Origin of the sequence: Phenylobacterium sp., from assembly GCF_041916435.1 — a bacterium.
In the GTDB taxonomy this organism is placed as follows: domain Bacteria; phylum Pseudomonadota; class Alphaproteobacteria; order Caulobacterales; family Caulobacteraceae; genus Phenylobacterium.
Map to the genome: position 1 here is coordinate 211,082 of NZ_JAYRZM010000003.1, position 219,992 is coordinate 431,073.

Sequence of the window (219,992 nt, forward strand, 5' to 3'; positions counted from 1 at the left end):
CCGAAGAGATTTTGCGTCGATGGGACATTCCTTCGACGCCGGCGCGGATTGGTCGGCTGGAGGGCGGCAGCACGGAAGTGTACCGCATCGATCTGGATGAGGCGGACGCCGCGCCGCTGGTCCTGAAGATATATCCCGATGAGCCCGACTGGCGGCCCGGCAAGGAGCGGCTTGTCGCCGACTGGCTCCACCGAGCGCCCGAAATCCCCGCCCCTGGCTGCCTCGCGCTGGATACGTCGCGCGATCTGTTGCCCCTTCGCTTCGCGCTGATGACGGTGTTGCCCGGAACCATGGTGCGCAGTTGGATGACGACGACGAATGTGGATCAGGTCTATCGGCAGGCGGGCGCGCTGCTCCGCCAGATGCACGCCATCCGCATGCCGAGCTACGGCTACATCAAGGATCAAGGCATCGAGAAGCCGATGGCCTCGAACCGCGAGCACATGGCCTACGCCTTCGAAGGTGCGTTTCGCCGGTTTCGCGAAGCTGGAGGGGATGAAGAGCTGGCGCGCCAGCTCGAGGCGCTAGCCGCGGCCAACATGGATCTCACCGATAGCAGGGGCCCGGTCCTCTGCCATGACGATCTGCATCAGGGGAATGTTCTGGTCGAGCGCCAGCCCGACGGTGAGCTCTGTGTCAGCGGATTGGTCGACTTCGGCAACGCCCGCGCGGCCGACCCGCTGTTCGATCTGGCCAAGGCGATCTTCTGCTCAAGTCACGAGGACCCCCGCGCTGCTCGGCCGCTGCTTGAAGGCTATGGCGAACTCGATCATCCGGACGCAGAGGCCGCATTGCAGCTCTACACCCTGCATCACCGGGTCAGCATGTGGGCGTTCCTGACGCGGCTCGGCCGGGACCCCAGCGCGTTAGATGGCCCCGGCGGGTTGATCAGGGATCTTAACGAGATGGCCCGCTGCGGGCTCGACAAGGTGCAGCCGGAATGAGCCGCTTCGTTCCTGACCTGTCGACGCTTCGCTGACGGCGGCGCGCCTGTCGGCAGGTCCGCAACCCGCGCACGGCAGGCCGCCAATACGCCCGCCCGGCGCCCTGCCCTACCGCCGTCCCTCCAGGAACGCCTTGATCCACTGGCCCACGCGCGCCCGGTCGTCGGGAGCTGCGTAGCTCGCGATGGCCACGTCGGCTTGTCCGTCGGTGTAGCGGGTTCCGCGGCGGGCCTCGATGAGGGCCTCGGCGTAGGCGGGCTGGAACTCCGGGTGGAGCTGGATGGAGATGGCGGGCTGGTCGTCGTAGGCCAGCATGCCCATGGGGGTGAAGGCGCTGGCGGCGATCACGCGGGCGCCGGGCGGAAGCTCCACCACCTGGTCCTGGTGCGAGGCGGGGACGGCGATGGGCGCGACGCCGCCGTCCATCCAGCCCTCGGCGCGGCGGACGTCGTAGGTGTGCAGGCCCACGCCCCAGCCCTTGGGCGACTTGACCGCCTTGCCGCCGAACGCCTCGGCCATGACCTGGTGGCCGAAGCAGACGCCGACCAGCGCCGCCCGCCCCCTGGCCGCGACCAGGAAGTCCTTCAGGGGCTCGATCCAGGGCAAGGGATCGTAGACCCCGGCGGCCGAGCCGGTGACGATATAGGCCTCGCAGGCCTCGACCTCGCCCGGCAGCACGCCGGCCGAGACGTCGAAGGTCTCGTAGGCGTAGGCGTCCTCGCCGAGCAGGGCGCGGAACATCGACGGATAGTCGCCGAACCGCTCGCGAGCGCTTTCCGGCGGCTGGCCGGTCTCCAGGATGCCGAGCTTCATCAGTAGGCCATCCCCTGGGCCACGGCCTTGAGCTTCTCGATCGCCGAGAACTTGTCGTCGATGAAGTCGTGGTCGATCCACCAGTCCTCCACCTCGGCCAGCACCTGGCCGACCATCGGGCCCTTGGGCACGCCGGCGCTCATCACGTCGTCGCCGGTGATGGGAAAGGCCGGCGGGCTCCAGCTTTCGCCGAGGGCGAGGAGGCCGCGCCACTGCGGCGTGGTCGCCGTGCGCGGCGAGGCGGCCCAGGCGAGCTTGACCCGGTCGGCGAAGGCGCGCGCGCCGATGCGGTAGACCGCGCGGCGCAGCTCGCGCGGGCTCATCCAGCTTGTGATGCGCGGGCTCTGGCCCTTGGAGGCGACCAGCCGGTCGCGCTGGTCGTTGGACAGGCGCAGCCGCTCGGCCAGGCGCGCGGCGGCGACCTCGTCGTCGGCCGTGAGGGCGGACAGGCGCAGGAGGGCGTCGTTGCTGAAGAGCTGCTCCAGCTCGATCTCCACCAGGGCGTTGAAGCGGGAGAGCTCGGTCGCGCCCGGAACCAGGGCCTCCAGGACGCCGGTCTCGGCCATCAGGGCGACCGACTGGCGCGGGTCCTCGGCGGCCAGCAGCTTCAGGAGCTCCTTGGAGATGCGCTCGGCCGCCAGGGTGGAGAGGCTGTCCTTGTGCGCGGCGCAGGCGCCGAGGGCGGCCGCGTCCGGCGCGCCGCGGCCGTACCAGGCGTGGAAGCGGAAGAAGCGCAGGATGCGCAGGTAGTCCTCGGCTAGGCGCACGTGCGGGTCGCCGACGAAGATCACCCGTCCGGCCCGCGCGTCGTCCACGCCCCGCCCGGTGGGATCGAAGATGGCGCCGTCGCGGCCGGCGTAGAGGGCGTTCATGGTGAAGTCGCGCCGCTCGGCGTCTTCATGCCAGTCCCCGGTGAAGGCCACCACGGCGCGGCGGCCGTCGGTCTCCACGTCGCGGCGCAGGGTGGTGATCTCATAGGGCCGTCCGCCGGAGACGGCGGTGACCGTGCCATGCTCGACCCCGGTGGGCACGACCTTCAGGCCGGCGGCCTTCAGGGCCTGCATGACGTCATCGGGCGTGAGCGGCGTGGCGATGTCGATGTCGTCGACCCGCGCGCCGAGCAGGGTGTTGCGCACGCAGCCGCCGACGAAGCGGGCGCAGCCGGGGCCGCCGCGGGCCTCCAGGGCGTCGAACACCGCGCGGGTCTCGGCGGATGTCATCCAGGGCCGTTCGCCCAGCGTCTCGGTCATGAGGCCTTCTTCTCGAAATAGCCGGGCGTGACGTCGCCGCTCGGCTCGACATGCGCCGGCACGTAGCGCTCGCCGCGATTGTCGGGGTGGAAGACGGCCGTGGCCATCAGCGACACGCCCAGCAGCACCGCCCCGAAGGCGAACAGCCAGGCCCAGGGCGTCGCGCCCATCGGCCGGCCCGTGCGCCGGGCGACCTCGCGCCAGACGAACCACAGGGCGAAGGGAACCGCCACCAGCAGGCCGCGGGTGAGGAGCACCCTAAGCAATGGCCGCCCCATAGAGCCGGTCGTAGAGCGCGCGAAGCATGCCCGCCGTGGCGCCCCAGATGAAGCGGTCCTCATGGGTCATGGCGTAGAAGCGCCGCCGCTCGCCGGTGGGCGCCTCGCGCTCGTGCTGCTCGTGGTTGGCCGGGTCCATCAGGAAGCCGAAGGGCGTTTCGAAGATGTCGGCCACCTCGTCCGGATTGGGCGCCAGCGAGAAGCCCTCGCGGATGAAGCCCACCACCGGGGTCACCAGATAGCCGGTGCCGGTGCGGTAGGGCGTCGACAGGCCGGCCAGGGAGACGAAGCCGGGATCGAGGCCGACTTCCTCGTTGGCCTCGCGCAGGGCGGTCTGCCAGGCGGTCTCGCCGGGATCGCGCCGCCCGCCGGGGAAGGCCACCTGGCCGGTGTGGCGGCGCAGGGTGTCGGACCGCCGGGTGAGCAGCACCGAAAGCCCGGCCCGCCGCTCGATCAGGCCCACCAGCACGGCGGCCGGGGTCAGCGGCCCGTCGGGCGCGGGCGCGGGCGCGCCCGGCCCCAGGTCGAAGTCCGAGCGGACGACGCCGACGGACGCGTCGTCTTCGTCCAGCGGGTCGAGGTGCTCCTGGATCCAGGCCCTGAGCTGGTGGGGCGGCGCGGTCGGGCTCACGGCGCCGGCGCCTCGGCCGCGCCCAGGTCGAACCATTGGCCTTGAGAGGAGACGCCCAGGCGCGGGCCGTCCGGGCCCTCGCGCTCCTCGGCCATCTCGACAAGCTCGTAGAACACCGGCCGGGCGATCAGCGCCTCCAGGCCCCGGCGCACGTGCAGATAGGGCCTGGGCTCGCCGGTGGCCGGATCGGTCTCCACGCGGATCATGTCCTCCGGCCCGGCCTCGACCTCGTCGCCGACGTTGGTCGCGAACCTCAGCGTCCCGTCCGGCGCGCGGTCGACGCGCACGGCGATGAAGGGGGCGTCCTCCACGCGGATGCGCATCTTCTCCACCGGCGTGACCAGCCAGTAGCCGTCCGGGTCCTTGCGCAGGACGGTGGAGAACAGGCGCACCAGCGCCTCGCGGTTGATGGCCGCGCCCTCATGGATCCAGCGGCCGTCGCGGCGGATGACGATGTCGATCTCGCCGCTGCGCGCGGGGTTCCACAGATGCACCGGCGGCAGGCCGCGGCCCGGCGCCTGGGCCTTGGCCGTCGCGATCACGCCGTCGAGGCCGGATGTCGCCGTCGATTCCACCATGGCCTCAAAGGTAGGCGCGGGGCGCCTTGGCCTCAAGCCGGGCGCACCTCGCCGGCCAGACCCTCGGACGCGCCGGGGACGAGCTCGCGCACCAGCACGCGGCGCTGGTCGACCGGACCGGGCATGACGACCGCGGCGGTATTGGCCGAGGAATAGCCGAAGCGGCTGAAGTAGGGCTCGTCGCCCACCAGCAGCACCAGGGCAAAGCCCGCGTCCCGGGCGGCGAGGCTGGCGGCCTCCACCAGGGCGCCGCCGGCGCCGGCCTTGCGCGCGGCCTCCTGCACGGCCAGGGGCCCCAGGAAGACGGCCTCGGTCCGGCCGATGCGCACGCGCCACATGCGCACCGAGCCTAGCAGGGCCTGGTCCTGCCAGGCGCAGAACGACAGGTCCGGGCGGAACTCGGCGAACTCGCGCACGCGTTCGGAGACCTTGGTGAAACGGCCCGGCCCGAAGGCGTGGTCGTGGAGCGCGTCGATCAGGGGAGCGTCGGCGGCCTGTTCGGGATGAATCACGAACGAGGACGCCGCGGAGGCGATGGCGGTCATGGCGGTGAACGGTGACTGGAAAATGCGACAATCCGTTCGCCGCGCGTCATGCGCCGGCCGAACGGGGCGGGTCAGGCGGTGGCGCGAAGGGCGCGCCCTTGTCGTCGCAGTCGTCGCATCGGACTGGTTCCGAAGTCCCTGGGAGGCGTGCGCATAGGGCCAGCGCGAACAAAGGTCAACGGACAAGTCGCCTCAGGCGATTGCAGGCGGCGGCGGCTCAGGCCAAGTTGCCGCGCCCATGCCCGAACCCTCCCCAGCCTACGACATCTCCGCCCGCGCCCTGCTGAGGGAGCGCGACTACCTGGTCTTCTGGATTTCGCGATTCGCCGGCAGCCTGGCCGCCCAGGTGGAGAGCGTGGCCCTGGGCTGGCAGATGTACGCCCTGGCCCGCCAGACCCGCAGCGTGGAGGAATCGGCCTTCCTGGTGGGGATGATCGGCCTGGCCGCCTTCGTGCCGGTGTTCCTGCTGACCCTGCCCGCCGGCGAGACGGCCGACCGCCACGAGCGCAAGCGCGTGCTGCAGCTTTGCCTGGCCGGCGAGATCGCCAGCGCGGCGCTGCTGGCGCTGGCGGCCTGGCGCGGCTTCGCCTCGGTTCCGCTGCTGCTGGGGGTGGCCGTGGGCTTCGGGGCCGCGCGGGCGTTCTTCTCGCCGGCCAGCACGGCGCTGGGGCCGATGCTGGTGCCGCGGCCCTTGCTGCCGCGGGCGATCGCCTGGAACTCGCTGGCCTGGCAGACCGCCTCCATCGCCGGGCCGGCGCTGGGCGGGCTGCTGGTGGCCCTGTCGTCGGCGCACGCCTACGCCGCCGCCGTCGTCCTCTATGCGATCTCGGCCGTCACCGTCTCGATGATCCGCAAGAGCACCCGCCCGCAGACCCAGCCCGGCTCGCGCTGGACCCTGATGAAGGAGGGGCTGCGCTACGTGTGGCGCCAGAAGATCGTCTTCGGCGCGATCTCGCTGGACCTGTTCGCCGTGCTGCTGGGCGGCGCCACGGCGCTGCTGCCGGTGTTCGCCCGGGACGTGCTGCACGTGGGGGCGGAGGGCTTCGGCCTGCTGCGCGCGGGGCCGGCGATCGGGGCCACGGCCATCGCCCTCTACCTGGCGGGCCACCCGATCCGCACCAAGGCGGGGATGTTCATGTTCGGCGGGGTGGCGGTGTTCGGCCTGGCCACGGTGGTGTTCGCCCTGTCGCGCTCGATCTGGCTGTCGCTGGTGGCCCTGGCGTTCCTGGGCGGGGCCGACATGCTGAGCGTCTACGTGCGCCAGACCCTGGTGCAGCTCGTCACGCCCGATGCGATGCGCGGCCGGGTGGCGGCGGTCTCCACCCTGTTCATCGGCGCCTCCAACGAGCTGGGCGAATTCGAGAGCGGCGTGACCGCGCGCTTCTTCGGCCCGATCGGCGCAGCGCTGTTCGGCGGCGTCGGCGCGTTGATCGTCACCGGCCTTTGGGCCAAGCTCTTCCCCGCATTGCGCAAGGCAGACCGCCTCGAATAGCGGTCCGCCGTCCAAAGAGATTTTTTAGGGAGATGAATTGATGGGCGCTCTTTCAGGAAAAGTTGTTCTTGTCACCGGCGGCGGCAACGGCATTGGCCGCGACTGCGCGCTGATCGCGGCGCAGGAAGGCGCCAAGGTGGTCGTCAACGACCTCGGCGGCGGCCTGAAGGGCGGCGACGAGGGCTCGACCGGCCCGGCCGAGACCGTGGCCCAGGAGATTCGCGCCGCGGGCGGCGAGGCGGTCTCCAACTCCGAAAGCGTCACCAGCATGAAGGCCGTGCAGGGCATGGTCGAGCAGGCCCGCGACACCTTCGGCGGCCTGCACGCGGTGATCAATCCGGCCGGCATTCTGCGCGACGCCATGTTCCACAAGATGACCGAGCAGGAATGGGACCTTGTCATCGAGGTGCACCTGCGCGGCTCGTTCAACGTGGCCCGGGCGACGATCGAGCTGTTCCGCGAGCAGCAGGACGGCGCCTACATGTTCTTCACCTCGACCTCGGGGATCATCGGCAACATCGGCCAGGCCAACTACGGCGCGGCCAAGATGGGCATCGCCGGCCTGTCGCGGATCATCGCCATGGAGGGCGAACGCTTCAACGTGCGCTCCAACTGCCTGGCCCCGGTGGCCTGGACGCGGATGACCCAGTCGGTGCCGATCCGCAACGAGGAGCACGCCAAGCGCCGCGAGGTCATGGCCAAGACCATCCGCGCCGACCAGCCGGCCCGCTTCTCGGTGGCCATGGTCTCGCCGGCGGCGTCCAGCGTCTCGGGCCAGATCTTCGGCGCCTCGGGCGAGAACATCATCCTCTACTCCCAGCCCCGTCCGATCGAGACGGTGACGAAGGAAGAGGGCTGGACGGTGGACACCATCCTGTCCGAAGCGGTGCCGAAGATGGCGCCGAAGTTCTTCCCGCTGTCGCGCCAACCGGCCCCCGCGCCGGCGCCGGCCAAGGCGGGCTAGGCCAAATATCGGCTCCCTCTCCCCTTGCGGGAGAGGGCGGCCTTCCGAAGGAAGGTCGGGTGAGGGGTCGCGCCGGATCGTCCGCCTGGTGAGCTGCGAGTCGGCTTGGGCGCTACAGCCGGTGCATCCGCTCCCATTCGTCGCGGTCGAGCTCCCAGTAGAGGGAGCGGCGGGTGGTCCCGTCGGGTCGGACGCTTTCGATCTCGCCCATGCTGCGGAAGCCGGCCGCCTCGATGGACTTGGCCGAGCGGACGTTGTCCAGGGCCGCGGTCAGGCCGATCAGGCGCAGGTGCAACGTTTCGAACATGAAGGCGATGGAGCGCGACACGCCCACCTTGCCGCCGCCGGTGTTCTGCAGGTCGGCCCGGCGCGCGCCGGCCAGTTCGCCCGAGGCCCGCTCGGGCCAGATGGAGAAGCGCGAGTAGCCGGCCACCTCGCCGTCGTCGTCCAGCGTCACCGCCAGGATGCAGCGGCCCTGTTGGCGCAGGGCCTCGCTGTCGGCCACCCAGTTGGCGATCGTCTCGCGCGTGAACGGCCGCGGCAGGTCGTAGATCGGGTCCGAGACCTTCGGGTCGGACAACAGCTTCAGGAGGCCGTCGACGTGCTCGGGGCCGGCCACGACGTAGCCCTCGGCGCGGCGCACGGCGGCGATGATGGCGGCCTCCTCCTCGGGGCTCGCCCGCAGGACGGTGAGCGGGGGCGAGCTCATGCGGCGGCGAGCCTGGCCAGGGCCTCGCCGTCGAGGCGGCGCACGGTCCACTCGTCCTGAGCCCCGGCGCCCAGGCTGTCGTAGAAAGCGATGGAGGGGGCGTTCCAGTCGAGCACCGACCATTCCAACCGGCCCAGCCCTTCGTTCGCGCAGCGGCGCGCCAGGGCCTTCAGGAGCGCCTTGCCGGCGCCCAGGCCCCTCGCCTCGGGCCTGACGAACAGATCCTCCAGATAGATCCCATGGCGGCCGCGGAAGGTGGAGTAGTTGTAGAACCACAGGGCGAAGCCCACGGGCTCGCCGTCCGCCTCGGCGATGTCGCAGAAGGCGCGCGGCTCGGGCCCGAAGAGGTCGCGCGCCACGTCGGCCTCGGTGGCCTCCACCTCGTGCAGCAGCTTCTCGTACTCGGCCAGGTCGCGGATGAAGCCCAGGATGAGCCCGGCGTCGGCCGGGACCGCCGGGCGGACCGTCACGGTCATACGATGGCTCCTGTCGTTTCCTCCGACAGAGTCCATAGCCGCTCGGCCTCCTCCGGGTCGAGGGCGTAGGCCTTCACGCCCTTGTAGGGGGTCTCCTCGCTCCAGGGCTCGGCCTGGGCGCAGTCTTCCAGATAGAGGCCGCCGATCCCTTCCAGCTCGGGCCCGAGCGCGGCCCAGACGCTGGTGGAGGCGCCCTGTTCGGGGGTCTTGAAGCCCTGGGCGATCTCGCCCTTCTCGTTCATCCAGCCCATGGCGATCATCTCCTCGCGCGGCAGGTGGCGCTGCAGCGGGGTCATGATTCCGCCGGGCATCACCGCGTTGGCGGTGACGCCCAGGTCGGCGAAACGCTCGTGGAAGCCGACGGCGAAGAGGGCGTTGGCGGTCTTCGACTGGCCGTAGGCCTCCCACTTGTCGTAGGGCCGTTTGCGGTAGTGGGTGTCCTCCCAGATGATCGGGCTGCGCCGGTGGCCGATGGAGGTGAGCGAGACCACCCGCGCCGACCGTCCCTCGTCGGCGCCGTTCATCAGCGCCCGCGCCAGGAGCACGGCCAGCAGGAAATGGCCGAAGTGGTTCGTCCCGATCTGCATCTCCAGATCCTCGGCCGTGTAGCTGAGCGGACAGGCCATCACCCCGGCGTTGTTGATCAGCAGGTTCAGCGGCGCGTCGCCCCAGTGGTCGGCGAAGGCCGCCACCGAGGCGAAGCTGGACAGGTCCACCCGACCGACGGAGGCGCGCTGGGCGCCGACGCTGTCGTTGATGTCGGTGGCCGCGGCCATGCCGGCCTCGAGGTTGCGCACGGCCAGCGTCACCTCCGCGCCCGCCAGCGCCAGGGCGCGGGCCGTCTCGATCCCGATGCCGCTGGCGCCGCCGGTGACGATGGCGGTGCGGCCGGTCAGGTCATGGCCGGCGGCGACCTCCCGCGCGGAGGTGAAGGCGCCGAAGGGCGAGGTGACGCGGTCCATCTCAGGCGACCTTGGTGAAGTCGGGCGCGCGCTTCTCGCGGAAGGCGGCGAAGGCCTCGGCCGCCTCAGGCGACTTGAGCTGAGCGGCGAAGTGGCGGCCCTCCTCGTCCATGCGCTCGGCGATGGCGGCCGGATCGCGCATCAGCGCCTTGGTGATCGCCACGGCCGCCGGCGGGCGGGCGGCCACGGCCTCCGCCGCCGCGCGGGCGCGGGCGCGCAGCTCGGCGGTCGGCACGGCGGCGTTGGCGATGCCCCAGTCGACGGCCTTCCTGGCGTCCACCGCCTCGCCCAGCACGAACATGGAGAAGGCGCGGGCGTGGCCGATGCGGGCCGGCAGCAGCATGCTGGAGGCGGCCTCGGGCACCAGCGCCAGGTTGACGAAGGGCGTGGTGAGCAGGGCGTCCTCGGAGACGAACACCAGGTCGCAGTGCATCAGCATGGTCACGCCCACGCCCACGGCCCGGCCGTTCACCGCCGCCACGATCGGCGTCTTGGCGCGGGCCAGGGCGGCCAGCAGCGGGTTGCCGCCGCGCCGGGCCTCGTTGGCCGAGGCGTCGCCGGCGTTGGCGGCGGCGAAGTCGGCCAGATCGTTGCCGGCGGTGAACATGTCGCCCTCGCCCTGGATCAGGATGCAGCGCACGTCCTTGTCGAACTCGGCCTGGTCGATGCCGTCGCCCAGCGCCTGGTACATGGCGCGCGTCAGGGCGTTCTTCTTCTCCGGGCGGTTCATGGTCAGGGTCAGCACGCCGGCGGAGACGTCGCGCAGGATGTGTTCGCTCATCGATGGGCCTTTCAATCTTACGTCGTAAACAATAGGCCGGCGCCCGGCCGCGCCGATAGCCCCCACGGGCCTCGCCGGCCTAGGCGGGGGCGCGGTACCAGTCGACCCCGTCGGCGTCGGTCTCCTTCACGGCCAGGCCGCGCGCCATCAGGCAGTTCAGGTGCGCCAGGCTCTCGCCGGTGGCCATGCTGAGATTGTGCTCGGTGATCTTGCGCCGGAAGAGGACGGAGAAGACGTCCACCGCCCGCTTGGGCTCGGCGATCAGCTTCTGCAGCCGCTCCAGGCAGCGCTCGTGGCCCTCGATCAGGTTGTCGACGCGCGCATGCAGGCCGAAGAACGGATCGTTGTGCGCCGGCAGCACCAGGACGTCGTCGGGCACGCGGGTCTTGATCCGCGCCAGCGAGTTCAGCCAGTCGGTCAGCGGGTCGGCGTCCGGCTCGGTGGGGAACACCGAGACGTTGGAGGAGATCTTGGGCAGCACCTGGTCGCCGGAGATCAGGAGCTGCAGGTCCTCGCTGTAGAAGCAGGCGTGCTCGGGCGAATGGCCGGAGCCCACCACCACCTCCCAGACATGGTCGCCGATGTGGACGCGGTCGCCGTCGGCCAGCCTGTGGAAGGCGTCCGGCAGGGCGTGCAGCGCCTTGCCGAAGCCGCCGAAGCGGGCGCGGTAGAACTCCAGCGCCTCGGCGTCCCAGCCGGCGGCGCGGTAGAACTTCAGGGCGTCGTCCGGCGCTTCGCGCCCGGTGTCGGCCGCCAGGCTGCGGCACATCAGGAACTCCAGCCGCGTGATCCACAGCCGCGCGTCGTACTTGCGCGTCAGCCAGCCGGCCATGCCGATGTGGTCGGGGTGCATGTGGGTGATGAAGACGCGGGTCGCCCGCTTCTTCTTCAGCGGGCCGGCGAAGGCGTTGCGCCAGGCCTCCATGGTGTCGGCCCCGCCCATGCCGGTGTCGACGATCGCCCAGCCCTCGCCCTCGGCGATCGCCCAGACGTTGATGAAGGCCAGCGAGCCGCCCAGCGGCATGCGCAGCCATTTGACGCCCGCGGCGATGTCGACCGCCTCGCCGATCTTCGGCCCCTGGTCAAAGGGGTAGGTCAGCTTCGATCGCAGGGTCTCGGCCAGCGTATCTTGGAACCCGTCGCGCACCTTCGCCCTCCTTCGACCTGTTGCGACTCATTGTCCGACGAGCAGGCTGCGCGCGCAAATCCGCTTTCGCAGGCCGCCCGCGCCACACTTGGACCCAGGTTCGCCATTAGCTTGACCCTCGCCTCACACGGGGGCTTATGTCCGGCCGACAGGAACCACCCAGGAGAATCCTAACCATGAGGCGTATCGGAATCGCCCTCGCCGCAATTGTCGTCGCAGGCGCCCTTGCGCCCGTGGCGGTGATCTCGGCCACCAAGGATGAAGGCGTCAGCGAGGCGTCGCGCAAGCAGGGCATGGCCGAGGCTCCGGCCCTGGCCCAGGCCGCCGGCGTGACCTGCCAGGTGCAGGACGCCCGCTTCATCGGCAAGGCCGAGGACAAGAAGGCCAAGACGGTCACGTCCTACTACGAGGTCGATTGCGACAAGGGCCTCGGCTTCGTGATCCAGGCGCCGAAGGACGGAACCCCCTCGGTGTTCAACTGCCTGGAAACCAGCCTGCCCGGCCCCGACGGCAAGGTCTCGGGCCTGGCCTGCAAGCTGCCCGGCAACGAAAACATGGTCGCCGACGTGGCGCCGCTGATGGAAAAGGCCTCCACGCCCTGCACCATCGAGAAGGCCCGCTCGATCGGCCAGACCAAGGCCAACACCTTCCTGGAAGTGCTCTGCCAGGGCGGCACGGGCTACATCCTCCAGGCCGGCTCGCCGCCGACCCCGGACCGCGACGTCCAGGCGGTGAACTGCCTGCTCTATGACGAAGCGTCCTCGAACCTGAAGTGCACGCTGGTCGACAAGGCCGCGCGCTTGGCCGTGGTCGACACCTACGCCGCTGAAGCCGCCAACGGCTGCACGGTGAAGGACAAGCGCTACATGCTGACCACCAAGACCGGCGACACCTACTTCGAGGCGGCCTGCGAAAACGGCAAGGGCTACGTCTACAAGATCGACGCCGCGGGCAAGCTCGACCAGACGATCGACTGCGCCAAGGCCGACTTCGTCGGCGGCGGCTGCACCCTGACCGACGCCCGCGCGGCCCAGACCGAACAGGCCGGCCTCTACAGCCGCCTGTCGAAGGAAGCCGGCTTCAACTGCGACGTCTCCAAGTACGCGGTGCTGCCCGGCCCGAGCGGCAAGGACGTGGTCGAACTGCAATGCGGCAACCGTCCGGACGGCGCCGTCGGCATCTTCGGCGCCTCGGCGAGCGACAGCTCCATCTATGACTGCGCCCACGCCCCGCTGGCCGGCTACCGCTGCGTGCTGACCAAGCCCGACTCCTCGGTGCTCACCGCCGACCTGAAGAAGATGGGCAAGTCGAGCTGCGACGTGAAGGACTCGCGCCTGATCGGCCGCACCGCCAAGGGCACGGCCTTCATGGAAGTGAACTGCGTCGACGGCCTGGCCGGCTACATGCTGGAGTACAACCTGACGCCGAAGATCGAGCCCACCGGCGCGACCGGCTGCGCCTTCGCCAAGGGCATCGCCGGCGGCTGCAAGCTGCCCGGCAACAGCTGATCGAAGGGGCTCACGCCCGAAACGAGGCCCGCGGGTTCGCCCCGCGGGCCTTTTTTCTTGGCCAAACCGCGAATCGGCCGCGACTGTCGCGCGCCAACCGCCAGGAGGAACGCCATGGCCGCCTACGTCGTCTTCATCCGCCAGGCCATGAAGGACGCCGACGAATTCGCGCTCTACGCCGAGAAGGCGCGGGCCGCCCGCGGCGATCACCAGATCACGCCGCTGGCCTTCTACGGCGAGCTGGAGGTGCTGGAAGGCCCGCCCGCCGAGGGCGTGGTCGTGCTGCAATTCCCCTCGATGGAGGCCGCGCACGCCTGGTACGACAGCCCCGCCTATCAGGAGGCCAAGGCTCACCGGCTGAAGGGCGCGGACTACCGCGTCCTTCTGGTGCAGGGCCTCTAGGCGCCCCGCCCTAGGGGATCGCCGCCTCGATGAACATCGGGCCGGTCTGGGCCATGGCGCCGCCGAACGCCCGCTCGAAGTCCTCGGCGGTCTCGCAGCGCACGGCGGGCAGGCCCTGGGCCTTGGCCATGGCGACCCAGTCGATCTTCGGAGCGCCCAGATCCAGGAGCTTGCTCGCGGAGGGGCCCGGATTGCCCGAGCCGGTGCGGCCCATCTCGATGTTGAGAATGCGGTAGGAGTGGTTGGCGAAGACCACCACCGTGCAGTCCAGGTTCTCGCGGGCGATGCTCCACAGGGCCTGGACCGTGTACATGGCCGCCCCGTCGCCGCAGAGGGCAACGATCTTGCGGTCGGGAGCGGCGACGCCGGCGCCCACCGCCAGCGGGGCGCCGATGCCGATGGCGCCGCCGGTGAGCGCCAGCACCTCGTGCGGGACGGCGGTCATGCAGGGCACGGCCACGCCGCCGCCGGAGGTGACCGAGTCGTCGCAGATGATCGCGCCCTCGGGCAGGTGGCGGGCGATGGCCACGCCCGCCGACTGGGGCGTGAGCATGCCGGCCGGCGCCGGGTCGGGGCGCTTCAGCGGCTGGACCGGCCCCGAGGCGGGCGCGCCCAGGGCGTCGGCCAGGGCCGCCAGGGCGGCCACCGAATCCTCCTGGCGGGTGGCCAGGGTGACGGTGGCGCAACCCTCCGGCACCAGCAGGCTCGGCCGGCCCGGATAGGCGAAGAAGGCGACCGGCGCGACCGTGCCGGTCAGCACCATCAGGTCGACGCCTTCGAGGTCGGCCAGCGCCGCCTCGCCGAAATACTGCATGCGGCCGGGCGCGAAGACGCCGGCGCCGCGGGGCTGGCGGGCGACGAAGGTGTCGGTCATCACCCGGATCCCGTGGGCCGCCAGGCGGGCGGCCTGGGCCAGGGCCTCGGCGCGGCAGGCCTGGCCCCCCAGCAGCACCACCGGCTTCTTGGCCGCCTTGAGCGCCCTGGCCACCGCGTCCACCGCCTCGCCGGCGGGCGCGACGCGGGCGGGAATGGTCGCCTTGGCGGTGCGGCGCGAGGTCTCGTTCCAGGCCGAGTCGGCCGGCAGGATCAGGCTGGCGCAGCCGGCGGGCGGGCCGTAGGCGGCGCCGATCGCCTCGGCGGCCAGGCCCGCCACGTCGTCGGCCCTGTCGGCCGACTTCACCCACAGCGAATTGGGCCGGGCGAGCGCCGGGATGTCGGAGTTCAGCGGCGCGTCGTACTGGCGGTGATAGGTGGCGTGGTCGCCGATCACGTTGACGATCGGGGTGAAGGCCCGCCGGGCGTTGTGCAGGTTGGCGACGCCGTTGCCGTAGCCCGGGCCCAGGTGCAGCAGGGTGCAGGCGGGCTTGTCGGCCATGCGGCCGTAGCCGTCCGCCGCGCCGGTGGCCACGCCCTCGAACAGGCACAGGACCGGACGCATCTTCGGCTGCCGGTCGAGGGCGGCGACGAACTGCATCTCGCTGGTGCCGGGGTTGGCGAAACAGGCCGTGACGTCGTTGTCGACGAAGGTTTCGAGCAGGGCGTCGGCGCCGTTCATTGGGTCTGTCTTCCTTCCCGTATGGCCCTCGCCTCTCGCCGGCGGGCCCGGCGAAGCGCGGGCCCAGGTCGCGGACGGGGAGCTATGAAGCTGAATCCGGCTCCCGGCCCTGCCGGGAAGAGCGCACGAACATACCGACGCCTAGACCGTCGTCCAGCGCCCTCAGAACACGATCACGTCGGAACCGGGATCGGCGGCCAGAAGACGCTCGACCGCCTCGGCGCGGCGGACGCGAGCCAGGGCCTGGGCGATGTAGCCCTTGTCGGTGATCTCGCCCGACGCGGCGTCCGGTCCGTCGGGCAGGACCAGGGCGCGCGCCACCCTGCCCCCGGCGCCCTTCGCCGCGCCGTTGAAGCGCGCCAGGCCCGCGCGGACGGCGGCCTCGACCTTGTCCCGCGGCAGGGTGGGGTTGGGATAGAGCAGCAGGCCGATAAAGTCGTGGTTCTCGCCGCAGACCACCGCGTCGGTCACCGCATCGCCGATCGCCCCGATGGCGCCGATGCGCAGCTCGCCGACGCTGACGAAGGTGCCGCTGACGAGCTTGAAGTTCTCCGACAGGCGTCCGTCGAACACCAGGCCGCCCTCCGGGTTTCCCGGCTCGGCGAAGCGGGCCGCGTCGCCCAGGCGATAGAAGCCCTCCTCGTCGAAGGCCGCGGCCGACAGCTCCGGCTGGCCGAGGTAGCCGGGCGTGACCTGCGGGCCCTTCACCCGGAACTCCAGCTTGCCGGCCACTGGCACGAGCTTCACCGACGTGCCCGGCAGCGGCAGGCCCATCAGGCCCATGCGGTCGTTCAGCCAGTGGACGTTGGCTGCGGTCGGCCCGGTCTCGGTGGCGCCGTAGCCGCTGGAGAAGCCGATGCGCTCGCCCGTGGTGCGCACGGCCACGGCCTCGATGCGGTCGGCCACGGTCTGGCCCAGGGCCGCGCCGCCGTACTGCATCAGGCGCAAGCGCGAGAAGAAGTTGCGCGCCAGCTCCTCGTCGCGCTCCAGAGCCTCGGCGAACAGCATCCAGCCGGCCGGGACCATGTTCTGGTAGGTGGGCGCGATCTCCTTGAGATTGCGCACCGTCTCGGCGAAGCGCGCGGCGGTGGGCTGGCCCGCGTCGATGTAGAGGCTGCCCCCGCGATAGAGGCCCATGTGCAAGATCGCGTTGGCCCCCAGGCTATGGCTCCAGGGGGCGGAGTGGACCATCACCGGCGGATCGGGATCGTCGAAGCAGGCCCTGATCTGGGCCGCGTTGGTCGACAGGCCCCGGTGGGTCATGATCACCGCCTTGGGCAGGCCGGTGGAGCCTGAGGTGAGCAGGTACTTGGCGTGGTCGTCGGGCCGGGCGCAGGGCCTGGCCGGGGCGGCGGCCGACAGCGTCTCCAGGGCGATGTCGCCGGGACGGGCGTTGCGGGCGGCGATCACCGGCAGGCCGGCCAGGAACGGGGCGGCCAGGCCCTCGGCGAACATGGCCGCATCCTCGGTGTAGATCGCCGCCGGCTTCAGCACCTCGCAGGCGTGGGCCAGGCGGGCCAGGTTCGCCCCCGGCAAGCCGTACTGCGGAGAGACCGGGGCCACGGGCATGGCCTGGCTCATGGCCGCATAGGTGATCAAGGCGTGGTCGATCCCGTTGCGCGCCAGGATCAGGAGGGGCCGCTCGCCGGCGATCCCCAGCCCGCGCAGGCCGCCGGCGAGAGCGGCGACCCGCTCGGCGCCCTCGCGATAGGAAAGCTCGCGCCAGCCCTCGCCGGAGCGCTCGGCCAGCCACAGGCGGTCAGGCGCCGCCGAGGCCCAGTGGGCCAGGGGCGCGGCGGCCAGATCGAAGGGGACGTCCACCGGCGTGGGATTGGAGAGCACGATCTCGCCGCCGACGCGCTCGTCCACCTCGAGCCGGCGCGGGGCGTAGCGGGCGTCGCGGAACGGGGCGGTGCGGGTGGAGAGCTCGGCGTCCATGGCGCGAACCTATCCGTGCGCCCCGGCGGAAGGAAAGACCGCAGGCGGCGCCGAGAGCCGCTCGAACAGCCAGCGGCCGGCGGTTCCCAGGGTGCGGTCGGCGGCGTGGGCGACCACCACCGGCACGCGCGGCAGGCGGGTGGAGCCGTCCCACATGGCCGGCGCCAGGCGCACCAGCCGGCCGGACGCCAGGTCGTCCTCGATCATGTGCGCGGGCAGGCTGCCCCAGCCCAGGCCCGCCAGCAGCATGGCGTGCTTGGCCCCCAGGTCGCCGAGCCGCCAGGTGCGCCGGCCGATCACGCCCCTGTCCGGATCGTCGCCCCGCACCGAGCGGTCGGAGAGCACGAGCTGCAGGTGCTCGCGCAGGACTTCCGGCGCCAGCGGCTGGCGCTCGGCGGCGAGCGGATGGGTGGGCGCGGCCACCGCGACCAGCTCGATCTGGGTGACCGGGGCGAGGCGCAGGCCCGCCACGTCGGCGTCGGTCGAGAGGATCAGGCCGATGTCCGCGCGGCCGTCGAGCACGGCGTCGCGGGTCGCGCCCAGGGATTCGACCTGCACGCGGGTCTGCACCGAGGGGAAGCGGGCCTGCAGATCGCTAAGCGCGGCCACCAGCCGCGACATCGGGAACATGGCCTCGACCACCAGGGAGAGCTGCGCCTCCAGCCCGGCGGTCATGCCCTGGGCCTGGGCGCGGAAGGCGCCGACCGCCTCCAGGATCTGGCAGGCCCGGGGCAGGAGCGCCCGGCCGGCCTCGGTCAGGACGGGCCGGTAGGCGGTGCGGTCGAACAGGGCCACGCCCGCCTGGGCCTCCAGCCGCTGGATCGCATAGGTCACCGCCGACTGCGCCCGGCCCTGGGCCCGGGCGGCCGCCGAGAAGCTGCCCTCTTCGGCGACGGCGACGAAGACGCGGAGCTGGTCGAGGGAGAGGTCGTCCATATGATCAGAAAATCAGATGAAGATAATCGAATCTATCCCCGTTTTCGTGAAGCTGAGCGCGGGCCATATCTGCACCTGACACCGTTGCGAATGAGGATCGCGCGCCATGGGCTCGACCGAACGCCAGCCAACCCTGTTCATCCCCCACGGGGGCGGTCCCTGCTTCTTCATGGACCCGCCGCCCTTCGCCCCGCACCTGTGGGACAAGATGGGCGACTACCTGCGCGCCATCGCCGACGGGCTGCCGGCGCGGCCCAAGGCGATCCTGGTGATCTCCGGCCACTGGGAGACGCCGAACCCGACGGTGAATGTCGCGGCCCACCCCAAGCTGCTCTACGACTACTACGGCTTTCCCGAGCACACCTACCGGCTGACCTATCCCGCGCCGGGCGCGCCGGACCTGGCCGGACGGGTGCGCGAACTGCTCGGCGACGCGGGCTTTCCCAGCGACGTGGACGCCGACCGCGGCCTCGACCACGGGGTCTTCATTCCGCTGAAGCTGATCTATCCGGACGCCGACGTCCCGGTGCTGCAGATGTCCCTGCGCGAGGGGCTGGATCCGGCCGAGCACCTGGCCATCGGCCGGGCGCTGGCGCCCCTGCGCGACGAGGGCGTGCTGATCATCGGCAGCGGCCTGAGCTACCACAACCTGCGTGACTTCTTCTCGCCCCGCGGCAACGCCGAGGCCGAAGCCTTCGACGCCTGGCTGGCCGAGGCCCTGGCCGATCCGGCCAAGCGCGACGAGGCGCTGATCGCCTGGAGCGCCGCGCCGGGCGCACGCGCCTGTCATCCGCGCGAAGAGCACCTCCTGCCGCTGATGGTCGCCGCCGGCGCCGCCGAGGGCGAAGCGGGGGTGCGCAACTTCAACGACACGCTGACCGGCAAGCCGGTCTCCGGCTTCCAGTTCGGCTGAGCCAAACCCTCCTCCCCCAACCCTGCGAGCAAGACCCATGAAATTCACCACCAAGATCGCCGCCGCGGCCGTCGTCGGCGCCCTGGCCGTCGCCGGCGCGACCTACGCCCAGAGCGCGCTCAACACCGATCCAGCGGCCGTGGAGGCCGGCGCCTACAATCTGGAGACCCACCACGCGCGGATCGTGTTCGCGACCTCGCACATGGGCTTTTCCACCTGGTACGGCGACTTCTCCGGCGCCACCGGGAGCCTGACCCTGGACCCGAAGGACCCGGCCGCCAGCCAGCTTTCGGTGAGCATCCCGGTGGACAGCGTCTCGACCACCAACGCCACCCTGGACGGGGAGCTGAAGAGCGCCGCCTGGTTCGACGCGGCGACCTATCCGACCATCACCTTCAAGTCGACCAAGGTGACCGTGACGGCCCCGGGCGAGGCCAAGGTGGACGGCGACCTGACCTTCCACGGGGTGACCAAGCCGGTGACCCTGGACGCCAAGTTCAAGGCCTCGGGGACCAACCCGCTCAGCAAGGCCTACACGGTGGGCTTCGAGGTGACCGGCGCGCTGAAGCGCAGCGACTTCGGCGTGAAGACCTACGTGCCGATGATCGGCGACGACGTGACGCTGACGATCAGCGCCCCGTTCGAAAAGGCGAAGTAAGGCGGCGCGGCGCCGGCGCGCTCAGGCGCGCCGGCGGGCGAAGTCGGCCACGCGGGCCTGGGCCGCGTGCACCGGGTTGGCGGCCCGCGCGCCGCCGGCCAGTTCGTTCACATGGAAGCGCGCGACAAGCCCGCCCAGGGAATCGGCGTCGCCGGTCAGGGCGTGGCTGGCGGCGTTGGACTCCTCGACCATCGCCGCGTTCTGCTGGGTCATCTGGTCCATCTGGTTGACGGCGGTGTTGACCTGCTGAAGCCCGGTGGCCTGCTCCTGGGCGCTAGCGGCGATTTCGCCGACGAGGTCGGTGATCTGCGAGACTTCGCTGACGATGCGCTGCAGGGCCTCGCCGGTGTCGCCCACCAGCTTGACGCCGGCGCCGACCTGTTCGGTCGAGGCGGTGATCAGGCTCTTGATCTCCTTGGCCGCCTCGGCCGAACGCTGGGCCAGGGCGCGCACTTCGGAGGCGACGACCGCGAAGCCGCGGCCGGCCTCGCCCGCGCGGGCGGCCTCGACCCCGGCGTTCAGCGCCAAGAGGTTGGTCTGGAAGGCGATCTCGTCGATCACCCCGATGATCTGGCTGATCTGGCGCGAGGACTGCTCGATGCCGCTCATGGCGGCGACCGCGGAGCTGACCACGCCCAGGGAATCCTCGGCGCCGCGCCGGGCGACCGCGGTGACGTCGGCGGCCTGCTTGGCGCCCTCGGCGGTGCGGCGGACGGTGGCGGTGATCTCGTCGAGCGCGGCGGCGGTCTCTTCCAGGCTGGCGGCCTGCTGCTCGGTGCGCTTGGACATCTCGTCCGACGCCTGGCTGATCTCGTGGCAGCCGGCGCGCATGGTGGACACCAGTTGCATGACCCCGCCGATGGCTTCGTCCAGGGCCTTCAGCGAGGTGTTGAAATCGTCCTTCAGGCCCTGGGCCTTGGCGTGGAAGGGCACGTCGATGCGATGGGTGAGCTCGCCCTTCGACAGGGCCTGCAGGGCGCCGGCGAGGGCGCCGATCGCCACAGCGTCGCCCGCCTGCTCGGCCTTGAAGGCCTCCTCGACCATGCGCTGCTCGTGAATGTCCACCAGCGAGCCGCAGGCGCGGATGGTCACGCCGTCCTCGGCGTGGCGGCAGCCGCCCATGGCGCGGAACCAGCGATAGGAGCCGTCGCGGGTCTGCAGCCGATAGGTCACGTCGTAGCGGGCGCGCCCGGTGGGGTCGGTCAGGTGCGCGCCGAAGGCGGCGAAGGTGGGCTCCACGTCGTCCGGGTGCAGCCGCCCGGACCAGGAGGTGACCACGTTGGGAAAGTCGCTCTCGTCATGAAAGCCGAGCAGGCGGCGGAATTCGTTGGACCAGGTCCAGACCGACCGCGGGTCGTTGGCGTCCGCGTTGTATAGGATCGCCTGCCACAGGCCGACGCCGCACGCCGCGTCCAACAGCTCCGAGCGTAGCTTGAGGTCCGCGTAGGCGGCCTTCAGCTCGTCCGACGAGTCCTTCCTTGCGAATGAAAACACCTTGAACGCCCCTCTGCTCCGCGCGCGCCTCGGGGAGCACCCAGTCCCAAGCGAGAGCGCCGCGCCCGATGAAGGTTCCGTCGTCAGGTAAACAAGGTGTGTATTCCGATCACGGAGACATGCGCCGGAGCTCTACTTGTCCGGTCGTGTCGAGCCGACACATGTGTAGATTTCACGAATACTGACATGACCGCGATATTCGCCGACGCCGGCCGCCCGCGCGCGCCGTGGCCCGGAAGGCCGGCCCTCGACCCGCCGGGTCGAGGGCGCGCGAAGCGAGCGACCGGCCGCCGCGCGGGATCGGGGCCGACCGCCAGGACACAGCGAACCCCTTGCGGGGCCAGGGATCGCGCGCGCGGACCCCGGCCGCCGACGCCTCGGCCGGCACGCGGCGGGGCGCGGCGCAGGAGAGCGCGCCTCAAGGCGCCCGCGGACGCCGCCGCCCGGCTCCCGGCGCGGTGAAGGCCGGCGACGCCGGTCGAGGCGGGACGCGGCCGGTGCGACGGAGCGCCGCAGGGCCAATCGGCGTCAGCGCCGCGCCTCGGCGGCCATGCGCAGGGCCAGGCCCGCCAGCACCGTGCCCATGATCCAGCGCTGAACCGCCGCCCAGAAGGGCCGGCCGGCGAGGAAGGCCGCGATCGAGCCGGCCGCCATGACGATGGCCGCGTTGACCGCCACGCTGATGGCGATCTGGGTGAAGCCCAGGGCCAGCGACTGGGCCAGCACGCCGCCCGCGCCGGGGCGGATGAACTGGGGCAGCAGCGATAGGTAGAGCACCGCGGCCTTGGGATTCAGGAGGTTGGTCAGGAAGCCCATGGCGAACAGCCGCCGGGGGCTGTCGGGCTTCAGTTCGCGCACCTGGAAGGGCGAGCGGCCGCCCGGCCTCAGCGCCTGCCAGGCCAGCCAGCCGAGATAGGCCGCGCCGGCGATGCGCAGGGCGTCGTAGGCCAACGGCACGGCGAAGACGAGGGCGGTGATGCCGAGCGCGGCGGCGAGCACGTAGAAGACGAAGGCCAGCGCCACCCCGCCCAGCGAGATCAGCCCGGCCGCGCGGCCCTGGCAGATCGAGCGCGAAACCAGATAGGCCATGTTCGGCCCCGGCGTCAGCACCATGCCGAGGGCGACGGCGGCGAAGGCCAGGTGGTTGGAAAGGGCGGACGTCATAGGAGCTCCTTGCATCGCGGGTGGAGCCCAGGCGCGCGGCGGTCGAACGGCCCGCGCTCCCCGATGGTGGCCCATCTCGCAGCGCCAGTCGCGCGGACGAAACGAAGGATGCGGCCTGGCCGGCCTTCGCGCAAGCGCGCTCGGCGCCCGCGCGCCTACTCCGCCAGGGTCTCCAGGAACCTCGCCGGCTCGCCGCGGCCCTCGGCGATCACCTCGTCGTCGCGCATGATGATCTGCCCACGGATGATGGTGGCCTTGGGCCAGGCCTTGGCCTCGAAGCCGTCGAAGGGGGTCCAGCCCGAGCGGGTGGCCATCCAGTCGTGGGTGATGGTGCGCCGGGCCTTCATGTCGACGATGGTCAGGTCGGCGTCGAAGCCCACCGCCAGGCGGCCCTTGTCGGCCAGGCCGAAGATGCGGTTGGGGCCGTGGCTGGTGAGGTCGACGAAGCGCTCCAGGGTGAGCTTTCCGTCCGCCACGTGGGTCAGCATGATCGGCACCAGGGTCTGCACGCCGGGCATGCCGCTGGGCGAGGCCGGATAGGGCCGGGCCTTCTCCTCGCGGGTGTGGGGGGCGTGGTCGGAGCCCAGGACGTCGGCGACGCCGTTGGCGATCCCCAGCCACAGCCCGGCCTGGTGGCGCGCCTCGCGGATCGGCGGATTCATCTGGGCGAAGCCCTTCAGCCGCTCGTAAGCCTCCGGCGCGGTGAGCGTCAGATGCTGCGGCGTGAACTCGACGCTGGCCACGTCCTTGTGCCTGGACAGGAACTCCACCTCCTCGGCGGTGGTCACGTGCAGCACGTGGATGCGCTTGCCCAGGCCCGTGGCGATACGCACCAGCCGCTCGGTGGACTGGATGGCCGACTGGGCGTCGCGCACTTCCGGATGGCTGGTCCAGTCGCCGGTGCGGGCCAGCGGCCGGCGATCGGCCAGGCGATATTCATCCTCGGAGTGGAACGCAGCGCGGCGGTTGATATGGCGCAGCACGTCCTCGACGCCGGCGTCGTCCTGCACCAGCAGGGTGCCGGTGGAGGCGCCCATGAACACCTTGATCCCGCAGCAACCGGGCAGGCGCTCCAGTTCGCCCAGGAACTTGGCGTTTTCATGGGTGCCGCCGACGTAGAAGGCGTGGTCGCAGTGCATGCGGCCCCTGGCGCGCTCCAGCTTGTCGGCCAGGGCGTCGGCGTCGGTGGTGGTGGGCTCGGTGTTCGGCATCTCGAACACGGCGACGACGCCGCCCAGCACGGCCCCGCGCGAACCGCTCTCCAGATCCTCCTTCCACTCCAGCCCCGGCTCGCGGAAGTGGACCTGGCTGTCGATGACGCCGGGCAGGACGGTGAGGCCCGCCGCGTCGAACACCTCGCCCGCGGAGGCCTGGGAGAGGTCGCCGATGGCGGCGATCTTGCCGGCGCGCACGCCCACGTCGGCCAGCCCCCGGCCGGCGTGGTTCACCACCTCGCCGCCTTTCACGATCAGGTCGAAGGTCTCAGGCATGGGCGGGCTCGGTTTCGTCGAAGAGTTTGAAGGCGGCGGCGGCGACCGCGTCCACGGTCAGGTCCATCATGTGGCAGACCGCCTGGTCGGCGCCAGGGTCGACCATACGGATCTGGTCGTAGGTGCGCGCGCCCCGCACGATGGCGGCGGACGGGCCCCAGGGGGCGTAGAGCCGCTCGTCGGTGGGGCCGAACAGGCCGAGCGTCGGCGCGCCGGCGGCGGCCGACAGGTGCATGAGCCCCGAATCGTTGCCGACGAACAGGCGCGCGCGCTTCAGGCAGGCGTAGGCGGTGAGCAGGTCGACCTTGCCGACCAGGTCGATGAAGCGGTCCTTGGGCAGGATGTGGCGCAGCGAGGCGACGACCGAAGCATCCTGCGGCGCGCCCAGCACCATGAGCCGGCCACCGGCCAAGGGCCCGCGCTGGCCGAGCAGGGTCATGGCCAGGAGGGTGAAGCGCTCGGCCGGCCAGGTCTTGCCCACCCAGTTGGCCGAAGGCGCGAGCGCCAGGATCGGCCCCGCGCCGGCGGTCAGCTCGTCGGCGTGCGCCTCGGTGCGGGCCGAGGTGTAGAGGAACGGCGCGGGCGGATCGTCCTCCAGGCCCAGCACCCGGGCGGCCTCGATCACCTTGTGCACCGGCGGGCCGGGCGAGCGGCGATAGACCGCGCGCTTCTGACGGCGCAGGAAGGTGGAGATGGCCGAGCCGCGCAGGTCCACCACCAGGCCCCAGCGGCGCTTGCGCACGTGCCGCCACAGGCGCAGCCAGTGGCCGCCGTTCCTGGTCTTCTCGAAGACGATCAGTTCCTCGAGGTTCGGCATTTCCCGGAAGAGCGGCGCGGCCGGCGCGCCGGCCACCACCGTGAAGCGCGCGCCGGGAACCTCCTCCGCGAGCTTGCGGACGAGTCCGGACGACAGGACCGCGTCGCCGATCCGTGTCGCGGTGATGAAGAGGATTGGGAAGGACCCCTGCGCCATTTGAATCTTCTATAGGGGCCTGCGGGCTGGCGCCAAAGGCGCCGAGCGCCCAATTTGCACGGTCATGAGCACGCTTGTCTTCACGCCCCTGAAAAGCCGCGCCCTGATCGCCGTCTCCGGGCCCGACTGGCGAGGCTTCCTGCAAGGGCTGATCACCCAGGACGTGGAGAGCCTGAAGCCCGGCGAGGCCCGGTTCGGCGCGCTTCTGACCCCGCAAGGGCGGCTGATTTATGACCTGTTCGTCGTCGGCCGCGACGACGGAAGCGCCTGGATCGACGCGGCGGCCGAGCATCGCGCCGCCCTGATCGCCCGGCTTTCCATGTATCGCCTCAGGGCCAAGGTGGAGATCGCCGCCGACGGGACGGAGGTTTCGGCCTTATTCGGCGAGCCCCTGCCCGCGCCCGGCGGCGGGTGGGTCGCCGACCCGCGGCTGAGCGCGCTGGGCCTTCGCGGCTACGGGGCCGAGGCGCCCGCGCACGCCGCGATCGCCGACGAGGACGCCTACGAGGCCCACCGCCTGGCGCTGGGCGCGCCGGGACCGGCCGACTGGGGCGTGGAGAAGACCTATCCCATCGAGGCCGACTTCGACCTCCTGGCCGGGATCGACTTCAAGAAGGGCTGCTTCGTCGGCCAGGAGACCACCTCGCGCATGAAGCGCCGCGGCCAGATCAAGAGCCGCATGGCGCCGATCGTGTTCGACGGCCCGGCCCCGGCGCCGGGCGCGGAGATCCTGGCGGGCGAGCTTCGCGCCGGACAGGTGCTGTCGGGCCGGCCGGGCCGGGCGATGGCCCTGGTGCGGCTGGACCGGATCGAGGGCGCGGCGCTGACCGTCGAGGGCCGCGCCGTGGCCGTGGAGCGGCCGGCCTGGTGGGAGGACGCCGCCGAGGGCTGAGCGCCCCCGCCCTCGTCCTATCTTCCGTGGACCGGCGCATTGGTGCTAACAGCGCCGCCATGGGAACGAGCCGGGGCGCCATCACGACCTTGACCCGCGCCGCCGTGGCGCTGGCCATGCTGGCCGTGGCGGTGCGCGTGCTGGTTCCCGCCGGCTACATGCCGGGCCGCGCCGGCGAAGCAGCGATCGTGCTCTGCACCGGCCAGGGCCTGCAGACCGTCTACCTGGAGAAGGACGCCAAGGGCGGCCCCGTCGCCCCGGCGGACAGCCATTCCGGCAAGGGCGACACGCACCATCCCTGCGCCTTCGCCAGCGCCGCCCACATCTTCTCGCCGCACGACCTCGCGCCGGTCGTCCCGAGCGTCTGGACCGCGGACGCGCCGGACCTGCGCGTCCCGGCCGTGGTCGCGCCAGGCCGGGGCCTGGCCGCCCCGCCGCCGCCGGCCACCGGCCCTCCCCTCTCGATCTGATCCGCCAAGTCCGCGCCGCCCGCGCCGCGCATGCGCGCGCGTGCGGTCGCCCGTGATCCAGATCGAAGAAGGGGCTCCAGCCTTGTCCAATCCCGTTCGCGGCCGCAGCGCCGCCCTGCTGGCCGGCGTCTGCGCCGCCGCTTTCGTCCTGCCCGTCTGCGCGCAGGCCCAATCCGAACTGCCCCCCGTCGACGCCGCCCGCGCCGCCGACGAACCGGCCGCCGGCTCTCCCGGCGACATCACCCTGTCCGGCGCGGCGCTCAGCCGCCGTCAGGTCGGCGCCGCCGATTCGGTGGCCCTGACCGCCGGCCAGCCGGGCGTCAGCGTCCAGGCCAACGGCGGGCTCTCCAGCCTTCCCGTCGTGCGGGGCCTGGCCGACGACCGGGTGCTGGTGACCGTGGACGGGACCGAGGCCACCGCCTTCTGTCCCAACCACATGAACCCGCCCGGCTCCTACGTCTCGCCCGCGCGGATCGACGAGATCTCCATCCAGCCGACCCTGTCGCCGGTGAGCTCGGGCGGCGACAACATCGCCGGGGTGATCGCCATCTCCACCGCCGCCCCGGCCTTCTCGCCGAACGGCGTGCAGATGAACGGCGAGATCGGCGCGAGCTGGCGCAGCGTCGCCGACGGCCTGGGCGCCAACGGGCGCATCACCATCGCCGGCGAGCGGCTGAGCCTGACCTACGAGGCCGCCTGGAACCACGCGGAGAACTACAAGACCGGCGGCGGGCGGCGGGTGCGCTCCACCGAGTTCGACGGCTACGACCAGGCGCTCACCCTGGCCTACGCGGCGGACCATGGGGTGGTGAGCCTGAAGGTCGGCCGCCAGTTCCAGCCCTACCAGGGCTTTCCCACCCAGCGCATGGACCTGACGGAGAACGACAGCCAGTTCGCCGACCTGAGCTACGAGGGGACCTACGCCTGGGGCGAGCTGACCGCCAAGGCCGGCTGGCGCTCGGTGGAGCACGAGATGAACTTCCTGGCCGACAAGGGCGGCTCGGCCAGCGGCGGCATGCCGATGCTGAGCCAGGGCCGCGACCTGTCGGCGCTGGTGTCGGTGTCGATCCCGCGGGCAGACGGCGGCGCCGTGCGCCTGGGCGTGGAGGGCCACCGCGCCGACCTGGACGACTGGTGGCCGCCCGTCGCCGGCAGCATGATGATGGGCCCGGACACCTATTGGAACGTCAACGGCGGACGGCGCGAGCGCGCCGGGGTCTGGGGCGAATGGGAGGCCAAGCCGGCCGCGGCCTGGACCACCCTGATCGGCGCCCGCTACGAGCACGTGGAGACCGACGCCGGGCCGGTGCAGCCCTATTCCTGGACCAGCATGATGAGCATGGCCGACGCCATGGCGGCCAAGGCGTTCAACGCCCGCGACCGCGGCCGGGCCGACGACAACCTCGACGTCACCGCCAAGGCGACGTGGCAGGCCAGCGATTGGGCGCAGGTGGAGTTCGGCTACGCCCGCAAGACCCGCACGCCCAACCTCTACGAGCGCTACGCCTGGGGCCTGGGCTCGATGTCCAGCGCCATGACCTCGTTCGCCGGCGACGCCAACTCCTACGTGGGCGACCCGGACCTGAAGCCGGAAGTGGCGAACAACCTGGCCGCCACGGTGAAGCTGACCGGGGGCGAGGGAAAGCGCCAGCTCACCTTCAGCGCCTATCGCTCGCAGGTGAACGACTTCATCGACGCGGTGAAGCTGGCCGACCTGTCGAACGGCTTCGTGCGGCTGAAGTTCGCCAACGTCGACGCCCTCATCTACGGCTTCGACGCCAGCGGCGCGGCCCGGCTTTGGGAAAGCCCGGCGCTCGGCCGCGGGACGCTCACCGGGACCGTCTCGTGGGTGAAGGGGGAGAACCGCGACAGCGGCGACGACCTCTATCACATGACCCCGCTCACCGCCCGGCTGACCCTGGAGCAGGTCAAGGGCCGCTGGACCAACGCCGCCGAGGTGGAGCTGGTCGGCAAGAAGGACGCGGTGAACGCCCTGCGCCACGAGCCGGTCACCTCGGCCTACGCCTTGATGAACCTGCGCACGAGCTGGACCAACGGGCGGGTGCGCGCGGACCTGGCCGTGGAGAACCTGTTCGACACGGCCTACGACCTGCCGCTCGGCGGGGTGTCCTACGGCGACTACAAGGCCGGCGGATCGGTGGGGATGATCCAGCCGCTGCCGGGGCTCGGCCGCTCGGTGAACCTGGGCCTCAGCCTGGCGTTCTGAGCTTGCGCGCGCGGGCCAGGTCCTGGACGGGCGCGGCGACGGCGGCCTCGGCCGCCGTCCACCTCGCCGCGTTCGCCGCGCTGGCCGCCCACCGGCCGGCGCTGGACATCGCCGAACAGCCGGCGGTGAACGTGCAGCTGGTGCGCCTAGCCCCGCCGCGCGCCGAGCAGCCCGCGCCCGCGTCGCCACGTCCGAAGCCGGCCGCGCCGCAGGCGGCGCGCAAGGCGCCGGCGCCGAAGACGCCCGCCGAGCCCGCCAAGACCGGGGCGTCCGAGCCGCCCGCCGCGCCGCCCGCGCCAACGCCGCCGCTCACCGCCCGCCCCTCGGCCATGCCGGCGCCGCCGGCCAGGGCGCCCGCGCTTGCGGCCGCCGATCCCGCCGAAGCCTACCGCCGCCAGGTCTGGTCCCATCTGGCGGCGCATCCGCCGCGCGCGCAGCCGGGCGCGGGCGTGACGCGGGTGGCCTTCCGGCTGGACGGTTCGGGCGGGCTTGTCTCGCTGCGGCTGGCGCGCTCCAGCGGGCGGCCGGCGTTCGACCGCGCCTGCCTGGCGGCGGTGCGCGCGGCCGCGCCGTTTCCCTCCCCGCCCGAGGGCCTCACGGACGCGGACCTGGCGTTCGAGGTCCCGATCCGCGCGCCCGGCGAAAACTAGCCCGGGGTTTGTCACACTGCCGTCCAACTCGGCGTCGAAGGTCGCGGCCCACGGGATTCGCCGGCCGCCCGGGGGCGCCGGGCCGCATGGATTGGGCGCGCCGCGTGCGGCGGCGCGGACGCTGGATGACTTCGCCTTCGCCAAAAGACGACACGCCGAACCCGTTCGCCCGGGCCGGAACCTGGGGTTCGCCCTCGCCCGGCGTGATGCGGATCGGCCCGCTGCCGAAGGCCGCGCCCGCCGCGCCCGAAGCTCCCCCGGCCGCGGCCAGGCCGGCGCGCGGCGGGGTGCTCACCGGATCGGCCCTGCCGCCGCCGCGCCCGCGCTCGCCGATGGAGGCGATGATGGCGCCCGCGGCCCCGCGCCCGGCCGAGCCCGCCGTCCAGCCGCAGCCCGCGCCCAGGCCGGAGCCCGCGCCCGAGCCGGTCGTGGCCGAGATCCAGCCCGCGGAGACGCCGGCGGAAGCCGACGTGATCGAGACGACCCCGGCCGGGATGCTGCTGTCGGCCGCGCCGCGACGGCGCGAGCGCCGCCAGCCGCGCCGGCGGCCGCTTTCGCTCCGCGCCCCGCTGATCGCCGGCGCGGTCTGCCTGGCCGTGGCGGCGGTCTCGGCGGCGATCCTGCTGCCGATGCGCAAGCCCGCGCAGAAGACCCCGGCCGAGGCCGTGGCGGCGTCCGCGACGGCCGCCTCCGCGACCGCCGCCGCTGCACCGGCCCAGCCGCTCGAGGCGGCCACGGCCGCGCCGACGCCGGCGCAGGCGCCCGAGACCAAGCCGACGCCCGCCGACGCCCGGCCAAAGCCCGTGAAGGTCGCCGCGGCCCGGCCGAGGAGCGCCAGGCCCGCCGCCGCCAAGCCCGCCCAGAGCGCGGCGACGCCAGCCGCGCCCGCGCCGGTCGACGTGACGCTCAACGCGACGCCGGTGACGCCCCCGCCCGCCCCCGAGCCGGCGCCGCGAGCCCCGCCGCCGCCCGCCGATCCAGACGCGCCGATGGTCACGAGCCAGCCCGACATGCGCTAGGGCGCGCGCGCCGCCGCTGGACTACATTGGCTCCATGACCGAGTCCGCCACCGCCGACGGCGCTTCGGCCCCCGGCGGCGCGCGCGGCCGGACGGGCCGGGCCCTCGCCCACGCCGCCGCCCTGGCGCCGGTGGCCCTGGCGGGCGCGATCGCCGCCGGGGCGCGGCTGGACGGCGCCAACCTGGCCATGGCCTTCCTGGCGGCGGTGCTGGTGAGCGCCGTGAGCTTCGGCCTCGGCCCGGCGCTGACCGCGGCCCTGGCCGCGGCGGTGGGCTACGACTTCTTCTTCCTCGAGCCCCGCTTCACCTTCCACATCGCCCGGCCAGCCGATCTGGTGACCTTCGCCGTCTTCTTCCTGGCGGCGCTGGCGACGGGATGGCTGGCCGGCCGCGCGCGCGACGAGGCCCGGCGCGCCACCGCCGAGGCCCGCACGGTCGCGGCGCTGTTGGCCGCCAGCGAGCGGCTGTCGGCCAGCGCCAGCCGCGAGCAGGCGGCTCAGGTGCTGGTGGAGCGGCTGCAGGACGCGGGCGTCGGCGCGGCGGTGGTGCTGGCCCCGGCGGGCGAGACGATGCGGGTGATCGCCGCGTCCGGCGGCCTGTCGGCGCTGGACGACGCCAACACCTCGGCCGCGCAGGGCGTGTGGGAGACGGGCGAGGACGCTCCGGCGGGCGACTGGCGTTTCCGGCCGCTGGAGGGGGCGCATGGACGCGTGGGCGTGGTCGGCCTGCGCGCCGCCGCCTCGCCGGCGCCCGACGCGGACCGGCGGCTGACCCAGGCGCTGCTGGCCGAGGGCGCGGCCGCGCTGGAGCGCGCGCAGTTGGCGGAGGCGGCGGCGGAGAACGCGGCGCTGCGCCGGGCCGACGAACTGCGCTCGGCCCTGCTGAACTCCATCAGCCACGACTTCCGCACGCCCCTGGCCAGCGTGCTGGGGGCGGCCACGACCCTGCAGGACTTCGAGGCCGAACTGGCGCCGGCGGTGAAGCGCGACCTGCTGGAAAGCATTGGCGAGGACGCCCGGCGGCTGAACCGCTACGTCGGCGACCTGTTGGACATGAGCCGCCTGGAGGCCGGGGCGCTGGCCCCGCGGCGGGAGTGGACGGACGTGCGCGAGGCGATCAACTCGGCCATAGATCGGGCGCCCGAGGGCGCGGCGCAGCGCATCGCCCGCGATTTCGCCAAGCCGCTGTCGAAGGTGAAGGCCGACCAGACGCTGCTGGAGCAGGCGGTGCTGAACATCCTGGAGAACGCCCTCGCCTATTCGCCCGCCGAGGCGCGGATCGAAGTGGCCGCCCACGAGGATCTGGAGACCGTGGTGATCACCATCGAGGACGAAGGGCCGGGCGTGCCGCGCGAGGCGCTGGGCGCGATCTTCGAGCGGTTCCGCCGCCTGGAGCAGCCAAGCGACAGGGGGCGCGGCCTTGGCCTGGGCCTGTCCATCGCCAAGGGTTTCGTCGAGGCCATGGGCGGGCGCATCGCCGCCGCCAGCCCCGTGCGCGACGGACACGGAACCCGCTTCGTGATCAGCCTGCCCAAGTCCGTGGCCACTCCGAGGGACCTCTTGTGAGCCTGCACCGCCCCCGCATCCTGGTGATCGACGACGAGCCGCAGATCCACCGGTTCCTCGCCCCGGCCCTGGAGGCGTCGGGCTACGAGCCGGTGCGGGCCCTGACCGCCGAGGCGGGCTTGCGCGAACTGGCGGCCAAGGCGCCCGACGCGGTGATCCTGGATCTCGGCCTGCCGGACCTGGATGGCAAGGCGGCGCTGGCCAGGGCGCGCGCCTTCTTCTCGGGGCCGGTGATCATCCTTTCGGCGCGCGACCGCGAGATCGAGAAGATCGCCGCCCTGGACGCCGGGGCCGACGACTATGTGGAAAAGCCCTTCGGCGTGGGCGAGCTGCTGGCCCGGCTGCGGGTGGCCCTGCGGCGCGAGCCGAAGCGCGGCGAGGCGGTGCTGAAGGTGACGGCGGGCGACCTCGACATCGACCTCGCCCAGCGGATGGTGCGCCGGGGCGGCGAGCCCGTGCGCTTGTCTCCGAAGGAGTTCGAGCTGCTGGCCGCGCTGGTGGAGGCCGGCGGCAAGGTGACCGCCCACCGCCAGTTGCTGACCGCCGTCTGGGGCCCTGCGCACGAAGCCGACGTGCAGTACCTGCGGGTCTTCATCGGCCAGTTGCGCCAGAAGCTGGAGGCCGACCCGGCGCACCCGGCGAGGATCGTCACCGAGCCTGGGGTCGGCTACCGCTTCCTGGCCGACTAGACCGTCATCTGCGCGCCAAGCTCCACCACCCGGCCCGGCGGGATGCGGAAGAAGTCGGTGGGATTGGCGGCGTTGCGCATCAGGTAGACGAACAGCCTGTCCTGCCACAGCGGCATCGAGCCGCCCGCGGTGGGCACCACCGAGCGCCGGCCCAGGAAGAACGAGGTGGCCATGATGTCGAAGCGCACGCCCTGGCGACGGGCGAGGCCCAGCGCCTTGGGCACGTTCGGGCTTTCCATGAAGCCGTAGGCGATGCGCACGCGCCTGAAGTCGGGGGCGAGGGTTTCGACCGTCACCCGCTGATCCTCGGCCACGCGCGGCTCGTCGGAGGTGACGACCGACAGGATGATGTTCTGCTCGTGCAGCACGCGGTTGTGCTTGAGGTTGTGCATCAGCGCCACCGGAGCGGCGTCAGGATCGGAGGTCAGGAACACCGCCGTGCCCGCCACGCGGAACGGCGGGCGCGCCTGCAGGGTGCGGATCAGGTCGGCCAGGGGCACGGACTCGCGCCGGCTCTTGGCGGCCAGGCTCTCCGAGCCGGTGCGCCAGGTCCACATGACGAGCACCAGCGAGGCGCCGAGCAGCAGCGGGAACCAGCCGCCCTGGGCGATCTTCAGGGTGTTGGCGCCGAAGAACACCAGGTCGAGCGCCAGCAGCGGCGCGGCCACGGCGATCGCCAGGGGCAGGCTCCAGCCCCATTGGCGGCGCATCACCACGAAGGCCAGGAGCACGGTGATGACCATGGTGGCGGTCACCGCGATGCCGTAGGCCGCGGCCAGGTTCGACGAGTTGCGGAACATGTAGAGCAGGAAGATCACCCCGATCATCAGCAGGGCGTTGACCTGGGGCACATAAATCTGCCCCGAGACGGTCTCGCTGGTGCGACGGATGTCCAGGCGCGGCAGAAGGCCAAGCTGCACCGCCTGCTGGGTCATGGAGAACGCGCCGGTGATGACCGCCTGGCTGGCGATAACGGTGGCGGCCGTGGTCAGCGCCAGCACCGGCCAGTAGGCGAAGGCCGGGATCATGCGAAAGAACGGGTCGGCCTGGGCCGCCGGATCGGCCAGCACCAGGGCGCCCTGGCCCAGGTAGTTCAGCATCAGGCAGGGAAAGGCCACGGCGAGCCAGGCGGTGCGGATCGGGCCTTTGCCGAAATGGCCGATGTCGGCGTAGAGCGCCTCGGCCCCGGTGACCACCAGGAACACGCTGCCCAGGATGGCCAGGCCCAGCCAGCCGTCGCTGATCAGCAGGCGCACGCCGTAGTAGGGGCTGAGCCCCATCAGGACACGGGGCTCCTTGAGAATGTAGGCGATCCCCATGGCCGCCAGCACCGCGAACCAGACCAGGGTGACCGGGCCGAAGAAGCGGCCGACGGTCGCGGTGCCGCGCGACTGCACCATGAAGAGGGCCACCAGGATGCAGGTGGCCGCCGGCAGCACGTAGGGCGCCAGCACCGGGCCCACGACCGGCGCCGCGGCCAGGCCCTCGGCCGCCGACAGCACCGAGATGGCCGGCGTGATCAGGCCGTCGCCGTAGAACAGGGCCGCGCCGCAGACGCCGAGCACCACCACCCAGAGCGAGCGGCGGCCGAGCGCGTGCTGCGCCAGGGCCATGAGCGCCAGGGTTCCCCCCTCGCCCTGGTTGTCGGCCCGCATGACCACCACGAGGTACTTGATCGTCACCACCAGCACGAGAGCCCAGAAGATCAGCGAGACGACGCCCAGGACGGCCAGGTCGCTGGCGCCGCCCCTGGCGTGGGCCAGGGCCTCGCGCACCGCATAGAGCGGGCTGGTGCCGATGTCGCCGAAGACGACCCCGACGGAGCCCAGGGTGAGCGCCCAGAACCCATGGGCTCGCGCGGACTGCGCCGCCGGCGCCTGCCCGACGGCTTCGATCTGCGACATGGAATGCGGCCTCCTGCTGCCATAGCCAGGCCGCGATCCTGGGCCGTCAGGCCGTCAAGCTTCGATATGGAAGGCGGGCCGGCCGCATAAGGGATCCATAAGGATCGGCCGGCTCAGTCGATCGCCAGCACCGTCTTGCCGGCGCCCTGGCCGGAGAGGGCGAATTCTAGGGCCTCGCGCCCCTGATCGAAGGTGAAGACCCGGCCGACCGGCGGAGAAAGCCGGCCTTCGGCGATCCAGGCCATCAGGTCGGCGAGGTCGGTCCTGGCCCGGGCGACCTCGAACAGCAGGAACTGGCGCACGTCGACACCGATCAGGGCCGCGCCCTTCATCAGGGGCAGGTTGGCCGGCAGCGCCGGGATCGGCCCGCCGGCGAAGCCGACCACCAGGTGGCGCCCGCCCCAGGCCAGCGAACGGAACGCCGGCTGGAAGAGCGGCCCGCACACCGGGTCGAACACCACGTCGGGGCCCTTGTCCTCGGTCAGCGCCTTCAGGCGGTCGCGCCAGCCTTCGGGGTCGGTGTCGATCGCCTGGTCCGCGCCATGCTCCAGGCAGAAGGCCCGCTTGGCCTCGGTGGAGGCCGCGGCGACCACTTGGGCGCCGAGGAGCCGGCCCACCTGCACCGCCGCCGCGCCGACGCCGCCCGCCGCCCCCAGCACCAGGAGCCGCTCGCCGGGGCGCAGCATCGCCCGCTGGCGAAGGCCGTGCAGAGCCGTCAGATAGTTGATGCGCAGGCCCGAGGCGGCGGCGAAGTCCAGCTTGTCCGGCAGGGGAACCACGCTCGCGGCCGGGGCCAGGGCGTATTCGGCGAAGCCGCCGGCGGCCTGGGCCATCACCCGCTGGCCGACCGCCAGCCCCTCGACGCCCTCGCCCAGGGCGTCGATCACGCCGGCGATCTCGCCGCCCGGCGTGTGCGGCAGGGGCGGCTTGACCTGGTAGCGGCCGAGCGAGACCAGCGCGTCCACATAGCCCACGCCGCAGGCGCGCACGCGGATGCGCGCCTGCCCCTTGGCGGGTTCGGGAAGCGGCAGGTCGACGAGCCGATAGTCGTCGATGGACTCCAGGGTCTCCGCCCGCCAGGCCTTCATGCGCATATCCTCCCCGTCCGCGGGCAGGCTAGGCGGCCTGCCCCAGGGGACGGCAAGGCGCGGTCAGGCCGCCGCTGCCGGGTCGAGCGTGTCGCGCAGGTCGCGCTTGACGAACTTGCCCGAGGCGTTGCGCGGCAGGGAGTCCTCAAGGAACCAGATGTAGCGGGGGATCTTGTGCTTGGCGATGTAGGCGGCGCAGTGCTCGCGCAGCTCCTCCGCCGTCAGGCTCTGGCCCGGCTTCAGCACCACCGCCGCGCCCACTTCCTCGCCCAGCCGCTGATCAGGCACGCCGAAGACGCTGCACTCGGCCACGGCCGGATGGCGGAAGATGCAGCTCTCCACCTCGGCGCAGTAGATGTTCTCGCCGCCGCGCAGGACCATGTCCTTCTTGCGGTCGACGATGTAGATGAAGCCGTCCTCGTCGATGCGGGCGACGTCGCCGGTGTGCAGCCAGCCGTCGGTGATCGACTGGGCGGTGGCGTCGGGGCGGTTGATGTAGCCCTTGATCACCGGCGCGCCCTTGACCCACAGCTCGCCGATCACGCCGGGGGGCAGGTCGCGGCCCTCGTCGTCCACGCACTTGACCTCGAACGAGGGCATGGCCGGGCCGGCGCTGTCGGGGCGGTCGACGAAGAAGTCGCCGGACACCGAGGTGATGATCCCGCAGGTCTCAGTCATGCCGTAGCCGGTGTTCGGCCGGGCGGTCTTCACCGACGAGTCGATCTTGGCCACCAGGTCGGGCTGCAGCTGCGCGCCGCCGCCGCCCAGCGACATCAGGCTGGAGGTGTCGGTGGTCTCGAACTCCGGATGGCTGATCAGCTCGCGCGACATCACCGGCACGCCGCTCATGGCGCTGACCTTCTCGCGCTCGATGAGCTTGAGCGCCTCGCCCGCGTCCCAGCGGTACATCAGGACGATCGTGCCGCCGCCGGCGGTGACCAGATAGGCGCCGCAGTTGTTGGCGGTGACGTGGAACAGGGGCGTGGTCAGAAGGGCCACCGGCGGCGGAGCCGTGGCCGGATCCGGCGGGGCGATCCCGGTGGCGCGCTGGGTGGCCAGGCCCTGGACCTGGCCGGAGAAGACCATGTTGAAAAGGTTGGCCACGCAGCCACGGTGGGTGAGCTGGGCGCCCTTCGGATTTCCAGTGGTGCCCGACGTGTAGAAGATGCAGGCGTCGGCGTCGGCGTCGACCTTGACCTCGGGCATGGCGCCGCCCTGGGCGACCACGTCCGACCAGGCGATCGCGCCGGCCGGCGGCTCGGTGCGCACGGCCACCACCTTGACCCCCTCGACCATCGCCGGCCGCTCGGCCACCCGGGCGAGACGCTCGGCGTCGGCGAACAGCACCTTCGGCGCGGAGTCCGACAGGGCGTAGGCCATCTCCTCGGCGGTCCACCAGGCGTTCATGCCCACGGCGGCCACGCCGATGGAGACGCAGGCCCAGTAGATCAGGAGCCATTCTGGATAGTTGCGCATGGCGATGGCCACGCGGTCGCCGGGCTGCACCCCCTGGGCCATCAGCCAGTTGGCGATGGAGGCCGTGATGGCGTGAGCCTCGGCGTAGGTGATCCGGTCGTCCTGGTAGACGAGGTAGGTGCGGTCGCCGAACGCAGCGGTGGAAAGCCAGAACTCGCGGACCGAGGGCGGCGCGTTCTTGAAATTGCGCAGCTTCTGGCCGCGCACGTCGACCTCGACGATCTCGAAGGGCGCGCCCGGCGCGGTCAGTTCGCTCCAGGCCTTGTGCAGCTCGGCGTAATGCATCGTCCCTCCCTTTGATTATCGATACTCACTTACAGAGGAACGGGCCGACTTCAAGACCGGAGCTTGACGGCGAGCGCCCGGCCGCCCAAGCGGGGGGCGAAGTCGTTGGGGGAAAGCATCCATGTCGCAGCCCTTGGCCGGCGCCGAGACGCCGCCGGCGCGCCGCATCCTGTTGGCCAGCCTGGTCGGCACGGCCGTGGAGTTCTACGACTTCTACATCTACGCCACGGCCGCCTCGCTGGTGTTCGGCCCCTTGTTCTTCGCCGACGCGCCGCCGGCCGCGCAGCTCCTGTTGTCCTACGCCACCTTCGCCATCGCCTTCTTCACCAGGCCCCTGGGCGCGTTCGTGTTCGGCCATTTCGGCGACCGGATCGGGCGCAAGTCGACCCTGGTCGCCTCGCTGATGCTGATGGGCGGCTCGACGGTGGCGATCGCCTTCCTGCCGACCTACGCCCAGGCCGGCTGGGTCGCGCCGCTGCTCTTGTGCCTGCTGCGTTTCGGACAGGGCTTCGGCCTGGGCGGCGAGTGGGGCGGAGCGGCTTTGCTGGCGGTCGAGAACGCCCCGCCCGGCTGGCGGGCGCGCTGGGGCATGTTCCCCCAGCTCGGCGCGCCGGTGGGCTTCCTGGCCTCCAACGGCCTGTTCCTGATCCTGGGGATGACGCTCACCCCCGAGCAGTTCCTGGCCTGGGGCTGGCGCCTGCCGTTCCTGCTCAGCGTGATCCTGGTGGGCCTGGGCCTTTGGGTGCGTCTGAGGCTGACCGAGACGCCGGCCTTCGCCGCCGCGCTGGCCGAGGCGCCGCCGCCGCAGGTGCCCTTCGCCGAGCTGATCCGCCGCCACCCGCGCGAGACCATCGGCGGCACCTTCGCCGTGGTGGCCTGCTTCGCCGTCTTCTACATCTCCACCGCCTTCGCCCTGGGCTATGGCGTGACCGCCCTGGGCTACAGCCGCCAGGCGTTCCTGGGCGCGCAGCTCGGCGCCATCGGCTTCATGGCGCTGGGCATCGTGCTGGCCGGCTTCTGGTCGGACCGCACCAACCCGCGGCGCGTCCTGATGCGCGGCTGCCTGATGGTGGTGGCCGGCGGGCTGATGATGGCGCCGATGCTTGGTTCGGGATCGCTGTTCCTGGTGTGGGGGTTCCTCTCCATCGCGCTCTTGATGATGGGCTTCGTCTACGGCCCGCTCGGCGCGTTCCTGCCGAGCCTCTTTCCGGCGCGGGTGCGCTACACCGGCGTTTCGGTGGCCTTCAACGTGGGCGGCATCATCGGCGGGGGCCTGACCCCGCTGATCGCCCAGAAGCTGGCCGACCAGGGCGGGCTGACGCCGGTGGGGATCTACCTGGCCGCCGCGGCCCTGGTGAGCTTCGTCGCCCTGGCGCCGCTGAAGCCCGAGGCGCTGTAGCGCGGCCGCCTTGCCCACGGCGCGCCAGCCGGGGACAGTGCCGGCCATGAGCGAGGATCCGATTCGCTGCGGCTGGCGCGGCATGCAGGGCGACGCCCTCTACGAGGCCTACCACGACACCGAGTGGGGCGTGCCGGAGTACGATCCGCGCGCGCTGTGGGAGAAGCTGGTGCTGGACGGCTTCCAGGCGGGGCTGGCCTGGATCACCATCCTGCGCAAGCGCGAGGCGTTCCGCGCGGCGTTCGACGACTTCGATCCCGAGAAGGTGGCCCGCTACGGCGAGGCCGACCGCGCCCGGCTGATGGCCGACGCCGGCATCGTGCGCTCCAACGCCAAGATCGACGCGGCGATTTCCGGCGCGCGCATCTATCTGGACATGCGCGAGAAGGGCGAGGACTTCTCCAAGTTCCTGTGGGCCTTCACCGACGGCAAGCCGATCCAGAACGACTTCGCCGAGATCGCCCAGGTGCCGGCTCAGACGCCCGTGGCCGTGGAGATGTCCAAGGCGCTGAAGGCCAAGGGCTTCAAGTTCGTCGGCCCGGTGATCGTCTATGCGTTCATGCAGGCCACCGGCCTCGTCAACGACCACCTGGTCTCGTGCCACCGCCATGCGCCGGTGCGGGCGATGGGCGCCTGATGCCGGACTATGCGCTCGAGCTGGAATGCGCGGGGCCGGTCTGCGGGGTGGACGAGGCCGGGCGCGGGCCCTGGGCCGGGCCGGTGTCGGCCGCGGCGGTGATCCTGGACCCCATGCGCATTCCCGAGGGGCTGAACGATTCGAAGAAGCTGACGGCCAAGGCCCGCGGCGCCCTGGAGGTCGAGATCAAGGCGAGCGCGCTGGCCTGGGGCGTGGCCTTCGCCGAGGTCGACGAGATCGCCGAACTCAACATCCTGCACGCCACCGGCCTGGCCATGCGCCGGGCGGTGGAGGCGCTGGCGGTGGCGCCGGCCTTCGCCCTGGTGGACGGCAACTACGCCTTTCCGCTGCCCTGCCAGGTGAGGACGGTGGTGAAGGGCGACTCGCTGTCGGCCTCCATCGCGGCGGCCTCGATCCTGGCCAAGACCGCGCGCGACCGGCTGATGATCGAGATGGACGCCGTCTATCCCGGCTATGGCTTCGCCAGCCACAAGGGCTATCACGCCGAGATCCATGTGGAGGCGCTGCGGACCCTGGGCCCCTGCCCGATCCACCGGCGCGGCTGGGCGCCGATCCGCCAGGCGCTGGCCGGGCTTGATCGGCTGAATCAAGATTGACGCCCAGGGCCGCCGCCGGCCCCTGGGCGCCATGACCGACGCGCTGATCCAAACCTTCCGCCGACAAGGACGGGCCTGCCAGAACCTGGGCTCGCCGTTCCACGCCGCCCTGCTCGCCCTGGCCGCCGACGATCTTGAAGGCGGCTGGGACGGCGCGGGCCTGTTCGCCCCGTGGGCGGAGGCGGACGCCATGGCGATGTTCGCCGACGCCGTGCCCCTGCGCTTCCTCGGCGGGCTGCACGACATGGTGCTGGAAGGAGCGGACGCCGAGCTGGCCGCGGCCTATCCGGCGCCGGGACGCGCGGCCGATCCCGCCAGGGCCTGGGCCGCGGCGCGGGCGGCCGTCGCCGCACGGACCGAGCGCCTGGCCGCCTTCATGGCGCACGAGCCGCAGACCAACGAGGTGCGCCGCTCGGTCTGCCTGATCGGCGGCTTCCTGGAGGTCGCCAGGGCGAGCGGCCTGCCGCTGCAGGTGTTCGAGATCGGCTCCAGCGCCGGGCTGAACCTCAGCTTCGACCGCTACCGCTACGACCTGGGCGGCGCGTGCGTCGGCCCGGCGGACGCGCCGGTGCGGCTGGACACGGACTGGTCCGGCCCGGCTGCGCCCGTGGACGCGCCCTTGCAGGTGGCCGCCCGCGCCGCCTGCGACCGTCGCCCCGGCGACCTGACCGATCCGGCCCAGCGGCGCAGGCTGCTGGCCTACATCTGGCCCGACCAGTTCGAGCGCCTGGGCCGCATCCGCGCGGCGATCGACCTGGCGCTGGAGCTCGGCGTGAAGGTCGATGCCGCCGACGCCGTGGCCTGGACGCGCGAAAGGGTCGCGCCGCGGGCGGGCCGCGCGACCGTGCTCTTCCACTCGGTGTTCTGGCAGTACATGCCGGCCGAGAGCCAGGCGGCCCTGGCCGCGGCCATCGCCGACGTCGGCGCCCGCGCCGGCGCCGAGGCCCCCTTCGCCTGGCTGCGCATGGAGCCGGCCCCGCCGAGCATGGCCGCCATGGAGGTGCGCCTCACCCTGTGGCCCGCCGGCGAGGACCGCGTCCTGGCCGAAGTCCACCCCCACGGGGCGTGGGTGAAGTGGGCGGGGTGACGGACGGATAGGCCGGCGCTGCACCAACCCCCTCCACCGCTCCGCGGTCCCCCTCCCCCTAAGGGGGAGGAGAAGGCTCGACGGCGCCGTTTCGATCTCCTCCCCCGCGAAGTGGGGGAGGGGGACCGCGAAGCGGTGGAGGGGCCTTCAAAGCTGTCTTCTCAGAAGAGGAACCGCGACAGCAGCTTAATCCCCTGTTCACCACGTTCCTTAGGCGGGTCTTCACCACGTCAGACGAGGATTCCCTCTCCTGAGTAGCGAGGAGCGGGCATGTCGTTTCCGGCCGAGACCATCATCTGCGGCGATTGCATCGAAGAGCTGAAGAAGCTGCCGGAGAAATCCGTCGACCTGGTCTTCGCCGACCCGCCCTACAACTTGCAGCTCGGCGGCGATCTGCTGCGTCCCGACAATTCCAAGGTCGACGCGGTGGACGACGACTGGGACCGCTTCGAGAGCTTCGAGGCCTATGACGCCTTCACCAAGGCCTGGCTGAAGGAATGCCGGCGCGTGCTGAAGGACGACGGCGCCCTGTGGGTGATCGGCAGCTACCACAACATCTTCCGCGTGGGCGTGACCCTGCAGGACCTGGGCTTCTGGATCCTCAACGACATCGTCTGGCGCAAGGCCAACCCGATGCCGAACTTCAAGGGCACGCGCTTCACCAACGCGCACGAGACCCTGATCTGGGCGGCCAAGGGGCGTGGCGCGCGGCGCTACACCTTCAACTACGACGCCATGAAGATGGCGAACGACGAAGTGCAGATGCGCTCGGACTGGACCTTCCCGCTGTGCACCGGCGAGGAGCGGCTGAAGGACGAGACCGGCTCCAAGGCCCACCCGACCCAGAAGCCTGAAGCCCTGCTGCACCGGGTGATCCTGGCCTCGTCGAAGCCCGGCGACCTGATCCTCGACCCCTTCTTCGGCACCGGCACCACCGGCGCGGCGGCCAAGCGCCTGGGCCGGCGGTTCATCGGCCTTGAGCGCGAGGAGGGCTACGCCAAGCTCGCCAAGGCGCGCATCGCCAAGGTCATGCCCGCGACCGCCCAGGAGCTGGAGGTGACCGGCTCGAAGAAGGCCGAGCCGCGCATTCCCTTCGGCCAGATCGTCGAGTCGGGCCTCTTGCGCGCCGGCGACACGCTCTACGATCCCAAGGGCGAGCGGGCCGCGCGGGTGCGCGCCGACGGCAGCCTGGCGGTGGGCGAGATGACCGGCTCGATCCACAAGGTCGGCGCCATGGTGCAGTCGGCGCCGGCCTGCAACGGCTGGACCTACTGGCACTTCAAGTCCGACGCGGGCCTGGCCCCCATCGACGTGCTGCGCGCCAAGGCCCGCGCCGCCCTGGCGGCCTAGCCGACCCACGGCCCGACGACGCGAAGTCCTGAGATGCTCCCCCTCTGGGGGAGCTGTCGCGGAGCGACTGAGGGGGACTTTGGCTCCCTGGCGCCGACGGAGGGCTTCCGAGAGACTGGACCGAGTTTCAGTCCCCCTCAGGCCCTTCGGGCGAGCTCCCCCAGAGGGGGAGCATCTATCCCGCATCGCGTCAGAGCAGGTTCCCCAGGCCCGCCCGCGCCGCCTTGAGGAAGACGCTCGGCAGGGCCTGAAGACCCGAACGCGGCGTCCAGATCACGTCGTCGGCCTCGCCCTCCGCCCGCATCAGAACGAGCGTCAGGGAAAAGTGGGTGAAGACGTGCTCGATCTCGCCCGCCGCGCGCCAATCGGCCGAGACCGGCGCGGCGGCGCGCGCCTCGGCGGCGCTGAACGGCTGGGAACGCCAGTCGGAGGTCGGCAGGCCGAGCATTCCGCCCAGGAGGCCCTTGGCCGGTCGGCGCACCAGGGCGACCTCGCCGCCCCGGGTCAGCACATAGGCCACGCCGTGGCGGCGCGGGCGCTCGGCCTTGGGCGTCTTGCGCGGATAGGTCTCCGGCCGGCCGCCCGCCCGCGCGGCGCAGGCCTGGGCGATCGGGCAGCGTTCGCACAGCGGCGCCTTGGGCCGGCAGATCGTCGCGCCCAGGTCCATCAGCGCCTGAGCCCAGTCGCCCGGGCGCTCGTCGCGCACCAGGCCCGCGGCCAGGGCCTTCAGTTCCGGCTTGGCGTCCGGCAGCGGCGTCTCGACCGCATGGAGACGCGCCATCACCCGCTCGACGTTGCCGTCGACCACGTTGGCCGGCCGGTCGAAGGCGATGGCGGCGACGGCGGCGGCCGTGTACGGCCCGAACCCCGGCAAGGCGCGCAGCCGCTCCTCCGTGTCCGGGAAGACCCCGCCATGCTCGCGCGCGACAACCCGCGCGCAGGCCAGGAGGTTGCGGGCGCGGGCGTAGTAGCCGAGCCCGGCCCAGGCGGCCATCACCTCGGCGTCGTCCTCGGCGGCGAGGTCCGAGACCGTCGGCCAGCGGGCGGTGAACTTCAGGAAATAGGGCGCGGCGTGCGGCACGGTGGTCTGCTGCAGCATCACCTCGGAAAGCCAGACCCGGTAGGGATCGGCGCGCACGCCCTGGGCCGTCTCGCCAGGCCCCACGCGCCAGGGCAGGTCGCGGGCGCTGTCGTCGTACCAGGCAAGCAGGCGGGCGCGCAGGCGGTCGGGGTTCATCGCCCTTCTCCTAGCGGATTTCGCGCCCGGCGCTAGGATGGCGCCATGGCCCGCAAGCTGCCCTCGCCGGAAGAGACCGTGCGCATCCTGGCGCAGCGGCGCACGCGCCCGTCGCCTCGCGTGATGCCCTCGGCCGGACGCGGCCTTTCCAAGCTGATCCGGGAGCTGGACGAGCGCTTCGGCCAGGGGCCGGGCGCGCTGCAGGCCCGCTGGCGCGAGATCGTCGGCGAGCAGATCGCCAAGCGCACCGAGCCGGTGAAGCTGGTCAAGGGCCGCGGCGGCGCGCCCGCCAGCCTGGAGATCCGCGTGGCCGGGCCGGCCGCGGCCCTGGTGCAGCACCAGGCGCCGGAGATCCTGGCGCGGGTGAACCTGTTCCTGGGCGAGGGCGCGGTGGGCAAGCTGCGCATCGTCCAGGGCCCCCTGCGCAACGTCGTCGCGGCCGCCGCGCCGCCCGTGCGACGCCGCGTGCCGCCGCTGGACGCGGCCCAGGAGGCCGAGCTCGCCAAGGGCTTGGCTGACGCGCCCGACGGGCCGCTGAAGACCGCGCTGATGGCGCTCGGCCGGGAGGTCTTGCGGGGCGGCCGCTGATCGGCCTTATCTGCGCCGCAAGCCGGTCCCAAGGGTCAGCCTCGCCACAGAGGCGGCGCGACGGGAATCGCGCTTTAATGATTTGTTCGCAATTCGCGGAGAGCGCTCCACATGCCGAATACCAACCGCCGCATCCTTGTTCTGGCCGCCATGGGCGCGCTTGCGCTCGCGGCCTGCAGCAAGACCGCTCAGAGCGCCGCCGCCGAAGGCGACATGACCCTGGGCGATCCCAAGGCGAAGATCGAGATGGTGGAGTACGCCTCGGCGAGCTGCGCGCACTGCGCGCGGTTCAACAACACGGTGTTCCCCGAGTTCAAGGCCAAGTACATCGACACCGGCAAGGTGCACTACACGCTCAAGGAATTCCTGACGCCGCCGAACGAGGTGGCCGCCGCCGGCTTCCTGATCGCCCGCTGCGCCGGCAAGGACAAGTACTTCAGCGTCCTGGACGCCGTCTTCCGCAACCAGGAACAGATGTTCATGACCGGCGACTTCCGCGGCGGCCTGCTGAAGGTGGCCCAGTCGGCGGGGATGACCGAGGACCAGTTCAACAAGTGCGTCTCCGACGAGGCCGCGCTGAAGGCGCTGAACGCCCGCGTCGAACGCGCCGTGAAGGTGGACAAGATCACCGGCACGCCGACCTTCTTCATCAACGGCAAGAAGGTGGCCGAAGGCGAAGTCACCATGGCCCAACTGGACGCGGCGGTCGCCGAGGCGTCCAAGTAACGGGCCCGCCGCCTCCGTGCACTTCCAGCGCCTCAAACTTTCGGGCTTCAAGTCCTTCGTCGACGCCACCGAGTTCCGCATCGAACCGGGGCTGACGGGGGTGGTCGGCCCGAACGGTTGCGGCAAGTCCAACCTCTTGGAAGCGCTGCGCTGGGTGATGGGCGCGAACTCCGCCAAGGCGATGCGCGCCGGCGGCATGGACGACGTGATCTTCGCCGGCTCCGGCCAGCGCCCCTCGCGCAACCACGCCGAGGTGGCGCTGACCATCGACAACGCCGACCGGCTGGCGCCGGCCGCGTTCAACGACCATCCGGTGCTGGAGGTGGTGCGGCGCATCGACAAGGGCGCGGGCTCCACCTACCGGATCAACGGCCGCGAGGTGCGCGCGCGCGACGTGCAGCTCCTGTTCGCCGACGCGTCCACCGGCTCGAACTCGCCGGCCCTGGTGCGCCAGGGCCAAATCTCCGAGCTGATCGCCGCCAAGCCGCAGAACCGGCGCCTGATCCTGGAAGAGGCCGCCGGCGTCTCAGGCCTGCATTCGCGCCGGCACGAGGCCGAGCTGCGGCTGCGCGCGGCCGAGGCCAACATGGCGCGGCTGGACGACGTGGGCCAAGAGCTGGAGAGCGCGCTCAACCGCCTGCGCCGCGAAGCCCGCCAGGCCGAACGCTACAAGAAGCTGTCGGCCGAGATCCGCTCGCTGCAGGGCGCGGTGCTCTATTCCCGCTGGAGCGAGGCGCGCGACATCGCCCAGCGCCTGCGCGAGGAGGCCGAGGAGGCGATCCGCGCGGTGGAGGAGACCGCCCGCGCCGCCGCCGCCGCCGTGACCCAGGCCGCCGCCGCCGAGGAGGCGCTGAAGCCGCTGCGCGAGGCCGAGGCCGTGGCCGCCGCGATCCTGGGCCGGCTGGCGATCGACAAGGACCGCATCGAGCGCGAGGGCGAGGCCCTGGCCGCCGAGGAGGCCCGGCTGGCCGGCGAGGTCGCGCGCATCGATTCGGACCGCGCGCGCGAGACCCAGATCGTCGAGGACGCCGAACGCGCCCTGGCCGGTCTGGCCGAAGAGTTGGCCGCCCTGGAGGCGGCTGTGGACCAGGCCCCCGAGCGCGTCCCTGAGCTGGAGGCCGCCGTGGCCGCGGCCGACAAGGCGCGGGCCGAGGCCGACGCCGCGGTGGAGGCCCTGGCCGCCGAGGTCGCCGCCGAGGAGGCCCGCCGCCGCGCCGCCGCCGCCCGCCTGGGCGAGGCCGAGGGCCGGGCGAACCGCACCCGCCAGGCGCTGGACCGGGCCAAGGCCGAGCGCCAGGCCCTGGGGCCGGCCGTCTCGCCGCAGACCGAATCGGCCCGCGCCGCCCTGGCCGAGGCCGAAGCCGCCGTGGCCGCCGCCCGCGCCGCGCTTGAGGCCGCCGAGGAGGAGCGCGCCCGGACCAGCGCCGCCGAGGCCGAGGCCCGCGAGGCCGCCCGCAAGCTGGACGAACAGCTCGGCCGCTACACCGCCGAGGCCCGGGCCCTGGCCCAGATCGTCGCGCCCCAGCGGCGCGGCGGCTTCACCCCGGCCCTGGACGAGGTCTCGCCCGAGCGCGGCTACGAGGCGGCCCTGGCGGCGGCCCTGGGCGACGACCTGGAGGCGGCGCTCGATCCCAAGGCCCCGGCGTTCTGGGGCGGGCGCGAGGCCGAGCCGCCGGCCTGGCCCGCGGGCGCGACGCCGCTCGCCCCGCTGGTCAAGGCGCCCAAGGCCCTGGCCGCGCGCCTGGCCTTCACCGCCCTGGTGGCGCGCGAAGACGGCGAACGGCTGCAGGCGATCCTGCCGCCCGGCGCGCGGCTGGTCTCCAGGGAAGGCGACCTGTGGCGCTGGGACGGCTTCACCACCCGCGCCGACGCCAAGCGGCCCGCCGCCGTGCGCATGGAGCAGAAGACGCGCCTGGCCGAGGTGGAGGCCGAGATCGAGAAGCTCGAGCCCAAGGCCAAGGCCGCGCGCGAGGCGCTGCAGGCCGCCCAGGCCCGCGCCCGCGCCGCCGAGGAGGCGCTGAAGCCGGCGCGCCGCGAGCCGCAGCTCGCCGAGCAGAAGGCCGCCCAGGCCCGCCAGGCGGTGGTCAAGCTCGACCAGGAAGCCGCCCGCCGCGAGGCCCAGGCCCAGTCCCTCGACGAGACCGTGGCGCGGCTTCAGGACGAACAGGCCGAAGCCGAAGCGAGCCTGGCCCAGGTGCGCGCAGACGCCGAGGCCGGCGGCGAGGCGAGCGACGCCGCCGAGCGGCTGGCCGCCGCCCGCGCCGCCGCCGGACCCGCGCGGGAAGCCGCCGCCGCAGCCCGCGCCGCGCTGGACGTGGAGGTGCGCGAGCGCGACGGCCGCGCCCGGCGCCTGGCGAGCCTGCGCCGCGACCGGGACGACTGGAGCCGCCGGGCCGCCTCGGCGTCCAAGCGCCTGGACGAACTGTCCGACGCCCGCGAGAAGGCGGTCGCCCAGCTCGACGCCGCGCGCGAGGCGCCCGCCGCCCTGGCGGAGCGCCGCGCCCGCCTGCTGGACGAGCTGTCAGCCGCAGAGACCCGCCGGACCGATGCGGGCGACGCCTTCCAGGCCGCCGACGCCGCGCGAATCGAGGCCGACCGGGCGGTGCGCGCCACCGAGCAGGCCGCCGGCGAGGCCCGCGAGCGCCGGGCCGGCCTGGACGCCAAGCTGGAGGCCGCGCGCGAGCGGCTGATCGAGATCACCACCCAGATCCGCGAGACCGCGCGGGTGGAGCCGGAGCAACTGGCCAAGCGCCTGGCCGACGAAGCCGTGGCCATCCCCACCGACGCCGGCGGCATCGAGGCCCACCTCTACGCCTTGGAGCGTCAGCGCGAATCGATCGGCGCGGTGAACCTGCGCGCCGAGGAGGAAGCGGCCGAGCACAGCCGCCGGCTGGAGGTGATGCAGACCGAGCGGGCCGACCTGACCGGGGCGATCACCCGCCTGCGCGAGGGAATCGACGAGCTGAACGGCGAGGGCCGCGAGCGGCTGCTGGCCGCGTTCGAGGTGATCGACGACCACTTCCGCGCCCTGTTCTCGGCCCTGTTCGAGGGCGGCCAGGCCGAACTTCGCCTGGTCGAATCGGACGATCCGCTGGAGGCGGGGCTGGAGATCTACGCCTGCCCGCCGGGCAAGAAGCTGGCGACCATGAGCCTGATGAGCGGCGGCGAGCAGGCCCTGACGGCGGCGGCCCTGATCTTCGCCGTGTTCCTGTCGCAGCCGGCCCCGATCTGCGTGCTGGACGAGGTGGACGCGCCGCTGGACGACGCCAACGTCGACCGATTCTGCAACATGCTGGACGAGATGCGCCGGCGCACGCACACCCGCTTCATCACCATCACCCACAACCCGGTGACCATGGCCCGGATGGACCGGCTGTTCGGCGTGACGATGGCCGAACGGGGCGTCTCGCAACTGGTCTCGGTGGACCTGCGCCAGGCCGAGGCCATGGCCGCCCAATAGGGGCCGGATCGCCGCGCCTGCGCGACAGATCGTGGAAAAACGACTTTTTGCAATATAAAACAACGCGTTACAAGGTGATTGCCCAGCCTTGACGCACTGCACCCGCCCCTATAGGTTCCGCGCGACTTTTCAGCCCCGGCTGCGGCGGCGACGTCGCGGTCGCATGACCTCCCGACGCATGGCGCAACCGGACGAACCGCGTGACGAGGCGATCAGACGTCTCGACGAAAGGGCTGACGCGCTGGCGGCGCGTACGGCCCGCGCAACGCCGGACTACGGCGCCACGGCGGCCAGCTACGGCTACCGCCTGATCGGCGTCCTGCTCGGCGGGGTTCTGGTGGGGTTGGGGTTCGGCTTTGCGATCGACGCGATCGCCAAGACCGCGCCCTGGGGGATGATCGTCGGAGTCCTGGCGGGCTTCGCAGTATCGACTTGGATGGCCGTTCGCACGGCCCAGCGGATGACCGCGGAGGCGGCGAGGGAGTGGGGCCCGGTTCGGGACCTGCCCGTCGACGACGCGGACGAGGAAGATTGAGGAGTTCGAGCCGGCATGGCCAGCCCGATGCACCAGTTTGAGATCCAGCCGGTTCTCACCCTGCCCACGGTCAATGTGCCGGGGATCGGGGCTATCGACCTGTCCATCAACAACTCGATCCTGTCGATGCTGATCGCCGCGGCGATCGTCATCGCGTTCTTCGCCATCACCACGGCCAAGGCCGCGGTGGTGCCGGGCCGGGCGCAGGTGGTCGGCGAGGGCATGTTCAGCTACATCGATGATCTTGTGACCGGGATCATCGGCGAGGAAGGCCGCAAGTTCCTTCCGTTCGTCCTGACCCTGTTCCTGTTCATCCTGGCGATGAACATGCTGGGCCTGTTCCTGATCTTCGGCGCGACGGCGCAGCTCGCCGTGACCGCCACCCTGGCCGCCGTCACCATCCTGCTGGTGCTGGCCGTGGGCTTCGCGCGCAACGGCCTGGGCTTCTTCAAGCTGTTCGTGCCTTCCGGCGTGCCCTGGTATCTCCTGATCCTGGTGACGCCGATCGAGGTTCTTTCCTTCCTCCTGCGCCCGGTGACCCTGGCCCTTCGTCTGTTCGGCAACATGCTGGGCGGCCACGTGGCCCTGAAGGTGTTCGCCGGCTTCGTCGTCTCGCTGGGCGCCCTGGCGGCCGGCGGCGGCATGGGCTTGCTGGGCATCCCCGGCGCGGCCCTGTCGCTCGGCGGCGTGGTCGCCCTGACGGCGCTGGAGTTCCTGGTGGCCTTCCTCCAGGCCTTCGTCTTCGCGGTTCTGGCCTGCGTCTATCTGAACGACGTGGTCAACCTCGGCCATCATCACTGACGGCCGATCAAACCCTCAACATCTCAACTTCCAAACGGGACTGAAAAATCATGGAAGCGGAAGCGGCTAAGTTCATCGGCGCGGGTCTCGCCACCCTCGGCATGATCGGCTCGGGGATCGGCGTGGGCCTGATCTTCGGCAACTTCCTGGGCGGCGCCACGCGCAACCCCTCGGCCGCCGGCGGCCAGTTCACCAACCTGATCCTCGGCGCGGCTCTGACCGAAGCTCTGGGCATCCTGGCCTTCGTGCTCGGCCTGCTCATCCTGTTCAGCTAAGCCAAGACCCGCAGACCCGGGGGGCGCTCCGCGCCGCCCGCCTGCCTTGAGGACGTCCAAGCCTTATGGCCGCCGAGACTCTAACTTCCAACGCCGCCGACGCCCACGCCGGGACGACGGAAGTCGCCCACGAAAGCGGCGGCGGCGGTCTGCCGCAGTTCCGGTTCGAGTACTGGGGCGGCCAGATCGTCTGGCTGCTGTTCATCTTCCTGGTGCTCTACATCCTGCTCTCCAGGGTGTTCGTGCCGCGGCTGCGCCGGATCCTGGACAGCCGGGCCCAGACCATCGCCGACGCGGTGGAGCAGGCCCGCAAGGTGCAAGCCGAGGCCGAGGCGCAAGCCAAGGCCGCCCAGGCCGAGATCGACGAAGCCCGCACCCGGGCGCGCGGCCTCGCCGCCGAAGCCAAGGCCAAGGCCGCCGCTGAGCTCGCCAAGAGCCAGGCGGCCGAGGACGAGCGCCTGAAGGCCCAGATGGACGAGGCCGAGGCCCGCATCCGCTCGCTGCGCGATACGGCCATGGCCAACGTCGAAACCATCGCGACCGAGACCGCCCAGGCGATCGTCGAGAAGCTGACGGGCGAGAAGACGACGGCCAAGGACATCGCCGCGGCCCTGTCGCAGGGAGCCGCCTGATGCCCGAGTTCCTGAATCCCGCCGAGGCCGAAATGTGGGTCGGCGCCGGCCTGCTGATCTTCCTCGGCATCGTGGTCTTCGTGGCCAAGGCGCCCAAGGCGGTCGGCGAGGCGCTGGACGCCAAGACCGCCAAGATCCAGGCCGACCTGGACGAGGCCGCGCGCATCCGCGAGGAGGCCCAGCGCCTGCTGGCCGAGCTGAAGGCCGAGCGCGTCGAAGCCGAGAAGCAGGCCAAGGACATGCTGGCCGCCGCCGAAGCCGAGGCCCGCCGCTACGAGGCCGAGGCCAAGGCCAAGCTCGAAGAGAGCCTGGCCCGCCGCCAGCAACTGGCCGAGCGCAAGATCGCCAACGCCGAGGCCCAGGCCGCGGCCGAGGTGAAGGCGGCCGCCGCCGAGTTGGCCGCGCAGGCCGCCGAGGCGCTGCTGACCAAGCGCATCGCCGGCGCCAAGACCGACCCGCAAGTGGACGGGGCGATCGAGCAACTGGCCACGCGCCTGCAATAGGCGCGCGTCGCATCAGACAAAGGAGCCGGCGCCGCGCCCGCGACGCCGGCTCTTTTCGTTTCTGAGATCAGGTCGTTTCTGGGCTCAGATCGTTTCTGGGATCAGGCCGGACGGCGGCGGAACCGCCGGCGCGTGCGCACGGCGAAACGATAGCGGCGCGGCACGACCAGCCGCTCGATCCTCAGCACCTGTTGCCAGGCGACCTGCACGACTTCGGGCTCGCGGCGCAGCAGCCGCCGGATCGGGAAGATCATCCTGGGGTGCGCGCGCTGGAAGCGCACGAACTGGCGGCGCGCCTTGAAGGAGTTGCGCAGCACCACCATCAGGCCGACCACCACCACCGGCAGGCCCATGGGCCCCGGCAGCGGGGCGATGAGGATCCCCGCCACCACGATCAGCAGGCCGAGCAACACCATCAGCCCACGCACGATGCGTCCCACCACATCGCGGGCGATGTCGTCAGGGGCGTAGCGGCGCGCGCGCGGCATGGGAAGGACGTGTGTCACGGGACTTGGGAACCAGGGATCGCGCACGCCCAGCTGTTCGGGGGAGGTCGCCGCCGTGCACGGGCCAGATATGTAAATCCGCCGCGGAGTCGTAAAGACGGGGACCGGGTTAAATCTTATCCACACGCGCTATTCGGGCCGGCCGCGGCGCCGGCGCCACACTGACGGGCGATCAGGCGAAGATCGCCTTAACCGGGTGTTCAGCGTGAACGGCGCGTCAAGGATGTTCCCGGGACGTTCCGCCCCGCCCCGGACGCGCCGACGCGCGTCCTAGTCCTCGGCCTTCCAGGTCAGGCGCGGCTTGCGCGCGGCCAGGGTCTCGTCCAGCCGGCGCATGGGCGCCAGGAACGGCGCGCCCTTGAAGCGCTCCACGTCGCCGGCCTTGGCCGCCTCGGCCAGCGCCCGCAGCGCGTCGCAGAACCGGTCGAGCTCCTGCTTGGACTCCGTCTCGGTGGGCTCGATCAGCATCGCCCCGTGCACCACCAGCGGGAAGTACATGGTCATGGGATGGAAGCCCTCGTCGATCATCGCCTTGGCGAAGTCGAGGGTGGAGACGCCGGTGCCGGCCAGCCACTCGTCGTCGAACAGGGCCTCGTGCATGCACGGCCCGTCCGGGAAGGCCGGGGTCATGACGTCGGCGAGGCGCGCCTTGACGTAGTTGGCGTTGAGCACGGCGTCCTCGGCCACCTGGCGCAGGCCGTCGGCGCCGTGGCTGAGCATGTAGGCGTAGGCCCGCACGAACATGCCCATCTGGCCGTGGAAGGCGCTCATGCGGCCGAAGGCCTGGGCCGCCGGACCTTCGGCCTGTTCGACCAGGTCGAAGCCCTCGGGCCCATGGGTGATCCACGGCGCCGGCGCGAAGGGCGCGAGCGCCTCCGACAGCACCACCGGCCCGGCGCCCGGACCGCCGCCGCCGTGCGGCGTGGAGAAGGTCTTGTGCAGGTTGATGTGCATGGCGTCGACGCCCAGGTCGCCGGGACGAACCCGGCCGACGATGGCGTTGAAGTTGGCGCCGTCGCAGTAGAAGTAGGCCCCCGCCTCATGGGCCAGGCGCGCGATCTCGATAATGTCGCGCTCGAACAGGCCGCAGGTGTTGGGGTTGGTGACCATGATGGCCGCCACGTCGGGCCCCAGCTTGGCGGCCAGGTCGGCCAGGTCCACGCGGCCGTCGCCGGTCTGGGCGATCTCGGCCACCGAATAGCCGACGAAGGCGGCCGTGGCCGGATTGGTGCCGTGCGCCGAGGTCGGCACCAGCACGCGCCGGCGGGCGGAATCGCCCTTGGCCTCGTGCGCGGCGCGGATGGTGAGCAGGCCGCACAGCTCGCCGTGCGCGCCGGCCTTGGGCGACATGGCCACCGCCGGCATGGCGGTGAGCGTCTTCAGCCAGTGGGCCAGCCGGTCGATCAGCGCCAGGGCGCCCTGGGTGGTGGAGACCGGCTGCAGCGGGTGCAGGTCGGCGAAGCCGGCCAGACGCGCGGCCTTCTCGTTGAGCCGCGGGTTGTGCTTCATGGTGCACGAGCCCAGCGGATAGAGCGCCAGGTCGATGGCGTGGTTCTTCTGCGACAGGCGCACGTAGTGGCGCACGGTCTCCGGCTCGGACAGGCCCGGCAGGCCGATGGGCTCGTCGCGCAGCAGGCCGCCGAGGTCGGAAGCGTCGCGGGTGGGCTCGGGCAGGTCGACGCCAGTCTTGGTCCAGCCGTCGCGCTCGAAGATCAGGGCCTCGTCCTGCAGCAGGCCGCGCCCGCCGGTGAGCGAGCGGGGCGTCACCTCCACGGCGGCCTCGGGCTGGGTGGGACGGCCGACATTCAGCATGGTCATTGGGCGAGCCTCCGCTGAAGGGCCGCAGAGAAGGCGGCGATGTCCTTGGGGGTGGTGGTTTCGGTGGCGGCGACCAGCAGGACCTCGTCCATGCCGGCCGAGGGATTCAGGCGCGAGAACGGCACGCCGGCGACGATCCCGTCCTCCAGCAGCTCCTCGACCAGCCCGGCGGCCGGGCGCGGCAGGCGCACGGCGAACTCGTTGAAGAAGCGGTCGGTGAGGATCTCCACGCCGGGCACGGCGGCCAGGGCGTCGCGCAGGTCGCGGGCCGTGGCGTGGTTCACCGCGGCGAGCTGGCGAAGCCCCTTCTCGCCCAGCAGGGTCAGGTGGATGGTGAAGGCCAGGGCGCACAGGCCCGAGTTGGTGCAGATGTTCGAGGTGGCCTTCTCGCGGCGGATGTGCTGCTCGCGGGTCGACAGGGTCAGCACGAAGCCACGCCGGCCCTCGGCGTCGACCGTCTCGCCGGCCAGGCGGCCCGGCATCATGCGCACGAACTTCTCACGGCAGGCGAAGAGGCCGACGTAGGGACCGCCGAAGTTCAGGCCGTTGCCGATGGACTGGCCCTCGGCCACGGCGATGTCGGCGCCCATCTCGCCCGGCGACTTCAGAAGGCCGTAGGCCAGCGCCTCGGTGGTGACCACCACCAGGAGCGCCCCGGCGGCGTGGGCGGCCTCGGCGATCTTGGAGACGTCGTGGGCCACGCCGAAGACGTTGGGCGTCTGCACCACTACGCAGGCGGTCTCGGCGTCGATGGCCCCGATCACCGCGTCCTCCGGATGGACGGCGGCGGGCTGGCGCACGATGTCCATGCCCTCGGCGTGGGCCAGGGTCTGCGTGGTCGTCGCATAGTGCGGATGCAGGCCGCCGCAGAGCACGGCGCGCTTACGGCGCGTGACCCGCTGGGCCATCATCACCGCCTCGGCGCAGGCGGTGGAGCCGTCGTACATGGAGGCGTTGGCCACCTCCAGGCCGGTCAGGGCCGCCACCTGGGTCTGGAACTCGAACAGCGACTGCAAGGTGCCCTGAGCGATTTCCGGCTGGTAGGGCGTGTAGCTGGTCAGGAACTCGGAACGCTGGATGATGTGGTCCACCGTGGCCGGCACGTGGTGGCGATAGGCGCCGGCCCCGCAGAAGAAGGGCCCGGCGCCGGCCGCGCGATTGCGGGCGGCCAGTTCGGAGAGCTCGCGCTCCACCTCCAGCTCGCCGGCGTGCGGCGGCAGGTCGACGAGGCCCGCGCGGCGCGCGGCCTCGGGCACGTCTGAGAAAAGCTCGTCGACGGACGAGACGCCGATGACGCCGAGCATCTCGGCGCGGTCTTCGGGAGTGAGCGGCAGGTAGCGCATGACTTGGAACCCAGGTCGGTCCTGGCCCCGGCCCGCGCCGGGACCGGCCGTATTAGAGCGACTGCAGGAAGGCTTCGTACGCGGGCCTGTCCATCAGGCCTTCGTATTCGGACGGATCGGAGATCTTCAGCTTGGCGAACCAGCCTTCGGACTCGGGCAGGTCGTTGACGCGCTCGGGATTGTCCGAGAGCACCGGATTGCCTTCGATCACTTCGCCCGACACCGGCGCATAGACGTCGGAAGCGGCCTTGACGCTCTCGACCACGGCCATGTTGTCGCCGGCCTTGACGGTCTTGCCCGCGTCAGGGGTCTCGACGAACACCACGTCGCCCAGTTGTTCGGCGGCGTAGGCGGTGATGCCGACCGTCGCCACGTCGCCCTCGAGGACGACCCATTCATGATCCTTGGTGAAACGCATCTGCGGGTTCCTCAGGCTTTGACTTTGCGCACGTAGCGGTGCGCGACGAAAGGCATGGACGTGACTTCGCAAGGCTGGGCCTTGCCGCGCACGATGACCTTGAGCGATGTGCCGACCGCCGCCAAGGCCGGAGGCACGAAGCCCATGGCGATCGGGCAACCGAGGCTCGGAGAGAAGCCGCCGGAGGTCACGCGGCCGACCACCGCGCCCGTCTCGTCGGCGATTTCGGCGCCCTCGCGGGCCGGCGCGCCCTGCAGCACCTTCAGCCCGACCCGCTTGCGCGTGGGGCCGGATTCCAGTTCGCGGGCGATGCGCGCCGCGCCGGGGAAGTCGCGGGCCTCGCGGCGCTTCTTCGACACGGCGAAGGCCAGGTCCGCCTCGATCGGGCTGACGGTTTCGTCCACGTCGTGGCCGTAGAGCGGAAGACCCGCCTCCAGCCGCAAGGAGTCGCGGGCGCCCAGGCCGATCGGGCGCACCCGCTCGTCGGCGAGCAGCGTGGCCCAGACCCGTTCGGCGGCCGCGGCCGGGATGGAGATCTCGTAGCCGTCCTCGCCGGTGTAGCCAGAGCGGGAGATCAGGACGTCGACGCCGAAGGCGGTCATGGCGGCGGAGTCCATGAAGGCCATGGCGGCCGCGGCCGGGGCGTGTTCGGCCAGCGCCTCGGCGGCCTTGGGCCCCTGCAGCGCCAGCAGCGCGCGGTCCTCCAGCCGCTCGATCGTCACCTGGCCGGCGAGCTCGGCGTCGATGACCTTGAAGTCGTTGTCCTTGCAGGCGCCGTTGACCACCACGAACAGGCCGTCGTCGTCGGGCCGGGCGGCCATCAGGTCGTCGATGATCCCGCCGTCGCGGTTGAGCAGCACCGAATAGCGCTGCTTGCCGGGCTTCAGGCCGATGAAGTCGCTGGGGGTGACCTCCTCGAAGGCCGACAGCGGCGAGACCCCGCGCAGGCGCGCCTGGCCCATGTGGGAGACGTCGAACAGGCCAGCGCTCTCACGCGTCCAGAGGTGCTCCTTGAGCACGCCGTCCTTGTACTGAACCGGCATGGAATAGCCGGCGAACGGCACCATGCGGGCGCCCGCGGCGACGTGAGCGTCGCGGAGCGGGGTGAACTTGAGATCTTCTTCTGACAAACAGGAACTCCGGCTGACGACAGCGCGCGACCGGACGGAATGTCCGTTGAACGCCCTGCCCCCGCTGTCCCTGAGCCTGAGAGATTTAGAGTCCCAACGCGGGACCCCCTGCTCCTTCGGCGAGCCCATCCCGAAGGACGGCTACTTTCCAGCGTTCATCAGCCCGTCGCGGTCCTTTTGCCTGAGCGTTTCCGGGGCGGTTGCGCCTTCGGCTCCGAATCTTGCGATCCGATCTCTCCCGCGAGAGTCCGGCGGAACGTCCTCGATGGCCGCGACCGTGTCAACGCGCAAAACAGCGCTCCCCAGGGCCGCTCAGCACATGGCGCGCAAAATGGCGCGGCAGAAGCCAGGCTCGACCAGGACGACGGCGCCGGGCGCCACGCCAAGCAGCCGTTCGACCACCGCGGCCTCGTCCGCCATGCGCGCCTCCAGCCGCTCGGCCGCCGCGTCCAGCTCCCCCGCCTCGGCGTCCGCCATGGCCTGGAGCCAGACCGCCTGGCGCGCATTGGCCAGGCTGAGCAGCACCTCGGCGACCAGGGCCGGCGCCGGCGGGCGGAACACGCCCTGGCGCACGCCTTCCTCGACCAGCCTGGTCAGCGCCGGGGCGACCACGCGGGTCGAGGCGGCCACCAGCCGCTGATAGAGCGCCGCGTTCTCGGACTTCAGCACCGCCTCGTACATGCCGCGCAGCAGGCGCGCCTGCTCCACCTTCCACTGCCGGCCCTGGGCCAGGAAGGCGTTCAGCCGCTCCAGGGCGTCGCGCGAGGCGTCGCCGATGATCGCCTCGGCGTCGGCCACGATCCGCGCCGCCATGCGTTCGGTCAGGGCGTCGAGCAGCGCCTCCTTGGAGTCGAAGTGATGATAGAAGGCGCCCTTCGACAGGCCGGCCCGGGCGAGGATGTCGTTGACCGTCGTCGCCTCGTAGCCGCGCGACAGGAACAGCGCCTGGGCGCAGTCCATCAGTTCGGCCCGCCGTTCGACGGGCGGCTTTTTGACACGCGTCATGGCGGCGGGCGCCGTGTTGGCCGCATGGATTTCGCCTGGATCATTGCATCAGTTTCATTTGCAGACCGACCGTCGGTCTAATACTGATAGCGACCCTTGGACGAGGTCAAGATGCTGATGGAAACCGTCCGCACCCGCCCGCGCGTCGCCCGCCCCGCCCCCGGGCCTGTCCAGGCCGCGCCCGGCGCCGCGCCTTCACCGCCGCCGGCCCCGCACAGGCGCCGGCGCCGCTGGATCTCGGCGTTGGTCGTCGCCGCCCTGCTGATCGCCGCCGGCGCGGGCGGCTGGGTCTTCCTGCGGCCGCCCGCGGTGCAGACGGCCAAGGCCGCGACCGGCGAGGCGGTGGACGCGGTCTACGCCTCCGGCGTGGTGGAATATGTGCACGAGGCCGACATCGCCCCGATCGTCACCGCGCCGATCCGCCAGGTGCTGGTGAAGGAAGGCGAGACGGTGCACCGGGGCCAGACCCTGGCTCAGCTCGACGACGGCCCGCAGTTGGGCACGACCCTGCAGCTCGAGGCGCAAGCCGCCCTGGCGCGGGCCGCGGCCGACCGCGCCACGCGGCTCTACGAGGCCGGCTTCGGGGCCAAGGCGGCCTATGAGGACGCGCTGAAGACCAAGGCAGCCAACGAGGCGGCCGCCGCCAGCGCCAGGGCCAGGCTGGACGACTACCGGGTCAAGGCGCCTTTCGCCGGCCGCGTGCTGCGCCGGGACGCCGAGCCGGGCGATCTGGCCAGCGCCGGCAAGGTGCTGTTCGTGGTGGCCGATCCGCGGACGCTGCGGGTGACCGCCGACATCGACGAGCGCGACGTCGGCCGCCTGGCCGTGGGCCAGCAGGCGGTTGTGCGAGCCGACGCCTTCGGCGACCGGACCTTCCCGGCCGAGGTGGCGGAGCTGACGCCGCAGGGCGATTCCACGGGACGCACGTTCCGCGCGCGCCTGATCCTGGACCCCGGCTCGCCGCTGAAGCCCGGCATGACCGTCGAGGCCAACCTGGTGGTGGAGCGGCGCGCGGGCGCGGTGCTGACGCCCTCCAAGGCGCTGAAGGACGGGGCCGTCTGGGTGCTGGACGGCCGCAAGGTTCATCGCCGCGAAGTGGTGCTGGGCGTGCAGGGCGCGGAGACCAGCGAGGTGAAGAGCGGCCTCAAGGCCGGCGAGACCGTGGTGCTTTCACCCCCCGAGGGGCTGAGGGACGGCGGCCGGGTGCGGCTGGCCGCCGGATGATCCGCGCCTGGCTCGTCCTGGCGGGCGTGGCCTTCGCCCATCTGGTGGTGCGCACGCGCCAGACCCTGGTGGCCACCATGGGCGTGGCCGTGGGCGTCGGCTTCTTCCTGGCCGTGTCCGGAATGATGAGCGGCTCGCAGCAGGACTTCATCCGCACCCTGGTGGACTCCGCGCCGCACATCATCGTGCGCGACGAACAGCGCTCTCCCGGCCTGCAGCCGGCGGTGACGGCCTTCAAGGGCGCGGCGGTGCAGGTGCGCGGCGTCAGGCCCAAGGACGAGGTGCGCGGCCTGAAGGACTGGTCGGCCATGCTGGACGATGCACGCGCCCTGCCCGGCGCCATCGCCGCCCCCTCGCTGACCGGCGGCGTGGCCGTGCGCTTCGCCGGCCGCACCGAGGCGATCTCGCTGAACGGGATCGACCCGCGCATCGAGGGCAAGCTGATCAAGCTGGAGGAGACGCTGAAGGGCGGGACCCTGGCCGACCTGCTGGTGCGGCCCGACGGCATCATCATCACCCGCCCCCTCGCCCAGCGGATCGGCGCGAACCTGGGCGACACCCTGGTGGTGACCTCCGCCGCCGGCGTCCTGCAGCGGATGCGCGTCGTGGCCCTGATCGAGCCGGACGCGCGCGCCGGATTCTATGCGGGGGACAACACCGCCTATGGGCTGCTGCGCACCGCCCAGGTGCTGTTCGCCCGGCCCAACATCGTCAACCAGCTGCACATCAAGGTGGCCGATCCGGAGCAGGCGGACGTCGAAGCCAAGGTGCTGGAGGGCCGCTGGGGCTACAAATGGGAGTCCTGGCAGGAGCGTTCGCGCGACATCCTGAACCTGCTCGTGGTGCGCAACGTCATCATGTACGCGGTGATCTCGGCGATCCTGCTGGTCGCCAGCTTCGGCATCTACACGGCGGTGTCCACCAGCGTGGCCGACAAGCGGCGCGACATCGCCATCCTGCGGGCGATGGGCTTCACCGGCCAGGACGTGCAGCAGATCTTCCTGGTGGAGGGGCTGGTGGTGGGCGTGATCGGCGCCCTGGCCGGATTCGCCCTGGGCACGCTGCTGCTGGAAGCCCTGTCGCGCGTGCCGCTGTCGATCAACGGCCAGCCGCTGGAGCTGCCGCTGGATCGCGGCCCGCTGCAATACGCCATCGCCGGCGCCGCCTCCCTGGCCTCGGCCCTGGTGGCCGCCTGGCTGCCCGCGCGCAAGGCCGCCAGCGTCGACCCGGTGGACATCCTGCGGGGGGCGGCGTGAGCGCGCCGGTGCTGGAGGTCGACCACGTGACCCGCGTGCTGCCCGGGCCGCGGCCGGTGACGCTGGTGCGCGACATCTCTTTCGCCGTGCGGCCCGGCGAGTTCGTGGCGATCATGGGCCCGTCCGGCTGCGGCAAGTCCTCGCTGCTCTACCTGCTGGGCCTGTTGGACCGGCCAAGCTCGGGCTCGCTGCGGGTGGACGGGCGGGCCACCGAGGCCCTCAGCGACGCCCAGCGGACGGCCGTGCGGCTGCAGCGCATCGGCTTCGTCTTCCAGTTCCACTTCCTGCTGCCCGAACTCACCGCCCTGGCCAACGTGGCCCTGCCGATCCGCCGGCTCGGCCGGCTGTCCGGCGCGGAGGCCGAGGCCCGGGCCCTGGCGCTCCTGGCCAAGCTCGGCCTGGACGACGAGGCCGGCCGGCGGCCCGAGCAGATGTCCGGCGGCCAGCGCCAGCGGGTGGCGATCGCCCGGGCCCTGGCCAACGACCCGGCGATCATCCTGGGCGACGAGCCGACCGGGAACCTGGACAGCGGCAACACCCGCGTGGTGGTCGAGGAGTTCCAGCGCCTGGCCCACGACGAGGGCCGCGCGGTGATCTGCGTCACCCACGACGCCAACGTCGCCGCCGCCGCGGACCGGCGCATCCACATGCTGGACGGCCGCATCGAGAAGGACGACGACTAGGCCCCTCCCGGCGCCGGCCCGGATGATTACCCGCAGTTGTGACCATCGGTCGCGGCGAGAGCGGCCGAGGCGGTCGGCTTGTCGCACCTGCGATTAACATTCAAGAAACGCAGCCCGCCGCAAAGTTCACATCGCGTGATGGCCACTTCCATCCGCCTGTTATGCTTAAGCTTTTCCCGCGTTCCCCCGAGCCCCTTGCGCTCGCCTGCCAGCTTGCCCGGCAAATAAGGCGACCGAAGACCACGGAGCGGCAGGTAATGAGCATACGTGCGCGTATATACGGCATACTTGTTGTTCCGATTGCGGTCTTGTTGCTGTTTTCGACGATCGTCGCCGCAAGTAGTTGGGCGAAGCTGAAGTCGAGCCGCGAACTCATCGGCGAAACGCAGGTCGCCACGGCGACCGGAAACCTCATCCATGAGTTGCAGATCGAGCGCGGACTTTCGGCCATGTCGCTGGCGGCGGGCCGGCCGGCCGACGGCCTGGCCGCGCAACGGGCCAAGGCCGACGACGCCATGGCGGCGCTGCGGCGGCTGGAACGACGCGCGGACGCCGCGCAGGAAGCGGGCCTCGATCAGGCGCTGCGGAGCCTGGACAGCCTGCGCGCGCAGGTGAGCAAGGGCGCCCTGACGCAGAAGGCCGCCGTGGCCGGCTATACGAACATCGTCGACGCCGGACTGGCGGCCCTGGACGCCATCGCCGCGCGGGCCGGCGAAAGCGACCTGGAGTTGGGCCGAATCTTCGGCCTCTACGCCGGGGTGGTGACCGGCAAGGAGCTGGCGGGCCTCGAACGCGCCGCCGGCGCCGCGGCCCTGGCCAGCGGCGGCGTCACGCCCGAAAGCCTGCAGCGGGTCGCCGAGCTCCAGGGCGGCCAGGCCAGCGCGTTCCGCGACATGAACGCGAAGGCCGACGCGGCCGAGGCGCAGCTCTGGAGCGACTTTCTGGCCTCGCCCGCCAACCAGCACGTGGACAAGTTGCGCAAGACCCTGACGCAGAGCGTCGGCCAGCCCGCGCCCATGTCCGGACCCGACTGGTTCGCGGCGACCACCGCGCGGATCGACGCGCTCCACGCCATCGAACGGCGCCTGGTGGAGGAGGTGCGCCAGCGCGCCGGGGCCGCCGCGGCGCAGGAGCAGCGGTCGCTGGCCCTGACCATGGCGGGCGTCGTCGCGGCGCTGCTGTTCACCGTGGCGGGCGGACTGATCGCCAGCCGCTCCATCCTGGGGCCGCTGGGGGCGCTGACCGGCGACATCACGCGCCTGGCCGCAGGCGACACCGACCTGGCGCTGAGCGGCGCGGGCCGGCCGGACGAGATCGGCGCGATGACCGCCGCCGTCGCCGGGTTCCGCGACGCGATCCTGGCCAAGCGCGAGGCCGACGCGGCGCTGGCGGCCACCGAGGCCGAGGCCGAGGCGGCGCGCAAGGCGGCCGAGACCGCCGCCGCCCAGGCCGAACGCGCACTGGTGGTCGGCAGCATCGGCCAGGCCATGGGCCGGCTGGCTGCGGGCGACCTGACGTTCCGCCTGACGGCCGACCTGCCGGACGCCTACCGCCAGCTTGCGGACGACTTCAACAACGCGGTCGCCGCGCTGGGCGGCGTGGTGGTCGACATCCGCGAGATGACCGACGTGCTGAACGGCAGCGCCGGGGAACTGAGCCGCGCGTCCACCGAGCTTTCCCGCCGCACGGAGAAGGACGCCGCCAGCCTGGAGGAGACGGCCGCCGCCCTGGACGAAACCGCCCGCTCCGTCAGCCAGACGGCCGAGGGCGTGACCTCCGCGCGCCAGGCCGTCGGCGCTGCCGCGGGCTCCTCCAAGCGGTCGAGCCAGATCATGCTCGACGCCGTCGGGGCCATGGCCAAGATCGAGTCCTCCTCGACGCAGATCGCCACGATCATCGGGGTGATCGACGAGATCGCCTTCCAGACCAACCTGCTCGCGCTGAACGCGGGCGTGGAGGCCGCCCGCGCGGGAGAGACCGGCCGCGGCTTCGCCGTGGTGGCCAGCGAGGTGCGCGCGCTCGCCCAGCGCTCGGCCGACGCCGCGCGCGAGATCCGCGAGCTGATCACCGTGAGCGGCGGCCACGTGAAGGACGGCGTGCGCCTGGTGCGCGAGACCGGCGGCGCCATCGAGAGCATCGCCGAGGAGATCTCCACCATCGACCGGCTGATCGACGACATCGCCCATTCGGCCGAACAGCAGGCCGCCACCCTGAGCCAGGTGAGCAGCGCCGTGCACCACATGGACGTCGCCACCCAGCACAACGCCGCCATGGCCGAAGAAGGCTCGGCCGCGAGCGCCTCGCTCACCCATGAGTCGGCCCGCCTGAGCTCGATGATGGACCACTTCCGCATCGGGACGGCCGCTCAAGTTTCCTCCCCCTCCGCCCGCGCGGCTTGACCCCCAGAACGCCGCGCAGGCTGGCCCCTCCCCTCCCGGGGAGGGGCCTTTTTTTGCTGGCGGGGCGCAAGCACCGCCCTAGCGGGCTACGGCGGCCTCGCACGAATGAGCAATCGGTCTCCCATTGACGGGGCGCCGCCCCGCTCGCATCTGCATGGCGTCCGATGCGTTCAGCATTGGCGCACGGAGACGAGCGGCATGGACAAGAAAACCTCGGACCAGAACGAACGGCCGGTCTTCCAGGCGATCGACCCGGCGAGCGGCGAGCCCGGCGAACGCTACGCCGGCCACACCCGCGCCGAGGCGCTGGCGCGCGCCGCCGACGCCCGCGCCGCGTTCGAGACCTGGCGGCGCACGAGCTTTTCCGAGCGCGCGGCCCTGATGCGCCAGGCGGCCGGCGTGCTGCGGGCGCGCCGCAACGAGTTCGCGTCGCTGATGACCGCCGAGATGGGCAAGGTGCTGACCGAGGGCCGCGCCGAGATCGAGAAGTGCGCGGCCAACTGCGACTACTTCGCCGACAACGCCGAGACCTTCCTGTCGCCGCAGGGCGTGGACATGGGCGGGCCCAAGGCCAGGATCGTCTTCCGGCCGCTGGGGACGGTGCTGGCGGTGATGCCCTGGAACTTCCCCTTCTGGCAGGTGTTCCGCTTCGCCGCGCCGACCCTGATGGCCGGTAACACGGCGGTGCTGAAGCACGCCAGCAACGTGCCGGGCTGCGCCCTGGCCATCGAGGATGTGTTCAGGCAGGCCGGCTTCCCGCAGGACGTCTTCCGCACCCTGCTGATCCCCAGCCGCGACGTGCGCGCCCTGATCGAGGACGACGCGATCGCCGCCGTCAGCCTGACCGGCAGCGTCGAGGCCGGCCGCCAGGTGGCCATGCAGGCCGGCGGGGCGCTGAAGAAGTGCGTGCTGGAGCTGGGCGGTTCGGACGCCTACGTCGTGCTGGAGGACGCCGACGTCGAGCACGCGGCCAAGGTCGCGGCGACGGCGCGGATGGTCAATGGCGGGCAGAGCTGCATCGCCGGCAAGCGGTTCATCGTCGTCGACGCCGTGCGCGCGGCGTTCGAGGCCGCCCTGGCCCGGCAGATGGACGGCTTCGCCATGGGCGATCCGCGCAGCGAGGCCGCGCGGCTGGGCCCGCTGCAGAGCGTTGCGGCCCGCGACGAAATCGACCGGCAGGTGCGCGAAAGCCTGGCCAAGGGCGGGCGGCTGCTGGCCGGCGGCGAAGCGCCCGACAAACCCGGCGCCTGGTATCCGGCCACGGTGATCGCCGACGCCGCGCCGGGCATGCCGGTGCACGACGAGGAGGTGTTCGGTCCGGTGGCGGCGGTGATCGCGGCCCGGGACGAGGCCGAGGCGATCCGCATCGCCAACGACTCGGCCTTCGGCCTGGGCTCGGGGGTGCTGACCGGCGACCTGGCCCGTGGCGAGCGCATCGCCGCCGACGAGCTGGACGCGGGGATGAGCTTCGTCAACGCCCCGGTGAGGTCGGACCCGCGGCTGCCGTTCGGCGGGATCAAGCACTCAGGCTACGGCCGCGAGTGCTCGGCCTTCGGCATCCACGAGTTCGTCAACACCAAGACGGTGCTGGTGGACGGCTGAGGCGCGCGCCTCAGCCCTGCGGCGCCTGGAGGCGGACCATGAGCGTTTCCAGCGTGGTGGCGCGGGCGGCGTTGTCCTCGGCCAGGCGGCGGGCGATGTCGCGCACGCCGGCGGGATAGGCTTCGCCGCCGGTGGCGATTTCATCGGCCAACCGCTGGGTGGCCACGAGGGCGGCCTGCAGGGCCTCCACATGTTGACGGGCGAGGCGCTGGGCCTCGACCTGGAGTTGGCGGACCCGTTCGCCGACGCTGGACGCCGCGATGGCGGGCAGCGACGCTTCGATGACGGGCTGGGGCGCGACGACGCGCAACGGAGCTGACATCACGGTTCTTCCTTTCATCGCCGTGAACGCCACGGCCATGCAAAGGATTTGCCAAGCTGCGCCTGAACGCGTGCTGAGGCCGGCGTTAGCCCCCGTTCAGGAAGCTTGGCCGCAGGCGCCTACATCCGCTCCGGCGTGGCGACGCCTAATAGCTCCAGGGCCTGTTCCAGTTGGCGTAGCGTGGTTTGCGCGAGCGTCAGACGCGAGGCGCGAACGGCCGGTTCAGCCATCAGGATCGGGCAGGCCGCGTAGAATTTCGAGAAGGCCTGCGCCAGCTTGTAAGCGTGTTCAGCAATGAAATTAGGGGCTTTTTTGTCGTAGGCGTCGACCAGCGCCTGGTCGAAGGCGTCCAACAATAGGACAAGGTCGCGCTCGGCCGGCTCGGCCACGACGACGGGGCCGGCCTCGACGCCCTCGTCGGCGGCCTTGCGCAGCAGCGACTTCACCCGGACCGCCTGGTAGAGCAGGTAGGGGCCGGTCTTGCCCTCGAAGCTGGAGAAGCGATCGAGGTCGAAGACATAAGAGGTGCCGCGGAAGTTCTGCAGGTCGGCGAACTTCAGCGCGGCCACGGCCACCTTGTGGGCGGTCTCCTCGAAGGCGGCGGGGTCCAGGTCCTCGCCCAGGCCCGCCTCGTGCAGCCGCTCGCGGGCCTTGGACCGCGTCATCTCGATCAGGTCGCCGAGCTTCAGCACCCCGCCCTCGCGGGTCTTGAAGGGCTTGCCGTCCTTGCCGTTCATCGTGCCGAAGCCGATGTGCTCCAGCGAGCCCTCCTCGGCGTAGCCGGCCATGTAGGCGGCGCGGAAGACGATGTCGAAGTGATCGGCCTGGCGCTGGTCGACCACATAGAGCACGTGGTCTGGGTTGAAACCCTGCTTGCGGTCCAGGATCGTGGCCAGGTCGGTGGTGCCGTACATGGCCGAGCCCTCGGAGGACACCACCAGGAGCGGCGGCAGCTCGCGCTTGTCGCCCTGGCGGTTCACCCGGATGATCCGCGCGCCCTGGTCGTCGACAAGCAGGCCCTTGGCGTCCAGCTCGGCCACCATGGGATCGATCAGGTCCTCCACGTCGCTCTCGCCCTTCCACAGGTCGAAGTCGACGCCCAGCGCGTGGAAGTCGCGCTCCAGGGCCACGCGGGTGACGCGGGCGAAATGCTTCCAGAGCAGGAAATAGCCGGGCGTGCGGTCCTGCAGGGCCGCGGTCAGCCGCCGGGCCCGGTTGCGATAGGCCTCGTCGACCTTGCCCTGGGCCGAGGCCGCCGGATAAAGCCGGTCCAGGTCCTCCAGGCTCACCGCGTCGAACAGGGCGTCGGCGGCGGCCGCCTCTTCGGGCGAAGGCTCCACGCCGGCCGCGTTGAGGGCTTCGAGCCGCTCGGCGATCGCCGGATGCTCGTCCATCACCGCCCCGATCAAGAGGCCCATCTGGTAGCCCCAGTCGCCGAAGTGGGCGTCGCCGACCACCTCGTCGCCGCGGAACCGATAGAGCCGCTTGACGGACTCGCCGATGATCGAGGCGCGCAGGTGGCCCACGTGCATCGGCTTGGCCACGTTGGGCCCGCCGTAGTCCACCAGGATGCGCCGCGGCTGCTCGATGCTCGCCGCGCCCACGCGCGGATCGGCGGCGATCTCGCCGGCGCGCTCGGACAGCGCCGCGTCGGCCAGCTTCAGGTTGATGAAGCCGGGACCGGCGATCTCCACGGCCGCGAGGCGGGAATCGCCCTTCAGCCGCTCGACGACCTCGCCGGCCACCTCGCGCGGATTGCGCTTGGCGATCTTGGCCGCGGCGAGGGCGCCGTTGCACTGGAAGTCGGCCAGGTCGGGCCGGTCGGACGGGGTCACGCGGCCGAGTTCAGCCGGCAGGCCCGCCTCGGCGAAGGCGGCCTGGACCGTCTCGCCAAGGCTTGTCTTCAGGTCGCTCATGGATTCGACGCGGACTCCGCGGCCTGCCCCGCGTTCAGTCGGAAGCGCTTGCCGTCGCGGTTGAAGGCGGCCATCTCCGGCGTCACGTCGAAGCCGACCAGAATCTCGAAGTTGGAGCCCGAGGTGGTGAGGGTCGCCCGCGGGATGACGATCTCCTCGATCGTGTCGGTGGCGTAGACCCGGTCCTGGCCGGCCGGGAAGGTCACCGGCAGGTCGAAGTACTTCTTGGCGATGACCATCTTGTTGCGCTGGGTCACGGCCACCCAATAGCGATAGGTCTTCGACGAGCCCTGGGCCTGCGGGCCGCGGCCCAGTTCGAACAGGATCTCCATGCGCACCTTGATCGGCTCGGCGTCCTTGTAGGCGCAGCCGGCCGAGATGTTCTGGATCTCGCCGGTGAAGCCGGTGTCGGCGGAGCCGACCTTGTCGTCCTTGAACTCGATGTAGCGGGCCGCGTCGTAGAGCGTCTTGACGAACGGGCACGGGCCGGCGTTGCGCAGGGCCGGCAGCGGCGCCTGGTTGTCGCCCCACTCCTCGTCGCGCTTTTTCTTCTTGGCCGCGTCCTGGTCCTGGCGGTCGGCGTCGCCGCCGCGTCCGCCGCCCAACTGGGCGTACGCCTTCGGACTCGGCATGGCGGTGACCGCGATCAGGGCGGCGGCGGCGATAAGCAGGATGCGGCGCATGAATCGTCCGAGAGAAGAGGCGCGGACGCGATCCGCGCGGTCGGCTCCTAGTAAAGGCTCTCGATTGAGGCCGCAACGCGGCTGGCGCGCACGGGGCTCTGAGCTTAGGTTCCGCCGATGATGCAATCCGCCCATGCCCGCCCTGCCCTGAAGGTGCTGCTGGCCAGTCCGCGCGGCTTCTGCGCGGGCGTGGACCGGGCCATCCAGATCGTCGAGCGGGCCATCGAGAAGTACGGCGCGCCGGTCTATGTGCGCCACGAGATCGTCCACAACCGCCACGTGGTGGAGCGGCTGAGGGCCATGGGCGCGGTCTTCGTCGAGGAGCTGGACGACTGTCCGGCGGACCGGCCGGTGGTGTTCTCGGCGCACGGGGTGCCCAAGTCGGTGCCGGCCGAGGCGCGGGCCCGCAAGATGCTCTACCTGGACGCCACCTGCCCGCTGGTCTCCAAGGTCCACGTCGAGGCCCAGCGCCACCACGACGCCGGCCGCGAGATCGTGCTGATCGGCCACGCCGGCCACCCGGAGGTGGTGGGCACCATGGGCCAGCTTCCCGAAGGCGCGGTCGTGCTGATCGAGACGGCGGACGATGCGCGCGCCTTCACGCCGGTCGATCCGGCCAACGTCGCCTTCGTCACCCAGACCACCCTGTCGGTGGACGACACCGCCGAGATCGTGGCCGTGCTGCGCGAACGCTTCCCGGCGATCGCGGCCCCGCACAAGGAAGACATCTGCTACGCCACCACCAACCGCCAGGACGCCGTGAAGATCGCCGCCGAGCGCTCCGACGTGCTGCTGGTGCTGGGTTCGGCCAACTCGTCGAACTCGGTGCGCCTGGCCGAGGTGGGCCGGCGCGCGGGCGTGGCCCGCTCCTACCTGATCGACGACGCCTCGGCGCTGGACCTCGCCTGGCTGGACGGCGCGCGCACCGTGGGCGTCACCGCCGGCGCCTCGGCGCCCGAAGTGCTGGTGCAGGGCCTGATCGAGCGCCTAGCCGAGGCCTTCGAGGTGGAGGTCGAGGAGATCGACGCCGCGCGCGAGGCGGTGAGCTTCAAGCTGCCGCGGGCGCTGGCCGGCGCGGATTGAACGCCGCCCAGCCGCCGTCTTCGCCCGCCCGGCCGGAGGATGACGCCCGAAGGGTCTAGTGACGCCCGTTCAGGAACAGCGGGATCACATAGGCCAGCACCAGCAGGCCAAGACCGATGAGCATCAACCGCCCATAGAGCTTCTGGCGGCGGGTCTTGGCGTCGTCGTCGTCGTCGGAGGGAGGAGGCGCAGCGTTCATCGCCCCCTCATAGCGTCTCGCGCGGGGAATGACAGGCGCCTCGCGCGCGCCCTCACCCCGACAGGCTGTCGATGCTCTTCCGATATCGCCTGAGGAACGCGCGGCCGCGTTCGTGGCGGCCGTCGTCCTGGCCGGTCTCGATGATCTCGGCGGCGAGCTCGCCGGACCGCGTTCGACTGAGATGGACGGCGTCGCCGGCCTTGGCGTGGAGCTCGGCCCTCGCGTCTTCGTCGAGAATCACGCCCAGCCGATCACCGACCTGTTCAAGCTTCAGGACGATCATGGGCTCCTCCTAACGCGGTCAATTTAGCATGGGCGGGCCGCAGCGTCTTGACCGGGAGGGCGGCCTTCTCCATGCCCCGGACATCATGGCCGTCTACACCGACATCACCGACGAGGAGCTGGAGGCGCTGCTCGCCGACTACGAGCTGGGCGAGGCGCTCTCGTTCAAGGGCATCGCCGAGGGCGTGGAGAACTCCAACTTCCTGCTGGAGACGGACACCGGCCGCTTCATCCTGACGGTCTTCGAAAAGCGCGTGCGCGGCGAGGAGCTGCCGTTCTTCCTGGACCTGATGCGCTGGCTGGCCGACCACGGCTATCCCAGCGCCGCGCCGATCCGCGACCGGCAGGGCCGGATGCTGAAGAGCCTGCGCGGCAAGCCCGCGGTGATCGTCGCCTTCCTGCAGGGGCTGTCGGTGCGCCGGCCCAGCGTCGCCCACTGCCGCGAGGCCGGCCGGGGCCTGGCTTGGCTGCACCAAGCCTCGGAGGGTTTTTCCGGAACCCGCGCCAACGACCTGAACCAGGCCGCCTGGGCGCCGATGTTCGACCGGCTGAAGGCCGACGCCGAGGCCCTGAAGCCGGGGCTGGCCGCGGTGATCGACGGCGACCTGGAGATGCTGGCGCGCGACTGGCCGAGCGGCCTGCCCACCGGGGTCGTCCACGCCGACTACTTCCCGGACAACGTCTTCTTCCACGGCGCCGAGTTCGCCGGGACCATCGACTTCTACTTCGCCTGCGTCGACGCCTACGCCTACGACATCGCCATCGCGCTGAACGCCTGGTGCTTCGAGGCCGACGGCAGCTTCAACATCACCGCCGCCCGCGCGCTGCTGGCCGGCTATGAGGCCCGCCGGCCGCTGTCCGCCGCCGAGCGCGCCGCCCTGCCGATCCTGGCCCACGGCGCGGCGATGCGCTTCTTCCTGACCCGGCTGGCCGACTGGGGCTCCACGCCGCCCGGCGCCCTGGTGAAGCCCAAGGACCCGCTGGAATACGAGCGCAAGCTGGCGGTGCACCGCGCCGCGCCGGACCTGGTGCTGTTCGGAGCCGGCGCGTGACGCCCAAGGTGGTGATCTACACCGACGGCGCCTGCTCGGGAAATCCTGGCCCCGGCGGCTGGGGCGCGCTGCTGATCTACGGCGATCGGGAGAAGGAGCTCACCGGCGGCGAGGCGGCGACCACCAACAACCGCATGGAGATGATGGCCGCCATCCAGGCCCTGGAGGCGCTGAACAAGCCCTGCCAGGTGGAGCTGCACACCGACAGCCAGTACGTGATGAAGGGCGTCACCGAATGGATCCGCGGCTGGAAGGCCAGGGGCTGGAAGACCGCCGACAAGAAGCCGGTGAAGAACGAGGATCTGTGGCGGCGCCTTGACGAGGCCCGCCAGCGTCACGATGTGCAGTGGCGCTGGGTCAAGGGCCACGCCGGGCACGAGCTGAACGAGCGCGCCGACGCCTTGGCCCGCAGGGGCCTGAAGGAAGCCAACGGCCGCGGCTGATGCGGCGGGCGAAGACCTGTCGAAAGTTTCATCCGCGCCCGCCTTGAAGGTTCCAGATCGAACAACGATATCTGTTCGACCTCGAACGAATTAGGAGGCGCGCATATGTCGGCCACCCTTCAGGACCGTCCGGACGTTGAGGTCTTCGCCGAGATCGGCGTCATCGAGCATCATGCGCGCATGGCGGTGAGCCGCCATCTGCCCGAGGGCATGACCTACGCCCACTACGAGGTGCTGAGCCACCTGGTGCGGCACGGCGACGGCCAGACCCCGGCCGAGCTCGCCCAGTCCGTGCTGATGAGCAAGGCGGCGATCACCAACGTCCTTCAGAAGATGGCCGCCCACGGCCGCGTCTGCGTGCTGGGCGACGTGGACGACAAGCGCAAGAAGCGCGTGCGCCTGACCAGCAAGGGCCTGGAGAGCTACAACTGGGTGCTGCGCACGATCCGCTGGAAGACCCTGGCCCTGCGCGAGGCCTTCACCGAGGCCGAGTTCCGCGACGCCCTGCCCTTCCTGCGCGCCCTGCGCGGCTTCCTGCAGGAGGTCAGCGAGACGAAGGACGTACCTGCAGCCGCGTGCCAGCCGTAACGCCCACCACCTCGACCGCCGCGCCGGCCGCCAGCGCCTCGCCGTCGGTCAGCTCGGCGGGCCATTCCTTGCCGTCGATGGCGATGCGCCCGTGGCCCCGCTCGAAGGTCTGCACCGCCTCGCCGCGCTGGCCCACCAGCCGGCCGACGTTGTCGTTGATGTCCCCGGCCCCGGCGATCGCAGCGCGGGGAAAGTAGCGCCGCGCAAGCAGCGTCGTGGCGATCGTCAGCACCGCGAACACCAGAAGGGCGAACTCGCCCGACAGCGGGGTGAGCGCGACGAGCACGGCCACCACCGCGGCCGAGGCCGCCGGCCACAGCAGCCAGCCCGAGCCCAGGGCCACCTCCGCCGCCAGTATGGCCGCGCCCAGCCCGATCCAGACCCAGAAGGCGTGTTGGGCGTAGAAGTCCAGGAACATGGTCATCGGGTCACCCGCTCGTGCGCGGAACCGCGCCGCCGCCGCCGCGCGGCGGACGGGCGGGCCCCTCGGCGCCCACGGTCTTCACCAGCTCGCCGACGCCGGCCAGCGAGCCCACCAGGGCGGACATCTCGGCCGGCACGATGACGGTCTTCTGCTGCGGGCTCTCGGCCAGCTTGGCGAAGGCCTCCACGTACTTCTGGGCGACGAAGTAGTTGATCGCGCTCACGTCGCCCTTGGAGATCGCCTCGGAAACGAAGGCGGTGGCCTTGGCCTCGGCTTCGGCCGCGCGCTCGCGCGCCTCGGCGTCGCGGAAGGCGGCCTCGCGCCGGCCCTCGGCCTGCAGGATCGCCGACTGCTTGGCGCCCTCGGCCCGGGCGATGGCGGCCTGCTTTTCGCCGTCGGCCTCGGTGATCACGGCGCGCCGCTCGCGTTCGGCCTTCATCTGCCGGGCCATGGCGTTGGTGATGTCCGGCGGCGGCTGCAGGTCCTTGATCTCGATGCGCGCGACCTTCACGCCCCACGGACCCGTGGCCGCGTCGATCACGTTGAGCAGGCGCGTGTTGATCTGGTCGCGTTGCGACAGCATCTCGTCCAGGTCCATGGAGCCGACCACCGTGCGCAGGTTGGTCATGGCGAGCTGGGCGATGGCGTAGTTCAGGTTGTCCACGCGATAGGCCGCGGCGGCCGCGTCCATCACCTGGATGAAGACGATGCCGTCCACCTGGACCACGGCGTTGTCCTTGGTGATCACTTCCTGGCGCGGCACGTCGAGCACCTGCTCCATCATGTTCACCTTGCGGCCGATCCCCTCGACGAAGGGGGTGAGGAAGCTGATTCCCGGCTTGAGCGTGCGGGTGTAGCGGCCGAACCGCTCGACCGTGTACTCGCGCCCCTGGGGCACGATCTTGATCGCCCCGAACAGGACGAACGCCGCCAGAACCAGAAAGACGACGGAAACGCCGAAACCCATGACGACCTCCACGATTGGAGCTCGACTTTAGCGTGGGGGGAGGGGGGCTTCTATCGAATCCGGCGAGTCCGCGTCCGGTTTCGGCGGGGCCATGACCTGGGACAGGCGGGCGGCCAGGCCCTGGCCCTCGGCGGCCACGCGGGCCGCGTCGGCGCGGGCCGAGGCGTCGCATTGCGGGTGCGCCGCGCGGGCCGAGCTGAAGCCGGTGTTGAACGCCTCGCGCAGGCGCCGGTCGAGGTTCTCGTCGGGCGTCTCCACCTCGAGCAGGCGGATCATCCGCGCGCGCCAGAACTGATCGCCCTCGCCGTGGCAGGCCTGGCGCAGGGCGTGGCTCTCGCCCAGCACGTAGGCCAGATCCGCCAGGGACTGGCGCTGGGCCGGCGTGCGCTCCTGAGACCAGGCCGAACTGGCCCAGGCCTGAGCGGCCAGGGCGAGGACGGCGAGAACGACGAGGCGGCGCATGTCGGGGTTAGAGCGCGGCGGAAGAGGCCTGTCACGCCTTCGCCGCACGGAGGGCTCGATCCGGGCGCCGCGCTCTGCTAGCCAGGGCCCATGTCGACCTTGCCCATCCGCGCCGCCGTGGCGCTGGCCGCCCTCGTCTGCGCCGCGCCCGCCCTGGCCGCCGAGCCGCCCGCCAAGCCCGCCGCGGCCAAGCCCGCGGCCGCGAAGACCGCCTTCGACGCCCGCGATCCGGCGGGCCTGATCGGCGTGCTGAACGGCATGGGCGCCAAGGCCGAGGTGGCCAAGAACGACGCGGAAGGCGTGTTCGTCAACGTCACCACGCCTGGCTACAGCTTCGGCCTGCAGTTCGCCGGCTGCGACGCCGGCGGCAAGGGCTGCAAGGGCGTGGCCTTCTCCACCGCCGCGGGGAGCAAGACCGCGACCCTGCCGCAGATCAACGGCTTCAACCAGACCTCGATCAACTGCCGGGCCTTCCAGGACCCGGCCGGCAAGGCGCACATCTCCTACTCGACGCTGCTGTTCGCCAGCGACACGGCCGAGGACATGCGCATCCACGTCGGCGCCTGGCAGGGCTGCGTGGCCGCCTTCGGCGAGTTCCTCAGCGACCCGCCGGGCTTCCTGGCGCGCGCGCCGTAGGTGGCGCTGACGCTGTCCGGCATTTTCGGACACTTCTATTGGCACGGACCGACGTGGGCTTTGCTCTGCGGTAGTGGATAGGCTTAGAACGGCTCCAGAATGCGCTCCGAGTCACCACTCTCGGATGTCGAGGTTCACCGACTGACCGATTGGCCTATACTTATGGTATTTTAAAAATCGGATCGCTGATTGAGCGCGCAGCCGAGCCGGCGCCGACGCGAGAGCAGGATCTGAGAAGGCCCGTGCGAGTTCTGCAAGCACCAATTCAAATTTGAGCTTTTCGACGTTCTGATCGAAGAGCGCGCAGAAGATCTCGCCATATTGCGCTTGGGCCATGACGCACGCGTTGTAGAGGAGCCACCCCACAACAATACAGACCACAGCGAGTGCGAGGAGGACGCACCCTGACGGCAAGCTCCCAAGCACCCTGTCCCCCGTTGTCGTCCGAATTAGGGCGTAAGCGCCGCAAGCCACCGCAGCGAGGCCGGCGACGAATGAAGCATAGAGCGCGCTATCGACGATGGCCTGTTGATCGTCGAGCTCGGCCCGAAGATCTTTATCGACAGACACCCAAAGCCTGTACCAGGCGAAGACGCCGTCGATTCCATATTTTCGATCTGGATATGATTCCTGTGCGTGAATGAGATTTCCCAATCGCGTCGGGTACAGCGCAGTTGAATTGCCCGATTTATCGATCGGAAACGTACGGATCTGCAGATCAATCTCGATCTGAGCTTGCCCAGATAGCGTCCGGCGCATGTCTTGAAGGGCTCGCAGACGCTTTGCCTGCCGAGCGATACACCATGCCTTTAGCTTTTCCGGCCAGAAACGGCGGCCCTCAGCGAGCATGTAGAGGGGCATATCCAAAAACAGCATGAGCCATCCAAAGGCGATAATAGCGATCGGCGCCAGCACCTTGTCATCGACTTCGATCTGCAATTGCTCTGTAACGGCGATCAGTACCGGCCAGAAGGTCGCGGCAAGCAACGCTCCCGGCAGCACCAGGCGCAGGAGCAGTTTGTTGGCGAAATCGAACGGGAGCTTCACCTAGTCGTCCGCCCCACTTCCGGTGCCATGCGGGCCGAGCGTGGCCCTTAGGCTTTTGCCGACGCGGAAACGAGCAGTCGTAGTCTTAGGACGACGAACGGTCTCACCAGTACGAGGATTTCGCGCGACGCCGCTGGCGCGGGATACGGGCACAAACGAGCCGAAGCCGACGAGGCGGACCTCTTCGCCCTCCTTCAGGGAACTCGTAACACTGTCGATGAACGCCTCAAGGGCGTCCTTCGCCTGACTTCTAGTGATGCCCGCCCGCTCTGCGATCGCCGCGACCAGTTCGGCTTTCGTCATGGCAATTCCCCAATGTTCTCAGCCAACAAGGTCCAACGCCGCTTCCGGTCACGGCATCAGCGACGAAATATTTCTACTAGGTTCACACCAGCTTCGGTTGGAGGCAAACGGAAACTAGCGCGAAAGTGGCGGCAGGCCCTGTTCACCCGGCTCGCGTGAACAGGGCCTTCCAACGAACTGCTCTCCACCGGAGGCCGACCTCCGGCAATCACATGTTCGGTCTTGGAACCTCGCCAACACGCTGGCTGAATTGCATGAGGACTAGAGGATTCCAGCGTTGGGGCGTTTCCCCGCGAACCGTCACACAAGGTTGCCCTGCCCCCCCGGTTCGATAACCGGGAAGAGTCAGGCAATGTCGGCAGAGGTACGAGAGTTCAATCCCGCCACTTCAGCGATCGCCTCAACTCTCCGCAAGTGTCGACCGTACCGTTAGACTTTCGCCTTCGTGCGGAAGGCCGAGGCGGTGGCGAGCGCCATCTCGGCCTCGGCCACCAGGCCGCGAACGATGTCGCCGGCCGGGCGCACGTCATGCACGCCGCCGGCCGACTGGCCCATGGCGAAGCAGGACTTGTCCGCGTCCAGCCCCTCGATCTGGCCGCCGATGCCGCCCATCACCCCGGCGCGGCTGGACAGGATCGCCTGCTGCGGGAAGGGCTGGATGTCGCCGGGCCGGCTTTCCCAGTCGGCGACATAGGGGTTCTTCTTCACGCGCATGGGCTTGCCCGAGTAGCAGCGGGTGCGGACCGTGTCCTCGTCGGTCGCCGCCACGATGGTCTCGCGGTAGAGATCGCCGGAATGGGCCTCGGCGCTGGCGATGAAGCGCGTGCCCATCCACACGCCCACCGCGCCCAGCGCGAGGGCCGCGGCCAGACCCCGGCCGTCGTAGATGCCGCCGGCCGCGACCACCGGCACGTTGACCGCCTCCACCGCCTGGGCGACCAGGGGCATGGTGCCGACCAGGCCGGTGTGGCCGCCGCCCTCGCCGCCCTGGCAGATCACCGCGTCGCAGCCGGCCTGCTCGGCCTTCACCGCGTGCTTCACCGCCCCGCAGACGACCATGACCTTCAGGTCGGCCTTCTTCAGCTTCTCCAGGATCGGCATAGGCACGCCCAGGCCCGCGATGAAGCTGGAGGCGCCTTCCTCGATGATCACGTCCACCGAGGCCGTCAGGCTCTCCGGCGAGGCGGCCAGCAGGTCGACGCCGAACGGGCCGTCGGTGAGCTTGCGCACCTTGCGCATCTGCTCGCGGATGAAGTCCGGCCCCTGCCCGGCCATGCCGAGCACGCCGTAGCCGCCGGCGTTGGTCACCGCCGCGGCCAGCTCGGCATAGGACACCCCGCCCATGCCGGCCAGCATGATCGGATGCTTGATCCCCAGCAGATCGCAAAGCGGCGTGTGCAGGCCCATGTCGTCCTCCCGAAACGATTTGCCCGGGAGGATGGCGCCGGCGCCGCGGCTTGGAAACCGTGACGCCGCGTCACTTCGGATCAGAAGATGGCGTAGCCGCCGTCGATCAGGAACTCGTCGCCCGTGTGGAACGACGAGGCGTCCGACGCCAGGTAGACCGCGATGCCGCCGAAGTCGGCCGGCTCGCCCCAGCGGCGCATCGGCACGCGGCCGATGACCCGCTCGTTGAACTTGTCGTTGTCCTGCGCGCCGCTGGTCATGTCGGTGGCGATCCAGCCGGGCAGGATGGAATTGGCGCGGATGCCGTAGCGCGCGTGCTCCACGGCGATGGCCTTCATCATCGGCAGCACGGCGCCCTTGGTCGCGGCGTAGGCCTCGTTGCGGGCCGCCCCGCTGCGCGCCGAAAGCGAGGAGACCACCACCAGCGAGCCGCCGCGGTCGCCGTCCATCGAGCGGGCCACCATGTGCTTGCAGGCCTCGCGGAAGGTGAAGAACACCCCGTCCAGGTTCACCGACAGCACCTTGCGATAGGTCTCGGTGGGGAACTCGGAGAACGAGCTCGCCCCGCCGCCGACGCCGGCGTTGGCGATCACCGTGTCGATGCGGCCCATCTTGGCCACGGCCTCGGCCATGGCGGCGGTCACGGCCGCCTCGTCGGCGACGTTGACCACCTGGGTCATCACGCGCACGCCGGCGTCCTTCAGCCTGGCTTCGGCGTCGGCGTTCTTCGTGGGATTGGAGCCCCAGATCACCACGTCGGCGCCGGCCTGGGCGAGCGCCTCGACCATGCCGAAACCGATGCCGCCGTTGCCGCCGGTCACCAGGGCCACCTTGCCCGTCAGATCGAATGGCTTGAAGGCCATGCGCGCTTCCTCCGCTCAAACATTTGTTCGAGGCAGGAAAGGCCCTGCTTACGGCGCTTCCGTCAAGGCCCGAGCGCGCGCGGCCCCGCCGATCAGGCCGCCGCCGGGACCGGCTGGCGGCGCGCGAAGGTCCACTCGTCGCCGCTGGAGCGGGACGGCTGGTAGCTGTAGCCGGCCAGGTCGAAATCCTTCAGCCCGTCGACCCGGTCGATGCGGTTGTCGATGGCGTAGCGGGCCATCAGCCCCCGCGCGCGCTTGGCGAAGAAGGAGACGATGCGCGCCTCGCCGTCCTTCTCCTCCAGGAAGCGGATGGTGAGCACCGGCAGTTTCAGCGCGCGGCGATCGACCGCGCCGAAGTACTCGCCGCTGGCCACGTTCACCAGCGTGCGGTCGGCGTGGCCGGCGGCCGCCTCGTTGAGCACCTTGGCGATCCGGTCGCCCCAGAAGTCGTAGAGGCTGGAGCCGCGCCGGGTGCGCACCCGGCTGCCCATCTCCAGACGATAGGGCTGGATCACGTCCATCGGCCGCAGGACGCCGTAGAGGCCGGAGAGGATCCGCACATGATCCTGGGCCCATTCCAGGGCGGACGCGTCCAGGGTGCGCGCCTGCAGGCCCATGTAGACGTCGCCGTTGAAGGCGAAGGCCGCCTGCAGCCCGTCCGGGCTCTTCGGATCGAACGCCTGGAAGCGCTCATGCGCCAGGGCCGCCAGGTTGTCCGACAGCGACATCAACCCCTTGAGCTCGCGGGCGGTCAGCTTGCGCGTGACCTTGGCCAGCTCGGCCACGTCCTTGGACATTTGCGGCGCGCTCAACGGCGCGAGCGTCTCGGGCGGCGTGAAATCCAGCGCCTTGGCGGGAGACAGGACCAGAAGCATGGCGCTACCCATAGGCGGGCCGCCGACACATTTCCAAGGCCCCACGAAAAGTTCATCGCCCGGACGGGCCGATCGCCCAGAGCTAGAACAGCACCCTGGGATTCATGATGCGCTTGGGGTCTAGGGCGCGGCGAACGGCGCGCAGGGCCTCGACCTCCACCGGGCTCTTGTAGCGCAGGGCCTCGGCGGTCTTCATCGCCCCCAGGCCATGCTCAGCGCTGATCGAGCCGCCCAGTTCGGCGACGATGTCGTGCACCTTCCGCGAGCCCTCGTCGCGGCGGGCCGAGTGGACCGCGTTGTCGCCGCCCTCGGGCCGGATGACGTCGTAGTGGATGTTGCCGTCGCCCACGTGGCCGAAGGCGGTGACGCGGCAGCCGGGGACGAAGGCCTCCATGGCCGCGGTGGCGCGGTCGAGGAACTCGGCGACCCGGCTGACCGGCACGGAGACGTCGTGCTTCCAGGTCGCGCCCTCCGGCTTCTGGGCGGCGGACTGGTTCTCGCGCAGGGCCCAGAAGGCGGTCGCCTGGGTCTCGGTCTGGGCGATGGCGGCGTCGCGCACCAGCCCGTCCTCCATCGCCTTGGCCAGCAGCCGCTCCATGGCCGCCTCGGCGGTTCCGGGCTCGCCCGAGGCGATCTCGATCAGCACGTACCACGGCCAGTGGTCGGCCAGGGGATCGCGCATGCCGGGGATGTTCTTCAGGGCGAAATCGACGCCGCGCCGGCCCATCAGCTCGAAGGCCTCCACCGCGCCGCCGGCCTCCTCCTTGGCGCGGGCCAGGAGCTGGATGGCGGCGGCGGGGCTGTCGATCCCGGCCATGGCCACGGCCCGCGAGGCGAGGATCGGGAAGAGCTTCAGGCTGGCGGCGGTGACCACGCCCAAGGTGCCCTCCGCGCCGATCAGGAGCTGCTTGAAGTCGTAGCCGGTGTTGTCCTTGCGCAGGCGCTTGAGACCATTCCACACCTCGCCGTTGGGCAGCACCGCCTCCAGGCCCAGCACCAGGTCGCGCATGGTTCCGTAGCGCAGCACCGCCGTGCCGCCGGCGTTGGTAGAGACCAGCCCGCCGATGGTGGCGCTGCCTTCGGAGGCGAGGCTCAGGGGGAAGCGCCGCCGCTTCTCCAGCGCCGCCTCGTGCACGGCGGCCAGGGTGCAGCCGGCTTCGGCCACGATCACGTCGTCCAGCAGCGCCACGTCGCGGACGGCGCGCATCCGCTCGGTGGACAGCAGGATCTCGCCCTGCGGGATCTGGCCGCCGACCAGGCCGGTGTTGCCGCCCTGGGGCGTGACCGCCACGCCGGATTCGGCGCAGATCCCGATCACGGCGGCGACCTCGGCGGTGGCGCGCGGCAGGGCCAGCAGCGGCGTCGTCCCGCTCCAGCGGTCGCGCCATTCCACCAGCTTGGGCGCCAGGCGCTCGGGGTCCTGGCTCCAGCCGCCCTCGCCCAGCACGGCCTTCAGGCGGGAGATGACATCGGCGGGGACGGTGACGGTCATGAGCGCCAGTCTAGTCCTCGCGGACCTAGCCCACAAAGCCCGCGGCGCGGCGCAGGCGGTCGTTGATCGCCTCGCCGAGGCCCGTGTCCGGGATCGGCGCGACGGCGATGGCGGCCGGGCTCGCACGGTCGGCGGCGCGCAGGAACGCGAAGAGGTTGGCCGCCGCCTCGGCCGGATCGCCGGCGGGGCTGAGGTTCCAGACGAGCGGCCCTTCCGGCGCGCCCGAACCGAACGCCAGGAAGGCCTCGCCCGGACCGGGCCCATCGGCGTTCAGCCGCACCGGGGCGTTCGGCGAATAGTGGCGCGCCAGCCGCCCAGGCGAGCGCTTGGCGTCGGCCTCGGCCTCGGCGAGCGGGCCGATCACCGCCTCGATCTCCTCGCGGGTGACCGCGCCGGGCCGCAACAGGCGCGGCTGGTCGACCAGGGCGACGACGGTGGACTCCAGGCCCACTGCGCAGGGCCCGCCGTCCAAGAAGGCGGCCGCAGCCTCGCCGGTCTCTTCCCGGGCGTCGGCCAGGGTGGTGGGGCTCGGCCGGCCCGAGCGGTTGGCCGAGGGCGCGGCGACCGGACCGCCAAAGGCCGCCAGCACCGCGTGCGCCACCGGATGGCCCGGCGCGCGCACGGCCACGGTGTCCAGCCCGGCGCGCGCGAGGTCGCAGACGGCGGCCGGGTCGGCGATCGGCAGCACCAGCGTCAGCGGCCCCGGCCAGAAGCGCTCGGCGAGGGCGCGGGCGCGCGCGTCGAAGCGGGCGATCTTCTCGGCCGCCGCCAGGTCGGCCACGTGGGCGATCAGCGGGTTGAAGCTCGGCCGGCCCTTGGCCTCGTAGATCGCCGCCACCGCCCGCGGGTCGCCCGCATCGGCGGCCAGGCCGTAGACCGTCTCGGTGGGCAGGATCACCAGCCGGCCGGCGGCGAGCGCCTCGACCGCCGCGTTCAGCGCCGGGTCGCCTTCAGGTTCACGCTCACTTTCACCCTGGCGGGTATCTGGTCGGTGCTCTGCCACTCGCCCTGTCCCACGCCGAATGCGGTGCGGTCGAGGGTGGTTACACCGCTGACGGCGGCCTTGTCGCCGTCGATCTTCAGGGTGAAGGGCAGGTCCAGCGGACGGGTCACGCCGCGCAGGGTGAGCTTGCCCTTGGCCACGTACCTGCCGCCGCCCTTGGCCTCGAAGCGGTCGGCTGCGTAGGTCGCCTTGGGATGGCCCGCCGCGTCGAACCAGTCGGGGCTGGGCAGCATGGCGTCGCGCTGGGTGTCGCCGGTGTCGGCCGACGACAGGTCGATGCTGATCGACACCTTCGACTGGTCGAGGGCGTCGGGGCTGAAGACGATGTCGCCGCTCCAGGTCTTGAAGCGGCCCTCGATGGCCTGGTCGCCCCAGGTGGTGGAGAAGCCGAGCGTGGAGCCCGGCGCGATGGCCCAGGCCGAGGGCTTGGCGGGCTGCGGCGCGGCGGCCGCCTTCTCCTCCACCGGCGCGGCCTTCTCCGGCGCGGGCTCGGGCTCGGCCGGCGCGGCTTCCGCGGCGGGTTCCGCCGTCGCCGCCGGCGCTTCGGGCTCGGCCGCGGGGGCGGCGGGCGGCGGGGCGGCCGAGGTGTGGGCCAGCGGCGGCGTCACCAGCCGGCCGAAGGCGACCACCGCGACGAAGCCGAGGGCGATGGCGATCAGCCGCGGATCGAACCAGCGGCCCACCACCGCGCCGGGCGCCATGCGCGCCAGCACCGGCTCGCCGGGCTTGAAGAGCTGGTGCTTCAGGGCGCCGGCCACGTGCAGCGCGAACAGCACCCACACCCCCTTGGCGAGGACGCCGTGGCCGACCTCGCCGATCTCATGCCAGACGTGCTTGGCCGCCGCGTCCATGCCGGCGAAGCCCGGCAGGTTCGGCCAGGGAACCGCGCCGTAGAGCAGGGTCGGGATCGGCAGCTTGCTGGCCGAGACCATCAGCCAGCCGGTCAGCGGCATGCCGATCATGATCAGGTAGAAGCCCCAGTGGACGGCGTGGGCGAGCCCCTTCTCCCAGCGCGCCAGGGGGTAGGTCTCCGGCGGCGGCCGGTGGACCAGCCGCCAGCCCAGGCGGGCCAGGCTGAGCAACAGCACGGTGATGCCGATCGACTTGTGCAACTGGATGATCGCGAAGACCTGGGGGCTGGCCGGGCCTTCCATGCGGCCGGCGAGCGCGACCTGCAGGATGATCAGCGCGGCGATCGTCCAGTGCAGGACGATGGCCACGGTCGAATAGCGGCTTGCGCTGGCCCGCGGCGGGGCGGCGACGTCTTTCATGGACACTCTACTTCTTCACGAACTCGACCTCGATATCGAGGTCCACGGTGTCGCCGGCGAAGGCGCTGGCGGTGGTCAGGCCGAAGTCCGAGCGCTTGATCTCGCCGGTTCCGGAAAAGCCCATGCGGGTCCCCGCGCCGAGCAGGCCCGGCCCCACCCCGTTGAACACCACGTCCAGGGTGACGGGCTTGGTCACGCCCAGGAAGGTCAGGTCGCCGGTGATCTTGCCGGCGCCGCCGTCCTCCGGGACGATCCCGGTCGTCACGAAGGTGATCTCCGGGTGATCCTTGGCGTCGAAGTAGTGCGGCCCGGCGAGCTGTTCGTCGAAGCCCGGCACGTTGGTGCGGATCGAGGCCGGGTCGATGGTGATGGTCGCCTTGGTCTGACCGTAGACGGCCGGGTCGTAGTCGAAGCCGCCGCTCAGTTTCTCGAAGCGCATCGTGAATCTCGAAAATCCGCCCAGGTGGGCGACCTTCATGGTCAGGGCGGCGTGACGCGGGTCCAGCTCGTAGTGGCCGGCCGGAACCTGCGCCGGATCCTGGCTGACCGGCTTGGCCGCGACGGATGTCGCGCCCAGAAATGTAATCGCCAATGTTGCGATCGCAATGCGCCTCATGGACATCTCCTTGAGCGCGCCCGTCCGTCGCGGCGCGCATGAGGTTTGGCCACCCGCCCAGCTTGGCCTAAATAGCCCCGATCTCGACGAGGAGTCCTGCATGTCGTTCCGCGCCCCCACCCGCGACCTCGCCTTCGCGCTGAAGACCGTCGGCCACTCCGACCTGATGGCCGCCGCCTTTCCGGAGCTGGACGAGGAGACCGTGGCCGCGGTGCTGGAAGCGGCGGGCGCCTTCGTCGAGCAGGAGCTGGCTCCGCTGAACCGCGTCGGCGACCAGAAGGGCGCGACCTACGCCAACGGCAAGGTCACCGCCGCGCCGGGCTTCGCCGACGCCTACAAGGCGTTCGTGGCCGGCGGCTGGAACTCGCTGGCGGCCGATCCCGAATATGGCGGCCAGGGCCTGACCAAGGCCATGGAGCTGGCGGTGTTCGAGATGGTGCACGCCTCGAACATGGCCTTCGGCCTGTGCCCGATGCTGACCCAGGGCGCCATCGAGGCGCTGGACCTGCACGGCACCGAGCGCCAGAAGCGGCTGGTGCTGCCCAAGCTGGTCAGCGGCGAGTGGACCGGCACCATGAACCTGACCGAGCCCCAGGCCGGCTCGGACCTGGCCGCCGTGACCACCCGCGCCGAGCCCGACGGCGAAGGCGGCTACCGCATCACCGGCCAGAAGATCTTCATCACCTGGGGCGACCACGACGCGGCCGACAACATCTGCCACCTGGTGCTGGCGCGCCTGCCCGACGCCCCGCCCGGCGTGAAGGGGATCAGCCTGTTCCTGGCGCCCAAGTACCTGGTGAACGACGACGGGAGCCTCGGGGCGCCCAACGACCTGCGCCCCGGCTCCATCGAGCACAAGCTGGGCATCCACGCCTCGCCCACCTGCGTGATGCTGTTCGAGGGGGCCAAGGCCGAGCTGGTCGGGACCGCCAACGAGGGCCTGGCCCACATGTTCGTGATGATGAACGCCGCGCGCCTGCAGGTGGGCGTGCAGGGCGTGGCCATCGCCGAGCGGGCCTATCAGCAGGCGCTGGCCTTCTCGCAGGAGCGCAAGCAGGGCCGCGCCGCCTGGAACGCGGACGGCATGATCTGGGGCCATCCGGACGTGCGCCGCTCGCTGATGCTGATGAAGGCCAAGATCGAGGCCGCGCGGGGCGTCTGCCTGACCACCGGCGTGCTCGCCGACCTCGGCCACCTGGCCAAGGACGAGGCCGTCCGCGCCGCCGCCAAGGCCCGCCAGGACCTGCTGACGCCCATCGCCAAGGGCTGGTCCACCGACATCGGCGTCGAGGTGGCCTCGATGGGCGTGCAGATCCACGGGGGCATGGGCTTCATCGAGGAGACCGGCGCGGCCCAGCACTATCGCGACGCCCGCATCCTGCCGATCTACGAGGGCACCAACGGCATCCAGGCCATGGACCTGATCGGCCGCAAGGTGACGCTGGACGGCGGGGCGGCCATGCGCGCCCTGATCGCCGACATCACGGCCGTGGCCGGCCGGCTCAAGGCCGCTCCGGGGCTGGAGAGCGTCGGCGCGCGGCTGGACGCCGGCGCCGCGGCCCTGGAACGCGCCACCGATTGGATCATCGCCCACAAGGGACCGGACGCCCTGTCCGGCGCCACGCCCTACCTGAAGCTGGCCGGCGACGTGGCGGGCGGCTGGATCCTCGGCCTGGAGGCCCTGGCCGCCGACGGCGACGACGCCTGGTCGAAGAACCGCTCGGCCCTGGCGCGCGTCTATTCCGCCCAAGTCCTGGCCCAGGCGAGCGGCCTGGCCGACGCCGTCATGGACGGCGCCGCCGACCTTGAAGCCATGACCCCCGAGGCGATGGGGGCGTAGGGGGAGGGCGATATCCTTGGCGTGTCATCCCGCATGGAGCGCCGGAGGCGCGCAAGTGCGGGACCCATGAGCACGGACATCGCCGCCTAGGGCGCCGCCAGCGCGGGATAGAGATCGCTCCAGTCGGGATTTTCCCTCTCGATCAGATTGATCTTCCACTCGCGCCGCCAGCGCTTGAGCTTCTTTTCGAAGGCGATCGCCTCGTCGACCTGCCCGAACTCCAGCCACCAGACGAGGCGGTCGACGCCATAGCGCTTGGTGAAGCCTCTTGCTTCCTTGGCTTTGTGCTCGGCTGTTCGCCTAACCACGTCGTTGGTCACGCCGACGTAGAGCGTGCCATGGCGTCGGCTCGCCAGGATGTAGACGAAATACGGCACGCGCCAACACTACCTCGGAGCAGCGCGAGGCGGAACGACGGAGCACTGCCCGCCACCCGCCGCGTTCATGGGTCCCGCACAAGCGCTGCGCGCTTTGCGGGATGACACTTGGCGGGCCGGCGGCCGGCCGGAGCCCTAAGCCGCCGCCAGCGCGGGCGCGTCGTACAGCGCCGGGTCCAGGCCCTTGCCCATCAGGTCGATGAAGTTGTCGCGGTAGAAGCGGCGGCGCGCGCTTTCGCTCACGCCTTCGAGCGACTCGTTGAAGCGCTTGAGCGGATTGCGCCCGCCCTCCACGTGCGGAAAGTCGGAGGAGAACAGCAGCATCTCCTCGCCCGTGTTCTGGATGATCCAGGAGACGTCCTCGTGCGGATAGGGCGTCAGGCGGAACTGGCGCCGGGCGATCTCGCTGGGCTTGGCGGAGAGCTTCTGCAGGCGCTCTTCCTTGCCGAAGGCGGCGGCGGCCGAGTCCATGAACTTCATCCAGCTCGGCGCCCAGGAGGCCCCCAGCTCGATGGCGCCGAACATCAGGTTCGGGAAGCGGTCGAGCACCCCGTCGATGATCAGCACCGCCATGGTCTGCCACACCGACAGCGGGATGGTCATGAAGCTGGTGGAGGTGAAGTTCTCGGCCCCGCCGTGGAAGTCCAGCACCTGCGGCAGGCCGGTCTTGGCGTAGGACCAGTGCATCTTCTCCTCGCCGCCGACGTGGAAGAGGATCGGCAGGCCGGCCTCCTGCGCCAGCGCCCAGAGGGGATCGAGCTCGATATGGCTGGGCGAATGGCCCGGCGGGTGGCGCGAGGGGATGATCAGGCCCTTGGCCCCCATCTCGATGGCGCGCCGGGCGATCTGCGGGGCGCGGGCGCGGTCGACCAGGGGCACGTAGCCGGTGGCCAGGAGCCGCCGGTCCACCGAGCAGAAATCGGCCATCATGCGGTTGTGGGCCTCGGCCGCCGCCAGGGCCAGCTCCACGTCGCCACTTTCCTCAAGGCCGTAGTTGCCGAGCGCCTCGGTGGTGAAGACGAGCTGGCTGGCGAAGCCCAACAGGTCCAGCGTCTTCGGCCGGTCGTGCTTCAGGAAGGCGCCCAGGGCCTGATGGTTCTTGCGCAGGAGGAGGTTGGCCTCGTCGCCGGCGCGGAAGGCGGGATCGGCCTGCATGGCGCGTGCCTTGTCGGCCCAGGCGAGGTCGCGATCCTTCCTGGCGTGCTCGATGAAGGCCTTGCGGTACCTGGCCTCCAGGAAGCCGTCGATCGTTCCCGGCAGCTCCATGACGTGCGAATCCGCGTCATGGACCGTGTAGCCCTCCACATAGGCCATGGTCTTCCTCCCGCAGTCCTTATCTCGTTGGGAGGATTTGGCGCCGGGATTGGGCCGGCCGTCAACTGCATGACGGCCGGCGCGCCGCCTAGAGCTGGGCCAGGAGGTAGTCGGCCGAGGAGACCTTGAACTCGCCGCCTTCCTCGACGTTGAGCTCCTTCACCACGCCGTCCTCGACGATCATGGAGTAGCGCTGGGAGCGCGGGCCCATGCCGAAGCGGCTGCCGTCCAGCTCCAGCCCGACCGCGCGGGTGAAGTCGCCGTTGCCGTCGGCGAGCATCAGGATGGAATCGCCCACGCCCTGGTTCTCGCCCCAGGCCTTCATCACGAAGGCGTCGTTGACCGACAGGCAGGCGATGGTGTCGACGCCCTTGGCCTTGATGTCGCCAGCCTTGTCCTTGAAGCCCGGCAGGTGCTTGGCCGAGCAGGTCGGCGTGAAGGCGCCGGGCACGGCGAACAGCGCCACGGTCTTGCCCTTGAAGATCTCGTCGGTGGAAAGCGGGCGCGGCCCCTCGGGCGTCGCTGCGGTCAGGGTCGCGGCAGGGATCTTGTCGCCGACTTTGATGGTCATGGTCGTTTCCTCGCTGGGGATGGCGGTGATGCACATAACAACGCGGCGACGCGCCGCAACAGCTCCAACGTCATTACGACTTGAAAGCGCCGCGATCAGGCTCAAATCTCGAATCATGGCGACTGATCCCTCCCCATCGCCGGCTCATGAAGGCTTCCTCTCGGGGCAGATGCTGATCGCCATGCCCGGCATCGGCGACGAGCGATTCGAACGGGCGCTGGTGCTGGTGTGCGCCCACGACGAGGAGCACGCCATGGGCCTGGCGGTTAACCGGCCGGTGGAGGGCCTCACCCTGCCCGACCTGCTCGAGCGGCTGGACATCCCCTCCACGGGCGAGTCGCCGCAGGAGCCGGTGCTGGTGGGCGGGCCGGTGGAGCGCGAGCGCGGCTTCGTGCTGCACACCGACGACTACGAGGCGCCCGAGGCCAGCCTGGCCGTGGCGCCGGGCGTGGCGCTCACCGCCACCCGCGACGTGTTGACCGCCATCGCCAGCCACGACCACGCCCCGCGGCGGGCGCTGATGGCGCTGGGCTACGCCGGCTGGGGCGCGGGCCAGCTGGAGGACGAGATCCGCCACAACGTCTGGCTCACCTGCGAGCCCGACGAGGAGCTGATCTTCGGCGCCGACCACGAGGCCAAGTGGGCGCGCGCGCTCGCCAAGCTGGGCATCGATCCGAAGTTCCTGACGTCCCAGGCCGGGCAGGCCTAGGCGCTCCGCCCGTCCCCGCGAAGTGGGCGTGACTTCAGCCGCGCAGCTTCACCGGCGCGGCGCCGTCCACATAGCTTTCGTTGAGATAGACTTCGGCCTCCTGGGCGCTGAGCGCGGGGGCGTAGCCGAAGCCCTGGCCGTAGTCGCAGCCGAGCGACAGGAGCTGGCGGGCCATGCCGGCGTTCTCGACGCCCTCGGCGACCACCTCCAGCGACAGGTCCTGGCCGAGCTTGACCACTGAAGAGACGATCTTGGCCGAGCCCTCGTTGGTGGCCATGGTGCGCACGAAGTAGCGGTCGATCTTCAGCGTGTCGAAGGGCAGGCGCGTCAGGTACGACAGCGAGGAGAAGCCCGTGCCGAAGTCGTCCAGCGCCAGGGCCGCGCCGGCCTCGCGCAGGTTGCGCAGCACGATGGCCGCGCGCTCCGGATCGCGCATGACGTCGCCCTCGGTCACCTCCAGCTTCAGCGCGCCGGGGGGTAGGCCCGTCTCGCGGCGGATGCGGGTGACGTCGGACACCAGGTCGGGACGGTCGATCTCGCCGGTGGAGAGGTTCACCGCCACGGTCAGCTCGCCGGCGTCGTGGTGGTTGCGCCGCCAGGTCGCCAGTTGCTTGGAGGCTTCTCGCATCATGTGCGCCCCCAGGTCGCTCATCAGCCCCATCTCCTCGCACAGGGGCAGGAACTGGTCGGGCGTGAGCAGGCCCCGCCGGGGGTGGCGCCAGCGCACCAGGGCCTCGAAGCCGGAGAGGGCTCCCGTCGAGAGACGCACGATGGGCTGGTAGAAGGGTGTCAGCTCGCCGCGGCCCAGGGCGCCGCGCAGGTCGCCCTCCAGCGCCAGGCGCGAGAGCCCGTCGCTTTCCAGCGAGCGGCCGTAGGCGGCCGCCCCGCCGCGGCCGCCGCTCTTGGCCGCCTCCACCGCCAGTTCGGCCCGGCGCAGCAGTTCGGCGGCCTCGGGCGCCTCCTCGCCGCCATGGGCTTCCACCGCGCCGATGGACAGGGTGGGATGGATGTCGAAGCCGGCGATGCGCAGCGGCTGCTCCAGCGCCGCGCGCAGGGTCTCCGCGGCCCTAAGGCTGGAGACCTGGGTCAGGACGGCGAACTCGTCCTCGCCCACGCGGGCCAGCAGCGCGCCGGGCGGGAAGGCCGCGGCCAGGCGCGAGCCGAGAGCGGCCAGCACCAGGTCGGCGCGCTCATGGCCGAGCGCCTCGTTAAGCCGGCGCAGGCGGTCCAGGTCGGCCACCACCAGCTCGTGCGCGCCCGGGGTCTGCAGGCGCTCGCGCGCGCGGGCCACGAAGCTGCGCCGGTCCAAGAGGCCGGTGAGCGGGTCGAGGTCGGAGGCGGCGAACTTGGTCTCGGGCGCCACGACGCCGGCGGCGCGCACCCCTTCCTCCAGCCAGACGCCGCGCCAGATGCACATGCCCGAGCCGCGCATGCGCATGCGCACGGCGATCTCCGAGCCCGGTTCCTGGACGCGCAGGATGTCGTCGGCGAAGGCGCGGTCCTGCGGCAGGACGAGCGCGCGCAGCGCGGCCGAGGAGCATTCCGGGGCGAGCGGCCCAAGGCCCAGGGCGCGCGAGGCGCCGGTCAGCAGCAGGCGATCGCGTTCGGGCTCCCAGAACCACAGAGCCACGTCAGCGGCCCCCAACGCCTCGAGCGTCGTCGTGGCGTCCCAGATCCAGCGCTCGTTCGCCATGGTCCCACATTTCGACCGCGGCGAGGCCGCCGGTCAGACCGAAACACCCATGTCCGGCTCGTCGCTAGCAGGCAGCGTGGAAACCATGCCGAACAGGACATGATCTCGCCAAACGCCGTTAATTTTCAGATAAGCCTTCGCCAGCCCCTCCTCTTCGAAGCCGGCCTTGGCGAGCAGGCTGCGCGAGGGCGTGTTGTGCGGCAGGCAGGCCGCCTCCAGCCGGTGCAGGGCGAGCGCGCGGAAGGCGAAGCCGGCCGCAGCCCTGACCGCCGCGAGGGTGTAGCCGCGCCGCGCGAAGGGCTGGCCGCACCAGTATCCCACAGAGGCCATCTGGGCCACGCCGCGGCGCACGTTGGAAAGCGTCACCCCGCCGGTGAGCATGCCGTCCTCGGCGCGGAAGACGAAGAAGGGATAGGCCGCGCCCACCTCCCGGTCGCGGGCGTAGGCGGCCAGGCGCCGGCGGAAGGCCGCCCGGCTCAGGTCGTCGGCCGGCCAGGTCGGCTCCCAGGGCTGCAGGAATTCACGCGAGCGGCTGCGCAGATCACGCCACTCCGGGTAGTCGACCGCGCGCGGCGGGCGCAAACGCACGCCCTCCCCGTCGATCCGCAAGCCGCTTTCGGGCGCCATCCAGTCCAGCAATGCCATGGACCGAAACGTCTCCGTTATTGGCCGCGCGTCAAGTCCGGGCCGTCAACCGAACAGGCCGCGATGGAACGCCTCCACGGCCTTCAGCGCCGCGCGCGGCCCCAGGGCGGCGCCGGCCGAGACCTTGCCGCCCAGCAGCCGCTCGCCCAGGCGGGCCAGGTCCGCGGGCTCGACGGCCTCGATCCGCTCGGCCACCTCGGCTGCCGAAAGCGTGCGGCCGAACAGCAGCGCCTGGCCGGCGGCCTGCTCGGCGCGGGAGGCCGGCTGCTCGCGGGCCATGAACATCGAGCCCTTGAGCTGGGCCTTGGCGCGGGCGAGTTCAGCGCCCTCCACCGAGGCGGCCAGGCCCTCGATCTCGCCGGCGGCGACCCTGGCGAGCTCGGCCGCGTCCTTGGCCGCGCAGCCGGCGAACACGCCCAGGACCCCGCCGTCGGCGTAGGTGTCGGCGTAGGCGTCCACAGCGTAGGCCAGGCCCCGGCGCTCGCGCGCCTCCTGGAACAGGCGCGAGGCCATGCCGCCGCCGAGGATCTCGGCGAACAGGCGAAGGGCGAAGTAGTCCGGATCGGTGAGGCCCACGGCGGGCAGGAGGAAGACGAGGTTGGCCTGTTCCAGCGTCTTGGCCTGGGCGCGCACGCCGCCCTGGAAGCTCACCGGCGGCGGGGCCGGCGTCGCCGGCCCGGCGAGCGCGCCGCCGAAGTCGCGCTCGGCCAGCGCCAGGAGCTCGTCCTCGTCGACCGCGCCGGCCGCGCTGACCACCAGGGCCTCGGGGGCGTAGAGCGCCGCGCGCCAGGCTTCCAGCGTGTCCGGCTGGGCCGTGCCGATGGAGGCCTCGACGCCCAGGATCGAGCGGCCCAGCGGATGGTCGGCGAAGGCCGCCTGCTGGGCCATCTCGAAGACCAGATCGTCCGGCGCGTCGGCGGCCTCGGCGATCTCCTGGCCCACCACCTGCTTCTCGCGGACGAGGTCGGCCGCGTCCATGGTCGGGCGCAGCACCAGGTCGGCGACCACGGCCATGCCCAGGTCGAGGCCGCCTTCCAGCGCCCGCACCTGGAAGCTGGTGCGCTCATAGCCGGTGGCTGCGTTGATCTGGCCGCCCTGGCCCTCGATCGCCTCGACGATGTCGCGCGCCGAACGGCCGCCGGCGCCCTTGAACACCATGTGCTCCAGAAGGTGCGACCAGCCCGAGCGGGCGGCGTCCTCGAAGCGGGCGCCGCGCCCGGCCACCACCGACAGCGCCACGGTCTGGAGGCCGGGCATGGGATCGCAGATCACCCGGACGCCATTGGCCAGGGTGTGGACGCGCGGGGCTGGCGGATCAGCTTTCCGCAAAGGCGAGGACATAGTCCTTGACCACCTCGGCGTCGGCCGGAAGCCGGTCGAAGCGCTCCGGCTTGCCGGCGAGCGCGACCGCCGCGCGCGGAACCTTCGGCGCCTCGCCCGTCGCCGCCTGCACGGCCTCGGGGAACTTGGCGGCGTGGGCGGTGGAGAGCACCACCACGGGCGTCGGCAGGTCGGCCACGCGGCCCTGGGCGGCCACGGCCACCGCCGTGTGCGGGTCGATCAGCTCGCCGGTCTCGTTGAAGGTGGCCAGCATGGTGCGGGCGGTGTCGCCCTCGCTGACCGCCACGCCGGTGAAGGTCTCGCGCATGGTCGTCAGGGCCTGCGGCGGGATGTCGAACGAGCCGGCCTCGGCGAAGGCCTTGAAGGCGCGGGCGGTCTCCAGGCCGTCGCGGCGCACGGTCTCGAAATAGAGCCGCTCGAAGTTCGACGCCGACTGGATGTCCATGGCCGGCGATTGCGTGGGCGTGACCGCCCCGCGGGCGTAGCGGCCTTCCTGGAAGGCGCGGGCCAGGATGTCGTTGGAATTGGTCGCCACCACGATGCGCTCGATCGGCAGGCCCATCTGCTTGGCCACGTAGCCGGCGAAGCCGTCGCCGAAGTTGCCGGAGGGCACGGCGAAGACGATCCGCCGCTCGGGCGCGCCGAGCGCCACGGCGGTGGTGAAGTAGTAGACCGACTGGGCGACGATGCGCGCGAAGTTGATCGAATTGACCGCCGACAGGCCGACGCGCTGCTTGAGCGAGCCGTCGGCCAGGGCCGTCTTCAGGATCGCCTGACAATCGTCGAAGGTGCCGGACACGGCCACGCAGCGCACGTTGTCCTCGGCGGCGGTGGTCATGAAGCGGCGCTGCACCTCGCTGATGCCGCCCTCGGGGAACATCACGACGATGCGGGTGTTGGACCGGCCGCGGAAAGCCTCCACCGCGGCCCCGCCCGTGTCGCCCGAGGTGGCCGCCAGGATCGTCTGGCTGCGCTTCTGCGCGCCCAGCACGTGGTCGGACAGCCGCGCCAGGAGCTGCATCGCCACGTCCTTGAAGGCCAGGCTCGGCCCGTGGAACAGCTCGGCCATGAAGACCTTCGGCGTGAGCTGCACCAGCGGGACCACGGCGGCGTGGGTGAAGGAGGCGTAGGCCTCCACGCACATGTCCTCCAGGACCTCGCGCTCGATCTCGTCTCCGGTGAAGCGCGAGAGCACCTCGGCCGCGACCTGGGCGTAGGGCCGGCCGGCGAAGGCGGCGATCTCCTCGGCCGTGAAGCTCGGCCAGGTCTCCGGCACATAGAGGCCGCCGTCGGGCGCAAGGCCCGCCAGGACCGCGTCGATGAAGCCGACCGCGGGCGCCTCTCCCCGCGTGGAAACGTAGCGCATCAGCCCTTCCGCCTATTCCAGAGCTGGGCGGCATAGACGCCGATCAGGGCCGCGGCAAGGCCGAACCAGGTGAGCGCATACTCGAAGTGGCGGTTCGGAATGTCGGTCGGCACGGGCGCCGGCGTCAGTTGCGGCCAGTCCGGATTCGTCGCGGTCTCCGCCATCAGGAACACCGGGGCCGGCCGCGGGGCGTCCAGCATCTTGGCCATGGCCGGCACGTCGCGCGAGTACCAGTGGTTGGACGCCGGCTCGTTGGCGGGCGTGACGAAGGTGGGCTTGTCGGGCATGCGCAGCACGCCGGTCAGCTCCAGCGGCGTGCGGTCCGCCGGATCGACGGGCGGGCGCGCCTTGACCTGGTCGTCGATGAAGCCCCGGTCGACCAGAATCGAGCCGTAGGGGCCCGAGGCGAGCGCGCAGGCCGAGACGAGCCGCTGGCCGGGCTCGCCGTCCTTCAGGCCGTAGAGCTGCAGGAAGCGCGCCTTGGCCAGGCCCGGGCAGACCACGGTGACGCGGGTGTAGCCCACGTCGGCGCCGCCGGAGAGCCGGTCGAGCACCGGGCCGATGGGCTGGGAAGGGGCGGCCTGCAGCGCGGCGATCCGTGCGAGCAGGCCTTCCTTCCACTTCAGGCGCTGGAGCTGCCACACGCCGAGCGAGATCAGGATGCAGAACGCGATGATGACCGTGATCGTCAGGCCGACCGGCGCCCCCGCCGGCGGCTTGGCCGACGGCTCAGTCATCGTGGCGGGCTTCGGACGCCCTGTTGGCGAACTGGGCGGCCAGCATGATCCCCTTGAGCGGGCGCAGCAGGACCAGCGAGATGATCAGGGTGGCCGGAAGCCAGACCACCAGGTGCACCCAGACCGGCGGGTGCACGGCGAACTCCAGGAAGAGCGCGCCGAAAGCGACGATGAAGCCGGCGATCAGGATCACGAACACCGCCGGCCCGTCGCCGGAATCGGCGCGGCGCAGGTCGTAGCCGCACGCCTCGCACTGGGCCGAGACTTTCAGGAAGCCTTCGAACAGGTGGCCTTCCCCGCAGTTGGGGCAGCGGCCCATGAGGCCCGCCAGAAGCGGATTGTGTCCGGACATGCGGGCCTCCGCGCGACGGGGGGTCAGGCCCCCGCCGAGCCCCCGAAGATGACGTAGATGAAAGCGAACAGGAACAGCCACACCACGTCGACGAAGTGCCAGTACCAGGCCGCCGCCTCGAAGCCGAAGTGCTGCTTGGGGGTGAAGCCGCCGCCGAGCAGGCGGATCAGGCAGACCGTCAGGAAGATGGTCCCGATCAGCACGTGGAAGCCGTGGAAGCCCGTGGCCATGAAGAACGACGAGCCGTAGAGGCCGGCGTTGGCCGCTTCCTCGGAGAAGAAGTACTTGTGCTGAAGGATGTGGTGGTACTCGAACGCCTGGATCGAGGTGAACATCACGCCCAGGCAGATGGTCAGGGCCAGACCGATCTTGGCGCCCTGGCGGTCGCCCTTCTGCAGCGCGTGGTGGGCCCAGGTGACCGTGGTGCCCGAGAGCAGCAGCGTCAGGGTGTTGACCAGCGGCAGGTTCCAGGGGGCGACGGTCTCGACGCCGGCCGGCGGCCAGGTGGCCCAAGCCGTGCGCACTTCCTCGATCGCCGACAGGGTGCGGTGATGATGGAACAGCGCCATCTCGAAGAAGATCCAGAACCAGGCGACGAAGAACATCACCTCGGAGGCGATGAACAGGATCATCCCGTAGCGCAGGCCGATGGACACGACCGGGGTGTGGTCGCCCGCGTTGGCTTCCTTCACCACGTCCGACCACCAGCCGACCATGGTGTAGAGCACGCCGGCCAGGCCCATGAAGAAGACCCACGGGGTGTGCTGCGGCAGGCCGAACAGGCCCTTCATCCAGATGACCCCGCCCAGCGCCATGACAACGGCGGCCATGGAGCCGACCAGCGGCCACGGGCTCGGGTTGACCAGGTGGTAGTCGTGTTTGACGCCTTCGTGGGCCATTTCGGTCCTAACCCCTCTCATTGTGTCCAGACGCCGGGCCCTGTGACTCTCCCCCGACGCCTAGTCTCGCACGGTGCTATAGCCCCGCCTGACGCTATCCGCCAAGGGCCGATGCCGACGCCGGGGGCGTCGTATCGGCGCTGGCCTGCTGCGGCGGCGCGTCGGTGGCTGGATAGTAGGTGTAGGAGAGCGTCACTTCGGGCTCTCCCTTGGTGTCGATGTCGGTCGCAAAGCCCGGATCGACGAAGTAGACGACCGGGAACTCCACGGTTTCACCCGGCTGGATCGTCTGGTCCGAGAAGCAGAAGCACTGCAGCTTGTGGAAGTAGGCGCCGGCCTGCTCGGGCACCACGTTGTAGATGGCCCGGCCGGTGATCGCCTTCTTGCCGTGGTTGGTGACCTTGAAGAAGGCCATGGACGTCGCGCCGATCTTCACGTCCTGCGAAGTCTGCTCGGCGGTGAAATCCCACGGCAGGTTGCGGGTGTTGGCGTCGAAGCGGATCGTCAGCGTCCGGTCCAGCACCTTGGTGGGCGCGGCGGTCGCCTTGCTGACCGTCCCGTCGAACCCCGTCACCTGGCAGAATTTTTGGTAGAGCGGCACGAAGGCGAAGGCCATGCCGATCATGGCGATCGCGGTGACGGCGACGACGCCGGCCACGCGCTTGTTGCGCCGCGCTGCGGTGGACGGGGTGGGGCGGTCAGAAGGGTCGGTTGAGGACATTCGCGCCAAGACGGGTAAGCGTTACAATGAAGACCAGGACCACGAAGAGGCCCAGGCCCAGGGCGATGGCGATGTTGCGTCCCCGCCGCGCGCGCATCTCCGCGTCGTTCTCCCGATTGGGATCGCTCACGAGAAAAGCTCCAGCGCAGGCGCACCGACCAGATGCTCGCCCAGCAGGGTGGCGAACAAGAGGGTCAGGTAGAGGATAGAGAAGGCGAACAGGTTGCGCGCGTCGCGCGCCCCGGCCCGCACGTCGTAGAGGCCGTCGTCCCTGCGCTCGTCGGCGCTTTCGCCGGCATGGCTGCGGAACACCCGCCAGGCCAGGATCAGGAACACCAGGCCGCCGGTCGCCGCCACGCCCAGATAGACCGCCCCGCCCAGGCCGGTGAAGGCCGGCGCCAGGCAGATCGGCACGAACAGGAGGCTGTAGATCAGGATCTGCCGGCGCGTGGAGGCCGCGCCGGCCACCACCGGCATCATCGGCACGCCCGCGCGCTGATAATCCTCGCTGGTGTAGAGCGACAGCGCCCAGAAGTGCGGCGGCGTCCACATGAAGATGATGGCGCACAGCAGCCAGGCGTTGAGCGGCGCCGCGCCCGTGGCGGCCGCCCAGCCGATCACCGGCGGCAGCGCGCCGGCCAGCCCGCCGATGACGATGTTCTGCGCCGTCGAGCGCTTCAGCCACATGGTGTAGACGACGGCGTAGAAGACGATGGTGAAGGCGAGCAGCCCGGCGGCGAACCAGCCGACCGCCATGCCCATCACCATCACCGAGAACAGCGACAGGATCACGCCCAGCGCCAGGGCGTCGGCGCCCTGCACCCGGCCCGCCGGCACCGGACGGCCGCGGGTGCGGCGCATCTTGGCGTCGATGTCGGCGTCGTACCACATGTTCAGCGCGCCCGACGCGCCCGCGCCGACGGCGATGCAGAACACCGCCACCGCGCCCAGGACCGGGCTGATCGGGGCGTTGGCGCACACCAAGCCGGTGACGGCGGTGAACACCACCAGCGACATCACCCGGGGCTTCAGGAGCTGAAGGAAGTCCCGCCAGGTGGCGGGGGTCCGGGTGGTCGAAATCGCGGGCGTCATAGCCACGAAGGATACTCTCGAATGCAGTCGGGGGCGCGCGCCGGATTGTCGCCGGCCCACGCCCCCTTTGAGATCAGAAGCGCGCCCCGCCTAGTGAAGGTCGGGCTTCACCACGGGCGGCTCGTTGAATTGGTGGAACGGCGGCGGGGAGGACAGGGTCCATTCCAGCGTCGTCGCCCCTTCGCCCCACGGATTGGCCTCGGCCTTGCGGCGCATGATGGCGGCTTCCAGGAGCATGATCAGGAACACGGCCACGCCCACCACGGTGATCATGTAGCCGATCGTCGACACATGGTTCCACAGGTAGAAAGCGTCCGGGTAGTCGATGTAGCGCCGGGGCATGCCTTGCAGGCCCAGGAAGTGCTGCGGGAAGAAGATCAGGTTCACGCCGACGAACATGATCCAGAAGTGGGTCGCGCCGAGCCACTCGCGGTACTTCACGCCCCACATCTTCTCGAACCAGTAGTAGAAGCCCGCGAAGATCGCGAACACCGCCCCAAGGCTCAGCACGTAGTGGAAGTGGGCGACCACGTAGTAGGTGTCGTGCACCTGGTAGTCGACGCCGGCGTTGGCCAGCACCACGCCGGTCACGCCGCCGATGGTGAACAGGAAGATGAAGCCGATCGCGAACAGCATCGGCGTCTTGAAGTCGATCGACCCGCCCCACATCGTCGCGATCCACGAGAAGATCTTGATGCCGGTCGGCACCGCGATGACCATCGTGGCGGCCACGAAGTAGGCGCGCAGGTTGATGCCCATGCCCACGGTGTACATGTGGTGGGCCCACACGATGAAGCCGATGAAGCCGATGGCGACCATGGCGTAGGCCATCGCCAGATAGCCGAACACGGGCTTCTTCGAGAAGGTGGCGACGATGTGGCTGATGATGCCGAAGCCCGGCAGGATCAGGATGTACACCTCAGGGTGCCCGAAGAACCAGAACAGGTGCTGGTACATGATCGGGTCGCCGCCGCCGGCGGGATCGAAGAAGTGGGTGTGGAAGTTGCGGTCGGTCAGCAGCATGGTGATCGCGCCGGCCAGCACGGGCAGCGAGAGCAGCAGCAGGAAGACCGTCACCAGCACCGACCAGACGAACAGCGGCATCCGGTGCAGGGTCATGCCCGGCGCGCGCATGTTGAAGATGGTGGTGATGAAGTTGATCGAGCCGAGGATCGAGCTGGCGCCGGCCAAGTGCAGCGCCAGGATCACGCAGTCCATCGCCGGGCCGGTGTGACCCGTCGTCGAGAGCGGCGGATACATCGTCCAGCCGCCGCCGAAGCCCCTGCCCGGACCGCCGTCCACGAACATCGAGGTGAGCAGCATGATCCAGGCCGCCACCAGCAGCCAGAACGAGATGTTGTTCATCCGCGGGAAGGCCATGTCCGGCGCGCCGATCATGATCGGCACGAACCAGTTGCCGAACCCGCCGATCAGGGCGGGCATGACCATGAAGAAGATCATGATCACGGCGTGGGCCGTCACCACCGCGTTGTAGCCCTGCTTGGAGGCTTCGATCAGGCCCAGGTGGTCGAGCAGCGAGCCCTGACGGAACACCTGGATGCCCGGCTCGGCGAGCTCCCAGCGGATCAGGCCGGACAGCGCGCCGCCCACGATCCCGGCCATGATGGCGAACAGGATGTAGAGGGTGCCGATGTCCTTGTGATTGGTCGAGAACAGCCAGCGCACCAGGAACGGCGGCTTATGCTCATGGCTGTCGTGGTGATCGTGGACGGATGCTTGAGCCATCGTACGCTATCCTCGGATCAAGTCGCTGCGGGCGCAGGAGCGGTCGTGGCGGCGGCCGCTGGCGGAGTCGGTTCGGCGGCGGGCGCGCCTTCGGCCGGAGCCGCTTCGGCGGCCGGCGCGGCCGGCGGGGCGGCGTCGGCGCCGCCGATGGAGCCGCCCTTGGAGGCCACCCAGGCGTCGAAGTCGGCCTGGCTCACCACATGCACTTCGATGGGCATGAAGGCGTGGTCGATGCCGCACAGCTCGCGGCACTGGCCGTAGAAGGTGCCGACGCGGTCGGCCTTGATCCAGGTTTCGTTCACGCGGCCGGGCACCGCATCGATGATCACGCCGAAGGAGGGCACGGCGAACGCGTGGATCACGTCAGCGCCGGTGACCAGCACGCGCACCGTCTTGTTGACCGGGATGACCAGGGGTTCGGTCGCGGCCAGGCGATAGGGCACATGCTTCGCCTTGGCTTCGTCCTCGGGCAGGATGTTGGAGATGTACTCGGAGATCTTCTGGTCGGGGTACTCATAGCCCCAGTACCACTGATAGCCGGTCGCCTTCACCGTCAGGTCGGGCTTGGGCATGTCGTTGTAGGCGAACAGCAGCTTGAACGAGAAGATCGCGATGAAGACCAGGATCAGCACCGGCACCAGGGTCCAGACCACCTCGACCGTCGTGTTGTGGCTGAACTTCGCCGGAACCGGATTGGCGCGCTTGTTGTAGCGGACCATCACCCAGATCAGCAGGCCCAGCACGAGCAGCACGATGCCCGTGATGATCGGCAGCAGGATGTCGTTGTGGAAGAAGATGGCGTCTTCGCGCAGCGGCGTGACGCCCCGCTGCATGTCGATCGCGCCGGGCGTCGGCTGGCCCAGCAACTCGTCGGCCAGGGCGGACACGCCCCAGAACGCCGCTATCGCGCCCGCAGCGGCCCCAGCCGCCAGCGTCCGCATCCCCTGAAACCTAGACTTCATGTCCCCTCGGTCTGCTTGGCCGGCCGCGCCGCGCTGATGACAACTCGCCGCCGCCGACTGGATCCAAGGGCCCGACCCGATCGATACGCCGATCAGCAGCCCCTCAGCGGGCGTGCATACGCGCTCTCCTGAGGATTGCCAAGGCGCTAGAGGCCCCTAGGCCGCATGGTTTAGGAGGCTTGCCTTGCGTCATTGAGACGATCCGCCGCAGACGCCGGCCAAATTGGCGCAACTCCCCCTAGAAGGGTGACGCCCTGGGCCTTAGCCCCTATCTGTGGTCGGTCAGCCTAGAAAGCTTCTCATGAACGCCCACAGTCCCGCTCCGTCCATTCTCGAATCCGCCGGCGTCGAGCCCGAGCGCGCGCGCGAGCTGCTCGGCCAGGCGCTCGCCGGCGCCGACGACGGGGAAGTGTTCGTCGAGCGTTCGGAAAGCGAGTCGTTCCTGTTCGACGACGGGCGGCTGAAGTCGGCCAGCTACGATTCCTCGGAGGGTTTCGGCCTGCGGGTCGTGGCCGGCGAGACGGCGGGCTACGCCCACTCCAGCGAGGTCTCCGAGGCCGCCATCGCGCGCGCCGCCGACTCGGCGGCCCTGGCCAAGCGCGGCTATTCGGGCGTCGCCGCCGAGCCGCCCCGCGCCACCAACGCCAAGCTCTACGGCGAGGACGACCCGCTGGCCTCCCCGGCCTTCGGCGACAAGGTCGCCCTCCTGCAGGAGATCGACGCCTGGGCCCGCGCCCGCGATCCGCGGGTGGTCCAGGTGATGGCCACCCTGGCCGGCGAGCGCCGGGTGGTGGAGGTGCTGCGGGCCGACGGGCGGCTGCTGCGCGACGTGCGCCCGCTGTCGCGCATCAACGTGCAGGTGACCGTCGAACGCGACGGCCGCCGCGAGAGCGGCTACACCGGCGCCGGCGGCCGCGCCGGCTTCGAGACCTGGATCACGGCCGAGCGCTGGCGCGAGCAGGTGGACGAGGCCCTGCGCCAGGCCCTGGTCAACCTGGACGCCGTGCCATGCCCCGCCGGCGAGATGGACGTGGTGCTGGGCCCCGGCTGGAACGGCGTGCTGCTGCACGAGGCCGTCGGCCACGGCCTGGAGGGCGACTTCAACCGCAAGGGCACCTCGGCCTTCTCCGGCCGCATCGGCGAGCGGGTGGCCGCGCCGGGCGTGACGGTGTTCGACGACGGCTCCATCCCCGGCCGCCGCGGTTCGCTGACCATCGACGACGAGGGCACGCCGACCGAGCGCACCATCCTGATCGAGGACGGCGTGCTGGTGGGCTACATGCACGACCGCATGAGCGCGCGGCTGATGGGGCTGCAAGCCACCGGCAACGGCCGGCGCCAGTCCTACGCGCACATGCCCATGCCGCGCATGACCAACACCGGCATGCTGGCCGGGACCGCCAAGCGCGAGGAGATGATCGCCTCCACCAAGCGCGGCCTCTACTGCGCCAACTTCGGCGGCGGCCAGGTGGACATCACCAACGGCAAGTTCGTCTTCCAGTGCACCGAGGCCTACCTGATCGAGGACGGCAAGGTGACCGCGCCGGTGAAGGGCGCGACGCTGATCGGCGACGGGCCCTCGGCGCTGACGCGGGTGACCATGATCGGCGACGATTTCGACTTCGACCCGGGCATCGGGGTCTGCGGCAAGGCCGGCCAGAGCGTGCCGGTCGGCGTCGGCCAGCCGTCGCTGAAGATCACCGGCCTGACCGTGGGCGGCACCGGCGTCTGACGGCCGCGGCGCTCGCCGCGAAATTGTGACCGGGAATTAATCTACCTGTCCGCTAATTAATTGGCGTAGGCGGACGAAGATTGGCGATGTGCGGGCCAGGGGAGCTCGTCACATGATACATGCCGCAGCCGCATCGATCCTGGCGCTCACCGCGGCGGCCGGCCCGCCAGCGCCGGCGGATCGCGCGGAGACCGAAACCCCCGACGGCGTCATCAGCTACCCGCCGGAATTCTTCGCCGCCGCCCGGCCGACCACCGCCCTGGACATGGTGCAGCGCCTGCCCGGCTTCGCCTTCGACGGCGGCGACTCCGTGCGCGGCTTCGAAGGGGCGGCCGGCAACGTGCTGATCGACGGCAAGCGGCCGATCTCCAAGACCGACGACCTGGAGGAGATCCTGCGCAGGCTGCCGGCCTCGCAGGTGGAGCGCATCGACCTGATCCGCGGCGGCGCGCCCGGCGTCGACATGCACGGCAAGTCGGTGCTGGCCAACGTGATCCGCCGCTCCGGCGGCGGCGCCCGCGGCCTGGTGGCGACCTGGAACGGCCACGTCTACGACGGGCGCGACGCCCCCGGCGTACGCATCGAGGGCTCCGGCGGGTCGGGCGGGCGCAACTGGGAGGCCGGCGTGCGCTGGACCAGGGGCGTCGACGACGGCGCCGGCGAGGGGCCGCGCACGCGGATCGACGGCGCCGGCGTTCCGCTGATCCTGTCGTCCATCGACTCCCGGGGCGACGGCGAGACCAGCACGCTGACCGGCGCCTATGAGACGCCCCTGGCCAGCGGCGCCTTCCGGATCAACGGACGCCTCTACCAGGACCTCTACGACTACCAGGAGGACAACCTCGGCCGGTTCCCCGACACGCACCTGGAGCACAGCCACGACAGCGACGACACCCAGGAGACCGAGCTTGGCCTGCGTTTCTCGCGCCCCTTCACCCCCAAGACGGACCTGGAGCTGATCGGCCTGTTCCAGACGAAGGACGAGACCTACGGCTCGACCTTCGACGCACCCAGCTACGGCGAGCTGTTCGAGCTGGACCGGCAGTCCAGCGAATCCATCGTCCGCTCGGTGTTCAGCTACCGCTGGCGGCCGAACCTGTCGTTCGAAGCCGGCGGCGAGGGCGCGCTCAACAAGCTGGAGAGCGGCACGCGCTACACCCAGCAGGGCGTCCCCGTGGCCCTGCCGGCGGCCAATGTGCGGATCGAGGAGAAGCGCGGCGAGCTGTTCGCCAAGGCGGTCTGGCGGCCGACCACCGCCTGGACCCTGGAGGCCGGCCTGCGCGAGGAAGGCTCGACCGTCACCTCCGAGGGCGACGTCGTGCTGGAGAAGACGATCACCTTCCTGAAGCCGCGGCTGGCGCTGACCTGGTCGCCTGGTCCGAAGACCCAGTTGCGCGCCCGCGTCGAGCGCACCGCCGGCCAGCTCGACTTCGACGACTTCGTCGCCACCTCCTCGCTCAACACCGGCGTGGTCACCGCCGGCAACCCGAACCTGTCGCCGGAGAGCGCCTGGGTGGTGGAGGCCGGCGTGGAGCGGCGCTTCTGGGCCAAGGGCGCGATCGTGGCGAGCGTGCGCCACTCCGAGCTCACCGACGTGGTCGACCGCGCCCCGGTGTTCGGCCCGAACGGGGTGTTCGACGCCCCGGCCAACATCGGCGAGGGAACCAAGGACGAGCTGATCCTCAACCTCACCCTGCCCTTCGACCGCTTCGGGCTGAAGGGCGCCCAGCTTCAGGCCGAGGGGACCTGGCGGCGCTCCAAGGTGACCGACCCCACCACCGGCGACTCGCGCGAAATCTCCAAGCTGCGCCCGCTGGAATGGGAGGCCCATTTCACCCAGGACCTGCCGCAGTGGCGGATGAACTGGGGGATCGACGCCTACGGCGCCTGGCGCGAGACCTCCTACCGCTACGACCAGGTCTCCACCACCAAGCTGAAGACCTTCGTCAAGCCGTTCGTCCAGTGGAAGCCGAGGCCGGACCTGATCCTGCGCGTCGAGGTGCAGAACGCGACCGAAAGGGGCCTGCGCAGGACGCTGACGGTGTACGACGGCCCCCGCGGCGCAAGCCCGATCGCCTTCACGGACGACCGGGACAACCAGTTCGGCCGCATCCTCTTCATACGGCTGCAGAAGAACCTCGGCGGCTGAACCTGGAGCGCGCTTAGCTCTCCAGGTCTGCGCGCATGGCCGCCGGGCTGACCGCCTGGCGCTCGCCGTCCAGCACCGGCGCGATCGGCTCCGGCTGGGCGCCGCCGCCGGGCTCGTTGACCCCATGGGCCCAGTGCTTGATCACGAAGCTGAGCGCGATGAAGGCCACGCCGATGCCCATGCCCCACCAGCCGAGCATGTTGAACACCTCCAGCGAGGTCTTCAGCGCCGCGGCCGGGTCCAGCACCTGGCCGCCCACGGTCTCGCTGCCCGCCATGCCGGCGATCCAGCCGCCCACGTACTGGGCGATGGACGAGGCCAGGAACCACACGGCCATCATGAACGAGCCCACCTGGGCCACCGACAGCTTGGTGATCTCCGACAGGCCCACAGGCGACAGGAAGAGCTCGCCGGTGGTGTGCAGGAAGTAGAGCAGGCCCAGGAGCATCATCGGCACGCGGGCATTCGCGTCCGCCATTCCGGCGCCCCAGACCACCACCAGGAAGCCCAGCCCCACCTGCATCAGGCCGAAGCCGAACTTCAGCGTCGGGTTCGGATCGCGCTTGCGGCCGGCCAGATACGCCCACAGCGCCGCCAGCAGCGGCGCCAGGATCAGGATGAAGCCGGAATTGAACGACTGGGTCTGGGCCGCAGCGATCTCGGTGTCGATCCAAAGCCCGCCCAGCGGCTTCAGGCCCGCCTCTGCGAGCTGGGCCGCGGTGCCCACGGGAATCCCGAGGAAGGTGGTGGCGTGCGAGGTCAGGCCGAGCTGGACGTTGCGCGCGGCGAACAGGTTCAGCGAGGTGCCTGCCTGTTCGAACAGGGTGAAGAAGATCACCGAGCCGAAGATCAGGAACAGCGCCAGCATCATCCGCTCGCGCTCGATCTTGTCGCACTTGGCCGCCAGGAACCAGGCGATGAAGCCGAGCGAGGCCGCCGTGCTGATCAGGAGCCCGATCCCCACCAGGCCGTTGCGCTGCACCAGGAACCAGACCCCGGCGACGCCGGCCAGGGCCAGGACGTAGATGAGCTGTTCCAGGCTCAAGGGGCCGGCCGCCTTCGCGGCCAGCTTCGCCGGATCGGGCGGCTCGCCCTTGCCCTGCAGCAGGTCCTTGCCGAGCACGAACACCACGAAGCCGGCGGCCATGCCGACGCCGGCCAGGCCGAAGCCCGCCCACCAGCCGATGTGCTGGGCGAGGTAGGCGCAGAGCACCGAGGCCCAGAAGGCCCCCAGGTTCACGCCGTAGTAGTAGAGGGTGAAGCCGGAATCCCGTCTGGGATCGCCCTTGCCGTAGAGCTGGCCGACGATGGTGGAGATGTTGGGCTTGAGGAAGCCCACGCCCATGATGATCAGCGAGACCGCCAGGTAGAAGGTGTTCACCCCCCGCTGGTCCACGGTCTTGGTCATGGAGAAGCTGCCCTTGGGCAGGTCGGAGGGCAGCTCGGCGCCGGCCGGCAGGCCCTTGATCGCCATGCCGCCGTCCGCGGCGGGGCCGAAGTCGTAGGCCTGGCCGCCCACCACCACCTTGACCGTCCGGTCGTCCGCCCGCCCGTGCGCCTGGATCTCGTAGCTGTGGCCGGCGTAGACGAGCTGCTGCTGGGCGGGGCTGCCCTCATAGGCCATGGTCAGGTGGCCGGCGACCAGGAGCAGCGCGCCGAAGGCCACCGCCTTGCGCGTGCCGAGGTAGCGGTCGGCCAGGATGCCGCCGATCAGCGGCAACAGGTACACGAGGGAGGTGTAGGAGCCGTACTGCGCCGAGGCCACGGCGTCGTCGAACAGAAGGTGCTGGGTGAGGTAGAAAATCAGGATGCCGCGCATGCCGTAGTAGGAGAAGCGCTCCCACATCTCGGCGAAGAACAGGATGATCAGGCCTCGCGGATGGGTCTTCAACAACTGCATCAGGACCGGGAAGCCCGTCACAAGCGTGATGACGACCCCCAGCAGGATGACGATATTCATTCAGCGGTCTTTCGATTGATGGGCGGCCCTGGCCATGCGTTGGTTCGCCTTGAAGGCGGCTAGTTCGACCCGCGCCGGGCGCATTTGGCGGCAGAAGATCACGCAAGATCGGCCAGCACAAGCAATCGGGCGCCCGGCCTCCTATGTTCAGGGAGCCCGCCGCGCGGCTTCGCGTTAATCCAGGTGCAGGAGACGCCCCATGAAGATTCCAGGCCCCGACCACCCGATCGTCATCAAGCCGGCCGCCAAGCGCTGGCGCGCCCGTTTCGGCGAGCACGTGATCGCCGACAGCAACGACGCCCTGATCCTGACCGAGGCGAGCTACAAGCCGGTGGTCTACTTCCCGCGCCAGGACGTGAGCATGGAGTTCCTGAGCCGCACGGACCGCTCGACCCACTGCCCCTACAAGGGCGACGCGTCCTATTTCACCCTGATCATGGACGGCCAGTTCGCCGACAACGTGGTGTGGAGCTACGAAGAGCCCTTCCCGGCGATGGAGGAAATCCGCGGCCGGCTGGCGTTCTATCCGGACCGGGTGGAGGTCTACGAGGTGGACGACGCCGAGGTGAATCCGCACCACGCGGTGGATTCGGTCGACGATGTCGTGCTGCACACCGACGCCGGCGACGGCCACAGCCAGCGCGAACACTGGCCGGCCAACGTCACCCGCCCGCCGGAGCTATAGGCCGCCGGCGCGTTCGCCGGCCGAGGTTTGAGCTCCGTCATGGCCGGGCTTGTCCCGGCCATGACGGAACCGCAGTCCGCCGTGGCCTCAGAGCCGGGTGGGAATCACCACCGGCAGGCTGTCGTAGCCCTTCACGAAGCTGGAGTGCACGCGGGTCGGCTCGCCGGTGACCTCGATCGTGGGGAAGCGCTTGAAGATCTCTTCCCAGATGATCTTGAGCTGCAGCTCGGCCAGGCGGTTGCCCACGCAGCGGTGGATGCCGAAGCCGAACGACAGGTGCCGGCGCGGGTTCTCGCGGTCGATGATGTAGGCGTTCGGGTTCTCGATCACCTCTTCGTCGCGGTTGCCCGAGACGTACCACATCAGCACCTTGTCGCCCTGCTTGATGTTCTTGCCGCCGAACTCGATGTCGCGCTTCACGGTGCGGCGCATGTAGGCCAGCGGCGTCTGCCAGCGGATGGTTTCCGACACCATCGAGGGGATCAGGTCCGGATTGGCCTTCAGCTTGGCGTACTGGTCCGGGTTCTGGTTCAGCGCCAGCACCGAGCCGGAGATCGTGTTGCGGGTCGTGTCGTTGCCGCCGACGATCAGCAGGATCAGGTTCCCCAGATACTCCATGCGGTCCATGTTCTTGGTCGCCTCGCCGTGCGCCAGCATGGAGATGAGGTCGCCCTTCGGCGGCTCGTTCACCCGCTCGTTCCACAGGCGCAGGAAGTAGTCGACGCACTCGAACAGGGTCGCCTTGCGGCGCTCCTCGTGCTCGTCCGGATCGGTGGTGCCCAGGATGCCGCTTTCCGCCGCGGCGGTGGCCACGTCCGACCAGAAGGTCAGCTTGCGCCGGTCTTCCCAGGGGAAGTCGAACAGGGTGGCCAGGGTCATGGTGGTCAGCTCGATGGAGACCTTGTCGACCCAGTTGATCTCCTCGCCGATCGGCAGGTCGTCGAGGATCTTGGCCGCCCGCTCGCGGATGATCGGCTCCATCTGGTGCAGATTCGCCGGCGAGACGATGGGGCTGACGGTCTTGCGCTGGACGTCGTGCTTGGGCGGGTCCATCGCGATGAACATCGGCAGGGGGAAGTCCTCCTGCGGATCGAACACGGTGATGCCCGGCTCGGAGGAGAAGACCTCGTGGTTGGTGTCCACGGCCATGATGTCGTTGTACTTGGTCACCGACCAGTACGGCCCCTCTTCGCTCTCGGGGCAGTAGTGGACCGGGTCTTCCTTGCGCAGCCGCTCGAAGTAGGGCCAGTGCGTGTCGGTCTTGAACAGGATCGGGTCGATCATGTTGAACTGTTCAAGCGGCGTGGAATACGCCTTTGACCGCGCTTCGTTGATGTCGATCGAACCGTCGCTCATGGTGTTCCTGGGCTCCCGCTAGCGTCATGCGTCTCCGCCGTGCGGCGGATTTATCTGAACGCTGCTTACCAAAGTCCGGCTGCCTCGAACAGTGGGTGACGCCTTGTTCACCTTTCGCCGGTCTTCAAAACCGAGTGTGATCCAGGCTGCGCGGGCCGACGGCGCGAAGCTTGGCGTAGACAGCCCCCTCGCGGGAGGCGCGCCGCCACGGGCGCGCCTTGCAGAGCGCGGTCTCGAGCTCGGGCGCGTTGCGGTCCAGATCGACGATCGCCAGCGCCTGGGCGCCATGGCCCGGCGCCTGGGCCAGCCAGTAGCCGTGCGGCCCGACCACCCCCGACGGGAAGGCCGAGCTGCACTGCGCCGGGGTCGCGAAGCTGAGCCACATGTTGTTGGCCGCCGCATGCCCCTGGGCCAGCACGCCGAAGATCGGGTCTCGCGAGAACGACGACACCAGCACCGCGTCGGCGTCCATCTGCTCATAGGCCATGAACAGGTCGGGGAAGTTGATCTCGAGGCACAGGGCGAAGCCGAACCGGAAGCCGTCGATGTCGACCGTCAGCGGATCGAAGCCCGGCGTGAACCAGTCGTTGACCTCGCCGAACGACAGGCGGCGCTTGTCGTACCGGGCGACCAGCCGGCCCTGGTCGGAGATCACATAGAGGCTGTTGTGCGGCCGGTGCGGCGGCTCCAGCGGATGCGCCGCGCCGACCACCACCCAAAGGCCCAGTTCGCCCGCCAGTTCGGCGGTCGCCTCCAGCTCGCGCCGCACCAGCGCCCAGTCGAGCGGCCATCCGGCGAGCGCGGTCTTGGCCGGCCCGGAGGGATAGCCGGTGGCCGCGCCCTCGGGGAAATGCGCCAGCCGCGCGCCGGCCGCGCTGGCCTGCCGCATCATGGCGCGGATCGCCTGGCCGTTCTCGGCCGGCTCGGCCGCCACGAAACTCTGGGCCACGGCCAAGCGGAAAACATCGGTCACTGAACTCTCCACCCGGCCGCGATCACCTGTCCGCTGACTTGAGCTTGCGCCGAGGCGGTGTACGTAGCTCGACCAGGGAGGAAGCCGCCATGCCATTCGCACGCGCCAACGATCTGAACCTCTACTATGAGCTCGGCGGGGCAGGAGAGCGGCTTCTGTTCATCTCCGGCACAGGCGGCGACCTGCGGGTCAAGCCCAACGTGTTCGACGGCCCCTTCCCCAAGTCGTTCGAGCTCCTGGCCTACGACCAGCGCGGCCTTGGCCAGTCGGACAAGCCCGAGCGCGACTACGCCATGGCCGACTACGCCGACGACGCGGCCGGGCTGATGGACGCCCTGGGCTGGGATCAGGCCCTGGTGGTCGGCGTCTCCTTCGGCGGCATGGTCGCCCAGGAGCTGGTGCTGCGCCATCCGGGCAAGGTGAAGCGGCTGGTGCTGGCCTGCACCTCGCCCGGCGGGGCAGGCGGCGCCTCGTTCCCCTTCCATGAGATCGAACACCTGCGGGGCGAGGCCCGCGCCAGGCATCTCATTCCGATCAGCGACACGCGGCGCGACGCCGCCTGGGCCTCGGCCCACCCGGACCAGTACGCCCAGCTCGTGGCCATGGGCGCGGCCGAGCCCTTCGCCGACGAGCCAGGCCGGGCCGAAGGCGCCCACCGCCAGCTCATGGCGCGCAAGCACCACGACACCTGGGACCGCCTGGGCCAGATCGCCTGCCCGGTGCTGGTCGCCGCGGGGCGCTATGACGGGATCGCCCTGCCGGAAACGCAGGAGCGCATGGCCTCGCGCATTCCCGGCGCCCGGCTCCAGTGGTTCGAGGGCGGGCACCTGTTCATGCTGCAGGACCGCACTGCGGTCCCGGCGATGGTGGAGTTCCTGAAGGGCTGAACCGCCCTAGTAGGCGAAGGCCTCGAACACCGGGCTCACGTCGCCGCCCCAGGGGCCGTGATAGAGCTCCAGCAGCCGCTCGGCGGGAGTGATCCCGCTGGCGGCGATCTCCTCCAGTTCGGCCAGGTAGCCGCTTTCGTCGACCATGCCGCCGCTCAGGCGGTTGCGGCGCTTCAGGCCCTCGCGGGCGATGGCGAGCAGATCCTTGGCCACGTCCTGCACCGAGCGGCCGGCCACCTGCGCCTTCAGGCCCTGGCGGGTCACGTCGGCGCGCAGGGCGTTGTGGTCCTCAACCGTCCAGTGCTTGCACAGGTCCCAGGCGGCGGCGAGCGCGGCCGAATCGTAGAGCACGCCGGTCCACAGCGCCGGCAGGGCGCAAAGCCGGCTCCACGGGCCGGAATCGGCGCCGCGCATCTCCAGGTACTGCTTGAGCCGCACCTCGGGGAACAGGGTGGTGGTGTGGTCGGCCCAGTCCTTCAGGGTCGGCCGCTCGCCCGGCAGGCCCGGCAGCTCGCCCTTCATGAAGTCGCGGAACGACTGGCCGGAGACGTCGATGTAGCGGCCGTTGCGCTTGACGAAATACATCGGCACGTCGAGCGCGTAGTTCGCGTAGGTCTCGTAGCCGAAGCCGTCCTGGAAGACGAAATCCAGCATGCCCGTGCGGTCGGCGTCGGTGTCGGTCCAGACGTTGGCGCGGAACGACAGGAAGCCGTTGGGCTTGCCCTCGGTGAAGGGCGAGTTGGCGAACAGCGCCGTGGCGATCGGCTGCAGGGCCAGGCTCGTGCGGAACTTCGCCACCATGTCGGTTTCGGAGGCGAAGTCGAGATTGGCCTGCACGGTGCAGGTGCGGAACATCATGTCCAGGCCCAGGCCGCCCACCTTGGGCATGTAGGCCTTCATGATGCCGTAGCGGCCCTTGGGCATCACCGGGATGTCGGCGCGGGTCCAGTTGGGCGTGAAGCCCAGGCCCAGGAAGCCCAGGCCCAGCTCGTCGGCCACGACCTTGACCTCCTGCAGGTGGCCGCCGGTCTCCGAACAGATGTCGTGCATGGTCTCCAGCGGCGCGCCGGACAGCTCGAACTGGCCGCCGGGCTCAAGGCTGACGTTGGCCTTGCCGCGCTCCAGGCCGATCAGCACATCGCCCTTGTCGGAGGACTCGTAGACCCCCTGCCAGCCGAATCGCATCAGCCCTTCGAGCAGCGCCTTGATGCCGGCCGGGCCCTCGTAGGCCACGGTCTGGTGCGAGCCCAGGCGGAAGACGAACTTCTCATGCTCGGCGCCCACGCGCCATTCGCTGGCGGGCTTTTCGCCCTTGGCCAGCCACTGGACGAGGTCTTCCAGCGCCAGCGGTCGGTCGTCGCACACGACGTCGGCCATACATGTCTCCCAAGTGCCCCATGGGCGCCTCGCGCGAGAGGCTCTCCCAGCGGAAGGCCGGCGCGGCTGCGATCTTTACGCCGTTAGGTCAGGTGGGAGCAATCTCTGCAAAGCTCAAGGGGTCCAGTCGCCGAGCGCCGCCTGCCACAGGCTGAGCGCGGCGATGGCCGCCGTGTCGGCCCTTAGAATCCTTGGCCCCAGGCCCGCCGGGACGGCGAACGGCAAGGCCCGCAGGCGCGCCCGCTCGGCCGGTGAAAAGCCCCCTTCCGGTCCGATCAGGATCGCCCAGGGCCCCGCCGGGCGGCCCTTCAACGCCTGCAGGAGCGGCGGCGCGTCGCCGGCCTCGTCGCAGAACACCAGCATGCGGGCGGCGTCCCAGCCCTCGATCAGCCGCTCCAGCTTCTCCGGCGCCTCGACGGCCGGCACGTCCAGCCGCCCGGTCTGCTCGGCCGCCTCGGTCGCGATGGCCGCGAGCCGCGCGATATTGGTGTGATCGGCGTTGGTGCGCTCGGTGATCACCGGCCGGACCCGGCGCGCGCCAAGTTCCGCGGCCTTCTCCACGATGGTCTCCAGCCGGGCGCGCTTGACGAGCGCGATGACCAGATCGAGGTCCGGGCCCGCCGCCTGGGGCCGCTCCAGCGCCTCGATCCTCAGGCTCGCGCCGCGCTTGCCGGCCTGGGAGAGGACGGCGCGCCACTCCCCATCGCGGCCGTTGAACACCAGGAGCTCGTCGCCGACGGCCCGGCGCATCACCGCCACCAGATAGCGGCTCTGGTCGGCGTCCAGCGCCAGCTCGGCCCCTTCGGCCAGGTCCTGGGTCACGTGCAGGCGGATCATGCTGACAGCTTCTAGCGGCCTGGACGGCTAAGGCGCTAGGGTCCGCCCATGAGCAAGCATGATCACGACGACGACCTGCAGGCGGCCCAACTGGGCCTCGTGCGCTGGCAGCAGCACTGCATGGAGGCCGGCCAGAAGGTGCTGGTGATCTTCGAGGGCCGCGACGCCGCCGGCAAGGACGGCACGATCAAGCGGGTGACCGAGCACATGAGCGTGCGCAACACCCGGGTCGTGGCCCTGCCCAAGCCCTCGGACCGCGACCGCACCCAGTGGTACTTCCAGCGCTACGTGCAGCACCTGCCCGCCGCCGGCGAGACGGCGATCTTCAACCGCTCCTGGTACAACCGGGCGGGCGTCGAACGGGTGATGAGCTTCTCCACGCCCAAGGAGCAGGAGGACTTCCTGCGTGAGGTGCCGACCTTCGAATCGATGCTGGTCGATTCCGGCCTGATCATCGTCAAGCTGTGGCTGGACGTGTCCAAGAAGGAGCAGAAGAAGCGCCTGGACGAGCGTCGCGACGATCCGCTCAAGGTGATGAAGTCGAGCCCGCTGGACGCCGCCGCCCAGGAGCGCTGGGACGGCTACACCGTCGCGCGCGACGAGATGCTCAAGCGCACCCACACCCAGGCCGCGCCCTGGACCTGCGTGCGCGCCGACGACAAGCCCAAGGCCCGGGTGGCGGTGATCCGCCATCTGGTGCGCACCCTGGCGCCGCACGACCTGGCCAAGACGGTGGACAAGCCGGACCCCGACATCCTCTTCCCGTTCGAGCTGTCGGCCCTCTCCGACGGGCGCCTGGAGCGCTGAGGCTTGGGGCCGGGGCGGGACGTCATCTCGGCGAAGGAGGCGCGGCGCATCGCCCTGGCCGCCCAGGGGTTCGCCGCCGCCCGGCCGGATGGAGAGATCAGCCGCCGCCAGCTCGTGAAGGCGATCGAGCGGCTGGGCGTCGTCCAGCTCGATTCGGTGAACGTGGTCTCGCGCACCCACTACCTGCCGGCCTTCTCGCGGCTGGGCGCCTATCCGCGCGCGCTGCTGGAGGATACGGCCTGGGGCAGGAAGCCCGCCGTCTTCGAATACTGGATGCACGAAGCCTCCATCGCCCCGTTCGACGCCCAGCCGCTGATGCGCTGGCGCATGGAGGACGCGGCCCAGGGCGTGGGCGTCTGGAAGGGCGTGGCCCGCTTCCTGCGCGAGCACCGGGGCTTCATCGACCGGGCGCTGGCCGAGATCGACGCCCGCGGCCCGCTGGCCGCCTCTGAGCTGGAGCTGGGGGCCAAGGGCGCCGGCGGCTGGTGGGGCTGGAGCGAGGCCAAGCGAGCCCTGGAGTGCCTGTTCTGGTCGGGCGAGCTCACCACCGCCACACGCCGGGGAACCTTCGAGCGGGTCTACGGCCGGCCTGAGAAGGTGCTGCCCCGCGCCGTCTGGAGCGCGCCGACGCCCGACCGCGCCGACGCCCAGCGCGAGCTGGTCCGCCGGGCCGCCCGCGCCCAGGGGATCGCCACCGAGCGCGACCTTCGCGACTATTTCCGCATGGGGCCCGCCGAGGCCAGGGCGCGCATCGCCGAACTGGTGGAGGAAGGCGAGCTCGCGCCGGTCACGGTGAAGGGCTGGGACCAGCCGGCGTATCTGCACCAGGCCGCCCGGCGGCCGAGGCGCGTGGAGGCCGCGGCCCTGCTCTCTCCGTTCGACAACCTGATCTGGTTCCGCGAGCGCACCGAGCGGCTGTTCGGCGTCAAGGTGCGCCTGGAGATCTACACGCCCGCGCACAAGCGCACCCACGGCTACTACGTCCTGCCGTTCCTGGAGGGCGAGACCATCACCGCCCGGGTCGACCTGAAGGCCGAGCGCAAGGCCGGCGTGCTCATGGTGCAGGCGGCCCATTCCGAGCCGGACACCGGACCGGACACGGCGGGCAAGCTCGCCGCCGAGCTGCGCCTGATGGCCGGCTGGCTCGGCCTCTCCGAGGTCCGCGTCAAGCCGAAAGGCGACCTGGCCGGACGGCTGAAGGGCGCACTGGACTGAGATCCTCCCCCGCTGGGGGAGGTGGATCGGCGCGCGGCGCCGAGACGGAGGGGGACTTCGACCTTCGATTTCAAAGTCCCCCTCAGTCCCTCCGGGACAGCTCCCCAGGAGGGGAGCATCCGAAGGGATGCCGCGCCCTAGACCGCGCCCTCGGCCACTGCGTGCAGGCGCGCATAGGCGCCGCCCTTCTTGACCAGCTCCTGGTGACGGCCCTCCTCCACCACCCGGCCGCCTTCGAACACCAGGATGCGGTCGGCGCCGCGGATGGTGGACAGGCGGTGGGCGATGACGATGGTCGTGCGGCCCACCATCAGCTCTTCGATCGCCGCCTGGACCTGGCGCTCGGTCTCCACGTCCAGCGAGGAGGTGGCCTCGTCCAGCACCAGGATCGGCGCGTCGGCCAGGAAGGCCCGGGCGATGGCGACGCGCTGACGCTCGCCGCCGGACAGCTTCACGCCCCGCTCGCCGACCAGGGTGTCGTAGCCCGTGGGCAGGCGGCTGATGAAGTCGTGCGCCCGCGCCCGCTTGGCCGCCAGCACGATCTCCTCGCCCGTGGCGCCGGGGCGGCCATAGGCGATGTTGTCGGCGATCGAGCGGTGGAACAGCGCCGGGTCCTGGGGCACCACGGCCACGGCCTGGCGCAGGCTGGTCTGGCTGACCTTGGCGATGTCATGGCCGTCGATGAGGATGCGGCCGCCCTGCACGTCGTAGAGCCGCTGGATCAGCTTCACGAAGGTGGTCTTGCCCGCGCCCGTGGGGCCGACCAGGGCCACCCGTTCGCCCGGCGCGATCACCAGGGTGAAGTTGTCGTAGAGCGGCCGCTCCGCCGACTTGTAGCGGAACGTCACCCGGTCGAAGGCGATCTCGCCCAGTTCGCCGCGGAAGTGGCCGGCGTCGGGCTTGTCCGCCACCTCCGGCGACATGGTGGCGTAGCGGGCCACGTCCTCCACATCGTCCAGGCCGCGCTGCATCATGCGGATGTTCTCGCCGATGTTGCGCAGGTAGCCGCTCATCAGCATGAACGAGGTGATGGCGAAGGCGACGTCGCCGGCGCTGGCCCGGCCGCGGCTCCACAGCCACACCAGCAGGCCCGAAAGCCCCGCCTGCAGCACCACCAGGATCATGCTCTGGATCATCCACACGTCCAGGAACCGGGCCCAGGTGATCACCGTGGCCTTGCGCCAGGTCTCGGTGACGTCGGCGATGCGCTCCTCCTCCCGTCCTTCCGCGCCGAAGGCCTTCACCGTCGGATTGGAGCTGATGGAGTCGGCCAGGGCGCCGCCGATGCGCGAGTCCAGGGCGACCGAGCGCAGGTTGGCCGGCCGCACGTAGAGCGTGGACAGGACGAGGTTCGAGCCGATGTAGAACGCCACCACCGCCAGCGAGAAGAAGCCCACCACCGGCCAGCGGAAGATCATCGAGATCGACAGGCCCACCAGCACCAGCACGGCCGGCCCCAGCCACAGGACCACGGCGTCGGACACCGCGTCGTAGCCCCACATGGCCCGCGACAGGCGCCTGACCGTGGCGCCGGCGAAGGTGTCGGCGTGCCAGTCGGCAGAGAACGACTGGACCCGCTGGAAGGCCTCGTCGGTCATGTCCTTCATGTTGGCGGCGGCCATCGGGTTCCAGAAGCGGAACGAGGCGTTCCGCACGATGGTGAAGCCCAGGTAGATGCCGACGAACACGGCCCAGGGGCCCCAGGCGCGGCCCGGCGAGCCCGGACCGGCGGCCACCGCGTCGATCAGCCGGCCCGACGCCCAGGGCATGGCCAGGTCGAAGCCGATGGCCGCCAGGGCCAGGGCCACCGACGCGCCGAACAGCCGCTTCCGCCGCATCCAGAAGCCGGCGATGAAGCCCAGCACCTGGCCGTTGGAGAGCGTTCGTTTGCGGACGTCGTCTTCGTCTTCGTAGTGTTCAGTCATGACAGCCTCGTGCGCGCAGCGAAGGAGCGCGCCGGTCCGACGACGCGCGAGGTGAAGGGGATGGACGGCGCGGACGCGCGCGAGCGCGCGCGGTCAGGCGCCGAAGGGAGTCGGGACTTTGCGGGGAGCCGAAGCGGTCGGCTCCGGAAGGAAGCGGTGAACACGGCGGGTATCCTGGGATCGGGGAGCAAGAGGCCCCGACCAAGGACGCCCTGTGGTCAGGCCTCGGCGAGGCGGAGGGGGTTCGTTCGCACAGCAAATGCCATCGGTGCGTCCCTCCTTTCCGTTTCCAGGACGCCGAGACGCTAGGCGGGGCCGGATTCACCGTCAAGGCGCGGGCGCCGGCCGTCCCCAGATCGAGGCTGGGTGTGGCTCCCGCGCCGCGCCAAATCCGCGGGTTGTGGGGGCCGTCAGTCATTGGCGGCCCCCAGCATCCTGGGATCGAACGGCCGGCCCGCGCCCGGCCGGCGCACTAGCGACAGCACCAGGCGCGCCGGAACCCTGAGGCGGGATCCGCGCCGCCAGGGCGGGCGCCAGCCCATCAGCTTCTCCGCCAGGATCAGGCCGAGCATCGCCGCGGATTCTGCGGGATCGATCGGCCGCAACCGGCAGAAGGCGTCCAGACGCTCCATGTCGGCGCGCAAGGGGGGATCTTCGTCGATGGGAGGCGACATCGGAGACATCCGATCTGGACCCGGCCAGGCCGCGTCCGCAGACACGGGGACTCCTGGGTCGGGCTTTGCGCCGCGCGAGAGCGGCGAAGGTGGGGAGATCACGCTCCGGCTGGAGCGTCGGCGGGGCCGCTAGGCTGGGAGCTTCGGAGAGAAGGTCCGGTCAGCAGGTCGGCGGATAGTGGCCGGGGCGGAGTTTACCTCGCGCGGACCACATCACGGCCGGGGCGACGAAATGGCGGGCGTTCGAAGCGATGGCATTCATCTGGTCGCGCCCTCCTGTTGCTGGTCGCCGAATGGTTGCGAGGCTTAGGCGCCTCGCGTGCAGGCGTCAACCGCCTCGCGTCACTCTGTTACGTGAAATTTTCGACTGAGGCGCCAAGGCCACGATCTGCTAAACGCACGGCCATGACCGCCCACCTGCCCGACGCCGCGCCGACCAACTGGGTGGACAGCCACGCGCCCCAGGGCCTGCGTCCCTGGCTCAAGCTCGGCCGGTTCGACCGGCCCACCGGGATCTGGCTGCTGATGCTGCCGGGCTGGCAGGGGATCGCGCTCGCCGCCGCCATGGAGGGCCGCGCGCCCGACCTGAAGCTCATGGCGGCCTTCTTCGCGGGCGCGGCGCTGATGCGCGCGGCGGGCTGCGCCTACAACGACGTCGTCGACAGGGACATCGACGCCAAGGTCGCCCGCACGGCCGCCCGGCCCGTGGCCAGCGGCGAGATCAGCGTGGGACAGGCCTGGGCCTTCATCGTCGCCTGCAGCCTGATCTCCCTGGCCATCCTGCTCAGCTTCCCGCCCGTGGCGATCGGCCTGGGGGTCGGCTCGCTGGCGCTGGTGGCGGCCTATCCGTTCATGAAGCGCATCACCTGGTGGCCGCAGGCCTGGCTGGGGCTGACCTTCAACTGGGGCGCGCTCCTGGGCTTCGCCGCGGCGACGGGGAGCATCCAGCTTCCGGCGCTCCTGCTCTACGCCTCGGGGATCTTCTGGACCCTCGGCTACGACACCATCTACGCCGTGCAGGACCTGGAGGACGACGCCTTGGCCGGGGTGAAGTCCTCGGCTCGCCGGCTGGGCGCGGCCGCGCCGCAGGGCGTCTTCGTCTTCTATGTGATCTGCTTCTTCCTGGCGCTCACCATCGCCTGGTTCGGCCGGCTGGGGCCGCTGTTCTGGCCGCCGGCGGCGCTCTACGGCATGCACCTGGCGCGCCAGGCCAAGCGGCTGGACGTGTCGGACGGCCCGGCCGCCCTGGCGCTTTTCAGGTCCAACACCCTGGCCGGCCTGATCCTGTTCGCCGCCCTCGCGGCGGGGATGTGGCGGCCGGCCGGCGGCCTCTTCATCGGCGGCTAGGGCGGCTTTTCCAACGAATGTGACGCCACGTCATTCTGTCTCCGCCGTCAGTTTCATGCGAAACTGAAACTATGACAGTCGCCGCCCGCGTCGATCCGAAAGCCTTCTTCACGCCCGAGGAATGGACGCCGCTCACCGTGCGCTCCAACTGGAAGGGGCTGGCGCTGGTGGCCCACGCCTGGGCCGTGATCTTCGCGGCCGCGGCGGTCGGCGTGATCTGGCCGATCACCATTCCCTTCATGGTGGCGATCATCGGCGCGCGGCAGCTCGGCCTGTCGATCCTGATGCACGACGCCGCCCACGGCGCGCTGCACCCGAACATGAAGGTCAACGACTGGGTGGGCGACAACCTCACCAGCGGCGGCCTGGCGCGCTATCGCAACTACCACCTGCAGCACCACAAGTTCGCCCAGCAGGCCGAGGACCCGGACCTGGTGCTCTCCGCGCCCTTCCCGATCACGGCCATGTCGCTGCGCCGCAAGATCATCCGCGACCTCACCGGCCAGACCTGGTTCAAGCAGCGCTTCGCCGACCTTCGGGCCCGCCTGCGCGCGCGCAGGCCCGGCGAGCCGATCCTGCCCATCATCGGCGAGGAGCTGCGCCGCAAGCGGCGCTTCCTGATCGGCGCGGCCGTGACCATCGCCGCGACCGCCCCGTTCGGCCTGTGGTGGGTCTGGTTCGTCTTCTGGCTGCTGCCCCAGGCCACCTGGCTGCAGATGGTCACCCGCCTGCGCAACATCGCCGAGCACGCCTGCGTGGCCAAGGACGAGCCCGACCCGCTGCACCACGCGCGCACCACCTACGCCAACATCCTGGAGCGCATCTTCATCGCGCCCTACTGGGTGAACTACCACTGCGAGCACCACATGTTCATGCATGTGCCCTGCTACAGCCTGGCCAGGACCAACCGCCTGCTGGCCGGCAAGGGTGTGACCGACCGGATGCTGACCGCGCCCGGCTACATGACCGTGCTGAAGCTCGCCGCCTCCAAGCCGGCGGGTAGCGCCAGGGCCGGCTGAGCCGCTACAAGGCCGCTTCCTGAAGCAAGGGCGGCCGCGCCGTGATCGTTCCCACTTTCGAGGGTCGCCGCGCCTTCATCCGCGAGCACACGCGCCTGCAGGTTCCGCCGCACACGCCGGAGCTCACGCTGCACCTGGCCGACGAGGTCACGCCGATCTGGCGCATGACCGAGGAGGCGCTGGAAGAGATCGGCCTGCCGCCGCCCTTCTGGGCCTTCGCCTGGGCCGGCGGCCAGGCCCTGGCCCGCTACGTCCTGGACCATCCGGCCGAGGCCGGCGGCAAGCGGGTGATCGACTTCGCGTCGGGCTCGGGGATCGTCGCGATCGCCGCCGCCAAGGCCGGGGCGGCCCACGTGCTGGCCGCCGACATCGACCCCTTCTGCGGCGCGGCCCTGGCGCTGAACGCCGAGGCCAACGGCGTCGCCATCGACTTCACCGACCAGGACCTGCTGGACGCGCCGGCGCCCGAGGCCGAGGTGATCCTGGCCGGCGACATCTGCTACGAAAGGCCCCTCGCCACGCGGGTGATGGCCTGGCTCACGGCCGCGAAGGCGCGCGGGGCGCGAGTGCTGATCGGCGATCCCGGCCGCAGCTACTTCCCCCGCGAGGGCCTGACCAAGCTCGCCGAATACCAGGTGCCCACCACCCGCGAGCTGGAGGACATGGCGATCAAGAAGACCGCCGTCTGGAGCCTCTGAGCCGGATAGGCGCGCCGCGCCGGCGCGGCTATGATCGCGGCATGGTCGAAGGTCTCTATCGAGAAACGGGCTCCGGCGAGAACGTCGAGTTCGCGCGCGTGCGCTTTGCGGACGGTTCGGAGCTGGACATCCAGCGCCACGAGTATGAGGCGGAGTGCTACGAACCGCCCTTCGACGAGCTGCCCACCCGCAGCGAATTCGAAGCGCACCACGCCTGACGGCCGCGCGAAGGGGACTCGCCCCGCCCGCGCGATCCTGATAAGAACAAAACACGAACAATGTGGAGGACGCCATGCGCGAGGACGGCAAGATCGACTACGTGGAGTTCCCGGCCAAGGACCTGCCGGCGGTGAAGGCCTTCTATGCGGCGGCCTTCGGCTGGCGCTTCGTCGATTACGGGCCGGACTACGCGGCCTTCGAGGATGCCGCGCTCGACGGCGGCTTCAGCGCCCGGCCGGACGAGCCCCGCCCCCTGGTGATCCTCTACGCCCACGACCTGGAGGCGATGGAGGTCAAGGTGAAGGCCGCCGGCGGCGTGGTGGTCCGCGAGATCTTCAGCTTCCCGGGCGGCCGCCGCTTCCACTTCCGCGACCCGGCCGGGAACGTGTTGGCGGCCTGGACGGCGGCGTGAGGCTGACGCTTATGCCAGGTTCGGCATGCGACTTGCTGACAACCTTGTGTTGATTGAACGAGGTTCATGCTGGGACCGCGACGAAGGGGGACGTCATGCGCGCACTGAGATCTGCGCTTATCGCCGCTGCGCTGTTTGCAATGGGATCAGCGGGACTTCCGGCCCACGCGGCCGAGACGCCGCACGTGGCTTTCACGAAGGCCTCCAGCGAAATCCCGGATGGAAAGATCGTCGGTGTCTTCAAGTGGGGCGTGATCTGCGTGCAGCCGGAGGACATTCATTGGTCCGACTTGGCGCCGAGGTTCGACGGGATCGACGCCGTCTTCGCTCAAGAGGCCAAGGCCGCGGGGCTTCAGCCGGACAACGATCCGTCCAATCTGTTCGCCGATACGTCCGGCGCCGCCGATATCGAAGTGGGCGCCCTGATCAAGGATGCGGACATGACGGTCTGCTCGAACGTGGTCGACCACAGAAAGTACGACGTTCGCCTGACCATCGAATGGCAGGTCTACTCGCGCTTTCGCCACGAGGTGATCGCCAAGGTCACCACCAACGAGAGCATCCACAGTGACGAACAAGAGTCGCAGATCGCCGTGCACAAGGCGTTCGCCGCCGGTGCGCGCAAACTGTTCGCCGACGAGGCGTTCCGCAACGCGGTCAATTCTGCGGCTGATGCGCCGGCGCAGAGCGCCTCGCTCGAGGCGCGCGGGACGCCGATCACGCTCGCCGGGCCGAGCCGGGCCGCCGTTCCGATCTCGGACGCGGCGGGATCGGTCGTCGCCATCTTCGCCGGCGGCGCCATGGGCAGCGGCTTCCTGGTGTCAGCCGACGGCTACCTGCTGACCAACGCCCACGTCGTTGGCGAGGCCAAGACCGTGAAAGTCCGCTGGTCGGACGGGCTGGAGGCGCCGGGCGAGGTGATCCGGCTAGACAAGCGGCGCGACGTGGCCCTGGTCAAGACCGCGCCGCGCAGCCGCTTCGCCCTGGCCTTGCGCCCTGGCGTGGTGGAGTCTGGCGAGACGGTCTTCGCGGTCGGCACGCCTCTCGATGAAGCGCTTCAGGGAACCCTGACCAAGGGGGTGGTGTCGGCGAACCGCATCATCGACGGCATGAGCTTCATCCAGAGCGACGTGGCGATCGACCACGGCAACTCCGGCGGGCCGCTGTTGGATGACAAGGGCCGCGTCGTGGGCATCGCCGATCTCCGCTATGAGCCTGGCCAAGTCTCCCACGACATTGCTTTCTTCATTCCCATCGGCGACGCGCTCGACTTCCTGGCCCTGAAGCCGCAATCCTAGGGTGGGCGCGGCGCATGTCCGCCGCCCGTCGTCTGGGAGGCGGTCATGCTGCGAATTCATCTCGGAGTTCTGGCGGCGCTTGCGCTCGCCACGCCGGCGTTCGCCCAGCTCAACTGCACGACCGACCGGATCGGCGTGACCACCTGCCTGGACAGCGCCGGGAACGCCTATCGCGGCAAGGCCGATCCCAAGGGCCGGCTGGTCTGGCGCGACGGCCGCGGCCACATCGTCAGCGGCTACACCAACGAGGACGGGGTGTCCGTGCTGCTCGGCCCGGAGGGCGCCCGCGTGGTCGGCTATGAGGACGCGGCCGGCAACTCGGCCTGGCGCACGCCGGGCGGGCGCACGATCTACGGCCACACCGACGCCGAGAACGGGAACTCGTTGTACCGCGACCGGCAGGGGAACGTGCTGCGCTGTCACGACGACGGCCAGGGCCACAAGGTCTGCATCTCCGGCCGCGAAGCGCACTGAGGCGTGCCATGACCTATGAAGAGATGCACGCGATCGTCATGGAGTTCCCCGGCGCGACCGAAGGGACCTCCTACGGCCGGCCCTCGTTCAAGGTGGGCGACAAGTTCTTCACCCGCCTGCGCGGCGAGGACGGCAGCCTGGTGCTCATGGACGTGAGCTTCGACGAGCGCGAGATGCTGATGGAGGCCGAGCCGGCCACCTTCCACTTCACCGCCCACTACAAGGACTATCCCTGCGTGCTGGCGCGGATGAAGTCCCTGCACCCCGGCTCGTTCCGCAACTTCCTGGAACGCCGCTGGCGCAAGATCGCGCCCAGGGCCGCCGTCAAGGCGTTCGACGCGGCCAAGGCGTAGGCGCGCCAGCCGGTCTCACCGCACCAGATAGCGTCGGTCGTCTTCCGACAGCTCGCTGCTGAACAGCGCCGCATAGTCCGCCAGGAACACCTTGAGCCGTTCGGGAATCTGCTCTTCCCCACGCCCCCGCCGGCCCACGTTGAAGCGCGAGCGCTCCCTGTCCGGCGCCTCCGCGTAGGCGCGCAGCCTTGCGACCTGCTCGTCCGTCATCGCGAAATGCTCGGAGAGCGCGCGGACCAGCCGGTCAGGATGCAGCGTGTGCTCTTCGTAGCGGATCATCAGCGGCGCTGGGATCAGCCCCTGTCGTTCGCACCGCTTCCACGACAGGAAGAACGCGATCAGCCAGACGCCGAGCGAATGGCACAGCAGCGTGTAGCGGTCCTCGACAGGCAGCGACCTGTAGTTCTGCGGCATCGCAAACTGAGAGTCCCCGATCCAGTCGTTCGGGTCCTCGCCACGTTCGGCGAACATGTCGTCGAAGGAGACGATCGCATCGAGAACGTTGCGCGTCGTCACGACGGGAGAGAGACCGAACAGCTGGAACTGCAAGCCCAGATAGGACGAATAGCGCGTGTGGTGCTGAGCGACGAAGCCGCGCTCGTTCATGATGACCGCCTTGGCGATGGCCATCTCGTCCAGTTCCTGTTCACGGGAGTTCATGCCGAACCGCGAACTAAGCGTCGGCGTGGTGAAGGTGGTCAGCGACCCGACCGGCAGGTCGAAAGCGTGCGCCAAGGCCGACTGCAGAAAGGACGACCCCGACTTCGGCATGCAGCAGACGACATATTTCGGCGTCGTCGACCGAACAGCCGCGTCACGCGTCGCGACCAGCGCGCGCAACGCCAGCGGCGCCGCGCGGCGGACCAGTTCGTCCCGCTCGCTTTCGGCCAACCTCAGGAAAGGATTGTGCAGAAAGGCTTCCAGTATGGTCGACAAATAGTCCGGCGCAGACTGCAGGACTTCGCGCGCCTGCTGCTGAACCTGCGGATTCGCCGAGAGGAATAGGCTTCGTTTCAGCTCGAGTTCGCTGTCTTTGTCCATGCCGTCCGATGGGGCGACGTCCCGGCCGGCGGGCGGCCTTCACGTCCTGCCTCTACAACGGGCCAGCGCCGCCAGCCCCCTCCACAACCCGGAGATGTACGTTCCAAGCGGGGCCAAAAAAGGGCCGCGCCCAGGATTCAGCCGCTCTAGAAGTCGTCTTCGATCATCGAGCGGAAGTGCTCCATGACCTCGCCCATGCGTTCGACATCGCCCTCGGCCTCCTCCGCCGGGGCGGCCGGCGTCTCGGCGCCGACCAGGCGGGCCTCGACCACGCCGCCGCGCACCAGCAGCACCTCTTCACCGGCGGCGACGCCCGCGAGCTGCTGGGCGACGCGGGGCGGCAGGTCGTCGAGATCGATGCGGGTCATGAATGAAGTCTAGCGCCGGCGCCCGGCCCGGCAAGGCGTGACACGGGCCAAGCGCGACATGGAAGGCGTGACATGGGCCAAGGCGTGACATGGGCGAGCGCGCGGCCTAGCTTCCGGCCGCACACGCCGGAGAGCCCATGGCCTATCGCTCGCTTCGAGACTTCATCGCCAAACTGGAAGCCGCCGGCGAGCTGGTGCGGGTGAGCGAGCCGGTCTCCTCGGTGCTGGAGATCACCGAGATCCACCGCCGCCTGCTGGCCCAGGGCGGGCCGGCCGTGCTGTTCGAGAACGTCGTCCGCGCCGACGGCGAGCCGTCCGGCATGCCGTGCCTGGTCAACCTGTTCGGCACGGTGCGCCGCGTGGCCATGGGCGTCACCCTCGAAGGCCGCGAACGCGCGAGCGCGGAGGATCTGCGGGAGGTGGGCGAACTGCTGGCCTTCCTGCGCGCGCCCGAGCCGCCGCGCGGCCTGAAGGACGCCTGGGACATGCTGCCGCTGGCCAAGACCGTGATGTCCATGCGCCCGGCCACGGTGAAGAAGGCGCCGGTGCAGGAGGTGGTGCTTACAGGCGACGACATCGACCTTGGCAAGCTGCCGATCCAGACCTGCTGGCCAGGCGAGCCCGCGCCGCTGATCACCTGGCCGCTGGTGGTCACCAAGGGCCCGTCGGAGGACCGCGAGGACGACTACAACCTCGGCATCTATCGCATGCAGGTGGTCGGCAAGGACCGCACCATCATGCGCTGGCTGGCGCACCGCGGCGGGGCCCAGCACCACCGCCGCTGGAAGGCGTCGGGCAAGCCCGAGCCCCTGCCCGCCTGCGCGGTGATCGGCGCCGATCCGGGCACCATCCTGGCCGCGGTCACCCCGGTGCCCGACACCCTTTCCGAATACCAGTTCGCCGGCCTGATGCGCGGGGCCAAGGTGGAGCTGATCCCGGCCAAGACCGTGCCGCTCATGGTTCCGGCCGAGGCCGAGATCGTCATCGAGGGCCACGTGCTGCTCGACGACTACGCCGACGAGGGCCCCTACGGCGATCACACCGGCTACTACAACTCGGTGGAGCGCTTCCCGATCTTCCAGGTCAGCGCGATCACCATGCGCAGGAACCCGATCTATCTGACCACCTTCACCGGCCGGCCGCCGGACGAGCCGAGCGTGCTGGGCGAGGCGCTGAACGAGGTGTTCATCCCGCTGATCCGCCAGCAGTTCCCCGAAATCGTCGACTTCTGGCTGCCGCCGGAGGGCTGCAGCTACCGCATCGCCGTGGTGTCGATGAAGAAGGCCTACCCCGGCCACGCCAAGCGCGTGATGATGGGCGTCTGGAGCTACCTTCGCCAGTTCATGTACACCAAGTGGGTGATCGTCGTGGACGACGACATCGACGCCCGCGACTGGAAGGACGTGATGTGGGCGATCTCCACGCGGATGGATCCGGCCCGCGACGTCACGATCATCGAGAACACGCCCATAGATTACCTCGACTTCGCCTCGCCGGAGTCCGGATTGGGCTCGAAGATCGGCCTGGACGCCACCAACAAATGGCCGCCGGAGACCAAGCGTGAGTGGGGCGAGAAGCTCGCCATGGACGCCGACGTCGTCGCCGCCGTCACCGAGAAATGGGCGCGCCTGGGCTTGCCCGGCGACGGAACGCCGGTCGATTGAGCCGGCCCGCCGCTTCGCGCCAGGGACGCACGGACTTGCCCCGCTCGGCGAACAGCGTCCAACTGCGCGGCTTCAGATGGCTTGATGGGGGCTGAGAGCCGATGGACATGACAGCATCCGCACATGCGGCGGCCTTGTGGGTCGGGCTGAACCTCTTCGTTCTGTTGATCCTGTCGATCCTGGTCGTGCGCCAGCGGCAGAAGCACAAGGTGGTGCTGGGCGACGGCGGGGTGCCCGAGCTCATCCAGGCGATCCGCGCCTTCGGCAACGCCACCGAATACGTGCCGGCGGGCATGGCCGCGCTCGCCATGCAGGCGGTGGTCGGCGCGCCGGCGCTGGCGATCCACATCACCGGCGTCCTGCTGTTCGCCGGACGCGTGCTGCATGGCTACGGCCTGTCCTCCAGCGGCGGGGCGTCGCTGCCGCGCACGGTCGGCGTGATCCTCACCTGGGTGGCCTACATCTTCGCCGGCGCCGCCCTGGTCTTCTACTCGATCGGCTGAGCCCTCTCGGCCGGGCCCCAGGCCAACGCGCCGCGCTTGCCCGCGGGCGCGGGGGCGGCCATATGGGCGTCATGGATGAAAACCTGCTGTCCGACGTCGTCGCCGCCGCGCTGAAGGCCGGCGCCGATGCGGCCGAAGCCGCCGGGGCCGAACGCCGCGCCCTTTCCATCAGCGTGCGCCTGGGCGCGTTGGAAGAGGTGGAGCGCGAGGAATCGCGCGACCTGGGCCTGCGCGTCTTCATCGGCCGCCGCCAGGCCACCGTCTCCGGCTCGGACATCTCCGCCGAGGGCCGCGCCAAGCTGGTGGAGCGCGCCGTGGCCATGGCCAGGCTGGCGCCTGAGGACCCCTATGCCGGCCTCGCCGATTCCGAGCGGCTGGCCCGCGGCCCGTTCCCGGATCTCGACCTCTACGACCCGGCCGAGCCCGCGGCGGACGCGCTGGAAGCCCGCGCGCGCAGCGCCGAGGACGCCGCCCGGGCGATCGAGGGCGTCACCAACTCCGACGGCGCCTCGGCGTCCTGGTCCGCCGGCGCCTGGCGGCTGGTCACCAGCGGCGGCTTTTCCGGCGCGCACCGCGCCTCCGGCTTCTCCATCGGCGCCTCGGCCATCGCCAGCGACGCGAACGGCATGGAGAACGGCCACGACTGGCGCTCGGTGCGCTGGCAAGACGACCTGCCCGAAGCCGGGTTGATCGGCGAAGAGGCCGGCCGCCGGGCCGTGAGCCGCCTGGGCGCGCGCAAGATCGCCTCCACCACCGCCCCGGTGATCTTCGAGAACCGCATCGCCGCCTCGCTGATCAGCCCGCTGATCGGGGCGATCTCCGGCCCGGCCATCGCCCGCGGCACCTCGTTCCTGAAGGACAAGCTCGGCGAGCAGCTCTTCGCCAAGGGCGTGACCGTCACCGACGATCCGCACCGGGTCCGCGGCCTGGGCTCCAGCCCGTTCGACGACGAGGGCGTGGCCAACGAGAAGCGCGATCTGATCGACGACGGCGTCCTGACCACCTGGCTGCTCAATTCCAGCGCCGCGCGCCAGCTCGGGCTGGAATCCACCGGCCACGCCTCGCGCGGGCTCGCCGGCCCTCCCGGCGTCAGCCCCACGAACCTCACGCTGCAGCCGGGCGAGCGCGACCTCGCCGGCCTGATGGCCGACGCCGGCCAGGGCCTGTTCATCACCTCGATGTTCGGCCCCTCGCTCAACGGCAACACCGGCGACTGGTCGGTGGGCTGCTCGGGCTTCTGGTTCGAGAACGGCGAGCTCGCCTATCCGGTCAGCGAGATCACCGTCGCGGGCAACCTGATCGACATCTTCGCGCGCCTGCAGCCGGGCTCCGACCTGGAGCTGCGCCGCGCCGCCAACGCGCCTTCGATCCTGGTGGACGCCCTGGCCATCGCGGGCCGATGACGCACGGCGCCGGCGACGACCTGGACCTGATCCTCTCGGCCGCCCGCGAGGCGGGCGAACTGGCCGTGCGGCTGCGCGCCGCCGGGCTGGAGGTGGACTACAAGGAGGGGAACTCCCCCGTCACCAACGCCGACCTGGCCGCCGACGCCCTGCTCAAGGAGCGCCTCACCGCCGCGCGGCCGGACTACGGCTGGCTGTCCGAGGAGACCGCCGACAATCCCGAGCGGCTCGGCAGGCGGCGCCTGTTCGTGGTCGATCCCATCGACGGCACCCGCGCCTTCCTGAAGGACCGGCCGTGGTGGGCGGTGTCCGTGGCCGTGGTGGAAGAGACCCGCCCGGTCGCCGGCGTGGTGGTCGCCCCGCAGGTCGGCCAAGTCTTCGCCGCGACCGAAGGCGGCGGGGCGACCCTGAACGGCGCGCCGATCCGGCCAAGCGACGCCGCGGCGCTGGAAGACTGCGCCATGGTGGGCGACGCGCGCATGTTCGCCCATCCGTCATGGCCCGCGCCGTGGCCGCCGATGCGGATCGAATCGCGCAACTCCACCGCCTACCGCATGTGCCTGGTGGCGTCCGGCGACTTCGACGCGGCCCTGGCGCTGGTCGCCAAGGCCGACTGGGACCTGGCCGCCGCCGACCTGATCGCCCGGGAAGCCGGCGCCGTGGTGAGCGACCACCTGGGCCGGCCGTTCAGCTACAACGGGCCGATTCCCGCCCAGAAGAGCCTGATGTGCGCCGCGCCCGCGCTCGCCCCGTTGATCCTGGAGCGCGTCCGGCATATCGCCATCTGAAACACACTCGTTTCGAGGCCTCCATGCCCGACCGGCAACTGCTTCACATCGTCATCGGCGGCGAACTCTCCGACGTCGAACACAACATCTTCCGCGACTGCTCCAAGATCGACTTCGTGGGCGCCTATCCCACCTACGATCAGGCCCTGGCCGCCTGGCGCTCGAAGGCGCAGGCGACCGTGGACAACGCGCTGATGCGCTACTTCATCATCCACGCCCACAAGCTGCTCGACCCGTCGACGGACGAGCACCACCACTAAGCCGCGTCGAAGAAGGCCTCGGCGCTCTCGATCTCCACCAGCCTGCCCCGGCGCACTTCGACGAAGCGCGTCGCCGAGGTGCGCGTGAAGTAGCGGTCGTGGCTGACGAACAGGCAGGCGACCGAGGCCTCCTCGAGCTGGGCTTCCAGCGCCTCCTGGCCCTCGATGTCCAGGTGGTTGGTGGGCTCGTCGAGCAGGTAGAGATTGGGCTTGGCGAGCTTCAGCTTCAGGAAGATCAGCCGAGCGCGTTCGCCGTGGCTGAGGTCGCCGATCTGCCCTCGGATGCGGGCGTAGGGAAAGCCCGCCTTGGCCAGCAGGGCGTTGGCCTGGGTTCCCGTCGCCCCCTCGGCCGAGGTCAGGTAGTCGACAAGGCTCGTCTTCAGCGGCAGGTCGCGCATCCGCTGGTCGAAGAACACCAGGCGCGTTCCGGGGTTGAAGCGGATCGGCGACTGGCCGTCGTAGTGCTCGCGCGCCGGATCGTAGGCGCCGGCCAGGGCGCCCAGCAGCATCGACTTGCCGACGCCGTTGGCGCCCAGGATCGCGATCCGGTCGCCGACGCCGACGGTCAGCTTGTCGATGGTGAAGAGCGTGCGTGAGCCGTCCGGCACGGTCACCGCCAGGTTCTGGATGCGCAGCGCCACCTTGGCGTCGAGCTCTCCGTCGGCCAGCTCCAGGCGGCGCTCGCGCGCCACATAGGTCTCGGTGCGGTTGGCCTCGATCCGCTCGATGCGCTTCTCGGTCGCCTTCTGCTTCTTGTGGAAGTCGGAGTTCTTCACGCCCCAGACCTTGTAGCGGGCGGCCACCTGCTCCAGGCGCTGGATCTCCTTGTCCTCCAGCTTGCGGCGCGTCGCGTCGGCGGCGTCGCGGCGCAGCATCTGCTCGCGCGCCTCCACGAACGGGGCGTTGAAGGCGTGGGCGCCGTCGCTGCGCAGGAAGATGGTGCGCGTGGTCGTCCGCTGCAGGAACTCGCGGTCGTGGCTGACGATCAGCATCGGCATGCGCGGCTCGGCCGCGAGCCAGGCCTCCAGCGTGTTGATGTTCGCCAGGTCCAGATAGTTGGTCGGTTCGTCCAGGATCAGCAGGTCCGGCTCGACCAGGCGCATGGCCGCCGCGATCAGGAACAGCCGCTGCCAGCCGCCGCTGAGGTCGCCGAAACGCTGCTCGGCCATTTCCGGGGCGATCGCATGCTCGTCGAGCAGTACGTCCACCTTCCAGGCCTCGGACCCGTCGGCGGGCAGGTCGCGCTCGAGCACCTCGCGCACGGTCATGTCGGCCAGGCCCTCGGCCGATTCCTGGGCGACGTAGCCGATCTTCAGCCCCCGCGAGCGGACGATCTGGCCGCCGTTGAGCTCAAGCTCGCCGGTCAGGCACTTCAGCAGGGTCGACTTGCCCGCGCCGTTCTCGCCGACCAGCGCCGTGCGCGCGGCGTCGAGCTGGAAGCTGACCCCTTCGAAGATCCGCGCCGCCCCGTGGTGGAACGCGCCGTTTTCGATGCCGAGGACGGCGTGGCGCGGGGCCATGGCGCTGTCGATCCCTGAGCGTTGATGTCGGGACCATCCTAGGCGGCCCCGCGCCGGCGTCTGTCACCCGCGCGCGACAGTCGGCCCTATTCGCGCTTCAACAGCCGCTCGGTGAACATGTTGCCCCACCATTGGGCGCGGAAATCGGCCTTGATGCCGGCCGGGTCGTAGGCCGGGCTCATCACCCAGTCCAGGAAGCTCATGCCCGCCGGCTCGCCCTCGGCCAGGTAGCGCTCGAAGGTGTAGTCCAGCACGCCGGTCTTGCCCGCGCGCATGTGCAGGTAGCGCAGGTGAAGCTGGTCCAGCGCCTCGCGGATCGTCTTGTGCTGGCGAAAGTGCATGTAGAAGACGCTCATGATGCCCGCCCGGTCCGCGCCGGACTTGCAGTGCATCAGCGCCGGGTACTCCACCGTCTCGAAGAGCGCCTTGGCCCCCAGCACCCGCTCGCGGCTGGGCACCTCCCGCGAGGTGATGGTGAAGTCGACCATGGTCAGGCCGAGCCGTTCGCAGGCGTCCTTCTCCAGCGCATGGAAGCTGGCGTCGAAGCCGCCGCGCAGGTTGATGATCGTCTTGATCCCCTGGCGCTTCCAGTGGGCGATCTGATGCGGCCACGGCTGGTTGGTGCGCACCAGCTCCTCGCTGATCCAGTGGGCGTTCTGGAAGCCGAGGCGCAGGTAGGCGTGGTCGTTCCACAGATAGTCCAGGTAGGTCCTGAACCGCCCGCCGGGCGTGGAGAGGTCGAAATCGGCCAAGAAGGGCTCCCGCAGTACGGCGCCTTAACTAGGCGTTCGGACCGCCGGACGGAAGCCGGGGCGATGTCGCGGACCGATGTCACAAGCCGCCCGCGCCGCGCGTCCAGCATCGGGCCTATGGCGGGGCCGCTCCGGAGCCTCTACCTAGAAGCCCTTGGGAGGCGCCTATGGATCTTCAGGCCTATTTCGACCGCATCGGCTATTCGGGCCCGGCCCGGCCGGACCTTGCGACCCTGCGGGCCGTGCACCGGGCGCATCTGTTCGCCATCCCCTATGAGAACCTGGACGTGCAGCTCGGCCGGCCGCTGACCACCGATCCGGCCGCGGCGTTCGACAAGCTGGTCACGCGCCGGCGCGGCGGCTGGTGCTACGAGATGAACGGCGTCCTGGGCGCGGCCCTGGAGGAGATCGGCTTCAAGGTCACCCGCCTTTCCGGCGCGGTGATGCGGGTGGTGCGGGGCGACGCCTTCATCGGCAACCACCTGGTGCTGCGGGTCGACCTGGATGAACCCTGGATCGCCGACGTGGGCTTCGGCGACGGCGGACGCGATCCGATCCCGCTGGCCGAGGCCGAGTTCGCCAGCGACAGCTTTCCCTTGCGCCTGGAGCGGCTGGACGAGCGCTGGTGGCGCTACCACAACCACGAGCACGGCGGCGCGCCTTCCTTCGACTTCACCGCCGAGCGCGCCGACGAAGCGCGCCTTTCCGAGCTCTGCCAATGGCTGCAGGAAAGTCCGGAATCGATGTTCGTGCAGAACGCCGTGGTCCAGCGCCACACGCCCGACTCGATCCTGCAGTTGCGTGGGCGGGTGCTGCGCCGGGCGCGCCCGGACGGGGTGGAGAGCCGGCTGATCGGCTCCGCGGACGAATATGTGGACGCGCTGTCGAGCGAGTTCGGCCTGGACATGCCCGAGGCCGCCGAGCTTTGGCCGCGCATCTGCGCGCGCCACGACGAGCTGTTCGCCGCCGCCCCCGCCTAGGCGCGTCACGGGGCCGGCTTGACTTGGCGCGCGCATTCGGATGAGGCCTGCACCATGAGCGTCACCCTTCCGAAGACTGCTGGCGAGCTGCCCGTCCGCGTCCTGATCGGCCGGATCGCCCGGGTCTATCTGGCCCCCCGCTGGAAAGGCCTGGCGACGGCGCTCGTGGCGGCCGTGATCGTGGCCGTGCTCAGCGCCAAGCTGATCCAGATCCTGGAGCCGGCGATCAACGACCTGTTGGTCAACCACAAGCCCGGCGCCATGGCGACCATCCCGATCACCATCGCCCTCTATGCGATCGGCCGCGGGATCGCCCAGGTGGTTCAGGCCTCGCTGGTGAACCGGGTGGGCAACGCCGTGGTCGGCGACGTGCAGATCCAGCTTTTCGGCAAGCTGGTGCGCGCGGACCTGGCCCACCTGCGCGCGCAGCATTCGGGCGCCTTCGTCTCCTCGGTGCTCTACGACGCGGGCCTGATCCGCGAGGCGGCGACCTCGGGCGTGATCAACTACACCCAGCATTTCCTGACGGTGCTGGGCGCGATCACGGTGATGGTCTCCAACGACTGGGTGCTCTCGCTCGCCATCATCGCCGTCGGGCCGGTGGCCACCGGCGTGATGCGCCGCTTCTCCAAGCGCGGGGCCAAGGCCGCCAAGGGCGCCATGGCCGAGACCTCGGCCCTGTCCACCGCAATCATGGAGAGCCTGGACGGCGTGCGGGTGGTCAAGATCGAGAACCGCGAGGCCTATGAGGAGGCGCGCGTCGCCGAGGTGGTGCGCCGCCGCCAGCGCCATCTGGTGAAGGGCGCCAACGCCCGGGCCACCGCCGCCCCGGCCACCGAGACCCTGATGACCCTGGTGACTGCGCTGATCCTGGCCTACGCCGGCTGGCGCTCCACCACCGGGGCGATGAACGTGGGCGCCTTCGTCGCCTTCCTGGGCGCCCTGGGCCTGGCCTCCCAGTCGCTCCGCCAGCTCGCCAACCTGCAGACCGTGATGGCCGAGGGCCTGTCGGCCGCCCGCCGCCTGTTCGCCGCCCTGGACGTGGAGCCGGAAGTGCGCGAGCAGCCGGGCGCCGCGCCCCTGCCCCCCGGCGAGGGCACGATCCGCTTCGACCACGTCAGCTTCGCCTATGACGACGGCCAGCCGACGCTCAACGACGTGAGCTTCGCGGTCCACCGCGGCGAGACCGTCGCCCTGGTCGGCCCCTCCGGCGGCGGCAAGAGCACGATCCTGAACCTGATCCCGCGCTTCTACGACGCCACCGACGGCGCGGTGCTGATCGACGGCCACGACGTGCGCGACGTGACCTTGGCCTCGCTGCGCCACCGCATCGCCCTGGTCACCCAGGAGCCCTTCCTGTTCGACGACACGATCAAGGCCAACATCGCCTACGCCCGGCCCGAGGCCAGCGACGCCGAGATCGAGGCCGCCGCCCGCGCCGCCGCCGCGCACGACTTCATCACCGCCCTGCCGGAGGGCTACGCCACCTTGGTGGGCGAGGCCGGCGCGCGCCTGTCCGGCGGCCAGCGCCAGCGCATCGCCATCGCCCGCGCCTTCCTGAAGGACGCGCCGATCCTGCTGCTCGACGAGGCCACCAGCGCCCTCGACACCGAGAGCGAGGCCCAGGTGCAGGCGGCCCTGACCCGGCTGATGGCCGGCCGCGCCACGATCCTGATCGCCCATCGCCTGTCCACCGTGCGCGGCGCCGACCGCATCTACGTGATCGACAAGGGCCGGGTGGTGGAGACGGGCGACCACGCCGCCCTGGTCAGCCAGAAGGGCCTCTACGCGCGCCTGGCCAGCAGCCAGAACCTGGACGCGGAGACCGCCGCGTGAAGCTGATCCGGCGGCCCTGGGTCCAGGCCCTGTTCGGCTGGCTCCTGTGGGTGGTGCTGGTCGTCACCCGCCGCACCCTCACCTGGACCCACGACAACATCGAATGCGCCCGGGAGGTCACCACCCAGGACGTGCCCTGCATCTGCCTCTTCTGGCACGGGCGCATCCCCCTGGCGCTCGGCATCGCCCAGAGCTGGTGGGGCCGCGAGAAGCTGCGCTGCATGGTCTCGCCTTCCGGCGACGGCGAGTTCATCGCCCAGGCCCTGGCCCGCTCCCGCTTTCCGGCGATCCGCGTCTCCTCGGCCAAGAAGGGCGACACCGCCAAGGCCCGCGCCGCCGTCGCCGGCTTCCGCGAGGCGGTGAAATGGATCGAGGCCGGCGGCATGATCGCCATCACCCCGGACGGGCCGCGCGGCCCCAACGAGGTGATCGCCCCCGGCGCCCTGCAGATCGCCAAGCGCACCGGCGCGCCGATCTATCTGATCGGCGTGGCGGCCTCGCCCGCCTGGCGGATGGAGAAGACCTGGGACAAGGTGATGTTCGCCAAGCCGTTCGGGCGCGGCGTCACCGCCTACGACGGTCCCTACTACGTGCCCAAGGACGCGGACGAGGCAGCGATCGGGGAACTGATCGTCGAATTGTCAGCCAGGCTGTCGGCGCTCACGCGCAGAGCCGAGGACTTGGCCTCGCGGCGAACCGGTGAGACATAGGGGCCCATGGCGCACGACCACTCCGGCCATCACCATCACCACGATCATGGGCACGACCATGCGCATGCGCATGACCACGGCCATGGGGGCGGGCACGGCCACGGACACGGCCATCACCACCACGCGCCGGCGGACTTCGGCCGCGCCTTCGCCATCGGGGTGGCGCTGAACACCGCCTTCGTGCTGGCCGAGGCCAGCGCGGGGATCTGGGCCGGCTCGCTCTCGCTCCTGGCCGACGCCGGCCACAATCTGTCGGACGTGCTCAGCCTGATCCTGGCCTGGGGCGCGGCCGTGCTGGCGAGGCGCCAGCCCACGGCCAGGCGCACCTATGGCCTGCGCAAGGCCACGATCCTGGCCTCCCTGGCCAATGCGGTGCTGCTGCTGGTGGCGGTGGGCGCCATCGGCTCGGAGGCGGTCCATCGCTTCGCCGAGCCCGCCGCCGTGGCGCCCTGGCCGGTGATCGTCACCGCCGCGATCGGCGTGGTGATCAACACCGCCACGGCCCTCCTGTTCATGCGCGGCGGCCACGACGACCTGAACATCCGCGGCGCCTTCCTGCACATGGCGGGCGACGCGGCCGTCTCGCTGGCGGTGGTGATCGGCGCGGCGGTGATGGCCGTGACCGGGCTGATGTGGCTCGACCCGGCGCTCAGCCTGGCGATCGTGGCCGTGATCCTGTTGGGCACCTGGGGCCTGCTGCGCGATTCCTTCAACCTGGCCCTGGACGCCGTGCCCGAGGGCATCGACCCGACGGCCGTGCGCGAATGGATCTGCGCCCTGCCCGGCGTGACCGAGGTGCACGACCTGCACATCTGGGCCATGAGCACCACCGAGACGGCGCTGACCGCCCACGTCACCCGCCCGGCCAACGCCGAGCCCGACGCCTTCCTGCACGACGCGTGCGAGGGCCTCGCCCGGCGCTTCGGCATCTGCCACAGCACCCTGCAGGTCGAATGCGGCGATTCCGCCGCCTGCCGCCTGGCGCCGCTCGAAGCCGTGTGACCCGGCGTCCGCTGACACTGGCGCTTTACGCCGCGCTGACGACTCTGCTCGAGCCGTTGGCGGGCCTGGCGCTGCGCCTGCGCGCCGGCCGCGGCAAGGAGGATCCGGCCCGCATCGGCGAGCGCCTGGGCCGCACCGGCCGCGAGCGCCCGCCCGGCCCCCTGGTCTGGCTGCACGCCGTCAGCGTCGGCGAGGGCGTCTCGCTCCTGCCGCTCGTCCAGGCCCTGCGCGAAAGCCGCCCGGACCTGTCGCTGCTGGTCACCTCGGGCACGCGCACCTCGGCCGAGCTGCTCGCCCGGCGCCTGCCCACCGGCGTCATCCACCAGTACGCCCCGGTGGACACGCCCGGCGCGGTGGGCCGGTTCCTGGACCACTGGGCGCCCGACGCGGGCCTGCTGGTGGAAAGCGAGCTGTGGCCCAACCTGATCATGGCGGCCCGCCAGCGCGGCGTGCGTCTGGCGCTGCTGTCCGCGCGGATGACCCAGGCCAGCGCCAAGGGCTGGGCGCGGGTTCCCGCCGCCGCCCGCGCGATCCTCAGCGCCTTCGACCTGGTGCTGCCGCAGGAGGCGGCCACCGAGACGCGCCTGCGCGACCTGGGCGCCCAGGTGGGCCCGCGGCTGAACCTGAAGCAGGTGGGCGAGCCCCTGCCCTGCGATCCGGACGAACTGGCGCGCATGCGTTCGGCGATCGGCGCGCGAAAGGTGGTGCTGGCCGCCAGCACCCACGCCGGCGAGGACACCACAATCGGCCGCGCCTTCGAATGGGCCGATCTGGGCGACGCCCTGCTGATCGTCGTTCCGCGCCATCCCGAACGCGGCGAGGCGGTGACCGAGGTGCTCGAAGGCGAAGGCATGGTCGTGGGCCTGCGCAGCCGCGGCGAGCGGCCCGCGCCGCAGATGCAGGCCTATGTGGCCGACACCCTGGGCGAGCTTGGCCTGTTCTTCCGCCTGGCCGACGTGGTCGTCATGGGCGGCGCCTTCGAGCTGGGGATCGGCGGGCACAACCCCCTGGAGCCCGCGCGCCTGGGCAAGGCGATCATCACCGGCGCCCACATGTTCAACGCCGCCGAGACCTATCAGGAGATGTTCATCGAGGCCGCCGCCATCGAGGCCGTCGACGGCGAGCACCTGGCCCGGCACATGCGCGGCCTGATCGACAATCCAATGATCGCCCGGCGCTTCGGCGAGGCGGCCCTGTCCTACGCCGAGCGCCAGGGCTACGCGCTGGACGAGGCGATGGCGCGGCTCGCGCCGCTGCTGCCCGCCGCATGAAGCTGTCGACGCCGCGCTGGTGGTACGTGCGCGAGGGCGCGCCGGCGCCGATCACGCGCGCGCTGCTTCGGCCGCTGTCCTGGATCTGGGCCGCCGCCACCGCCCGCCGCATCGCCCGCGCGACGCCCGAGGATCCCGGCGCGCCGGTGATCTGCGTGGGCAATCTCACCATGGGCGGAACCGGCAAGACGCCGGTGGTGCGCGAAATCCTGCGCCGGCTGACGGCCCGGGGCGTCGCCGCCCACGGCCTGTCGCGGGGCTATGGCGGAACCCTTCAGGGCCCAGTGCGGGTCGAGCCCGAGCACCATGTCGCCGCCGAGGTGGGCGACGAGCCGCTGATGCTGGCCCGCGACGCGCCGATGTGGGTCTCGCGCGACCGCCTGGCCGGCGCGCGCGCCGCCGCCGCGGCGGGCGCCCGGGCGATCGTGATGGACGACGGCCACCAGAACCCGTCCCTGGCCAAGGCCCTGTCGCTGGTGGTGGTGGACGGCGAGACGCGCGAGGGCGAATGGCCCTTCGGCGACGGCGCGGTCTTCCCGGCCGGGCCGATGCGCGAGCCGCTGGAGGCGGGCCTGGCGCGGGCCGATGCGGTGGTGCTGCTGTGCCCCGCCGACCTGGAGGCGCCGGCCCCCGAGCTGCTGGCGCTGTTCGGCGCGACCCCGGTGCTCGTCGCGCGGCTGGAGCCGGCGGCCCCGCCGCCCGCCGGTCCGCAGGTGGGCTTCGCCGGCGTGGGCAAGCCCTGGAAGGTGGAACGCTCGCTCAAGGCCGCAGGCTGCGAGCTGGCCGACTTCGCCCCCTTCCCCGACCACTTCGCCTACGGCGAGGCCGCGCTGAAGCTCTTGGCCGACCGCGCCGGCCAGTTCGACGCCGGGCTGGTCACCACCGAGAAGGACTGGGCGCGCCTGCCGGCGGACTGGCGCGCGCGCGTCACGCCCTGGCCCGTGCGGGCCCGCTTCGAGGACGAGGCGGCGCTGGACGCCCTGCTGGCGCGCGCCGTCTCTAAGGCCGCCTAGGCGCCGGCCTTCCTGGCGAACTCCCAGCCGGCCTTGGCCAGCAGCGGCACCCGGTCGGCGTTGGCCAGGGCCTGCGGGCTGTTGGCCGTGCCGTCGCGCACGCGGCCGATGATGCCCTGCAGGATGCCCGCCAGGCGGAAGCTGTTGTAGGCGAAGAACCAGTTGAGCTCCGGCAGGCCGGGACGGCCGGTGAGGCGGCAGTACTCGGCGACGTATTCCTCGATGGTGGGAATGCCGTGGGCCTTCAGGTCCGGGATGTGCGAGATCGCCCCGTTCACCCAGTTCATGAGCAGGTAGGTGAAGTCCGCCAGCGGGTCGCCCAGGGTGGAGAGTTCCCAGTCCAGCACGGCGATGACGCGCGGCTCAGTCGGGTGCAGCACCATGTTGTCCAGCCGGTAGTCGCCGTGGACGATGGAGGTGCGGTCCTGGTTGGGCAGGCTCTGCGGCAGCCACTCGATCAGCCGCTCCATCTCCTCGATCTTGCCGGTCTCGGAGGCGCGGTACTGCTTGGTCCAGCGGTCGACCTGGCGGCCCATGTAGTTGCCGGGCTTGCCGAAGTCGCCCAGGCCGATGGCCTCGTAGTCGGTGTTGTGCAGGTCGGCGAGCGTCTTCAGCTTGCCCATGTAGATGGCGCGCCGCTCGGCCGGCTCATATTGCGGCAGCGACTGGTCCCACAGGATGCGGCCCTCCACCATGTCCATCACGTAGAACATGGTGCCGATCACGGCCTCGTCGGTGCACAGGCCGTAGGAGCGGGCCACCGGAAAGCCGGTGGGATAGAGCGCCGAGATCACCTTGTATTCCCGGTCCACCGCGTGCGCCGACGGCAACAGCTTGCCCGGCGGCTTGCGGCGCATCACGTACTTCTTGTTCGGCGTGACGAGCTGGTAGGTCGGGTTGGACTGGCCGCCCTTGAACTGGCGCACTTCCAGCGGGCCGACGTAGCCCTCGACGTTGGCCTCCATCCACCGGGCCAGGGCCGCCTCGTCGAAGCGGTGGCTCTCGGCGACCGGCTTGGTGCCCGTGTTGAGCTGCTCGCGCTCCTGTTCCGCCGTCACCGTCATGGACGTTCCCCTTCGTACGCTTGTTTGAACCCACTTTACCGAGGCGGACGCTACGGGAGCAAGCGGCGTGGGGCGCGGGGCGTCGTAAGATCAGCGGCCCAGGGCGCGCCAGCCGATGTCGCGCCGGTAGAAGCCGCCCGGACAGTCGATGCGCGCGGCCGCCGCATAGGCCTTGTCCTGCGCGTCCTTCAGCGTCGCGCCCAGGGCGCAGACGTTAAGCACCCGCCCGCCCGCGGCGCGCAGCACGCCGTCCTCGTCGCGCGCGGTGCCCGCGTGGAAGACCACCACGTCGGGGCCGAAATCCTGCTCGGCGCCGCGGATGATCGAGCCGGCGACCGGGCTGTCCGGATAGCCCTCGGCGGCCATGACCACGCAGACCGCGCTTTGCGGGCGCCACCGCGGCGGCGGCAGCTCGGCCAGGCGGCCGATGGCGCAGGCCAGGAGGTAGGGGACCAGGTCGCTTTCCAGGCGCAGCATCAGCACCTGGCATTCCGGGTCGCCGAAGCGGACGTTGAACTCCACCAGCTTCGGCCCCTCGCTGGTGGCCATCAGCTCGACGAACAGCACTCCGCGATAGGGCGCTCCCTCGGCCGCGACGCCGGCGAACGTGGGCTCGGCCAGGCGCGTGCGCACCTGGTCCACCAACTCGGGCGTGAAGACCGGCGCGGGCGAATAGGTGCCCATGCCGCCGGTGTTGGGGCCGGTCTCGCCGTCGAAGGCGCGCTTGTGGTCCTGGGCCGAGCCGAAGATCATCGAATGGGTCCCGTCGCACAGGGCGAAGCAGGAGCCGATCTCGCCCTGAAGGAACTCCTCGATCACCACCCGCGCGCCGGCCGCGCCGAAGCGGCCGCCGAAGGCGTCGTCGATCGCCGCCGTCGCCTCGGCCCGGGTCTCGGCGATCACCACGCCCTTGCCGGAGGCCAGGCCGTCGGCCTTGATCACGTAGGGCGGCGAAAAGCCGTCCAGCGCCGCCTTGGCGCTCTCGGCGTCCTCGCACACCCGGTAGGCCCCGGTGGGCAGGCCGTGACGGTCGGCGAAGGCCTTGGTGAAGGCCTTGGAGGACTCCAGCCGGCCCGCCGCCGCGGTCGGGCCGAAGCAGGGAATGTCCGCCTCGGCCAGGGCGTCGCCCAGGCCGGCGTCCACCGCGGCCTCGGGACCGATCACCACCAGGTCGGCGGCGATCTCGCGGGCAAGGGCGACCAGGGCCGGCGTGTCGGTGGCCTTGATGGGCCGCGTCTCGCCCAGCTTCGCCATGCCGGGATTGCCGGGCGCCATGACCAGTCGGCGCGTCAGCGGCGAGGCGGCGATCTTCCAGGCCAGGGCGTGCTCGCGGCCGCCCGAGCCGACAAGCAGGATGGTGAGCGGCGAGATGTTCATGACGGCCTTTGACCCGCGCGCGCGCGTCCGGTCAAGGCGTGCGTTCAGCGTGCGCCGCGGGGGCGAGGCCGACCGGCCCTAGGCTTCCATGTCCAGCGAGTAGCCGGCCGAACGCACGGTGCGGATCGGGTCGGCGCCCACCTCGCCGTTCAGCGCCTTGCGCAGGCGGCCGATGTGCACGTCCACGGTGCGCGCCTCGACGTAGACGTCCGAGCCCCAGACCGCGTCGAGCAGTTGCTCGCGGGAGAACACCCGGCCGGGGTGCTGCATCAGGTAGTCCAGCAGGCGGAACTCGGTGGGACCCAGGTGGATCTCCTTGCCGCCGCGCTTCACCCTGTGCGCCACCCGGTCGATGACGATGTCGCCGATCCGCACCCGATCCTCGGCCAGGCCCGGCCGCAGGCGGCGCAGCACCGCGCGCATGCGGGCCGACAGCTCCGACATGGAGAAGGGCTTGACCACATAGTCGTCGGCGCCGGTGTCCAGGCCGCGGATGCGGTCGGTCTCCTCGCCGCGGGCGGTGAGCATGATGATCGGCACGTTGCGCGTCTCGGTGCGCGCGCGCAGGCGCCGGCAGACCTCGATCCCGCTGACCTTGGGCAGCATCCAGTCCAGCACGATCAGGTCCGGCAGCTTCTCGCTGACCAGGGTCAGGGCCTCCTCGCCGTCGCCGGCGGCGGTCACGGCGTAGCCTTCCTTCTCGAGGTTGTACTGCAGAAGGGTGGCGAGGGAGTCTTCGTCCTCAACCACCAGGATATGCGGCGTCACGTATGGCTCCTTGAGCGGGCTCAGGGTTGCAGCGCGTCGGTCTTCGGCCGGTCGGAGATCATCTCCTCGCCGGTGATCTCGTAGTGGACGATCTCGGCGATGTTGGTGGCGTGGTCGCCGATGCGCTCGAGGTTCTTGGCCACGAACAGCAGATGGGCGCAGGCGGTGATCGTGCGCGGATCGCCCATCATGTAGGTCAGGAGTTCGCGGAACAGGCTGTTGTAGTGCTCGTCGACCTCGTCGTCGCGGGCCCAGACCACCACGGCGCGGTCCAGGTCGCTGGAGGTGTAGGCGTCCAGCACTTCCTTCAGCCGCATGCTGACCAGCCGGCCCATGCGCTCGATCGAGCGGCCGAGCGGGGTCATGGGCTCGGATTCGATGATCACCAGCGCGCGCTTGGCGATGTTCTTGGCCAGGTCGCCCACCCGCTCCAGGTTGTTGGCGATCTTCATGGCCGAGACGGTGCGGCGCAGGTCGTTGGCCATCGGCTGGCGCAGCGCGATCAGGCGGATCGCCTTGCGCTCGATCTCGGTCTCAAGGGCGTCGAGCCGGTCGTCGCGGGAGACGACGGTCCCGGCGAGCTGCTGGTCGCGCTTGACCACCGCCTCCAGGGCGTCCGACACCTGGGCCTCCGTCAGGCCGCCCATGCGGGCGCACTCGGCGGTCAAGGCGTTCAGTTCATCTTCGTAAGACTTGACGATGTGCTCGTTCATGGCGCGCCCTCGGTCAGCCTTGCCGGCTGGTGATGCCTTCCTGGGTGCGGGGGGCCCGGGAGGTTGCGGAGATGTCGCCGGTCGATCCCGCTTCGACCAGAATGCCCATGTTTGGCAGGTCCGTCTTTAGCGAAACGCGCGCGGCGCCGGCCGCCTCGATAGGCGGTCCAAACGGGCCTGGATCACGCAAGCGGTCATCAAACTTCCGGCGTCGAATCAGTTCGCGCGCGATCCGGTCGGCTCGCGCGGGCGGAACATGCCTGCGGAATGCCGTCAATACGCGACAGTTTCATGACGATTTTGCCACAGCGCCGGCCGGATCGTCCTTTGCGCGCGCGGGCGGCGAACGGCTGGCCGCCTCCTTCGCCGATTGCGGGAAATAGACGGTGAAGGTCGTGCCTTCGCCCTCGACGCTTTCGACGGCCATGCCGCCGCGGTGGCGGTTGACGATGTGCTTGACGATGGCCAGCCCCAGCCCCGTGCCCATCCGTTCGCCGCTCTTCTGCCCCTCCACGCGATAGAAGCGTTCGGTCAGGCGCGGCAGGTGCTCGCGCGCGATGCCGACGCCGGCGTCGCTCACCCGCAGCACGGCGTAGCGATCCTGGGCGTGGTCCGGCGTCAGCAGCGACAGCCGCGCCGACTGCTGGCGGCGAGGCGCCTGCGCCGCCTCGCTGGTGGAATCCAGCTCCAGGGTGATCCGCACCGCCTCGTTGTCCGGCGAGTACTTCAGCGCGTTGTCCACCAGGTTCTGCACGACCTGCAGGATCTGGTCGCGGTCGCCGACGATCATCGCCTGGCCGCTCGGCGGCGCGGTCAGCTCGATCCGCACGCCGCGCCCGCGGGCCATCGGCCCCACCGCGTCGATCACGTCCATCGCCGCGCCGGTCAGGTCCACCTCGCCAGCCGGCGCGATGTGCTCGTTCAACTCGATGCGGCTGAGCGACATCAGGTCATCGATCAACTGCGCCATGCGCTCGGCCTGCGCGTGCATGATCTGCAGGAAGCGGTCGCGGGCGTCGACGTCCTCGCGCGCATGGCCGCGCAGGGTTTCGATGAAGCCGGCCAGCGAGGCCAGCGGCGTGCGCAGCTCGTGGCTGGCGTTGGCCAGGAAGTCGACCCGGGTGCGCTCCACCCGCCGGGTTTCGGTCTCGTCGCGGAAGACCAGCAAGGCCATGCGCGCGCCGTCCGGCGCCACGCCGAGCGGCCGGGCCATCGCCTTGAAGACGCGCTCCTGGGCGCCGCCCACCTCATAGGCGGTCTCGCCGTTCATCGCCCCGAACAGGGCTTCGTCGACCACCTCCAGGACGTCGGGATCACGCACGACTGTGACAAGAAGTCCCACATTCTTCTGTATTTTCAGCAGGTCCCGGGCCGCGGAATTAATGAAAACGAAGCGGCGCCCGATCAAATCATCGGGCTCATGAGCCGATATCACCAATACCGGATCGGGAAGCGCCTCGATCATCGCCGAGTAGGGCAAGGCGGCCCCTTCGGCGTGACCGGCGGGGACAGCCTGATGCTCCTCGCTTCGCGCGGCGTCCGCGCGGCGCGCCTGGATCGCCAGGGCCAGGGCCACGGCGAAGGCGACGATCGCCGCCACGGCCACGCCCCTCAGGTCGGCCGCGCCGTCCACGCCCAGGGCCAGCAGCGCCGCCACGCCGACGCCGCCAGCCAGCAAGACGGACCAGAACGGCGTCAGGCGGCGCGGGGACGGCGTGGAAGACGACGGCTCGAGCGGCAAAGCGAATCTCCGATCACGCCAGCATCATCCAAAGCCGAGGCATGTGTCACGGCGATGACAATCGACCGGCCGGTCCGATGGGGCGGAACACGGCGGAATTCAAGGGATTCCTGACGACCGGCCTTAAGCGCACACGCGCCCGCCCAAGAGCTGGAGCGGACGCCATTCAAGGGGAAATCGAACCATGATCGCCAGCAACAAAACGGGCGTGGCCGCCGCGGTCGCCGCCCTGGCTTGGCCCGGTCTCGCCGCGGCCCAGGACGACACCGCCGCGCGCATCCAGGCGCTGGAGGCCCAGGTGCAGGCCCTCTCGCGCGAGATCGCCGTGCTGAAGGCCGAGACCGAGCAGGCCAAGGCCGCGAGCGACCAGGCGGTCGCCGTGGCCAAGGCCGCCCCGCCGCCCGCCGCCCCGGCGCCGACGACCAAGGTCTCCATCTCCGGCGGCAAGCCCACCATCGCCAGCGCCGACGGCAAGTTCTCGGCGACGCTGCACGGGGTGATGCAGCTCGACACCGCCAAGTACTTCCAAGACGACAACCTGCCCGCGGCCGTGACCGCGCGCGATCTTAACGGCGGGGCCAACTTCCGCCGCGCCCGGATCGGCGTGGACGGCAAGATCTACGGGAACTTCGACTACAAGATCCTGTTCGACTTCGGCGGCGCCGGGGCCGAGGACGCCGGCCGCGTGCAGGAGCTGTGGATCCAGTATTCGGGCTTCGATCCGCTGAAGATCCGCGTGGGCGCCTTCGCCCCCTCGCTCGGCCTGGAGGACGCGGCCTCCACCAATGGCTCGCTGTTTCCCGAACGTCCGGCCATCGCCGAACTGGCTCGAGGCGTCGCCGGCGGCGACAAGCGCATCGGCGCGGGCCTGATCGGGGCCGGCGACCGCTGGCTGGCCTCGGCGGTGCTGACGGGCGCGACCGCGTCGGGGATCAACTCCGCCGCCTCCGGCTTCAACAGCGCCACCTACGACGAACAGCAAGGCTTCGCCCTGCGCCTGGCCGGCACGCCGCTGCGCGGCGACGGCTGGCTGATCCACACCGGCCTGAACGCCAGCGTCATGACCCAGCCCAGCGACGACGGCGCCTCGGCCAACCCGCGCTACAGCGTGCGCCTGCGCGAACGGCCCGAGCTGCGGGTCGACGGCACGCGCCTGATCGACACCGGCTCGATCGACGCCTACGGCGCGCACGCCTACGGGGCCGAGCTCGCCTTCCAGCGCAAGAACCTGATGGTGCAGGGCGAGTACTTCACCCTGGGGATCGACCGGCGCAATCCCGCCGCGGGCGCTAGCGATCCCAGCTTCAGCGGCTGGTACCTGGAAGGCGGCTGGGTGCTGACCGGCGAGGCGCGCAAGTACAACAAGGGCACGGCCGCCTTCGACGCGCCGGCCGTGGCCAACCCCTTCGACCCGGCGGCCGGCGCCTGGGGCGCCTGGGAGCTGGCCGCGCGCTATTCCACCGCCGACCTCGACTATCACGCCGGCAGCGCCGTGGTCGCCGACCGGGTGCGCGGCGGCGAGCAGTCGATCTGGACCCTGGGCGTGAACTGGTTCCCGAACCCCGCCGTCAAGTTCATGGTCGACGTGCAGGACGTCAGCGTCGATCGGAAGAACGCCTCGGGCGTGGCGGTCGGCCAGGACTACCGCTCGCTGAACCTGCGCTCGCAGGTCGCCTTCTAGGCCGGCCGCCGGTTAACCACGCTTCCTAACGTGGGCGAAATCGGCGTCGTGGCATGGTGCACGCCATGAACGCCGAACGCCCGCCCAGGGTGCGCCTTCTGGGCGCCGAGGTCGACCTCGTCACGCCGCAGATGGTGTTGGCCACGGTGGCCGCGCGCGTGGCCGCAGGCGCGCCGGCGGTGATCGCCAACCACAACGCCCACAGCCTGCACCTCTATCGGAAGTCGGCGAAGGTGCGCGCCTTCTTCGAAATGGCCGACCTGATCGAGGTGGACTCCACGCCGGTGATCGCCTGGGGCCGGCTGATGGGGCTGCCGCTCAGCCGGGCGCATCGCTGCACCTATCTGGATTGGCGCGACGCGTTCTGGGGCATGGTGCAGGCGAAGGGCTGGCGCGTGTTCTACCTGGGCGGCGCGCCCGGCGTGGCCGAACGGGCGGCTGCGCGCCTCGCGGCCGAATGGCCGGGCGTGTCCATCGCCTGTCGCGACGGCTATTTCGACCGCGCCACCGGCGGCGCCGACAACCGCGCCGTCGTCGACGCGATCAACGCCTTCAGGCCGGACATCATCTTCGTCGGCATGGGCATGCCTTTGCAGGAAGAGTGGATCGCGGCCAACCGGGCGGCGATTCCCCGCGGCGTGATGTTCTCGATCGGCGCGGCGTTCGACTACGAAGCTGGCGTGCAGACCGCCGCGCCGCGCTGGATGGGCCGGCTGGGCCTGGAATGGCTGTTCCGCCTGGCGTCGCAGCCTCGCCGGCTGGCCTATCGCTATCTGATCGAGCCGTGGTCGCTGGCGCCCGCGGCCTGGGACGACCTGCGCGGCCTTTGGCCGGCCAGGGCGCGCCCGGTCCTCGACGTGGCGCAGCGTCCTCGGGGCTAGCCACGGCCGGCGCGCACGCCTATGCCTTGCCCCCGCGCGGGGTTTGCTACGCGCGTCGGCAACCGAGGGCGTCCGGCATGGACCAGAGGCTCGCCGCGGCGGACGCGGCGTTGAAGGCGGGGAAACGCGACGAGGCGATCACGCACTTGATCGCCGTTCTGGAAGAGGCCCCCGACCAACCGCTTCAGGTCTACCGCGTGCTTTGCCGCCAGCTTTATTTCGCCGGGCGCCACGAGGACGGGATGACCTGGACCGGGCGGGCGACCGAGAAATTCCCCCGCGACTACGAACTCTGGAACTTGCGCGGCGTGATGCTGCGTCGGGCCAAGCGCTATCCCGAAGCGCTCAAGGCCTTCGACCAGGCGATCAAGCTCAACCCCAAGGACGTCAGCGCCCAGTCCAACAAGGGCAATGTCTACAACGACATGGGCGACGGGCCGCGCGCCGAGGCCCTGTTCACCAAGCTGGTGCGGCAGGAGCCGCGCAACTCCGACTTCCAGCGCGCCCTGGGCCGGGCGCTGCGTGAACAGGGCAAGCGCGAGGCCGCCGCTTCTCGTTTCCGCCAGGCCGTGGCGCTCAAGAACGACAACATCGACGCCTGGCTCGACCTTTCGGCGGTCGAGGCCGACCTAGGCCGCCGCGAGAAGGCGTTCGAGGTGATCGACAGGGCGATCGAGGCCAATCCGGACGCGCCGAGGCTGCAGGAGGCGCGGGTCACGCTGATGACCGGCTCGGGCCAGTTCCGGGCGGTGGAGACCTATCTCACCGACCTGCTCGCCAGGGGTGGCGAGGCGGCCTGGATGCATTGGCGGCTCGGCGTCGCCATGGCCGAATACGACCGCCCCCGAGGCAACATCCACCTGCGCCGCGCCGTGGAGCTGGAGCCCGACAATATCGAAGCCCAGGTCCGTCTGGCCGAGAGCCTGTCGCGCACCCGCGGCCCGGGGGAAGCCGCCAATCTCGAGGAAGCCTATCGCATCCTACGGGCCGTGACCGCGCGCGGGCCGCTCGACATGGCCTACAGCAAGCTCGCCGTCGACATCTATCTGCGGCTGGCGGCCTACGACGAGATCGACGAGATCGGCAGCTTCGAAGAGCTTGGCCGCTACTGGGCCACCACCGGCAAGCACACCGCGCTGCTGCAGCATCTGGCGCGCGTGCGCACCTACGAGGACCGCCTGGAGCTTGTGCGCCAGCATCGCATGTGGGGCGAAGCCGCCGAGGCCCGCGCGGCCGCCCATCCGATCACGCGCGCCCCGGCCGTGACCGGCCGCGCCAAGATCCGCCTGGGCTTCATGTCGTCGGACTTGCGCAACCACCCGGTCGCCTACTTCGCCCTACCGCTCTTCGAGCACGTCGATCGGGAGCGGTTCGAGGTGTTCTGCTATTCGTTCTACCAGGGGCGGGAAGACGCGATCCAACAACTGATCGCCTCGCGCGTCACGGCGTTCCGCTGGCGGCCGGAGATTTCGGATCGCGACGCCGCCCAGATGATCGCCGACGACCAGCTCGACATCCTGTTCGAACTGGGCGGCTCCACCCACATGAATAAGCTGGAGGTGATGGCCTACAAGCCCGCCCCACTGGCGGCGAGCTGGCTGGGCTATCCGCACTCGGCGGGACTGAATACCATCGACTATCTGGTCATGGATCCCTTCATGATGCCGGAGAAGCCCGACCTGATGATCGAAAAGCCGCTGATGCTGCCGCACGCCTGGTATGCGCTCGGCTCCAGGGCCTTCAGGGAAGAACCCGCCGTCGAACTGACCGCGCCCGTCGAGCGCAACGGCTACGTGACCTTCGGCACGGCCAACAACCCCTACAAGTACGGCCGCGAAATGCTGCAGGTCTGGGCGCGCATCGTCGCGGCGACGCCGGGCTCGCGGTTCCTGTTCGTGCGGCCGGAAGGCGCATCCAAGATCTTCCGCAACAACATCGCGGCGATCTTCGCCGCAGAGGGCGTCAGCCTCGACCGTCTGCGATTCGAGCCCGTGCGCGGCGCGCACCTGCCATTCTACGGGCAGATGGACATCTCGCTCGACGCCTTCCCGCAGACGGGCGGCACCACGACGTGCGAAGCGCTCTGGATGGGCGCGCCGGTAATCACCCTGGTCGGCGATGCGATCTTCGAACGCCTCAGCTATTCGGTGCTGATGAACCTCGGGTTCGAGGAGTTCTGCACACGCAGCATCGACGACTATGTCGCCGCCGCGACCCGACTGGCGGCCTCGCCGGACCGCATCGGCGAACTGCGCCGCAGCTTGCGCCAGCGCATGAAGGACAGCCCGCTCGGCCAAACCGAGGCGTTCGCGCGCGACTTTTTCGAGGCCGCCGAACGCACGGTGGCTGAAGCCGGCGCCAAGGCGATGACCTAGGCCGGCGTCGCTCCAAGCAGACCGGATCGATCAACCATCTGATAGTACTCGATGTATTCGTCCCAGAAGGCGGTTGCGTTCCAGTCGTCCGGGATCGCTGGCTCGTCATTAACCCGGCTTCGCGGCTCAGGGAACGCCGTCTGCTCGAGGGCTGAAACGGCGCACGTCCGCCCCAGGCGTCCTTCGGCCTCCCGGGCCACGCGTAGGGCGAACTCTCCCTGCGTGCCAACGAAGCCGGCTGGCCGCGAGATGCGATCGCCCTGCCCGGCAAGCATCTCCTCGGCAAGCTTCACATAGGCTCTGGCCAACAGCGGGGCAGGTATGTTGTCGCGCACGTAGGCCGGCGTCCGCACCACGGCCGTGTGACCGGCCATCCAGGCCTGAAACAGAGACCAGACGAAGCGGCCCTCTTCCCAGGGCCCAAACGGAGCGGCCACCACGAACCGGCCGAAATCCAGTCCTTCCCAGTGGGCGAAGTGGCGAAGCGCCTGGTTGGTCAAAGTCTTGGACAAACCGTAGGGGCTGACCGCCAGATCGTCCGGCGGCGCGAGCCGCTCATCCGCCTCGAAAGTAGTGCCCGTCGCGATCACCGCCTTCGCGCCACTTGCCTTCAGCCGGTGGAACACTTGGCGAGCGCGGGCCGTGTTGCGCGCCACGCCCTCGGCCACCTCGTAGGCGGGATCACGGTAGTTGGGAATGTCGGCGGCGTGATGGGCGTAGAGATCGAACGGACCACCGCGCTCGATCACCTGGTCGATCGAAGATGTCGTCAGGTCCACGCCGAAGCGGGCCTCGGCCACCGCACCGACACGTCGCACCCGCTCCAGGCGCAGGCCTGAGTAGTCCGCGTGGCGCCGTCGCAGGGGCGCGACCACGCGCCAGCCAGCCTGGGCGAAGGCCTGGGCGATCCACATGCCGCTAAACGAACTGGAGCCAGTCAGCAGGACGCTCGGCATGCGCCGTCAGGCCCCATAGTCCGCATAGCCCGCATCCCGGTCGGAAATCACCTTGGGCGTAATCGGCCAGTCGATGGCGAAGGCAGGGTCGTTCCAGCGCGCGCCCCGATCATGGCCGGGCTCGAACCTGGGGCTTATCTGGTAGAGCACGTCGGTGGCGTCCTCCAGGGTGATGAAGCCGTGGGCCATCCCCTCGCCGATCAGGAGCGCGCGGCCGTTGTCGGCGGAGAGCTCGGCGGCCGTCCAGCGCCGATAGGTGGGACTGTCCAGGCGCAGGTCGACCGCCACATCGTAGATTCGCCCCCGCACGGCCCGCACGAGCTTTGTCTCGGCGTAGAGCGCGGTCTGGTAGTGCAGCCCGCGCAGCGTTCCGGCCAGGCGGTTGTGCGACAGGCTGGTCTGCACCGGCGTGAACGGATGGCCCGCCGCGGTGAACTCGTCCGGGCAATGCAGACGGGCGAAATGACCGCGCTCGTCGCCATGAGGTTCGACATCCACCACCACCACGCCGGAGATCTCGGTGGGGGTGAAGCGCATCAGTCCAGGACCTCGACGCGCGGCGAGGCGATCACGAAGCGGCCGCCCCAGTCGCGGATGTGGGCGAGTTGGCCCATGATCTCGTCCTTCAGGTTCCAGGGCAGGATGACGAGATAGTCCGGCTTGACCCTGGCCACGTCTTCCGGCGCCAGGATCGGCACGTGGCTGCCGGGCAGGAAGCGGCCCTGCTTGTGCGGGTTGGCGTCAAACGCCCAGGCGATGTCGGCGGCCGTGACGCCGCAATAGTTGAGGAAGGTGTTGCCTTTGGCCGCCGCCCCGTAGGCGCCCACGCTCTTTCCTTCGGCCTTCGCACGGGCAAGGAACGCCAGGAAGCCGTCGCGCACGGCCGCGACCTTCTCGGCGAAGCCGCCATAGGTTTCGATGCGGTCCAGGCCCGCCTTCGCCTCACGCTCGCGCAGAGCGCGCAGGGCCTCGGTCTCGGCATGGCCGGACGCCTCGTGCGCGCAGAAGAGGCGCAGCGAGCCTCCGTGGGTCGGCAGGAGCTCGACGTCAAAGGGACGAAGGCGATTGGCCCGCAGCACCTGCTCCACCGCCAGCAGCGAGAGGTAGGAGAAGTGCTCGTGGTAGATGGTGTCGAACTGCACCAGCTCGATCAGGTTCAACAGGTGCGGAAACTCGAAGGTCAGCACGCCCTCGGGCTTGAGCACGTGGCGAAAGCCCGCCACGAAGTCGCCGATGGCCGGCACGTGCGCCAGAACGTTATTGGCGGCCATCAGGTCGGCGCGCACGCCCCGCGCCGCCAGGGACGCGCCGGTCTCGTCGTTGAAGAACATGACCTCGGTGGGCACGCCGCGTTCGCGCGCCGCCTCGGCGGTGTTGGCGGTGGGCTCGATCCCCAGCACCGGCACGCCCATGGCCGCGAAGTGCTGCAAGAGGTAGCCGTCGTTGGACGCCACCTCCACCACCAGCGAATCCGGGCCCAGCGCGAAGCGGGCCTTCATCGCCTCAGCATAGCGCTTGGCGTGCGCCACCCAGCTCTCCGAATAGGAGGAGAAATAGGCGTAGCCGGCGTCGAAGATCGCGTCGGCCGCGACCGGGTCGTCCACCTGCACCAGGAAGCAGCGGTCGCAGACGCGGGCGTGCAGCGGGAAGACACGCTCGCTTCCGGCCGCGAGCTCGGCCCGGGTCAGATAGCTGTTGGCCAGCGGCTGGTCGCCCAGGTCGAGGAAGGTGTGGGTCAGCGGCGCGTGGCAGAAGCGGCAAGCGGGCAAGGTCATCAAAGCCCTTCGTAGCGGTCGATCTGGTCCAGGCAAAGGCCGAGCGCATCCTCGCCCTCGGACTGGCGGCGATACCAGTCCATTGTCCAGTCCACGGCCTTCGGCGCGTCCAGCCGACTTTCGAAGCCCAGGGCCGCCTTGGCGAGGCCCGCGTCGACGCCGAGCGACTTGGCCTCGATCGAATGGGGATCGGGCTCGTGGCGCCAAGGCTGCGCGCCGAGCGCCTCGACGGCGCGCGTGGCGAGTTCGCCCACGGTGACGTCCGCCCCGCCAGGGCGCGGGCCGAAGTTCATCGCCCTTGGCGTCTGCGGGTTGCCGGCCAGATGCTCCAGATAGACGAGGTAGCCGGCCACGCAGTCGAGCACGTGCTGCCAGGGTCGGGTCGCCTCCGGATGGCGCAGAACCGCGGCCTCCTGGCCGCGAGCGGCGCGCACGATGTCGGCCACCAGCCGGTCACGAGAGAAGTCGCCCCCGCCGATCACATTGCCGCCGCGGGCGGTGGCCAATGGAACGCCGGCCTGGACGTAGAAGCTCCTGGCGAAGCTCTGCACCACGATCTCGCAGGCCGCCTTGGAGGCCGAATAGGGATCCTTGCCCCCCAGGGCGTCGGCCTCGACGAAGGCTTGGCCCAGTTCGGCGTTGGCGTAGACCTTGTCCGAGGTGACGACCAAGGCCGCCGCCAGGGCCGGCTGGATGCGCAACACCTGCAGCAGATGGGCCGTGCCCATGATGTTAGTGGAAAAGGCGCCCACAGGATCTTCGATGGAGGCTCGCACGATGGGCTGGGCGGCCATATGCAGCACCAAGTCGAAAGTCCGGCCGGCCAGGCCGGCCTCGACGGCGGCCTGGTCGCGCAGGTCGACGATCAACGAAGTGAGTCGCTCGCCCACGCGGGCCAGGTCGAATAGGGCCGGAGTCTGATCGGGCTCAAGCGCCAGACCCGTGACATCGGCGCCCATGCGCGTCAGCCACAGGGCCGCCCAGGCGCCCTTGAAGCCGGTGTGCCCGGTCAGCAGCACGCGCTTGCCGGCCCAGAAGCCGGGCGTGGGTCGGCTGCTCATGCCCAGACGCGCCAGGGCGCCTCGCCGGACGCCCACAGGGCCTCCAGATTGTTCTTGTCGCGCAGGGTGTCCATGGCCGCCCAGAAGCCGTCGTGCCGCCAGGCCATGAGCTGGCCGTCGCGCGCCAGGCTCTCCAGCGGAGCCGATTCGAACGGCGTGGCGTCGCCGGCGATGCGCTCGACCACCTGGGGCTGCAGCACGAAGAACCCGCCGTTTATCAACCCGTTGTCGCCCGGCGGCTTCTCAATGAACCGCTCCACGCGCCCCTCGACGATGTCGAGGGCGCCATAGCGCCCTGGCGGGGCGACGGCGGTGACGGTGGCCTCCTTGCCGTGGGTCTTGTGGAAGGCGGCCAGGGCCTTCAGGTCGACGTTCGCCACGCCGTCGCCATAGGTCAGGAAGAAGGGCTCGTCGGCGGGAAGGTACGGCGCCACGCGCTTCAGCCGTCCGCCTGTCATGGTCTCCGGCCCGGTGTCCACCAGGGTCACGCGCCAGGGCTCGCTATTGGTCGCGTGGTACTCCACCGACCGCTTGGCCAGGTCGACCGTGAGGTCGGCGTTATGCAGCACGTAGTTGGCGAAGTACTCCTTCACCATGTAGCCGCGGTAGCCCAGGCAGATGATGAAGTCGTTGAAGCCGTAGTGCGAGAACAGCTTCATGATATGCCACAGGATCGGCCGCCCACCGATCTCGATCATCGGCTTGGGCCGCAGGTGACTCTCTTCGGAAATGCGGGTGCCGAGACCACCGGCCAGGATCACCGCTTTCATCGCCACAACCTCAGGCGATCCGCTTGATGAAGGCGTCGGGCCAGTAGGTGACCCGCTCGGTGACGACGCCCTCGTTGGACGGGAAGGCCGGCTCCTCGATCACGAAGCGCTTGTCCTCGGCGACGAACGCGTGAGCGGCCGCCTTGGGGTGGTTCCAGTCCCAGTCCTCGCCGGTGCGCGGGCCGCCCTTGACCTGTTCCATGATCCCGTCGGTGGCGACGATGTAGGAGCCGACATTGATCATCGGCCCATAGGCGCGCAGCTCGTCCAGCACGTGGCCCCTGGTGTGGTTGGAATCGAGCACCACCAGCACGGTCTCGCCCGGCTTGATGAGCTTCCCCACCTGCTCGACCACGTCGGGCGCAGTGGAAGAGCCCTCGATCAGTTCGATCCGCTTCTTCATCTCGTGGGCCTCGATGGCCGCGCGGTTGTGCGGGCGGATCTCGATGTCGACGCCGATCACCCGGCCCTTGCCCATGGCCTCGAACAACGAGGCGTAGAAGATCAGCGAGCCGCCGTGGGCGACGCCGGTCTCCACCAGGACGTCCGGCTTCAGGGCGTAGATCACCTCCTGCAGCCGGATCATGTCCTCCGGCAGCTGGATGACCGGCCGGCCCATCCAAGCGAAGCTGTAGACGTATTTCGAATCCCAGGTGGCCCGCAGCCAGGCGCGGGAGGCCGCGGCGAACCCTTCGGCGGTGGCCAGGCTGTGGCGCGTCTCATGGTTGCCGTCGCGGACGATGACCTCTCCGCGCTCTTCGTCGATGGTGGTGATCAAGAACCCGACCTTCCGGTGGCCGTCCGATTGATCGACGGCCCTATGATTTGCAGCGGCTTTCCTATTATCGCGTGTCGTGCGCCCTATGAAGCCGTATCCATAGGGCGGTCCCAAGGGCAGGCGGGCGTGAAGGTCGGCTTCATCATCATCGGCGTTCAGAAGGGCGGCACAACGGCGCTTTTCGACTATCTGTCGGAGGATCCGGCGATCGCCCTGTCGCGCGCCAAGGAGACTCACTTCTTCGACGATGAGAGCATCGATTGGGAGCAGCCCGACTACGAGCGCTACCATGCCCAGTTCGACGCGGACTCCGAAGGCCTGAGGGGCGAAGCCACGCCTATCTACATCTACTGGCCTGGCTGCCTGGAGCGCATCGCCGCCTACAATCCGGCGATGCGGCTAATCCTGATCCTGCGCGATCCGGTGGAGCGGGCTTGGTCGCACTGGCGCATGGAGTACGCACGCGGGGCGGAGGCCAGGCCCTTCTCCTGGTGCATCCGCCAGGGCCGCGGGCGGCTGCTGGACGCCGAGCCGTGGGGCTATCACCGCGAATTCAGCTATGTGGAGCGCGGTTACTATGGAGAACAGGTGGAGCGGCTGTTCGCCGTCTTTCCGCGTGAGCAGGTGCTGATCCTGAAGTCGGACGACTTGAAAGCCGCCCCGGACGACGTGCTCACCGAGATAAGCCGCTTCCTGGGCGTCCCGTCGCGGGCGCCCGTCGTCCCGCGTGAGGTCCACGTGGGCCGCAACATGGACTATGGCGAGAATCTCGAGGCCGAAGATGTCGCCTTCCTCCGCCGGCTCTACGCCCGCGACATGGCGCGATTGAAGGATTTGACGGGCGTGACGTTCGGCTAAGGCCACATTTTCGGCGGCTGCGGCCGCCAGGTTCGGGCGCGCCCAATCGGGAGACGCCCATGCGCCTTGCCAGCTTCGCCCCGCTCTGCCTCTTCGCCCTGGCCGGCGCCTGCAGCAAACCAGAAGCGCCAGCGGCCACGCCATCCCTGCGGCTATCGCTGCCGATCGCCTGTGTGGTCGGCACGACCTGCGAGATCCAGACCTATGTCGATCACGACGTCACACATGGCGTGAAGGACTACCTGTGCGGTCCGCGCACCAACGACGGGCACACAGGCGTGGATTTCCGCATCCCCGACATGGCCGCCGAGGCGGCCGGCGTCGCCGTGCTGGCCGCCGCCGACGGCAAGGTCGCCCGAATGCGCGACGGCATGGCCGACGTCTCCATCGCCAGCCCCGATGCGCCGATCATCGCCGGCCAGGAATGCGGCAATGGGATCGTGCTGGATCACGGGAACGGATGGGAGACGCAGTACTGCCACCTAGCGAAGGGCAGCGTCGCGGTGAAGGTGGGCGAGGCAGTCAAGGCGGGGCAACCGATCGCGCGCGTCGGCCTGTCGGGGAACACGGAATTTCCTCACCTGCATCTAACCGTGCGGCACGACGGCGTGGTGGTCGATCCCTTCGCGCCGGATCCCTACGGCGCCGACTGCAAGCCGCAAAGAACGCTCTGGACGCCCGCCGTCGCCGCTCAGCTCGCCTATCGAGCCGGAGAAGTTCTGAACGCCGGCTTCGCCGACCGGCCGGTTGACATGGCGGCCATCGAGGCTGGCGGGATCGCGCCTCCGGTCCGCGGCTCTGCAGTGCTCGTGGCCTATGTCCGCGCAATCGGGCTGGACGCGGGCGACGTTCAGGAAATGACGCTCAAGGGGCCGGACGGGGCGGTGCTCGCAATGTCCCGCGTGCCACCGCTGGATCACGCCAAGGCGCAGTATATGATGTTCGTCGGCAAGAAGCGGCCTAGCGACGACGGCTGGCCTGGGGGGGTCTACATCGCGGAGTACCGGGTGCTGCGGGCGAGCAGGGTGGCCCTCGCCAAGTCGTGGAGTGCCGAGCTGTAGTTGCGCTGCGTTCGAACCCGCCGGAGGTGGTGATCTAGGGCTCACAAAGCCGTTGATAGCAATGGCGTCCCTTCCGTCTCGCCTCGGGCTGGGCTATAATTTTACGTCAGCCTAGCTCTCCATGGCTGTGTCGCTTTGGCCGGGTTGCGGACCTCAGGGGTTTTGCGGCCCGGCCTTTGGCGTCTTAAGAGCATTGCCGTGGTGCGCTGGCCGGCTCCAAGGCCGCACTCTTCCGCAGCCTGATCTTCGCCGAAAAGCCAACTCGAGCCGGACGCCACCATTCGCTCGGGGGATCGCACCTGTGCTCGCCATGGGTCGGTGATGGATGGCTGACGCTCGCGAGGTCAGCCCGCGCGCCCCATTCCGTGTTGCACCGCAAACAAAAAGGAGGCCGCCCGACGGGCGGCCTCCAATCACGTCGTCTGAAACGATATTTAGATGAGGTTCGCTTCGCTGATGCTGCTGAGCGTCGTGCCCACCAAGACGACGGCGTCGTCGATGACGCCATCACCGGTTTGGTCGGCGAACACCACCACGTCCGAGCCGACTTGGACCGCGGCGTAGTGCACGGTCGCCGTGATCGACGCCGCAGCGGCGGTCTCAGCAGTCGCGTACGTATAGGTACCCGCAACTTCGGTATAGTTGGTGCCCGAACCCGCAGCAGCAGTGCCGACGAAGTGCAGGAAGTCCGAAGACGTCCAGTCGGTGATCACGTCGATGGCGCCCGCGGTCGTGCCGGAGTCGCCGGATGCGAAGCCGAAGGTGTCAGCGCCGTCGCCGCCGGTCATCGTGTCCTTCGCAGCACCGCCGGTGATCGAGTCATCACCCGCGCCACCAGAGATCACGTCGGTCCCAGAACCGCTGGTGATGGTGTCAGCACCGTCGCCACCGCTCAGGGTGTTGCCGCCATTGCCGGCCGAGATCGAGTCGTTGCCCGCCCCGACATCGACGGTGTTGGCGCCGGCGCCGACCGTGACCGTGTCAGCACCACCGCCCGTAGCGACGGTATTGTCGCCATCGCCGAGCGTGACCGTATCAGCGCCCGAGCCACCGGTGACAGTGTTGTCGCCAGCACCGACCACGGTCACGGAGTTCGTGCCGTCACCAACGTCGATCGTATTGTCGCCGGTCCCCGTCACCGAAACGGTGTCGTTGCCCGAACCGCCAGTGATCACGTTGTCACCGTTGCCGGTCACAGTGACCGAGTTGGTGTCAGCACCCAGATCAATGACGTTATGTCCGTCACCCGTCACCGTCACGGTATCGCTACCGGCACCACCGAAGATGGTGTTGTCACCCGTCGTGGCAGTGATGGAGTCATCACCGAGGTCGCCGCTCAGGTAGTTATTGCCAGCCGCACCAACGAGGGTGTCGTTGCCTTGCCCACCGAGCAACGTTTCGGCACCCGCGCCGCCAGTGATCGAGTCATCGCCAAGGTTGCCGTTGACCCAATTCGCACCGCCAGCCGCCACGTTGATCGTGTCGTTGCCTTGACCGCCATAGATCGTGTCGGCACCCGTGCCGCCGGTGATGCTGTCGTCGCCCGCGTTGCCTTGGACGAAGTTGGCGCCGTTACCGGTGCTGACCGTGTCGTTGCCCGCGCCAGCGAAGATCGTGTCAGCGCCCGCGCCGCCGGTGATGCTGTCGGTGCCGTCGCCGCCATCAACGTAGACGCTCGTGGAAGCGCTGCCGTCGACGGTGTCGTTGCCGGCGCCGCCGTAGATCGAGTCGGAGCCCGCGCCGCTAACCAGCGAGTCATTGCCGATGTCGCCGCTCAGGTAGTCCGAGCCCGAACCACCGACGATGGTGTCGTTGCCTTGGCCGCCGAGCAGCGTGTCAGCGGCGCTGCCACCGGTGATCGAGTCGTTGCCAAGGTTGCCGTTCACGAAGTTCGCGCCGGCGCCGGTCGAGATCTGGTCGTCGTCCTTGCCGCCGAAGATCGTGTCGTTGCCCGTGCCGCCGGAAATCGTGTCGTTGCCGGCGTTACCTTGGAACACGTTGTCGCCGCTGGTGCTGGTCAGCGAGTCCGTGCCGTCGAGGCCGAACAGCGCGTCGTTACCGGCGTTCGTCGAGCCCGTGTCAGCGCCCGTCGAGCCGATGTACAGCGTCGAGCCGTCGGAGAACACGAACACGTTGCTGGTGCCGGCGACGGCCGTGTAGGGCACGGTCACCGTGACGCCGGCGACGGTGACCGCCACCTTCGCCGTTTCCGTCGCAGTCGCCGCGATATAGCTCACCGAGGAAGCATTCGCGGAGCCCGACACCAGGATGTCGTCAGCCGCGGTGACCGACGCCGCCTCGGCCGAGGTGATCGTCGCAAAATCGTAAGTCGCCATAGATCTCTCCAGTCTGTGTCACACGGACCCCTGGTGCGCTTGGCCCCCATCCGCGATGGAGCGGCCCCAGCGATCCATTAGCCCCACGCCATAGCATGGCCTTGGCGAAGGTTAAACGAGCCCGAGGAAGACGTATCGGATGCGTCGAAAATGCGCAACAGCAAAAACACCCCCGAACCCCTTTGCGCGACAGGCATAGGCACGCATGTCGCAACTATCGTTTACTGTTCCCTAAAGGCGTCGTTAAGCGTGTCGGTGATCGGCGAGACAAGGAACGCTAGAACCGTCCGTTTGCCGGTCACGATGAGCACGCTGGCGGGCATTCCCGGCGTCAGACGCGCGCCACGGGTGAATTTCCGCACGTCCTCGGGGTTGATTCGCAGGTCGGCGACGAAAAAGCCCCTGCCTGTCTTTTCATCAGTCTTCTGATCCGCCGACACGGTCATGACCTGGGCGGGGATCGGATTGACGAACCGCTGGTTCAGGCCGGTCAGCCGCACCCGGGCGCTCATGCCCACGCGGATGTCGTCGATGTCCTGCGGGCGCACCTGCGCCGAGACCACCAGCGGCTCGTCGTCCGGCACCACGTTCATCAGCACTTCGCCGGCGCCAGCGACCCCGCCCACCGTGTGCTGCGTCAGGTTCAGCACGTAGCCGTCCACCGGGGAGCGCACCAGCGTGTCGTCAAGCGCCTGCTTGGCCGCGGTCAGCCGCGGCTCCACGTCGGCCAAGCGCGTCTGCGCGTCGCGCAGGCCGTCGGCGGCCTGGCTTTCGCGCTGGTCGCGCAAGGCGACGGCCTGCATGCGCGTCTCGCCCATCTGTTCCTTGGTGCGGGTGATGTCGGAGATCAGCGAGCCCTTGCGCCCCTGGAGGTCAGCCAGCGAGCGCTCGTAGCGCAGGATCAGCGTCTTGGGCGCGAAGCCCTTCTCGTTGAGCGTGCGATAGCCGTCCAGTTCCTCCTGGGTCAGCCGCACCTGCTCGTCGATCGAATCGACCTGCGCCTGCAGCCCCTCGACGCGCGTGTCGAGCTGGTCCATGCGCTGGTCCAGCACCGCCTTCTGGCTGTTGAACAACTGCAGGCGCGAGGAGAACAGGAACTGCTGGTCGCGAATCACGCCCGACACCTGCGGGTCGGACATCCGCGCCATCAGCTCTTCTGGAAACACCACCTGCGGCTTGCCCGTCGCTTCGGCCTCGAAGCGCGCCGCCTGGGCCATCAGGCTGTCGTAGCTGGATTGGTAGACCGACACCTGCGCCTTGGCCTGCACCGCGTCGAACAGCAGCAGCGGCTGGCCGGCGCGCACCCGGTCGCCTTCCTTCACGTAGATCGCGCGCACCACGCCCGTTTCGCGGTGGCGCACGGTCTTGCGGTTGGACTCCACCCGCACCTGGCCGACCGCGGTGATGCCGCTGGCGATCGGCGTGGCCGCCGCCCAGACGCCAAGGCCGAGGACGAAGACGCCCACGACCACCGAGCCCACCAGGATCGGCCGCTGAACCCTTTGCCTCAGGCTCGCGTCGACATGGCTTTGGTCCGCGCCGCCCCCGAAGTTCGGCGTGATATAGTCTCGATGGCGTCCAATATCGATCTTCATCGACCGGCCTCGACGGTGCGCACTTCAGCGGGCTTGATGACTCGGCTGAGCACCTGGTCGCGGGGGCCGAACGCCTCCTGGCGGCCGTCGCGCAGCATCAGAATCTTGTCGGCCGAGCGGAACACCGAAGGCTTATGCGAGACGATGATGATCGTCGCGCCCCGCGCCTTCATCGTGTCCAGCGCCGCCATCAACGCGTTCTCGCCCTCGGCGTCGAGGCTGGCGTTCGGCTCGTCCAGCACCAGGAAGGCCGGGTCGCACAGGAGCGCCCGCGCCAGGCCCACGCGCTGACGCTGGCCCACCGAGAGCACTACACCGCTTTCGCCGATGTCGGTCTCATAGCCCCTGGGCAAGCGCAGGATCAGATCGTGCACATTAGCCATCTGGGCGGCGCGGATGACGTCGTCGTCAGTCACGTCCTCGCGGAACCGGGCGATGTTGTCCCGCACCGAGCCGGAAAAGAGCTCCGTGTCCTGCGGCAGATAGCCCACATGCCGGCCGAAGTCGGCGCGGTCCCATGAGAAGACGTCGGCGCCATCCAGGCGCACCGAGCCCTGCAGCGGTTTCCAGATGCCCATCAGAAGGCGCGATAGCGTCGACTTGCCGGCGCCGGAGGGGCCGATCACGCCCAGCGTCTCGCCGGGCTGCAGCGCGAAATTGACGCCCATCAGGGTGGGTTTGGGCGACCCGGCCGGGGTGAACACCACCCCTTCGACGGTCAGCCGGCCGGCGGGGCGCGGCAGGGCGGTGCTGACCGAAGGCGGCTCGGCGCGGCTCAGCACGTTCATGACCCGCTCGTGGGCGCGAATGCCGTTGTTCAGCGGCTCCCAGGCGCCCACCACCCGCTCGATGGGGGCCAGGGCGCGGCTCGCCAGAATCATGTTGGCGAACAGCATCGCCGAGTGGATCTCGCCCTTCATGATCAGCCAGGCGCCGATGGCGATCACCAGGATCTGGATACCCATGCGGACCGCTTTGATCGCATCGGAAAAGGCGAGGTTGCCCTCGCTGGCGTCGGCGCCCCGCTCGATGGAGATGCGGCGATGCCGCGCCCAGGCCGCCCCCAGCCGCGGCAGCATGCCCATGGCGCGCACCACCTCGCCATTGCGCAGGGCCGCGTCGGTGAAGGCGTAGCTGCGCAGCGCCGCTTCGTTGGCGTCCTTGAGGGCCGGGCGCGTGACGCGTTCCTGGGCCAAGGCCAGGCCGAACAGAGCCACAGCGCCCACCGTCGTCACCGTGCCCACCAGCGGGTCGATCGCCCACAGCACCACCAGGAACACCGGAATCCAGGGCAGGTCGAAGAAGGCCGCCGCCCCGATCCCCGTCAGCGTCTGGCGGAACGTGTCCAGGTCACGCAGCGCCTGAGACTTCGCGCCAGGCTCCCCGCGCAGAGCGCCGTCGAACAGGGCTGAGAACAGCCGCCCTGACACCTGCTGGTCCATCAGGACGCCGTAGTTGACGAGAATCCGGCCGCGGTAGTCATCGATCACGGCTGAGATGATGAAAACGAAGAGGGTGACGATGGTCAGAGCCCATAGCGTCGGCCCGCTCTGGCTCGTCAGCACCCGCCCGTAGATCTGGAAGGTGTAGATCGGCATGGCCAGGTAGAGCACGTTGCTCACCAGGCTGAAGCCGAACGCGAACAGGAGCGGCGTGCGGCCCTCCTTGATGGCGCGCGTCAACACCGTGTCCGGTTGGTTGTTCAGAAAACTGAGGAGTTTCATGCGCGCCGAGCCGTTCCGCGAATCGCCGTCGACAATAGGTCCCGTACCATTGCGGAATTCATGAACGCTCGCCACGCCGGGCCCCGCGCCACAGGCGAGCGTAAACCAAGGCTCGACACATGATCGGAGGCGTTTGCGATGTCAATGGAAATGCCCTGCGCGGCAACACCGCGCGCTTCCATCGCCTGCGGCGTGTGATAGTCGCGCATCAGGTGCAGGCCTAGGCGGGGGCAAGTGGCGAGGATCGCAATCATCGGAAGCTGCGTAACGCGCGATCTGTGGCCAATCCGAGGCGAAGCCGCCCAGGCGCTGTGCTTCATCTCGCGCACCAGCTTCCCCAGCCTGCTTTCGCGGCCATTGGCCGGGTTCCGGCCCGCTCCAGAGCGTCCAGCGGGCATGACCCGCTACGAGCACAACGCCGTCCTCGCCGACCTGGAAAAGCGCGCCCTGGACCGGCTGATCGCCTTTCGGCCGACCCACCTCATCTTCGACTTCATCGACGAGCGCTTCGACCTGCTGTCGGCCGGCGGGCGTATCTTCACCCATAGTTGGGAGCTGGAGGCGAGCGGCTACCGCGCCCAGCCCGCCCTGGCCGGCGCGCGGACGATCCCGCGGATCTCCAACGCCAGCCTGGCGCTGTGGCGGGCCGCGGCGGCCGAGCTGGCGGCCTTCATCCAGGCCACCTCTCTCAGCGAGGCGCGGCTGATCCTGCACCAGGCCCGCTGGGCCCAGCGCTACCGCGCGGCGGACGGGCGCACGCGCGCGTTCGACGACAGCTATGTGTTGTGGGAGGGCAAGCCTGCGGATATCTCCGCCCACAACCGCCTGCTGGGCGCCTTCGACGAGCGCTTCACCGCGCTTCACCCGCATGCGGCGATCGTGGCCGCGCCCAAGCTGCGCCTGGCCGACGAATCGCACCGCTGGGGCCTGAGCCCATTCCACTACGTGGACGCCTACTACGAGGAGATCTGGCGCCAGCTCCAGGCGCTGGGGATCGACCGGCCGGCTATGGAGCCGCCAGTCCCGCCCAGTGCTCCAGCGGCGTGACGCCCACCGCGAGCTTGTCGGCGTTGGCCGCCACATAGGCCGCGGTCGGAAAGCCCGGCCGCGCCTCGCCCACCCGCCAGGCGCCGGCCCGCACATAGTCCACCAGCGGATTGACGCCTGCGGCCAGGGCCTCGCCGCGCACGGCGACGTAGTGGCCCGTGTCGAACCAGGGGCTCGGATCGCGCCCCTCGGCGGCGCCGGCGGTCAGATAGTGGGTCAGGGGCTCAGGCCCCTCGCCCGGCGCCTCGCCGCCCTGCTCGCGATACCAGGCCGGGTCCACCAGCGGGTGCGGCTTCAGTCCCCGATCGGCGCCCACCGTCAGGTAGTGCGCCAGCAGCGTCCGGTCCTCGCCCTCGCCGGGCGCGAGCTGGGCGCGGTAGTAGGCTGGCGAAAACAGCGGGTGCGGGCTCAGGCCCCGCGCCGAGCCCTCGCGCAGGTAGTGGCTCACCGGGTCCTCGCCGCTGGCGGCCAGCTCGGGCGCCTGGGCCACATAGTAAGCCACGTCGAACAGCGGGTGCGGGTTGCGCCCCTCGTGGCAGCCGATCAGCACGAAGTGCGCCAGGGGCGTCAACCCGCAGGCGCCCACCGCCTCGGCGTTCTCGGCCAGATAGTGCTCGCCGTTGAATAGCGGGTGGGGCGAGCGGCCCTCCCGCCCGCCATTCGTCAGATAGTGGATCAGCGGGCTGCGCCGGCCGGCCGCCACGTCAGGATAGCGGGCGATGTACCAGTCCTGATCGAACAGGGCGGCCGGCGGCACGCCGTGCGCCGGGCCTCGCCGAGCGTAGGCCGCCATCATCCGCAGGTCGAACAGCCGCGCCGCCAGTCCCCGGCCGCTGGCGCGCCAGACGCCCGAGCGCGCCAACACCAGCGCCGAGCCGATCGAACGCAGCCGCACGAGCACCCGGTCGGCGAGCTTGGACAGGCGGTTGGAGCGCTTGCGCCGCACCCGTCCGCGCCGCGCGTCGACGTAGCGGGCAAGCGCGAGGCCCTCGGCCGCCAGCAGCGCTTCGGCGCGCTCGGCCAGTGCGTCGGTCAGGGCCCGGCCCAAGCGCACCCGCTCAGCCGCGGCCTCGGCCTGGGCGAGTTGGGCGGTGTCGCGCAACTGTCCGTGCCAGGCGGCCAACCGCTCGACCTTGGTCAGGAACTGGGCGGCGTCGATCTGCGGCGCGTCGGTGGTCTGTTGCGGCAAGGCCTCGGCCGCGCGAAGCGGCCCTCCCGAAGTTCGTCCGGCCCGGTGTGTCGAACCGGGCCGCGTCGAGTCAAGCGCGCCGCAGCTCAGGCGCCCGCGCCCTGAGCCGCCAGCCAGGCGACGAAACTGTGATCTCCCACGGCGAAGGGGTCGGGGAAGGCGGCCCGCAAGTCCTCCCGTTCCCGGTAGAGCCGCCGGTGCGCCTTGTCGATCGGCGCGCCGTCCTCATAGGCGCCGTAAGCCCACCAGCGCTCCGGAATCGTCGGGTCGGTGGCGGCCTCGATCTGGCGCTTGTACCAGTTCCAGATCTCGTAGACCGGATAGTTGTCGCCCGCGTAGCGCTTGGTCATGGTGTCGCCCGTGGGGCCCAGCTTGGTGAAGTGCCAGAAGCGCAGGGGCGAGCCGTTGACCGTGATCGCGCCGGCCTTGTCGATCTCCAGGAAGCGCGTGGAGAGGTTCCAGGACGCGACATTGTAGCCCGGGTCGCGGACCACCTTGACCTTGTCGAACAGCGCCGGGACATGGTCGCACCAGCGCTGGTCCACGAAGATCCCGTTGGGGATGTCGTCGTAGCAGTAGGCCAGCAGCCGGTCGTTCCACCACCGGGCGAAGCGCGCGCCCTCCCCGCTGGTGCGGATCGCCACGAAGCCCAGGTTGAAGATGCCCGTGCGCGAGGCCGACATGTCGTTGTCGCGGATCGCCGCGTCGTCGACGTTCGGATCGACCAGGTGCGGGGTCAGAAGGATGTCGTGCGTGCGCAGGTGCTCCACCAGCGGATCCAGCCGCGCGAACAGCGCCGTGTCCGGGTCCAGGTAGACGACCGCGTCGTAGTCTTCCGTGCAGGCCTGATGGATGAACGGGCCTTTGACGGCGGTGCAGGCTTCCACCACGTCGTGGCCGAACAACCAGGCCCGGAAGTCCGGGATTCCCAGGTCCTCGGCGTAGACCAGCCGGTCGAACGGCTCACGCGCCGGATCGAAGGCGAAGCCCGCCGGCGGCGTGTCGGTGATCAGCGCGGCCAGCTCCCATTCCGGATGGTGACGCCGCACCGACTGGAACAGCACCCGCGCCCTGTTCAGGTAGGAGAAGGTGAAGCTGGAATAGCAGAGCACCCGCATCAGGCCGCTCCGCCGATCAGCTCGAAGCTCAGCTTGGAGAACATCAGGTCGTAGGCGATCGCCCCCCGGCGCGCGCGCGCCAGCTCCAGGATCTCGCCGGTCTCGAAGGCGGCCGCCAGCGCGTCCTCGTCGGCGAACACCCGCCCATGGCCGCCGGCCTCGACGAAGGCCGCGACGTTGCCGCTGTCCGGCCCGGTCGCCACCATCGCCCCGGCCGAGGCGGCCTCGTAGGCGGCGAAGGAGAAGGTTTCGCGGCAGAGCGACCAGACCATGACCACGTCCAGCTCCTCGTCGGCGATGGCGTCGCGCATGGCCAATGGATTGTCGGCGCTCACCGCCACCTGGCGGAACAGGGTCGGCACGCCGGGCACCGAAGTCTTGCCCAGGTGCACGAAGGCGTAGCGGGGATCGTCGGCGTGCTTGAACGCCAGCCGCTGGAAGACGGGCCAGCCCTTGTGCGCGATGGGAAAGCCCAGGTAGCCGAAACGCAGGCGCTTGTCCTTGCGGCGCGAGGCCGGCGGGGGTTTAGGCGCAAGCGCGGCGTGAGGAACCACGGCCGTTCCCGCCGCCGGATAGGCCGGGCCCAGCCGCCAGGTGTCGAGCGTGGGCTGCGCCGGCGCGACCACCGTCAGCGCAAGCTGGTCGAACAGGCGCACGTGGGCGTCCAGGTGGTCCTGCCGGTAGGGGCCGTAGATGCAGACGCCGCACGCGGCGCTGTCGGCCGGCGGCGCGCCGCAGTCGGCCACGTCGTCGCGCAGCAGATGCACCCCGGCGCAGACGCTGGTGAAGTCGTGGAGCCACAGGTAGCCGGCCTTCAGCCCCGCCACGTGCAGGAGCTCGATCACGTCCTCCACGTGATGGCCGAGGAGGCTGTGGATCGCGAAGCTGCGCTGTCCCGGCGCCACGCCCCCCAGCGCCGAAGCCAGCGCCTCGACGACCTCTGCCGGCGCGAACGATCCCAGCGGCGCCTCGTCCAGAAGCACGCCCCAGACCGCGCCGGCCCGCCGCCAGCGGAGCATCGGCCGCGCCGTCGGGGGGAAGATGTGCAGATGCGTGCGCCCGGCCGCGCGCGCCGCGCGGCCCTCGCGTTGCAGGCAAAGCTGCACTCCGCCCACGTGAGCTGTCGGATCATCGTGACTGAAGGTGACGTGCAGGTCGGCCAGACGGTCCCGGGCCGCCGCCAGCGCCTCGGCCAGGCGCGCCGGATCGTCCCGCACGATCGCCGCCATGTCCCGGTCGCAGGCCGCCAGCCGATCCTCGACCGGGATCAGCCGCTCGATCACGTCGTAGCGGAAGCCGAGCGCCTCCTGCGGGCTGCGCCCTTCGGCCCGGCCCTGGGTCAGGTAGTGGATGAAGGGATTGATCCCCTGAGCGGCCACGTCGGGATAGCGGTTGAGGTAGCCCTTGACCGAGAAGTCGCCGTTCGGGTCGCGGCCCTCGCGCCAGCCGAATTGCAGGAAGTGGTCCAGCATGTCTCCGCCGGAAGCGGCCACGTCCGGGTTCAGCGCCATGTAGTAGGCGCCGTTGAACTCGGCGCCGGCGATCCGCCGCTCGGCGGCGAGCCTGAGTTCGCGCGCCTCCTCCTCGGCGCTCTGGCCGGGCCGACGCGGCCAGCGGCCGGGATCGAAGCTCCAGAGGGCCGCATCGCCGGGCCCAGCGAGCTCGGCGTAGTAGCGCTCGGCGTGGCGCGAGCGCGGCGCCTCGCGTCCTTCGAGCCGGCCCTGCGTCAGGTAGTGCTCCAGCGGATTAGCGCCGGCCTCGACCACGTCGGCGTTGAGCGCCAGATAGTCGTTCGTCGAGAACCACGGCGCCGGGTCGCACCCCGCCCGCCAGCCGTCGCGCACGTAGTGGCCGACCGGATCGCTTGCGCCGGCCATCGCCCCGGCGTTGACCGCCAGGTAGAAGCCCGCGTCCACGGCGGTCGACACGAGCCGGTAGATTTGGTCTTCGAGGGCGGCCTCGGCCATGCGTCGCGCGTCCTTCACGGTTCGGCGGTTTGCATCACCGCCGCGCCCGGATCAACCGCCACGGCCTTGCCGGCCCCCTCCCGCGGCCCTAGACCAGGGGCCTTCGACCACCGAGCGCCGGGACCAGATGACCCGATCTTCCGCCAAGGGATCGCCGGCGGGGCGATCGGCCTACCTCGTCCTGGGGATGCATCGCTCGGGCACGTCGGCGGCCACCCAGCTCCTGGCCCTCTGCGGCGCCGAGCTGCCGGCCAACGTAATGCCGGGCGACGAACACAACGCCAAAGGCTACTTCGAGCCCTGGAAGATCGCCCAGTTCAACAGCGCGCGCCTGCGCGCCGGCGTCAGCGCCTGGGACGACGTCTTCGTCTTTCCCTACGTCGCGCTCGAGGAGAAGGCCGAGGCCGCCTGGCGGCGCGACGCGGTCGAGCTCTTCCAGTCCGAATACGGCCGTGCGCGCCACCCGCTGCTCAAGGATCCGCGGGTCACCGTGCTGCTGCCCATGTGGCGCGCGGCGCTGAAGAGCCTGTCGGTGGAGATGCGCTGCGTGATCCCCGTGCGTCATCCCCTGGCGGTGGCCGGTTCGCTCGCCCGCCGCGACGGCTTTCCCGTGGAGAAGTCGGTGCTTCTCTGGTGCGCCTACATGCTGGCGGCCGAGGCCTACACCCGCGACCTGCCCCGGGTGTTCGTCGCCTATGACGCGCTCCTGGCCGACTGGCGGCGAGAGGTCGCCCGCATTGAGGCGGCCCATGGCGCGGCCCTGCCCGGCCTCAACGACCGCTCGGCGCGCGAGATCGACAGGTTCCTCACGGCGGACCTGCGCCACAACGCGGCCGCCGCCGACCTGGCCGCCACGCCCAAGGTCGGCGCCATGGCCGCCCAGGTGCTGGACTGGCTGGAGAGCGCCGCCCGCGACGAGCCGGCCGATCCCGCCGCGCTGGAGGCGGCCGCCGCGCAGATCGCGCGCATGAAGGAGGAGATGGGCGTCTTCGTCTCGCCGGCCGCCCGCGACCTGGACCAGGCGCGCCACGACCTGCTGGAGCTGCGCCAATTCGAGGCCCACCAGCAGGCCCATCTGCAGAAGGCCGAGGCGATCGTCGACCGCCTGCTGAACGGCGGCTAGCGCCGCAGGCGGGCGATGGCCGCCGGGTCCGGATTGTTGGCGATGGCCACCTGGCGCACCAGGAACTCGCCGCCCGGCTGGTCCTCGAAGTCGAAGCGCACCTGGTCGATCACCGAATGGATCCAGTCCTGGCCGCCCTTCTTCAGGTTGGCCATGTCGTAGACCAGGATGGTGGTCTCATTGACCGCCGGATCCTCGCCCTGGATCGGCAGGGCCACGTACTTGGCCGATTCGCCGTGGCTGGCCGTGGTGTAGTGCACGTCGCCCGCCCATGCCTGGCCCGGCGCAGCGCGGGTGAGCCGGACCAGCACCAGCGTGTTCTGCGCGCCGTCTACGTCCAGCCCCTGCGGCGAGCGCAGGATCGGATCGGGAGCGTCCTGGGTGACGCTCAGGCCCGAATGCGACGTCAACAGCGCCTGGCCGCCGGTCATGGAGAAGCCGTCGGTCGAGCGGTCGAAGGTCCACAGCTTGGCGGCCTTCAGCGGCTTGCCGGCGAACTCGAATTCCTGGGTGTTCTCATCCCATCGGATGGACTGCGCACGCTCGGTCGCGGCGCCCGCCTGGGTGGACGCGCCCGCAACCCTGGCGGGTTCCATCACCGGCCCCTGCTGCCGCCGTCCCAGGCCGTCGCAGCCGCCAAGCAGCGTCGCGCCGATCGCCAGGATCGACAGAAACTGGATGCGACTCATCAAGAGCCTCCGAAAAAGTCCCGTGCTTTCAATGCACCGGAGGACCGGGAGGCTCAACCGGCTCGACGCCGGCGACGGGAAACGGTCGGGTCGAGGGCCACATATAGGAGCCCGGTCAGCGCTGCGACATCGAGCAGGTAGAGATATCTGTAGTCGCAGGCCACGGAGATCAGCAGGAAGCTGGCGGCGAAGCCGAGGGCGGCCAGTTGCAAGGCGGCGATCGCCACGTCCGCCGGATCGCGTCTCCAGATCAGGAAGCCGCAAATCGTCAGGGCCAGGAGCGCATAGGTCACGTGCGAGTAGACCGGCGAGTGGAAGAAGCGGGCGGCGTAGCGTTCCAGCGCCTTGTCCTGCGGCCGCTGGCCGGGCGCGATCCCCAGGTCGTCCAGCTTGGCGCCCGCCGCCGCCACGCCGGTGAACACCGGCAGGCACGCCTCGAGCCTGGGCGGGGCGAACACCCAGCGGAACACGTCGAGCCGGTGGCGCAGATAGGCGTCGGGCCGGCGTTCGATGATCCGCCGCCATTGCTCGGCCATCACCTTGTCGGGCACGCGCCAGAGGCTCTTGCCGAGGCCAGGCGAGGCGTCGAACGCCTCCACGCGCTCGGGCGAATAGACGCGCACCCCCTCGCCGCGCACGGCCTGCTCGGCCGCAGGCGCGGCCTGGGCCAGCACGTCCAGGCGCAGGCCCGGCGCGTGGGCCGCGGCGCCGACGATGTCGTAGTGTTCCAGCACCCGCTCGCCGATGCGGGTCCCGGCCTTGGCCGGCGGCCCCTTGGGCTGCACCGCCAGCTCCACGGCCTGGGAAAGCACCAGGGCGGCCGCCAGGAACCCCAGGCTCCAGCCGGCGACTGCACGCGGCCCCCCGCTCCGCGCCGTCCAGGCCAGGGCGGCGGCCGCGACGATCACGCAGATCACCCCGTTCTGCCGCACCAGTGCGGCCAGGCTCAGGAACGCCAGCGCCGCCATCAGCGGCGCCAGGCGCGCGCGCCGGTCGCCCCAGCGCCTGGCGGCGTGGGCCAGGGCCGCGAAGCCGGCGACCGTCAGGTTAGCGAACAGCACGTCCTTCCAGACGATCGCCTGGTAGACGGCGAACTGCGGCGTCAGCACCAGGGCCAAGGCCGCCACGGGGGCCAGCCACGAGGTGCGCGCGCGCAGGTCCCGCAGCGAGAGCAGCGCGCCGGTCAGCACGACGCTTGAGGCGGTCACATAGAGCCCGGTCCCTGGCGAGATCTCGTCGAACCGGCCGAGCAGCCACGACATGATCGCCGGCGCCCAGGTCTCGCGCACGCCGAATCGGCCCTCGTGAAGCTGCACCACCGAATCGAACGACAGGTGCCCCGGCAGGTTGGCGCCCAGCATGGCCAGCAGGCCGCCCCATAGAATCCAGCGATAGGCGGCGGCGGCGAGGCCGGGGCGCGCCTGGGCCTCGGCGGGGCCTGCGCCGTCATAGGGTCTGGGCATCGAACGCGTCCTCTTCGCCCCCTGGTTAAGGCCGCGCCCGGATCATGAGAAGGCGCCACGCGCGCGAGCGGCGCTTGCGCTCGGCCGCATATTCCGCGAAGTCCTCGCGCCATGGACGTCACGTTCGCGCCGCAGGTCGCCGTCCCCGAGCCCGGGGAGCGCCTCCTTGAGCGCTTTCCCAAGGTTCGGCCGGAGCTGCCGGCCGCCTTCCAGGCGATCTACGCCGCCCAGTACAAGGAGAACCGCTCGGGCGGCAGCGCCGCGGCCTCGGCGGCCCAGCGGCTGGAGGCCTGGATGCACAAGAGGGTCGCCGCCGACGTGGCCGGCGGGCGGGCTCTGCCCACCCTGGAGCTAGGCGCCGGAACCCTGAACCAGCTTCCCTACGAGCCGGCCGGCGCGGTCTACGACGTGGTCGAGCCCTTCGCCGAGCTGATGGAGGGATCGCCGCTGCGCGCGCGGGTGCGCGACGTCTTCGCCGACGTCGCCGAGGCGCCTACGGACCGGCGCTACGACCGGATCACCAGCGTCGCGGCGCTGGAGCACATCTGCGAGCTGCCCCTCGCCCTGGCCCGCTCGGCGCGGCTCCTGACGCCCAAGGGCGTGTTCCGCGCGGCGATTCCGTCCGAGGGCGGGCTGCTGTGGCGGCTCGGCTGGAGCCTGACGACCGGGCTGGAGTTCCGCCTGCGCCACGGCCTCGACTACGGCGTCATGATGCGCCACGAGCACGTCAACACCGCCGCCGAGATCGAGGCGCTGGTCCGCCTGCTGTTCGCCAAGGTCTCGGTGCAGAGCCTGGGCCTGGGCCGGCAGCTTTCGCTCTACCGCTTCATCGAGGCCCGCGCCCCGCGCCTGGACGTGGCCGCGGCCTGGGAAGCCCGCTTCGGGGGCCAGGCGCGCTAGGCCCTATTCCGCAATCGCCTCGCCCGATCCGCCGAACTCCGCCGGGAAGTCCTTCAGCTTGGGCAGGCCGTCGCGCATCGGCAGCACGGTCTCGGCGTAGTTGACGTGGCCCCCGGGCGCGAAGGGCAGGTCGGGGATCGTCGCGGCGAACACGTCCACCAGCCCCAGCGGCGGATGGTTGGTCATCAGGTGGCCGCCGCACTTGGCGCAGTATTGCCGCTGGCTGAGCGGCGTCTTCTGGAACATGGCGATGTGCTCGCCGCCCTTGGTCACGACGACCGCCTCGGGCTTCCACAGGCTGAAGGCGTTCACCGGTCCGCCCGACCACGACCGGCACGAGGTGCAATGGCAGTATCCCATCGCCTCCGGATCGCCTGAGACCTCCAACTCGACAGCACCACAGAAGCATCGTCCGACGTAGCTCATGGCGACCGTTCCTTGGTTTCTTGAGGTTGCGCTCTCGCCTCCCTGCGCGGCGGCGGCAATCTAGCACCGCGCGCCGCTTCCGCCGCCGGAATCTGCGGGCCGCGTCAGGCCGCGCCGCGCTGGGTCAGGAACAGGCCCGCCAGCATCAGGGCGTAGCCGCCCGCGAGGTTCCAGCTCAGCGGCTCGCGGAACACCGCCCAGGCGAGCAACGGCACCAGGCCGGAGCCGAGGATCGCGATGGGATAGGCCACGCTCAGCGGCGCCCGCGTCAGGATGTAGACCCACAAGAGCGCGCTCGCTCCGTACCAGGCGAAGGCGATCATCAGCGGCCAGTTCTGGACCAGCTTCACGAGCAGTGGGCCTTCCAGCCGCGCGCCGTAGAGCGCCGCCCACTTGAACATCACCTGGCCGATCGGCAGGGCTACGGCGAAGCCGATGCAAAGGGCGAGGTCCTTGGGGCTCATCGGCGCGCCTCCGCCTCCATCCGCTCGACGGCCCGCAGATAGGGATGGATCGGGTGGGACGGCGCATTCAGCACGTCGAAGTTCATCGCCTGCAGCAGGAGCTGCACGCCGATGATCAGCGGCAGGGAGGCGGCCATGACCACGCCGGCCGAGGCCGCCTGGCCCGGATGGCGGATCGCCAGCCAGTGCAGGGCGTAGCCCACCCCGAAAGCCACCGCCGCCAGGCCCGAGACCAGCTCCAGGCTCGCTACGTTGAAGTCGCGCACGAAATACTGGCCGAGCACCCGCTGGACGAAGTTGGTCAGGTGCTTCAGCGCGAACGGGCCGACGATGGAGCCGATGCGGATGTTGCTCACCTCGTCGCCGTAGCGCGCCGGGATCGGCACGTCGCGCACCACCGCGCGCAGGGCGCCCAAGTGGTAGAGCAGGTCCGTCTCGAAGAAGAAGCGCCGGGAGACCCGCCGCTCCATGATCCGCCGGGCGACGCAGCCCTCGATCGCGGTGAAGCCGTTGGTGGGATCGAAGATGGTCCAGTAGCCGGTGGAGACCTTGGCCGCGAAGCTCAGGGCGGCGTTGCCGAACACCCGCACCCTGGGCATCGGCCGCAGGTGGCTGATCGAGGTGAAGCGGTTGCCCTTGGCGTAGTCGGCCTCGCCCATCAGGATCGGCGCGACGAGCTGGCCCATGTAGCCCAGGTCCATCTGGTCGTCGCCGTCCGCCTTGACCATGATCCGCGCCCCGCGCCGGTCGGCCTCGGCGTAGCCGGCCAGGGTCGCCCCGCCCACGCCCTGGTTCTCCAAGAGGCGAATCACCACCACCCGTGGGTCCTTGACGTGGGCCTCGATGAAATCGCCCGAACCGTCGGGGCAGGCGTCGTCGACGCAGACGATGCCCTCTACCCAGGCCGGGGCGCGGGCGATTACGTCCAGCACGTGGTCCTTCACCCGATAGCAGGGCACCACCATCCACACGCCGGCGCCCTCCAGCCGAAGCTCGGGCTGGCGATACGCCTCCAGGCGCGGAAGTTGTTCGGCGGCGGACATCGGGGCTGGACCTTCAAGGCCCGGCTATCACGCGACCGAAACGTTGCAAAGCCGCGCGGTCCGGCCGCGCCCGCGCCATGCTTGCGCCGCAATAGTCCGGCTGTTACCAGCGCCCTCGGCCGGGAGACCTGATGCAGACCGCACAACACATGCTGCGCACCGGGCGGCGCGGAACCCTTTTCGAGTTCGTGATGGCGCTGCGCGACCTGCGCGCCTCCGTAGACAGGCTCGGCCTGGCCTGGTCGCTGGCCTGGGCCGACGTGGTGGCGCGCTACCGCGGCTCGATCCTCGGCCCGTTCTGGATCACGCTCAGCATGGGCCTGATGGTGGGCGGCATCGGCCTGCTCTACGCCCAGCTCTTCAAGATCCCGCTGAACGACTACATCCCCTACGTGGCCCTCGGCATCGTGCTGTTCGGCACGGTGACCACCACCATCAACGAGGGCTGCGCCACCTTCACCGGCGCGGCCAACGTGTTGTCGCAGACCTCGCTGCCCATGTTCACCTTCGTCTGGCGAACGGTGATGCGGAACCTGATCAACCTCGGCCACCACCTGGTGATCATCGTCGCGGTGCTGATCTGGTACGGCTACTGGCGCAAGCTGAACCTGCCGCTGGCCGTGGCCGGCATGGTCCTGGTCCTGGCCAACCTGTCGTGGATCGCCATGCTGATGGGGATCGCCTCGGCGCGGTTCCGCGACGTGCCCCAGCTCGTCATGTCGGTGACCCAGTTCGCCATGTTCATGACGCCAGTGTTCTGGAAGACCGACGCCTTCCCCCAGCGCCACGCCTTCCTGGCCTTCAATCCCTTCTACCATATCCTGCAGGCGGTCCGCGGCCCGCTGCTCGGCGAGAGCGTGGACTCTCTGACCTGGGCCGTGCTGGTGCTGATGGCCCTGATCGGCTGGGCCGTGACCTTCACCGTCTTCAGCCTGACCCGCCGGCGGATCGTGCACTATCTATGACGCCCGCAATGACGCCAGAAGTCTCGATCACGGTCACCGACCTGACCATGCGTTTCCCGGTCTACGGGGTCGACGCCAAGTCGCTGAAGAAGCACCTGGCGCGCGTCACCGTGGGCGGCAAGCTGGCGCGCGGCGCCGGCGCCACCGAAGTGACCGCCATCTCCGACCTGAACCTGAAGCTGCGCCCCGGCGACCGGCTCGGCCTGATCGGCCACAACGGCTCGGGCAAGACCACGCTGCTGCGCGCGCTCTCCGGCGCCTACGAGCCCGACGAGGGCCAGATCGAGGTAAACGGCCGCATCGCCTCGCTGCTGGACCTCAGCCTCGGCATCGACCCCTCGGCCACGGGCATCGACAACATCCGCCTGCGCGGCCGCATCGCCGGGCTCTCGTCCCGCGAGATCGAAGCCAAGATGGACGAGATCGCCGACTTCACCGGCCTCGGCCCGTTCCTGGCCATGCCGATGAAGACCTATTCGGCCGGCATGCAGGCGCGCCTGGCCTTCGCGGTCGCCACGGCGGTCGAGGCCGACGTCCTCTTGATGGACGAGTGGATCGCCGTCGGCGACGCCCAGTTCAAGAAGCTCGCCCACAAGCGCCTGCTGGACCTGGTGGAGCGGGCCGGCATCCTGGTGCTCGCCTCGCACGAGGCGGACCTGCTGCGCCTCTACTGCAACAAGGTCATGCGTCTGGATTCCGGCGTCGCCTCGCCGATCATGGACATCCGCAAGCTAGACGAGCTCCTGGCGCCCTGAGCGGGCCGGGCGCTCCATGAACGACCCAGGCATGTACGATCCCGGCCGTCTTCTCGTTTCGCTGCACATCCCGAAGACCGCGGGCTCGAGCCTGCGCGAGGCGCTCGCCGGCTGGTTCGGCCAGGACCTGGCCCTGCACTACCGCGGCGACCAAGGCGAGCCGCCGATCCGCCACGCCCCTCGCCCGGGCCTTTGCGTGCATGGCCACTTCAACCGCCTGCGCGGCATCGGCGCGCTCGACTACTACCCGGCCGCCGACCAGTTCATCACCTTCCTGCGCGAGCCCTTCGACCGGTTCGTCTCGCTGTGGCGCTACCTGCACTTCCAGAAGCGCTCCGGCGTGCTGGTCCCCGACCTGGACGACGATCCGACCTTCGAGACCTGGCTGGAGCGCCGCCGCGAGGCGTCCGAGGCGGGCGATGATCCGTTCTCGTTCCTGGCGCAGCTTCCCTGGGCGATCGCCCCCGGCCAGGCCGCCGATCCCTTCGGCCCGCAATTCCTGTTCGTCGGCCTCGTCGAACGCTACGACAGCTCGCTCGCCGGCCTCGCCGAGGCCCTGGGCAAGTCCGCCCCGCCGCCGGTCCATGTGAACCGCGCCAGCGACGCGTTCCGCAAGGGCGACCCGGCCGGCGACTTCGCCGCCTTCCGCGCCCGGCACGAGGCCGCCTTCCCGCTCGAACACGCCGTCTACGCCGCCGCCGAGCGACGCGCGCCGTAAGGGGCCGCGCAAACCGCGTTCGGATGCGATAAAGGGTCGCGCGAATCTGTCCGCGCAGGACACGAAACCGCCCAGCTCGCCGGCCAAAGGCGGACGCGGCCCGCACACTGCAAGACCGGAGGCCCATGAGCTCCCTCTACACGGACGCCACGCGCGAGCGGCTCCTGAACCTGCGCAAGGCGCTGCGGGCGAACCCCGTCGTCCACGCGCCGGCCCACGCCCTGGCCAAGGCGTTGCAGGTGTTCCCACCGGTGGCCCGTCTGCTGCACTTCACCCTGGCGACCAAGGGCTACGCCACCGAGGACTACGGCCAGTGGGTGGCCGAGAACGACACCCTGACCGCCGCCGACCGCGCGGCGATCCGCTCGCACATCGAGCGTCTGGGCTACAAGCCGCTGATCAGCGTGGTCATGCCGGCCTACAACACCGACGAAGCGCTCTTGAAGGCGGCCATCGCCTCGGTGGAAGCCCAGCTCTATCCCGACTGGGAGCTCTGCATCTGCGACGACGCCTCGCCCAAGCCGCACGTGTGGCGGGTGTTGCAGGAGGCCGCCCGGCGCAATCCGAAGATCAAGGTCGTGCGCCGCGATCAGAACGGCCACATCAGCGCGGCCACCAATTCGGCCCTGGAGCTGGCCACGGGCGAGTTCGTCGCCCTGATGGACCATGACGACCTCTTGCCCGAACAGGCGCTCTACGAGGTGGCTGTCGAGCTCAACGCCCATCCGGACGCCGACCTGATCTACAGCGACGAGGACAAGGTCGACGGGAACGGCCGACGCTTCGAGCCGCACTTCAAGACCGACTGGAACCCCGAGCTGTTCCTGACCCAAAACATGATCAGCCATCTGGGGGTCTACCGGCGCAGCATTCTTCAGAAGATCGGCGGCCTGCGCATCGGCTTCGAGGGCAGCCAGGACTACGACCTGGCCCTGCGCACCATCGAGGAGACCAGCGCCGAGCGCATCCGCCACATCCCGGCGGTGCTCTACCACTGGCGCCAGCAGGCCGCCGAGGCGTCCTTCTCCGAGGGCTTCCTCGACCAGTGCGCCAAGGCCGCCCGCCTGGCCGTGACCGAGCACCTGCAGCGCATCGGCGCCGAGGGCGTGACCGTCGAGAACCAGCCGGAGCTGCCGGCCTGGCTGCAGGTTCGCCGCCCCCTGCCCGACCCGGCGCCGATGGTCTCGATCATCGTGCCCACCCGCGACCGCGCCAGGCTGCTCGCCGCGTGCGCCGAGGGCGTCCTGCAGAAGACCGACTATCCGAACCTGGAGCTGATTGTCGTCGACAACGGCAGCGTCGAGCCCGAAACCGAGGCCCTCTTCCAGAAGCTCACCGCCGATCCGCGCGTGCGCCTGCTGCGCCGCCCCGGCCCGTTCAACTATTCGGCGCTGAACAACGCCGCGGCGGCCGAAGCGCGGGGCGAGATCCTGTTGCTGCTCAACAACGACATCGAGGTGATCGAGGGTCATTGGCTGGCCGAACTGGTCTCCCAGGCGGTGCGCCCGGAGATCGGCGCGGTCGGCGCGCGGCTGCTCTACCCGGACGGCACGGTGCAGCACGGCGGCGTCATCCTGGGGGTGGGCCCGCACGACGGCCCGCGCGTGGCCGGCCACCTGCATCCCTCCGCCGCGCGCGAGGACACCGGCTACTACGGCCACCTGCGCGTGGCGCGGAACTGCTCGGCGGTCACCGCCGCCTGCATGGCTCTGCGCAAGGAGATCTTCGACCAGGTCGGCGGCCTGGACGAGGTGAACCTCACCGTGGCCTTCAACGACGTGGACCTTTGCCTGCGCATCCGCGAGGCCGGCTACGACATCGTCTGGACGCCGCACGCCGAGCTCTACCACATGGAAAGCGCCAGCCGCGGGACCGACGTCAAGCCCGAGGCCAAGGCCCGCGCGGAGCGCGAGATCGCCTACATGCGCCAGTGCTGGGGCGAACTGCTGGACAACGACCCGTTCTTCGGGCCGAACTTCGACGTCCGCTATGGCGACTACCGCCTGGCGCCGGTCTCACGCCGCATCAAGCCGTGGCGGCGCCAGGCCTGAGCCCCGGCGCGATCAGCCGGCGGCGGCCCGGCGCTTCAGGCGGCGCGTGAACATCACCGCGGCGCGCAGCGGCGCCGTGATCCGCCAGCTCGTCGACGCCTCGATCGCCGCCGCCCGCGCCGTCGCCTTGCGAGCCTCCGCCCTCAAAGCCTGAAGCTCGGCGAGCGTGTCCAGGGAGTCTTCCTCGGGCAGATCGAGGCCGCGCACGCTCGCCTCGAAGGCCTGGCGCTGGGCCTCCTTCGAGCGGCCGTCCGGCGAGCGGCGCAGGATGGCGAGGAACTCGTCGGCGTTCGGCGCCGTCGGCTCCAGGGCGAGCACTTCGAACGGCAGCAGGTCGAGCTGGCTGGCCAGGCTGAGCGCCTGCAGGAAGGACCTTGGCGTGAACACCCAGCAGTGGGCGTCCACATACTCCCCGTGCGCCTCGATGTGCTCGCAGAGCCCAAACAGTTCGCGCGCCCGCTCCGGCGAGCCGCCGTCGGGCGGCGAGCGCGAGGGGTCTTCGTGCGGTGTCAGGTTCTTGAAGTTGTGGAAGCAGTCGAACACCTGGCGCGCGCTGGGCCTGCGCTGGCGGCGGACGTAGGCGTCGACGACCTCCGCGTCGCTGCTAGTGCGCCGGCGCACGTCGAAGGTGTAGCGCTTGTCCGGGATGATGAACGCCGCCAGGCCGCCGTCCACCAGCACCTCGGCGATCTCGCGCAGCCAGCCGACCAGGTCCGGGACGTGTTCGATGACGTGGGCGGCGATCAGATAGTCGTAGATCCGCTGGCCGCCGACGCAGTCGATCAGGCGCATGTCGCCCCAGACGTGGTCGACCTCGACGATCTCGTTGGGATCGACGTCCGCGTTCTTCCCGTAGGTCTGCTGCAGCTCCTCCCGTGAGGCGCGGTCGATGTACTCGATCGGCCCGTTGGCCCGCGCCACGATCGGCCGGTTCAGCGGCCCGATCTCCAATCCACGCTTGTTGGCAGCATCAACAAGAGCCGGAAGTCGGTCTCGGATCATACATTCACACTGACTCGGCGTCCCAGTAGCCGAGCCGATAACTACCCAACCCACGCATGTGAGGCTAGGCGTCTTCTCCGCCTGCGGGCGGCCGCTAAGCGGCCTCGCGCGCCTCGGCCTTGGCCGCGCCGGCCGGATTGGTGAACTTCATCACCCCGTCGTCCACCCGCGTGTAGCGCAGGTTCATCAGGTCCAGGGCGTAGTTCTGGTGCAGCTTCCAGGGCGCCCTGGTCCCCTGCTTGGGGAACTTGTCCATGGCCCGCTGCACATAGCCCGACGAGAAGTCCAGCCACGGAACCTGGCCGATTTCCGGATCGTCGTTGCGCGGCGTCGCCTGCCGCAGTCCAGTGGCCTTCATATGGTTCAAGAGGCGGCAGACGTACTCGCACGTCAGGTCGCATTTCAGCGTCCACGAGGCGTTGGTGTAGCCGAAGGCCGAGGCCAGGTTCGGCACGTTCTCGTACATCATGCCCTTGTAGCTCAGCACCTTGCCGGGCTCGACGTGGGCGCCGTCGACGAACAGCTCGATCCCGTTCATCGCCTGCAGCACGAGGCCAGTGGCGGTGACGACGACGTCGGCATCCAGCTCCTGGCCCGACTTCAGCCGGATGCCGGTCTCGGTGAAGGCGTCGATGTGGTCGGTGACCACCGAGGCGCGGCCGGACTTGATCGCGTCGAACATGTCCGCGTCCGGCACCAGGCACAGCCGCTGGTCCCAGGGATTGTAGCGGGGCGTGAAGTGGGTCTCCACGTCGTAGTCCGGGCCGAGCTGCTCGCGCACCATGCCGATGATGCGCTTCTTCACCTGCTCGGGCCGGTTGCGCGCCACGCGGAAGAAGTACATGCCGAACAAGACGTTGCGCCAGCGCACCAGGGCGTAGGCCAGCTTCGGCGGCAGCCAGCGGCGAAGGGCGTTGGCCGCCTTGTCCTCGGCCGGGCGCGAGACGACGTAGGTCGGCGAGCGCTGCAGCATGGTCACGTGCGCCGCGTCCTTGGCCATCTCCGGCACCAGGGTCACGGCCGTGGCGCCCGAGCCGATCACCACCACCTTCTTGCCCTTGTAGTCCAGGTCCTTGGGCCAGGCCTGCGGGTGGACGATGCGGCCCTTGAAATCGGCCGCGCCCGGGAACTCCGGCGAATAGCCGCCCTCGTAGGAATAGTAGCCGCCGCACAGGAACAGGAAGCTGCAGACGATCCTGGCGGTCGAGCCGTCGGCCTTGCGCGCCTCCACCGTCCAGGCCGCCTCGTCGGTCGACCAGTCGGCGCGCACCACCTTGTGGCCGAAGCGGATCGCCCGGTCCGTGCCGTCCGCCGCGGCGGTGTCGCGGATGTACTTCAGGATCGAGGGCCCGTCGGCGATGGCCTTGGCCTCGGTCCACGGCTTGAACGAATAGCCCAGGGTGTACATGTCCGAGTCCGAGCGGATGCCCGGATAGCGGAACAGGTCCCAGGTGCCGCCGATCGCCTCGCGCCCCTCCAGGATCGTGAAGCTGCGGTCCGGACAATGGGTCTTCAGGTGGTGCGCCGCGCCGATCCCCGACAGCCCCGCCCCCACGATCACCACGTCGACGCGTTCGTCCGCTGGTCCCATTCGTCTCATCCCCCGGCGCGAACGCCTTTCAATCGCGCGCGAAGCTAACCCACGGTGACGCCCGCGTCACGCTCGCCGGCGGCGGGGGCGCGAAGAGATCGCTGTTGGGGGAAGAAATGGCGCGCCCGGAACGATTCGAACGTCCGACCCTCAGATTCGTAGTCTGATGCTCTATCCAGCTGAGCTACGGGCGCGCACCGCCTTGCGGCGAGGGCGCGGAACCTAGTCGGGGATGGGGAAAAGCGCAAGCCGGGGCGGCGAGGAAATTTCCGGCCGCCCCGCCGGCCCCGCGCCAGGCCCGGCTACATCCCCGGCAAGCCGAAGCGCCGGCGCGGCGGGCCCGCCTCGTCGCCGCCGCCCATCGCCCCCATGTCCATGCCCAGCACCGTGCTGGTCGCCGAGCGGTAGCGCACCTTCACCTGCCACTGCTGGTTCCAGGGCTGCTTGGGATCGGCCGGCCGGGGCGGATAGACGAAGTTGGCCTCGCCGCCGTAGGCCGCGAGCTGGATCATCGCCTGGGGCGCGGCGGCCACCACCTCGCGCGGCAGGGCGCACTGGGTCGTGTCCGGCGCCATCAGCGCCTTCTGGCCCACGAGCCGGTCGATCTCGGCGGGGCTGATGTAGTCGGGCAGGGAGAAGGCCGAGGCCTGCACCTGGCTGGAGGTCCACAGGACCACCGTGTCGTTCTGGCCGCCGCCGATCGCCGTGGCCAGATAGGCCCTGGCGCCCGGAATCGCCCCCCAGCCCAACATCCCTCCGCCCGAGGCCGTGGTCGTCGTCGACAGCCGCAGCGGGGCCAGGAAGTCCTGCTGTGCGGTCAGGTCGAACTTGATGTCGGGGGAATAGTCGCCGCGCACCGTATGGGCGCCGACCAGCGAGCCCTGCGCCGGCACGCTGGTCTGGGCGCGCGGATTGGGCCATTCGCCGTAGGTGGCGTAGCGGCCGGGCGCCGGCGGGCGCATGGGCGTCACGCCCAGGCCCTTGGACATCGCCTCCCAGCCGGGCGGCAGCTTGCCGGCCTTCAACGCGTCGGGCGTCATCTGGGAGAAGTCGATCACCAGCGGCTGGCCGGGGCCGGCGTGCTCGCCGCAGCCCCAGAAGATCAGCATCCGCCCGCGCGGCTTCTGGTACTGCGGCGGCAGGCCCGGCTCCTCCTCCACGCGCTGCGCCGGCTGCGCCGTGGGCGTGACCAGCGGCAGGCTCGCGCCCGCGCCCAGGCCCTGCGGCGGCAGATGCTCGGCGCTCGGCGCGCCCTGGGCCGTGCGGGTGGAGCCGAGCTGCAGGGTCAGGCTGTGCTGGGCCGAGCCGAAGCCGCCGGGCCCGCCCATGCCGCCGCCCATCATCATGCCCATCATCGCGCCCATGGAGGGCCGGCGCGCCCCGCCAGGCTGGCCCGGCGCGCCCGCGCCGCCCATCAGCCCGGCCATGCCGGAGGTGGTCTGCGCGCTCATCCAGTAGACGGCGACCGGCCCGGTCACCTCCTGGCGGGTCTGCGCGCCCGCGCTCCCCGCCGCCGCAGCGGCCGCCAAGGCCGCAACCGTCCGCGCCCAACCCATCGTCGTTCCTCCGAAATTCCCAGACCGGCGTTCTATCACTCGCGCATGGGGCGAGCCATACGGTCTCTGCACGCCGGCGGCGCCCGCCATCGCGGCGCGGACGCGGCGGCGGCGGGCGCTCGCGGCCGATGCGGCCGGGCGCGGGCCTCAGGCATTGTGGCGAAGCTCCAGCCGTCTATGGTGGCGCCGGTTCCACAGGTTCGAGTGATCGTCGTGCGCTACATCCCGCGTCTGCCCGCCCTCCTCCTCGCCCTGGCCGTCACGGCCTGCGCCACGCCCGCCACGAAGACCGCCCCCCCGCCGTCCCAGGCGGCCGCGCCGGCCAAGCCCGCCGGCCCGACGGCGATGGTGGCCGCGGCCAATCCGCTGGCGGTGGAAGCCGGGGTGAAGGTGCTGAAGGCCGGCGGCACGGCGGTGGACGCCGCGGTCGCGGTGCAGTCGGTGCTGGGGCTAGTGGAGCCGCAGAGCTCCGGCGTCGGCGGCGGCGCCTTCATGGTGTTCTACGACGCCCAGGCCAGGAAGGTGATCGCCTACAACGGCCGCGAAACCGCCCCGGCCGGCGCCACCCCCGAGATGTTCCTCAACGACGACGGCAAGCCGCTCACCTACGGCGAGGCCGTGCTCAGCGGCCGCTCCACCGGCGTGCCCGGCGCCATCGCCATGCTCTACCTGGCCCACCAGCAGCACGGAAAGCTGCCGTGGAAGGACCTGTTCGCCGACGGCGAGAAGCTGGGCGACGACGGCTTCGTGGTCAGCCCGCGCCTGGCCGGCATGATCGCCTCCGACCGCTTCCCGCAATCGGCCGCGCCCGACGTGAAGGCCTATTTCACCAAGGCCGACGGGACCAAGTACCAGGCCGGCGACATCCTGAAGAACCCGGCCTACGCCGCCACCCTGCGCCTGATCGGTGAGGAAGGGCCCAAGGCGATCCTGGACGGCAAGATCGCCCGGGACATCGTCAACCGCCTGCACGAGGGGCCGCGTCCCGGCACGATGACGCTTGAGGACCTGAAGTCCTACGCACCCAAGACCGGCCCGGCCGAATGCGAGCCCTACCGGGTCTATGTGATCTGCACCCCGCCGCTGCCCTCCGGCGGCCCGGCGGTGCTGGAAGGCATGGGCATTCTCGCCAACACCGACATCGCCGCCCACGGCCCCGACACCGCCGAGGGCTGGTACCTGTTCGCCGAGGCCGAGCGGCTGATGTACGCCGACCGCGACCGCTACATGGGCGACCCCGACTTCGTCGACGTGCCGGTCGCCGGCCTGCTCGACCCGGCCTATCTGAAGGCCCGCGCCGCCCTGATCGGCCCGACCGCCGGCCCGCCGCCCGCGCCCGGCAAGCCCAAGGGCGCCGGCGTGCGCGCGCCCGACGCCACCCTGGAGCCCGGCGGCACCAGCCACATGGTCATCGTCGACAAGTACGGAAACGCCGTGTCCATGACGACCACGGTGGAGAGCATCTTCGGCTCGGGCCGGATGGTCGACGGCTTCTTCCTGAACAACCAGCTCACCGACTTCTCCTGGCTGCCGAAGGACAAGGACGGCGCCCCCGCCGCCAACGCCGTGGCGCCGAAGAAGCGCCCCCGCTCGTCCATGTCGCCCACCATCGTGCTCAGCCAGGACGGCCGCTTCTACGCCGCCGTGGGCTCGCCGGGCGGCACCGCCATCCTCGGCTACGTGCTGAAGGGCCTGGTGGCCATGCTTGACTGGAAAGTGCCGGTGCAGGAAGCCATGGCCCTGCCCAACATGGTGGCCCGCGGCCCGATCTACGGCACCGAGGTCGACAAGATGCCGCCGCAGGTGGTCGAGGGCCTGGCCGCCAAGGGGGTGAAGCTCACCAACGGCGCCGGCGCCGAGGGCTCGGGCCTGCACGCCATCATCGCCACGCCGAACGGCCTGGAAGGCGGCGCCGACCCCCGCCGCGAGGGCGTGGCCATCGGCTTCTGAGGGCTCGCGCCCACAACCGCGCCATCGGAGCCGCGCGGAAGCCTGCGATGCGGTTCGGGCTACACGCGCGCCCTATTTGCGCCCATTGTCGCAACCTCACGTTGGCGCGCGCGACATGAAGGCGATCCTGGGCGGCTACTTCGAAACGGCGCTGGTCCACTATTGCGACGCCGTGATCCGGCCCGACCGCAATGCGACCACCCATCCCTACTATGTTTGCCTGAACAGGAAGACGCCCAAGGCTTACTTCGACCGGGCCGCGACCTTCCTGGCCGTCGCCGACGAGGTGATCGTTCCATCGATCGACTGGGCGCTGGCCATCGACAGCAACGATCCGCCGGAGCTGACGGCGCAGAGCCTCAACGTCGAGATCAATGGCAAGGCGAACCCCGGCGGCGGCGAGTGGGACAGGGACGCCATCGCCTTCGCCGACATCCTCCTGGACAATGGCGCGCTGTCCACGGAGTCCTGGATTCACGTCTCGCGCCTCGAACTCGGCGCCCTGGAACCCGAAGCCAGGCGGGCCATCGAGGAACGGCGGGACGAGCTGCAAAGGCAGGTCGGCCACCACTACCTGTGCCGCCTGCTGCTGCATGTGAGGGCCGCGGCGGACACGGGAGCCTTCCTCGTGCTCAGCGAACCGGACTGCCGCGTGCTGCAGGAGATCGGAGAGTTCCTGACACGCACGGGCCTTGCATCCCCCCATCCCATGCCCGACCTGACGGGCAAGGTGCTCGCGGGAGACGACTTCGCCGCGGGCTTGCTCAACTTCTCCCCGCCCGACGCCCTGGCGATGGCGGCCGTCAAGCGCGATCCCCAGATCCGGCGCTACGCGCGCCAGGTCTCCGAAGTCATCGGCGAGGCGGCGACGGAAGCCTCCCAGCGGGCGTTGCTGCACGCCATGCAAGAGGCGCACGAACGCGCCGAGGCCGGCCGCAAGGCCGAGAAGGTGTTCGAAGTGGCGAGTTGGTGCGTCAAGCCCCTGCACTACGTCCCCGGGGTGGGCGAAGTCATCACCGTCGCTGAAGACGTCAAGGACCTCGTGAACAAGTGGGTCGACCGCAAGACCGTAGGCAAGGAGTGGTATCTGTTGGCGGCGAAGATGGCCGACGTGGCCATTTCCGACTACCTGTCGCGCAAGGGCAATCTTCTATAGGTCACGCCGGCTTCTTCGCTCGCCGCCGCTGCACGGGCCGCGGCTCGGGCGCGCCGGGCAGGCGCAGCTCGAAGGTCGTGCCCTCCGGCCCCGTGGCCGCCAGCACCAGGTCGCCGCCGTGCCCCTGGGCCAGCTCGCGGGCGATGGCCAGGCCCAGGCCCGCGCCGTTCGGCCGGTTCGAGCCGGAGAACGGCTGGAACAGCCGCTCGCGCGCCCGCTCGGGCACGCCGGGGCCGTTGTCGCCCACCCGCACCAGGCTCATCTCGCCGGCCTGTTCGAAGCCGACCTTCACCTCGCCCGCGCCCCTGCGGCCCGCGCCCTGCTGCTCGATCGCCTCGCGGGCGTTGCGCATCAGGTTGACCAGGATGCGGTGGAGTTGGTCCGGATCGGCCAGCACCTGCACGCGAGCGCCGATATGGCTGTTGAGGCGTACGCCCTCCGGCGAGAGCCTGGCCTCCTCGGCCGCGGCCTCCACCGCGTCGGCCAGCGGGACGGGACGGGCCTCCGGCGCCGGCTCCTGGGTCTTGCCGTAGGCGAGCACGCCCGAGGCCAGCTTCACCGCCCGGTCCAGCGCCCGCTCCAGCCGCGGCAGGGCCTCGCTCACCTTGGGATCGCCCAGCGCCGCCAGCCGCTCGGAGGCGATCTGGGCGCTGGTCAGCATGTTGCGCAGGTCGTGGTTGATCTTGGCCACCGCCTCGCCGAGCGCCGCCAGGCGCGCGCGCGAGTTCAGCGCCACGCGCAGGTCGGCCTGCATGCGCGCCAGCTCGATCTCGGCCCGGCCCACCTCGTCGCGCCGGCCCGACAGCTCCACCCGCGCGCGCGGGTCCTCCGGATCGGCGCGGAACCGCTCCATGGCCCGGGTGATGCGCTGCATCGGCGCCACCAGGAAGATGTTCAGCGACAGGTAGACCAGCCCGCCGGCGATGGCCGAGACGAAGGCGGTGATGCCCAGCAGGCGCACCAGATAGGCGCGCAGCTTGCGATAGAGCTCGGCGTCGGGGGCGACGATCTCGATGAAGTCGGCTTTGCGGAAGCGCGGCTCGGCCACCACCCGCACCATCCGCTCGCCGCCGCCCATCAGGGTCTGGAACGGGGCGGCCAGCCACGAGCCCGGCGCCTGGTGGCGCAGATCCACCAGATAGGGCGCCCGCGCCAGGTGCGGGCCGCGCAGCACCAACCGGCGCATGCCCTCGCTCTGGATCGCCACCCACTGCACGCCCGCCGCGTCGGTGAGCTGGCCGGCCACCTGGTCGCTCACCACCCGGTCGGGGGCCACGTCCGTGGCCAGCGAGGCCAGTTCAGCCGCCCGCACCCGGTCCAGCAGCCACTGCTCCTCGAAGGCGGCCAGCGTCGGCGGCAGCACCAGCATGCCGGCGAACACCACGAACAGGACGGTCAGGATCAGCAGGCGCGCGGAAAGCCCGCCCGGCCAGAAGAAGCGGCGGTGTCGCGACCGTTGGGGCTTTTGAGGCGATTGGTCGTCCGCCATGCCTGATCCCGTAGTACACGCAAACGTGTTCGGCAACGCAGGCGCGCCTGCAACGTCGGCGCCGCCGCCGAAGCCCGCCAGACGGAAACATGTGCGTTTTCGCCCCGCAAATGCGCTCCGGCGTCCGGATGCTGAGGCACGTCGGGGTCGGGAACGTGGCGCGGACGGCCCGGCCAGGCCGTGGCGCGGGACGTCAGCCCTCGCCGCCGTCCATCTCGCCCATGGCGCTTTGCAGGTAGTTCTGCTCGCCCAGCGACTTCACCAGGCTGAGCTGGGTCTCCAGGAAGTCAATGTGCTCCTCGGTGTCGGTGAGGATGTCGGCGACGATCTCGCGCGTGGCGAAGTCGGCCGACTGCTCGGCCAGCTTGATCAGCTCGACCTGGTCGGCGCGGCCCTTCACCTCGAGGGACAGGTCCGAAGCCAGGCACTCGGGCACGCTCTCGCCGATCTTCAGCTTGTGCAGGTCCTGCAGGTTGGGCAGGCCCTCCAGGAACAGGATGCGCTTGATCAGTTTGTCGGCGTGCTTCATCTCGCCGATCGATTCTTCGTAGGTGATCTGGCCCAGGCGCTTGAAGCCCCAGTTCTCGTACATCCTGGCGTGCAGGAAGTACTGGTTCACCGAGGTCAGCTCGTTGGTCAGCACGGCGTTCAGCAGCCGAATGATCGTCTTGTCGCCTTGCATGGGCGGCTCCTCGGATTGGACGTAACGGCAACCTCCGGCGAGGCTCCCGTCCTGTCAAAGCCAAATGTCGTTTGAAAGTTCGTCCGCCGACCCGCGGCGCGGACGGGCTATTCGGCGGCGAAGCGCAGGGCCTGCGCCTGGTCCTCGATCATGTCGCGCATCTCGCAGACGCAGCGCGCGCACTGGGGCCGGGCGTCGCAATGCCTGAAGACCTCGGCCGGACGGGCCGCGCCCGCCTCGATGGCGGCGCGCACTTCACGCTCACGAATGCCGTTGCAGTTGCAGACGTACACGACGACCCGATCCTCCGACGATGCTGATTCCCATGTATTCAAATGAGATCGCTTTTGCAACTCGTTCTCATTGATGAGCCGCGCGACCCTATGTCGCTCGGGAATGATTCGCGCGGCGGGCGGTTCTGACGGAGAGTCCGCGCGCCCGGCGGCCGAGCTGGGCGAGCTGCCTGGGGCCGGCGTTCATGGACGCGTCCATCCTGTCACCGTCGCCGTCGTACGCCGTCCTCGGCGTGGCGGTGCAGCTCGTCTTCCCGAGCCTGGCGCTCGGCCTGGCCTGCTATCTGGCGGTGCTGGAGGGGCTGTGGCTGGTCACGCGCAATCCCACGTTCCGCACCCTGTACGCCTTCTGGGTTCATATCTTCGCCGTGTGCTTCGCGCTCGGCGTGGTGGTCATGCTGGCGCTCGGCCGCGCGCTGGGCTGGGGCTGGTCGGCTTCTGAACTGGCGACGATCGTCGTGGCGCTGGGCGGCCTGCTGGCGGCCATGACGTTCGGCCGCGGACGGATCGGCGCGCCGACCCACGTGCTGGCCACCGGCCTGATGGCCGCCGCGCTGCTCGCCCTGCTGGCCTGGATCGTCGGCCTGGACGCCGCCGCCCACGCTCCGGCCCCCATGCTTTATCAGCGTACGGCGCAACTGGCGCTGGGCGCCTTCCTGTCCACCGCCCTCACCGTGGGCGCGGTGTCGGCCTGGCGGCTGCTGCGCGAGCCGGACGAGACGGCCAGCGCCATGGCGCTGCGCATGTCCGTCGGCATGCTGGCGATCTGCGCGATGCTGCGCCTGCTCATCGGCGAGTTGCCCTGGACCTCGCCGCTGGCCGCCCTGATCGGCGGGCCCAAGGCCCTGACCCTGCAGATCGAGGCCCTGCTGGGGGTGAGCCTGTTGTGGCTGGCCCTGTGGGCCGGCTGGCTGGAGCGCCGGCGCGGCGGGCCGGAGCGTTCGCGCGTCTTCCTGCGCTCGTGCCTGGCCATGGGCGCGGTCGGCCTGCTGGCGGTCGTCTTCGGCTGGACCTTGGGCCGCCTGGGCGCGGCCGCCCCGGAGCTGGCCAAGCTCTCGATCGCGACCCTGGCCTTGTGGGCGGCCTATTTCGCCCTGTTCGTCGCGGGCGGCCTGTTGATCCTGCGCCTGGCCGCGCGCCCCGCGCTCGAGCCCGCCGCCGACGCCGAGCCCCGCTGAACGCTTGCCGTGCGCCGAGCACGGGCACTAGAAGCGCCCATGGTTCCCGCCTGCCGCCTCTACCTGATCACGCCGCCCCGCCTGGACGACCTGGCCGGCTTCGGCCACGCGCTCGCCCATGCGCTGGACGCCGGCGACGTGGCCGCCCTGCAGATCCGCCTGAAGGACGTCCCCGACGAGGTGATCGCCGCGGCGACCGACATGATCATGCCGATCGCCCACGCCCGCGACGTGGCCGTGATCATGAACGACCGGCCGGACCTCGCCGCCCGCCTCGGCTGCGACGGGGTGCACATCGGCCAACAGGACGGCTCCTACGCCGAGGCCCGCCGCCTGGTGGGCAAGGACCGGATGGTGGGGGTGACCTGCCACGACAGCCGCCACCTGGCGATGGAGGCCGCCGAGGCCGGCGCCGACTATGTGGCCTTCGGCGCGTTCTTCCCGACGACCACCAAGGACGCGCCCACCCGCGCCGATCCGGAGATCCTGACCATCTGGCAGGAGACCATGGAGACGCCCTGCGTCGCCATCGGCGGGATCACCGTCGACAACGCCCGCGGCCTCGCCGCCGCGGGGGCCGATTTCCTGGCCGTCTCCTCGGGCGTGTGGAGCTATGGCGACGGCCCGGCGGCCGCGGTGAAGGCGCTGAACGCGGAGATCGCCAGGGGCCTGGCCGACCGCGCCCAGGCTGCGACCTGACGCCCGCCTTGCCTTGCGCCTGACGGGCCACTAGGTTCCGCGCCCTCCACACCGCCCGAGATCCTGCCCGAAGTGTCCACGCAATCCGCCCTCCTGAAGGTGATGTCCGACGCGGCCCGCAAGGCCGCCCGCGGCCTCAACCGCGACTTCGGCGAGCTGACCGAGCTGCAGGTCTCCAAGAAAGGCGCGGCCGACTTCGTCTCCGCCGCCGACCTCAAGGCTGAGCAGGTGATCTTCGAGGCCCTGCAGAAGGCCCGCCCCGGCTACGGCTTCCTGGGCGAAGAGCGCGGCATGATCGAGGGCACCGACAAGACCCACACCTGGATCGTCGATCCGCTCGACGGCACCACCAACTTCCTGCACGCCATCCCGCACTTCGCGGTGAACATCGCCCTGCAGCGCGAGGGCGTGACCGTGGCGGCCGTCACCTACAATCCGATCACCAACGAGCTGTTCTGGGCCGAGAAGGGCAAGGGCTGCTTCGTCAACGACAAGCGCCTGCGCGTGGCCGCCCGCCAGCGGATGGACGAGGCGGTGCTGGCCACCGGCATTCCCTTCCTCGGCCACGGCCAGCACGCGCGGTTCCTGAAGGAGCTGCACCAGATCAGCCAGCGGGTCGCCGGCGTGCGCCGCTTCGGCTCGGCGGCGCTCGACCTGGCGTTCGTCGCCGCCGGCCGCTTCGACGGCTTCTGGGAGCGCGACCTTTCCCCCTGGGATCTGGCGGCCGGCGTGCTCCTGGTCACCGAGGCCGGCGGCAAGGTCACCGACGCCGACGGCGGCGACGACGTCCTTGGCAAGGGCACGGTCTGCGCGGCGAACCTGGAGCTGCATCCCCAGGTGCTGGAGCGCCTGCGCGCGGCGGCCTGACCGCGCCGCTTCGGGCCTTGACGAAACCGTCGCGTGGCGGCGCTAGATCGGCGCCATGAGCCTGACCCGCCGCGCCCTGTCGCACACGGCCCTCGCCGCCGCCGCCCTCGCCGCCATGCCCGCCGCCGCCCAACCCGGCAAGCCGAAGTCCAAGCCGCGCCCCATCGTCATCGCCCACCGCGGCGCCAGCGGCGAGCGGCCCGAGCACACGATGATGGGCTACCGCCTCGCCATCGAGGAGGGCTGCGACTTCATCGAGCCGGACCTCGTCGTCACCAAGGACGGCCATCTGGTGGTGCGCCACGAGAACGAGATCTCCGGCACCACGGACGTGGCCGCCCATCCTGAGTTCGCCGACCGCAAGACCACCAAGACGGTGGATGGAACGACCATCAACGGCTGGTTCGTCGAAGACTTCACCCTGGCCGAGCTGAAGACCCTGCGCGCCCGCGAGCGGCTGCCCAAGCTCCGGCCCGGCAGCGCCGCCTTCGACGGCAAGGAGCCGATCCCGACCTTCCAGGAAGTCGTCGACCTGGCCAAGGCCGAGACCAAGCGCACCGGCCGCACCATCGGCGTCTATCCGGAGATGAAGCACCCCACCTACCTGGCCATGGCGGGGCTGCCGATCGAGCGGCGCCTGGCCGAGGCGCTGAAGGACAACTGGCTGAACACGCCCACCGCGCCGGTGTTCGTGCAGTGCTTCGAGGTCTCGCCGCTGAAGACCTTCCGCATGCTGTCCGGCGCGCGGCTGATCCAGCTCGTCTACAGCGAAAGCGGCCCGGCCGACCGCGCCGGCACGCTCTATGTCGACATGATCAAGCCCGACGGCCTGAAGGAGATCGCCGCCTACGCCGACGGGATCGGCCCGGAATGGTCGCAGATCCTGCCCACCGGCGCCGACGGCGGCCTGGCCGCGCCCACCTCGCTGGTGGACGACGCCCATGCGGCCGGCCTGATGGTGCATCCCTGGACGGTTCGGGCCGAGAACTACTTCCTGCCGCCCAAGCTGCGCCGCGGCGCGTCGCAGGCTGACCACGGCGACGTGGAGGCGGTCTACAAGGCGCTCTACGCCGCCGGCGTCGACGGCCTGTTCAGCGACTTCCCCGCCCTCGCCGTGGCCGCGCGCGGCTAGCCGACTCCGACGCTCGCCAGGGCGACGCCGCCGTCCACCGCGATGGTCTCGCCGACCACGTAGTCGCCGGCGCGGCTGGCCAGATAGATCGCCGCGCAGGCCATGTCCTCGTCGCGGCCGATGCGGCGCGAGGGGATGCGCTTGGCGATCTCCTCGCCGTGGTCGCGGGCCACCCGGTTCATCTCCGAGGCGAAGGCGCCGGGCGCGATGGCGGTGACGTTGATCCCGTCGCGGATCAGCCGCGCGGCCATGCGGCGGGTCAGGTAGATCAGCCCGGCCTTGGAGGCGTGGTAGGAGTAGGTTTCCTGCGGATTGAGCCGGATCCCGTCGATCGAGGCGATGTTGATCACCTTGGCGGGCTTGTCCTCCTCGGCCGCCGCCGACAGGGCGCCGTGCAGCGCCTGGGTCAGGAAGAACGGCGACTTCAGGTTCAGGTTCACGACCTTGTCCCAGCCGCTCTCAGGGAATTCGTCGAAGTCAGCGCCCCAGGCGGCGCCGGCGTTGTTCACCAGGATGTCCAGCTTGGGCTCCAGCGCGACCAGCCGCTCGGCCAGGGCCTTGCAGCCCTCCACCGTGGAGACGTCCTGCGGCAGGGAGATGCACTCGCCGCCGTCCTTCGACAGCTCCGCCGCCGTCTCGTCGCAGGCCGCAGGCTTGCGCGAGGAGATGTAGACCTTGGCCCCCTGGGCGATGAAGCCGGCGGCGATCATCTTGCCGATGCCCCGCGAGCCGCCGGTGACGAGGGCGACGCGGCCCTTGAGCGAGAAGAAATCGAGCGCCATGGCGGCCTCCCCTGAATGAACGGTATGCGGCGCAAGCCCTGGCCGGCGCGGGCTCCAGCCCTTATTCCGCCGATTGACTCGCCCCGGTCGCCTGGGGCCTATAACACGCGTTTGAATTTTTGGGTCGCCCCATGAGAGAGGCGGCCTGCAAAGACATATATCGAGGGACCGCCATAATGACCGCCATCAACGAAGTGACCGACCTGACGGTCGAGGGCGACGTCGCCGTCATCACGCTCAACTCGCCGCCCGTGAACGCCCTGTCCGCCAAGGTGCGCCAGGGGCTGTACGACGGCTTCAAGGCGGCCGGCGCCGATGCGGCGGCCAAGGCGATCGTCCTGATCTGCGACGGCCGCACCTTCATCGCCGGGGCCGACATCACCGAGTTCGGCGGCGCCATGAAGGGCGCGTCCCTGCCTGAAGTGCAGGACATGATGGAGAACTCGCCCAAGCCGGTGGTCGCGGCGATCCACGGCACGGCCCTGGGCGGCGGCCTGGAAGTGGCCCTGTGCGCCCACTACCGCGTGGCCGTGCCCTCGGCCAAGGTCGGCCTGCCGGAAGTGAACCTGGGCCTGCTGCCCGGCGCCGGCGGCACCCAGCGCCTGCCGCGCATCGTCGGCGCCCAGAAGGCCCTGGAGATGATGACCTCCGGCCAGCACGTGCCGGCCAAGGCCGCGCTCGCCATGGGCCTGGTCGACGAACTGGCCGAGGAAGGCAAGCTGCGCGAAACCGCCATCGCCTTCGCCAAGAAGTGCGTGGCCGAGAACAAGCCGCTGGTGAAGGTCCGCGACAACAACACCAAGGTCGAGGCCGACCGCGCCAACCCCGATATCTTCGCCAACTTCCGCAAGGCCAACGCCCGCAAGTTCCGCGGCTTCCTGGCGCCGGAATACAACATCCGCTGCGTCGAGGCGGCGGTGAACCTGCCCTTCGACGAGGGCCTGGCGGTCGAGCGCAAGCTGTTCATGGAGCTGATGACCGGCTCGCAGTCGGCGGCCCAGCGCTACGCCTTCTTCGCCGAGCGCGCCGCCCAGAAGATCCCGGACGTGCCGGACGACACCGCGCTGATCCCGGTGAACAAGGTCGGCGTGATCGGCGCGGGCACCATGGGCGGCGGCATCGCCATGAACTTCGCCAACGCCGGCATCGCGGTGACCATCGTCGAGGTCAAGCAGGACGCCCTCGAGCGCGGGCTCTCCACCATCCGCAAGAACTATGAGCGCACCGCCGCCCGCGGCGGTCTGACCGCCGAACAGGTCGAAGAGCGCATGGGCCTGATCTCCGGCTCGCTCGACATGAACGACCTGGCCGACAAGGACCTCGTCATCGAGGCCGTGTTCGAGCGCATGGACATCAAGAAGGACATCTTCACCAAGCTCGACGCCATCTGCAAAGCCGGCGCGATCCTGGCCACCAACACCTCGGCGCTGAACATCGACGAGATCGCCAGCGTCACCAAGCGCCCCGAGGCGGTGATCGGCCTGCACTTCTTCTCGCCGGCCAACGTCATGAAGCTGCTGGAGATCGTGCGCGCCGACCACACCTCCAAGGAAGTGATCGCCACCTCGATGAAGCTGGCCAAGAAGATCGGCAAGGTCGCCGTGCTGGTGGGCGTCTGCCCCGGCTTCGTCGGCAACCGCATCCTCTTCCAGCGCCAGCGCGAAGCCCAGAAGCTGGTGCTGGAAGGCGCCATGCCCTGGGACGTGGACCGCGTGCTCTACGACTTCGGCTTCCCCATGGGCCCGTTCGCCATGAGCGACCTGGCCGGCCTGGACATCGGCTGGGTGAAGGAGAAGTCCAACGGCGAGACCATCCGCGACGTGCTCTGCGAGATGGACCGCCGCGGCCAGAAGACCGGCGCCGGCTACTACGACTATGACGAGAACCGCAACGCCAAGCCTAGCCCGGTGACCGAGAAGATCATCAACGACTTCATCGTCAAGTCCGGCCGCAACCCGCGCAAGATCTCCGACGAGGAGATCCTGGAGCGCTGCATCTATCCGATGATCAACGAGGGCGCGAAGATCCTCGAGGAAGGCAAGGCCATCCGCGCCTCCGACATCGACGTGGTCTGGGAGTACGGCTACGGCTGGCCGGTCTATCGCGGCGGCCCGATGTGGTACGGCGACCAGGTCGGCGCGGCCAAGGTCCTGGAAAAGATGAAGGAATTCCAGGGCGCCATGGGCGACGACTTCAAGCCGTCGGCCCTGCTCGAGAAGATCGTCGCCGAAGGCAAGACGTTCGCCGACCTCTGAAGTCCGAAAGCCCGCCCGGCCGCGCGCCTGGGCGGGCTTCTTTCACCCCGCAACCTCCCCCTACGTGATGTGGGGGGCCGCCATCCCCAACTGACAGGAACCGTCACTTCATGCGTGAAGCCGTCATCGTCTCCACCGCCCGCACGCCCATCGGCAAGGCCTACCGCGGCGCGTTCAACAACACCTCCGGCGCCGAGCTGGGCGGCCACGTGATCGCCGAGGCGGTCAAGCGCGCCGGCGTCGACCCGGGCGAGATCGACGACGTGGTCCTGGGCGCGGCCCTGCAGCAGGGCTCCACCGGCAACAACATCGCCCGCCGCGCGGCTCTGCGCGCCGGCCTGCCCAACACCGTCTCGGGCATGAGCCTGGACCGCCAGTGCTCCTCGGGCCTGATGGGCATCGCCACGGCCGCCAAGTACATCATCAACGACGGCGCGACGGTCGCCATCGGCGGCGGGCTGGAGTCCATCAGCCTGGTGCAGAACGACAAGATGAACCGCTTCCGCACGTCGGATAAGTGGCTCGACGAGCACGTGCCGGAAATCCACACCTCGATGATCGAGACCGCGGAGATCGTCGCCGAGCGCTACGGCGTCAGCCGCGAGGCCCAGGACGACTACGCCCTGCAGTCGCAGCACCGCACCGCCGCGGCCCAGGCCGCCGGCGTCTTCAACGCCGAGATCGCGCCGCTGACCTCGATCATGATGGTGCAGAACAAGGAGACCGGCGAGATCTCCGAGCGCGAGGTCACCCTGACCAACGACGAAGGCAACCGTCCGCAGACGACCCTGGCCGACCTGCAGAAGCTCGCCCCCGTGTTCAAGGGCGGCCAGTACGTCAAGGAAGGCAAGTTCGTCACCGCCGGCAACGCCTCCCAGCTCTCCGACGGCGCCGCCGCCGTGGTGCTGATGGAAGCCAAGGAAGCCGAACGCCGCGGCCTCACCCCGCTCGGCGCCTACCGCGGCATGGCCGTGGCCGGCTGCGGCCCGGAAGAGATGGGCATCGGCCCGGTCTTCGCCATCCCCAAGCTGCTTGAGCGCAATGGCCTGAAGATCGACGACATCGACATGTGGGAGCTGAACGAGGCCTTCGCCTCGCAATGCCTCTACTGCCGCGACAAGCTCGGCATCGATCCGGAAAAGTACAACATCTCCGGCGGCGCCATCTCCATCGGCCACCCCTACGGCATGACCGGCGCCCGCGCGACCGGCCACATCCTGCACGAGGGCAAGCGCCGCGGCTTCAAGTACGGCGTCGTCACCATGTGCGTCGGCGGCGGCATGGGCGCCGCAGGCCTCTTCGAGATCTTCTAAGGGGCCGCCCGTCGGCGCCCATTAGCAAAGACTCGCCCGAAATCGCTCACGCGATTTCGGGTGGGGCGCGGCTGGTCTGTTCGAGATCTTCTAAAAGATCCGGCGCCGTTGAGACTGCAGGGGGGCCGCCGGAGCGATCCGGCGGCCCTTTGCTTTTCCCTAGACCTTGCGCGCGCGCCGGGCGGTCCAGCCGTAGAGCGCCAGCACCGCGATCACGTACCCGGCCAGCGCCAGCGCCTTGCCGGCGCCGTCGAAGCCGTCGCCCACCAGGGCCAGCGGTGATCCGTTCCCCGTGGCCACGATCAGTCCGGCCAGGGCCACGTTGAACAGGCTTTCGCCGACGATGAAGCCCGACACCATCAAGACGCCCAGGCGCTTGGCGACCGCGCCCTCCGGCCGGCGCGCCATGCGCCGCTCGAAGATCCAGCCCACCACCGCGCCGATCACCACCGGCAGGGTCACGCTGGAGGGCAGGTAGATGGCCATGCCCACCCCCAGCGGCGGCAGGCTGTAGCGCCCCGACCGGCGCAGGACCGCGTCCACCGCCACCAGCGCCACGCCCAGCAGCGCGCCGACGCCGATCAGCCCCCAGTCCAGGCGGCCGTCGATGACGCCCTGGGCCAGGGTGGAGATCAGCGTCGCCTGGGGCGCCGGCAGGGGGTTGGCGGCGATGGCCTGGGAGTTGGCGACGCCGGCGAAGCCGTAGGCCTTGTTCAGGAGCTCCAGGATCGGCGGGATCACCGCCGAGCCGGCCACCACCCCGATCACCAGCGCCACCTGCTGGCGCCAGGGGGTGGCGTCCACGAGCTGGCCAGTCTTCAGGTCCTGCAGGTTGTCGTTGGCGCTCACCGCCACGGCCAGGAGCACGCTGGTGACCAAGAGGGCGAAGGCGATCAGAGGACGCGCGTCGCCGCCGATCACGGCCGGCCGCACGATCGCCGCCACCAAGAGCGAGGCGCCCAGCACCGCCAGGATCGCCATGCCCGACACCGGGCTGTTGGACGAGCCGATCAGCCCGGCCATGTAGCCGCACACCGCCGCCACGGCGAAGCCGGCCACCACGATGTAGATCAGCCCCGCCCCGGTCAGCGGCGCCACATAGGCCGCCAGCGGCCCGCCCTTCAGGAAGCTGACCAGCAGCACGGCGATGGGGGCCAGGCACGCCAGGCTGACGAGCCCCACCACGCCGATCGGCATGTCCTGCTCCACCCGGTCCATCAGCGCCGCGCCGCCGGCCTTGCGCTGGCGCTGGGCGGCGATGGCCGAGCCGAGGCCGATCCACAGCGGCCGGGCGAGCTTGACCAGCGTCCAGACGGCGGCCACGCCGATGGCGCCGGCGCCGATGAAGCGCACCTTGGCGCTCCACACCGCCTGGGCCGCGTCAGCGGCCGAGCCGACGGCCGGCGCCATGTGCGTCAGGATCGGCACGGCCACGCCCCAGGCGATCAGGAGGCCCGCCAGCATCGACATGCCCACGGCGATCCCCATCAGGTGGCCCGCGCCCAGGAGCGCCAGCGAGACCGAGCCGCCGACGCCGGTGGCCGCGCCCCCGCCCAGGCGGAAATAGGTCGAAAGCTCGCTGGCGAAGAGCCGGGTCGCGGTGATCGCGGCGAACAGGGCCGAGGCGACCGCGCCGACGGTGATGGTCACCAGGCCGGCGCGGCCCTCCTCCACGGCCGCGCCGTCGCCGCCCTCATGGGCCGAGCCCACCTTCAGCACCTCGGCGGCGGCCACGCCCTCGGGATAGGGCAGGTCCGACTGGGCCACCAGGGCCCGCCGTAGCGGGATCGTGTACATCACCCCCAGCACGCCCCCCAGGGCGCACAGGCCGAACACCGTCCAGAACGGAAAGCCCGCCCACCAGCCGATCATCACCAGGCCCGGCAGGACGAAGATGACCGAGGCCATGGCCCCGGCCGCCGAGGCCACGGTCTGGACGATGTTGTTCTCGTAGATCGTCGCGCCGCGCAGCATGCGCAGCAGCGCCATGGAGATCACCGCCGCCGGGATCGACGAGGCGAAGGTCAGCCCGACCTTCAGGCCCAGGTAGACGTTGGCCGCCGTGAACACGAGGGTGATCGCCACCCCCAGGATCACGCCCCGCAGGGTCAGCTCGGTGCGCGACGGCGCGCTCGCCTCGGCCGCTGCGGTCATGGGCGATGGTCCCTCAACTCAGGCCGCAAGCCGCGCGGCCGGTCCTGTTAGAGCCGCCGCGCGGACAAAGCTCAAGACCGGCCTAGTCGAGCCGCGCCACCGCCTCGGCCACCACCGTGGGCTTTTCCATGATCACCATGTGGCCGGCCTCGGGAATCGAGACCAGCTCGGCGCCGGCGATCCCCTTCTTGAAGCCGTGGGCGTAGACCGGCGGGATCAGCCGGTCGGAATCGCCCCAGACGATCACGGTCCTGGCCTTGATCCGATAGAGCCGCTGGGAGAGCCCCCGCTCCGGGATCGGAAACAGGATGCGCCCGGCCATGCCCAGCTGGCGGGCGTTCTGCACCAGGTAGGTCTGCAGGAAGTTGGGGTCGTCCACCGCCCGACCCGCCGTCAGCATCGCCGCGCCCGCCGCCTCGTCGTGGAACAGGTAGTGCGGCATCTCGTAGGGCATGAGGGCGAACAGGTCCGGGATCGGATGGTCGTCGTCCCACAGCCCCGCCGGGCAGATCAGCACCAGGCGCGTCACGTCGTTCGGCGCCAGAGCGGCCATCTCGGCGGCGATCATTCCGCCCATGGAATGGCCGACCAGCAGCGGGTCCTTCAGCCCCAGGGCCTCGACCACGTCCCAGCCGTGCAGGGTGAAATCCAGCATGTCGCGGATCTCGGGGCATTCCTCGCTGTCGCCGTAGCCGGGGATCAGCGGGGCGTAGACGTGGTGGGTCTTGGCCAGCTCGGCCAGGAACGGGTCCTCCGCCGTGGCGCCGCCGGCCCCGTGCAGGAACACCAGCGGCGGGCCCGATCCGCCCTCCAGGTAGCGGACGGGAACGTGGCGGGTCTGGACGGTCTTCAGCTCCATCGCGCGGCCCTCCCTCAGGCGTCCACCGGCGCGCGGCTCGGCGCGGCGGGCAGCGAGCCGGCGGCGACCCGCTTGTCCAGCGGCTTGCACCAGAACCGGTCGTCGTCGGCGTAGTCGGGGAACATGTTGCGCAGCTTGGGCATCACCTTCTCGGCGAACAGCTTGGTCGAGTACATGCACTTGTCCGCCGGCATGTCGCCGACGTGCATCAGGCAGAAGATGTTGCCCACGTTCAGGCCCTTGATCAGGTCCTCCATCCGCTGGCGGACGGTCTCCGGCGAGCCGGCGATCACGTGGCCCTGCTCGGTCAGATCCTTCCACGACAGGGTGGAGTAGCCGCCCTTCGGCGGGGCGTACTGCGACAGCGCGCCCGACTGGATGGTCTTGATCGTGCGATAGCCCGGCGCGTCGGCGAAGCCTGGATAGACGTGCAGGCAGCGGTTGTAGAAGTAGCTCACGTGCGGCGCGTAGAGCCGCTCGGCTTCCTCGTCGGTCTCGGCCACGCAGATCGTCTGGGCGAAGCCGGCCCGGTAGGGGCTGGCGTCCGGCGTGTTCCGCGCCGCCACCCGGTCCCAGTAGCCCTGCATCAGCGCCTTGGCCCGCAGGTACCCGGAGAAGCTGAGGTAGGAGTAGGAATAGGTGTTGTCGATGCAGAAGTCGTAGGTCTCCACCGAGCCGCCGCCGGGGATGTGGATCGGCGGCGTCGGCTGCTGGATGGGCCTGGGCCAGATGTTGACGTGCCGTAGCTTGTTGTAGCGGCCGTTGAAGGCGAACGGATCGCGCTCGGTCCACGCCTTGATGATCAGGTCGTGGGCCTCCTGGTACTTCTCCCGGGTCAGCGACGGGATCTGGCCGTAGCAGTAGTTGGTGTCCATCGAGGTGCCCACCGGGAAGCCGGCCACCAGCCGCCCGCCGGAGATGCAGTCCAGCATGGCGAACTCCTCGGCCACGCGGACCGGCGGGTTGTAGAGGGCGATGGAGTTGCCCAGCACCACGATGGCGGCGTTCTTGGTGCGCCGGGCCAGGCCCGCGGCGATGATGTTCGGGCTGGGCATGATGCCGTAGCCGTTCTGGTGGTGCTCGTTCACCCCGATCCCGTCGAAGCCGAGGGTGTCGGCGTATTCGAGCAGGTCCATGTAGGTGTTGTAGACCTCGTGGCTCTTGGCCGGGTCGAACAGACGCTGATCGATGTCGACCCACACCGAGCGGTGCGTCTGCCGGAAATCGTCCGGCAGATAGGGCCATGGCATCAGATTGAACCAGGTGAACTTCACGGCTCGTTCCTCCCTGCGCCGCCTCTGACGGGCGGTCATCTGAACAACGATAACCCCATTGGCGCGCGCGCCAAGTCCGGATTCGCCCGGCCGCTCGCGACGCCCCCTTGGAACGGCCCGTCCGCACTCCTACATGAGAATGAGTCGCATATTGAGTTCGATCAATGAGAACCCTGCAAAAGACCCTCAGTTACGCCGCGATGCACCTGACCGTGGCCTTCGCGGTCGCCTTCGCCCTGACGCGGAACTGGCAGGCCGCCCTGGCCATTGGGATGGTCGAGCCGCTGTTCCAGACCGCCGCCTTCGCCCTGCACGAACGGGCCTGGGCGCGGGCGGACGCGAGGCGGGCGCAAGGCCCGACGCTGGCGGCGTCTAGCTGAACCGAGAGGAGATGGAGATGACGACGACGACTTTGAACACGGGCCTGGACGCGACGGCCCGCGACAGCGTGGCGGCCGGCCTGTCCAAGCTGCTGGCCGACACCTATGCGGTCTATCTGAAGACCCACGGCTACCACTGGAACGTCCGCGGGCCGAACTTCTCCTCGCTCCACGCGCTGTTCATGGACCAGTACACGGAGATGTGGGCGGCCATCGACTCCATCGCCGAGCGCATCCGCTCGCTCGGGCAGCTCGCGCCGCAGGGCTACGGCGCCTTCGCCAACCTGACCGCGGTCAAGGACGGCGATCCGGAGAAGTCCGCCGAGGACATGGTCGCCGAGCTGATGAGGGACCAGGAGACGATCGTGGCCACCGCCCGCGCCGCCCTGCCCGCCGCCCAGGCGGCCGGCGACGAGGTGACCACGAGCCTCCTGTCCGACCGGCTGACCGCCCATGAAAAGCACGCCTGGATGCTGCGCGCGACGCTGGGCGGCAAGTAGCCCGACGGCGCCTCTCCCCCCTTGTTCCGTGGGGGGAGACAAGGCGCGCGACCGCCAGTAGCATTTCGCTCTCGCTATGGTTGATTCCACCGGGGGCGGAGTGGCGGGCTACCGCATTTATTTCGTCGACGCGCGCGGTCGCCTGCGCATGGGCGAGGGTTTCGTCTGCGACACCGAGGCCGAGGCCCATGCGCGCCTGGAACGGGCGCCGCGCGACGACGCCGAGCAGGCCGAGCTATGGTGCGGTGGCCGGCTGGTCCGCCGCCTCGGACGCGGAAGCGCCGCCCGCTGAGCGCGCCAGGCCCGCGATCGCACGCGCCCGCCCGGCCCAGCAGCAGCCGTGGCGCTCCGGCCAGACCTCGACGCGCCCGCCCGGCCCCGCCAGCCGCCGCGCGGCGGGCTCGCCCATTTGCGGCGGGACCACCGGATCGAAGCGTCCGAACAGGTGGGTCTGCGCCATGCCGGTGAGCGGCTCCAGCCGCACCGGATCCAGCGAGCCGGCCAGCGGCGACAGGCCGTGCCAGGCCGTCCAGGCGGCAAGGTCCAGGGGGGCGGCGATCGTCACCAGCGCGGCCACGTCGTCCCGCCGGGCGGCGGCCAGCGCCGCCAGCGTCCCGCCGCCAGACCAGCCGACCAGCCGCACCCGGCGCGCGCCGGCGTCGGCCTTGAGCTGGTCGATCGCCGCATCGGCGGCGGCGACGGCGGCCTCCGAGAACCGGCCCGTCGTCCAATCGGCGGGCGAGCAGGCCGCGTCCTTGGCCGCCGTGTACTGACAGAGCCGCCCGAGCCAGGCCTTGGGCTCGTCGGGCCAGGCCCGGGCGATCTCCAACCCCGTCGCCCGCCGGGGCGTGGGATCGGCGCGCGCTCGGCCCCGCCGGTCGTGCGCCATCCCGTCGCCCTCGATGACGACGGTCAGCACCTCTCCCGGCGCTCTCCGGGCCGGCGCGGCCGAGGCCAGCACGCGCCCCGCCGCCATGAGGTCGGTCCGGACCCAGCCGTCCGCCGAGGGCAGGTCCCCGGCGAGGGCCGGCCCGGCCAACGCCCAGGCGGCCAGCGCGAGCGCGGCCGGCCGCTTCACGGCCGGGCTCAGAAGCCCTGCCGCAGGGTCGCGCCGATCGAGGTCTCCTCCTGGTTCTTGCGCGAGACCAGGGTCTGCACGCCCACCGAGAGCGCCAGGGCGTCGGTGATTGGCGCGGCGAAGCCGGCCCCCACCACGCCGTAGCTGCCGTCCACGCCGGGCTGGTCGTCCAGGTCCTCGTTCAACGTCGCCATGAGGTAGGGCAGGAACCGGTCGCCCCGGTAGAACAGCGTGCCCCCGACGATGGCCGTCGACTGGTTGGTGTCGATCTTGCCGATGCGCCGGCCGGCGTTGTCGGTGTAGGCGTCGGTCGTGGAGCTGGACAGCGCGACCGCCACGCTCGGGATCGCCACCAGCCGCTCGGACAGCGCGATCTGGCTCTCCAGGGCGATCGAGCCGAACACCTGGTCGCGGTTGGTGGAGCCGGCGGAGACCGCGCCCGCCATCTGCCGGCGGAAGTCCACGTCGTGCTGCGAATAGCCCACGGAGCCAGTGACGCGGAACATCGGGTTCGACGACCAGCTCGCGTAGGCGCCCAGGGTCCAGCCGTCCGAGCCGTAGGACAGGCCCGTCCCGCTGAGATCGGTGGAGTCGTAGCCGGCGTAGGCGCCGAACACCGCGTTCTCCATCATCAGGTCGACGCCGATGGCGCCGGCGCCGGTCCAGCCGTCCTGGGCCGAACCCGGCCGGCTGTCCTTGGTGTAGGTCCCCGTGCCGTTCACCCATACGCCCAGGCCCAGCGCCTCGGCGCCGGCCGAGCGGCCCACGTACCGGCCGTCCTCGTTGCGCGTCATGCGGCCCGGCGCGGAGCTGAGCGCGGCCAGCGACAGGGCCTGGATGCGCGAGGCGATGAAGCTCTGCATGGTCTGCGAGGTCAGGCGGTCGCCCAGCAGCGCCAGCACGAACTGGTCGGCCTCCACCGCCGAGATCACCTGCTGGTCGCCCGTCGTGATGGTCACGGTCGTGCCGTCCGAAGTGGTGGTGGTCGTCGTGGTCGTGCCGTCGGAATTGTCCGTCGTGGTGGTCGTGGTCCCGTCCGTCGTGGTGGTGGCGGTCCCATCGGTCGTGGTCGTCGTCGTCCCGCCGGTGGTGGTCGTCCCGCCCGTGGTCGTCCCGGAATCGCCGCCCGACGAGAAGGTCACGTCGCAGGCGCCCGAGCCGGTGACCACCTGGGTGGCCGTGTTCAGGATGCAGGTGAAAGGCGTCGTCGTGCCGCCCTGGGTGATGGTGCCCACGTACTTGATCGTGTCGGTGCTTGGCGTGACCTCGGTGAACTGCACCTCGGCCGGGGCGCCGCCATAGGTCGGCCCGCCGGTGATCGAGACGTGGATGTCGTTGAGGCCGTTGATGGTGGTGGTGATGATCGTGCCGTCCGAATTGGTGACGGTCGAGGTCGTCTGGGCCGCGGCGGGCCCCATCGCCGCGCAGGCCAAGCCGAGCGCCGCGACCAGCGCGAGCAGGAAGCGCATGGTGTGAATTCCCCCAGATACAGAGTGTGACTAGACGCCGCATCCCTGCCTGGGGGCCCGTGGCCGCCGCATGATCCAGTTGGACTAAGCGGATTCCACTTTTGTTTTTCCGCGCGAATAGCTCGCGCGCCGCCTGAATCGCCCGCGCTTTCCGGCCTAGACCAGGTCGGCGAAGCGCGCGTTCGCCGCCCGCGCCAGATCCTGCGGCGCAAGCTCGGCCTGCAGCCCGCGCTGGCCGCCGTTGACGAACACCTTCTCATGCAGCAGCGCCAGCTCGTCGATCAGGGTGGGCGCGGCCCGCTTCTGCCCCAGCGGGCTGATCCCGCCCACATGGAAGCCGGTGACCCGCTCGGCGTCGGCCGGCTTCATCATCTGCGCCGACTTGCCCCCCATCGCCGCCGCCAGCTTCTTCATCGACACCTCGCAGTCCGAGGGCACGACCACGCACACGGCCTTGCCGTCCACCAGGGTCATCAGCGTCTTCAGCACGCGGTCGGGCTCGACGCCCAGGCTTTCGGCGGCTTGCAGGCCGATCCGCTGGGCTTCGCCGTCGTAGGCGTAGGTGAAGAGCTCATAGGCGACGCCGGCCTGGTCGAGGGCGAGCGTGGCGCGCGTGGTGCGGGACATGGGCCGCCGATGCCGCCCGCCGGCGCCGCCGTCAAGCGCCGCGACGGGCGGCCCGGCAGGCGCACGGAGAAAAGGCTGACGGCAGTCATCGCGCGGCCCTCCCGCCGGTGGCGAGCGAAAGCTGCGGCTCGTCCCACAGGCTCTCCCACCAGGCGCGCTGGCCGCGGGCGGCGGCCTTGGCCGGGGCGTCGTCCAGCACCCGCACGATCTGGCCCTCGCGCTCGTCCCACAGGATGGCGATCTCGGCGGCGCGCTCGGCCGGCGCGTCGATCAGGCCGCGGGCCTCCAGTTCGGCCAGGCGGTAGGCGCTGACCCGGCGGCGCACGCGTCCGCCGCCGGCCTCTTCCTCCAGGTCGGCGAAGCGCTGAATGGCCTCCACCAGGGCGGCCGAGGGCGGGGCCGGCTTGGTGCGCAGGTCGAACACCCCGAACGGGGCCGGCGCGGCGGCGCGGCGGGCGGGGCGGTGGCTGAGGCGGGCGGCTGAAGGCATCGGAGGGCTCCGTTTTCCTTTCGACGCTCAAGTGATATCGGTGGGGTGCGTCAGAATCGGTCGTAGCAAGTTCCGGAGATGTTCATGCGCCACGAGAAGGCCGCCCTGGTGCTGGAGCTGGCCCGCCGCATGGCCGCCAGCGCCGAGGGCCTGACGCTCGACGAGATGGCCCAGGCCCTGGGCGTCGGCCGGCGCACCGCCGAGCGCATGCGCGACGCCGTGCGCGAGGTCTTCCCGCAGATGGAGGAGATCGACGATCCGCCCACCCGGCGCTTCCGCATCCCCGCCGGGCTCGACGGCCTGTTCCAGGCGCCCACGGCCGACGAGCTGGCCGCCCTGCGCGCGGCGCTGGCCAACTTCCGCCGCACCGGCGCGAGCAGCCGCGCCGAGGATCTCGCGCGCCTGGAGCTGAAGATCCTGTCGGCCCTGCGCGCCTCGGCCCGCCGCCGCCTGGCGCCGGACCTGGAGGCCGTGCTGCAGGCCGAGGCCCTCGCCGTCTATCCCGGCCCCCGGCCCTTCGAGAACGAGACGCTGCTGGGCGTGCTGCGCGAGGCGATCAAGGCCCTGCGCCGGGTGCGCTTCCGCTACCTCGGCGGCGCCACGCCAGGCCGCGTGCGCGAGGTCACCCCGCTCGGCCTGCTCTTCGGGCGCAGCAACTATCTGGTGGCCGCCGAGGGGGATGCGGCGCAACCGCGCACCTGGCGGCTCGACCGCATCGAAGGGATCGCCCTCACCGACACGCCGGGCCTCGCCGTGCCGGACTTCTCCCTGCAGGCCTTCGTCGACCGCAGCTTCGGCATCTACCAGGACGCGGTGGAGCACGTGCGCCTGAGGATCCGCCCGCACGGCGCCGAGGAGGCGCTCGGCTGGCGTTTCCATTCGACGCAAACCCTTGCGCCGCAAGCCGACGGCGGCGTCATCGTCGAGTTCAGCGCCAGCGGCATGCTGGAGCTGGCCTGGCACCTGTTCACCTGGGGCGACAAGGTCGAGATCCTGGCCCCCGCGCGCCTGAAGACGCTGATGGCCGAGCAGCTCGCCCTGGCTGCGGCGAGCCTGGCAGCAGCGCCCTCGATCGAGTGCTAACTACCTAGATTTACAAGGAAAAATTCACGATTCGCTCAGCACGCTGACATGTCGCCGGCGCGCGGCCGGCGCGCCCGTCCATGCGCCAGCGAGGTCGCCGATGTCCGTATCGCCCCAGTTCCGCAAGCAGTTGGAAGGCTACAGCCTGACCACCGCCGAGATCCTCTACCGGATGCCCGACCACCCGGTGATCCTGCAAAGCTACATCTGGCAGGAATACGACGTGGCCCCCGAGTTCCCGGTCCTCAAGAAGTTCCTCGACTTCTGGACCCACAAGCTCGACGGGGTGCTGCACTCGGTCACCGTCTGCCACAACCGCCTGATCAAGCCCGCCGAGCTGAAGGCCGTCGGTGCCGAGTTCCGGCTGCACTGAGACGGCGCCCGGCCCCTCCGTGCGAAGAAGCACGGCGCCCGCCCTCTCGCCCGTCATCCTAGGCCCTGTGCCTAGGAAGACGAGCGGAGGGCGCCGCGCCCAGATGCTCCCCCTCTGGGGGAGCTGTCCCGAAGGGACTGAGGGGGACTTTGACTCAAGCCGCCGCGCAAGGAAGACGCCCGCAGACTCGCAGTCCCCCTCCCCCCTTCGCGGTCCCCTCCCCCAAAAGGGGAGGAGAAGATAGCTGCACGCGACCTCGCCCCGCTCAGTCGCCGATCAGGTGCAGCACGAGCTGGCGGCGGTGCGGTCGGCGGCGGTGCTCGAACAGGTAGATCCCCTGCCAGGTCCCCAGCGCCGGGCGCCCGTCGAGCACGGGGATGGAGAGCTGCGTCTGGGTCAGGGCCGCGCGGATATGGGCCGGCATGTCGTCCGGCCCCTCGGCGTCATGCACATAGCGCCCGGCCGCCTCGGGCGCGAGCTCGGCGAAGAACCGCTCAAGGTCCGTGCGCACGTCGGGGTCGGCGTTCTCCTGGACGATCAGCGAGGCCGAGGTGTGCCGGCAGAAGACGGTGAGCAGGCCCGTGCGGATTCCCTGCCCCGCCGCCCAGCGCACGATGGGGCCGGTCACCTCCACCAGGCCGCGGCCGGGGGTGGCCGTCTCGAAGGTCTCGCTCGCCTGACGCATGGGCCCAAGGCCCACGCGCCGGGCCATGCGTCAAGCTGCGCGCCGGGGCTGCGCCGCCACGCCGCCGCTCAGACGGAACCGCGCCACGGCCTTGGCCAGGGCGTCGGCCTCGTTGGACAGGGCGTGGCTGGCGGCCGTGGATTCCTCGACCATGGCCGCGTTCTGCTGGGTCATCTGGTCCATCCGGTTGACCGCGGTGTTGACCTCCTGCAGCCCGACCGACTGTTCCTGGGCGGAGGCGGCGATCTCGGAGACCAGGGCGTCGATCTCGACCACCTGGGCGGCGATGCGCTGCAGGGCCTCGCCGGTCTCGCCCACCAGCTCCACGCCGGCGCCGACCTGTTCGGTCGAGGCGGTGATCAGGGCCTTGATCTCCTTGGCGGCCTCGGCCGAGCGCTGGGCGAGCGCCCGCACTTCGGAGGCGACCACGGCGAAGCCGCGGCCGGATTCCCCGGCCCGCGCCGCCTCGACCCCGGCGTTCAGCGCCAGGAGGTTGGTCTGGAAGGCGATCTCGTCGATCACCCCGATGATCTGGCCGATGTGGTTCGACGACTGTTCGATCTGGCCCATGGCCGCCACGGCGCGGCTTACCACCTCGGCGCTCTTGGCGGCGTCGCCGCGGGCGTTGGCGACGGCGACGGAGGCCTGCTTGGCGCCGGCCGCGCTCTTGGCGACGGTGGCGGTGATTTCGTCGAGCGCGGCGGCGGTCTCCTCCAGGCTGGCGGCCTGTTGCTCGGTGCGGCGCGACAGGTTGCCGGCCGCCTGGCTGAGTTCGCGGATCGACCCGTTCATGCCGTTGGTCGAGGCCGTGATCGCCGCGATGGTCCGCTCCAGTTGGACCATGGCCTCGTTGTAGTCGCTGCGCAGCTTCTCGAACTGCGGGGCGAACACGCCGGCCAGGCGGAACGCCAGGTCGCCGCCGGCCAGCTTCTCCAGGCCCTCGGCGAGGTTCTCCACGACGATCCGGCGCTCTTCCTCCACCTTGGCTTGCAGCACCGCGCGCTCCTCGGAGGCGCGGCCCTCGGCGGCGCGGGCGGCGTCGGCCGCGGCGGTCGCCTGCTCGACCTCGCGCAGCGCGGCCTCGGCGCGGCGCACCGCGTCGGACGACACCGCGAACATGTCGACGATGCTCTTGCACACCCACATCAGGCTGGCCGCCTCGGCCACCAGGATCACCGCATGCACCAGCACGCGCGCCAGCCCGCCGGAGCCGCCCGGGAACACGGCCGCGGGCAGGATGAAGCTCAGGGTCAGGTGGTGGACGGCGACCACGGCGGCGGCGGCCAGGATCACCCGCCAGTCGCAGTAGATGACCAGCGCGGCCAGGGCGGCGAAGTAGGCCATGTGCATGTCGATCTGCCAGGCGTGGCCGTTGTGCGCCGCCACCAGGAGCGAGACCTGGGCCATCATCGACACGCCCACGGTGAGCCGCGTGGCTAGGCCGTCGCGGTCCATCAGCCAGCTCACGGTGGCCGCGCCGGAGACCGCGATCGAGGCGATGGCGAAGCCGAGCCAATGGCCCTTCAGCGCCAGGGCCACCAGCGGCGTGATCACCGCCATCAGCCACAGGAGCCCCTGGAGCACCTTGTTGCCGAACGCCCTCTGCTCGTCGATCGTCTTGAACATTGCGAGGTTCCTATGCGCCGCAGCCGACGGCGAGGCCGGGGTCGATGACCAGCCATGCGCCCTGGGCCTTCAGGGCGGCGGCGATGTCCTGGGTGTCGGATCGCGCGACGACCACGAACGGCGCCGCGCCGACGGCGACGATGTCGCCGGCCTGGGCGGCCGCCTCCACGGACCGGCCCTGTCCCCACCAGAAGGGAAAGACCGCCGCGGCTTCGTGCGGATCCTGCGGATGCAGGCCAAGGCCGGCCGCGGCCGCGAGGCTGGCCGCCGCGACGAAGGTCGCGGGGGCCCAGACGGGCGGCTTCCAGGGTTTCGGATCGGTCTTCGCCATGTGGCGGGACCCTGCCAGAGCGTGGTTGACCATTGCTTACCCGCGCCTGGCCGGGGCGTCGCTTTAGGCTCAAGAATCAGCACGTTGGGGCGACGGCGACACGCCACGCTAAAGCGCGCGCGCAATTCAAGGACAAGTGGTTCGCGCCGGCGCCGGGCGTCAGGCGGCGCAAGCCGCCTTGGCCATCCCCCAGGGGAACTCCGGATAGAAACGGGCCATCATCCGGTCCACGTAGGCGGTGATCGCCGGGTAGCTCTCCGCGAGGCGCTGGAGCGGGGAGTCGAAATAGGGCGTCAGCAGCCCAGCGAGCACGCCGAGCGCCGTGGCGTCGGCCCCGCACGGCTCCGCGCCCAGCAGGTAGGGCTTGTCGCCAAGGATCAGGGCGAAGGCCTCCAGCGACCGCTCGGCCAGCTCCAGGAGCTCCAGGTCGCTGTGGCGGCCGAGGCCGTGTCCCCACAGGTTGCGCGCGACGTTGGCCTGCGCCGCCTCGCGCACGCCCTCGGGCGCCCCGTCGAAGAAGTGGGCGGGCCCCCTGGCGAAGTTGTCGGGATCGATCCAGCGGTAGTGGACCAGCGCCCAGGCCAGGTGGTCCTCCAGCATCCGCTCCACGGCCCAGGCCGTGGCCCGCTGGGCCGCGTCGAAGCCCTCGTCCAGGTCCACGCCGTACTTCCGCTCGATGTGCTCGCGGATGAAGGTGGAATCGGCGATCAGGCCATCGTCGTCGATGTAGGGCGCCTTGCCCTTCGGCGCGATGTCGCGGTCCACCGGCGCGCGGCGATAGCCCAGGCCCGCCATGCGCAACTGCACCTCGGTCTTGCAGACATAGGGGCTGATCTCCGGCAGGCCGAAGCCCGGCCCGAAACCGTGAAGGGTGATGGCGGGGGAAACGGACATGGGGAGGTCTCCATTGCGATGGGAAACACCTACCGCCATGCTGCTGACATCGTGCTGGCAGCAGACTGACGCTAGAGCCTTCGCATGAGACGCGCAGACAGACTCTTCCAGATCATCCAGATCCTGCGGCGCACCGGCCGGCCCACCACCGCCGACGCCATCGCCGAGGAGCTGGAGACCTCCAAGCGCACCGTCTATCGCGACGTGGCCACCCTGGTGGGCCAGCGCGTGCCGATCCGCGGCGAGGCCGGCATGGGCTACGTGCTGGAAAGCGGCTTCGACCTGCCGCCCTTGATGCTGACGCCGGACGAGATCGAGGCGGCGGTGCTGGGCGCCCAGTGGGTCAGCCGCCGGGGCGATCCGGCGCTCGCCCGCGCCGCCCAGGACCTGATCGCCAAGATCGCCGCCGCCGTGCCCGAACGCCTGCGGCCCTATGTGCTGGAACCGTCAGCCGCGGCGCCGCCCTCGATGTACGTGCGCCAGGACGCCCTGGACATGGCCCAGGTGCGCCTGGCCATCCGCGGCGGACGCAAGATCGACCTGACCTACCGCGACGAGCAGGGCCGCGATTCCCGCCGCGTCGTCTGGCCGGTCACGGTGGGCTACCTGGACACCGTGCGCCTGCTGATCGCCTGGTGCGAGCTGCGCGAGGATTTCCGCAGCTTCCGCACCGACCGCGTCGTCGCCGCCGGCTTCCTCGACGAGCGCTATCCGGAGCGGCCGGCCGCGCTGCGCGCCCGCTGGCTCAACGCCAAGGCCGCCTCGGACGACGTGCGAAAGGAACGGTTGCCCTAGGGTCCATATCGGCGTTTCATCGCCAGACTTATCAACGATCCGTCAGCAAGGCGGACGCTCAGGGAGGATCGCATGGCTGACGGCGCCATGAAGCTGGCCGAGGGTCAGGAAGAAGCTCGCGCGCGGGCCTATGCAACGCCGCTGGAGGACTTCCACCCCGGCGATCCGGAGCTGTTCCGCACCAACACCCACTGGCCCTGGTTCGAACGCCTGCGCAAGGAAGAGCCGGTCCACTACTGCCGCGACAGCGAGTTCGGCCCCTACTGGTCGGTCACCCGGTTCAACGACATCATGGCGGTGGACACCAACCATCAGGTCTTCTCCTCGGAGGCGGCGCTGGGCGGCATCACCATCCGCGACGCGCGGCCGGACCTGCGCCGGCCCAGCTTCATCGCCATGGACCCGCCCAAGCACGACGTGCAGCGCAAGACCGTCAGCCCCATCGTCTCGCCGGCCAACCTGCAGACCATGGAGCCGATCATCCGCGAGCGCGCGGCCAAGATCCTGGACGAGCTGCCGCTGAACGAGCCGTTCGACTGGGTGGACCGGGTCTCCATCGAGCTGACCACCCAGATGCTGGCGACCCTGTTCGACTTCCCCTTCGAGGACCGGCGCAAGCTGACCCGCTGGAGCGACGTGGCCACCACCATCCCCGCCCCCGGCCAGATGGTGGAGACCGAGGAGGAACGTCAGGCCGAGTTGATGGAGTGCCTAGCCTGCTTCACGGGGCTGTGGAACGAGCGGGTGAACGCCCCGCCCAAGGGCGACCTGGTCTCCATGCTGGCCCACGGCGAGGCCACCCGGAACATGACCCCGGACGAGTATCTGGGGAACATCATCCTGCTGACGGTCGGCGGCAACGACACCACCCGAAACTCGATCTCCGGCGGCCTCCTGGCCCTCAACCAGCACCCCGAGGAGTACGACAAGCTGCGGGCGAACCACGAGCTGATCTCCAGCATGGTGCCCGAGATCATCCGCTGGCAGACACCCCTGGCCCACATGCGCCGTACGGCGCTGGAGGACATCGAGATCGGCGGCAGGACCATCAGGAAGGGCGACAAGGTGGTCATGTGGTACGTCTCGGGCAACCGCGACGAGGCGGTGATCGACGAGCCCGACCGGCTGATCATCGACCGCGAACGCCCCCGCCAGCACCTGTCGTTCGGCTTCGGCATCCACCGCTGCGTCGGCAACCGCCTGGCCGAGATGCAATTGCGCATCGTCTGGGAGGAGATCCTCAAGCGCTGGAGCTGCATCGAGGTGCTCGAGGAGCCGAAGCGCGTGCGTTCCAGCTTCGTGAAGGGCTATGAGCAGATGATGGTTCGCATCGCGGCCTAGCGGAACATGGAGACCGGCATGACGCAGACCCCGGCGTTCGCCCGCGCGGCGGAGATCGAGGCCAGCCTTGAGCGCCTGGCCGAGCGCGGCGATCCGGTGGAGGCGATCTATGAGCGCCTGTTCCAGCGCCACCCGCAGATGAAGCCCTACTTCTGGCGCGACACCAACGGGGCGGTGAAGGGCGAGATGCTGTCCCGCACCTTCGAGGCGATCTTCGATTTCGTCGGCGAGCGCCGCTACGCCGACCACATGATCCGCACCGAGATGATCACCCACGAGGGCTACGACGTGCCCCGCGAGGTGTTCGCCACCTTCTTCGAGATCGTGCGCGACACCGCTCGCGACCTGCTCGCCGCGGACTGGACGGACGCCTTTGAAGCCGCCTGGACCGAGCTCCTGGCCGAGATCGACCGCTACGTCCAAAGCACCGCGCGCGTGGAGGCCGGCGACAACGCCTACTTCGTCCGCCAGCGCGAGGCGTTCGAACGCGAAGGCGTCGCCGAGAGCTAGGCGGCTTCGCTCAGAGCAGACCGAGGTCGCCGAGCCAGGCTTCAAGCAATGTCGTCCAGCGGTCCACCGGCCGGTTCTGGGCGATCATGCCGAAGCCGTGGCCGCCCTTCTGGAACACGTGGAATTCGGCCGGCCGGTCGGCGTCGCACCAGTCGGCGTAGAGGCCCTCGACCACGCGAAACAGCATGCGGTCGTCCTGGGCGATGCAGGCGAACAGGGGCGGGGCGTCGGTGGGAACGGGCCGGCCCCGCGTCTCCCCGCCGTAGATCGGCGCCGCGAACGCCAGGGGCGGACCCTCGGGCCGCATGGCGACGTCCATCGTCAGGAAGGCGCCGGCGGAAAAGCCGATCATGCCGATCCGGGTTGGATCGAGGCCGAAGTCGGCGGCGCGCTCGCGCACGACCGACAGAGCCCGTCGCCCATCCGTCGCGGCGGCTTCACGCGCCCGGATGAAGAGCTCGTTGCGCACCAGACCGTCCATCGACCGCGGCGCCTCGCGACCCGACATCTTGCCAAGCTCGGCCTCGCGGCCTTGCGCGCGGGCGTTGAAGGCGGCGAACGCCTCCTGATCGTCCGGCGTGCCCGTGAGGCGATATTTCAGGAGGAAGGCCGTCACCCCGCGCTCGGCGAACCAACGGGCCATGTCGATCCCCTCGTGACGCCAGGCCAGGATGCGCCAGCCGCCACCGGGGCAGACGATCACGCCGGTCCCATTGGCCTTGTCCGCTGGCGGACGGAAGACGGTGAGGGTCGCCTCGGAGACGTTGCGCACCCACTCAACCTCGGGCCCGCTTGCGGCCGCCTGGCGATAGCTGGCCTCGGGACCGACCTCCGGCAGCGGATCCGGCGGGCCCTCGGGCCAGAGCGCGATCACCTCGGCGTCCGTCGGCGGCGCTCCTCGATCTGTGGTCTGGACGCTCAACGCCCAATCCCCCTGGCCGGCCTCATGGCGTCCTCAGCCCCAGGCCGTCGATCCGTTCGCGCAAGTCCGCGGGCAGCGGCCCCAGCGCCTCAGCCTCCAGGCATTGGGCGAGCTCGGCGCGGTTCTTCACCCCCAGCACCACGGTGTCGACGCCCGCGATATCCAGGGCGTAGCGGTGCGCCAGCAGCGCCGGGTCGACCCCCAGCTCGGCGCAGAGCGCGCGGTAGGGCGCGGCGCGGCGGAAATCGGCGGCCTCCGGATGGGTCTCCTTCAGCGCCCGGTCGATTCCGCCGGTCAGGGCGCCGGCCTGAACGGCGCGGATGCCCATCACCCCCACGCCGTTGGCCCTGGCCGAGGCGATGATCCGACGCGGCATGGCCGGGCCTTCGTAGCGGCGCATGGCGCCGGGCGAGTCCATCAGGTTTGCGACCGCCTGGACGACGGCCGGCCTGGCCTCGTGCGACAGGGCCTTGAGCACGGTGGGCGGCAAGCCCACTCCGGTGATCCCCCAGGCGCCAATGCGCCCCCGGCGCTTCAGGTCCTCGAAGGCGGGGATCACCTCATCGACGTAGGCCTCCCAGGTGGTGGCGACCTGGGCGCGCCGGTCCTGGTCGCGCGGCAGGACGCTGTCGGCCTCGCACAGGTTGTTGTGCAGGATCATCACGTCGACGCGGTCCAGCCGCATCGCCTTCAGGCTGGCGTCCAGCGAGGCTTCCATGCGCTCCAGCGCCTTGCCGGGCGGCGGCTCGCCCAGCCAGCACTTGGTGGTGATCCGCACGCCCTCGGGCAGGCTACCCGAGAAGGCCCGCGCAATCACCTCCTCGCAGACGCCGTACATCGGCGCGGTGTCGATCAGGGTGATCCCGGCGTCCAGCGCGGCCTTGATGACGGCCAGCGCCTCGTCCTGGCTGGTCTCGCCCCAGACCTGGCCAAGGCCGCCGCCGCCCAGCGTCAGGCGGCTGACCTCACCGACCGGCCCGAGCGGGGCGTAGCGCATCGCGGCCCTACTCCGCCGCGGCCCGGGCTTCGGCCGGAACCTCGTCGACCGTCACCCGGCGCATGTGCCGGCGCTGGCCGGGATAGTCGTTGAGGGCGAAGTGCCAGACCGAGCGGTTGTCCCACATGGCCACCGAGCCCTTGGCCCAGGAAAAGCGGCAGGTGAAGGCCTCGTAGCGGCAATGGTCGAAGAGGAACTCCAGCAGCGGCCGCGACTCCCGCTTCGACCAGCCCTCGAAGCGCACCGTGAAGGCGGGGTTCACGTAGAGCGCCTTGCGCCCGGTCTCGGGGTGGACCTTGACCACCGGGTGGATGAACTCGCCCACCGCGCCCTCGGCCTCGACCACGCTCATGGACTTGCGCTTCTGGGCCGAGGCGCCGCGGGAGGAGTATTCCCGGCTGGCGGTGTGCACCGCGTTCAGCCCCTCCAGCGTGGCCTGCATTCCCGGCGTCAGCGCCTCGTAGGCCGCCGCCTGGCTGGCGAACAGGGTGTCGCCGCCCCACTCGGGGATCTCGACGCCGTAGAGGATCGAGCCGATGGAGGGATGCTCCAGGAAGCTCATGTCCGAGTGCCAGCCGCCGCCGAAGTTCAGCCGGTCCTCGGGCTCCTTGACGATCTCCATCACCTCCGGATGGCCGGCCATGCCGGACACGTAGGGATGGATGTTCAAGGGCCCGAAGCGGCGCCCGAACGCGACCTGCCGCTCAGGCGAAAGCGCCTGGTCGCGGAAGAAGACGACCTGGTGCTCGACGAAGGCGGCGCGGATGGCCGCGATCGTCTCATCGGAAAGCTCCTTCGACAGGTCGACGCCGCTGATCTCGGCGCCGAGGGCGCCGGCGGCCTTGCGGATCTTCAAGGTCGGTTCGGACATGGGATGGCTCCTCTGCGCAGCCGGCTAGATCAGGTCGGATGGTTGCACGCCCAGCTCCTTGAGCAAGGGCTCGGCGTAGTCGACGCGGCCGGTCATGGTCTTCGGATCGCCGCTGGCGAGCTGATAGACCGCCTCGGCGATGTATTCGATGGGCTGGACGCGGCTCTTGGTGGCCGCGTTGATCAGGCCGTGCACCGCCACGCCGGGGGTGTCCACCAGGCCCGGCGAGACCACGTTCACCGCCACGCCGTCCTCATAGACCTCGGAGGCCAGGCCGGTGGTGAAGCGCTCGAGCGCGGCCTTGCACATGCCATAGACGGTGCCGCCCCGGCCCGGGCCATAGGGCTGCTTGGGATGGATGCCCGCGGGCGAGGAGATGTTGACGATCCAGCCGGTGTGGCGCTCGCGCATCGACGGCAGGACGAGCTGGGCCAGGTGGAACGGCGCATAGACCTGCACCTCCATCATCAGCTTGAAGCGCTTTTCCGGGAAGTCCTGCACCGGGATGAAGAAGGTGACGGCGGCGTTGTTCACCAGGATGTCCACCGGGCCGTAGGTTCCGATCGTGGCGTCCACCAGGCGCTGGCGGTCCTCGGCCGAGGAGAGGTCCGCCTTGATCAGGGTCGCCTCGCCGCCGGCGGCCTTGATGCGCTCGACGGTGTGCGACAGCGTGCCCGGCAGCTTGGAATCGCCTTCCTCGACGGTGCGGGCGGAGACGACCACGCGGGCGCCTTCCATGGCAAGCCGCGCGGCGATGGCCTCGCCGATGCCGCGGCTGGCGCCGGTGACCAGGGCGACCTTGCCCTTGAGCGTTCCGTTCGGATTGATGGCTGCGGTGGACACGTCTGAAATCTCCCTAATGAAATTTATTATGGCCGGAGCCTCGCGCGCCTGGGGCCGGGGCGCAAGCGCGGGCGGCCTGTGCGCGAAGGCCGCGACTCTGTCTAACTGGCCCCCTGGAACCCATCTGGGCGCGGAGACGGCATGAAGGCGTGGATCGGATTGACGGCGGCGATGCTGCTGGCGGGCTCGGCGGCCGCCGCCGAGCCTCCCCCGCCGCCGCCGCCCGCGCCGCCGGCGGATGCGCCCGCCCCGCCGCCGGGACCGATGATGCGGCGCATCCCCTCCCCCGGCGGCGAGGTGGTGCTGACCGGCCCCAGGGACGAGACGGTCTGGCGCGACCTGAAGTTCGCGCCGCTGCGCCGCGCCGGCGACATAGTCTATCTGTCGGGCGTGGTGATCGGCCCGCGCGTGGGCGAGGGCCACGACGTCGAGGCGTTCAAGAACCAGGTGCGCCGGGCCTTCGCCTACATGCAGGCGGCGCTGAAGGCCGAGGGCCTGACCTTCGCCGACGTGGCGCTGCTGCAGACCTATCACGTCTGGAACAGCCCCAATTTCGATGGGACCAAGGACGAGCAGTTCCGCGCCTTCGCCGAGGTGAAGGACGAGTTCTTCAAGGAGCCCTATCCGGCCTGGACGGCGGTGGGCGTGGCCGACCTGCTCTCCAGCGCCGGGGTGGTGGAGATCCAGCTCACCGCCCGCGTTCCGCCGCCCCCGCCCGCCCCGCCGCCGGCGCCGGTCAAGCCGAAGCCCAAACCGAAGCCCGCGCCGAAACCGGCCCCCAAGCCCGCGCCCAAGCCGGCCGCCTCCAGGGGGGAGCCGGCGCATGACTCGGCCGACTCCATCCTGTTGGAGAATTACGGGGACGGCGCGGCGCGCCATTGATCGGGCGCGCCGGTCGCGATTGAGTGCGCTCTCCAAGGAGCCCGACATGAAACCGATCTTCGCCGTTCCGATGCTGGGCCTCGCCCTGGCCGCCGCAGCGCCGGCCGCCGGGGCCGCGCCGGGCCCTTCCGGAGAGCAGGCGCTGCTGCATCAGGCCGCCGCCCAGGTGAGCCCGGAACGGCAGAAGGCGATCATCACCCGGCTGGTGGGCTTCGGCACGCGCCACACCCTGTCGGACACCAGGTCGGACACCCGCGGGATCGGCGCGGCGCGGCGCTGGGTGGCGTCCGAGTTCACCGCGCTCGCCAAGGACTGCGGCGGCTGCCTGACGGTGGCCACGCCCTCCCAGGTGATGAGCGGCAAGCGCGTGCCCACGCCCACCGAGGTGATGGACGTCCTGGCCATCCAGCCGGGGACGGAAGGCTCCAAGCGCGTCGTGGTGATCTCCGGCCACCTGGACAGCCGGGTGAGCGACGTCATGAACGCGACGAGCGACGCCCCCGGCGCCAACGACGACGGATCCGGCGTGGCCGCGGTGATGGAGGCCGCGCGGGTGCTCTCCAAGTTCAAGTTCAAGGCCACCGTGGTCTATGCGGTCCTCTCCGGCGAGGAGCAGGGCCTGATGGGCGGCAAGGTTCTGGCCGACTACGCCAAGGCCCAGGGCTGGCAGGTGGAGGCCGACCTCAACAACGACATCGTCGGCAATAGCGAGGGGCTGAACGGGGTGCGCGACAACACCCACGTGCGCGTGTTCTCGGAGGGCACCAAGGCCGTGGAGACCCAGGCCCAGGCCGACCGGCGGCGCTACAACGGCGGCGAAGTGGACAGCCCCTCGCGCAATCTCGCCCGCTACATGGACCGTCTCGCCGGCCAGTACCTGACCAACCTCAGTGTGAAGATGATCTATCGCACCGACCGCTTCGGCCGCGGCGGCGACCAGGTGGAGATGCTGGGCGCCGGCTTCCCCGCCGTGCGCGTCACCGAGTCCACGGAGAACTACAACCGCCAGCACCAGGATCTGCGCACCGAGAACGGGATCGCCTACGGCGACGTGCTGTCGGGCGTGGACTTCGACTATCTGGCCCAGGTGACCCGGCTGAACGTCGTGACCCTGGCGGCCCTGGCCTCGGCGCCCGCGCCGCCGAACGGCGTCGAGATCTCCGGCGCGGTCAGCGACGACACCACGGTCAAGTGGACGCCCGCGCCGGGCGCCGCCGGCTACCGGGTCTGGTGGCGCTCCACCACCGACCCGCAATGGCGCTACAGCCGCTGGGTCGACGGCGGCGCGGCGGACGGGACGGTGCTGAAGAACGTGGTGATCGACGACTGGTTCTTCGGCGTCTCGGCCGTGGGGCCGGACGGCTACGAGAGCCCGGTGGTGTTCCCGGGCGACGCCGGATCGTTCGTCTCGGCGGCGCAGTGATCCGCGACGTCATCCTCCGGTCGGCCCTGAGGGCCGAGCCGGGGGACCCAAGCTGAAGCGCCGCTTGGATCGCCCGGACGAGCCGGGCGAAGACGCCGTTGGGGACCGCGTCCCCGGCCCCTCACCCGCCGTAGCGCACCTCGGCGGTCGGCTTGGCCGGCTGGCCCTTGGCCTCGGCGAGGCAGGCCTTGAGGTCGGCGAGGTAGGCGTCGGTCACGCCGGCGTGGATCGGCGAGAGCATCAGGTGCAGGCCCTTGGGCTCGCTGAGGGCGCTGGTCACCCAGCCCTTCTCGTACATGGACTTCAGAATGGCGTGGCAGTTCACCTCGGGGTGGGTGAAGGCGATCAGGCCGAGCTTGGGAGCGCCGATGACGGTGAAGCCCAGGGCCTTCACGCCGGCCTCGATCGCCTCGCGCGCCGCCGTCGCCTGGGCGTGCTTGGCCCGATAGCCCTCCACGCCCAGGAAATTCATCACCGCCCAGGCCGAGGCGATCGCCCCGCCCGGCCGCGTGCCGGCCAGGGTCGGCGTGACCATCCGCCCGGCCGGCCAGACGTTGAGGTCGAAGATCATGTGCTGGCGCAGGGCCTCGGTGCGGAAGAACACCGTCGAGGCGCCCTTGGCGCAGTAGCCATACTTGTGCAGGTCGGCCGACATCGACCAGACGCCGGGGACCTCGAAGTCGAAGGGCGGAATCTCGGCGCCGTTCATCCTTACGAAGGGCGCCATGTAGCCGCCGACGCAGGCGTCGACATGCAGCCACAGGCCCTTCTGTTGCGCCGCCCGCCCCAGGGCCTCGATGGGATCGATCAGGCCGAAGGGAAAGCAGGGGGCCGAGCCCACCATCATCACCGTCGCCTCGTCCGCCGCCGCGGCCATGGCGGCCGGATCGGCCAGATAGTCCTTGAGCGGAACGCGCCTGACCTCGATCTCCATCACCGCCGCGGCCTTGTCGAACGCCGGGTGGGCCGAGGCGGGCAGGACGATGTTGAGCGGGCCGGTCACGCCGCGGGCCTTGCGCGCGTGGTCGCGGGCGGCCTTCACCGCCATTTGGATGGAATCGGTGCCGCCGGTGGTCATGTTCCCCACCGCGCCCTCGGGGCCGTGCAGGATGGAAAGGCCGTAGCCCACCACCTCGGCCTCCATCTGCTTCAGGCTCGGGAAGGCGGCGGGGCCCAGGCCGTTCTCCGACATGAAGCGCAGATAGGCCTCCTTCTGCACCTGCTCCACGTCCGGGCCGGCGTTGAAGACGTAGACCGCCGCGCGACCCTGGCGCCACTTCACGTCGTGGGCGGCCAGGGCGTCCATCCGCTGGGAAAGCTCGGGCCAGGGGGTTCCGTGCTGCGGCAGGGCCAGGGTCATCGCGCGTTCCTCCATGCGGGCCGTTCGCCGGCGCCGTGCGGCCCCATCTTGCCCCGGCCGTGCGGCGGTTGGCCACACATACGCCACGCGCGCCGCGGGACTGCGCATAAGCTCGCATTAACCATGGACGTGGTCCGCTGGCCTCCTGGGGCATCAGGAGCGCAAGGACGTGGCTCAAAGGGGAGCAAGGCGGATCGGTCCCGCCGCGGCGCGGACGCCGGCTCCGGGCGCCATTCCGGTGGCGCGGCCGCGCCTGCCGCCGGCGGCGGCGATCGCGCCCTATCTCGAACGCATCGACGAGGCCCGCTGGTACTCCAACTTCGGCCCGCTGCTCACCGAGTTCGAAGCCAGGCTCGGCGAACGCTTCGGCCCCGGCGCGCACGTCGCCACGGCGGTGAACGCCACCCAGGCCCTGGCGCTCACGCTCCAGGCCATGGACCTTCCGCGAGGCGCGCTTTGCGCCATGCCGTCCTGGACCTTCGTGGCGACGGCGCACGCCGCCATCCAGGCGGGCCTGACCCCGTGGTTCCTGGATGTCGATCCGGCGACCTGGATGCTGGACCCCGAGCGGGTCCGCGAGGCCCTGCCCCGCGCGCCGGGGCCGGTGGCGGTCGTCATGCCGGTCGCCCCGTTCGGCCGGCCGATGGATCTCGGCGCCTGGCTGGACTTCCGCGACGCGACGGGCCTGCCAGTGCTGATCGACGCCGCCGCCGCCTTCGACACGGCGGCCGACGCGGCCCTGCCCTCGGTGGTGAGCCTTCACGCGACGAAGGTGCTCGGGATCGGCGAGGGCGGCTTCCTGGCCACGCAGGACCCCGCGCTGGCCAAGCGGGTGATGCAGCTCACGACCTACGGCTTCCAGGGCGACCGCGCCTCGCGCTTCGTCGCCACCAACGCCAAGCTCAGCGAATACGCCGCGGCCGTCGGCCTGGCGGCGCTGGACGCCTGGCCGCTGGATCGCCTGCGCTGGCTGCGCGCGGCCCAGATGCTGCGCATGGCCATGGCGGACCTGCCGCAGGTCGTCTTCCAGCCCGGCTGGGGGTCGAGCTGGATCACGAGCGTGTGCACGGTGGGCCTGCCGGAGGGCGTCGGCGCGGCGGTCGAAGCGGGCTTTCGCAGCCGCGGCGTGGACACGCGGCGATGGTGGGGACAGGGCTGCCACGAGAGCCCGGCGTTCGCCGGATCGCCGCGGGACGCGCTGCCCCACACGCTGGAGCTGGCGGGATCGACCATCGGCCTGCCGTTCGCGATCGACCTCGACGTCGAGGACGCGCGCCGGATCGCCGCGGCCATGTCGGAAACGCTGCGAAGCCTCTAGCGGCCGGCCTCGCCCAACTGGACGAAGAGCGCGTTGGCCGCGACGAAGGCGCAGCGCACCCTGTCGCCGTTGCCGGCGAGGAACGCCTCGCCGACCCGGCGCGGCCCGTCGCCCCAATGCCAGACGTAGTCGTCGAAGACGATCCAACCGCCGGGCTTGACCATGGGCGCCCAGGCCTCGGTGTCGGCGAGCACGTGGCCGTACTCGTGGTTGCCGTCGATGTAGAGCAGGCCGGCGCGGCCCTCGTAGCGGGTCTCGCCGAAACAATCGGTGCGCACGACCGGATCGGCCGCATAGGCCTTGGCCGCGTCGGTCGACGCGCCGTGGAAGTAGTTGAGCCGGCCGGCGGCGAACGGCGCGACGTTCACCTCGAAGATCTGCCGCATGTAGCGCCAGTCGTGCGTCTCCGAATACGACTTCAGCGCGTCGGCGCCCTGGTCGATCTCTTCCGCCGCCCAAGGGTCGACGCAGAGCACTCGGCCGAGGTCGTAGCGCCCAGCGAGCATGGCGAAGAGCGCGGCGGTGCGCCCGAAGAAGCTGCCGATCTCGACGATGTCGCCCGACGGCGCGCGGCGCGCCGCCTCGATCAGCGCCATCAGCTTGGTCTCGTCGCTCTGGCCGCGGATCAGCATGGCGGCGCGGATGAAGCCCGCCGCCTCGGCTTGCGACAGCGCCGGACGCGGCGGCGAGGCGCGGTCGAGTTCGGGGATCATCGCCGCCGAGCGCAGGCGCTCGCGCAGCAGCCGGTACTCGGCGTTCAGGTCGGCGTGCGTGCGCCCCTGGAAGACGCGCAGCCGGTCGCATAGGCCACTTGAGCGCAGGTGATGCATCACCGCGTCGTGGGTGACGGCGATGGCGTCGATCCCGCGCTCGGCCACCAGGGCGTCCAGCGCCGCGTCGAAGCCGGCGTCGGCGATATGCGGCAGGCGCGCCCACTCGGCGTAGTCCGCCGCGGCCGGATCGTTGGACAGGGAGGAGGCGCCGACGACGCGCAGGCCCAGGTCGACCGCGAACTCCCGCAGGATGGGCGCGTCGCCGAAGCCTCCAGGCAGGATCAGCAGGGTCCGGGGGGGCGGCCCCATCTTGGCGCTCCTTCATGCCGAGCCGAGACGGCCCGTGCCGTCCGGATATTAGGCGATTCGAATCGCCGGCCCCGAAGCGAACGCCGGCTCACCGCGCGCGCAGGTGGCGACCCAGCCCGCTTCGCTGCACGTCTTCCCTGATCCAGTCCTGGATGGCGGCGGACAGGATCGACGGCGAACGGCCAAGGGAGATGTCGCGGAACACGCCGTAAGGGTCGTCGTCGGCGCTGGCGGTCGAGCTTTCGACGAACGCCTCCACCTGGCCGGACATGGGAAGCCCCAGGGCCTCGAACAGCGCCGTCACCGTCGCCAGGGGCCGATCGAGCAGGGCGTCGTAGGACAGGATTCGAAAGCGCCGCGGCGCCTTCGCCTGCAAGTCCTCGAACAGCAGAGCGGCGCGCTTCCAGCCCTCGTAGCCGTAGAACTCCTCGGGCCGGCCGCCGTTCTTGCTCGCCGCGAACCGCCACTCGGCCTCCACGCTCCACTCCGGCTTGAACTCGCGCGGCGCCTTGATCCAGGAACTGAGGACGTCGATCGGATCACGG

211 protein-coding genes, 1 tRNA gene, 2 pseudogenes and 2 riboswitches (2 of these 216 running past the window's edge) are annotated in these 219,992 nt (G+C 70.5%); of the genes and pseudogenes, 94 read left to right on the top strand and 120 right to left on the bottom strand.

Going from position 1 to position 219,992, the window contains the following annotated elements; genetic code table 11:
• Positions 1-944, top strand: partial view of a phosphotransferase family protein gene (locus tag ACE3TA_RS09430; protein WP_374572906.1) — the 3' portion only. The gene continues 46 nt to the left of window position 1, outside the view; 944 of the gene's 990 nt are visible here — the last part of the coding sequence; its start codon lies beyond the left edge, outside the window; its stop codon occupies positions 942-944.
• Between the two features lie 108 nt (positions 945-1,052).
• Here ACE3TA_RS09430 and ACE3TA_RS09435 read toward each other — a convergent pair whose 3' ends face one another.
• The 6 genes from ACE3TA_RS09435 to ACE3TA_RS09460 are packed head-to-tail and all read right to left on the bottom strand — an operon-like array spanning position 1,053 to position 5,039.
• Complete coding sequence (locus ACE3TA_RS09435; RefSeq protein ID WP_374572908.1) at positions 1,053-1,757, bottom strand: type 1 glutamine amidotransferase; 705 nt, start codon at positions 1,755-1,757, stop codon at positions 1,053-1,055.
• A complete protein-coding gene (locus tag ACE3TA_RS09440; RefSeq protein WP_374572910.1) occupies positions 1,757-3,007 on the bottom strand; it encodes a CCA tRNA nucleotidyltransferase in 1,251 nt (416 codons plus the stop codon). Before ACE3TA_RS09440 ends, ACE3TA_RS09435 begins: the two co-directional genes overlap by 1 nt.
• The gene (locus ACE3TA_RS09445; RefSeq protein ID WP_374572912.1) at positions 3,004-3,273 is read right to left on the bottom strand and encodes a hypothetical protein; all 270 of its coding nucleotides are present in this window, start codon (positions 3,271-3,273) and stop codon (positions 3,004-3,006) included. The genes ACE3TA_RS09440 and ACE3TA_RS09445 overlap by 4 nt, the downstream gene beginning before the upstream one ends.
• Positions 3,266-3,916, bottom strand: coding sequence for a CoA pyrophosphatase (locus ACE3TA_RS09450; protein ID WP_374572914.1), 651 nt, complete (start codon positions 3,914-3,916; stop codon positions 3,266-3,268). Before ACE3TA_RS09450 ends, ACE3TA_RS09445 begins: the two co-directional genes overlap by 8 nt.
• On the bottom strand, positions 3,913-4,494 hold the full coding sequence (locus tag ACE3TA_RS09455; protein WP_374572916.1) for a DUF1285 domain-containing protein: 582 nt from the start codon (positions 4,492-4,494) through the stop codon (positions 3,913-3,915). The genes ACE3TA_RS09450 and ACE3TA_RS09455 overlap by 4 nt, the downstream gene beginning before the upstream one ends.
• Before the next feature lie 32 nt (positions 4,495-4,526).
• Positions 4,527-5,039 (bottom strand): GNAT family N-acetyltransferase, encoded by a 513-nt coding sequence (locus tag ACE3TA_RS09460; RefSeq protein ID WP_374572918.1) that lies wholly within the window; start codon positions 5,037-5,039, stop codon positions 4,527-4,529.
• Positions 5,040-5,277: 238 nt separating this feature from the next.
• Here ACE3TA_RS09460 and ACE3TA_RS09465 point away from each other — a divergent pair, with 238 nt between their 5' ends.
• Positions 5,278-6,531: an MFS transporter gene (locus ACE3TA_RS09465; protein WP_374572920.1), complete on the top strand. Its 1,254-nt coding sequence runs from the start codon at positions 5,278-5,280 to the stop codon at positions 6,529-6,531.
• 40 nt (positions 6,532-6,571) lie between these two features.
• A complete protein-coding gene (locus ACE3TA_RS09470; RefSeq protein ID WP_374572922.1) occupies positions 6,572-7,495 on the top strand; it encodes an SDR family NAD(P)-dependent oxidoreductase in 924 nt (307 codons plus the stop codon).
• Positions 7,496-7,607: 112 nt separating this feature from the next.
• Here the strand turns inward: ACE3TA_RS09470 and ACE3TA_RS09475 are convergent, their stop codons facing one another.
• The 5 genes from ACE3TA_RS09475 to ACE3TA_RS09495 form a co-directional block, all read right to left on the bottom strand.
• Positions 7,608-8,204 carry a GNAT family N-acetyltransferase gene (locus ACE3TA_RS09475; protein WP_374572924.1) on the bottom strand — a complete coding sequence of 199 codons (597 nt, stop codon included), beginning with the start codon at positions 8,202-8,204 and terminating at the stop codon, positions 7,608-7,610.
• Entirely contained in the window at positions 8,201-8,680 is a 480-nt protein-coding gene (locus ACE3TA_RS09480) for an N-acetyltransferase family protein (RefSeq protein ID WP_374572926.1), read from the bottom strand. The genes ACE3TA_RS09475 and ACE3TA_RS09480 overlap by 4 nt, the downstream gene beginning before the upstream one ends.
• Complete coding sequence (locus ACE3TA_RS09485; protein WP_374572928.1) at positions 8,677-9,642, bottom strand: oxidoreductase; 966 nt, start codon at positions 9,640-9,642, stop codon at positions 8,677-8,679. Before ACE3TA_RS09485 ends, ACE3TA_RS09480 begins: the two co-directional genes overlap by 4 nt.
• 1 nt (position 9,643) lies before the next feature.
• The gene (locus ACE3TA_RS09490) at positions 9,644-10,423 is read right to left on the bottom strand and encodes an enoyl-CoA hydratase-related protein (protein ID WP_374572930.1); all 780 of its coding nucleotides are present in this window, start codon (positions 10,421-10,423) and stop codon (positions 9,644-9,646) included.
• Positions 10,424-10,502: 79 nt separating this feature from the next.
• Entirely contained in the window at positions 10,503-11,570 is a 1,068-nt protein-coding gene (locus ACE3TA_RS09495; RefSeq protein ID WP_374572932.1) for an MBL fold metallo-hydrolase, read from the bottom strand.
• 176 nt (positions 11,571-11,746) lie between these two features.
• Between ACE3TA_RS09495 and ACE3TA_RS09500 the strand changes: the two genes are divergently transcribed.
• Positions 11,747-13,078 (top strand): hypothetical protein, encoded by a 1,332-nt coding sequence (locus ACE3TA_RS09500; protein WP_374572934.1) that lies wholly within the window; start codon positions 11,747-11,749, stop codon positions 13,076-13,078.
• Between the two features lie 114 nt (positions 13,079-13,192).
• On the top strand, positions 13,193-13,480 hold the full coding sequence (locus tag ACE3TA_RS09505) for a DUF1330 domain-containing protein (RefSeq protein ID WP_374572936.1): 288 nt from the start codon (positions 13,193-13,195) through the stop codon (positions 13,478-13,480).
• 10 nt (positions 13,481-13,490) lie between these two features.
• On the opposite strand, the gene ACE3TA_RS09510 is transcribed toward ACE3TA_RS09505, so the two are convergent.
• The 3 genes from ACE3TA_RS09510 to ACE3TA_RS09520 form a co-directional block, all read right to left on the bottom strand.
• Entirely contained in the window at positions 13,491-15,035 is a 1,545-nt protein-coding gene (locus tag ACE3TA_RS09510) for an acetolactate synthase large subunit (RefSeq protein WP_374572938.1), read from the bottom strand.
• A gap of 162 nt (positions 15,036-15,197) precedes the next feature.
• On the bottom strand, positions 15,198-16,973 hold the full coding sequence (locus ACE3TA_RS09515; RefSeq protein ID WP_374572940.1) for a feruloyl-CoA synthase: 1,776 nt from the start codon (positions 16,971-16,973) through the stop codon (positions 15,198-15,200).
• Positions 16,974-16,982: 9 nt separating this feature from the next.
• The gene (locus ACE3TA_RS09520; RefSeq protein ID WP_374572942.1) at positions 16,983-17,909 is read right to left on the bottom strand and encodes a LysR family transcriptional regulator; all 927 of its coding nucleotides are present in this window, start codon (positions 17,907-17,909) and stop codon (positions 16,983-16,985) included.
• Positions 17,910-18,015: 106 nt separating this feature from the next.
• On the opposite strand from ACE3TA_RS09520, the gene ACE3TA_RS09525 reads away from it, so the two are divergent.
• Positions 18,016-18,822 (top strand): class III extradiol ring-cleavage dioxygenase, encoded by an 807-nt coding sequence (locus ACE3TA_RS09525; protein WP_374572944.1) that lies wholly within the window; start codon positions 18,016-18,018, stop codon positions 18,820-18,822.
• Positions 18,823-18,859: 37 nt separating this feature from the next.
• Entirely contained in the window at positions 18,860-19,480 is a 621-nt protein-coding gene (locus ACE3TA_RS09530; protein ID WP_374572946.1) for a YceI family protein, read from the top strand.
• A 21-nt stretch (positions 19,481-19,501) separates the two neighbouring features.
• Here ACE3TA_RS09530 and ACE3TA_RS09535 read toward each other — a convergent pair.
• The 5 genes and pseudogenes from ACE3TA_RS09535 to ACE3TA_RS09555 form a co-directional block, all read right to left on the bottom strand.
• A pseudogene (locus tag ACE3TA_RS09535) lies at positions 19,502-20,533 on the bottom strand (methyl-accepting chemotaxis protein); the annotation flags it as partial.
• A gap of 36 nt (positions 20,534-20,569) precedes the next feature.
• A pseudogene (locus tag ACE3TA_RS09540) lies at positions 20,570-20,974 on the bottom strand (PAS domain-containing protein); the annotation flags it as partial.
• Between the two features lie 528 nt (positions 20,975-21,502).
• Complete coding sequence (locus ACE3TA_RS09545; protein ID WP_374572948.1) at positions 21,503-22,138, bottom strand: LysE family translocator; 636 nt, start codon at positions 22,136-22,138, stop codon at positions 21,503-21,505.
• 18 nt (positions 22,139-22,156) lie between these two features.
• Positions 22,157-22,240, bottom strand: a riboswitch (ZMP/ZTP riboswitch).
• Between the two features lie 53 nt (positions 22,241-22,293).
• Positions 22,294-23,628 (bottom strand): dihydroorotase, encoded by a 1,335-nt coding sequence (locus tag ACE3TA_RS09550; RefSeq protein WP_374572950.1) that lies wholly within the window; start codon positions 23,626-23,628, stop codon positions 22,294-22,296.
• Positions 23,621-24,601, bottom strand: coding sequence for a glycosyltransferase family 9 protein (locus ACE3TA_RS09555; protein WP_374572952.1), 981 nt, complete (start codon positions 24,599-24,601; stop codon positions 23,621-23,623). The genes ACE3TA_RS09550 and ACE3TA_RS09555 overlap by 8 nt, the downstream gene beginning before the upstream one ends.
• Before the next feature lie 64 nt (positions 24,602-24,665).
• Here ACE3TA_RS09555 and ACE3TA_RS09560 point away from each other — a divergent pair, with 64 nt between their 5' ends.
• The 7 genes from ACE3TA_RS09560 to ACE3TA_RS09590 all read left to right on the top strand — a co-directional run bounded on the left by ACE3TA_RS09560 (position 24,666) and on the right by ACE3TA_RS09590 (position 32,112).
• Complete coding sequence (locus tag ACE3TA_RS09560; RefSeq protein ID WP_374572954.1) at positions 24,666-25,493, top strand: folate-binding protein YgfZ; 828 nt, start codon at positions 24,666-24,668, stop codon at positions 25,491-25,493.
• Positions 25,494-25,552: 59 nt separating this feature from the next.
• The gene (locus ACE3TA_RS09565; RefSeq protein ID WP_374572956.1) at positions 25,553-25,963 is read left to right on the top strand and encodes a hypothetical protein; all 411 of its coding nucleotides are present in this window, start codon (positions 25,553-25,555) and stop codon (positions 25,961-25,963) included.
• An 82-nt stretch (positions 25,964-26,045) separates the two neighbouring features.
• The gene (locus tag ACE3TA_RS09570; RefSeq protein WP_374572958.1) at positions 26,046-28,190 is read left to right on the top strand and encodes a TonB-dependent receptor; all 2,145 of its coding nucleotides are present in this window, start codon (positions 26,046-26,048) and stop codon (positions 28,188-28,190) included.
• 2 nt (positions 28,191-28,192) lie between these two features.
• On the top strand, positions 28,193-28,840 hold the full coding sequence (locus ACE3TA_RS09575) for a TonB family protein (RefSeq protein WP_374572960.1): 648 nt from the start codon (positions 28,193-28,195) through the stop codon (positions 28,838-28,840).
• A gap of 125 nt (positions 28,841-28,965) precedes the next feature.
• Positions 28,966-29,859: a hypothetical protein gene (locus ACE3TA_RS09580; RefSeq protein WP_374572962.1), complete on the top strand. Its 894-nt coding sequence runs from the start codon at positions 28,966-28,968 to the stop codon at positions 29,857-29,859.
• A 34-nt stretch (positions 29,860-29,893) separates the two neighbouring features.
• Positions 29,894-31,423, top strand: coding sequence for a DUF4118 domain-containing protein (locus ACE3TA_RS09585; protein WP_374572964.1), 1,530 nt, complete (start codon positions 29,894-29,896; stop codon positions 31,421-31,423).
• Positions 31,420-32,112 carry a winged helix-turn-helix domain-containing protein gene (locus ACE3TA_RS09590; protein ID WP_374572966.1) on the top strand — a complete coding sequence of 231 codons (693 nt, stop codon included), beginning with the start codon at positions 31,420-31,422 and terminating at the stop codon, positions 32,110-32,112. The genes ACE3TA_RS09585 and ACE3TA_RS09590 overlap by 4 nt, the downstream gene beginning before the upstream one ends.
• On the opposite strand, the gene ACE3TA_RS09595 is transcribed toward ACE3TA_RS09590, so the two are convergent.
• The 3 genes from ACE3TA_RS09595 to ACE3TA_RS09605 all read right to left on the bottom strand — a co-directional run bounded on the left by ACE3TA_RS09595 (position 32,109) and on the right by ACE3TA_RS09605 (position 36,865).
• Entirely contained in the window at positions 32,109-34,016 is a 1,908-nt protein-coding gene (locus ACE3TA_RS09595) for a potassium transporter Kup (protein ID WP_374572968.1), read from the bottom strand. The genes ACE3TA_RS09590 and ACE3TA_RS09595 overlap by 4 nt on opposite strands.
• Before the next feature lie 113 nt (positions 34,017-34,129).
• Positions 34,130-35,104, bottom strand: a complete 975-nt coding sequence (locus ACE3TA_RS09600) for an NADPH:quinone oxidoreductase family protein (RefSeq protein ID WP_374572970.1) — start codon at positions 35,102-35,104, stop codon at positions 34,130-34,132.
• A gap of 63 nt (positions 35,105-35,167) precedes the next feature.
• Complete coding sequence (locus ACE3TA_RS09605; protein ID WP_374572972.1) at positions 35,168-36,865, bottom strand: class I adenylate-forming enzyme family protein; 1,698 nt, start codon at positions 36,863-36,865, stop codon at positions 35,168-35,170.
• Between the two features lie 121 nt (positions 36,866-36,986).
• Between ACE3TA_RS09605 and ACE3TA_RS09610 the strand changes: the two genes are divergently transcribed.
• From ACE3TA_RS09610 to ACE3TA_RS09630, 5 genes are all read left to right on the top strand, one after another.
• Positions 36,987-38,264 carry an MFS transporter gene (locus ACE3TA_RS09610; RefSeq protein ID WP_374572974.1) on the top strand — a complete coding sequence of 426 codons (1,278 nt, stop codon included), beginning with the start codon at positions 36,987-36,989 and terminating at the stop codon, positions 38,262-38,264.
• Between the two features lie 46 nt (positions 38,265-38,310).
• Entirely contained in the window at positions 38,311-38,901 is a 591-nt protein-coding gene (locus ACE3TA_RS09615) for a DNA-3-methyladenine glycosylase I (protein WP_374572976.1), read from the top strand.
• Positions 38,901-39,518 carry a ribonuclease HII gene (locus tag ACE3TA_RS09620; protein WP_374572978.1) on the top strand — a complete coding sequence of 206 codons (618 nt, stop codon included), beginning with the start codon at positions 38,901-38,903 and terminating at the stop codon, positions 39,516-39,518. The genes ACE3TA_RS09615 and ACE3TA_RS09620 overlap by 1 nt, the downstream gene beginning before the upstream one ends.
• A gap of 31 nt (positions 39,519-39,549) precedes the next feature.
• Positions 39,550-40,605, top strand: coding sequence for a DUF2332 domain-containing protein (locus ACE3TA_RS09625; protein ID WP_374572979.1), 1,056 nt, complete (start codon positions 39,550-39,552; stop codon positions 40,603-40,605).
• 270 nt (positions 40,606-40,875) lie between these two features.
• Complete coding sequence (locus tag ACE3TA_RS09630; protein WP_374572981.1) at positions 40,876-41,955, top strand: site-specific DNA-methyltransferase; 1,080 nt, start codon at positions 40,876-40,878, stop codon at positions 41,953-41,955.
• A 190-nt stretch (positions 41,956-42,145) separates the two neighbouring features.
• Here the strand turns inward: ACE3TA_RS09630 and mutY are convergent, their stop codons facing one another.
• Positions 42,146-43,192: an A/G-specific adenine glycosylase gene (mutY, locus tag ACE3TA_RS09635; RefSeq protein ID WP_374572983.1), complete on the bottom strand. Its 1,047-nt coding sequence runs from the start codon at positions 43,190-43,192 to the stop codon at positions 42,146-42,148.
• Between the two features lie 45 nt (positions 43,193-43,237).
• Between mutY and ACE3TA_RS09640 the strand changes: the two genes are divergently transcribed.
• The 8 genes from ACE3TA_RS09640 (at position 43,238) to ACE3TA_RS09675 (ending at position 50,712) form a co-directional block, all read left to right on the top strand.
• Positions 43,238-43,780, top strand: coding sequence for a DUF721 domain-containing protein (locus ACE3TA_RS09640; protein ID WP_374572985.1), 543 nt, complete (start codon positions 43,238-43,240; stop codon positions 43,778-43,780).
• A 111-nt stretch (positions 43,781-43,891) separates the two neighbouring features.
• A complete protein-coding gene (locus ACE3TA_RS09645) occupies positions 43,892-44,506 on the top strand; it encodes a DsbA family protein (protein ID WP_374572987.1) in 615 nt (204 codons plus the stop codon).
• A 16-nt stretch (positions 44,507-44,522) separates the two neighbouring features.
• Positions 44,523-47,966 (top strand): chromosome segregation protein SMC, encoded by a 3,444-nt coding sequence (gene smc, locus ACE3TA_RS09650; protein WP_374572989.1) that lies wholly within the window; start codon positions 44,523-44,525, stop codon positions 47,964-47,966.
• A 178-nt stretch (positions 47,967-48,144) separates the two neighbouring features.
• Complete coding sequence (locus tag ACE3TA_RS09655; protein ID WP_374572991.1) at positions 48,145-48,501, top strand: F0F1 ATP synthase assembly protein I; 357 nt, start codon at positions 48,145-48,147, stop codon at positions 48,499-48,501.
• 15 nt (positions 48,502-48,516) lie between these two features.
• Positions 48,517-49,302, top strand: coding sequence for a F0F1 ATP synthase subunit A (locus ACE3TA_RS09660; protein ID WP_374572993.1), 786 nt, complete (start codon positions 48,517-48,519; stop codon positions 49,300-49,302).
• 50 nt (positions 49,303-49,352) lie between these two features.
• Positions 49,353-49,577 carry a F0F1 ATP synthase subunit C gene (locus tag ACE3TA_RS09665; protein WP_374572995.1) on the top strand — a complete coding sequence of 75 codons (225 nt, stop codon included), beginning with the start codon at positions 49,353-49,355 and terminating at the stop codon, positions 49,575-49,577.
• 65 nt (positions 49,578-49,642) lie between these two features.
• Positions 49,643-50,209 carry a hypothetical protein gene (locus ACE3TA_RS09670; RefSeq protein ID WP_374572997.1) on the top strand — a complete coding sequence of 189 codons (567 nt, stop codon included), beginning with the start codon at positions 49,643-49,645 and terminating at the stop codon, positions 50,207-50,209.
• A complete protein-coding gene (locus tag ACE3TA_RS09675; protein ID WP_374572999.1) occupies positions 50,209-50,712 on the top strand; it encodes a F0F1 ATP synthase subunit B in 504 nt (167 codons plus the stop codon). Before ACE3TA_RS09670 ends, ACE3TA_RS09675 begins: the two co-directional genes overlap by 1 nt.
• Before the next feature lie 101 nt (positions 50,713-50,813).
• Here the strand turns inward: ACE3TA_RS09675 and ACE3TA_RS09680 are convergent, their stop codons facing one another.
• From ACE3TA_RS09680 to ACE3TA_RS09705, 6 genes are all read right to left on the bottom strand, one after another.
• Complete coding sequence (locus ACE3TA_RS09680) at positions 50,814-51,200, bottom strand: PGPGW domain-containing protein (protein ID WP_374573001.1); 387 nt, start codon at positions 51,198-51,200, stop codon at positions 50,814-50,816.
• 288 nt (positions 51,201-51,488) lie between these two features.
• Positions 51,489-53,036: an aminomethyl-transferring glycine dehydrogenase subunit GcvPB gene (gene gcvPB, locus ACE3TA_RS09685; protein WP_374573002.1), complete on the bottom strand. Its 1,548-nt coding sequence runs from the start codon at positions 53,034-53,036 to the stop codon at positions 51,489-51,491.
• Complete coding sequence (gene gcvPA / locus ACE3TA_RS09690) at positions 53,033-54,379, bottom strand: aminomethyl-transferring glycine dehydrogenase subunit GcvPA (RefSeq protein ID WP_374573004.1); 1,347 nt, start codon at positions 54,377-54,379, stop codon at positions 53,033-53,035. The genes gcvPB and gcvPA overlap by 4 nt, the downstream gene beginning before the upstream one ends.
• Positions 54,380-54,431: 52 nt before the next feature.
• Positions 54,432-54,797, bottom strand: a complete 366-nt coding sequence (gcvH, locus tag ACE3TA_RS09695; RefSeq protein WP_374573006.1) for a glycine cleavage system protein GcvH — start codon at positions 54,795-54,797, stop codon at positions 54,432-54,434.
• A gap of 11 nt (positions 54,798-54,808) precedes the next feature.
• On the bottom strand, positions 54,809-55,927 hold the full coding sequence (gene gcvT, locus ACE3TA_RS09700) for a glycine cleavage system aminomethyltransferase GcvT (protein WP_374573008.1): 1,119 nt from the start codon (positions 55,925-55,927) through the stop codon (positions 54,809-54,811).
• Positions 55,928-56,086: 159 nt separating this feature from the next.
• Positions 56,087-56,178: riboswitch (glycine riboswitch) on the bottom strand.
• A gap of 61 nt (positions 56,179-56,239) precedes the next feature.
• Positions 56,240-56,932 (bottom strand): TetR/AcrR family transcriptional regulator, encoded by a 693-nt coding sequence (locus ACE3TA_RS09705; RefSeq protein ID WP_374573010.1) that lies wholly within the window; start codon positions 56,930-56,932, stop codon positions 56,240-56,242.
• Between the two features lie 96 nt (positions 56,933-57,028).
• Between ACE3TA_RS09705 and ACE3TA_RS09710 the strand changes: the two genes are divergently transcribed.
• From ACE3TA_RS09710 to ACE3TA_RS09730, 5 genes are all read left to right on the top strand, one after another.
• Positions 57,029-58,156: an efflux RND transporter periplasmic adaptor subunit gene (locus ACE3TA_RS09710; protein ID WP_374573012.1), complete on the top strand. Its 1,128-nt coding sequence runs from the start codon at positions 57,029-57,031 to the stop codon at positions 58,154-58,156.
• The gene (locus ACE3TA_RS09715; RefSeq protein WP_374573014.1) at positions 58,153-59,412 is read left to right on the top strand and encodes an ABC transporter permease; all 1,260 of its coding nucleotides are present in this window, start codon (positions 58,153-58,155) and stop codon (positions 59,410-59,412) included. The genes ACE3TA_RS09710 and ACE3TA_RS09715 overlap by 4 nt, the downstream gene beginning before the upstream one ends.
• Positions 59,409-60,095, top strand: coding sequence for an ABC transporter ATP-binding protein (locus ACE3TA_RS09720; protein ID WP_374573016.1), 687 nt, complete (start codon positions 59,409-59,411; stop codon positions 60,093-60,095). Before ACE3TA_RS09715 ends, ACE3TA_RS09720 begins: the two co-directional genes overlap by 4 nt.
• 308 nt (positions 60,096-60,403) lie before the next feature.
• Complete coding sequence (locus ACE3TA_RS09725; protein ID WP_374573018.1) at positions 60,404-62,494, top strand: methyl-accepting chemotaxis protein; 2,091 nt, start codon at positions 60,404-60,406, stop codon at positions 62,492-62,494.
• 198 nt (positions 62,495-62,692) lie between these two features.
• A complete protein-coding gene (locus ACE3TA_RS09730) occupies positions 62,693-64,096 on the top strand; it encodes an NAD-dependent succinate-semialdehyde dehydrogenase (protein ID WP_374573020.1) in 1,404 nt (467 codons plus the stop codon).
• Between the two features lie 10 nt (positions 64,097-64,106).
• Here ACE3TA_RS09730 and ACE3TA_RS09735 read toward each other — a convergent pair whose 3' ends face one another.
• From ACE3TA_RS09735 to ACE3TA_RS09745, 3 genes are all read right to left on the bottom strand, one after another.
• Positions 64,107-64,418: a hypothetical protein gene (locus tag ACE3TA_RS09735; protein ID WP_374573022.1), complete on the bottom strand. Its 312-nt coding sequence runs from the start codon at positions 64,416-64,418 to the stop codon at positions 64,107-64,109.
• A gap of 119 nt (positions 64,419-64,537) precedes the next feature.
• Positions 64,538-66,334, bottom strand: a complete 1,797-nt coding sequence (gene argS / locus ACE3TA_RS09740) for an arginine--tRNA ligase (RefSeq protein ID WP_374573025.1) — start codon at positions 66,332-66,334, stop codon at positions 64,538-64,540.
• On the bottom strand, positions 66,331-67,017 hold the full coding sequence (locus tag ACE3TA_RS09745) for a Tat pathway signal sequence domain protein (RefSeq protein WP_374573027.1): 687 nt from the start codon (positions 67,015-67,017) through the stop codon (positions 66,331-66,333). Before ACE3TA_RS09745 ends, argS begins: the two co-directional genes overlap by 4 nt.
• A gap of 117 nt (positions 67,018-67,134) precedes the next feature.
• Between ACE3TA_RS09745 and ispH the strand changes: the two genes are divergently transcribed.
• On the top strand, positions 67,135-68,100 hold the full coding sequence (ispH, locus tag ACE3TA_RS09750; protein ID WP_374573029.1) for a 4-hydroxy-3-methylbut-2-enyl diphosphate reductase: 966 nt from the start codon (positions 67,135-67,137) through the stop codon (positions 68,098-68,100).
• Positions 68,101-68,155: 55 nt separating this feature from the next.
• On the opposite strand, the gene ACE3TA_RS09755 is transcribed toward ispH, so the two are convergent.
• Together ACE3TA_RS09755 and ACE3TA_RS09760 are read right to left on the bottom strand one after the other, a co-directional pair.
• A complete protein-coding gene (locus tag ACE3TA_RS09755; protein ID WP_374573031.1) occupies positions 68,156-68,299 on the bottom strand; it encodes a hypothetical protein in 144 nt (47 codons plus the stop codon).
• A 52-nt stretch (positions 68,300-68,351) separates the two neighbouring features.
• On the bottom strand, positions 68,352-68,582 hold the full coding sequence (locus tag ACE3TA_RS09760) for a hypothetical protein (protein WP_374573033.1): 231 nt from the start codon (positions 68,580-68,582) through the stop codon (positions 68,352-68,354).
• Positions 68,583-68,667: 85 nt separating this feature from the next.
• On the opposite strand from ACE3TA_RS09760, the gene thrB reads away from it, so the two are divergent.
• The 3 genes from thrB (at position 68,668) to ACE3TA_RS09775 (ending at position 70,664) form a co-directional block, all read left to right on the top strand.
• Positions 68,668-69,633 carry a homoserine kinase gene (gene thrB, locus ACE3TA_RS09765; RefSeq protein WP_374573035.1) on the top strand — a complete coding sequence of 322 codons (966 nt, stop codon included), beginning with the start codon at positions 68,668-68,670 and terminating at the stop codon, positions 69,631-69,633.
• Entirely contained in the window at positions 69,630-70,076 is a 447-nt protein-coding gene (rnhA, locus tag ACE3TA_RS09770) for a ribonuclease HI (protein ID WP_374573037.1), read from the top strand. The genes thrB and rnhA overlap by 4 nt, the downstream gene beginning before the upstream one ends.
• 105 nt (positions 70,077-70,181) lie before the next feature.
• The gene (locus tag ACE3TA_RS09775; protein ID WP_374573039.1) at positions 70,182-70,664 is read left to right on the top strand and encodes a MarR family winged helix-turn-helix transcriptional regulator; all 483 of its coding nucleotides are present in this window, start codon (positions 70,182-70,184) and stop codon (positions 70,662-70,664) included.
• On the opposite strand, the gene ACE3TA_RS09780 is transcribed toward ACE3TA_RS09775, so the two are convergent.
• From ACE3TA_RS09780 to ACE3TA_RS09790, 3 genes are read right to left on the bottom strand one after another with little or no spacing between them, the layout of a single operon-like run.
• A complete protein-coding gene (locus ACE3TA_RS09780; protein WP_374573041.1) occupies positions 70,621-71,088 on the bottom strand; it encodes an NfeD family protein in 468 nt (155 codons plus the stop codon). The genes ACE3TA_RS09775 and ACE3TA_RS09780 overlap by 44 nt on opposite strands.
• 4 nt (positions 71,089-71,092) lie before the next feature.
• On the bottom strand, positions 71,093-72,055 hold the full coding sequence (locus ACE3TA_RS09785; protein ID WP_374573042.1) for an SPFH domain-containing protein: 963 nt from the start codon (positions 72,053-72,055) through the stop codon (positions 71,093-71,095).
• 27 nt (positions 72,056-72,082) lie between these two features.
• Positions 72,083-72,517, bottom strand: coding sequence for a TIGR02301 family protein (locus ACE3TA_RS09790; RefSeq protein ID WP_374573044.1), 435 nt, complete (start codon positions 72,515-72,517; stop codon positions 72,083-72,085).
• Between the two features lie 90 nt (positions 72,518-72,607).
• Between ACE3TA_RS09790 and ACE3TA_RS09795 the strand changes: the two genes are divergently transcribed.
• Positions 72,608-73,153 (top strand): hypothetical protein, encoded by a 546-nt coding sequence (locus tag ACE3TA_RS09795; protein WP_374573047.1) that lies wholly within the window; start codon positions 72,608-72,610, stop codon positions 73,151-73,153.
• 111 nt (positions 73,154-73,264) lie between these two features.
• Here ACE3TA_RS09795 and ACE3TA_RS09800 read toward each other — a convergent pair whose 3' ends face one another.
• The 9 genes from ACE3TA_RS09800 to ACE3TA_RS09840 all read right to left on the bottom strand — a co-directional run bounded on the left by ACE3TA_RS09800 (position 73,265) and on the right by ACE3TA_RS09840 (position 82,030).
• The gene (locus tag ACE3TA_RS09800) at positions 73,265-74,200 is read right to left on the bottom strand and encodes a hypothetical protein (protein WP_374573049.1); all 936 of its coding nucleotides are present in this window, start codon (positions 74,198-74,200) and stop codon (positions 73,265-73,267) included.
• Entirely contained in the window at positions 74,201-74,503 is a 303-nt protein-coding gene (locus tag ACE3TA_RS09805) for an HU family DNA-binding protein (RefSeq protein ID WP_374573051.1), read from the bottom strand. It lies immediately after the preceding gene.
• A gap of 429 nt (positions 74,504-74,932) precedes the next feature.
• On the bottom strand, positions 74,933-75,943 hold the full coding sequence (locus ACE3TA_RS09810; protein WP_374573669.1) for an NAD(P)H-dependent flavin oxidoreductase: 1,011 nt from the start codon (positions 75,941-75,943) through the stop codon (positions 74,933-74,935).
• Between the two features lie 47 nt (positions 75,944-75,990).
• Complete coding sequence (locus ACE3TA_RS09815; RefSeq protein ID WP_374573053.1) at positions 75,991-76,773, bottom strand: SDR family NAD(P)-dependent oxidoreductase; 783 nt, start codon at positions 76,771-76,773, stop codon at positions 75,991-75,993.
• 92 nt (positions 76,774-76,865) lie between these two features.
• The gene (gene yaaA, locus ACE3TA_RS09820; RefSeq protein ID WP_374573055.1) at positions 76,866-77,648 is read right to left on the bottom strand and encodes a peroxide stress protein YaaA; all 783 of its coding nucleotides are present in this window, start codon (positions 77,646-77,648) and stop codon (positions 76,866-76,868) included.
• 82 nt (positions 77,649-77,730) lie between these two features.
• Positions 77,731-79,140: an FAD-binding oxidoreductase gene (locus ACE3TA_RS09825; RefSeq protein ID WP_374573057.1), complete on the bottom strand. Its 1,410-nt coding sequence runs from the start codon at positions 79,138-79,140 to the stop codon at positions 77,731-77,733.
• Between the two features lie 25 nt (positions 79,141-79,165).
• Positions 79,166-80,077: an L-threonylcarbamoyladenylate synthase gene (locus tag ACE3TA_RS09830; protein WP_374573671.1), complete on the bottom strand. Its 912-nt coding sequence runs from the start codon at positions 80,075-80,077 to the stop codon at positions 79,166-79,168.
• Positions 80,074-81,414, bottom strand: a complete 1,341-nt coding sequence (locus tag ACE3TA_RS09835) for a YceI family protein (protein WP_374573059.1) — start codon at positions 81,412-81,414, stop codon at positions 80,074-80,076. Before ACE3TA_RS09835 ends, ACE3TA_RS09830 begins: the two co-directional genes overlap by 4 nt.
• Positions 81,415-81,421: 7 nt before the next feature.
• Positions 81,422-82,030: a YceI family protein gene (locus ACE3TA_RS09840; RefSeq protein ID WP_374573061.1), complete on the bottom strand. Its 609-nt coding sequence runs from the start codon at positions 82,028-82,030 to the stop codon at positions 81,422-81,424.
• Between the two features lie 100 nt (positions 82,031-82,130).
• Between ACE3TA_RS09840 and ACE3TA_RS09845 the strand changes: the two genes are divergently transcribed.
• Positions 82,131-83,870 carry an acyl-CoA dehydrogenase gene (locus ACE3TA_RS09845; protein WP_374573063.1) on the top strand — a complete coding sequence of 580 codons (1,740 nt, stop codon included), beginning with the start codon at positions 82,131-82,133 and terminating at the stop codon, positions 83,868-83,870.
• Between the two features lie 86 nt (positions 83,871-83,956).
• Here ACE3TA_RS09845 and ACE3TA_RS09850 read toward each other — a convergent pair whose 3' ends face one another.
• The 3 genes from ACE3TA_RS09850 to ACE3TA_RS09860 all read right to left on the bottom strand — a co-directional run bounded on the left by ACE3TA_RS09850 (position 83,957) and on the right by ACE3TA_RS09860 (position 86,132).
• Positions 83,957-84,247, bottom strand: a complete 291-nt coding sequence (locus ACE3TA_RS09850; RefSeq protein ID WP_374573065.1) for a GIY-YIG nuclease family protein — start codon at positions 84,245-84,247, stop codon at positions 83,957-83,959.
• 135 nt (positions 84,248-84,382) lie between these two features.
• Positions 84,383-85,561, bottom strand: coding sequence for an amidohydrolase family protein (locus ACE3TA_RS09855; RefSeq protein WP_374573067.1), 1,179 nt, complete (start codon positions 85,559-85,561; stop codon positions 84,383-84,385).
• Positions 85,562-85,649: 88 nt separating this feature from the next.
• Positions 85,650-86,132 carry a peroxiredoxin gene (locus tag ACE3TA_RS09860; RefSeq protein WP_374573069.1) on the bottom strand — a complete coding sequence of 161 codons (483 nt, stop codon included), beginning with the start codon at positions 86,130-86,132 and terminating at the stop codon, positions 85,650-85,652.
• Between the two features lie 115 nt (positions 86,133-86,247).
• Between ACE3TA_RS09860 and ACE3TA_RS09865 the strand changes: the two genes are divergently transcribed.
• Positions 86,248-86,841 (top strand): YqgE/AlgH family protein, encoded by a 594-nt coding sequence (locus ACE3TA_RS09865; RefSeq protein WP_374573071.1) that lies wholly within the window; start codon positions 86,248-86,250, stop codon positions 86,839-86,841.
• A 34-nt stretch (positions 86,842-86,875) separates the two neighbouring features.
• On the opposite strand, the gene ACE3TA_RS09870 is transcribed toward ACE3TA_RS09865, so the two are convergent.
• From ACE3TA_RS09870 to coxB, 12 genes are all read right to left on the bottom strand, one after another.
• Entirely contained in the window at positions 86,876-88,534 is a 1,659-nt protein-coding gene (locus ACE3TA_RS09870; protein ID WP_374573073.1) for a putative bifunctional diguanylate cyclase/phosphodiesterase, read from the bottom strand.
• Between the two features lie 33 nt (positions 88,535-88,567).
• Positions 88,568-89,179 carry a GNAT family N-acetyltransferase gene (locus ACE3TA_RS09875; RefSeq protein WP_374573075.1) on the bottom strand — a complete coding sequence of 204 codons (612 nt, stop codon included), beginning with the start codon at positions 89,177-89,179 and terminating at the stop codon, positions 88,568-88,570.
• A 45-nt stretch (positions 89,180-89,224) separates the two neighbouring features.
• Complete coding sequence (locus ACE3TA_RS09880) at positions 89,225-90,436, bottom strand: M16 family metallopeptidase (RefSeq protein ID WP_374573673.1); 1,212 nt, start codon at positions 90,434-90,436, stop codon at positions 89,225-89,227.
• A gap of 58 nt (positions 90,437-90,494) precedes the next feature.
• Positions 90,495-91,886 carry a threonine synthase gene (thrC, locus tag ACE3TA_RS09885; protein ID WP_374573077.1) on the bottom strand — a complete coding sequence of 464 codons (1,392 nt, stop codon included), beginning with the start codon at positions 91,884-91,886 and terminating at the stop codon, positions 90,495-90,497.
• Positions 91,886-92,623 carry an SURF1 family protein gene (locus ACE3TA_RS09890; protein WP_374573079.1) on the bottom strand — a complete coding sequence of 246 codons (738 nt, stop codon included), beginning with the start codon at positions 92,621-92,623 and terminating at the stop codon, positions 91,886-91,888. The genes thrC and ACE3TA_RS09890 overlap by 1 nt, the downstream gene beginning before the upstream one ends.
• Positions 92,616-92,975, bottom strand: coding sequence for a DUF983 domain-containing protein (locus tag ACE3TA_RS09895; protein WP_374573081.1), 360 nt, complete (start codon positions 92,973-92,975; stop codon positions 92,616-92,618). The genes ACE3TA_RS09890 and ACE3TA_RS09895 overlap by 8 nt, the downstream gene beginning before the upstream one ends.
• Positions 92,976-92,998: 23 nt before the next feature.
• The gene (locus ACE3TA_RS09900) at positions 92,999-93,874 is read right to left on the bottom strand and encodes a cytochrome c oxidase subunit 3 (RefSeq protein WP_374573083.1); all 876 of its coding nucleotides are present in this window, start codon (positions 93,872-93,874) and stop codon (positions 92,999-93,001) included.
• A gap of 94 nt (positions 93,875-93,968) precedes the next feature.
• Entirely contained in the window at positions 93,969-94,595 is a 627-nt protein-coding gene (locus ACE3TA_RS09905) for a cytochrome c oxidase assembly protein (RefSeq protein WP_374573085.1), read from the bottom strand.
• Positions 94,573-94,692 carry a hypothetical protein gene (locus ACE3TA_RS09910; RefSeq protein WP_374573675.1) on the bottom strand — a complete coding sequence of 40 codons (120 nt, stop codon included), beginning with the start codon at positions 94,690-94,692 and terminating at the stop codon, positions 94,573-94,575. Before ACE3TA_RS09910 ends, ACE3TA_RS09905 begins: the two co-directional genes overlap by 23 nt.
• A 29-nt stretch (positions 94,693-94,721) precedes the next feature.
• Complete coding sequence (gene cyoE, locus ACE3TA_RS09915; RefSeq protein ID WP_374573677.1) at positions 94,722-95,687, bottom strand: heme o synthase; 966 nt, start codon at positions 95,685-95,687, stop codon at positions 94,722-94,724.
• 90 nt (positions 95,688-95,777) lie between these two features.
• On the bottom strand, positions 95,778-97,433 hold the full coding sequence (gene ctaD, locus ACE3TA_RS09920) for a cytochrome c oxidase subunit I (RefSeq protein ID WP_374573087.1): 1,656 nt from the start codon (positions 97,431-97,433) through the stop codon (positions 95,778-95,780).
• A gap of 17 nt (positions 97,434-97,450) precedes the next feature.
• Positions 97,451-98,395 (bottom strand): cytochrome c oxidase subunit II, encoded by a 945-nt coding sequence (gene coxB, locus ACE3TA_RS09925; protein ID WP_374573089.1) that lies wholly within the window; start codon positions 98,393-98,395, stop codon positions 97,451-97,453.
• A 301-nt stretch (positions 98,396-98,696) separates the two neighbouring features.
• Between coxB and tldD the strand changes: the two genes are divergently transcribed.
• A complete protein-coding gene (tldD, locus tag ACE3TA_RS09930; RefSeq protein WP_374573091.1) occupies positions 98,697-100,127 on the top strand; it encodes a metalloprotease TldD in 1,431 nt (476 codons plus the stop codon).
• 112 nt (positions 100,128-100,239) lie between these two features.
• Complete coding sequence (locus ACE3TA_RS09935; RefSeq protein ID WP_374573093.1) at positions 100,240-102,276, top strand: TonB-dependent receptor plug domain-containing protein; 2,037 nt, start codon at positions 100,240-100,242, stop codon at positions 102,274-102,276.
• A 13-nt stretch (positions 102,277-102,289) separates the two neighbouring features.
• Here the strand turns inward: ACE3TA_RS09935 and ACE3TA_RS09940 are convergent, their stop codons facing one another.
• A complete protein-coding gene (locus ACE3TA_RS09940) occupies positions 102,290-104,236 on the bottom strand; it encodes a peptide MFS transporter (protein WP_374573095.1) in 1,947 nt (648 codons plus the stop codon).
• 199 nt (positions 104,237-104,435) lie between these two features.
• Between ACE3TA_RS09940 and ACE3TA_RS09945 the strand changes: the two genes are divergently transcribed.
• The gene (locus ACE3TA_RS09945; RefSeq protein WP_374573097.1) at positions 104,436-104,921 is read left to right on the top strand and encodes a DUF427 domain-containing protein; all 486 of its coding nucleotides are present in this window, start codon (positions 104,436-104,438) and stop codon (positions 104,919-104,921) included.
• Between the two features lie 87 nt (positions 104,922-105,008).
• On the opposite strand, the gene ACE3TA_RS09950 is transcribed toward ACE3TA_RS09945, so the two are convergent.
• Positions 105,009-106,277 carry a cytochrome P450 gene (locus tag ACE3TA_RS09950; RefSeq protein ID WP_374573099.1) on the bottom strand — a complete coding sequence of 423 codons (1,269 nt, stop codon included), beginning with the start codon at positions 106,275-106,277 and terminating at the stop codon, positions 105,009-105,011.
• Positions 106,278-106,401: 124 nt separating this feature from the next.
• Positions 106,402-107,250: a carbon-nitrogen hydrolase family protein gene (locus ACE3TA_RS09955; protein ID WP_374573101.1), complete on the bottom strand. Its 849-nt coding sequence runs from the start codon at positions 107,248-107,250 to the stop codon at positions 106,402-106,404.
• Between the two features lie 89 nt (positions 107,251-107,339).
• On the opposite strand from ACE3TA_RS09955, the gene ACE3TA_RS09960 reads away from it, so the two are divergent.
• Positions 107,340-108,137, top strand: coding sequence for an alpha/beta fold hydrolase (locus ACE3TA_RS09960; RefSeq protein WP_374573103.1), 798 nt, complete (start codon positions 107,340-107,342; stop codon positions 108,135-108,137).
• A 6-nt stretch (positions 108,138-108,143) separates the two neighbouring features.
• On the opposite strand, the gene ACE3TA_RS09965 is transcribed toward ACE3TA_RS09960, so the two are convergent.
• Both ACE3TA_RS09965 and ACE3TA_RS09970 read right to left on the bottom strand, forming a co-directional pair.
• A complete protein-coding gene (locus ACE3TA_RS09965; RefSeq protein WP_374573105.1) occupies positions 108,144-109,514 on the bottom strand; it encodes a glutamate--cysteine ligase in 1,371 nt (456 codons plus the stop codon).
• 114 nt (positions 109,515-109,628) lie between these two features.
• Positions 109,629-110,351, bottom strand: a complete 723-nt coding sequence (locus tag ACE3TA_RS09970) for a 16S rRNA (uracil(1498)-N(3))-methyltransferase (protein ID WP_374573107.1) — start codon at positions 110,349-110,351, stop codon at positions 109,629-109,631.
• A 48-nt stretch (positions 110,352-110,399) separates the two neighbouring features.
• Here ACE3TA_RS09970 and ppk2 point away from each other — a divergent pair, with 48 nt between their 5' ends.
• A complete protein-coding gene (gene ppk2 / locus ACE3TA_RS09975; protein ID WP_374573109.1) occupies positions 110,400-111,158 on the top strand; it encodes a polyphosphate kinase 2 in 759 nt (252 codons plus the stop codon).
• A 3-nt stretch (positions 111,159-111,161) separates the two neighbouring features.
• Positions 111,162-112,373, top strand: coding sequence for a winged helix-turn-helix domain-containing protein (locus tag ACE3TA_RS09980; RefSeq protein WP_374573111.1), 1,212 nt, complete (start codon positions 111,162-111,164; stop codon positions 112,371-112,373).
• A gap of 137 nt (positions 112,374-112,510) precedes the next feature.
• On the opposite strand, the gene ACE3TA_RS09985 is transcribed toward ACE3TA_RS09980, so the two are convergent.
• Both ACE3TA_RS09985 and ACE3TA_RS09990 read right to left on the bottom strand, forming a co-directional pair.
• Complete coding sequence (locus tag ACE3TA_RS09985) at positions 112,511-114,298, bottom strand: ABC transporter ATP-binding protein (RefSeq protein ID WP_374573113.1); 1,788 nt, start codon at positions 114,296-114,298, stop codon at positions 112,511-112,513.
• Positions 114,299-114,708: 410 nt separating this feature from the next.
• Positions 114,709-114,972: a hypothetical protein gene (locus tag ACE3TA_RS09990; protein ID WP_374573115.1), complete on the bottom strand. Its 264-nt coding sequence runs from the start codon at positions 114,970-114,972 to the stop codon at positions 114,709-114,711.
• Between the two features lie 405 nt (positions 114,973-115,377).
• On the opposite strand from ACE3TA_RS09990, the gene ubiA reads away from it, so the two are divergent.
• The 8 genes from ubiA to ACE3TA_RS10030 all read left to right on the top strand — a co-directional run bounded on the left by ubiA (position 115,378) and on the right by ACE3TA_RS10030 (position 120,792).
• Complete coding sequence (gene ubiA / locus ACE3TA_RS09995; RefSeq protein WP_374573117.1) at positions 115,378-116,319, top strand: 4-hydroxybenzoate octaprenyltransferase; 942 nt, start codon at positions 115,378-115,380, stop codon at positions 116,317-116,319.
• A gap of 71 nt (positions 116,320-116,390) precedes the next feature.
• Entirely contained in the window at positions 116,391-117,338 is a 948-nt protein-coding gene (locus ACE3TA_RS10000; protein WP_374573119.1) for a fatty acid desaturase family protein, read from the top strand.
• Between the two features lie 41 nt (positions 117,339-117,379).
• Positions 117,380-118,036: a methyltransferase gene (locus ACE3TA_RS10005; protein WP_374573121.1), complete on the top strand. Its 657-nt coding sequence runs from the start codon at positions 117,380-117,382 to the stop codon at positions 118,034-118,036.
• A 41-nt stretch (positions 118,037-118,077) separates the two neighbouring features.
• The gene (locus tag ACE3TA_RS10010; RefSeq protein WP_374573125.1) at positions 118,078-118,254 is read left to right on the top strand and encodes a hypothetical protein; all 177 of its coding nucleotides are present in this window, start codon (positions 118,078-118,080) and stop codon (positions 118,252-118,254) included.
• 74 nt (positions 118,255-118,328) lie between these two features.
• Positions 118,329-118,667, top strand: coding sequence for a VOC family protein (locus tag ACE3TA_RS10015; RefSeq protein ID WP_374573127.1), 339 nt, complete (start codon positions 118,329-118,331; stop codon positions 118,665-118,667).
• 185 nt (positions 118,668-118,852) lie between these two features.
• Entirely contained in the window at positions 118,853-119,965 is a 1,113-nt protein-coding gene (locus ACE3TA_RS10020) for a S1C family serine protease (RefSeq protein ID WP_374573129.1), read from the top strand.
• Between the two features lie 45 nt (positions 119,966-120,010).
• Positions 120,011-120,439 (top strand): hypothetical protein, encoded by a 429-nt coding sequence (locus ACE3TA_RS10025; RefSeq protein ID WP_374573131.1) that lies wholly within the window; start codon positions 120,011-120,013, stop codon positions 120,437-120,439.
• Positions 120,440-120,447: 8 nt separating this feature from the next.
• A complete protein-coding gene (locus ACE3TA_RS10030; protein WP_374573133.1) occupies positions 120,448-120,792 on the top strand; it encodes an MmcQ/YjbR family DNA-binding protein in 345 nt (114 codons plus the stop codon).
• 15 nt (positions 120,793-120,807) lie between these two features.
• On the opposite strand, the gene ACE3TA_RS10035 is transcribed toward ACE3TA_RS10030, so the two are convergent.
• Both ACE3TA_RS10035 and ACE3TA_RS10040 read right to left on the bottom strand, forming a co-directional pair.
• Entirely contained in the window at positions 120,808-121,833 is a 1,026-nt protein-coding gene (locus tag ACE3TA_RS10035) for a hypothetical protein (RefSeq protein ID WP_374573135.1), read from the bottom strand.
• A 146-nt stretch (positions 121,834-121,979) separates the two neighbouring features.
• Complete coding sequence (locus tag ACE3TA_RS10040) at positions 121,980-122,201, bottom strand: hypothetical protein (protein ID WP_374573137.1); 222 nt, start codon at positions 122,199-122,201, stop codon at positions 121,980-121,982.
• Positions 122,202-122,338: 137 nt separating this feature from the next.
• Between ACE3TA_RS10040 and ACE3TA_RS10045 the strand changes: the two genes are divergently transcribed.
• The 5 genes from ACE3TA_RS10045 (at position 122,339) to ACE3TA_RS10065 (ending at position 126,819) form a co-directional block, all read left to right on the top strand.
• Complete coding sequence (locus tag ACE3TA_RS10045) at positions 122,339-123,865, top strand: UbiD family decarboxylase (protein WP_374573139.1); 1,527 nt, start codon at positions 122,339-122,341, stop codon at positions 123,863-123,865.
• 107 nt (positions 123,866-123,972) lie between these two features.
• The gene (locus ACE3TA_RS10050) at positions 123,973-124,368 is read left to right on the top strand and encodes an MAPEG family protein (protein ID WP_374573141.1); all 396 of its coding nucleotides are present in this window, start codon (positions 123,973-123,975) and stop codon (positions 124,366-124,368) included.
• Between the two features lie 71 nt (positions 124,369-124,439).
• Positions 124,440-125,771: a TldD/PmbA family protein gene (locus ACE3TA_RS10055; RefSeq protein WP_374573679.1), complete on the top strand. Its 1,332-nt coding sequence runs from the start codon at positions 124,440-124,442 to the stop codon at positions 125,769-125,771.
• The gene (locus tag ACE3TA_RS10060) at positions 125,768-126,559 is read left to right on the top strand and encodes a 3'(2'),5'-bisphosphate nucleotidase CysQ (RefSeq protein ID WP_374573143.1); all 792 of its coding nucleotides are present in this window, start codon (positions 125,768-125,770) and stop codon (positions 126,557-126,559) included. Before ACE3TA_RS10055 ends, ACE3TA_RS10060 begins: the two co-directional genes overlap by 4 nt.
• A 23-nt stretch (positions 126,560-126,582) precedes the next feature.
• Positions 126,583-126,819: a DUF4170 domain-containing protein gene (locus tag ACE3TA_RS10065; protein WP_374573145.1), complete on the top strand. Its 237-nt coding sequence runs from the start codon at positions 126,583-126,585 to the stop codon at positions 126,817-126,819.
• Here the strand turns inward: ACE3TA_RS10065 and ACE3TA_RS10070 are convergent.
• Both ACE3TA_RS10070 and ACE3TA_RS10075 read right to left on the bottom strand, forming a co-directional pair.
• A complete protein-coding gene (locus tag ACE3TA_RS10070) occupies positions 126,816-128,339 on the bottom strand; it encodes an ABC-F family ATP-binding cassette domain-containing protein (protein WP_374573147.1) in 1,524 nt (507 codons plus the stop codon). The genes ACE3TA_RS10065 and ACE3TA_RS10070 overlap by 4 nt on opposite strands.
• An 86-nt stretch (positions 128,340-128,425) precedes the next feature.
• Positions 128,426-129,091 (bottom strand): protein tyrosine phosphatase, encoded by a 666-nt coding sequence (locus tag ACE3TA_RS10075; protein WP_374573149.1) that lies wholly within the window; start codon positions 129,089-129,091, stop codon positions 128,426-128,428.
• A 167-nt stretch (positions 129,092-129,258) separates the two neighbouring features.
• On the opposite strand from ACE3TA_RS10075, the gene ACE3TA_RS10080 reads away from it, so the two are divergent.
• The 6 genes from ACE3TA_RS10080 to lpxK are packed head-to-tail and all read left to right on the top strand — an operon-like array spanning position 129,259 to position 135,903.
• Positions 129,259-130,071 carry an arylamine N-acetyltransferase gene (locus ACE3TA_RS10080; RefSeq protein ID WP_374573151.1) on the top strand — a complete coding sequence of 271 codons (813 nt, stop codon included), beginning with the start codon at positions 129,259-129,261 and terminating at the stop codon, positions 130,069-130,071.
• 54 nt (positions 130,072-130,125) lie between these two features.
• Positions 130,126-131,907: an ABC transporter ATP-binding protein gene (locus ACE3TA_RS10085; protein ID WP_374573153.1), complete on the top strand. Its 1,782-nt coding sequence runs from the start codon at positions 130,126-130,128 to the stop codon at positions 131,905-131,907.
• Positions 131,904-132,617: a lysophospholipid acyltransferase family protein gene (locus ACE3TA_RS10090; RefSeq protein WP_374573155.1), complete on the top strand. Its 714-nt coding sequence runs from the start codon at positions 131,904-131,906 to the stop codon at positions 132,615-132,617. The genes ACE3TA_RS10085 and ACE3TA_RS10090 overlap by 4 nt, the downstream gene beginning before the upstream one ends.
• Before the next feature lie 6 nt (positions 132,618-132,623).
• Positions 132,624-133,619, top strand: coding sequence for a cation diffusion facilitator family transporter (locus tag ACE3TA_RS10095; RefSeq protein ID WP_374573157.1), 996 nt, complete (start codon positions 132,624-132,626; stop codon positions 133,617-133,619).
• A complete protein-coding gene (locus ACE3TA_RS10100) occupies positions 133,616-134,890 on the top strand; it encodes a 3-deoxy-D-manno-octulosonic acid transferase (protein WP_374573159.1) in 1,275 nt (424 codons plus the stop codon). Before ACE3TA_RS10095 ends, ACE3TA_RS10100 begins: the two co-directional genes overlap by 4 nt.
• Positions 134,887-135,903 carry a tetraacyldisaccharide 4'-kinase gene (gene lpxK, locus ACE3TA_RS10105; protein ID WP_374573161.1) on the top strand — a complete coding sequence of 339 codons (1,017 nt, stop codon included), beginning with the start codon at positions 134,887-134,889 and terminating at the stop codon, positions 135,901-135,903. Before ACE3TA_RS10100 ends, lpxK begins: the two co-directional genes overlap by 4 nt.
• Here lpxK and ACE3TA_RS10110 read toward each other — a convergent pair.
• The 5 genes from ACE3TA_RS10110 to ACE3TA_RS10130 all read right to left on the bottom strand — a co-directional run bounded on the left by ACE3TA_RS10110 (position 135,900) and on the right by ACE3TA_RS10130 (position 141,566).
• Positions 135,900-136,967, bottom strand: coding sequence for a phosphotransferase (locus tag ACE3TA_RS10110; protein WP_374573163.1), 1,068 nt, complete (start codon positions 136,965-136,967; stop codon positions 135,900-135,902). The genes lpxK and ACE3TA_RS10110 overlap by 4 nt on opposite strands.
• A 90-nt stretch (positions 136,968-137,057) precedes the next feature.
• Positions 137,058-138,338 (bottom strand): phosphoribosylamine--glycine ligase, encoded by a 1,281-nt coding sequence (gene purD / locus ACE3TA_RS10115; protein ID WP_374573681.1) that lies wholly within the window; start codon positions 138,336-138,338, stop codon positions 137,058-137,060.
• A gap of 84 nt (positions 138,339-138,422) precedes the next feature.
• A complete protein-coding gene (gene phoB / locus ACE3TA_RS10120; RefSeq protein WP_374573165.1) occupies positions 138,423-139,112 on the bottom strand; it encodes a phosphate regulon transcriptional regulator PhoB in 690 nt (229 codons plus the stop codon).
• A 20-nt stretch (positions 139,113-139,132) separates the two neighbouring features.
• Positions 139,133-139,825: a phosphate signaling complex protein PhoU gene (gene phoU / locus ACE3TA_RS10125; protein ID WP_374573167.1), complete on the bottom strand. Its 693-nt coding sequence runs from the start codon at positions 139,823-139,825 to the stop codon at positions 139,133-139,135.
• Between the two features lie 289 nt (positions 139,826-140,114).
• Complete coding sequence (locus ACE3TA_RS10130) at positions 140,115-141,566, bottom strand: ATP-binding protein (RefSeq protein ID WP_374573169.1); 1,452 nt, start codon at positions 141,564-141,566, stop codon at positions 140,115-140,117.
• Positions 141,567-141,750: 184 nt separating this feature from the next.
• On the opposite strand from ACE3TA_RS10130, the gene ACE3TA_RS10135 reads away from it, so the two are divergent.
• The 3 genes from ACE3TA_RS10135 to ACE3TA_RS10145 all read left to right on the top strand — a co-directional run bounded on the left by ACE3TA_RS10135 (position 141,751) and on the right by ACE3TA_RS10145 (position 146,503).
• Entirely contained in the window at positions 141,751-143,247 is a 1,497-nt protein-coding gene (locus ACE3TA_RS10135) for an OprO/OprP family phosphate-selective porin (RefSeq protein WP_374573171.1), read from the top strand.
• A gap of 65 nt (positions 143,248-143,312) precedes the next feature.
• A complete protein-coding gene (locus ACE3TA_RS10140) occupies positions 143,313-144,128 on the top strand; it encodes a WecB/TagA/CpsF family glycosyltransferase (protein WP_374573173.1) in 816 nt (271 codons plus the stop codon).
• Positions 144,129-144,205: 77 nt separating this feature from the next.
• Complete coding sequence (locus ACE3TA_RS10145) at positions 144,206-146,503, top strand: tetratricopeptide repeat protein (RefSeq protein ID WP_374573175.1); 2,298 nt, start codon at positions 144,206-144,208, stop codon at positions 146,501-146,503.
• On the opposite strand, the gene ACE3TA_RS10150 is transcribed toward ACE3TA_RS10145, so the two are convergent.
• Genes ACE3TA_RS10150 through ACE3TA_RS10175 form a run of 6 tightly spaced genes read right to left on the bottom strand, consistent with a single transcriptional unit; the run spans position 146,500 to position 151,843 of the window.
• Positions 146,500-147,459: an NAD-dependent epimerase/dehydratase family protein gene (locus tag ACE3TA_RS10150; RefSeq protein WP_374573177.1), complete on the bottom strand. Its 960-nt coding sequence runs from the start codon at positions 147,457-147,459 to the stop codon at positions 146,500-146,502. The two genes, ACE3TA_RS10145 and ACE3TA_RS10150, sit on opposite strands and share 4 nt — an antisense overlap.
• Positions 147,460-147,465: 6 nt before the next feature.
• Positions 147,466-147,996, bottom strand: a complete 531-nt coding sequence (rfbC, locus tag ACE3TA_RS10155; protein ID WP_374573179.1) for a dTDP-4-dehydrorhamnose 3,5-epimerase — start codon at positions 147,994-147,996, stop codon at positions 147,466-147,468.
• Positions 147,996-149,234, bottom strand: coding sequence for a methyltransferase domain-containing protein (locus ACE3TA_RS10160; protein ID WP_374573181.1), 1,239 nt, complete (start codon positions 149,232-149,234; stop codon positions 147,996-147,998). The genes rfbC and ACE3TA_RS10160 overlap by 1 nt, the downstream gene beginning before the upstream one ends.
• Complete coding sequence (gene rfbG / locus ACE3TA_RS10165) at positions 149,234-150,295, bottom strand: CDP-glucose 4,6-dehydratase (RefSeq protein ID WP_374573183.1); 1,062 nt, start codon at positions 150,293-150,295, stop codon at positions 149,234-149,236. Before rfbG ends, ACE3TA_RS10160 begins: the two co-directional genes overlap by 1 nt.
• On the bottom strand, positions 150,292-151,065 hold the full coding sequence (gene rfbF, locus ACE3TA_RS10170; protein ID WP_374573185.1) for a glucose-1-phosphate cytidylyltransferase: 774 nt from the start codon (positions 151,063-151,065) through the stop codon (positions 150,292-150,294). The genes rfbG and rfbF overlap by 4 nt, the downstream gene beginning before the upstream one ends.
• Positions 151,066-151,075: 10 nt before the next feature.
• Positions 151,076-151,843, bottom strand: coding sequence for a cephalosporin hydroxylase family protein (locus ACE3TA_RS10175; protein WP_374573187.1), 768 nt, complete (start codon positions 151,841-151,843; stop codon positions 151,076-151,078).
• Between the two features lie 126 nt (positions 151,844-151,969).
• Here ACE3TA_RS10175 and ACE3TA_RS10180 point away from each other — a divergent pair, with 126 nt between their 5' ends.
• Both ACE3TA_RS10180 and ACE3TA_RS10185 read left to right on the top strand, forming a co-directional pair.
• The gene (locus ACE3TA_RS10180; RefSeq protein ID WP_374573189.1) at positions 151,970-152,701 is read left to right on the top strand and encodes a sulfotransferase; all 732 of its coding nucleotides are present in this window, start codon (positions 151,970-151,972) and stop codon (positions 152,699-152,701) included.
• Positions 152,702-152,760: 59 nt separating this feature from the next.
• Complete coding sequence (locus ACE3TA_RS10185; protein WP_374573192.1) at positions 152,761-153,762, top strand: M23 family metallopeptidase; 1,002 nt, start codon at positions 152,761-152,763, stop codon at positions 153,760-153,762.
• A gap of 434 nt (positions 153,763-154,196) precedes the next feature.
• On the opposite strand, the gene ACE3TA_RS10190 is transcribed toward ACE3TA_RS10185, so the two are convergent.
• The 3 genes from ACE3TA_RS10190 to ACE3TA_RS10200 form a co-directional block, all read right to left on the bottom strand.
• On the bottom strand, positions 154,197-156,098 hold the full coding sequence (locus ACE3TA_RS10190; RefSeq protein ID WP_374573194.1) for a beta strand repeat-containing protein: 1,902 nt from the start codon (positions 156,096-156,098) through the stop codon (positions 154,197-154,199).
• A 221-nt stretch (positions 156,099-156,319) separates the two neighbouring features.
• Complete coding sequence (locus ACE3TA_RS10195) at positions 156,320-157,693, bottom strand: HlyD family type I secretion periplasmic adaptor subunit (RefSeq protein WP_374573196.1); 1,374 nt, start codon at positions 157,691-157,693, stop codon at positions 156,320-156,322.
• Positions 157,690-159,417 (bottom strand): type I secretion system permease/ATPase, encoded by a 1,728-nt coding sequence (locus ACE3TA_RS10200; protein ID WP_374573198.1) that lies wholly within the window; start codon positions 159,415-159,417, stop codon positions 157,690-157,692. Before ACE3TA_RS10200 ends, ACE3TA_RS10195 begins: the two co-directional genes overlap by 4 nt.
• Before the next feature lie 234 nt (positions 159,418-159,651).
• Here ACE3TA_RS10200 and ACE3TA_RS10205 point away from each other — a divergent pair, with 234 nt between their 5' ends.
• Entirely contained in the window at positions 159,652-160,464 is an 813-nt protein-coding gene (locus ACE3TA_RS10205) for a DUF6270 domain-containing protein (RefSeq protein WP_374573201.1), read from the top strand.
• Here the strand turns inward: ACE3TA_RS10205 and ACE3TA_RS10210 are convergent.
• From ACE3TA_RS10210 to ACE3TA_RS10220, 3 genes are all read right to left on the bottom strand, one after another.
• A complete protein-coding gene (locus tag ACE3TA_RS10210) occupies positions 160,424-161,653 on the bottom strand; it encodes a hypothetical protein (protein ID WP_374573203.1) in 1,230 nt (409 codons plus the stop codon). The two genes, ACE3TA_RS10205 and ACE3TA_RS10210, sit on opposite strands and share 41 nt — an antisense overlap.
• Positions 161,654-161,739: 86 nt before the next feature.
• Entirely contained in the window at positions 161,740-162,771 is a 1,032-nt protein-coding gene (locus ACE3TA_RS10215; RefSeq protein WP_374573205.1) for a hypothetical protein, read from the bottom strand.
• The gene (locus ACE3TA_RS10220; protein WP_374573208.1) at positions 162,771-164,738 is read right to left on the bottom strand and encodes a hypothetical protein; all 1,968 of its coding nucleotides are present in this window, start codon (positions 164,736-164,738) and stop codon (positions 162,771-162,773) included. Before ACE3TA_RS10220 ends, ACE3TA_RS10215 begins: the two co-directional genes overlap by 1 nt.
• Positions 164,739-164,865: 127 nt before the next feature.
• Between ACE3TA_RS10220 and ACE3TA_RS10225 the strand changes: the two genes are divergently transcribed.
• A complete protein-coding gene (locus ACE3TA_RS10225) occupies positions 164,866-165,861 on the top strand; it encodes a sulfotransferase family protein (RefSeq protein WP_374573210.1) in 996 nt (331 codons plus the stop codon).
• Here the strand turns inward: ACE3TA_RS10225 and ACE3TA_RS10230 are convergent.
• Together ACE3TA_RS10230 and ACE3TA_RS10235 are read right to left on the bottom strand one after the other, a co-directional pair.
• The gene (locus ACE3TA_RS10230) at positions 165,858-166,550 is read right to left on the bottom strand and encodes a hypothetical protein (RefSeq protein ID WP_374573212.1); all 693 of its coding nucleotides are present in this window, start codon (positions 166,548-166,550) and stop codon (positions 165,858-165,860) included. The genes ACE3TA_RS10225 and ACE3TA_RS10230 overlap by 4 nt on opposite strands.
• Before the next feature lie 53 nt (positions 166,551-166,603).
• The gene (locus ACE3TA_RS10235) at positions 166,604-168,013 is read right to left on the bottom strand and encodes a hypothetical protein (protein WP_374573214.1); all 1,410 of its coding nucleotides are present in this window, start codon (positions 168,011-168,013) and stop codon (positions 166,604-166,606) included.
• A gap of 111 nt (positions 168,014-168,124) precedes the next feature.
• Here ACE3TA_RS10235 and ACE3TA_RS10240 point away from each other — a divergent pair, with 111 nt between their 5' ends.
• A complete protein-coding gene (locus ACE3TA_RS10240) occupies positions 168,125-168,913 on the top strand; it encodes a cyclopropane-fatty-acyl-phospholipid synthase family protein (protein WP_374573216.1) in 789 nt (262 codons plus the stop codon).
• A 3-nt stretch (positions 168,914-168,916) separates the two neighbouring features.
• On the opposite strand, the gene ACE3TA_RS10245 is transcribed toward ACE3TA_RS10240, so the two are convergent.
• The 3 genes from ACE3TA_RS10245 to ACE3TA_RS10255 form a co-directional block, all read right to left on the bottom strand.
• On the bottom strand, positions 168,917-169,339 hold the full coding sequence (locus ACE3TA_RS10245; RefSeq protein ID WP_374573218.1) for a GFA family protein: 423 nt from the start codon (positions 169,337-169,339) through the stop codon (positions 168,917-168,919).
• Positions 169,340-169,443: 104 nt separating this feature from the next.
• On the bottom strand, positions 169,444-169,803 hold the full coding sequence (locus ACE3TA_RS10250) for a hypothetical protein (protein WP_374573220.1): 360 nt from the start codon (positions 169,801-169,803) through the stop codon (positions 169,444-169,446).
• Positions 169,800-170,846 (bottom strand): glycosyltransferase family 2 protein, encoded by a 1,047-nt coding sequence (locus ACE3TA_RS10255; RefSeq protein WP_374573222.1) that lies wholly within the window; start codon positions 170,844-170,846, stop codon positions 169,800-169,802. The genes ACE3TA_RS10250 and ACE3TA_RS10255 overlap by 4 nt, the downstream gene beginning before the upstream one ends.
• A 131-nt stretch (positions 170,847-170,977) precedes the next feature.
• Here ACE3TA_RS10255 and ACE3TA_RS10260 point away from each other — a divergent pair, with 131 nt between their 5' ends.
• The 4 genes from ACE3TA_RS10260 to ACE3TA_RS10275 all read left to right on the top strand — a co-directional run bounded on the left by ACE3TA_RS10260 (position 170,978) and on the right by ACE3TA_RS10275 (position 175,335).
• Positions 170,978-171,811 carry an ABC transporter permease gene (locus tag ACE3TA_RS10260; protein ID WP_374573224.1) on the top strand — a complete coding sequence of 278 codons (834 nt, stop codon included), beginning with the start codon at positions 170,978-170,980 and terminating at the stop codon, positions 171,809-171,811.
• Positions 171,812-171,819: 8 nt separating this feature from the next.
• Entirely contained in the window at positions 171,820-172,566 is a 747-nt protein-coding gene (locus tag ACE3TA_RS10265) for an ABC transporter ATP-binding protein (RefSeq protein WP_374573226.1), read from the top strand.
• Between the two features lie 16 nt (positions 172,567-172,582).
• Positions 172,583-173,284: a hypothetical protein gene (locus ACE3TA_RS10270; protein WP_374573227.1), complete on the top strand. Its 702-nt coding sequence runs from the start codon at positions 172,583-172,585 to the stop codon at positions 173,282-173,284.
• Between the two features lie 125 nt (positions 173,285-173,409).
• The gene (locus ACE3TA_RS10275) at positions 173,410-175,335 is read left to right on the top strand and encodes a glycosyltransferase family 2 protein (RefSeq protein ID WP_374573229.1); all 1,926 of its coding nucleotides are present in this window, start codon (positions 173,410-173,412) and stop codon (positions 175,333-175,335) included.
• A gap of 12 nt (positions 175,336-175,347) precedes the next feature.
• On the opposite strand, the gene ACE3TA_RS10280 is transcribed toward ACE3TA_RS10275, so the two are convergent.
• The 4 genes from ACE3TA_RS10280 to ACE3TA_RS10295 form a co-directional block, all read right to left on the bottom strand.
• On the bottom strand, positions 175,348-176,337 hold the full coding sequence (locus tag ACE3TA_RS10280; protein ID WP_374573231.1) for a methyltransferase domain-containing protein: 990 nt from the start codon (positions 176,335-176,337) through the stop codon (positions 175,348-175,350).
• Between the two features lie 94 nt (positions 176,338-176,431).
• Positions 176,432-177,928, bottom strand: coding sequence for a flavin-containing monooxygenase (locus tag ACE3TA_RS10285; RefSeq protein ID WP_374573233.1), 1,497 nt, complete (start codon positions 177,926-177,928; stop codon positions 176,432-176,434).
• 117 nt (positions 177,929-178,045) lie between these two features.
• Positions 178,046-178,122 (bottom strand) — tRNA-Arg (locus ACE3TA_RS10290).
• Positions 178,123-178,230: 108 nt separating this feature from the next.
• The gene (locus ACE3TA_RS10295) at positions 178,231-179,484 is read right to left on the bottom strand and encodes a hypothetical protein (protein ID WP_374573235.1); all 1,254 of its coding nucleotides are present in this window, start codon (positions 179,482-179,484) and stop codon (positions 178,231-178,233) included.
• A 213-nt stretch (positions 179,485-179,697) separates the two neighbouring features.
• Between ACE3TA_RS10295 and ggt the strand changes: the two genes are divergently transcribed.
• Together ggt and ACE3TA_RS10305 are read left to right on the top strand one after the other, a co-directional pair.
• Positions 179,698-181,434 carry a gamma-glutamyltransferase gene (gene ggt / locus ACE3TA_RS10300; protein WP_374573683.1) on the top strand — a complete coding sequence of 579 codons (1,737 nt, stop codon included), beginning with the start codon at positions 179,698-179,700 and terminating at the stop codon, positions 181,432-181,434.
• A 115-nt stretch (positions 181,435-181,549) separates the two neighbouring features.
• Complete coding sequence (locus tag ACE3TA_RS10305; protein WP_374573237.1) at positions 181,550-182,590, top strand: hypothetical protein; 1,041 nt, start codon at positions 181,550-181,552, stop codon at positions 182,588-182,590.
• A 1-nt stretch (position 182,591) separates the two neighbouring features.
• Here ACE3TA_RS10305 and ACE3TA_RS10310 read toward each other — a convergent pair whose 3' ends face one another.
• From ACE3TA_RS10310 to ACE3TA_RS10320, 3 genes are all read right to left on the bottom strand, one after another.
• Positions 182,592-184,079, bottom strand: coding sequence for a sensor histidine kinase (locus tag ACE3TA_RS10310; protein ID WP_374573239.1), 1,488 nt, complete (start codon positions 184,077-184,079; stop codon positions 182,592-182,594).
• Between the two features lie 193 nt (positions 184,080-184,272).
• On the bottom strand, positions 184,273-184,761 hold the full coding sequence (gene bfr / locus ACE3TA_RS10315) for a bacterioferritin (RefSeq protein WP_374573241.1): 489 nt from the start codon (positions 184,759-184,761) through the stop codon (positions 184,273-184,275).
• Between the two features lie 107 nt (positions 184,762-184,868).
• Positions 184,869-185,054, bottom strand: a complete 186-nt coding sequence (locus tag ACE3TA_RS10320) for a bacterioferritin-associated ferredoxin (RefSeq protein WP_374573243.1) — start codon at positions 185,052-185,054, stop codon at positions 184,869-184,871.
• Positions 185,055-185,239: 185 nt separating this feature from the next.
• Here ACE3TA_RS10320 and ACE3TA_RS10325 point away from each other — a divergent pair, with 185 nt between their 5' ends.
• From ACE3TA_RS10325 to ACE3TA_RS10340, 4 genes are all read left to right on the top strand, one after another.
• Entirely contained in the window at positions 185,240-186,232 is a 993-nt protein-coding gene (locus ACE3TA_RS10325; RefSeq protein WP_374573245.1) for a cytochrome ubiquinol oxidase subunit I, read from the top strand.
• Between the two features lie 39 nt (positions 186,233-186,271).
• Positions 186,272-186,931 carry a thiamine phosphate synthase gene (thiE, locus tag ACE3TA_RS10330; protein ID WP_374573247.1) on the top strand — a complete coding sequence of 220 codons (660 nt, stop codon included), beginning with the start codon at positions 186,272-186,274 and terminating at the stop codon, positions 186,929-186,931.
• A gap of 72 nt (positions 186,932-187,003) precedes the next feature.
• Complete coding sequence (locus ACE3TA_RS10335) at positions 187,004-187,798, top strand: inositol monophosphatase family protein (protein WP_374573249.1); 795 nt, start codon at positions 187,004-187,006, stop codon at positions 187,796-187,798.
• Between the two features lie 55 nt (positions 187,799-187,853).
• Positions 187,854-188,930: a glycerophosphodiester phosphodiesterase gene (locus ACE3TA_RS10340; RefSeq protein WP_374573251.1), complete on the top strand. Its 1,077-nt coding sequence runs from the start codon at positions 187,854-187,856 to the stop codon at positions 188,928-188,930.
• On the opposite strand, the gene ACE3TA_RS10345 is transcribed toward ACE3TA_RS10340, so the two are convergent.
• Entirely contained in the window at positions 188,927-189,712 is a 786-nt protein-coding gene (locus ACE3TA_RS10345; RefSeq protein ID WP_374573253.1) for an SDR family oxidoreductase, read from the bottom strand. The two genes, ACE3TA_RS10340 and ACE3TA_RS10345, sit on opposite strands and share 4 nt — an antisense overlap.
• A 131-nt stretch (positions 189,713-189,843) precedes the next feature.
• Here ACE3TA_RS10345 and ACE3TA_RS10350 point away from each other — a divergent pair, with 131 nt between their 5' ends.
• Positions 189,844-191,967, top strand: a complete 2,124-nt coding sequence (locus tag ACE3TA_RS10350) for a 3-hydroxyacyl-CoA dehydrogenase NAD-binding domain-containing protein (RefSeq protein WP_374573255.1) — start codon at positions 189,844-189,846, stop codon at positions 191,965-191,967.
• A 110-nt stretch (positions 191,968-192,077) separates the two neighbouring features.
• Positions 192,078-193,280 (top strand): acetyl-CoA C-acyltransferase, encoded by a 1,203-nt coding sequence (locus tag ACE3TA_RS10355; RefSeq protein ID WP_374573257.1) that lies wholly within the window; start codon positions 192,078-192,080, stop codon positions 193,278-193,280.
• Between the two features lie 159 nt (positions 193,281-193,439).
• On the opposite strand, the gene ACE3TA_RS10360 is transcribed toward ACE3TA_RS10355, so the two are convergent.
• The 3 genes from ACE3TA_RS10360 to ACE3TA_RS10370 form a co-directional block, all read right to left on the bottom strand.
• Complete coding sequence (locus ACE3TA_RS10360; RefSeq protein ID WP_374573259.1) at positions 193,440-195,434, bottom strand: OPT family oligopeptide transporter; 1,995 nt, start codon at positions 195,432-195,434, stop codon at positions 193,440-193,442.
• An 82-nt stretch (positions 195,435-195,516) separates the two neighbouring features.
• Positions 195,517-196,293 (bottom strand): alpha/beta fold hydrolase, encoded by a 777-nt coding sequence (locus ACE3TA_RS10365; protein WP_374573261.1) that lies wholly within the window; start codon positions 196,291-196,293, stop codon positions 195,517-195,519.
• A 14-nt stretch (positions 196,294-196,307) separates the two neighbouring features.
• The gene (locus ACE3TA_RS10370) at positions 196,308-197,567 is read right to left on the bottom strand and encodes an LLM class flavin-dependent oxidoreductase (RefSeq protein WP_374573263.1); all 1,260 of its coding nucleotides are present in this window, start codon (positions 197,565-197,567) and stop codon (positions 196,308-196,310) included.
• Between the two features lie 164 nt (positions 197,568-197,731).
• Between ACE3TA_RS10370 and ACE3TA_RS10375 the strand changes: the two genes are divergently transcribed.
• A complete protein-coding gene (locus ACE3TA_RS10375; protein WP_374573265.1) occupies positions 197,732-197,947 on the top strand; it encodes a DUF2061 domain-containing protein in 216 nt (71 codons plus the stop codon).
• Positions 197,948-197,964: 17 nt separating this feature from the next.
• Positions 197,965-198,447, top strand: coding sequence for a Dps family protein (locus tag ACE3TA_RS10380; protein WP_374573267.1), 483 nt, complete (start codon positions 197,965-197,967; stop codon positions 198,445-198,447).
• Between the two features lie 235 nt (positions 198,448-198,682).
• Here the strand turns inward: ACE3TA_RS10380 and ACE3TA_RS10385 are convergent, their stop codons facing one another.
• From ACE3TA_RS10385 to ACE3TA_RS10400, 4 genes are all read right to left on the bottom strand, one after another.
• Positions 198,683-199,525 (bottom strand): hypothetical protein, encoded by an 843-nt coding sequence (locus ACE3TA_RS10385; protein WP_374573269.1) that lies wholly within the window; start codon positions 199,523-199,525, stop codon positions 198,683-198,685.
• A gap of 8 nt (positions 199,526-199,533) precedes the next feature.
• Positions 199,534-200,994, bottom strand: coding sequence for an autotransporter outer membrane beta-barrel domain-containing protein (locus ACE3TA_RS10390; protein WP_374573271.1), 1,461 nt, complete (start codon positions 200,992-200,994; stop codon positions 199,534-199,536).
• Between the two features lie 156 nt (positions 200,995-201,150).
• Positions 201,151-201,621 carry a Cys-tRNA(Pro) deacylase gene (gene ybaK / locus ACE3TA_RS10395; protein WP_374573273.1) on the bottom strand — a complete coding sequence of 157 codons (471 nt, stop codon included), beginning with the start codon at positions 201,619-201,621 and terminating at the stop codon, positions 201,151-201,153.
• An 85-nt stretch (positions 201,622-201,706) separates the two neighbouring features.
• Positions 201,707-202,111 carry a hypothetical protein gene (locus ACE3TA_RS10400; protein WP_374573275.1) on the bottom strand — a complete coding sequence of 135 codons (405 nt, stop codon included), beginning with the start codon at positions 202,109-202,111 and terminating at the stop codon, positions 201,707-201,709.
• Between the two features lie 84 nt (positions 202,112-202,195).
• On the opposite strand from ACE3TA_RS10400, the gene ACE3TA_RS10405 reads away from it, so the two are divergent.
• Positions 202,196-203,194: a helix-turn-helix transcriptional regulator gene (locus ACE3TA_RS10405; protein WP_374573277.1), complete on the top strand. Its 999-nt coding sequence runs from the start codon at positions 202,196-202,198 to the stop codon at positions 203,192-203,194.
• A gap of 100 nt (positions 203,195-203,294) precedes the next feature.
• Complete coding sequence (locus tag ACE3TA_RS10410) at positions 203,295-203,567, top strand: usg protein (protein ID WP_374573279.1); 273 nt, start codon at positions 203,295-203,297, stop codon at positions 203,565-203,567.
• 265 nt (positions 203,568-203,832) lie between these two features.
• Here ACE3TA_RS10410 and ACE3TA_RS10415 read toward each other — a convergent pair whose 3' ends face one another.
• The 4 genes from ACE3TA_RS10415 to ACE3TA_RS10430 form a co-directional block, all read right to left on the bottom strand.
• Complete coding sequence (locus ACE3TA_RS10415; protein WP_374573280.1) at positions 203,833-204,252, bottom strand: secondary thiamine-phosphate synthase enzyme YjbQ; 420 nt, start codon at positions 204,250-204,252, stop codon at positions 203,833-203,835.
• 30 nt (positions 204,253-204,282) lie between these two features.
• Complete coding sequence (locus ACE3TA_RS10420) at positions 204,283-205,878, bottom strand: methyl-accepting chemotaxis protein (RefSeq protein WP_374573282.1); 1,596 nt, start codon at positions 205,876-205,878, stop codon at positions 204,283-204,285.
• Between the two features lie 10 nt (positions 205,879-205,888).
• Positions 205,889-206,209 (bottom strand): hypothetical protein, encoded by a 321-nt coding sequence (locus ACE3TA_RS10425; protein WP_374573284.1) that lies wholly within the window; start codon positions 206,207-206,209, stop codon positions 205,889-205,891.
• 159 nt (positions 206,210-206,368) lie between these two features.
• On the bottom strand, positions 206,369-207,103 hold the full coding sequence (locus ACE3TA_RS10430; RefSeq protein ID WP_374573286.1) for a glutathione S-transferase family protein: 735 nt from the start codon (positions 207,101-207,103) through the stop codon (positions 206,369-206,371).
• A gap of 84 nt (positions 207,104-207,187) precedes the next feature.
• On the opposite strand from ACE3TA_RS10430, the gene ACE3TA_RS10435 reads away from it, so the two are divergent.
• The 3 genes from ACE3TA_RS10435 (at position 207,188) to ACE3TA_RS10445 (ending at position 209,749) form a co-directional block, all read left to right on the top strand.
• Positions 207,188-207,898, top strand: a complete 711-nt coding sequence (locus ACE3TA_RS10435; RefSeq protein WP_374573288.1) for a helix-turn-helix transcriptional regulator — start codon at positions 207,188-207,190, stop codon at positions 207,896-207,898.
• Between the two features lie 72 nt (positions 207,899-207,970).
• Complete coding sequence (locus tag ACE3TA_RS10440; RefSeq protein WP_374573290.1) at positions 207,971-209,239, top strand: cytochrome P450; 1,269 nt, start codon at positions 207,971-207,973, stop codon at positions 209,237-209,239.
• A gap of 18 nt (positions 209,240-209,257) precedes the next feature.
• On the top strand, positions 209,258-209,749 hold the full coding sequence (locus ACE3TA_RS10445) for a globin domain-containing protein (protein ID WP_374573292.1): 492 nt from the start codon (positions 209,258-209,260) through the stop codon (positions 209,747-209,749).
• A gap of 10 nt (positions 209,750-209,759) precedes the next feature.
• Here the strand turns inward: ACE3TA_RS10445 and ACE3TA_RS10450 are convergent, their stop codons facing one another.
• The 4 genes from ACE3TA_RS10450 to ACE3TA_RS10465 are packed head-to-tail and all read right to left on the bottom strand — an operon-like array spanning position 209,760 to position 213,382.
• Positions 209,760-210,671: an alpha/beta hydrolase gene (locus ACE3TA_RS10450; RefSeq protein ID WP_374573294.1), complete on the bottom strand. Its 912-nt coding sequence runs from the start codon at positions 210,669-210,671 to the stop codon at positions 209,760-209,762.
• Between the two features lie 22 nt (positions 210,672-210,693).
• Positions 210,694-211,668, bottom strand: coding sequence for an aldo/keto reductase (locus tag ACE3TA_RS10455; RefSeq protein WP_374573296.1), 975 nt, complete (start codon positions 211,666-211,668; stop codon positions 210,694-210,696).
• A 7-nt stretch (positions 211,669-211,675) separates the two neighbouring features.
• On the bottom strand, positions 211,676-212,539 hold the full coding sequence (locus ACE3TA_RS10460) for a TauD/TfdA dioxygenase family protein (RefSeq protein WP_374573298.1): 864 nt from the start codon (positions 212,537-212,539) through the stop codon (positions 211,676-211,678).
• Positions 212,540-212,563: 24 nt separating this feature from the next.
• The gene (locus tag ACE3TA_RS10465) at positions 212,564-213,382 is read right to left on the bottom strand and encodes an SDR family NAD(P)-dependent oxidoreductase (protein WP_374573300.1); all 819 of its coding nucleotides are present in this window, start codon (positions 213,380-213,382) and stop codon (positions 212,564-212,566) included.
• Positions 213,383-213,523: 141 nt separating this feature from the next.
• On the opposite strand from ACE3TA_RS10465, the gene ACE3TA_RS10470 reads away from it, so the two are divergent.
• Complete coding sequence (locus ACE3TA_RS10470) at positions 213,524-214,264, top strand: Rid family hydrolase (protein WP_374573302.1); 741 nt, start codon at positions 213,524-213,526, stop codon at positions 214,262-214,264.
• A 46-nt stretch (positions 214,265-214,310) separates the two neighbouring features.
• Positions 214,311-215,687 (top strand): M20/M25/M40 family metallo-hydrolase, encoded by a 1,377-nt coding sequence (locus ACE3TA_RS10475; RefSeq protein WP_374573304.1) that lies wholly within the window; start codon positions 214,311-214,313, stop codon positions 215,685-215,687.
• 121 nt (positions 215,688-215,808) lie between these two features.
• On the opposite strand, the gene ACE3TA_RS10480 is transcribed toward ACE3TA_RS10475, so the two are convergent.
• Positions 215,809-217,047: an aspartate aminotransferase family protein gene (locus ACE3TA_RS10480; protein WP_374573306.1), complete on the bottom strand. Its 1,239-nt coding sequence runs from the start codon at positions 217,045-217,047 to the stop codon at positions 215,809-215,811.
• A gap of 238 nt (positions 217,048-217,285) precedes the next feature.
• On the opposite strand from ACE3TA_RS10480, the gene ACE3TA_RS10485 reads away from it, so the two are divergent.
• Positions 217,286-218,365 carry a DegT/DnrJ/EryC1/StrS family aminotransferase gene (locus ACE3TA_RS10485; protein WP_374573308.1) on the top strand — a complete coding sequence of 360 codons (1,080 nt, stop codon included), beginning with the start codon at positions 217,286-217,288 and terminating at the stop codon, positions 218,363-218,365.
• Here the strand turns inward: ACE3TA_RS10485 and ACE3TA_RS10490 are convergent.
• On the bottom strand, positions 218,362-219,447 hold the full coding sequence (locus ACE3TA_RS10490; RefSeq protein WP_374573310.1) for a class I SAM-dependent methyltransferase: 1,086 nt from the start codon (positions 219,445-219,447) through the stop codon (positions 218,362-218,364). The two genes, ACE3TA_RS10485 and ACE3TA_RS10490, sit on opposite strands and share 4 nt — an antisense overlap.
• An 88-nt stretch (positions 219,448-219,535) precedes the next feature.
• Positions 219,536-219,992, bottom strand: partial view of a sulfotransferase gene (locus ACE3TA_RS10495; RefSeq protein WP_374573312.1) — the 3' portion only. 362 nt of this gene lie beyond the right edge of the window; 457 of the gene's 819 nt are visible here — the last part of the coding sequence; its start codon lies off the right edge, out of view; the stop codon is at positions 219,536-219,538.

What these genes read in the sequence shown, in the direction of transcription:
- ACE3TA_RS09735 (WP_374573022.1), bottom strand. Translation starts at nt 64,418, where the DNA reads ATGTCAGCTCCGTTGCGCGTCGTCGCGCCCCAGCCCGTCATCGAAGCG.
- ACE3TA_RS10150 (WP_374573177.1), bottom strand. Translation starts at nt 147,459, where the DNA reads ATGCCGAGCGTCCTGCTGACTGGCTCCAGTTCGTTTAGCGGCATGTGG.
- gcvH (WP_374573006.1), bottom strand. Translation starts at nt 54,797, where the DNA reads ATGCGTTTCACCAAGGATCATGAATGGGTCGTCCTCGAGGGCGACGTG.
- ACE3TA_RS10355 (WP_374573257.1), top strand. Translation starts at nt 192,078, where the DNA reads ATGCGTGAAGCCGTCATCGTCTCCACCGCCCGCACGCCCATCGGCAAG.
- ACE3TA_RS09615 (WP_374572976.1), top strand. Translation starts at nt 38,311, where the DNA reads ATGAGCGAGGATCCGATTCGCTGCGGCTGGCGCGGCATGCAGGGCGAC.
- ACE3TA_RS10415 (WP_374573280.1), bottom strand. Translation starts at nt 204,252, where the DNA reads ATGCGTCAGGCGAGCGAGACCTTCGAGACGGCCACCCCCGGCCGCGGC.
- ACE3TA_RS09465 (WP_374572920.1), top strand. Translation starts at nt 5,278, where the DNA reads ATGCCCGAACCCTCCCCAGCCTACGACATCTCCGCCCGCGCCCTGCTG.
- ACE3TA_RS10245 (WP_374573218.1), bottom strand. Translation starts at nt 169,339, where the DNA reads ATGAGCTACGTCGGACGATGCTTCTGTGGTGCTGTCGAGTTGGAGGTC.
- ACE3TA_RS10280 (WP_374573231.1), bottom strand. Translation starts at nt 176,337, where the DNA reads ATGATCCGAGACCGACTTCCGGCTCTTGTTGATGCTGCCAACAAGCGT.
- ACE3TA_RS10015 (WP_374573127.1), top strand. Translation starts at nt 118,329, where the DNA reads ATGCGCGAGGACGGCAAGATCGACTACGTGGAGTTCCCGGCCAAGGAC.
- ACE3TA_RS10040 (WP_374573137.1), bottom strand. Translation starts at nt 122,201, where the DNA reads ATGACCCGCATCGATCTCGACGACCTGCCGCCCCGCGTCGCCCAGCAG.
- ACE3TA_RS09545 (WP_374572948.1), bottom strand. Translation starts at nt 22,138, where the DNA reads ATGACGTCCGCCCTTTCCAACCACCTGGCCTTCGCCGCCGTCGCCCTC.
- ACE3TA_RS09480 (WP_374572926.1), bottom strand. Translation starts at nt 8,680, where the DNA reads ATGACCGTGACGGTCCGCCCGGCGGTCCCGGCCGACGCCGGGCTCATC.
- ACE3TA_RS10480 (WP_374573306.1), bottom strand. Translation starts at nt 217,047, where the DNA reads ATGACCCTGGCCCTGCCGCAGCACGGAACCCCCTGGCCCGAGCTTTCC.
- ACE3TA_RS10405 (WP_374573277.1), top strand. Translation starts at nt 202,196, where the DNA reads ATGCGCCACGAGAAGGCCGCCCTGGTGCTGGAGCTGGCCCGCCGCATG.
- ACE3TA_RS09760 (WP_374573033.1), bottom strand. Translation starts at nt 68,582, where the DNA reads ATGATCGTCCTGAAGCTTGAACAGGTCGGTGATCGGCTGGGCGTGATT.
- ACE3TA_RS10490 (WP_374573310.1), bottom strand. Translation starts at nt 219,447, where the DNA reads ATGGGGCCGCCCCCCCGGACCCTGCTGATCCTGCCTGGAGGCTTCGGC.
- ACE3TA_RS09560 (WP_374572954.1), top strand. Translation starts at nt 24,666, where the DNA reads ATGAGCACGCTTGTCTTCACGCCCCTGAAAAGCCGCGCCCTGATCGCC.
- ACE3TA_RS10200 (WP_374573198.1), bottom strand. Translation starts at nt 159,417, where the DNA reads ATGAAACTCCTCAGTTTTCTGAACAACCAACCGGACACGGTGTTGACG.
- ubiA (WP_374573117.1), top strand. Translation starts at nt 115,378, where the DNA reads ATGACCGCCCACCTGCCCGACGCCGCGCCGACCAACTGGGTGGACAGC.
- ACE3TA_RS09600 (WP_374572970.1), bottom strand. Translation starts at nt 35,104, where the DNA reads ATGAAGGCCTGGCGGGCGGAGACCCTGGAGTCCATCGACGACTATCGG.
- rfbG (WP_374573183.1), bottom strand. Translation starts at nt 150,295, where the DNA reads ATGAGCAGCCGACCCACGCCCGGCTTCTGGGCCGGCAAGCGCGTGCTG.
- ACE3TA_RS09990 (WP_374573115.1), bottom strand. Translation starts at nt 114,972, where the DNA reads ATGTCGCCTCCCATCGACGAAGATCCCCCCTTGCGCGCCGACATGGAG.
- ACE3TA_RS10080 (WP_374573151.1), top strand. Translation starts at nt 129,259, where the DNA reads ATGGATCTTCAGGCCTATTTCGACCGCATCGGCTATTCGGGCCCGGCC.
- rfbF (WP_374573185.1), bottom strand. Translation starts at nt 151,065, where the DNA reads ATGAAAGCGGTGATCCTGGCCGGTGGTCTCGGCACCCGCATTTCCGAA.
- ACE3TA_RS09730 (WP_374573020.1), top strand. Translation starts at nt 62,693, where the DNA reads ATGGACAAGAAAACCTCGGACCAGAACGAACGGCCGGTCTTCCAGGCG.
- ACE3TA_RS09630 (WP_374572981.1), top strand. Translation starts at nt 40,876, where the DNA reads ATGTCGTTTCCGGCCGAGACCATCATCTGCGGCGATTGCATCGAAGAG.
- ACE3TA_RS10060 (WP_374573143.1), top strand. Translation starts at nt 125,768, where the DNA reads ATGACGCACGGCGCCGGCGACGACCTGGACCTGATCCTCTCGGCCGCC.
- ACE3TA_RS09845 (WP_374573063.1), top strand. Translation starts at nt 82,131, where the DNA reads ATGTCGTTCCGCGCCCCCACCCGCGACCTCGCCTTCGCGCTGAAGACC.
- bfr (WP_374573241.1), bottom strand. Translation starts at nt 184,761, where the DNA reads ATGCAAGGCGACAAGACGATCATTCGGCTGCTGAACGCCGTGCTGACC.
- ACE3TA_RS10055 (WP_374573679.1), top strand. Translation starts at nt 124,440, where the DNA reads ATGGATGAAAACCTGCTGTCCGACGTCGTCGCCGCCGCGCTGAAGGCC.
- ACE3TA_RS09525 (WP_374572944.1), top strand. Translation starts at nt 18,016, where the DNA reads ATGGGCTCGACCGAACGCCAGCCAACCCTGTTCATCCCCCACGGGGGC.
- ACE3TA_RS09895 (WP_374573081.1), bottom strand. Translation starts at nt 92,975, where the DNA reads ATGTCCGGACACAATCCGCTTCTGGCGGGCCTCATGGGCCGCTGCCCC.
- ACE3TA_RS09905 (WP_374573085.1), bottom strand. Translation starts at nt 94,595, where the DNA reads ATGTCCTCAACCGACCCTTCTGACCGCCCCACCCCGTCCACCGCAGCG.
- ACE3TA_RS10140 (WP_374573173.1), top strand. Translation starts at nt 143,313, where the DNA reads ATGAACGCCGAACGCCCGCCCAGGGTGCGCCTTCTGGGCGCCGAGGTC.
- ACE3TA_RS09555 (WP_374572952.1), bottom strand. Translation starts at nt 24,601, where the DNA reads ATGGCGCAGGGGTCCTTCCCAATCCTCTTCATCACCGCGACACGGATC.
- ACE3TA_RS10045 (WP_374573139.1), top strand. Translation starts at nt 122,339, where the DNA reads ATGGCCTATCGCTCGCTTCGAGACTTCATCGCCAAACTGGAAGCCGCC.
- ACE3TA_RS09960 (WP_374573103.1), top strand. Translation starts at nt 107,340, where the DNA reads ATGCCATTCGCACGCGCCAACGATCTGAACCTCTACTATGAGCTCGGC.
- ACE3TA_RS10380 (WP_374573267.1), top strand. Translation starts at nt 197,965, where the DNA reads ATGACGACGACGACTTTGAACACGGGCCTGGACGCGACGGCCCGCGAC.
- thrC (WP_374573077.1), bottom strand. Translation starts at nt 91,886, where the DNA reads ATGCGCTACGTTTCCACGCGGGGAGAGGCGCCCGCGGTCGGCTTCATC.
- ACE3TA_RS09815 (WP_374573053.1), bottom strand. Translation starts at nt 76,773, where the DNA reads ATGGCCTTCAAGCCATTCGATCTGACGGGCAAGGTGGCCCTGGTGACC.
- ACE3TA_RS09620 (WP_374572978.1), top strand. Translation starts at nt 38,901, where the DNA reads ATGCCGGACTATGCGCTCGAGCTGGAATGCGCGGGGCCGGTCTGCGGG.
- ACE3TA_RS09825 (WP_374573057.1), bottom strand. Translation starts at nt 79,140, where the DNA reads ATGACCGTCACCGTCCCCGCCGATGTCATCTCCCGCCTGAAGGCCGTG.
- ACE3TA_RS10215 (WP_374573205.1), bottom strand. Translation starts at nt 162,771, where the DNA reads ATGCGGGTGCTCTGCTATTCCAGCTTCACCTTCTCCTACCTGAACAGG.
- ACE3TA_RS10340 (WP_374573251.1), top strand. Translation starts at nt 187,854, where the DNA reads ATGAGCCTGACCCGCCGCGCCCTGTCGCACACGGCCCTCGCCGCCGCC.
- ACE3TA_RS10260 (WP_374573224.1), top strand. Translation starts at nt 170,978, where the DNA reads ATGCAGACCGCACAACACATGCTGCGCACCGGGCGGCGCGGAACCCTT.
- ACE3TA_RS10325 (WP_374573245.1), top strand. Translation starts at nt 185,240, where the DNA reads ATGGACGCGTCCATCCTGTCACCGTCGCCGTCGTACGCCGTCCTCGGC.
- ACE3TA_RS09580 (WP_374572962.1), top strand. Translation starts at nt 28,966, where the DNA reads ATGACTTCGCCTTCGCCAAAAGACGACACGCCGAACCCGTTCGCCCGG.
- ACE3TA_RS09515 (WP_374572940.1), bottom strand. Translation starts at nt 16,973, where the DNA reads ATGGACGCCGAGCTCTCCACCCGCACCGCCCCGTTCCGCGACGCCCGC.
- ACE3TA_RS09790 (WP_374573044.1), bottom strand. Translation starts at nt 72,517, where the DNA reads ATGCGCCGCCTCGTCGTTCTCGCCGTCCTCGCCCTGGCCGCTCAGGCC.
- ACE3TA_RS09865 (WP_374573071.1), top strand. Translation starts at nt 86,248, where the DNA reads ATGGCGACTGATCCCTCCCCATCGCCGGCTCATGAAGGCTTCCTCTCG.
- ACE3TA_RS10455 (WP_374573296.1), bottom strand. Translation starts at nt 211,668, where the DNA reads ATGCGCTACGCCCCGCTCGGGCCGGTCGGTGAGGTCAGCCGCCTGACG.
- ACE3TA_RS09625 (WP_374572979.1), top strand. Translation starts at nt 39,550, where the DNA reads ATGACCGACGCGCTGATCCAAACCTTCCGCCGACAAGGACGGGCCTGC.
- ACE3TA_RS10460 (WP_374573298.1), bottom strand. Translation starts at nt 212,539, where the DNA reads ATGTCCGAACCGACCTTGAAGATCCGCAAGGCCGCCGGCGCCCTCGGC.
- ACE3TA_RS10390 (WP_374573271.1), bottom strand. Translation starts at nt 200,994, where the DNA reads ATGCGCTTCCTGCTCGCGCTGGTCGCGGCGCTCGGCTTGGCCTGCGCG.
- ACE3TA_RS09805 (WP_374573051.1), bottom strand. Translation starts at nt 74,503, where the DNA reads ATGACGAAAGCCGAACTGGTCGCGGCGATCGCAGAGCGGGCGGGCATC.
- ACE3TA_RS09530 (WP_374572946.1), top strand. Translation starts at nt 18,860, where the DNA reads ATGAAATTCACCACCAAGATCGCCGCCGCGGCCGTCGTCGGCGCCCTG.
- ACE3TA_RS09780 (WP_374573041.1), bottom strand. Translation starts at nt 71,088, where the DNA reads ATGACCATGTTCCTGGACTTCTACGCCCAACACGCCTTCTGGGTCTGG.
- ctaD (WP_374573087.1), bottom strand. Translation starts at nt 97,433, where the DNA reads ATGGCTCAAGCATCCGTCCACGATCACCACGACAGCCATGAGCATAAG.
- ybaK (WP_374573273.1), bottom strand. Translation starts at nt 201,621, where the DNA reads ATGTCCCGCACCACGCGCGCCACGCTCGCCCTCGACCAGGCCGGCGTC.
- ACE3TA_RS10190 (WP_374573194.1), bottom strand. Translation starts at nt 156,098, where the DNA reads ATGGCGACTTACGATTTTGCGACGATCACCTCGGCCGAGGCGGCGTCG.
- ACE3TA_RS09715 (WP_374573014.1), top strand. Translation starts at nt 58,153, where the DNA reads ATGATCCGCGCCTGGCTCGTCCTGGCGGGCGTGGCCTTCGCCCATCTG.
- ACE3TA_RS10445 (WP_374573292.1), top strand. Translation starts at nt 209,258, where the DNA reads ATGACGCAGACCCCGGCGTTCGCCCGCGCGGCGGAGATCGAGGCCAGC.
- ACE3TA_RS10025 (WP_374573131.1), top strand. Translation starts at nt 120,011, where the DNA reads ATGCTGCGAATTCATCTCGGAGTTCTGGCGGCGCTTGCGCTCGCCACG.
- ACE3TA_RS10065 (WP_374573145.1), top strand. Translation starts at nt 126,583, where the DNA reads ATGCCCGACCGGCAACTGCTTCACATCGTCATCGGCGGCGAACTCTCC.
- ACE3TA_RS09605 (WP_374572972.1), bottom strand. Translation starts at nt 36,865, where the DNA reads ATGCATTACGCCGAGCTGCACAAGGCCTGGAGCGAACTGACCGCGCCG.
- ACE3TA_RS10365 (WP_374573261.1), bottom strand. Translation starts at nt 196,293, where the DNA reads ATGGAGCTGAAGACCGTCCAGACCCGCCACGTTCCCGTCCGCTACCTG.
- ACE3TA_RS10360 (WP_374573259.1), bottom strand. Translation starts at nt 195,434, where the DNA reads ATGACCGCAGCGGCCGAGGCGAGCGCGCCGTCGCGCACCGAGCTGACC.
- lpxK (WP_374573161.1), top strand. Translation starts at nt 134,887, where the DNA reads ATGAAGCTGTCGACGCCGCGCTGGTGGTACGTGCGCGAGGGCGCGCCG.
- ACE3TA_RS09840 (WP_374573061.1), bottom strand. Translation starts at nt 82,030, where the DNA reads ATGAGGCGCATTGCGATCGCAACATTGGCGATTACATTTCTGGGCGCG.
- ACE3TA_RS10410 (WP_374573279.1), top strand. Translation starts at nt 203,295, where the DNA reads ATGTCCGTATCGCCCCAGTTCCGCAAGCAGTTGGAAGGCTACAGCCTG.
- ACE3TA_RS09795 (WP_374573047.1), top strand. Translation starts at nt 72,608, where the DNA reads ATGTCGACCTTGCCCATCCGCGCCGCCGTGGCGCTGGCCGCCCTCGTC.
- ACE3TA_RS10440 (WP_374573290.1), top strand. Translation starts at nt 207,971, where the DNA reads ATGGCTGACGGCGCCATGAAGCTGGCCGAGGGTCAGGAAGAAGCTCGC.
- ACE3TA_RS09640 (WP_374572985.1), top strand. Translation starts at nt 43,238, where the DNA reads ATGGCCCGCAAGCTGCCCTCGCCGGAAGAGACCGTGCGCATCCTGGCG.
- ACE3TA_RS10400 (WP_374573275.1), bottom strand. Translation starts at nt 202,111, where the DNA reads ATGCCTTCAGCCGCCCGCCTCAGCCACCGCCCCGCCCGCCGCGCCGCC.
- tldD (WP_374573091.1), top strand. Translation starts at nt 98,697, where the DNA reads ATGAACGCCCACAGTCCCGCTCCGTCCATTCTCGAATCCGCCGGCGTC.
- ACE3TA_RS09485 (WP_374572928.1), bottom strand. Translation starts at nt 9,642, where the DNA reads ATGGACCGCGTCACCTCGCCCTTCGGCGCCTTCACCTCCGCGCGGGAG.
- ACE3TA_RS10470 (WP_374573302.1), top strand. Translation starts at nt 213,524, where the DNA reads ATGAAGGCGTGGATCGGATTGACGGCGGCGATGCTGCTGGCGGGCTCG.
- ACE3TA_RS09520 (WP_374572942.1), bottom strand. Translation starts at nt 17,909, where the DNA reads ATGGACGACCTCTCCCTCGACCAGCTCCGCGTCTTCGTCGCCGTCGCC.
- ACE3TA_RS09705 (WP_374573010.1), bottom strand. Translation starts at nt 56,932, where the DNA reads ATGACGCGTGTCAAAAAGCCGCCCGTCGAACGGCGGGCCGAACTGATG.
- mutY (WP_374572983.1), bottom strand. Translation starts at nt 43,192, where the DNA reads ATGAACCCCGACCGCCTGCGCGCCCGCCTGCTTGCCTGGTACGACGAC.
- ACE3TA_RS09550 (WP_374572950.1), bottom strand. Translation starts at nt 23,628, where the DNA reads ATGCCTGAGACCTTCGACCTGATCGTGAAAGGCGGCGAGGTGGTGAAC.
- ACE3TA_RS09870 (WP_374573073.1), bottom strand. Translation starts at nt 88,534, where the DNA reads ATGGCGAACGAGCGCTGGATCTGGGACGCCACGACGACGCTCGAGGCG.
- thrB (WP_374573035.1), top strand. Translation starts at nt 68,668, where the DNA reads ATGGCCGTCTACACCGACATCACCGACGAGGAGCTGGAGGCGCTGCTC.
- ispH (WP_374573029.1), top strand. Translation starts at nt 67,135, where the DNA reads ATGATGCAATCCGCCCATGCCCGCCCTGCCCTGAAGGTGCTGCTGGCC.
- coxB (WP_374573089.1), bottom strand. Translation starts at nt 98,395, where the DNA reads ATGAAGTCTAGGTTTCAGGGGATGCGGACGCTGGCGGCTGGGGCCGCT.
- ACE3TA_RS09900 (WP_374573083.1), bottom strand. Translation starts at nt 93,874, where the DNA reads ATGGCCCACGAAGGCGTCAAACACGACTACCACCTGGTCAACCCGAGC.
- ACE3TA_RS09665 (WP_374572995.1), top strand. Translation starts at nt 49,353, where the DNA reads ATGGAAGCGGAAGCGGCTAAGTTCATCGGCGCGGGTCTCGCCACCCTC.
- ACE3TA_RS10050 (WP_374573141.1), top strand. Translation starts at nt 123,973, where the DNA reads ATGACAGCATCCGCACATGCGGCGGCCTTGTGGGTCGGGCTGAACCTC.
- ACE3TA_RS10135 (WP_374573171.1), top strand. Translation starts at nt 141,751, where the DNA reads ATGATCGCCAGCAACAAAACGGGCGTGGCCGCCGCGGTCGCCGCCCTG.
- ACE3TA_RS10285 (WP_374573233.1), bottom strand. Translation starts at nt 177,928, where the DNA reads ATGGGACCAGCGGACGAACGCGTCGACGTGGTGATCGTGGGGGCGGGG.
- ACE3TA_RS09985 (WP_374573113.1), bottom strand. Translation starts at nt 114,298, where the DNA reads ATGACTGAACACTACGAAGACGAAGACGACGTCCGCAAACGAACGCTC.
- ACE3TA_RS10375 (WP_374573265.1), top strand. Translation starts at nt 197,732, where the DNA reads ATGAGAACCCTGCAAAAGACCCTCAGTTACGCCGCGATGCACCTGACC.
- ACE3TA_RS10420 (WP_374573282.1), bottom strand. Translation starts at nt 205,878, where the DNA reads ATGTTCAAGACGATCGACGAGCAGAGGGCGTTCGGCAACAAGGTGCTC.
- ACE3TA_RS10305 (WP_374573237.1), top strand. Translation starts at nt 181,550, where the DNA reads ATGAAGGCGATCCTGGGCGGCTACTTCGAAACGGCGCTGGTCCACTAT.
- ACE3TA_RS09860 (WP_374573069.1), bottom strand. Translation starts at nt 86,132, where the DNA reads ATGACCATCAAAGTCGGCGACAAGATCCCTGCCGCGACCCTGACCGCA.
- ACE3TA_RS09675 (WP_374572999.1), top strand. Translation starts at nt 50,209, where the DNA reads ATGCCCGAGTTCCTGAATCCCGCCGAGGCCGAAATGTGGGTCGGCGCC.
- ACE3TA_RS09610 (WP_374572974.1), top strand. Translation starts at nt 36,987, where the DNA reads ATGTCGCAGCCCTTGGCCGGCGCCGAGACGCCGCCGGCGCGCCGCATC.
- ACE3TA_RS10085 (WP_374573153.1), top strand. Translation starts at nt 130,126, where the DNA reads ATGAGCGTCACCCTTCCGAAGACTGCTGGCGAGCTGCCCGTCCGCGTC.
- ACE3TA_RS10195 (WP_374573196.1), bottom strand. Translation starts at nt 157,693, where the DNA reads ATGAAGATCGATATTGGACGCCATCGAGACTATATCACGCCGAACTTC.
- ACE3TA_RS09835 (WP_374573059.1), bottom strand. Translation starts at nt 81,414, where the DNA reads ATGAAAGACGTCGCCGCCCCGCCGCGGGCCAGCGCAAGCCGCTATTCG.
- ACE3TA_RS10430 (WP_374573286.1), bottom strand. Translation starts at nt 207,103, where the DNA reads ATGTCCGTTTCCCCCGCCATCACCCTTCACGGTTTCGGGCCGGGCTTC.
- ACE3TA_RS10250 (WP_374573220.1), bottom strand. Translation starts at nt 169,803, where the DNA reads ATGAGCCCCAAGGACCTCGCCCTTTGCATCGGCTTCGCCGTAGCCCTG.
- ACE3TA_RS09460 (WP_374572918.1), bottom strand. Translation starts at nt 5,039, where the DNA reads ATGACCGCCATCGCCTCCGCGGCGTCCTCGTTCGTGATTCATCCCGAA.
- cyoE (WP_374573677.1), bottom strand. Translation starts at nt 95,687, where the DNA reads ATGACGCCCGCGATTTCGACCACCCGGACCCCCGCCACCTGGCGGGAC.
- ACE3TA_RS10030 (WP_374573133.1), top strand. Translation starts at nt 120,448, where the DNA reads ATGACCTATGAAGAGATGCACGCGATCGTCATGGAGTTCCCCGGCGCG.
- ACE3TA_RS09670 (WP_374572997.1), top strand. Translation starts at nt 49,643, where the DNA reads ATGGCCGCCGAGACTCTAACTTCCAACGCCGCCGACGCCCACGCCGGG.
- argS (WP_374573025.1), bottom strand. Translation starts at nt 66,334, where the DNA reads ATGAGCGACCTGAAGACAAGCCTTGGCGAGACGGTCCAGGCCGCCTTC.
- ACE3TA_RS09585 (WP_374572964.1), top strand. Translation starts at nt 29,894, where the DNA reads ATGACCGAGTCCGCCACCGCCGACGGCGCTTCGGCCCCCGGCGGCGCG.
- yaaA (WP_374573055.1), bottom strand. Translation starts at nt 77,648, where the DNA reads ATGCTTCTGGTCCTGTCTCCCGCCAAGGCGCTGGATTTCACGCCGCCC.
- gcvPA (WP_374573004.1), bottom strand. Translation starts at nt 54,379, where the DNA reads ATGCGCTACCTGCCGCTCACTCCCGAAGACCGCGCCGAGATGCTCGGC.
- ACE3TA_RS09595 (WP_374572968.1), bottom strand. Translation starts at nt 34,016, where the DNA reads ATGTCGCAGATCGAAGCCGTCGGGCAGGCGCCGGCGGCGCAGTCCGCG.
- ACE3TA_RS10275 (WP_374573229.1), top strand. Translation starts at nt 173,410, where the DNA reads ATGAGCTCCCTCTACACGGACGCCACGCGCGAGCGGCTCCTGAACCTG.
- thiE (WP_374573247.1), top strand. Translation starts at nt 186,272, where the DNA reads ATGGTTCCCGCCTGCCGCCTCTACCTGATCACGCCGCCCCGCCTGGAC.
- rfbC (WP_374573179.1), bottom strand. Translation starts at nt 147,996, where the DNA reads ATGCGCTTCACCCCCACCGAGATCTCCGGCGTGGTGGTGGTGGATGTC.
- ACE3TA_RS10295 (WP_374573235.1), bottom strand. Translation starts at nt 179,484, where the DNA reads ATGGGTTGGGCGCGGACGGTTGCGGCCTTGGCGGCCGCTGCGGCGGCG.
- ACE3TA_RS09940 (WP_374573095.1), bottom strand. Translation starts at nt 104,236, where the DNA reads ATGAATATCGTCATCCTGCTGGGGGTCGTCATCACGCTTGTGACGGGC.
- ACE3TA_RS10255 (WP_374573222.1), bottom strand. Translation starts at nt 170,846, where the DNA reads ATGTCCGCCGCCGAACAACTTCCGCGCCTGGAGGCGTATCGCCAGCCC.
- ACE3TA_RS09855 (WP_374573067.1), bottom strand. Translation starts at nt 85,561, where the DNA reads ATGGCCTATGTGGAGGGCTACACGGTCCATGACGCGGATTCGCACGTC.
- ACE3TA_RS10230 (WP_374573212.1), bottom strand. Translation starts at nt 166,550, where the DNA reads ATGAGTCGCATCCAGTTTCTGTCGATCCTGGCGATCGGCGCGACGCTG.
- ACE3TA_RS10185 (WP_374573192.1), top strand. Translation starts at nt 152,761, where the DNA reads ATGCGCCTTGCCAGCTTCGCCCCGCTCTGCCTCTTCGCCCTGGCCGGC.
- ACE3TA_RS09950 (WP_374573099.1), bottom strand. Translation starts at nt 106,277, where the DNA reads ATGAGCGACGGTTCGATCGACATCAACGAAGCGCGGTCAAAGGCGTAT.
- ACE3TA_RS09775 (WP_374573039.1), top strand. Translation starts at nt 70,182, where the DNA reads ATGTCGGCCACCCTTCAGGACCGTCCGGACGTTGAGGTCTTCGCCGAG.
- ACE3TA_RS09875 (WP_374573075.1), bottom strand. Translation starts at nt 89,179, where the DNA reads ATGGCATTGCTGGACTGGATGGCGCCCGAAAGCGGCTTGCGGATCGAC.
- ACE3TA_RS09440 (WP_374572910.1), bottom strand. Translation starts at nt 3,007, where the DNA reads ATGACCGAGACGCTGGGCGAACGGCCCTGGATGACATCCGCCGAGACC.
- ACE3TA_RS09745 (WP_374573027.1), bottom strand. Translation starts at nt 67,017, where the DNA reads ATGCGCCGCATCCTGCTTATCGCCGCCGCCGCCCTGATCGCGGTCACC.
- ACE3TA_RS10435 (WP_374573288.1), top strand. Translation starts at nt 207,188, where the DNA reads ATGAGACGCGCAGACAGACTCTTCCAGATCATCCAGATCCTGCGGCGC.
- ACE3TA_RS09890 (WP_374573079.1), bottom strand. Translation starts at nt 92,623, where the DNA reads ATGACTGAGCCGTCGGCCAAGCCGCCGGCGGGGGCGCCGGTCGGCCTG.
- ACE3TA_RS10475 (WP_374573304.1), top strand. Translation starts at nt 214,311, where the DNA reads ATGAAACCGATCTTCGCCGTTCCGATGCTGGGCCTCGCCCTGGCCGCC.
- ACE3TA_RS10265 (WP_374573226.1), top strand. Translation starts at nt 171,820, where the DNA reads ATGACGCCAGAAGTCTCGATCACGGTCACCGACCTGACCATGCGTTTC.
- ACE3TA_RS10225 (WP_374573210.1), top strand. Translation starts at nt 164,866, where the DNA reads ATGACCCGATCTTCCGCCAAGGGATCGCCGGCGGGGCGATCGGCCTAC.
- ACE3TA_RS09755 (WP_374573031.1), bottom strand. Translation starts at nt 68,299, where the DNA reads ATGAACGCTGCGCCTCCTCCCTCCGACGACGACGACGACGCCAAGACC.
- ACE3TA_RS10240 (WP_374573216.1), top strand. Translation starts at nt 168,125, where the DNA reads ATGGACGTCACGTTCGCGCCGCAGGTCGCCGTCCCCGAGCCCGGGGAG.
- ACE3TA_RS09880 (WP_374573673.1), bottom strand. Translation starts at nt 90,436, where the DNA reads ATGCCCGGCCTCCAGACCGTGGCGCTGTCGGTGGTGGCCGGGCGCGGC.
- ACE3TA_RS09945 (WP_374573097.1), top strand. Translation starts at nt 104,436, where the DNA reads ATGAAGATTCCAGGCCCCGACCACCCGATCGTCATCAAGCCGGCCGCC.
- ACE3TA_RS09475 (WP_374572924.1), bottom strand. Translation starts at nt 8,204, where the DNA reads ATGAGCTCGCCCCCGCTCACCGTCCTGCGGGCGAGCCCCGAGGAGGAG.
- ACE3TA_RS10145 (WP_374573175.1), top strand. Translation starts at nt 144,206, where the DNA reads ATGGACCAGAGGCTCGCCGCGGCGGACGCGGCGTTGAAGGCGGGGAAA.
- ACE3TA_RS10000 (WP_374573119.1), top strand. Translation starts at nt 116,391, where the DNA reads ATGACAGTCGCCGCCCGCGTCGATCCGAAAGCCTTCTTCACGCCCGAG.
- ACE3TA_RS09510 (WP_374572938.1), bottom strand. Translation starts at nt 15,035, where the DNA reads ATGAACGGCGCCGACGCCCTGCTCGAAACCTTCGTCGACAACGACGTC.
- ACE3TA_RS09680 (WP_374573001.1), bottom strand. Translation starts at nt 51,200, where the DNA reads ATGCCGCGCGCGCGCCGCTACGCCCCTGACGACATCGCCCGCGATGTG.
- ACE3TA_RS10010 (WP_374573125.1), top strand. Translation starts at nt 118,078, where the DNA reads ATGGTCGAAGGTCTCTATCGAGAAACGGGCTCCGGCGAGAACGTCGAG.
- ACE3TA_RS09470 (WP_374572922.1), top strand. Translation starts at nt 6,572, where the DNA reads ATGGGCGCTCTTTCAGGAAAAGTTGTTCTTGTCACCGGCGGCGGCAAC.
- ACE3TA_RS09645 (WP_374572987.1), top strand. Translation starts at nt 43,892, where the DNA reads ATGCCGAATACCAACCGCCGCATCCTTGTTCTGGCCGCCATGGGCGCG.
- ACE3TA_RS09910 (WP_374573675.1), bottom strand. Translation starts at nt 94,692, where the DNA reads ATGCGCGCGCGGCGGGGACGCAACATCGCCATCGCCCTGGGCCTGGGC.
- ACE3TA_RS10035 (WP_374573135.1), bottom strand. Translation starts at nt 121,833, where the DNA reads ATGGACAAAGACAGCGAACTCGAGCTGAAACGAAGCCTATTCCTCTCG.
- ACE3TA_RS09565 (WP_374572956.1), top strand. Translation starts at nt 25,553, where the DNA reads ATGGGAACGAGCCGGGGCGCCATCACGACCTTGACCCGCGCCGCCGTG.
- ACE3TA_RS09455 (WP_374572916.1), bottom strand. Translation starts at nt 4,494, where the DNA reads ATGGTGGAATCGACGGCGACATCCGGCCTCGACGGCGTGATCGCGACG.
- ACE3TA_RS10110 (WP_374573163.1), bottom strand. Translation starts at nt 136,967, where the DNA reads ATGACGGTGACGGCGGAACAGGAGCGCGAGCAGCTCAACACGGGCACC.
- ACE3TA_RS09655 (WP_374572991.1), top strand. Translation starts at nt 48,145, where the DNA reads ATGGCGCAACCGGACGAACCGCGTGACGAGGCGATCAGACGTCTCGAC.
- ACE3TA_RS10425 (WP_374573284.1), bottom strand. Translation starts at nt 206,209, where the DNA reads ATGGCGAAGACCGATCCGAAACCCTGGAAGCCGCCCGTCTGGGCCCCC.
- gcvPB (WP_374573002.1), bottom strand. Translation starts at nt 53,036, where the DNA reads ATGACCATGCTGAATGTCGGCCGTCCCACCCAGCCCGAGGCCGCCGTG.
- ACE3TA_RS09505 (WP_374572936.1), top strand. Translation starts at nt 13,193, where the DNA reads ATGGCCGCCTACGTCGTCTTCATCCGCCAGGCCATGAAGGACGCCGAC.
- ACE3TA_RS09935 (WP_374573093.1), top strand. Translation starts at nt 100,240, where the DNA reads ATGATACATGCCGCAGCCGCATCGATCCTGGCGCTCACCGCGGCGGCC.
- ACE3TA_RS10350 (WP_374573255.1), top strand. Translation starts at nt 189,844, where the DNA reads ATGAGAGAGGCGGCCTGCAAAGACATATATCGAGGGACCGCCATAATG.
- ACE3TA_RS09500 (WP_374572934.1), top strand. Translation starts at nt 11,747, where the DNA reads ATGAGGCGTATCGGAATCGCCCTCGCCGCAATTGTCGTCGCAGGCGCC.
- ACE3TA_RS09970 (WP_374573107.1), bottom strand. Translation starts at nt 110,351, where the DNA reads ATGATCCGCCTGCACGTGACCCAGGACCTGGCCGAAGGGGCCGAGCTG.
- ACE3TA_RS09660 (WP_374572993.1), top strand. Translation starts at nt 48,517, where the DNA reads ATGGCCAGCCCGATGCACCAGTTTGAGATCCAGCCGGTTCTCACCCTG.
- ACE3TA_RS09435 (WP_374572908.1), bottom strand. Translation starts at nt 1,757, where the DNA reads ATGAAGCTCGGCATCCTGGAGACCGGCCAGCCGCCGGAAAGCGCTCGC.
- ACE3TA_RS10160 (WP_374573181.1), bottom strand. Translation starts at nt 149,234, where the DNA reads ATGACCTTGCCCGCTTGCCGCTTCTGCCACGCGCCGCTGACCCACACC.
- ppk2 (WP_374573109.1), top strand. Translation starts at nt 110,400, where the DNA reads ATGAGCAAGCATGATCACGACGACGACCTGCAGGCGGCCCAACTGGGC.
- ACE3TA_RS09490 (WP_374572930.1), bottom strand. Translation starts at nt 10,423, where the DNA reads ATGAGCGAACACATCCTGCGCGACGTCTCCGCCGGCGTGCTGACCCTG.
- ACE3TA_RS10345 (WP_374573253.1), bottom strand. Translation starts at nt 189,712, where the DNA reads ATGGCGCTCGATTTCTTCTCGCTCAAGGGCCGCGTCGCCCTCGTCACC.
- ACE3TA_RS09965 (WP_374573105.1), bottom strand. Translation starts at nt 109,514, where the DNA reads ATGGCCGACGTCGTGTGCGACGACCGACCGCTGGCGCTGGAAGACCTC.
- ACE3TA_RS10270 (WP_374573227.1), top strand. Translation starts at nt 172,583, where the DNA reads ATGAACGACCCAGGCATGTACGATCCCGGCCGTCTTCTCGTTTCGCTG.
- ACE3TA_RS10220 (WP_374573208.1), bottom strand. Translation starts at nt 164,738, where the DNA reads ATGGCCGAGGCCGCCCTCGAAGACCAAATCTACCGGCTCGTGTCGACC.
- ACE3TA_RS10310 (WP_374573239.1), bottom strand. Translation starts at nt 184,079, where the DNA reads ATGGCGGACGACCAATCGCCTCAAAAGCCCCAACGGTCGCGACACCGC.
- ACE3TA_RS10235 (WP_374573214.1), bottom strand. Translation starts at nt 168,013, where the DNA reads ATGCCCAGACCCTATGACGGCGCAGGCCCCGCCGAGGCCCAGGCGCGC.
- ACE3TA_RS10070 (WP_374573147.1), bottom strand. Translation starts at nt 128,339, where the DNA reads ATGGCCCCGCGCCACGCCGTCCTCGGCATCGAAAACGGCGCGTTCCAC.
- ACE3TA_RS09785 (WP_374573042.1), bottom strand. Translation starts at nt 72,055, where the DNA reads ATGGGTTTCGGCGTTTCCGTCGTCTTTCTGGTTCTGGCGGCGTTCGTC.
- phoU (WP_374573167.1), bottom strand. Translation starts at nt 139,825, where the DNA reads ATGAACGAGCACATCGTCAAGTCTTACGAAGATGAACTGAACGCCTTG.
- ACE3TA_RS10095 (WP_374573157.1), top strand. Translation starts at nt 132,624, where the DNA reads ATGGCGCACGACCACTCCGGCCATCACCATCACCACGATCATGGGCAC.